Source organism: Bradyrhizobium sp. LB13.1, from assembly GCF_054056815.1.
In genome coordinates, this window is sequence record NZ_JBSRYQ010000001.1 from 3,883,458 (window position 1) to 4,107,689 (window position 224,232).

Sequence of the window (224,232 nt, forward strand, 5' to 3'; positions counted from 1 at the left end):
TGTTGCCACCGGGGCGCCCGCCGTGCTTCATCCCGTTTCCATGACCCGGAAATACCACCCGAAGGCGGGCCGGTCAGGACAACGTAGTTTGAGGCCGGTAACGCGAGGCGAGACACCGCATGTCGTCTTATTCCGATGATCTCCACCAGGCGGCGCTGGCCTATCACCGTCTGCCGCGCCCCGGAAAGCTCGAGATCCAGGCGAGCAAGCCGCTCGCCAACCAGCGCGACCTCGCGCTTGCCTATTCTCCAGGCGTCGCCGCCGCCTGCATGGAGATCGCCAAGAACCCGGCGGAAGCGGCGACGCTGACGATCCGCTCCAATCTGGTCGCCGTGGTCTCGAACGGCACCGCCGTGCTTGGTCTCGGCAATATCGGCCCGCTGGCCTCGAAGCCGGTGATGGAGGGCAAGGCGGTCCTGTTCAAGAAATTCGCCGGCATCGACGTGTTCGACATCGAGATCGCCGCCGACACTATCGATCGCGTGGTCGAGACCGTGGCCGCGCTCGAGCCGACCTTCGGCGGCATCAATCTCGAGGACATCCGCGGACCGGAGTGCTTCGAGATCGAGGCGCAGCTCAAGGAACGCATGAAGATCCCGGTCTTCCATGACGACCAGCACGGCACCGCGATCATCGTTGCCGCCGCCATCACCAATGGTCTCAGGCTGAACGGCAAGAAGCTGTCCGACGTCAAGATCGTGGCGTCGGGGGCAGGGGCCGCCGCGATCGCGACGCTGAACCTGCTGGTGTCGATGGGCGCGCAGCGCAAGAACATCTGGGTCTGCGACATCGACGGCCTCGTGCACGAGGGCCGCAACACCACGATGGACCGCTGGAAGGCGGTCTATGCGCAGAAGACCGACAAGCGCACGCTGGCCGACGTGATCGGCGGCGCCGACATCTTCATCGGCCTGTCGGCACCGGGCGTGCTCAAGCCCGAGATGGCCAAGGCGATGGGCGACAAGCCCCTGATCATGGCGCTCGCGAACCCGACGCCGGAGATCATGCCGGAAGAGGCGCGCAAGGCGCGCCCTGACGCCATGATCTGCACCGGGCGCTCGGACTATCCGAACCAGGTCAACAACGTCCTGTGCTTTCCCTTCATCTTCCGCGGCGCGCTCGACGTCGGCGCCACCGCGATCAACGAGGAGATGAAGCACGCCGCCGTGGAGGCGATCGCACAGCTCGCGCGCGAGGCGCCGTCCGATGCGGTCGCGCAAGGCTTTGACACCGGCGAAACGCAGGGTTTCGGACCGGGCTCGCTGATCCCGAGCCCGTTTGATCCCCGATTGATCCTGCGCATCGCGCCGGCGGTGGCGAAAGCGGCGATAGAATCGGGCGTTGCGACCCGCCCCATCACGAATTTCGACGAATACACCGCGCTGCTCGAGCGCTTCGCCTTCCGCTCCGGCCTCGTCATGAAGCCGATGTTCGCCAAGGCCAAGACCCAGCCGGTGCGCGTGATCTACGCCGAAGGCGAGGACGAGCGCGTGCTGCGCGCCACGCAAGTGGTGCTGGAAGAGAAATTGGCGACGCCGATCCTGGTCGGACGTCCGTCGGTGGTCGAGGCGCGCATCAAGCGCTTCGGCCTCTCGATCAAGGCCGGCAAGGACTTCGACCTCATCAATCCCGAGGACGATCCGCGCTACCGCTCCTACGTGCAGTCCTATGTCGAGGTCGCCGGCCGCTGCGGCGTCACGCCGGATGCGGCGCGCACGGTGGTGCGCACCAACAACACCGTCATCGCCGCGCTCGCGGTGGTGCGCGGAGAGGCCGACGCCATGCTCTGCGGCGTCGAGGGCCGCTACATGAGCCATCTGCGCCATGTCCGCGAGATCGTCGGGTTCTGCCCGGGGATCAGCGACTATGCGGCGCTGGCGCTGCTGATCACGAGCAAGGGCGCCTTCTTCATCGCCGACACCCAGGTGCGGCCCAATCCGAGCGCCGAGGAGCTCGCCGAAATCGCTTCGCTGGCGGCGGTCCACGTCCAGCGCTTCAACATCAAGCCGAAGATCGCCTTCGTCTCGCATTCGGATTTCGGCAGCTACGACACGGACTCCTCGCGCAAGATGCGCCGGGCAACCCAGCTCCTGAAGGAGAAGCATCCGGAGATCGAGGCCGACGGCGAGATGCAAGGCGACACCGCCCTCTCAGCCGCAGCGCGGAAAATGGTGCTGCCGCACTCCAAGCTCGAGGGCGAGGCCAACATCATGATGATGCCGAGCCTCGACACCGCCAACGTCGCCTATCAGATGATCAAGTCGCTGGCGGACGCGCTCCCCGTCGGCCCGATCCTGATCGGCCCGGCGCGCCCGGCCCACATCCTCACCCCGTCGGTGACGGCACGCGGCATCCTCAACATGACCGCGGTGGCCGTGGTCGAAGCGCAGGAGCGCGCGGCCCGGCAGCAGCCGACGTTGTTTACCTGAGGCGAACTGAAGCGCCGCCGGAGGTGCAATCCCTTCTCCCCTTGTTGTGGGAGAAGGTGGCGCGAAGCGCCGGATGAGGGGAAGTTCGTGCGCGGGGCTATTTTTGAATTACTTGCAGTTAGCGATTTCCCCGTTTGTAAACCGGCGAATGACTCTTCATAATCGCTCGGTGCTTTCGTCAAGGTTGCGATTTCAGAAAGCCTGAGCCAAGAGGCCGATCATGCCAGCGTTCGTGACTTTCGGGCGAATCCTGTTCGCCGTGCTGTTCATCTACACGGGCGCGGCAAGACTGTTTGCCATGCAGGCGACGGTTGATTTCATCACCGCCAAGGTCGTGGTGCCCGAGATGATCGCGCCTTACGCCAAGCAGATCGAGACGGCGACGGCCATGTCCACGCCGCAACTGCTGGCGATCGCGGTCGGCGTGCTCGAGATCATCGGGGGGGTGATGATCGCGCTGAATTTCGGTGCGCGCTTCTTCGCGATGCTGATGATCATCTATGTCGCGGTCGCGACCTTCCTGTTCTACGACTTCTGGAACCAGGCGGCGCCCGAGAACGCCAAGATGCTGGTCGACGCGCTCAAGAACCTCTCCATCATCGGCGCGCTGTTCATGATCATGGGCTACGGCCGCGCCACGCGTCCGGCCGAGGCGGCCTACGGGGACGTGTGAGGCTAAACCACCTACGTCCTACGCCACGGCGTGACGGTCACGTCATGCGCCGCATCGAGCAGATACGGCGTGCCCGGCTTCATCCCGTGTGACGCAAGCACCTCGTGCGGCGTCCGCGCCGGTACATCCACAAAACAGCCTTCGCCGCCGGGCAGCCGCAAATGGGGGGCTTCCGACAGCCAGAACGTGTCGTAGCGGTCCATGAACATGTCGAACACGACGGGGCCCCCGATGATCGCGATGGTGCCGGAGGCGACATCGGCGAAGGCGCAGGCCTCCTCGAAGCGCGCATGATCCGGATTCCACAATGTCGCGTTCGGCATCTCGGGATCGACGGTCAGAGCCTTGATCTTGCGGGTCAGGATCAGGCGCTTGCGCTTGGGTGAATTCGGCTGCTGCTCGTGGGAGTGCCGGCCGTGCACGACCAGCGCGGCGCGATCGAGCGCCTGTTCGAAGAACAGCTTGTCGCCTTCGAACTTCAGGCTGTCCGGCATGACGTGCGCCGGATCGGCGAGCATGCCGTCCGCGGAGACGATGACGTAGCCTTCGAAGCGGAAAGACAATTGCCGGCTATTCGGAAACTGTCGTGACGACGCTGTTGACCGGCCGGGTGCTGACTGTCGGCAGCTTGACGTCCTTGAGCAGCTCCTGATCGTATTCGGGCAGCGACGAGGCGGGGAACTTGGCGCGCATCGCCACCACCTTGTAGCCGCCCGCCTTCAGGCGCTTGAGCAACTCGGGCAGGGCCTCCGCCGTATGCTTCTGGAAGTCGTGCATCAAGATGATGCCCTTGCCCTTGCTGTCGAGCTTCTTCATCACGGTCTCGATCACCTTCTCGGGCTTCGAGGCCTTGAAGTCGAAGGAGTCGATGTCGCAGGAGAAGATCGCGACGTTGCGGTTGCCGAGATAGGTGACCATCTCCGGCGGGTGCTGGAGCGCCGGGAAGCGGAAGAACGGCGAGGGCGAGATGCCGCCGAGCGCCCATTTCACCGCGGAAAGACCCTTCTCGATCTCTTCCTTGCGCTGCTGCTCGCTGAGCTTCTTGTTGTTGAGGTTGGCGTGCGACCAGGTGTGGGTGCCCACGGTGTGGCCGGCCGCGTAGACCTGCTTCAGGATCTCCGGCTCATAGGTCGCGTGCTTGCCGATCGAGAAGAAGATGCCGGTGGTGCATTCGTCGGCGAGCGCCTTCAGCACCGCGGGTGTGTTCTTCGGCCATGGACCGTCGTCGAAGGTCAGCACCACCTCCTTGTCGCGCAGGAAGTCGAGCTCCTTGAAATGCTCGAAGCCAAAGCCGGGGCCACCCGTGGTGTCGATCTCGACGGTGCGGGCGACGCCGAGTGCGCCGGGCGTGTTGCAGGCGGCACGGGCAGGCTGCGGCGCTTGCTTCGGCGGCGGTGGGAAGGCCGGTTGCGCCGGTGCGGCGGCTGCAGCCGCGGGAGCAGCAGGTGCTGGAGCGGGTGCCGCCTGGGTAGCGGCTGCAGGTTTTGCCGCGGGGGTCTGCGACCAAGCCGCGCCTGTCAACGCAACTGACATCGCGCTTGCCAAAATCAGTCCTGCTGCCACACGCATGGTGTTGTCCTCGAGATTGATCCCGTTGTTCTGCCGTGGCTTTTCGCTTCCGGCAAAACCATCCTGCCCCAAACAATCCTAGCCTAGATGGTGGGCCCTCGCCATTGCAACGGCTGTTTGGCGCCTCACCACAATTGTGCCCAACCGGATTGGGCTGCGGCCCGTCAGCTGTCGGCCAGCGTCTTGGCGATTGCCGTCTTGATCCGCGTGTCGGCCGGCTCGACCGTGGATGCAAAGACGTCGGCGATGTAGCCGTCACGGCCGATCAGATATTTGTGGAAGTTCCATTTCGGGACCTCCTTTGGCCGCGCCTCTGCCGCCCATTTGTAGAATGGATGCGCCTTCGCACCGACCACGACGGCCTTGGCCGCAATCGGGAAGGTGACGCCATATTGGTGGTGCGCGGTCTCCGAGATCTCGCTGATGCCGCCGGGCTCCTGTCCGCCAAAATCGTTGGAGGGAACGCCGATCACGGTGAGCCCGCGTTCGCGAAACTCGCTCCAGATTTCTTGCAGGCCGGCATATTGTGGCGTGTAACCGCAGAGCGAAGCGGTGTTGACCACCAGCAGCGGTTTGCCGGTGAAAGCCGCAAGGCGGATGTCGTCGCCTGACAATGCAGGGAAGGAAAAGGCGTAGGCTGGTATACGGCTCATGCCGCCGTTGGCCAACGCGCGCGTTGCGGATGCGGCCGTCGTCAGAAGCGCGGCGAGCATGGTCCTGCGGTTCAGCATGGCGGCGTCCCCCGACCTGATCCGGGACTCACCTTACTCCGCCGCGGCGATCACCCTGCTCAACACCACGTTATCTGACGCGATCTGACGCGGCGAACTCTCAATAGAGCCGCACGATGAAGTCGGTGCCTTCGCCGGTCTCGCCTTGGTTGATGCCCTGATCGGAGATGATGATCGATCCGCCCGACGTCAGCATCTCGTTGATCTTGACCATGGTGTCGGCAGGGATCGCGACGCGGTCGAGCGCCTCGGCCGGGCTGTCCGGTGTCACCACCGGCTTGATGGCGACGGGGATGACGGCGGCACCACGCTGGCGGCGTGTCGCGCGGCCGTCATCTTCGCGCGCGGCAGAGCGGACGGACACCGGCAAGGACACCACCGACCAATGCAGCGCATTGGCATCGGCCTTGTCGACTTCGGCGGTGAAGACATGCGTGCCGAGCGGCCGATCGCTCGCTGCGATCGTGACCGGCACCTCGAATAGCGGCGCAAAGTTCTGCCGCACGTAGAGCTTGGAATCCTTGCGGCTGATGAAGACCGCGATCTGGCCGGCGCGCTTGGGCGCTTCCGGCTTTGCGGCCGGCGCCGGATCGGCGGCGCGGGTTTCGTCCTTCGTGACGTCGGGCATGGCGGCCTGTGCCGGCGCGGTGGCCGGTGCATCGGACGTCTTCGCGGGCTCGGACTTTGCGGTGTCAGACTTTGCGGCGTCAGACTTTACGGCGTCAGGCTTGGCAGCCTCTATCTTGTCTCCGGCAGCCGCCGAAGCCTTGGTCGTTTCTTTGGTCGTTTCTTTAAGCGCCTCCGCGGCTTCGACAGGCTTCGCTTCGGTGCTCGCGGGTTCCTGTGGCTTGGCCGCGTCAGATGCCTCAGCGGTCTTGGTCTCAGGCTTTGCCGTCGGCTCGGTCTGGGTCGATGCCGCGGCTTCGCCGCGGGCCGGCGCATTGCCGGTGGTCACGTCCGACATTACGGTGTGGCCTACCGACGAGCGCAGCTCGAGAGCGCCGTCGGCGCTGGCGGTCTTCGTTTCAGCCGGCTTGGCTTCGGCGGCCCAGTTATTGGCCGCGTCCTTGTCGGCCTTGTCGCTGGCATTGGTCTGCGGCTCCAGGCTGGCCGCGGGTTGCGGCGGCACGCGCACGGAGGCGAGCAGCGGATGTGAGAAGTTCTGCGGCGATATCTGGCGGGGCGAAACGATCACGCGCGCGCCCATCCTGGTCCAGTTCCACATCTTCACCGCGAACGCCATCGGCATGCGGATGCAGCCATGGGAGGCCGGATAGCCCGGCAGCACGCCGGCATGCATGGCGATGCCGGACCACGTGACCCGCTGCATGTACGGCATCGGCGCGCCGCTATAGATGTTGGAGTGGTGGAATTTATGCTTCTGGATGACACTGAACACACCCATCGGCGTCGAATGGCCCTTCATGCCGGTCGACACCGGGGACTCCGCGAACACGCCGTTGGTGTCGTAGACCGTGACCTTCTGCCGGTCGATCGAGACGACGATGACGAGAGGACCTTGCGGTTTCGCGCCGGCTTCTTTCTCGGCAAGGACGCCTTTCTTGCCGGCCGCGCCGCGCTTCTGTGGCTTCTGGCGCGGGACTTCGGAATGGCGCTCCTGGCGCCCGTAGAACCCGTCGGAATAATCCGTCCAGTAATAAAACGCTGCGTCTGCCTGGCTTGCCGTACCGATTGCACCCGCCGCCGTCAAAATGGCGACCTGCCAAAGCCGCGTCGGTTTGGCAGAAAAACCGGACCCTTTCACGCTATTCATCTTCCAATCCACAATCCAAATCAGGTGTTAGTCTCTCAGAGGGGATACGCGTTCACCAGCACGGCAGTTCTGCCATCAGCTACTTTTGTCCAAACCGTAACAAGAAAGCCTCACGGAGCGGTAAACGGCGGGCTTGTCGGATTGCGGGCCGTCTTCCTGATCGGCCGCCATATGTCTACATTGCAGGGACTTGTTACCGGAGAGCTTCATGTCATCTCGTTTCCCCGGTCTTTCCGGCATCCGCTTGAAAGGCCTCGCTTTATTCCTCCTGGCGCTGACCTGGTCGGCTACGTCCGCCTCCGCCGCGGACGAGCCCGATCTGATCTTCCGCCGCTCGACCGTGTTCAAATGGATGAGCCCGAACGACAAGCTCGCGACCTACGGCTTGGACGATCCTGAGGTTGAGGGCGTGGCCTGTCATTTCACGATACCTGAGAAGGGCGGCTTCAAGGGCTGGTTGGGCCTTGCCGAGGAGGTTTCGGACATCTCGCTCGCCTGCCGTCAGGTCGGCCCGATCAAGTTCAAGAACAAGATGGAGCAGGGCGACGACATGTTCCGCCAGCGCCGCTCGCTGTTCTTCAAGAAGATGCAGATCGTTCGCGGCTGTGACGCCAAGCGCAACGTGCTGGTCTACATGGTTTATTCGGACAGGCTGATCGAGGGTTCACCGAAGAACTCGACCTCGACCGTACCGATCATGCCATGGGGGCCTGCGGACGCAAACGTCCAGAAGTGCGGCGAATTCTTCACTCAGTGACGCGCTTGCGTTCACTCAATGACGTTTGCGTTCACTCAGTGATGCCTGCGCGGCAGGCGCGGGGCTTTGCAAGATGCGAGCCGGTCAGCCGCACGAACATCTGTGGCACGGCCTCAAAGCCGCGGCTCGATTGCAGCACCATTTCGCCCGACGAGGTGGCGCCGCTGCGAACGGGTCGTTGATCTCCGCGGTCTGTCCGTAGGTCCGCATCGCGCGGCGTTGCGCGATCTTGCGCCATCATGATGGCCATTCCTCAAATGAACGCGCCCGGTGATCCGGACTCCAGGTTTCGATGGCTTGGGTCGCAGCCGAAGCGCCCCCGGTTCAACAGGGCCCAGCCTTCGTTCGGCTTCTCTTCAGCAGAAAAACGTAAAATGCATGTGAAGCGTGCGAGGCGGGACCATGACGGCGCCTATCGTCCGGCGCACGTCCGAGCTCGCACGGAACCTGCCAACGACATTGGGCAGCGGTACGACCCATTTGAAAACACTGAGATTTTCCGTCGAATGTGTCGTCGCCCCGAGCGGGACGAAACAATTCTCACGGAGATGAAACCATTTTCGGCCTTTGGCGCATCACACGCGAAACCGCCCATGGTTATCAACCTCACAACGACGACGGCTCACCGCCGGCCACCGAATTCGGAGACAAGTCCATGCGCACGCTCAGCCTCATCCTTGCTTTTGGTTTCGTGCTCGCCGGCTCCTCATTCGCGGGCTCGCCGGACGGCAATCTCCCGGGTGTCGGCACCTTCCGGTACAGCGGCTCGCCAATCACGACCACTGCGCCGCAGCCGATCGTGGTCGCCGCGCGCTTCTGATCGCCAACAACGAAAAAACAGCCGATAAAGGCCATCATGCTTGTTCGTTTCGGCGCTGCGGCGTTCATATCTGTTCTGACGATCAGTGCCGCCCAGGCCCAGGTGCGTTCGCCCGCGAGGCTGCCGGATCCCCGCACCGAATTCGTGCGTCAGTGTGCGCCGCGCATGCTCGGGCGCTGGGAACATCCGGAGGAAGTCTGCGGCTGCCTGCACGACCATGCCGCCGCGGTCGTCGAGGATCGGGATTTGCGCGAGGCACTGCTGCGCGGCATCAGCGAAACCGGCGTGCCGACGATCGAGACCGATTGGGTGCCGACGTCCAAGCAAGGCGAGATCGGGCCGACCTTCACCAAAATCGCCAAGCCGACCCTGCAATGCATGTTCGATCCGGCCAAGTCGTAGCCGTCATCTCGATCTTGGACCGTGTCGCGGCACGCAGGCGCTGGTCCGCGCCACGCCCTTCTCGGTCATCTTGGCGCCGCGCACTTCCTTGATCTGTCCAGCGGGGCAGGTTCCGTCATCCACCTGAACGCGCTGGCCGAGCTTGAGATCGACGATGTCCTGCTCGCGTCCGATCGTGCCTGCGTGCGCCGTCGCGGCGAGTGCGATGGAGATCAGGAGCGAGAGGCAAGTCGCACGGCGCAGCAGCATGGTGTGAGGTCCCCATCGATGCCGCAATGTAGGGAGCGGCAGCCGATTCTCATAGTGAACGTTCGTCATGCCCGCCGGGCCGGCTTGCTCCTCGCACGCAAGGCCGCGCGCGATTCCCGCGCGAGCCGCTCGGCGGATGTCACCAGCTTCGGAACCGAGTGGCCGGAAAATCCCAGCACGAAACCGGGCAGGGACGTGCCCGTGAATAGGTGTCGGCCAATAGCCAGCCTTCAGCGCCGGCGGCCTGCTTGGCTTCTGCGGCCACAGGCAGGTCGACCGAGGGCTCGAACCGGGCGACGAGATGCAGGCCCTGTGACGGGACCGGCACCGACAGCACGCCGTCGGATGCGGCTTCCAGGGTCTCGGCCAGCGCGTCACGCGCCTCGCGGTACAGCTTGCGCACCCGCTTCAGGTTCGCGGCAAACGCGCCGGAGTTGAGCATGTCGGCCACCGCGCCCTCCATCAGCGTGCCGGGAAACCGGTCGAGCGCGGCCCGCGCGGCGGTGACATCCGCGATCAGGCGCTCGGGCAGGGCGCAATAGCCGATGCGCAGGCCCGGAAACAGCGTCTTGGCGAAGGTGCCCATGTAGATCACGCGCTGGAGGTGATCGATGCCGGCAAGCGACATCAGCGGCGCGCCGTCATAACGGAACTCACTGTCGTAATCGTCCTCCAGCACGAAGGCGCCAGCCTGCTTCGCCCAGTCCAGCAGCTCGAGCCGCCGCGGCATCGACATCTGCACGCCCAGCGGAAACTGGTGCGACGGCGTCACATAGGCTGCGCGCGCGGACCGCGCCGCATTGCGGCCCCTGGCGACACGCATGCCGTGCGGGTCGACGGGAACGGGCACGGCGCGATAGCCGCAATGCGCGATGGTTTTCCGCGCAGCCGGGTAGCCGGGGTCTTCGCACCAAACCTGGTCGTTCGGCTTCAGGATCGCGCTCAGCACGATGCGCAGCGCGTGCAGCGTGCCTGACGTTAGCATGATCTGATCGGGATCGCAGCGCAGGCCCCGCGCTGACAAAAGATGATCGGCTATGGCGGCACGCAGCTCGCGGCTTCCACGAGGATCGCCGTAATGCAGATGCTCCGCGCCGAAGGCGCGCATGCGCCGGCCGACGAAGGCGCGGAAACGCTGCACGGCTCGCGCGTCGATATGGGTGCAGCCGAGCGAAAACGCGCCTTGCCCCGGCGTTTCGACGATGATCTTCGGCCGCTTCGGCTCGGCCGCGCGCGCGGGGATACGCGCGGCGACGAACGTGCCGGAGCCGACGGTGGCGTCGGCAAAGCCGTCGGCGATCAGGCGCTCATAGGCGGTGACGACGGCGTTGCGCCGAAAGCCGGTCTGTTTGGCCAGCGTGCGCGACGGCGGCAGCGGCTCGCCGGGTTTCACCAGGCCGCCGACGATCATCTCGCACAGTGCCTGATACAGCCGGTGCGCCGACGAGGCGGCGGCCGTGATGTGCGGACCGGTGAGGTCGAGCGGCAGCTCGGCCTTGGCCGGCGAAGGGACAGAATTGGTCGGAATTTTTTGCATGGAATTGGCACTATCGCAGACCAAACCCAGGGGCTACAACTGCTCGGGAATTGTACCAGTCCGACAGGAGCGGCCGTGAGCCAGACCGAGAGCCAAAATTCCTATCCGACGTCCGCGCGCAACCAGGTGAAGCGCCGTCACGACCGCGGCTTCTACGATCACGATACCGTTCATCGCATCCTGGATTCCTCGATGCTCTGCCATGTCTCTTACGCGATCGACGGCCAACCCTATTGCACACCCACTTTCTTCTGGCGCGAACGGACCAAGCTGTACTGGCACGGATCGAGCGCCAGCCGCATGCTGCGCAACCAGACCAAGGGCGAACGCGTGTGCCTGACGGTCGCCCATCTCGACAGCCTGGTGCTGGCACGCTGCGGGTTCAATCACTCGGCCGACTACCGTGCGGTGATGGCGTTCGGCACCGCCTATCTCGTCACCGATCCAGAGGAGAAAGAGCGCGCGGTGATCGCCATGGTCGACCGCTTCTTCCCGGATCGCACCGCAAGCCTGCGGGCGACCAATACGCAGGAGATCAAGGCGACCTCCTTCATCGCGATGGAGATCGAGGAAGCCTCCGCGAAAGTCCGTGCCAAGGGTGTCGCCGACGATGACGAGGACTACGAATTGCCGATCTATGCCGAGCGCATTCCGGTGCGCACCGTGCTCGGCGCGCCGGAACCTTGCCCGCGGCTGCTCGAGGGCGTGAGCCGGCCGGCGACACTGAATGGCTATTCCGAGGGCCGGCTGCTCGAAGATGCATTGCGGGATGCCTATTTTGCAGAGTACCCGAACGGCTGAAATCGGCTAGCTTGCGCTCCATCGATGATCTGAATGCCCAATTGGAGTTGCCTGATGAATGCCGAAACGCAGCAGAGGATTCTTGGCGCCGTCGACGCCGGCTTCGAAGCCCAGCTTGCGATCACAAGCGATTTCGTCGCGATCCCCTCGACCCGCGGGGCGGAGGGACCGTGCCAGGACATGATCGGCGACCTTCTGCGCGAGCGCGGCTACGAGGTCGACGACTGGCACATCAATGTCGACGACCTCAAGGATCTGCGCGGCTTCGGGCCCATCGAGCATGACTTCTCGAAGGCGCGCTCGGTGGTCGGGACCTATCGTCCGCAAACGAATGGCGGCAAATCGCTGATCCTGCAGGGCCACTGCGACGTCGTGCCCGCGGGGCCGCTGGAACTGTGGGACACCCCGCCATTCTCGCCCGTCATCAAGGACGGCAAGATGTTCGGCCGCGGTGCCTGCGACATGAAGTCGGGCACCATCGCAGCCCTGTCAGCGCTCGATGCGATCAAGGTCGCGGGCCTCAAGCCGACGGCGCGGATTCATTTCCAGTCCGTGATCGAGGAGGAGAGCACCGGCGTCGGTGCGCTCTCGACGCTTCAGCGCGGCTATCGTGCGGACGCCTGCTTCATCCCTGAGCCGACCGGCGGCAAGATGGTGCGCTCGCAGGTCGGCGTGATCTGGTTTCGTCTGCGCGTGAAGGGCCATCCGACCCACGTTGCCTTCGCCGGCTCCGGCGCGAACGCAATCATGGCTGCCTATCATTTGATCCAGTCGCTGCAAAAGCTTGAGGTCGAGTGGAACGAGCGTGCGAAAGCCGATCGGCACTTCAAGACGCTGAACCATCCCATCAACTTCAACCCCGGCATCATCAAGGGCGGCGACTGGGCTTCCAGCGTGCCGGCCTGGTGCGACGTCGATTGCCGCATTGCAGTGTTGCCAGGCTGGTCGATCGCCGATCACCAGAAGGAGATCATGGCCTGCGTTGCGGCTGCCGCGCGCAACCACCGCTTTCTCGCCAACAATCCGCCGGAGATCGAATGGTCGGGCTTCTTGTCGGAGGGGTATGAACTGACTGACGCCGCCGCGCCCGAGGCGGCGTTCGGCAAGGCCTTCAACACCGTCTATGGCGGCGAGGTCGAAGACCTCGTCTTCACCGCGCTCACCGACACCCGCTTCTATGGCCTCAATCACGGTATCCCAAGCCTCTGCTTCGGCGCGAGCGGCGGCGAGATGCACGGCTTCAATGAATTCGTCGATCTGGACTCGCTAAGGAAGACGACCAAGGCGATGGCGCTGTTCATCGCGGATTGGTGCGGGGTCGAGAAGGGGTAGGTCTCGTGTCCCGGCTCTGCGGCGTAGCGCGAAGCTGTGCGCCGCAGAGCCGGGACCCACGTCACCGCACACGTTGGACCCCGGTTCAGCAGCGCACCGCTTCGCGCTGCGCCCGGGGAACGAACCAGACAAAGCTTCGCCTGCCCAATCCACCGGCGCCCCAAATCCTTTAAGCTTAAACTAAAGACTAGGATGCCGCCCGCGCAGGTGGCAGACTGGCGTCAGGTCCACAAGGCCTGAGTCCGTCGAGGAAGCAGCGATGCGCGATTGGGATGATGCTTACGCCAATTCAGCCCATATCCCGGGCTCGGACAAGATGCCGGCGCAATGGACGGAGCGGGCGGCGGCTTACCGCGCCGGTCTGAAAGATTTTCGCGCTGACATCGCCTATGGCCCGGCTGAGCGCCAGTGCCTCGACCTGATCCTGCCCGACGGCGACAGCAAGGGCCTCGTCGTGTTCGTCCACGGCGGCTACTGGATGCGCTTCGACAAATCGACATGGACTGATCTCGCCGAAGGCGCGCGCCAACACAGCTGGACGGTGGCATTGCCGAGCTACACGCTGGCGCCATCCGCGCGCATCTCAGACGTCACCGCCGAGATCACCGCCGCCATCTCCAAGGCGGCTTCGCTCGTCGCAGGCCCGATCCGGCTCGCCGGCCACTCCGCCGGCGGGCATCTCGTCACGCGCATGCTGTGCGATGATAGCCGGCTCGAGCCCGCCGTCTTCAACCGCATCGTCGGCACGCTCTCGATCAGCGGGCTGCATGATCTGCGTCCGCTGCTCAAGACCAGGATGAACGAAACGCTGCGCATGACGACGGAGGAGGCGACGCTGGAAAGCGCGGCGCTGCATCTGCCGCGCGGGCATTCGCCCGTGACCGCCTGGGTCGGCGGCAACGAGCGACCCGAATTCATTCGCCAGTCCGATCTGATGGCCAATGTCTGGACTGGATTCGACGTGTCGACGCGTCTCGTTGTCGATCCCGGGCTGAACCATTTCACCGTGATCGACGCCCTCAAGGACCCGTCATCGCCAATCACCGCACGCCTGATCGGCCTCGACTGACGAGGCCTGGAAGATCGATCGAAAGGGCCTGTCATGACGTCCAACGACTACGATCCCGCAAGCGACGGCGCCGAGACCGATTTCGCCCGGCGCATGTCCTATGGCAACTATCTGGCGCTGGACGCCATTCTCGGCGCGCAGCATCCGCTCTCGGAAGCGCATGACGAGATGCTGTTCATCATCCAGCATCAGACCACCGAACTCTGGATGCGGCTCGCTATCCACGAGCTCAGCGCCGCACGCCGCGCGATCGGAAAGGACGACGTCGCCCCCGCGATGAAGATGCTGGCACGGATGTCGCGCATCTTTGAACAGCTCAACAATGCCTGGGACGTGCTGCGCACCATGACGCCCAGCGAGTACACGCGCTTCCGCTCGCAGCTTGGCCAGTCCTCAGGCTTCCAGTCGCGGCAATACCGGCTGATCGAATTCCTGCTCGGCAACCGCAACCACGCCATGCTCAAGCCGCACGCGCACGATGTGGAAACCACGCAGCTGCTCGAGACCGAACTGGCGATGCCAAGCCTCTATGACGAGGTGCTGCGGCTCGCCGACCGCAACGGGCTCAAGATGCCTGCGGCCGTGCTGGCGCGCGATGTTCGCGAGACCCATAGCTTCAATGAAGGCGTTCTGCAGGCCTGGCGTATCGTCTACGAGGCGCCGGAAACGCATTGGATGCTCTACGAGGTTGCCGAGAAGCTGGTCGATTTCGAGGATTATTTCCGGCGCTGGCGTTTCAACCATGTGACGACGGTCGAGCGCGTCATCGGCTTCAAGCGCGGCACCGGCGGCACCGGCGGCGTCAGCTATCTCAAGCGCATGCTGGAAGTGGAGCTGTTCCCTGAACTCTGGCGCGTGCGCACGATCCTGTAGAGATTTTCATGACCAAGCTTCGCGTCTACGACGACACCAAAGCGCTGTTCCATTTGCCCGATGGTGTAATCTATCTCGACGGCAATTCGCTCGGCGCGTTGCCGCTTGGCGTTGCCGAGCGCGTCAGCCGCGTCATCACCGCCGAGTGGGGCGACCAGTTGATCCGCGCCTGGAACAGCGCGGGCTGGTATGCCCAGCCGCGCCATGTCGGCGATCGCATCGCACGACTGATCGGTGCGGAAGCCGGCTCAGTGATGGTGGGCGATACTCTGTCGCTGAAAGTCTATCAAGCGCTCGCGGCCGCGCTCGACATGAACGCGTCGCGCAAGGTCGTCCTGTCAGACGCCGGCAATTTCCCGACGACCTCTACATGGCCGAAGGCCTGATCGCGACGCTCGGCCGTGGCCATCAATTGCGCCTGGTGGCGCCAGAGGAGATCGAGGCTTCGTTGTCGGAGGAGATCGCGGTGCTCTACATCACCGAGGTCGATTACCGCTCCGGACGACGCCACGACATGGCGAAGCTGACTGCAAGAGCGCATGCGCTCGGCATTGTCACGGTCTGGGACCTCGCGCATTCGGCCGGCGCACTGCCGGTTGACCTTGCCGGCACCGGCGCCGATTTCGCCGCCGGGTGCACCTACAAATACATCAACGCTGGCCCTGGCGCGCCGGCCTTCCTCTACGTCGCGCCGCGCCACGCCGACAGCGTGCGCGCCGCGCTGTCGGGGTGGATGGGCCACGCAAAGCCGTTCGCGTTCGAATTGGCCTATGCGGCTGCGGGCGGCGTCGAGCGCATGCGCGTCGGGACACCTCCAGTGCTGGCGATGGCGGCGCTGGAGGCCTCGCTCGATATCTGGGACAGGGTCGATATCGCGGAGGTCCGGGCCCGCTCGCTGGCGCTCGGCGATCTCCTGATTGCCGAGGTCGAACGTCGCTGTCCTTCGCTGAAGCTGGTGACACCGCGTGCGCACGTGCGCCGCGGCTCGCAAGTCTCGTTCGCCTTCGAGGGCGGCTATGCCGCGATGCAGGCCCTCATCGCTCGTGGCGTCATCGGCGATTTCCGCGCGCCTGACATCATGAGGTTCGGCATCACGCCGCTGTATATCGGCGAGGCCGAGGTAATGAAGGCAGCCGAGATCATCGAGGAGGTGATCGCGGGCGAGGTGTGGCGGCGGCCGGAGTATCAGGTCGTGAATGCGGTGACTTGAGAAGGGGCTGCCGTGAAGTGGCGCATGGCGGCACCATATGCGCAAACGCTTCGTCCAATGTCACGGCAGCGATTACCTCGGACGTCATTGCTTTGCCGCGCGAAGCAATTCACGCTGAGACAACAATGAATTGGGAGGAGATCCGATGACGCCGCTCGAGAAACTTAAAGCGATGAAGATGCCGTTCGCCGAGCTTAAGGGCGTCGAGTTCGTCGAGGCGGGGAAAGATCGCGTGGTGGCGCGGATGATGGTCAGGCCGGATCTCTGCACCCTTCACCACACCATCCACGGCGGCGCAGTGATGGCGCTGGCCGATTCCGTTGGCGCTGCGGCCACCGTGATCAATCTGCCGGAGGACGCCACGGGCACGACCACACTCGAGAGTAAGACCAATTTCATCGGCGGAGCCAAGGAGGGAACCACGATCGTCGCAACCGCTACCCCGATCCACCGGGGCCGGCGGACCCAGGTCTGGACCACCCGGCTGGAGACTGAGGACGGCAAGCTGGTCGCGGTGGTGACCCAGACCCAGCTGGTCCTCATATGAATACGGGGGATTGATTTTGTTAACGAATTAGTCGTTTCCGATGCCCGAAACTTGGGCAGGTTCCCGTCTTGAAAAATTTGTTGCGATGCACAATATTGGAGGTCTAGGGATTCGAACGCCTCCTCGAGGGACACCAAGAGGAGTTTAGACTTGTCACTCGAAGCAGATTTCGCACTTGAAGAAACCAACCGCACGAAGTCCGTTCAGGGCTATGTGCGGACCTTGAGCCAACAGGAAGAATTGCCGCTTTTGCGCGATCACCTGCTGAGGCTCGATGCCGGAAGCCGGCACGACCGTTTCAACGGTTTTCTCGACGACAGTTTTATCGAGCGTTACGCCGCCCGCTGTGCCGAGGACGGCACTGTGATCGTCGCTTACATCGTCGACGGCGTGGTCCGCGGTGCAGCCGAGCTGCATCCGCCTGAGGACGATTCACTGCCCGAGGTCGCCTTCAGCGTGGAGGCCTCAGCGCGGCGCCAGAACGTCGGCACCGTGCTGTTCAGCCGCCTGATCGCGGAAGCGCGCTGGAAAGGCTACAAGCGCCTGCGCATCACCACGGGCGCCGAGAATCACGCAATGCGGGCGCTCGCCAGGAAGTTCGGGGCGGATCTGCAATTCCGTCATGGCGAATCGACCGGGACGATCGATCTCGCCAGGGCACCTGAGGACGAACTCGCCGATCTCGCCGCCTCGCCATTCACGGCCGGCCGCGCTCTGCTCAGCTTCAACTCGACCTGCTGGAAGATCATCTCCAGCATCTATGGCAATCGCGCCGCCTGACCTGAAACAGCCGACTGGAATCAAAAAAGCGGACCGGCAAAACTGGTCCGCTTTCGTATTGGAAACAGAGAACTGACGTATTGGAAACAGAGAACTGAGCGCTCAGGTGCCGGTGCGCTTGTCGTTGCCGAAGCGGCGCACGACGCGGCGTTCGACCACCACCGAGCGCTGCGCGCCCTGTTCGCCGGCGATCACGCGGGTCGAGGTGATGCGGCTGTTGGTGCGAACCTGCTTCTTGACCTCGGCCTGGACGACATCGAGCGGCATGCCCATCAGGGCTGCGGCGATCTCGGCCTGCTGCTCCTGATCGTCGGTGATGCCGACGGCGGCGAAGATCGCCTCGTCCAGGGTCGGCGGATCGTGGCGCACGCGCCGCGTGCCATATTTGGTATTCCAGTCTGTGTTCATAACGGCCTCGTTTCGATGCCGGGATACCTAGTGCCGTCCATGTTGCATTGCAATATGAATTTCATGTGGCAGCTCAGCTATGCACCGGTTGGGTGTCAGGGCGGTGACGCGACACCCTCAACAACCTCAGCCCGCTGTTGCGGCCAGCGCTTCAGCGCCGCGCGTCCGGCCTCGGTCAGCCCGTAGATTCCCCGCTCCGTGCGTTCGAACCAGCCATACACATTGTTAAGCATGATCTTGCCGGCATCGGGACAGCGTTGGCGCAATTCGACCACGCGCCGCGGGCCGGCCGCAAGCTCCGAGGCGCAGGCGAGAGCCTGCTGCCGATAGGCCGTCATGATCGGCGCGCGGGTGCTGCCGCCGAGCACAGGATCGCCCTGGCGGCGCTGATGCTCTGCGACCAGGCGCGAACGCACCTTCGGCTCACGGCGCGGAGCTGCCGTCGGCGGCTTCACCAGCACCTCGACCTGGCCGCGGTCGGTCACTCCGAGCATACCGAAGCCGAGACGGCGGCAGAGATTGCGATAGCGCGCGTCAGTCTCGCGTCCCTTGCCGCGCGCTGACATCTTTGCGGCGATCCAGACCTCGTCGCCGGCGGGTGCGCGGTCGACCGCCTGAAGAATCAGCTCGAGATTGAAGGCGAGCTTGAGCTCGCCGATCACTACGACAGGCGGATCGCCGGCGCTGAGGCCCACGAGATCGCAGCCGACGATCTCGCCCTTGACCGTGAAGCCCAGCTCTTCGAGGAAGCGTTTGACAGGCAGATAGAGCGTGGTTTCCACGGCACGTCCGATCGGAGAATCAGTTGCGGGCAGTGTAGAGCTTTCCTGGTCCCGATTGAATCGGAGCAGGGGCAGAGACAATCAAGCCGGTATGCGACTAAACCCGCCCGCCCACCGGGATCAGCGCGCCGGTGACGCCGCTTGCGGCATCGCCGGCGAGGAACAGGATGACCTCCGCGAGCTCCTGGGGCGTCACCCACTTGGCGAAGTCCGCTTTCGGCATGTCGGCGCGGTTGGCCTTAGTGTCGATGATCGAAGGGAGCACTGCGTTCACCGTGACCTTGCCTTTCCACTCGCTCGCAAGCGCCTCGGTGAGGCGATGGACGCTGGCTTTCGACGCCGCATAGGGGCCCATGCCCGAGCCGGCCTGAAGCGCGCCCATGGCGCCGATATTGACGATGCGACCGGCATTGGAGGCGGCCAGATGCGGCAGCGCCGCGTGCGAGGCGTTGAGCGCCGTCAGCACGTTGAGCGCATGCATGCGCTGCCATGTCTTGATGTCGCCGTCGCCGATGGTCTCGAACGCGAATCCGCCGGCGATGTTGATCAACCCATCGAGCTTGCCGAAGTGCTTCGCGGCCGCATCGACCGCCGTCTTCGCCTGCGCCGCGTCGGACAGATCGACGCCGCCGATCTCGATGCGTTCAGGCGTCGCGGAGATTTGCGATGGCGCATGGTCGATGCCGGCGACGCGCGCGCCGCGCGACTGCGCGGCCTCGGCGACGACTTTTCCAAGTGCGCCGAGTGCTCCGGTCACGATCAGAACCTTGCCTTGCATCGTCGTTCTCCCGGCGCGGCCGATTGAGATTTACGGCGCTTACGATTGCAGATAACGCGCCTTCAGCGCGGTCCGCTCCGGCGTGCCGAGCTTGAGGCCGTCGCGCAAGTAGGTTTCGAGATCGCCATATTCCTTGCCGATGGCTTCGAAAGCCGCGGCAAGATACGAGGCATCGACGTTACCGATGGCGTTGCGGACGTCCTCGGGCAGATCGGTGGCGGCCGTCGCATCGCGCTTGTAGTGCTGGTTGGTCAGCAGGTAGTCCTCGGCAATGACCTCGTCGGCGACGCCGAGCGCATGCAGGATGAGCGCGCTGGCAAAGCCGGTGCGATCCTTGCCGGCGGTGCAGTGAATGATGAGCGGGGCGCGGTCCTCCAGGAGATGACCGAACAGGTTGCGGAAACTGGCCGTGTTGTGGCGGACATAATTGCGATAGGATTCGCGCATGAGTTCGAGCGCGACCGGCGCGGTCAGCGAGCCCCGGGCGAGCTCGGCGCGCAATGCGGCCACGACCGTCGGTTCGATCGGCAGTGAATGCACGGCGATCTCGTTCACCACACAGACGTCCGCCGTCCGCTCCTCGACACCACGAAAGTCGAACGCGCTGCGCACGCCGAGCGCACGGACGATCTCGATATCCGCGACGGTGAGCTGGCCGAGATGGTTGGAGCGGAAGATGTGCCGCCAGCGCGTGGTACGGCCATCTGCGGTCGGATAGCCGCCGAGGTCGCGAAAATTGCTGGCGCCTTGCAGGGCGAGGTGGCGAGCGGGGGCAACTTGTAAAGAGGAGTCTTGTAAAGAGTCTTGCATGAGATCAGCTTGGGTTATGGTTCCATGGACGCGCGACGGGCGTCCTTGAGATCTATTACAGGGGGCGATCATGGGCCGGCACAAGGCCATTCTTTTGGCGGTCACCATGCTGGCGGGCGGAATTATCGGTGCACGGCAGGCCGATGCGCAGACGTTCCGGAGCTATCGCTGCGCCGATGGTACGCAGTTCATCGTTGGGTTTTATGACGAGGACAAGCGCGCCTTCCTCCAGATCGACGGCGAGCCGGTCACGCTCGCCAAGCGGCTGACGGTTTCCGGCGCGCGCTATTCGGGGGCGGGGATCACGCTTGTGATCGGCAAGACCGGGAGCACCACCGTCAGGCATCTGAAGCGGCCGGTCACGGCTTGTGCGGGGATCTGAACGGCGGCAATCCCGCAGGAATCAAAAAGGGCCGAAACATCGTTGTTTCGACCCTTTTTCAAACTGCCGCCGGTCGCCCAAGAGAGCGCGGCGATATCAAACCGACCACAGGCATCAGCGATCCCATTTCGGCTTGGCTTCGTCGATCGCGTCCTGATGATACCAGCTGCCGCTGCAGATAGTCTCGTTCACGGGGAGAGAGACGTGATCGGCGAGGCCGGTTTCACCGTGGCGGCGTCCTGCGAGCGCCGCGCGGCCCCCCGACAGGGAATTGGTAGATCGTTGCAGATCCGTGACTCAGACCATTGTTCATCATTTCGATTTCTCCTCCGGCCCAGGCGATCGCCTCCATGGTGCGCCCGACTCGTTCGATTGTGGTTACTGGATTCCCCATATCGGCCGCGCATCCTGAAATGCAAAGTGCTGAAAAGGAAATCAGTTGCAGCCCATTTTGTAGGCAAGAAGCCTTCTGCATCCCCCAAGGCACCATGGCCGTGACCAACGCGTTGGCCATTCCAAAGGTTGCGGGCCGGGGCCAGCGCCTTTGCGAAAATTGCTGGACGCTGATGCGCGTTTCATCGGCAACCTCCGGCACGCGTTCGCCTGCTCCAGAATCAGGCGTTTTCAGCGGGATTTTTGCGGTGCAGCTTCACGCAAAGGTGCGCCGCTATGACGCACGCCGCGGTGGTCGATCTGCCTCGAGCGAGGGCAGGCCGGTAGCGGTGGAAAACCTCCCGCACTGCGGCCTTTTGGCACGTTAAATGCTTGTGAAGGGTCGGCCGATGGTGGCCGGGTAAACAATCGTGCGGGGGCCTACGGCCCCCACCTTTCGCATCATCTACAGAGAGGCTCAATGACCAAGTACAAGCTCGAGTACATCTGGCTCGACGGATATTCGCCGACTCCGAACTTGCGCGGCAAAACTCAGATCAAGGAATTTTCGTCGTTCCCCACGCTCGAGCAGCTTCCGCTCTGGGGCTTCGATGGCTCCTCCACCCAGCAGGCCGAGGGCCACAGCTCCGATTGCGTGCTGAAGCCGGTCGCCGTGTATCCCGACGCCGCGCGTGAGAACGGCGCGCTCGTGATGTGCGAAGTCATGATGCCCGATGGCAAGACCCCGCACTCCACCAACAAGCGCGCGACCATTCTCGACGATTCCGGCGCCTGGTTTGGCTTCGAGCAGGAATACTTCTTCTACAAGGACGGCCGTCCGCTCGGCTTCCCGGCCTCGGGCTATCCCGCGCCGCAGGGTCCGTACTACACCGGCGTCGGCTACGCGAACGTCGGCGGCGTCGCGCGCAAGATCGTCGAAGAGCATCTCAACCTCTGCCTCGCGGCAGGCATCAATCACGAAGGCATCAACGCGGAAGTTGCGAAGGGCCAGTGGGAATTCCAGATCTTCGGCAAGGGCTCCAAGAAGGCCGCTGACGAAATGTGGATGGCTCGCTACCTGTTGCTGCGTCTCACCGAGAGCTACGGCATCGACATCGAATTCCACTGCAAGCCGCTCGGCGACACCGACTGGAACGGCTCCGGCATGCACGCCAACTTCTCCACCGAATATATGCGTACGGTCGGCGGCAAGGAGTACTTCGAGGCGCTGATGGCGGCATTCGACAAGAACATCATGGACCATATCGCCGTCTACGGCCCGGACAACGACAAGCGTCTGACCGGCAAGCACGAGACCGCGCCGTGGAACAAGTTCAGCTACGGCATTGCCGATCGCGGTGCCTCGATCCGCGTTCCGCACTCCTTCGCCAACAACGGCTACAAGGGCTATCTGGAAGACCGCCGTCCGAACTCGCAGGGTGACCCATACCAGATCGCTTCGCAGATCCTGAAGACGATCGCGTCCGTGCCGGCCGACAAGAAGGCCGCGGCCTAAGATCCTCCCGGCCCGGGCTGGGGGCTGGCCCGGGTTGGACTTTTGATCCGCCGGAGTCGAAAGACTCCGGCGGATTTTTGCATTCTGATGACAGTCGTTGCGGAGGCCCCTCGGACCTCGATCGCGCGAAATTTGTCCATCGCCGCCGAAAGCGGGATAGAGTGCGTCTGGATGCACGCAGGGCCGGGGACGGCTGGTGTTTGAAGGCTTCTACAAGGTGAGATTTCAACTCGGCGACGGGGTCGGCCGAAGCGTGATGCATGCCAGCAACGGCAAGATGCTGGGCGGCAATTCGGCGTTCGCCCATATCGGCACCTACGCCAAGACCGAAGGCGGCGTCGAGGTCGTGATCAGCACCGTTCGCCACAACCCCGACCCGAGCTACCGCGCCATGGCGGGGACCGACGACGCGACCTTGCTGGCCAAGGGTTGGGCCGACGGCGATCTCTATCGTTTCAAGGGCGAGCTGAAAGAGCTGCCCGGCGTGCCCTTCCAGTCGTTGATGACGCCGATCACCGAAGACGAGGTGCCGATCGCCGGCGGCGTCGGCGAAGCCGGCATCGCCGACGGGCTCTACTCCTTGCATCTGCGCCTGCTCGACGGCGTCGACGGCGGCCTCACCGGCGTGATGCTGCTCAACAAGGGCCGTATCCTCGGCGGCGATGCCTCGTTCTACTATCTCGGCAGCTACACCGCCGCCAACGGGCGCTGGAAGGGCCAGATCCTCAATCAGGAGCACACGCCGGCCAAGGACGATCCGATCTTCGGCGGCCACGAGGTCGGCATCGGCTTCTCCGGCACCTATGACGCTGAGCAGGCGGTGCTGGAGGCGACGGCGCTCGCCGGCAAGCGCAGCCTGCGCCTGACCGCCGCCCTCAAGCTGATGCACCGCGCCTGATAGGAATCGCTTATGGAAAAAATTCGCATGCTCTCGACGCTCGGCCTGATGGGCGCGATGCGCAGCCTGTCCTCCGCCTTCGAAGACGCGACAGGCATCCATATCGATGCCGACTTCGCGCCGACCCTGGCCTTGCTGAAGCGGCTGCGCGACGGCGAGGCCGCCGACCTCGTGATCCTCACCCGTGAGGGGCTCGACGAGATGATCGGCGAGGGCCGCGTGGTCGCCGAAAGCGCGGCCGACCTGGCGCGCTCCTTCGTCGGCATCGCGGTGCGGGCAGGGCAAGTGCATCCCGACATCTCCAGCGAAGCCGCATTGCGCAAGACGCTGCTCGCGGCGCGGTCCGTCGCCTATTCGCGGCTGGGTGCGAGCGGGGTTTATTTCGCGCAGTTGATCGTGCGGATGGGGATCGCGGCAGAGATCAGCGCCAAGGCTGCTATCGTCGAGCAAGGCTTTACCGCGGAGCGGCTCGTGAGCGGCGAAGCAGACCTCGCCGTGCAGCAGATCAGCGAGCTGAAGCAGGTCGAAGGCATCGAGGTGATCGGCCCGATCCCGCACGACCTGCAAACGCCGGCCGTGTTCTCCGCCGGCCGCATGGCCAGCGCAAAGCAAGCCGACGCAGCGGACCGGCTGCTGCGCTACCTGGCGTCGCCCGAGGTCGTCCCCGTGCTGCGCCAATCGGGACTCGAGCCTTGAACTTGCCGGGGCGGGGACCCAACGTAGTGTCCATGCGGACCTTCCTCGTTGTCATCCTCCTCACGCTTGCGGTGCCGTTGTCGGCGCATGCGCAATCGGCCGATCTCGTCCTGTGCGACCGGGTCGCCGCCGATCCCAGCGATCCCGACAAGCCGGCCGACATGAGGGGCGTGACGGAGATTGCAGCTTCCGACGTCGCGACCGCGATCAAGTTCTGCAAGCAGGCCGCGTCGTCATCGCGGCGCGCGATGTTCGCGCTCGGCCGCGCCTATGCGGCCAACCGGCAGACGGCCGAAGCGATGGCTGCCTGGCGCAAGGCCGCCGACAAGGGATCGAGTGCGGCAATGGTCGAGCTCGGTGTGGCCTACGGCACCGGCTCCGGTGTCGCCAGAGATGAAGCGCAGGCGCGCAAATTGTTCGAGAAGGCGGCGCAGGCCGGCAATCCCCGCGGCGTCAGCAATCTCGCCGCGCTCGGCGGCACCGGCGGTGCCGCCCCGGCCGATCCCGCGCAGGCGCGCGCATTGCTCGGCAAGGCCGCTGAGACCAATGCGGAGGCGCAGTACCAGCTCGGTGTGATGCTTTCCGAAGGCACAGGCGGCGCGAAGGACGACGCCGCGGCGCGCGCGCTGTTCGAGAAGGCGGCGGCGCAAAACCATCCCGGCGCGCTGGAGCGGATGGGCGCCTTCGCGCAGGAAGGCCGCGGCGGACCAAAGGACAAGGACGCCGCGAAATCCTATTACGAGCGCGCCGCAGCGCTCGGCGACGAGGATGCCAAGCAGGCGCTGGAGCGGCTGCGCTGTCCCTATGCGATCAAGGACAAGCAGGGCAAGCTCGTCACCACGCTGTGCTTCTGAGCGTCGCCGGAGGGAAGCGGTCTTTCGGCCGTTGGCAGGCAAGCGTGACGGAACCTGGCTCGTCCGTACACTGTTGATGGCGAGACAGAACGGAGTGCAACTATGATCCGCAAACTGGCATCCGGCGAATACCGCCTCTATTCACGCAAGGTGAATCCCAAGACCGGCAAGCGCCGCAACCTCGGCACATTCAGAAGCAGAGCTGCGGCCGAAAAGCACGAGCGCGAGGTGCAGTATTTCAAGCGTCACTGACGCATGAGGAGGGCCGTCCAGCGCCGGCCGCAACAAAAAAGTCGAAAAACAACCCCATGCACAGTAGCCAAGTCGTTGAAATCACTTGGCTGCTGAAATCACCCTTTTGGGTGAAATCGCTCATTGCGGATTTAGCGAAAGCAACTTGCTCCGTCGGGCAAAACAGGGGCATGATGGCATCATGGCAAGCGTGGCTCCGCGAATGGCCCTGCGCGGAAAAGCCGGATGGCCTTGGTGCGGCGGCGGTGCTAGTTAGCCCGCCATTCCCTTTTATTTGCAGGTCAATTGCGTTGCTGGACGGACTTTACAAGGTTGAATACGGCATCCACGATGCGTTCGGCCGCAGCATCATGTGCTTGCATGACGGCAAGATGCTGGGCGGCAATTCGGCGTTCGCGCACCTTGGAACGTATCAGGAGCGCGACAACGGCGAGATCGTAGCCGAAGTGATCACCGAACGGCATAACGACGATCCTCACCACAAGCCGCTGATGGGCGCGGATGTCGCCTCGATCGGCGCACGCGGGCGATTAATCGGCGACCAGATTCGTCTCGCGGGCAGCGCGGACACCATGCCGGGGGGGCATTTCTGGGCCAATCTGACGCGGCTCGACGATGGAGCGCTGCCGCCACGCGGCACGATCGGAGCGGGTGGCATCGCCAACGGGCTCTACGGCATCAGTTTGCGCGCGCTCGACGGTGTCGATGCCGGACTCTCCGGTGTCATGCTGCTGATCGACGGCCGCATCCTGGGCGGAGATGCGTTCTTCTACTATCTCGGCTCCTATTCCTCGGCGGACGGCCGCTGGAAGGGCGAGATGCTCAACCAGGAGCATACGCCGGCGAAAGGCGAAAACCCCGTGTTCGGCGGCTACGAGGTCGGGATCGGCTTCTCCGGGACCTGCACGGCGGACAGCGGCGAGCTCGAAGGCATCGCGCTCGCCGGCAAGCGCAGCCTGCGCCTCGCGGCCTCGCTCAAGCTGATGAGAAGGGCCTAGGACGGTACTCAAAGATCCGGGATGTCCGCTTGCGAGGATAAAGCGGCGGCCTGACGTGCCACTCACGGCGAGCTCGGCAAGTGGGCCCGTTCGAGACGTGCCGGTCCGATCTGACCCTGTCCGCTTGCCCAGTCAGACCGGAAGTCATCGCCCCAGGGGCGAACCGACGCGATTGACTCAAAGCGGCCTTTTCAGAACGGATTTGCGGGGCAGTATTGGGAAAGTGCTTTTCAGTTCACGTTTTAATCCAGCAACCACAATGCCTTGCGGCAAGTTGCCGTTTTCGCATAGACCGCCAAAGCTATTCCGAGAATAATCATCGCTGCACTATTTTTGCGTGCGTGTCGGTATGGGAGATTCACATGACTATTCGAGCGAGAGCGCTGGCCGCTGCTTTATTGGGATCGATATGTGCATTGTCGCCCAAAGTTGCGCAGGCGCAATGGCCGGATATCCGTGAGGCAAAGGCCATCGCCGAGGAAGGTTTCATCTACGGGCTGCCCATCGTCATGAACTACGCGGTGATGGACGAGTATGCGGTGGACAGGAACTCGGGACAATTCAAGGCGCCGTTCAATCAGATCAATAACGAGGCGAGGGTCTTCACCTACAAAGACACGGCCGTCATAACCCCCAATAGCGACACGCCGTATTCGATCTTGTGGACCGATCTGCGTGCCGAACCGATCGTTCTCTCAGTGCCGGCTGTCGAGAAGAGCCGCTACTACTCGGTGATGCTGTGCGACGGCAATACGTTCAATTACGGATATGTCGGTAGCCGCGCAACCGGCAGCGAGGCCGGTGACTATATGGTTGTCGGTCCCGATTGGCAGGGCGCCACGCCGCCCGGCATCAAAAAGGTCTTCCAGTCCTCAACGCAGTTTTCGGCCGTTGCCTACCGCACGCAACTTTTCAATGCTGCAGACATGCCGAACGTTGAGAAGGTCCAGGCCGGCTACAAGGCGCAACCCTTGTCGGCCTATCTCAACCAGCCGGCACCGCCCGCTGCGCCCGCGATCGACTTTCCCAAAGCCAATGCGGAGTTAGTGAAGAAGAACTTCTTCGAGTATCTCGACTTCGCCTTGCAGTTCGCGCCAGCCGGACCAGAGGAAAAGGAAATTCGCGCCAAGCTTGCGCGCATTGGCGTCGGTGCAGGCAAGACCTTCGAATTCAAGAATCTTCCGATCACGCACAAGCTTGAAATCGGGCTGGGGATGAAAGACGGCGAAGAGAAGGTTGAAAAGTATCTGGCCAGCGGACAGAAAGACGTCAATGGATGGAAAATCGGATCATTATTTGGAGACCGGCAGTTCTACAATGGCGATTGGCTGAAGCGTGCTGCCGCAGCCAAGGGCGGCATCTATGGCAACGACGCGGTCGAGGCCGTTTATCCAATGACGAAGACGCTTGCTGATGGCGAGGTCCTCGACGGCTCGAAGCACCAATACACCCTCACTTTTCCTGCCGGACAATTCCCGCCGGTGGACGCCTTTTGGTCTGTCACGATGTACGACGGCAAGACGCAGTTGCTGATCGAAAACCCGATCAACCGCTACCTGATCAATTCGCCGATGCTGCCGGGCATGAAGATGAACGCCGACGGCTCGTTGACGCTCTACATTCAGAACAAATCACCGGGCGCCGACAAAGAATCCAATTGGTTGCCTGCACCGAACGGGGACATCTACCTCGTCATGCGGCTCTATTGGCCGAAGACCGAAGCACCCTCGATCCTGCCGCCGGGCACAGGCGCATGGCAACCGCCCGACATCAAGAAGGTCTCATAGATTCGTACCTGACATGGCAGTTCGACTCGAACGAAGCGGAGAGGTTTAGACATGAAGGGCATCACACGCAGAGGCTTTGTCGGCGGGATTGCTGTCCTCCCTGCACTCCATTCCTCGGCAGCCCGCGCCCAGGCCGGCATCAGTCCGGCAGAAGCCCGCGCCATTGCGAAGGAGGCTTATATCTACGGCTTCCCGATCGTGGACAATTACCGCATCCAGCATGCATATTGGATGGATAAGACGAACCCGGAATACAAGGGGCCCTTTAACCAGATATGGAACAGCGCGCGTGTCTTTACACCCGCGGACAAGGCGATTCAGACACCCAACTCGGATACGCCTTACTCATTCATCGGCGCGGACCTGCGCTCCGAACCTCTCGTGCTCACGGTGCCGGCGATCGAAAAGGAGCGCTATTTCAGCGTCCAGCTGATCGATTACTACACCTTCAACTTCGACTACATCGGCACACGCGCGACCGGCAACGGAGGCGGCAGCTTCCTGCTCGCTGGGCCCGGCTGGAAAGGCGCAACGCCGAAGGGCATCAAGAAAGTGTTTCGTTGCGAGACGGAATTGGCGATCCCCACCTATCGCACGCAGCTCTTCAACCCTGAGGACATCGACAATGTGAAGAAGGTCCAGGCCGGCTACAAGGTACAGCCGCTATCCGCGTTTCTCGGCCAGCCTGCACCCATCGCCGCCCCGGCCGTTGATTTCATCAAACCGCTGACACCTGGAGAGGAGAAGACCTCACTCCAGTTCTTCAACATCCTGAACTTCGTCCTGCAATTCTGCCCAACGGTCCCATCCGAGAAAGCGCTGATGGCGCGCTTCGCCAGGATCGGCGTCGGCGCGGGCAAGACCTTCGACGCGAGCAAGCTCTCGCCCGAGATGGAGACGGCCATCGAGCAGGGGATGGCCGATGCCTGGATTGCCTTCGCCGGCCTGAAGAAAGATTTTGAAGAGAGAAAACTGGCCTCCGGCGACGTCTTCGGCACGCGGCAGTATCTGAAGAACAACTACCTCTACCGGATGGGTGCCGCCGTGCTCGGTATCTACGGCAATTCGAAGCAGGAGGCGATGTATCCCGCTTATTACGTGGATGCGACGAAGCAGAAGCTGGACGGCACCAGCCGTTACACCATGCGCTTTGCGCCGGGCCAGTTGCCGCCCGTCAATGCGTTCTGGTCGCTGACCATGTATGATGAGCCGCAGAGTCTGCTGGTGGCCAACCCAATCGACCGCTATCTGATCAATTCACCGATGCTGCCGCAGCTCAAGCGCGATGCCGACGGCGGGCTGACGCTGATCATCCAGAACGAAACCCCGGGTAAGGAAAAGGAAGCCAACTGGCTGCCTGCCCCCAAGGGGCCGTTCTCCATGATCATGCGTCTCTATTGGCCGAAAGAAGCAGCGGTGGAAGGCAAGTGGGAGCGACCGCCGCTGCAGCGAGCAGGATAAGATTCAATGGAATCATCCCGGTGACCACTTCTGCTATTGGCCCATCGCGTCGGTTGGCGCAGTGCAGCGGCAGGTCTGGAGTGGGGAGTCGAGCGAAGTCGCGCGGCGTGGAGCCCAGAGGCGCTTGTGACCCGCAACGGACATCGCGCGCCCTTGCGGCTTCACTAGGGTCTGTTGGGATTCATCTGGAGTTTATCGCGGCCGCGGCCAGATAGATCATTGAAGTGAAGCTCTGGTCGGTCTTGTCGGCGCGCATTGCGATGCGCTTGAATTCCTTGAGCTTGCCGAAGAAGTTCTCGATGAGATGCCGCCATTTGTACATCTCCTTGTCGATGGCGAGAGGCTGTGCACGGCGCGGATGCTGGGAGATGACGACTTTGGCGCCACGCGCTTCGAGTTCGGCGATGATGGCGTTGCTATCGAAGGCCTTATCAGCGATCAGCGCGTTGAAGGCCAATCCCTCGATGAGCGGCGGCACGCCCACCGTATCGAAACGCTGTCCCGGCAGGAGCACGAAGCGCACGAGATTGCCGAGCGCATCGGTGAGCGCCAGAATTTTGGTGGTCATGCCGCCTTTCGAGCGGCCGATCGCCTGGCTTTGCGTCCCCCTTTTGCGCCCTGACCGTGGCGGTGGACCTTGACGATGGTGGCGTCGACCATGGCGTATTCCATGTCGGGATCGTCGGAGATGGCCTCGAACAGCCGCTTCCAGACATCCGCCTTCACCCAGTCGCGAAAGCGCGTGAATGTGCTATTCCAGTGGCCGAACATCGCCGGCAGATCCCGCCAGGGACTGCCGGTTCGGGCGATCCACAGAACGGCCTCGACAAACAGTCGGTTGTCCTTGCCGCTGCGGCCCGGATCTCCCGGCTTGCCAAGACAATGCGGCTCCATCTTCGCCCATTGGGCGTCAGTCAAAACGAATCGGTCCATCCCAAGCTTGAATCACAACCAAGCCCCGATGAGAATCCTGAATCCCAACAGACCCTAGGTCATGTCGACAATGAGCGACCGAAATATTATCCGGCAATGAGGCTGAACTACCATCTGCAAGTTGAATGCCTGAACCTCTGATCGAACGTACGGTAATTATTGGAAACAGCGGCTCAGGCAAAAGCACGTTGGCCGAAGCCATTGCGATTCTCGCCGATATCCCCGCGATTGATCTTGATCTGTTGCACTGGGAAGACGATGGCTTTGGCTCAAAGCGAAATGAAGCCGTCGCGCGAAAGATGGTTCTCGATATTTCAGGTCAGCCGCGCTGGATCATCGAAGGTGCATTCGGATGGCTTGCGGAAGTCGCCCTTCCCAAAGCAACCGCTCTCATTTGGCTAGATTTTCCCTGGAGCCTTTGCCGCGCCGGTCTGCTGGCTCGCGGTCTGCGGCGAGGAGCAACAAATCATGACGCCGCCGAACTGATGAAGTGGGCGGAGGCCTACTGGACTCGGCAGACACCTTCGTCGTTTGCTGGTCACTCTAAGCTGTTCAACGATTTTCCAGGTACGAAGTTGCGGCTAGAGAGCCGAGAACAAGTTGCCCAATTGATCGATAAGTCGCGAGACGGGACGACCAATATTGATCCAAGTTTTAGGCCTTAGGCTGCGAAGTAGGCCGCTTTACCCTCGGGAGCCGACATTTAGTTGATGAGTGCTCGTCTTCGCGTCACGGCGCGGGACACGCCGCTCCGGTCTTCACCCAGGCCTCCACCAGCGCGCCGGCCTGCTCCTGCGTGCCCGGCGCGGGCGAGCGGCCGAAGCCGGGCTTCCAGGCCCAGCCGACGAGGGTGTCCTTGCCGATATGGTCGATCAGGTCTTCCACCTTGCGCCCGCCATTGCGCGCGGGATCCCTGATCTGCTCGCAGATCTCGCCGATGGTCTTGCCCTCCCACGCCATCTCGCGTGGTGCCAGATGCCATTCGGGATGGCCGGGCATGCGGCCGGGCTCGAAATTGGCCTTCTGGTGGCAGGTGTTGCAGCGCATCGCGTCGAGCCCATGGCCGTCGGCGCCGCGTGTGACCGGCGGCTGATGCAGGCGGGCATTGTCGCCCTGGTGCGGCCTGTCGCCGGCCGGATGACAATTGGTGCAGCGCGGATGCGTCAGCACCTTGCCGAGCTCGGTGAAGATCGCAGCCGATCGCTTCTCGGTCTCAGTGATGCCGGCGAAGCTTTCCGGTGAGGCCAGCGCATGGCCCGCGCTTTCCGAGGCGGCGTAGCCCGCACTGAGACTGCCGGCGAGTGCCGCGACCGCGGCCATCATCTTGAACCGCGCATCGGAGATCATGGCGCGTGTCACTTGGTGGCCATGAGGTAGCGGTTCGAATCGGCCAGGATCATGTCGCGCACCGCCTCGTGATATTTGATGTAGCCGGTGCAGCGGCAGAGATGGCCGTCGAGTGCATCCGCGATGGTCTGCTCCAGTGCCTCGCGCGCGACCGGTGTCCGCGACAGGCGCTCCAGCAAGACCTGGCCCTCATTGAGGAAGCCGGCGGTGCAATAACCGCATTGAAAAGCGAAATGATCGATGAAGGCCTGTTGCAGCACCGAGAGCTGGCCGCCTTGGGCGTGGCCCTCGACAGTGCGGATCGATTTGCCGTCAAAGGACACGGCGGGCGCGACGCAGGTGGGGCTGGTGGTGCTGGTGCCGTCGGGCGCGTCGACGATGATGGCGCAGCTCAGGCACTGCGCGGCCCCGCAGCCGAACTTTGTCCCGGTCATCCCGAGCATCTCGCGCAAAAAATCGTTCATCGAGAGGTCGTCGCGGACGTCCATCGGGCCGTGCTTCCGGCCGTTGATGGTGAGGCTGAGGGTGGTCACGCGAGCACTCCCTTCAAGAGGTTTGCTGTGACCGGCAGCGCGCGGAAGCGATGGCCGGTGGCGTCATGGATGGCGTTGATCAGCGCCGGCACGATCGGGATCATCACGACCTCCGCCATGCCCTTGGGCTCCTCGTCCGGCGTCAACGGCTTCAGCATCTCGATCTCGAGATCGCGGAGCGGCAGGTCGGAGCCGCGTGCGACCAGATAGCGCCCGAGATTCCATTCGCCGTTGCCCGGGCCGCCCTCGAACGGCGGCAGGGTTTCGAGCAGCGCGTAGCCGACGCCCATGGCGAAGCCGCCCTGGGCCTGACCCATCACCACCTCGGGCACCAGCGCGGTGCCGCATTCGAACACGCTATAGGCCTTGGCGATGCGAAGCGCGCCGGTTGCGCGCTCGATCTCGACGCGGACGACCGTGCCGCACATCGAGGTGTAGGCGGTGCCGATCCGGTTGTTGTCGGTCGGCGGAAACTTGACGCTGACGCGGTTGATCCGCTCGAACTTGCCATTGGCGCGGCGGATCGCGAGCGCGTCGATGTCGGCGCGGTATTGCTCGCCGGACAGCGGAAAGCGTGCGCGCGACCACGCCCAGCGCGAAAAACTGTGGGCGACTGCGCCGGTGACGAAGCCGCGCGCATGCGCAGTTGCGGCGAGCGCAGGGAGGGCCAGCGGCCCGAGGCCCGGCATCGTGAGCTGGCCGTTCTGCCAGCTTGCGCTGGCCCATTGCCGTGCGCGCGGATCCGTCTTTGCGATGCGCCACAGCTCAAGCGCCGCGGGCCACAGGCCGAAGCGGAAGATGACGCGGGCGGCTTCCGCGGCGGAATGCGTGCCGACATGCGCGCCGATCGAGGAGCTTGTCGGCGAGCTGATCGCGGGTACCCAGCGCGGATTTTTCTCCGCGGCATCCTGGGTCTTCTGGTCGATGGTGGAGGGATCGCCTGATGTGAACAGCCCGAGCACGTCATAGCTGTCGACGCGGGCGACCGAGACCTCGTCGGCGATGGCGCCGAGATGGCTGGCGACCCGGTTGGCCAGCGCCGTCCCGATGCCGTTGCCCATCTCGACATGATCGCAATAGATGACGATCCTGCCGTCGGGGGCAAGCTCCACGCGTCCGAGCGAGCCGTCCGCGCCGGAGCCATAGTCTTTCGTCACGCAGGCGACGCCGGTGCCGACCAGCCGATCCGACGATGTCTGTTTGAACTGTGCCCGCTGCTGCCAGATCGGGTGCTTCTCGAGCTTGTCGAGGATTTCGGGCGTGCGAACCGAGACGATGTAGGGATTGCCCGTCATGGTCCGGCCGTTCTGGGGCAGCGCATTGCGCCGCCGGAATTCGATCGGATCGCGCTTGAGGTCGGACGCCGCCTCGTCGATCAGGACCTCCAGCGCCGTCATGGCTTGCAGTATGCCGTAGCCGCGCATCGAGCCCGCGCTCACGCCGCGCGAGTGCACGGCGACGGTCCTGACGTCGACCTTCGGAATGTCGTAGATGCCGATTGCGCCAGTGGCCGCGACGACGGCGACGCTGGCCGAGAAATGGGCGAGCCCGCCGCCGTCGAGCACGTGGTCGGCGGCAAACGCCTTGATCTTGCCGGTCGCGCGATCAATGCCGATGCGCGAGCGCATCTTGATCGCGTGGCGCTTGATGCCGGCCTGAAACTGTTGGTAGCGGTCATGCGCCAGCCGCACCGGCTTGCCGGGAAAGCAGACCGCCGCGAGCGCAACATAGAGAATGAAAGGTGTGTGATCGCGGCCACCAAAACCGCCGCCGACATGGGCGAACTGCGCGTTGATGTGCGCCGGCTTGTAGGGCGCGCGGGCCTTGCCCAACAGATGCGCGATCGACTCCGCCGCCTCGTAGGGCGACTGGACGCCAAGCAGCAGTTCGAGGTTGCCGCCCTTGCCGTTGTACCAGGCGAGCCCGCATTCGGGCTCGAGGAACATCGGGTCGACCGATTGCGTCTCGAACTCGCGGTCGAGCACCAGCATGGAGGCGTCATCCGCTGCAAGCTCGGCACGGATCTGCTCGCCATATTTCGCCGCCTTGGCGTAATCCGCCGGCATTTCCTTGGCGAGCGGCGACCACACCGGCAGCGCCGCGCTCTGCACTTTCTTCGGCGAGACCCAGCCGGCCTGGAGCGGCGAATAGACATCCGGTTTGTCAGGCGAGGGACCTGCCACGCGGGTGAAGCGGAAGGCCCCGTAATCCGGGACGACGACAGGCCCGGTCTCCTCGCCGAATTGGACGAAAGTGCCGTCGCGCAGCGCGAGACGCGCCTGGTCGAAGGCGTCGAACTTTTCGAAGATCAAAAGCGCGACCGGCTGGCCGAGATAGAGCGGCGTCTTGCCGATCGGACAGAACAGGTCGCCCGCATAGAATTCCGGCACCTGCGTCCCGATCCGGTCGAGATCGGCGGCCGTCACGACCACCGACGGCTTGAGCGCGCCGCCGAGGCGGCCGAGGTCCATGCCGGTATAGACATGCGTGGCGTCATTGGCGCGGACCAGGATCGCGTGCGAGGTGGCCTGCGGCCAGCCCGGCAGATCATTGGCGCGGAAGTCGGAGGCGTAAAGCTTTGCGCCGGTGACCTTGGCGACCCCGTCGACACGGCCGGCGCCCGTTGTCGCGGGATTGAACTTGCCGCGTCCAGGCAGCGTCTCCTGGGCTGCGAAGGGAGCTCCTGCCGCCGAGGCAAGATGCGACAGGCTGACCGAAATGCCTCCCGCCGATAACCACTTCACGAACTCGCGTCGCGAAGGCCCCATGATCAGATCCTTGTACAAGGTTTCGAGAATATCATGATGCTGGCGGCATCGACGCCCGGAGAGTACGCGCCGATGCTAGCTCGAATCCGTCATGATTCGTCATACGACGATAGAAAGGGTCTGGGCGTTTACAACCGGTGAATGCGGTATGCTTGCCGGATGGAATTGTCGTTTCGCGCTTGCTTTAGGATCGAATCAAACAGAAGACGGATTGGCAACGGGGGCGAAGCGCAAATGCAGCACGATTCGAACGACGTCTCGCGCGTCAGGGCGGAAACGACGAACTTCTCGCGGCGCCAATTGCTCGATTACGGTCTCAAGGCAGGCGCCTTGTCCCTGGTCGCGGGGGCAGCGAAGGCCCAGCATGCCATGCACGACCATGCGGGCGCCTCGCACGCCGCAGACATGTCGCCGACCATGGGCATGGTGCCGGAAACGCCGGCTCCCGCCATGGACCAGCCGCTGGTCGAGCCCGAGGTGCGCAGATCCGTCAATGGCGTGCTCAGCACCACATTGCGCGTCGGCTATGCCTATCGCCAGATCGGCGGCGTCAAGCTCTATGTCAGGTCGTACGACGGCGGCAGTCCCGGTCCGACCCTGCGGATGAAGCCCGGTGAGACGCTGCGGATCAAGATGATCAACGACCTGCCGCCGAACCGCGATGGGTTGCCCGCGGACATCAGCCATCCGCACCAGTTCAACAACACCAATTTCCATTTCCACGGCGCGCATGCGAGCCCGAGCGGGATTGCGGACAATGTCATGCGCTCGATGGCGCCGGGTCACAGCTACAACATCGAGATCTCGCTGCCGGCCGACCACACCAGCGGCACCTATTGGTATCACCCGCATCACCACGGCAGCGCCGATATCCAGATGTCCAGCGGCATGGTGGGCGCCGTCGTCATCGAGGGCGATTTCGCCGGTGTGCCGGAGATCATGGCCGCGCGCGAGCGCCTGCTGGTGCTGACCCAGGTGGTCTACGACGCCAAGGGCATGGTCGAAAATTTCGAGACGCTGTTTCCGGAGACCGCGACGCGCTTTCTGGCGATCAACGGACAACGACGGCCGGCGATCGAGATGCGTCCGGGCGAAGTGCAGCGCTGGCGCATCCTCAATGCCGCCTATCAGGACGACATGCTGCTCGATCTCGAGAAGCACGATCTGCATGCGATCGCCTATGACGGAATCCAGCTCGGCGCCATGCAGTCGCTCAAGCAGGTCCTGATCGCGCCCGGCCAGCGCGCGGACATTCTGGTGAAGGCAGGCGGCCCCGGCACCTACGCCTTCAACGCCGCGCCCTACGACCAGGGGCATCCTTCGCCGGTCGGGCCGCTGGCGCGGGTCGTCGTGGCTGGCGCGCCGATGGACATGAAGCTGCCGCGCGCCCTGCCGCCGGCGCCGCTCGCGACCATCAAGGATTCCGAGATCACCAACCGTCGCAAGGTGACTTTGTCGGCAACCGCGCCTGAGGCCGATGCGGCCGGCCATTGGCAGGAGTTCGAGTTCTTCGTCGACGGCAAGAAGTTCGATCCCGGCCGCATCGATCAGCGGGTCAAGTTGGGCGCGGTCGAGGAGTGGACCATCGTCAACACGCATGAGCATGACGACCACGTCTTTCACATCCATACCAATCCGTTCCAGGTGGTGTCGGTCAACGGCAAGGCGCTGGCCGTGCCGGAATGGCGGGATTCCGTGATCGTGGAGCGCAAGGGCGGCGAGGTCGTGTTCCGCTCGCGCTTCATCGATTTCACCGGTGTCTATATGCTCCACTGCCACATGATGAACCATGAGGAGATGGGCATGATGCAGACCGTGGAGGTCTACAAGCCCTAAGCCCAACCCCAGATTCTTTGTCGAATTGCGCGAGTTTGGGGGCCGGCGAAGGCGGAATCCGGGCCGGCCGGGCTTCCCCTGGCGGCCGGCATGGCCTATGACGCTGCAACGCAACAATCCCCCAAAAAGACCCCATGATCCGCCTCGACAACGTCAGCAAGCAAGCCGGCCACCAGATCCTGTTCATCGAAGCTTCTGCCGCCCTCAATAAGGGCGAGAAGATCGGCCTTGTCGGCCCGAACGGCGCCGGCAAGACCACGCTATTCCGGATGATCGCCGGCGAGGAACTGCCCGACGAGGGGCAGGTCTCGACCGATCGCGGCATCACCATCGGCTATTTCAACCAGGACGTCGGCGAGATGGCCGGTCGCAGCGCCGTGGCCGAGGTCATGGACGGGGCAGGACCGGTGAGTGCGGTGGCCGCCGAGTTGCGCGAACTCGAGACGGCGATGGCCGATCCCGACAAAGCCGACCAGATGGACGAGATCATCGCGCGTTACGGCGAGGTGCAGCACGCGTTCGAGGAGCTCGACGGCTACGCGCTCGACGGCCGCGCGCGCGAGGCGCTGTCCGGCCTCGGCTTCAGCCAGGAGATGATGGACGGCGACGTCGGCAAGCTCTCCGGCGGCTGGAAGATGCGCGTGGCGCTCGCCCGCATTCTCTTGATGCGTCCCGATGTCATGCTGCTCGACGAGCCGAGCAATCATCTCGATCTCGAAAGCCTGATCTGGCTGGAAAAATTCCTGCACGATTACGAAGGCACGCTGTTGATGACCTCGCATGACCGCGAGTTCATCAACCGCGTGATTTCGAAAGTGGTCGAGATCGATAGCGGCTCGCTGACGACCTACGCCGGCGATTACGAGTTCTACGAGCAGCAGCGGGCGCTGAACGAGAAGCAGCAGCAGGCGCAGTTCGAGCGCCAGCAGGCGATGCTCGCCAAGGAGATCAAGTTCATCGAGCGCTTCAAGGCGCGCGCGTCTCATGCCGCTCAGGTGCAGAGCCGGGTGAAGAAGCTCGACAAGATCGAGCGGGTCGAGCCGCCGCGCCGCCGCCAGACCGTGGCGTTCGATTTTCTGCCCGCGCCGCGCTCGGGCGAGGACGTCGTGGCGTTGAAGAACGTCTACAAGGGCTATGGCAGCAAGCGCATCTATGACGGCCTCGATTTCATGATCCGCCGCCGCGAGCGCTGGTGCGTGATGGGCGTCAACGGCGCCGGCAAGTCGACGCTGCTCAAGTTGATCGCCGGCGCGAGCGAGCCCGATAAGGGCACCGTGGCGGTGGGCGGCAGCGTCAAGATGGGCTATTTTGCCCAGCACGCCATGGACCTGCTCGACGGCGAGCACACCGTGTTCCAGTCGCTGGAGGAACAGTTTCCGACCGCGGGGCAGGGATCATTGCGCGCGCTCGCCGGCTGTTTCGGCTTCTCCGGCGACGACGTCGAGAAGCGATGCCGCGTGTTGTCAGGCGGCGAGAAGGCACGTCTGGTGATGGCGAAGATGCTGTTCGATCCGCCGAATTTTCTGGTGCTGGACGAGCCGACCAACCATCTCGATCTCGCCACCAAGGAAATGCTGATCACGGCGCTGTCGGATTTCGAGGGCACCATGCTGTTCGTCTCGCATGACCGGCATTTTCTCAGCGTTCTGTCGAACCGCGTGCTGGAGCTGACGCCGGAGGGCATCCACCAGTTTGGCGGCGGCTACACCGAATACGTCGCGCGCACGGGGCAGGAAGCGCCGGGGCTGCGGAGCTAGCATTCCGCTACGCGCCTTGACCCGTTGCTGCCGCCCGCTACGCTCCTTCCAAAAAGGGGAGCGAAACAAACATGAAGCAACTCCGGATCGGCGACATCACCATCGATGCGGTGATCGAACGGGAAGGGCCGTGGCGGCGGCCGCAGGATTTTTTCCCGGCCTATGACGAGGGCGTGTTCAAGCGCCATCTGCCGACGATGGAGCCTGAGGTGTTCGACGCCGCGCGCGGCATGATGGTGATCACCTATCAGACCTTCGTGGTGCGCACGCCACGCTACACTATTCTGGTCGACACCTGCACCGGCGAGGACAAGGGTCATCCGCCGCCGTTCGATTTTCCCGGCAAGGAGCGCTGGCGCAACGAATTGTTCGCGCTTGGCATCGGCTTCGAGCAGATCGACTACGTCTTCTGCACGCATCTTCACATCGACCACACCGGCTGGAATACGAGCTTGCGCGACGGGCGCTGGGTGCCGACGTTTCCGAATGCGAAATACGTCTTCCACAAGGGTGAGTATGCGGCATGGGAGGCGGAGAATGCCAAGGGCAGCAATCCGCCCGGCACCGTGTTTCGCGACAATTGCCTGCCGATCGTCGAAGCCGGGCAGGCGCTATTGGTCGATGATGATTACGCGTTAGACGACACCGTCACGCTGACGCCGACGCCGGGGCATTCGCCCTGTCATTGCTGCGTGAACATTTTCTCAAAGGGCGAGCGGGCGGTGGTCGCCGGCGATCTCATGCATCACCAGATTCAGTGCCGCGAGCCGGACTGGTCGGCGAAGCCGGATTGGGATGCCAGGCAATCAGCGGTGTCACGGCGGAAGTTTTTCGCCTCCGTTGCCGATACCGACACGCTGATCCTGCCGGTGCATTTCCCGATGCCGACGGTGGGGCTGATCAAGCCGCTCGGTGGAGCGTTCGATTATCGCTTCAAGCGGGAGTGACATTCGCCGTCATGCCCGGGACAAGCCCGCGCACGACGAGTACGTGGAGCAACCGTTCGCTAAAGACGCATCCAATTCGCAGCTCGCGCCTTACGCGCCGACTTCGCACTTCTTCATGAAGCTGTTCTTGGCGGCGCCGGCGAGCGGCTTGCCATCGGCGCTCATCGCCTTGGGCGCGCAGGCGTCGGCCTTGCACTTCTTCATGAACGACGTCTTCGCCGCACCGGCGAGCGCCTTGCCGTCCTTGCCGACCGCCTTGCTCTCGCAGGTGTCGTCCGCGAAGGCCGAACCCGCTGCAAAGGTCGCAACGATCGCAGCCAGGAAAGTCCGCTTCATCATGGTTGTCTCCCTAAACCAGAAATGGCACGCGGATTGGAACCGGGAATCGTGGCGCAATCAAGCAGGATCGGCGCCTGTGGCGCCATTTTGATCACCCGCGGGGGAGGATTGCGGCGTGTTGCGCTGCGCGCTGACCTGGCCGGGCAACCCTGCTAGCTTCGGCCGAGTTTAGCTGGAGGAGCATCGTGATGGACGCCGTGATTCCGAAAGTGCCGGAGGCCGCCGCTGATCAGCATTCGCATCTGGTCCGGCCTCAAGAGATGGAATGGCAGAAGACGCGCTTTCCGGGCTGCGAGGCCAAGACGCTGCTGTTCGATCGCAGCAGCGGTCTGATGACCGCCCTGATGCGCTTTGCGCCGGGATCGGTGCTGCCCGATCACGAGCATGTCGGCGTCGAGCAGAGTTACGTCATCGAGGGCGCTCTCGTCGACAAGGAGGGGCCGGCCAAGGGGATCGCCTGCAAGGCCGGCGAATTCATCTGGCGCGAGGCGGGCAGCCGGCATGCCGCCTGGTGCCCGGAGGGTGCCTTGATCCTGGCGATCTTCCAGGTGCCGAACAAGTTCTTCGAATCCGACGGCCGCGTCGTCGATGCCGCCGGGCAGGATTGGGACGAAACGTGGGGACGCACCGACGCGCAACCGGCGCGGCGCGCCTAGCGGTCTCATACGCCCCGCGCGAGCAGCGCCTTGAAGTCCGCGCGTGCACGCTGCGCTTCGGCGCGCGCCACCTCGGAGGCGTCGCCGAGGCCGAAATAGCCGTGGATCAGGCCGGCGCCCTCATGATGCTTCACCCGCACACCGGCCGCCTCCAGCGCCCGTGCATAGGCCGCGCCCTCGTCGCGCAGGGGATCGTACCAGGCAGTGGTGACGATCGCGGGCGCGACGCCGGCGAGCGATGTGGCGCGTAGCGGTGAAACGCGCCAGTCGGTCGCGTGAGCCGCATCGGCGAGATAATGACCGCAAAACCACTCCATCACGGCGCGCGAGAGGAAGTAGCCTTCGGCATTCTCGGCGCGCGAGGGAAAGGGCGCGTTCTCGCGCGCGTCCGCATAGCTGCCAACGACGTCGGTCACGGGATAGACCAGGAGTTGCGCGGCGAGCTTGATGCCGGCGTCGCGGCAGGCGATCGCGGTGGTGGCGGCGAGATTGCCGCCGGCGCTGTCGCCGGCAACGCCGAGGCGTTTTGCATCGCCGCCAAATTCCGCGACGCGGTTGAAGATGTCGCTGACCGCGGCGAAGGCGTCCTCGAAGGCGCCGGGAAAGCGCGTCTCCGGCGGCCGCCGGTAGTCGACGGAGATAACGACGGCGCCGGTCTCGATCGCAAGGTTGCGCGCCTGCCGGTCATGAGTCTCGAGGTCGCCCGCGACCCAGCCGCCACCATGGAAGAACACCACGGTCGGCGCGGGATTGGTGCCGACCCGGTAGACCCGTGCGTCGAGCGGGCCGGCGTCGCCTTTCACCTTGATATCCGCGACGATGTCGACCGGCGGCGGCGCTATGGCCGCGCGCGAGGCAGCCAGTGCGCGCAAGGAATCGCGGGCGCTCTGTGGCGTCATCGTCGTGTGATCGCGCATCGGCAGCAGCGGAATGATCTGGGCGATGACGGGGTCGAGCGGTGCGGCCATGGGATCCTCACAGGGTTCTTGGTCTTGCTTGCGGGTTAGCATAGATATTGCGCGCCGCATCGGCAACCGCTCGCATGTTGCGATGCCAGGGGATGAACGGGCAGGGAGGTCTTGAGGTGGAATTCGAAACGCTGGTCCAGTCGCGCCGCAGCGTGCGTGGCTTCAGGAACGAGCCGGTGCCGCGCGCGGTGATCGAGGCGATCATCGACAGCGCCAAGCGTGCGCCGTCGTCGATGAACACCCAGCCCTGGCATGTCCACGTGCTCACAGGCAGCCCGCTGGAACAGCTGCGCCGGCGCAACATGGAAGAAATGGTCGGCGGCGCCAAGGTCAAGCGCGACATCGTCAGCCACGGCGAGTACCAGGGCGTTCACCGGACACGGCAGGTCGACATCGCCAAGCAATTGTTCGGCGCGATGGGGATCGCGCGCGACGACAAGCCGATGCGGCAGGACTGGGTGCTGCGCGGCTTCCGCCAGTTCGACGCGCCGGTGTCGCTGGTGCTGACGTATGATCGCGTGCTGGATCCCGGCGCGGTCTGCCATTTCGATCTGGGCGCGCTCTGCTACGGCATCGTGCTCGCGGCCTGGGACCGCGGTCTCGGTTCGGTGATCAACGGGCAGGGCATCATGCGCTCCGACATCGTGCGCGGGGTCGCAAACATTCCGGAGGACGAGGTGATCATGACCTGCGTCGCGATGGGCTATCCCGACGACAACTTTGCCGCGAACGCGGTGCGCTCGGACCGCGAGGGCAACGACGATTTCGTTCGCTATGTCGGATTCGCCGAGTAGTGCACGTCGAGTAGTGCACGCAGAGGAGATTATTCTCTCGACGATTTTTTTTGGGCGTAGAGCCAGGCGGCCTCTTGCAATCTCGATCATGCAGGAGGAACAATATGCGGACTGAGAGGTTTGTTGCTGGCGCGAGGGAATTGACATGCGGCGGCTGGCTAGCCTGGTTCGGCGGTTCTTCGGCCCGCGGGTGCGGCGCCCGATCGATGATGATCCAACTCTTCCTTTCACACCCGACGAACTCGGCCGGCTGATCCGCAGCGGGCGGCACGAGGACATGAAGCTGCTGGCCGAAGGGCTGGCCTGCCGGTCCATCCCGCGCCGCGCCAGACATCGCGCCGCGCACTAGACTTGCGCACTAGACTTGCGCACTAGACTTGGGCACTAGACTTGGGTCGAGACGGGTTGCTGCGCTCACCTCGTGAGAGCGACCTGCCTGAACGCGGTCAGCAGTGCCTTCTCCAGCTTTCCGCTCATCCCGCAGAGAATGTCATAGGCCTCGCCGCGGGGCAGGGTCGGCTTGTAATGCCGATACTCGATCAGGGCCGCGAAGATGTCCGAGATCGTGAGAATCCGCACGACGTCGCCGATGCTCTCGGCCCCGAGCGCATCCGGATAGCCGCTGCCGTCGAGAAATTCGTGATGGTGGCGCACGGCGTCGAGGGTCTCCGGAGATATTTTCTCGTGATCCTTCAGGAAGTCGTAGCCCGCCGCCGGATGCGTCTCGATCATGGTGCGCTCGTCCGCATCGAGGCGGCCGGGCTTGTCCAGGATCGCGAGCGGGATCTGCGCCTTGCCGATGTCGTGGAACATGGCGGCCGAATACAGCCGCTCGAGATCGGCCCGGCCCACGCCGAGACTCAGCCCGAAGTCGATCGCCACGCCGGTCACGAGCAGGCAATGCTGGTAGGTTCCCTCGTGGTGGCGACGCACCGTGGTGAGCCACTCGGACAGGCCATGCTGGGTGATGCGATCGGCGATCTGGCGGCCGGCTTCCTTCGTGCCGTCGACGTCAAGGGGCTCGCCGAGCGTGACGGCCGTGAACATCGAAGCGATGGCGGTCGCCGCGGTTTCGACTGCATTGTCCGGCTGCGGCGCGTGACCTGAGGAAGCAGACGCCTCTTCGGCGGGATCAGCCAGCGCTGCCAGCAGCTTGATCTTGTCGATCGTCCCGGGAAGGACGAGCGTGGCCCCGAGCGCGTAGGCCTGCGAGATACTCATGTGAGAGGAGTGCTCGACCAGGAAGATGCGCTTCGTCGCCTTCGCGAGCTTTGCGGCTCGTTTCTTGATGGCCGCAACGGTGTGAACGTCACGCAATTCCGCACGGATGACGATCGCGAACGGCACCTGGGAAAGCTTGGCTTCCGCGTCGAGCCGTTCGCCTGCGACGGCAAACTGTTGCGCGAGAATCGAACAGACGCTCGACAATTTGTCGGAGGAATCAGCCAGCACATGCACGAACGCGCGTGCCGCTTCCTTCTCTCGGATGCCGTCGCTTTTGACCGGGCGGGATATGGTTCGCGCGTTCTGCACGGTTGACCTGAATTATGCTGGAACTGGATGGGGCTGATGAATCCTTGGGCCTATTTCCTCTGAGCGGCAGTCTGCGCGGCGGCTGCCGGTTTCTTCTTGCTATCTGCGGTGATGAAGTGAACGCCGGCCGTGGTGCCGTCGATCCACACCAGTTCGCAGCGCCGGAAGGCGAGACCGGTCGAGGACAGCAGCAGGAAGAACTCCTTGGCCTGGAGCACGTCGAGCGTGCCTTCGACCTCGATCTTCGCGCCGCTCTGAGACACGTCGAGCAGGATGCAGCTGCGTCGCCAGGTGCCGTCCGAGCCCATCAGCTTGACGCCCTGCTTGTGATCCATCCGCACGCGAAGCGCCTTGCGGCCATCGAACTTCATCGGTTAATCCCCATTTTCGCGCCGCGGTTTCCCCGATCGCTTGTACCGGCGCTTGCTGCGATTTCTCCCCAGCGCACGGTCCATTGGCTGGTCGACAGAAGAAGTGTCTCGAACATGTGTTGCGCACGTTCGCGCTCGGCAAAGGACAGCCGTGTGCCGCTGCGATTGGTGAGGATCGCAAGTGTGGTTGCCCAGTTCAGCCGTGACGCCCGACAGGCCATGACCAGCCCCTCGCAGTCGTCATCGGTCATGACGTGCTCGACAATCTCGATCGGGGCCGCCGACAGCACCGACAGCGCCGTGAACAGGTTGGCGGTCTCGCCGCGGATCGCAAAGCGGTTCACCGTGGAATCGTTGAGCTTGCCGACGCGGTTAAGGGCGACGATCTCCGGCCGTGCGCCCGCATAGTCGGCCGGACAGACGGGCTTGAGCGGAGCCGGTGCTGGAACCTGCGCGGGCGAAACTGCCGATGCGTCGAGCCTGGCTGGCTTCGTCGGGCCGGGTGAGGCCGAGAGCAGCCTTCGCACGACCAGGTCGGGCGTGCCGGGCCGCAGCGCCAGCGCCTTCATGATCTCGCCGTCCTGCTCGGCTTTCGCGACCAGCGTGTCATAAGCCGCGTCGGAAAATTCGGTCCCCGGGTTCTTGATCAGGGCAAGGCAGATCGAGCTGCCGCGCCTGATCAGCGCCTCGGTCACGGCCGGCTCGATCGCGTTGCGGGCAGCGATCGCGCGTAGATGCCGCTCGCCACTGGAGGCTGCGACCGCCACGAGGTCGGCTGCGGCGAGTGCCTGAGATCTGAGCAGGACGGGACACGCCACGTCCGCATCGGCGTGCGAGGCGAGCCGCCGCAACGTCTCCGGCGGAGCCGCCTTGAGTTCGGCAAGCGCGGCACCGAGCTGAATCAGAGCAATGGCATCGACCCGTTCCGTCAAACGCAGCAGAACGCCGTCGACCACACCGCAGAGCAATTCCTGAGATCGGTCGCCGCTGCCAGTGAGCAACTGCACAATACCGGAAAGGATCCGTGCGCAGCGGTCCGGCGGACACGTTGCGACCGCATCTTCCAGTTCAACCAGAACATCAGCAGGCGAATTTGCCATCATGGCAGGGGCCTGTATTCAAAATGAACTTCGACTAACCAATGACCTCCATTGTGCCCCACAGGCGTTAATTTGAAATTTAGACCTTGAGCGCCCGGGTATTGGCGCACCGCCGATACTGCCGGAAACGATATCGAAATTCGGCGAGGCTTGATCCGGCGACTTGTCCTTTCAACGGGACCCTCGCCAACTGATCGAGACGGATTAAGATGATTCTTTCGGTCCCACGGGACGCCGAAAGGGGGGAAACTCGAACCGGCATCGTCGCCGGGCGCGCGTCTGTTGCGACGCGACGTTTCGTATTGCCATGAACAGTGTTGATGACGCGCCCAGGTTGGCGCCAAAGATATTTCGTTTTTCCGACGTCGATGAATTTCGGAATGCCATACGCGGCCTGAATTTCGAGTTCACGCCCTTCGTACGGAGGATTTCGGCCGAGCAGACGATTCTGTCGCTGCCCGGCTGCGACGTGAATTTGACGCGCGCGTTTCCCCGCATCGTGGACGCACAGCTGGTCGAGAACTGCACCGCGATCGGGTTCACGATGGACGACCTCAACGTGCCCATCCGCTTCAATGGCTCGCAGCGCGCCCGGCCGGTTATCGTCATCGGCAGCGGCGGCGCCGCTTACACCACCATCGAGGAGGTGCAGCGGCAAATTGCCTCGGTGGTGTTCAGGCCGGAGGTGATGGATCGCGGCTGGCCGCACGCAGCCTCGAGCTTCAAGATTTTTGAAACGCCCGTCGTGGGCCTGAACCGGCTGCGCAGCGTGGTTCGGGAGGTGCTGGCTGCCGCGTCGGAACCCGTCGGTGCAGCGGAGGTGCCGTTGAAGGGCGCAGCCATGAAGGAATCGCTGCTTGGAGCCGTCGATGACGCGTTCGACAGCGTTGTCCCCGCACGATGGACCCTGCGTCCCAACGACGAGCGGAATTTCAAGATCTTCCGGAACATTCGCGCGCTTCTGTCCGACGACCTCTCGCAGCCGATCTACAGCGAGGAGATCGCGCGCAAGCTTAACCTGCCCGTGCGCACCATGCACGACGTCGTCCGCCGTTATCGCGGCATGAGCCTGCATCGCTATTTGCGCCTGCGCCGGCTGTGGCTGGTGCGCCAGCGGCTGCTCGTTGGCGCCGACAGCGTCAAGGCCGTGGCCCTGGCGTTCGGCTTCTGGCATCTCAGCGACTTCTCCAGAAGCTATCGCGATCAGTTCGGCGAGACACCATCGCAAACGCTGGAGCGCGGCCGAGGCCGATAGCGGGACAAATGGATTGGGGCTGTCCCTTCGTGCTAGACTGCGGCCATGAGCAATCGCATCCTCGTCCTCTATGGTTCCTACCGTTCGGACCGCATGGGCATCCGCCTTGCGAATTTCGTCATCGATCGCCTGCGCGGCCGCGGCGACGACGTCGTGTTGATCGACGCCAAGGCGATCGGCCTGCCGATGCTCGATCGCATGTACAAGGAATATGCCAAGGGCGCAGCACCCGAGGCGCTGGAGAAGCTGGCCGGAGAGATCCGCGGCGCAGACGGTTTTGTCTTCGTCACCGGCGAATACAATTGGGGAATCCAGCCGGGGTTGAAGAACCTCACGGACCATTTCCTCGAAGAGTGGTTCTGGCGTCCGGCCGCGATCGTCAGCTATTCCGCCGGCCGGCTGTCGGGTGCGCGCGCCTCGACCGCATGGCACGGCACGCTCTCGGAAATGGGCATGGTGGTGGTATCGAGCACCATCGGCGTCGGCCCGATCGCGCAGACGCTGTCGGAGGCGGGCGAACCGATCGGCGAGGGCGGCAAGGCGCTGGAACGCTCGTTCCCGCGCTTCGCCGACGATCTCGCATGGTGGATCGAGGCCGCCAAGGCGCAGCGGGCGCGCAAGGCGCCGCCGTATTGAACGGCTTTACGCGGCCCTAACCTCGCCGAGGAAGCGGTCGAACTGTCCGGCGAGATCGCGTGACTGCGTCGACAGCTGCTCGGCCGCGCCCAGCACCTCCCTCGCGGCCGTGCCGGTGTCGTCGGCGGCGCGCTGCACGCCTGATATGTTGGTGTTGACCTCCTGGGTGCCGCGCGCGGCCTCCTGGACGCTGCGTGAAATCTCCTTGGTCGCCGAGCCCTGTTGCTCGATCGCGGCCGCAATCGCGGTGCCGATCTGGTCGATCTCGCCGATCACGTCGGCGACGTTGCGGATCGCGGTCACGGTCTCGTCGCTCGCGGCCTGGATCGCCGAAATCTGCTCGGAGATTTCGGTGGTGGCCTTGGCGGTCTGGCCCGCCAGCGACTTCACCTCGGACGCAACCACCGCAAAGCCGCGGCCGGCGTCGCCGGCGCGTGCGGCCTCGATGGTGGCGTTCAGCGCCAGCAGATTGGTCTGCTCGGCGATGCTCTGGATCAGCGTGACGACGTCGCCGATCTTCTGCGCGCCCTCGGCCAGCGAGCGCGCGGTGTCGCCGGTGCGGCGGGCGTTGTCGACGGCGCGGGCCGCGATCTCGGTGCTTTGTGCGACCTGACGGCCGATCTCCGCGATCGAGGAGGTCAGCTCTTCGGTGGCGCTGGCGACGGTCTGCACGTTGGTCGAGGTCTGCTCGGAGGCGGCGGCGACGACCGCGGCCTGGCTGTTGGTCTGGGCCGCCGTCGTGGTCATCGACTGCGCCGTGCTCTCCATGGTGGATGAAGCGCGGGACAGGCCGCCGACAAGCTCGGTGACCTTGGTTTCGAACGCACGAGTGAGCCCGTCGAGCGCCTGTGCGCGGCGCATCTTGCCGTCGTTCTCGGTCTGCTTCTCCGCCGCGAGCCGGTCGGCCCGGATCATGTTGTCCTTGAACACTTGAACGGCGGCGGCCATCGCGCCGATTTCATCGGAGCGCTCGGCGCCGGGGATATCTTCCGCAACATCGCCGTCGGCAAGCCGCGACATCCGTGTCGTCAGGTTCACGATCGGGGCGCAGACGCGGCGGCGGACCATGACGATAAGGCCGGCGCTGGCGATCAGCACGGCGAGAAGGCCGATCAGAGCGACCGTGAAGCTGGTGCGCGCGGCTGAAGACGCGCCGGCGAGGATCTGCTCCGCGTTATCGTAAAAGGCATCGCGAACGCCGATGATGGAGCCGAGCCCCTTTTGTGACGCCGCGTAATAGGTCTCGACGTCGTGCTCGTACTTGCCGCTGACGGCGCCGTCCTTGACGAGCTTGAGCTCGCGGCCGAACTCCTCGACGTAGCGCGAATTCATGGTTTCGAGCGCGCCGCCGACATTGGCCGGGGTCGCGGGATTGCCACGCAATTCCATCAGCGACATCACGATCTGGTCGCTGCGGCCCTGCATGCGGGCAACGTCGGCCTTCTCGGCGTCGGTGGCGACCTTCTTGCCGCCGACGAGGTTCTTGTGAACGCTGGCATTGAGACCGCCGATGTCGCGCAGCGTCATGGCGATGTTGGCGTTGTTGGACTGGCGGTAGGCATCGCCATTGAGGATCGCCATACGGCGCACCTGCTCGTTGAGCAGTGCGGTCACGCTGCCGTTGAGCACGGCGTTGTCGGCGACGACCTTCTTGGCGGCGTCCTTGCGCGCCTCCGCCGGCCCGGCGATCGCCTTGTCGATGGCCTCGCGCAGGGCGGTGAACTTCGCGTTGATGCCGTCGATATTGCCGCCGAGGGCGGTGCCGTCGTCGAACGGGCCGGGCAGCTCCTTGCGCAGCGCGTTCATCCTGTCGCGGGCGCCGTCGGTCTGCTTGCGCAGCTTGCCTTGCTCAGCGAGTTGCGCCGGGTCGACCGTGGCAGGGCCGTAGAGGATGTTGGTCGAGAAGCCGCGTTCGGGATTGAGATAGCGCGGGATGTCGCTGACGGCGCGGACGATCGCGAGCCGGCCCTGGGCTTCGGTGATCCGCTCGATTGTCTGGTACTTCGTCACGGCGACGTAGACGGCGAGGCCGCCGCCCACGGTCGAGAGCGAGACGATGGCGGTGGTCAGGAGCGTACCGATTTTCATGATTCTGTCCGGCAATTGGCGCGGGGGAATTATTTTGCACGAACAATAGGCAGGCGATGTTAATCCCGGGTTTACGCTCGTGGCCGCGGTCACCTGGCCTTTCGGTCAAGGGCGGCGAGGATCTCCAGCGTGGCGCCGTCGCGCTCGCCCGAAAAATAACGGGCGAGCGCCTGATCGAAAACAGGTTCGTCGGACACCGCGCCGAACAGCGTCATCGACGAGCGGAATTTGGCGTCGTCGGGCGCACCGAAGATGGCGTCGATGGTCCGCCCCTCGACGGCGAGCACGAGCCTCGTGCATTCGATCAGACGCGGACCGAGGACGGGATGGGTGAGGTAGGCCTTGGCCTCGGCGCGGGAGGCGATGGCGTAGCGCTGCGACATGGCGCTGAAGCCGAGGCCGGCGACCTGCGGGAAGACGAACCACATCCAGTGGCTCTGCTTTCGGCCCCGGGTCAGCTCCTCCTGGACGTCGCGAAAAACCGGGTCCTGGGCCCGGACGAAGCGCGTTAGATCGAAAGGATCGGTCATTGGATACCCTGGGGGAGCCTTGGCGGCCGCGATTATGCCTAACTTTTGGCTCCCAATGTGGTAGCTGGTATAGAATCTCCGGGTGGGGGTGGGTCCCCCCGGGGGTCGATTTTGGGGATCTGATGGTTTCCGACCGCGCACAAGCCGAGGGGCTATTGTCGCGCCGCCGTATTGGGCGAGCCGAGACGATACTGCTATCTTTGGCCGCCGTCGCGCTGGCGCTGGGCGCTGCCGCCTGGGTCGCGGATATCGGCGATTCGGCCTCGCTGGCCACCGCCGCACTGCCGCCGGCCAATGCCCCTTCGTTCGATGATCGTTTCGCTTCCACATCTGGCAGTCCGCCCGCCCGCGAGCTCGGCCTGCGGACGCTGGAGCGCTCCACCTTCAATGCGGTCCAGCTCAAATTGCGCGACGCAAAGGCGATGCTCGCCCAGAAACTTCAGGGCGACGATTGGCGCGCGACCCTGACCGATGACGACAGGCACGTGGTCGACGAGACAAGGCCTTCGCAGCGGGCCGATGGTGGCGTCCCGATGCCGCGCTCGCGCCCGGCCCAGGCGGACTTCTCCGCCCAGATCGCCTCCAGTCAGGCCTTTGCGGATGCCAATCCCAGGATCGACAACCGCAACTTCTTCGAAAAATTCACCGACAAGATCAAGCTGGCCTCGCTGACGCCGGACAGCGGCCTGTTCGGCAAGGCGCCGGATCTCGCCGCCCTCGGCTACGATTCGCGGACCGCGGTCTATGACATCTCGGCCAAGGCGCTCTACCTGCCGAGCGGCATCGCGCTGGAAGCGCATTCGGGCATGGGCGCGCTGATGGACGACCCTCAGCATGTCGACCAGCGCATGGTCGGCGCGACCCCGCCCGCGACCTACGACCTGAGGCCGCGCGAGAAGCTGTTCCACGGCGTCCGCGCGCTGCGCTTGACCCCCGCGGAGGGCACCAGCGCGCTCGGCCGCGTCGGTCTTCTCACCCACAATTTCATGCTCGGGCCGCGCGGCGACTCCAACGGCTGCGTTTCGATCAAGGACTATGATCGATTCATGAAGGCCTACGACAACGGCGAGTTCAACCGCCTGATCGTGGTGCCGCGCCTGAGCGGATCGGCGACCGCCTCGCAGCGCGCGAGCACCGACTCCTGATTGGCCTGCAACGGCGGGGCTACCGTTTTCCCTTCATTAAGCCGTCATCGTCCAGAAGCAGCCCATGAGTGATCCCCAAAATTCCGAGACCCCGCTGCGCACGACGTTCAAGATCAAGCTGAACGGCGACACGCTGGCGATTGCGACCGTCGGCCAGGCCTATCAATTCCTCACCAACTTCAAATCGGTCGAGTGGATGGAATTCCGCTCGCTGCATGAAGACGCGGTCGCCGCGCTCGAAGGCGCCGCCGACAACGCCATGCTCGTAGTGCAGGCGACCAACGCCGTGCGCGCGCTGTTCGTGAGCGCGAAGCTGCTCTGAGAGCAACACTGCGTAGCCTGGATTGCGTTACGCTCCATCCGGGCTACCGCTCACAACTTGAACTCCGCTATAGGAACAGGCAAGGGCCCGCGAAGGTCGTTGCTCCAGGCCGGTACATTCAAACATACTTCAGGGAGAGACCCATCATGAAACGCCGTACATTCCTCAAGGGCGGCGCCGTCGCCGGTGCGACGACGCTGGTTGCCGCACCTGCAATTGCGCAAAGCGCGCCCGAGATCAAATGGCGCCTGACCTCGAGCTTCCCGAAGTCGCTCGACACCATCTACGGCACGGCGCAGACCTTTGCGAAATACGTCGCCGAAGCCACCGACAACAAATTCCAGATCCAGACTTTTGCGGCCGGCGAACTCGTCCCCGGCCTCCAGGCGCTCGATGCCGTCAGCGTCGCGTCCGTGGAGATGGCACAGACCCCGCTCTATTTTTACATCGGCAAGGAGCCGGCGCTGGCTTATGCGACCGGCGCGCCGTTCGGCATGAACCATCGCCACCAGGAATCCTGGTGGGCGTTCGGCGGCGGCGCCGAGCTCACCAACGAGGCGCTGAAGCCGTTCAAGGCCCACGCCATTCTCTGCGGCAATTCCGGCACCCAGATGGGCGGCTGGTTCCGCAAGGAGATCAAGTCGGTCGACGATCTCAAGGGTCTGAAATTCCGCATCGCGGGCATGGGCGGTCATGTGCTGGCGCGCCTCGGCGTGGTCCCGCAGCAGATCGCGGGCGGCGACATCTATCCGGCGCTGGAGAAGGGCACGATCGACGCGGTCGAATTCGTCGGTCCCTATGACGACGAAAAGCTCGGTTTCCAGAAGGTCGCCAAATATTACTACTTCCCCGGCTGGTGGGAAGGTGGCGCCATGCTGCACATGATCGTCAACGACGAGAAGTGGGCTTCGCTGCCGAAGCAGTATCAGGCGATCGTCAACCAGGCGGCGTCAGCTGCGGGCGCCTGGATGCTCGAGAAATACGACAGCGTGAATCCGGCGGCGCTGAAGCGGCTGATCGCCAATGGCGCGGAGCTGAAGGCGTTTCCGCAGCCGGTGATGGAGGCCTGCTACACCGCGACCCAGGAGCATCTGAACGAGCTCGCCGCCAAGAACGACCTGTTCAAGCGCACCAAGGAGAGCCACGACGCGTATATGAAGGAGCTGCTGTTCTACACGCAGATCGCGGAAAATTATTACGACAATTATCTGCTCGGCAAGATGCGCAACAAGACCTGATCGCAGGAGGGGCGCGGTGCTTACGCCGCGCCCAGCTTTCGTAGCCCGGGCTACAGGATTAATCGCGCAGCGCCTCACGCCGCGCCGAGGCCCAGCTTCTCATAGACCCGCCTTGCATAGGCGCCGAAGGCGTCGGTCGTCTTGAGCGGAAGGTCGCGCGGGAAGGGCAGGTCGATCGGGAAATAATCGGCCATCTTTGCCGGGCCAGCGGTCAGCACGGCGCAGTGCGAGGACAGGAACACCGCTTCCTGGATCGAGTGCGTGACGAAGACGATGGTCTTGCCGCTCTCGCGCCAGATCCGCAGCATCTCCAGATTCATCTGCTCGCGCGTCAACGCGTCCAGCGCGCCGAACGGCTCGTCCATCAGGATCAGTTTTGGGTCGTGAATGAAGGCGCGCGCGATTGCGGTGCGCTGCTGCATGCCGCCGGATAGCTCTCGCGGATATTTCTCCTCGTAGCCCGCGAGCCCGACCAGATTGAGCAGATCGCGCGCCCGCCCGCGCGCGGCCTTGATCGGCAGGCCCACGATTTCCGCCGGCAGCAGTACGTTGTCCAGGATCGTCCGCCATTTCAGCAGCAGTGCCTGCTGAAACACCATGCCGACGTCGCGGGTCGGATCGAACCGGCTTTTGGCATTGCCGATCTTCACGGTGCCGCCGTCGGCGCCGTGCAGCCCGGCCAGAATCTTCATCACCGTGGTCTTGCCGCAACCGGACGGGCCGACCAGCGAGACGAGCTCACCTTCCTGCACGTCCATGGTGACGTCGGAGACCGCCAGGAATTCGGCGCCGCGGCTACGGTAAATCTTCCGGACGCCGCGCAGGCTGATGAAGGGCTCTTCGGTCATGCCAGCCATTTGTCCAGGTTGGCGCCCACGAACGCGTCGTCGCTGAGGTCGGCGTGCTCGCGGTACACGCGATCGATCTCGTCTTTCTGGCCGGGGCTGAGACCCTCGTTCGGATCGAGGCACCACAGGCCCTGCATCAGGCCCTGTCGCCGCAGCACCTCGTGGCAGCCGGCGATGCAGCCGTGAAAATTATTGGCGACGTCGAAGAAGGCGCTGTTGCAATCGGTGACGCGGGCATCGAGCGCGAGCAAATCGGCCGGGACGCTGTCCTTGTGCCGTGCCGCCTTGCAGCGCTCGAATTGCTTGATCGCGGTCGCCGTCCACACCGACCAATGGCCGAGCAGGCCGCCCTTGAAGTAGGTCCGCGTGGTGACGCCGTTGTCGCGCAGGTCGAACGGCAGCATCAGGTCGAGCAAGATGTGATCGTCATTGCCGGTGTAGATCGCGACGCGGTCGAGCGCGCCGGCCGCGGCGACGCCGCGCAGCACGTCGAGTGTCCGATAGCGGTTGAACGGCGCGATCTTGATCGCGATGACATTGTCGATCGAGGCAAAGCGCTGCCAGAACCGGCTTGAGAGGATTACGCCGCCGACCGCCGGCTGGAGATAGAAGCCCACCAGCGGAATTTCGGCCGCGACCGCCGTGCAATGCGCGATGATCTCGTCCTCGGAGGCGCTCTTCATCGCGGTGAGACTGAGGAGCCCTGCGTGATAGCCGATGTCGCGCGCGGTGCGGGCTTCTGTGACGGCCTGCCGGGTCGGGCCGGCGAGGCCCGCGACCATCGCCAGCGGACGTTTGGTCCAGTTCGCCGCAGTCTCGGCGGCGAGCTCGAGCACGGGACGGTAGAGGCCGACATCGCGGATCGCGAACTGCGTGGTGTGCACGCCGACCGCAAGGCCGCCGGAGCCGGCGTCGATGTAATAGCGCGTCAGCGCGCGCTGATGCTTTTGGTCGAGCTGGCGTTCGGCGGTGAGCGCGAGCGGATGCGCCGGCAGCACGGTGCCGTCGGCGATCAGCTTGCGGATTTCGCTGTTGATCTGGCTGTGGTGCATGATGTCCTATCCGAATTCGGGGCCGGCGACGGCGAATGGCATGTCTTCACCCGCTGCGGTGGCGGGGCCGAACCGCATGCGCTGGAACGGCCGCTCGATGGTCCAGCCCGATGCGGTCAATCCTTCAGGGAATGCGGCTTGTGCCGCGACGGCGTCGAGCAGCAGCGGTCCGCTCTCCGATTGCGCGATCGCATCGACCAGGGTCAGCGCGGCTGCGTCGTCGTCGGCAAACAACGGGCCGATATGGCGCGCGATGCGTCCGTCGCGAACCAGCGCGATGGCGCCGTTCGCAGCGACGATACGTGAGCCGGGCCGCCGCGCAAAGGCAGAGAGCAGGGCGGTGCGATCAAAACCGGTAGCCCGCAGGTCCCGGGCACGAAGCGCGTCCAGCGTCGCGGATGAAGGTGCCTGCGCGGTCGCGTGACCTGATTTCACCAGCTTCAGGCGGCGCAATTGCAGCGTCGGCGTGAACCCGAGCGGTCCATAGACGGCGACGCCATCGGGCGTCGCATCGAGCCAGCTCGTCAGGCCATTTTCGCGCGCCGTCTTCATGCAGGCATCGACCAGGCGCGTTGCGAGGCCACGGCGGCGGTGCGTTGCCGACACCAGCACCATACTGATCCAGGCGTTGTTGCCGGGGTAGGGGAGTAAAGCCGCCGTAGCGACCAGTCGCGCGCCGTCGCGGATGCCGAATACGATGCCTTCGTGCAGGAAGATGCGCCAGTCCTCCTCGGTCTGGTTCCAGTGTGCTTCCGTCGAGAGAAGCAGGCCCGCGGCGGCGTCTTTGACGCCGAGTTTGATGACGGGCAGGCCGTCAGTAGCGTCCATCGCGCACCTCGTACTTGGTGGGCTTGCCGAGGCTCGGCATGGCGCGGGACACCCAGTCCGCCGTCCAGGTGATCAACTGCTCGGTGTCGACGACGGGCAGGCCGAACAGCTCGACCGCCTTGGACGTGTCGGTCAGCCACGCCGTCGGCTCTTCCTTGCCTGTCAGCACCGGGGCACGGCCGAACCTTGAGCCGAATTTTTGCGCGAGATCGCGCACCGCCAAAATCTCGTGGCCGCTGACATTGATCGGCGAGGTCGGCGCCGTGCAATGCGAGAGGCAACGCAGCGCCTGCGACGAGGCATCGCCCTGCCAGATGAAATTGACATGACTGATGCTGACGTCGATTGGCGTGCCCGTGAGCACTTTCACGGCGATGTCGTGTAGTACGCCATAGCGCATGTCGATCGCATAATTGAGGCGGAACAGCTGTCCGGGCGTTCCGAATTTGCGCGAAAAATATTCGAACATGCGTTCGCGGCCGACGCAGGACTGGGCGTATTCGCCGGGCGGGTTCGGTGGCATGTCCTCGGTCGCGCCTTTGCCGTCCACGGGAACGAAGGGATAGATGCAGCCGGTCGAGAACGCCACGATCCGCGACGACGGGAAGGCCTGGGCGACCAGCGCCGGCACGTGCGCATTCATCGCCCAGGTCAGCGACAGATCACCCTCCGCGCCGAATTTGCGGCCGGCCATGAAGACGATGTTGGGCGCCTTCGGCAGCGCCTGAATTGCGGTCTCGTCCATCAAATCGCAATTGATCGTCTCGACGCCGCGCGCGTGAAGCCAGTCCTTGACGCTTGCGTCGCTGAAGCGGGCGACGCCGATGACACGGCGATCGGGCACCGCGGCTTTTGCGAGCCCCGCCAAGGTCGGTCCCATCTTGCCGGCCACGCCGAGGATCATGATGTCGCCCTTGACCTTGGCGAGGTCGTCGATCAATGCCTGCGTTGGGCGGCACAGAAGATCGTCGAGCGCGGCGATATCGGGGATGGTCTTCGGCAGGTTCTGGCGGGTGAGGAGCATGGATCTGGTCCTTGGTCTTTAAGTCTGCCGTTTTCAGGTTTGTGTTTTCAGGTTTGTCTTGCGTCGCCGACCACGAACATGCGTTCGAGGACGAGAACCAAGCCATAGAGAGCGACGCCGAGCAGCGTCAGCAGCACGACGGCCATCACCATCGCGGGCGTGTCGAGCGACGACTGCACCTGGATCATGAGGTAGCCGAGCCCGCGCTCGGAGGCGATGAACTCGCCGACGATGGCGCCGGCGACCGCGAGGATGGCGCCGACCTTCATGCCGGAGAATATGTAGGGCAGCGATCCCGGCAGCTGGATCTTGCGGAACAGCGTCCAGCGCGAGCCGCGCAGCGATTTGACGAGATCGAGCAGATCAGGTTCGACCTCGCGCAAGCCCCGCGCGGTGGTGAGCAGGATCGGAAAGAAGCAGATGCTGAAGGCGATCAGGATATTCGGCACGATGCCATAGGAGAACCAGACGATGAGGAGCGGGCCGAGCGCCACTTTCGGGATCATGTTCAGCGTCACGAACAGCGGCAGCAGCACGAGGCTGAGCAGCGGCGCCCAGCTGAAGATGACGGCCAGCGCGACGCCGACGAATGCGCCGAGCGCAAAGCCGCCGAGGATCTCGATCGCCGTCACCAGCGTATTGGCGCCCCAGGCGTAGGTAGCGGTGCCAAGCGTCTGGATTGTCGCCAGCGGTGAGGGCAGGATGAATTTCGGCACGTGGAAGGCATCCACCATGACCTGCCAGAGCACGAGCACGGCGAGATGCACGATCAGGACGATCGCAAAGCTGCGCGTATTGCGGCCGCCGTCTCCTGCCACCGTTTGCTCCCTGTTGCCAGCGGCCGCCTTGCCGCTGGTCGCAAGCCTAACCGGCCTTGAGGAAAGTTTCAACCAGTTGGTTGATTACGGCCGGAGCGAATGCAGCACGAGATCGGCGACGTGCCGGCGGCGGGCGCGGCGCGCGGCCCGGCTCGACAGGTCCTTGCCGAAGATCGCCGACAGCGTCGGCGTATTCGAGAGATAGAAATAGCCGAGGCCCGCAATGGAGATATAAAGCTGGATCGGGTCGATCCCCTTGCGGAACATTCCGGCGCGGACGCCCTCGTGAAGGATGTGGGACACGCTCTTCACCAGCGGCGAATGCATCGCCTCCAGCCGCGTCGAGCCGCGGACATGGCGGGCGCCGCCGCGGTTCTCGTCGTTCAGAAGCACGATGAAATCGGGGTTTGCCGCGAGGTAATCGAATGAGGCCTCGATCAGTTTGCGGATCGCCTTTTCCGGCGGCAGGCCCTCGAGATTGAGCTGGCGCTCCTGCTCGCGGATATCGGCGTAAACCCATTCGAGCACAGCAAGATAGAGCGAATCCTTGTCGCCGAAGTAATGGTAGACGAGCTGCTTGTTGACGCCGGCGCGCTCGGCGATCTCGTCGACGCGGGCGCCGGCAAAGCCGTGCCGGGCGAACTCCTCGCGCGCCGCGGTGAGTAGCTTCTTGCGTGTGGCGACGGGGTCGCGCCGCTGCGGCACGGTGTCGCCTGAACGTTTTGCGGGCATTTCCAACCAAACAGTTGACAAGTGGAGGGCGGCCTTGTTGCATTGGTATCCTCACGGGGGGAGAGCGACAAGCCGGGTCGCGGGCAACGAGGAGAGATGCGATGAAGCGTTTGCAGGCGGCGGGCTCCCTGGCTTTGGCCCTGATGCTCGGTTCACCGGTCGTGCCGGCGACCGCGGGCGAGGCGGTCAATCTGATCCTGAACTGGACGCCGACGGCCGATCACTCGCCCTATTATTACGCCAAGGCGCAAGGCTGGTACGAAAAGGCGGGCATCGACCTGACCATCGAGGTCGGCAAGGGCTCCGGCGTCTCCGCCGCCAAGGTCGGCTCCGGCGGCTCGCCCTTCGGCGTCGCCGATCTCGCCACCATGCTGGTAGCCAAGAGCAAGGGTGCCGACACTGTTGCCGTGATGAGCGTCTACGCCAACACCGGCCAGACCTTCTACTGGCTGAAGAGCTACGGCGTGAACGGGGTGAAGGATTTTGCCGGCCACAAGATAGGCAATCCGCCCGGTGATGCTTCGCGGGTGATGTGGCCGGCCTTTGCGAAGGCCGCAGGGCTCGCGCCCGACTCGGCCAGCTTCGTCAATATCGGGCCGACCGCAAAGATCGCGGCGCTCAAGAGCCACACCGTCGATATCATCAGCGACTTCTACAACGAGCACGATTTGAAGGTGATCGAGTTCGGGCCCGATCTCGGCTATGTCAACTGGAAGGACATCGGGCTCAACCCTTACGGAAATTCGCTGATCGTCAACGGCGGCTACCTGCAGAAGAACCCGAAGCTGGTCGAGGATTTCGTGCGCGTCACGCAAAAGGCCTTTGCGACTTGCGTCGCCGACGCCGCGCCCTGCCTGAAGGCGCTGCTCGACCAGGTCTCCGGTCTCGACAAGGAGAACCAGGAGCGCCAGTGGGAGCGCATCAAGTTCTTGATGACGGACGAATTCACGACGACGAAGTCGCTCGGCTGGATCGACGGCGAGCGGATGAAGAAGGACTACGAGCTGGTCCAGACCTATCTCGGCATGGAGAAGCCGTTCGACGTGACCACGGCGTTCACGACCAAGATGCTGGATCCCGCCATCAAGATGGATGCGAGCAAGGTGAAGAAGTAGGGGGCATCCGTCATCGCGAAGGGGGCGTGCGCCGCATTCTGATCTCGTGCCCCGGACGCAGCGCAGCGCCTCTTCGGCGGTGCGCTGCGTCCGGGGCCCACTCGCCGGGAGCAGGCCGTATGGCTTGGATCCCGGCTCTGCGCAGCAACGCTTGCGCGTTGCAGCGCGTCCGGGACACGAGGCGCGAATACCGGCCGCCTCCACGTAGCCCCACGGAGAAATTAACCAGCCATTAACCATATCGGCCGCATCGTTAACCATTCAATAACTGGGAACGAGTCGGCCGATATGGAGGCTGCAGTAAAACCTCAACGCCAAATGGTGCGCCTGCGCGGGCGCTCCTATGTGGCTTTCGTGTTCGTGCCGACGGTTCCGATCCAGGACTGGCTGCAGGAAATCGACACCACCATCGCGCGCTCGCCGGGCTTTTTTGCCGGCAGGCCCGTGGTGATCGATCTGTCCTCGGTCGATCTCAGCCAATCCGGGATCGGCCATCTGCTCACCAGCCTCCAGGACCGCAACATCCGCGTGCTCGGCATCGAGGGTGTGGAGGAGGCGCGGTTGACGCCGACGATGCCGCCGCTGCTGTCGGGCGGGCGGAGCTGCGTGGTCGAGCCGAGCGCGCCCAAGAAGCCTGAGACCAAGGTCGAGACCAAGCCGACCTCGCTGCTGCTGGAGACCCCCGTGCGCTCCGGCCAGACCGTGATCTTCCCCGAAGGCGACGTCACCATTCTGGGCTCGGTCGGCTCCGGCGCCGAGGTCGTCGCCGGCGGCTCCATTCACATTTACGGCGCGCTGCGCGGCCGTGCCATGGCGGGCGTGAACGGTCACACGAGCGCACGCATCTATTGTCAGAAGATCGAGGCCGAACTGCTTGCAATCGATGGCTTTTACCAAACCGCCGACGATATCGACGCGGCCCTGCGCGGCAAGCCGGCCCAGGCCTGGCTCCAGGGCAACACCATGCGAATTACGGCACTGAACTGACCAGCAAAGGAGATATTTCAGATGAGTAAAGTACTGGTCGTGACATCAGGCAAGGGGGGCGTCGGCAAGACGACGACGACCGCCGCGCTGGGGGCTGCGCTGGCGCAACGCGGCGAAAAGGTCGTCGTTGTCGATTTCGACGTCGGCTTGCGCAACCTCGACCTTGTGATGGGCGCCGAACGCCGGGTCGTGTTTGACCTCATCAACGTGGTGCAGGGCGTGGCCAAGCTGCCGCAGGCGCTGATCCGCGACAAGCGGCTCGAAAACCTCTGGCTGCTGCCGGCCTCGCAAACCCGCGACAAGGACGCGCTGACGGAGGAGGGCGTGGGCAAGGTCATCGACGATCTGCGCGGCCGCTTCGACTGGGTGATCTGCGACAGCCCGGCCGGCATCGAGCGCGGCGCCTCCATGGCGATGCGCTTTGCCGACGAAGCCGTGATCGTCACCAATCCGGAAGTCTCCTCGGTGCGCGATTCCGACCGCATCATCGGTATGCTCGATTCCAAGACGGTACGGGCCGAGAAGGGCGAGCGCGTCGAGAAGCACATCCTCATCACGCGCTACGATCCCTCGCGCGCCGCGCGCGGAGAGATGCTGACCATCGAGGACATCCTCGAAATCCTCGCGACCCCCTTGCTCGGCATTATCCCCGAGAGCCAGGACGTGTTGAAGGCCTCCAACGTTGGTACACCGGTGACGTTGTCGAACGCGGACGGCGCACCCGCGCGGGCCTATATCGACGCGGCGCGGCGACTGTGCGGCGACACCGTGCCGATGCAGGTGCCGACCGAGCGCAAGGGCTTCATGGATCGTCTGCTGCGACGGAGGGCTGCATGAGCATGGGTCTGCTTCGGCTTCTCCGCGGCAAAAAGGCTTCGGCACCCGTCGCTCGCGAACGGCTGCAGATCCTGCTTGCCCATGAGCGCGGACTGCGCGGCCAGCCCGATCTGCTCGGTGTGCTGCGTGAGGAAATTCTCGCCGTCGTCTCCAGGCACGTCACGCTGGATCCGACCAAGGTCATCGTCCGGCTCGATCGCGGCGACGAGGTGTCGACCCTGGAGGTCGATATCGAAGTGCCCAATGACTTCGAGCGTAAGCGGGTCGCGGTCGCATAGGGACGCGGCCGAAGGCCCTTCAAGTTTGGGGTGGGTGATAGGGCGGTCCGCTGGGCATAGCGGGCCGCCTTTGTCATTTGTGTTAGTCGGCCGATGTGATCGGCACCTGGCGGAACGGGACTTGCGGCGAAATCGTTGTCAACAACCCGCGGAACAGCAGGAGCGATGCACCGCGGTTTAGTCAAACGGGAGAGCGCCCATGATGACCGAGGTCCAGGTCCATACCGTCGCGCGCCAGATGCTAGAACAGCATGGTTTCGCGGCGATTGCGAAGGCCGCCGAGCAGGCCCAGGCTTGCGAGGGCCGCGGCGAGGCCGATGACGCCAAAGAGTGGCGTCACATCGCCGACGCGATGAAGATCATGCGCGGTCCGCACCAGAGCTGACACTCCCGCGCGCTCATCGCTCGCCGCGGTCGGCGCCCTGCGGCGTGCGATTCTGGGTCTGCGGCTGGCTGCGCTCGCCTGTCTCCTTGCAGGGCAGCGGTTCCCATGAGCCGTCTGGCGCCTGCTGATAGGCGCTGCAGGATGGGGACGCGGACTTGTCCTCGCCCTTCTGGGCGTCGGAGTTCTTCGCCAGCACCGGCGCAGTGAGCACCGTAGCGAGGACAAACGCTCCGGCGAAAGCGACATGCATGTTCCGCATGAGGGGTCTCCTGTTCGAGGTCGAAGGGGTCCTGCATGCTGGGAAGGGGTCCTGCATGCTGGCAAGAATTGTGACAATTATTAGCCGCGACAGCGCCTTCGCCGTCGCGTGCTAACGCGGTGAGGAACCGCCTTGCTAGCCGCCCTTGCTGCGGATCAGGCCGGCGAGGTTGGTCTTTTGGGCTTCGCACCAGCTGGGCATGCCAAGACGGCGCTGGTTGAGATCGGTCGCCTGGGTGGCCACCGCGACCTCGGCCATCAAATCGTCGTCCTGCTTCTCGCCCATCTTGCCACCGGTGTGCATCCAGGCGATCGCCTTGCGCACCTTCTCGGTGGTGCCGTCGGGCAGCTGCATCTGCTCCGCCTTCTGCACCAGGCCCTGGTAGACGACATCCGTGCCCGGACATTCGACCTTGGCGGCGAAGGCCTGCAAGACCAACGTGACATAGGTCGAACGTGGATGGTCGGCCGCTTGGGCCGGCGCCGCCAGCAGCAACAGGGCCGTCATCAGAAAACCAGTGCGCATCCTTGGTACCTCCCCGCATTTTTGGGAAGGCTAGCGGCTGGAGCGCCGCTCCGCAATGGGGATAGCGCGCGGCCGCGAGGCCGGCCGGCGAGCTAGCGTTGCCAGGCCGGCACGGGATCGAGCGGTGTGCGGTAGACCTCGTTGTGATCGCGGTCGGTGACGCGCACAGCGCAACCCTTGCGTTGCAACTCCGGCTTCACCTGCGAAAGTTCGGTGGCCAGTTGGTCGGCGCGGTCGGAAGCACCCTCGATGTCTTCGAGGATGATTCCGCCCTGGTTCTTGAACTCTTCACCAACCACGAGATCGAAGGAATAGTAAGGCATTCGAATTCCCCGGTATGACGAATTGAGCTTCGGGTGGACGTTTCAACACGTGACCGATGGTACCACTGAGTCGATGTTTATCGAATGAACGGCGCGCGCAATCTCTGTGCTTATGGCGCAGAAATGATGTGCAACATTCAAGTGCGTTAAGATTTTATTAAATATGTCGGCGCGATCATGAGGCATGGAATTGCAGCAGAACCGGGCTCCGGGAACCGGCAGCTGCAAGAGAAGGCCGCCGGCATAGATCCCGACGGCCTTTTCTCTTGATGCGAAACGCGCGAAGCGTCGCTTCCCGTAGTTGCCCGGACTCAACGCATCATATCGACTCGGACAGCGTCCTTAGTCGCAACCCTCTGCATCGTCGCGTGACGATCGTTCAGCGCAGCGGCATTGGCGGACGCACGACAGGTCCATCGTCGTCGGCAACGGCTTGCGTCGTTATGGGCGCAGCTGGCGGTGGGACCGCGGCCGCCTGCGAAGGCGGCGGTGCGAGCGGCGCAGGCGAATAAGCCGGCATGTAAGTCTGCGACACGGCCGGCTTCGGCTTGCGAACCGGCGGCGCCGGAGGCCGCGCGGACACGCGCGCGCGCGGATCGACGGGCGGCCTCGCATCGGCCACCGGCTTTGGCGCGGGCGGCTTCGCCATCTCGCGCGCCATCTGCTCCTGTCCGGCCTTCAACTCGGCGATGTTGACCTTGAGCTGCTCGATCTGCTGCGCCATCGCGGCGAGATCGCGCGTCATCGATTGCACCGATTGTATAGGATCGGACTGTGTTGCCGTGGGCACGGCTGCTGCAACCTGAGTTGGAGGCGGCGCCACGGATTGATCGGTCGCTTGATCCGCTGCGGCTTGATCCGTTGCGGCCTGCTCCGCAGGTGGCGCGGCCTGCGCGGCGGCGACCGGTGCCGTCTGCGACGTCGAAGGCAGCAGCGACGCCAATGCCGGCGTCCATTCGGCCAGCAACTGTCTTGCAGTGTCGCCGTGATTCTCCCAGGCGACAGTGGCGGCCGCGCTGCCGCCCGCAAACAGCAACGTGACGAACGCGCCGCGCAGCCATTTGCCGGCGGAGGATCGCTTCTGCCGGCCGCGACCATCACTGGCCGCGATGCGCACGGCGGTGTCGACCGAAGGCACCGCCGCCTGCGGCTCCGCGACAGGACTGAACTTCGGCTCCGGACCAACTTTGGACTTTGGCGTGAACGCCGGATCTATTTTGGGCTCCGGACGGGTCGTGATCTCAGGCGCGAACGTGGGCGCAACGCCGATGGCGCGAGAGGCCAGCACCATCTCGGGCGAAATCTGCACGGCGTCGTGCGGGTCATTGTTCGTGACTGTATCCTTCACGATCTCATCGACGATTTGCCGAGAGTTCAGCGTCGCGAGCATCGCAGCTCCTTTTGATGCCTTCGTCGTCCGCATTGGCGCGAGCCGATCGGTTGAGTTGAGCCCATCCAAATCTGACGAGCCAAGCACGATGCGCACGAGTCCAGCCGGATTTGACCAAAGCAAGGCGAGGGGATGGAGACTGTGCGACGCTCTTCCACCGTTTGTGGTGATGGAACCCGCTCGGTCAAACACGCGCACGTGTTCCGCATTGCCTTGTTTTCAGCACGATTTGGGCAGCATCTGGTACCGCTGGGGGTGCTGCTATCGCTATCGGGGCCAGCGGTGCCAAAATCTTTATTCGTTCTATTCGTCGTTGCCATGTTTCCGCTGGGCGGCTGCATGCAGACGACACTTTCGCCATCAACGGATGCGAGCATGACGCCGCGCGACCGGCAGTTGCTGGCGCATGCGCCTTACGCAAAGGCGAACGTGCCCGAGCAATATCTCCGGCATATCGTCGATTATCCACGCAAGGAGCAGCCAGGCACGATCCTGGTCGATACCGATGCGCGCTACCTCTATTTCGTGCTGCCCGACGGCAAGGCGATGCGTTACGGCGTCGCGGTCGGCGAGGAAGCCATGGCGTTCTCCGGCGTGGCGCGGGTCGGCCGGTTGGCGGAATGGCCGGACTGGGTTCCGACAGCGGACATCCAGGCGCGGCTCGGACCCTATCCAGCGCGCGTCACCGGCGGTCCCGCCAATCCGCTGGGCGCACGGGGCATCTATCTCTATGCCGGCAACAAGGATACGCTCTACCGCATCCACGGCACCAACCAGCCGGAATATATCGGGCAGGCGATCTCGTCCGGATGCATCCGGATGCGCAACGAGGACGTGATCGATCTCTATGACCGGGTGAAGCTCAATTCAACGGTCGTGGTGTTACCGCCCGGACAGAGCGCGCAAGTCGAGGCGAGGCCCAGCTGGCGCGGGTGAGGTCGCCCTACTCCGCGGGCTGGGCAACGCGCCATTGCAGCGTCGTGGCATTGCCGTTGGTATCGCCCGGCGCCTTGTCGGCGGGCGAGGTGTAGAGCGGGCGATAGCGGTAGGCCCACATCTTGCTGCCGTCGTCGCGATTGATCACGGTGAAGTCGCCAACGGCCCTGGCGTCCGCCGTTGCGGCCAGCGGGATCCAGTTCTCGATGCACTTGCTGTTGCAGTTCGACGTCTTCCCGGTGGTGTCGCGTTCGTAGTAATAGAGCGTCATTCCCCTGAGATCGACGAGCTTTGGACCCTTTTTGGTCAGGACGACTTTGGCTGGCGCGACCGCGGCTTCGACCTTCGGCGGGGCAGGGTCACCACCGCCATGGCCGTTTGCGAGTGCAGGGATGGTCGAGAGCGCGACGGCCGCCGCGACTATGATGAACCTGGACATCCAAAACTCCCGAACGGCAAAGTTAATCGCGCCTTAAGCGCAGAACGGTGCCGACAGTAGCAGCCGAACGTTAGTTCCAGGTTTCGCGGGTCTGCAACAAATACGGGCAAAAATACGAGGCCTAGGCCTGCACCTCGCGCAACGGGGCGCGGCTGAGCTCGTTGCCGGCGGCGATGACCTTGTGCAACAGCCGCATCAGCTCCTCACCTTCCTTCGCGCTGAGCCCGCGCAGCATGATGCGTTGCGCGGATTCGACGGCCGGCGTGATCTTGCGCAGCGTGCGGCGGCCTTCGTCGGTGATCTCGAGCTCGCGGGCACGGCGGTCGCGGCTCGAGGCCCGGCGCTCCGCGAGCCCCTTCAGCACGAGGCGGTCGATCACGCCGGTGATGGTGGTGCGGTCGTAGGCGATCAGGCCTGCCAGCGTTACCTGGTCGAGCCCCGGATTGGCCTTGATGGTCGCGAGCGCGGCGTATTGCACCGGCGTGAGGTCGAAGCCCGCATCCCCGACCTCGGCCAGAAACACCGCCACCGCGATCTGCTGGAACCGGCGCGCCAGATGTCCGGGCATGTCGTTGTTGTCTTTCACCGGATTCTCCGTTGGGGCAGGGACGGTTGGGGTCGTTGACAGGTATACTGATAGTCAGCATACTGAGCAATATCCAAACAGAACGTTTCGCGGAGAGGTGCTCATGCAATTCCATCTCAATGGATTTCAACCGGGCGACCCTGAAATCGCCGATCCCGCAGAACGCATTCAGGCTTCCGGCGCAGCGGGGGCCGTGCCTGACGAAGTGGATGTCCTCATCGTCGGCTGTGGCCCTGCGGGCCTGACGCTCGCCGCCCAGCTTGCGCAATTCCCTGACATCAAGACCTGCATCGTCGAGCAGAAGCCGGGGCGCCTGCTGGTCGGGCAGGCCGACGGCATCGCCTGTCGCACCATGGAGATGTTCCACGCCTTTGGCTTCAGCGAGCGCGTTCTGAAGGAAGCTTGTTGGGTCAACGAGACGACGTTCTGGAAGCCGGACGAACGGATTCCGGAAAACATCGTCCGCAGCGGCCGGGTGCAGGACGTCGAAGACGGGCTGTCGGAATTCCCGCACGTCATCCTCAACCAGGCGCGGATCCATGACGGCTTTCTTGACGTCATGCGCAAAGCGCCGGCCAAGCTTGAGCCGCATTACAGCCGACGCCTGCTCGATCTCGAGGTCGATCCGGCCGCGGGTCCCGCCGACCATGCCGTGACCGTGCGGCTCGAACGGGTCGATGCGGGGAACGAGGGCAAGGTCGAGACGATCAAGGCGCGCTACGTCGTCGGCTGTGACGGCGCGCGCAGCACGGTGCGCAAATCGATCGGCCGCGAGCTGCACGGCGATTCCGCCAATCACGCCTGGGGCGTGATGGACGTGCTGGCGGTGACCGATTTTCCGGACATCCGCTTCAAAGCCCTGATCCAGTCGGCGAAGGACGGCAGCCTGCTGATCATCCCGCGCGAAGGCGGCTACATGGTCCGCCTCTATGTCGAGCTCGCCAAGCTCGACATCGGCGAGCGCGTCACCAATCGCAACATCACCGCCGAGGACGTGATCGCCAAGGCGCAGCGGATATTGACGCCGCATACGCTCGAGGTGAAGGAGATCGCGTGGTGGTCGGTCTACGAGATCGGCCAGCGCCTGACCGACAAGTTCGACGACGTGCCGGAGGCCGAGATCAACTCGCGTCTGCCGCGGATCTTCATCGCCGGCGATGCCTGCCATACCCACAGCCCGAAGGCGGGGCAGGGCATGAACGTCTCGATGCAGGACGCCTTCAATCTCGGCTGGAAGCTCGCCGCCGTTTTGCGGAAGCAGTCTGCGCCAAGCCTGCTGCATTCCTATTCGGCCGAGCGCCAGGCGGTTGCGAAAGAGCTGATCGATTTCGACCGCGAATGGGCGGGCATTCTTGCGTCCGGCGCCAAGGCCGGCGGCGCCGATGCCGCCAGGACGCAGGCCTATTTTGTGAAGCATGGCCGGTACACCGCGGGCACCGCGACGCAATACCGCCCGTCGATTCTCACCGGAGCGACGTCCCACCAGCATCTCGCGCAAGGCCTCGTCATCGGCGCGCGTTTCCATTCCGCGCCCGTGATCCGGCTTGCGGACGCCAAGCCGGTCCATCTCGGTCACGCTGCGCAGGCGGATGGCCGCTTCCGCATCTACGCGTTTTCGCCTGCGGAAGATCCGGCGGCCGAGGGCTCGGCCATTCGCGCCTTGTGCAATTTCCTCTCCGAGGCGCGGGAGTCACCGGTCAGGCGCCATACGCCTGTCGGAGCCGACATCGACAGCGTGATCGACCTGCGGGCGGTGTTCCAGCAGGATCATCGCGAGCTCGCCGTCGAGGCGATGCCCGCACTGCTGCTCCCGCGCAAAGGCCGCTACGGCTTGATCGACTACGAGAAGATGTTCTGTCCGGATATCAAGAATGGTCAAGACGTTTTCACCATGCGCGGCGTCGACCGCAAGGCCGGCTGCATGGTCGTGGTGCGGCCGGATCAATACGTCGCGACCGTGCTGCCGATCGATGATTTTGCGGCGCTTGCTGCGTACTTCGACGTCTTCATGCTGCAAGTGAATTGACGGGCCGCCACGGCGCTTGCGCGGTGTCTCGATGAACGGCGAATGAATATTGAACCGCGCGCGGTATCGGTCTCGATCTTTCGACGAATGAGACCATCGTACGCGGAACGCCCGTTCTGCTTGCGCGTTCCGACTCGAACGAGGAGGACTACGCCATGAGATTCCGAAGTGTGTTGTTAGCCGCATTGCTGCTCGCCCCGACGGCCGCACTGGCCGCACCGGGCATGGTCACCGTCTCGACTGGCCTGCGCGCCGGGCCGGGTTCGGGCTTTCCGCTGGTCGATCGCATCCCGGAGGGTGCCCGCGTCAACATCCATGGTTGCCTGCGCGGCAACGCCTGGTGCGACGTGAGCTTCTCCGATGATCGTGGCTGGGTGTCGTCGCAATATCTCGAATACCTCTACCGCAATCACTACGTCTATCTCCCCGACTATGTCGACGAGATCGACGTGCCCGTTGTCCCATTCGTGCTGACCTCGTATTGGTCGAGCTATTATCAGGGGCGGCCCTGGTATCGGCGGCATGCCCATTGGAACAGCTACTGGACCTCGCATCAGCGCGACGCGACGCGGATGACGATTGATCCGCGCGCGGCTCGCATCGGCCGCGCGGCAACGCGCGATGCGGCGATCGCACTCGGGCGCAACGGTGCAAATGTTAAGGGTGCGGCTGCGGTCTCCGGTCGTGATGCCGTGACCTCACGGCACGACGCCGCCATCGCCAGGCACGAGACTGCGGTTACGACGGACCGGAGCCGTGCTGGACGAAGCGAGCGCATCGCGCATGAGCGGACCAATCTGCAGAGCCGCAATCCGCGCGATGCGCAGGCCCGCATCATGCACGAGCAGGCTGCGAGCCGCGCGGCCGTGCGTGCGCAGCCGATGGCGCGCCCGCATGAGACGCCGCGTGTATCAGCCGCGCCCGCAAGCCGCCGTGCGATGCCCCATGTTGCCCAGCCCAACGTCAGCCACGGCTCGCCGATGAATGCTCATGCCCAAATGCCGGCGCCGCGCGCGGCTGTGCCCGCGATGCCGCATGGCGGCGGCGGCGCTCCTCACATGAACGCCGCACCGCGTGGCGGCGGTGCGCCGGCCGGCGGTCCCGGTGGCGGCCACCAAAAGCATTAAATCAGCCCAACGAAAGCCCGGCCCTCGCGCCGGGCTTTCTGCTCGGTCCGAACCGGTTCCCGGCGCGTCTAATTTAAGAAAGTTCTTCGCGAGCAGATTTCATCGATCGTAATATGTCTCCCCAAAGCTGTAAGCATTCCACTCGGGGCAGCGGGGCACGGGAGGATGAACGATGAGACAGAGCCAGGCGGAGACGCGCCGCCAAAATGTCGCGAAGCGGTCGATGACCAAGGAGGCCAAGCAGCTGTCCGAACTGATTGCCGGGCTGCGCCAATCCCTCGACGGGATTCACAAGGAGCGGTCCAGCATCAAACTATCCGGCGCCGAGATGGGCCTTCTCGACGAACGCCGAAACAATCTGCTGCTCACCATCGCAGCCCTCGACGACCGCCTTTCGGCGGTACAGGGGCTGATCGATCTCGGCCGTCCCCACATCATCCGCGTCCACTGATCGAAGCGCAGACCTGATGCTATCGGATTCGTCGCGGCGGCGACGGAACCGGGCTCAGCTGCCGGCTCTGCACGGCATAAGGATCGGCGTAGCACTGGGCGGATTGCCCGGAATCGGTCGCGGCGCACTGCGTGATCGTCGCAAAACTGCAATCGATGCTGCGGCCGTCGATGGTGTAGATCTCGAAGCAAACGGAATGGCGCGGATCGTAGGTCTGCGCGGCTGTCGGCGCCACGCCGGGCAAGCCCGCTCCAAGCAAGCCCGCGGCAAGCAGAATCGTGTTCCTGATATGGCGCACGATCGACCTCCCTCGTTCGGCCGGAACAAAGCCGTGGATGGCATCAAATTGCCACGCTCCCGGCGAATTGCCGACAAAGCCCGCTGCCACGAGGAGAACGGGTGCAGGGCAACGCTAGGGGATGCGCATTGGCCTATAAGATGATCGCAGAACGCGACAACGAGAAGTGCAGTTATGCCCGCGAAAGCCGGTTGCTCATCGTGGCGAAGGCAAAGGTTTGGGCGAGCGAGGGATGGAAGGTCATCATCACCGACCAGGACGGCAGGGCCTACGCGCCGCCCGAATTCGATCAGCTATTGGCGGCCTGACCGCAACACGGGGCTGCTTCTTTCTTTTGACGCGTTTTCTTTGCGCGAACCGGTATTCCCACTTCGCTCGAAAGCGCTCCAGGGGACGACATTGATTTCGCTATTTCGACCGGGGCGCGACGTGATCGTGCCCCTGATAACTCTTGCCGCCGCCGCCGTCCTGACGGCGACAGTCGCCGCCGCGCAAAATCTCGATGCCGGCAAGTCGCCGAAAAAGCTCTTCGCCGATGGTTGCGCGACCTGCCATCGCAGCCCGCGCGGCCTTGCCAAGGGGCGCTTCAGCCTGACGCTGTACTGGTTCCTGAAAGACCATTACGCAACCAGTTCGGACACAGCCAAGGCGCTCGCGGCGTATCTGGAATCAGTCGACACGCCGCCGCCGCGAGCCGCGGCCAAACCGGGTGCAAAGCGATCCGCGCCGCGTCTTCCCAAGCCGTCGCAAGGCCAATAGGCGTGAGCCGGTTCGGCTAGGCGCGCCGATAGGTCTGCGCGAGCAGCCCTGCGTGGACGGCGCGGAGGTCGGCGCTCATGCGCGTTTGTCCCGTCGTAACATAGGACAGCCAGGCGCCGTCGGCGGCGAGGCGGACGACGTGGAGTTCGGGCGTGCCGTCGGTCGCACGGTGGCGCTTCAGCCGCGCCGGAAGAAGCGCGGAGCGAGGCGGAGATCGCGATCTATGCCGATGCCATGGCCGACATGTTCGGCGCTTACGAGGCTGGCGCGGCGGGCTACACTTGCCACACCCAAAGTTTGATCCTACGGACCTCCTCCATGCTCGTCATCTCCATTCAAAGCCAGGTGGTCCACGGTCATGTCGGCAACAGCGCGGCCGCCTATGCCATGCAGGCGGAGGGGGTGAACGTCGCGGCGGTGCCGACGACGCTGCTATCGAACCATCCGCGTTATCCGAGCCTGCGCGGACGGGTGCTGGAGACCGAGCTCGTTGCAGATCTCCTGAAGGGCCTCGAGGAACGCGATCTCGTCGACGAGGCCGCGGTGCTCGTCACCGGCTATCTGGGCTCGCCCGGCAATGCCGCTGTCATTGCCGATTTCGTCGAGCGGGCGCTGACCCGCAATTCAAAGCTCGTCTATCTCTGCGATCCCGTGATCGGCGATGACGGCCGCGTCTATGTTGCCGACGGCATTTTGGACGTGGTCCGCCACCGGCTGCTGCCGGCTGCGAATTTGACCACGCCAAACCAGTTCGAGCTCGAGCTTCTCTCCGGGCTCACCATCGCGGATGCGCAGGGCCTGCGCGCGGCTTGCGCGACGCTCGCCGGGACCGGCCGCATCGACGTGGTCGCCACCGGCTGCACGCTCACCGACACGGCGGAAGGGCAGGTGGAAACGATTCTGTGCGCCGACGGTCAGTTGTCGCGCTTGGCGACGCCGCGCCTGCCGATCCGGCCCTATGGCACCGGCGATCTCCTCACCGGCCTGATCGCGGCGCATCTGGCCAGGGGCAGGGCAACCGAGGCGGCGGTGCGGCTCGCGGTCGAGACCATCTTTGCGGTGCTGGTGCGCACGCAGGAAGCCGGCACCGCCGAGATGCGGCTCGTGCCACTGCCGACGCCGGGACGGTAAGCCTTAGCGGATTCACGTCGCGCGCTTCGCGGCCGATTGCGCCGACTTCTGCTGCTTTGCCGGGACCTTCTGCTCGCGCGTCGCCTGCGACTTCGCCTGTGCCTTGGGCCGCTTTGCGCTGGCGACAGCCCGCGCTTTCCTCGGCTTGACGTTGGCGGCTTCCTTGCGGTCCGACGTTCCCCGGCGCGAGACGTATTCCGGACCATCGACCGGGCCGACATGCGGCGGATCGCGGCCGAGATAGGGCCGGCCGATGCCGAGCGCCTTGCCGTTGGCGTCGACCCATTTCCACAGCACCTCGGTCGAAACCCAGCGCTGCGCGCGGTTGTCGCCCTTGGTGCTGACGATGTCGGCCGCCATGCCGTGGCCGTAGCCGCCGCGCGTGCTGCCGCCGTGATAGGAGCGGTCGGAGGCGGCCTTCAAGCCGCTCGCGATCGACTGGCGATAGTTGTCGCGGAACGCGCTGGTGATGCCCGGCGAAAGGCCGGCGGCCTCAGCCGCGAGCAGCGTCCGGAACAGCTTTTGCTTAAAACTCTTGTCCATGCCGCCGATGACGTAGTCCATCATCGACATGCCGGCGTGGTCGGCCGCCTTCGGATCCTTCCAGCCAAAGTCCTCGTCGACCAGTTTCGTGAAGCTACGCATTACTGTGATCGTCTTGCCCTTGCGCTTGACGGTGACGGCGCGGCGATCCTCGACCTTGATCGAATCTTCCTTGGGCGTGCGCTGGTAGAGCACCCAGAGATAGCGGTCGATGCAGGCTTCCATGACGAAGCATTCGTCGAGCACGGCGGCGGTGTCCGCGGACGGCGAGGCCTTGCTCGCGGCCGGCGCAGGACCGGTCGTGATCGTCGCGGGCGACAGCGCGTCCGTCGTTACGATCTCGGAGGGATCGGCGGATGCGAGTTTTATCGCGGGCTCTTGCGCCGGCGGTGCCTCGCTGACGACGGGCGTGGGTTCAGGCGAAATCTGCGGCGCGGGCGGCGCCTCGGTGGGCAAGATCAGCACTGGGTCGGCCGAGGCGAGCTTGATGGCGGGAGCAGGCGCTTCGGGCGTTGCTTCTTCAGCGGTTACCAGGCTCGGAGTCGCAGCGACCGCGGCCGCGATATTGGCGGTCAGGGCGACGCCGTCCTCGATGGTCGCAGCGTGCGGGATGTCGGCGAGGTCGAATCGGCCGAGATCTTTCGCGCGCGAGACGGCAGAAGCATTGGCGCCGCTGTTCTCGATGAGGGCAGGGGCATAGGCGGACAGAGAGAGTGCCAACCAGCCGGCGAGAACCGCCGAGGGGCAGGATACCGCCACCAGAAGAGACCGCCGATCATCCATGATCCCTGCCTCCAAACGGTTCTGTTTGAACCTCGTCTTCTCCGAACAGTCGTGATGCCGACACTCTTTATCATGCAGTCTTGCACGAAAAGGCAGGCCGCGCGTCAATTGTTCGGAGGACGGTGTGGCGGCGCAATGGCGCAATTCGGCGAAAGCGGGCTTTTCGGACAGGTGTTGCGCAGGGGCAACGCGGGTTCCATTGCGGTTCCAAGGGCGCCACGGCCAAAAAGGCCTGCAAATGCAGCATTCATTGTCGTCAATTTGAGGCGGTCGAGTTTACTCAATCTTGGATTGTGGCTGTGTAAGTCTCCCGCGCCGGCGATTCCCGGTAGAGTTGGGAAAGGACACGCGTGTGAAATTGAGATGCAAATGGGCCGAATTCGCCGCCGATGAATCCGGCGCCACCGCCATCGAATACGGCCTGATCGCAGCCGGCATCGCGCTCGCGATCATCGAGATCATCTACGCGCTCGGCACCAACCTCGTCGCAAAGCTGCAATCGCTGGCGACGGCGTTGAAATAAGCTGCGTGGTGCGGCGCCCGACGCTTCGGAGCAACCTTGGGCCGGCTAGCGCGTTATGCGCTCATGACGCATTCCTCGCTTCGTCCCATGGACGCCTTCGACCCCGCCGAGCCCGCCATCCTGCATGACCTGCTCTCCGATACGATCATCACCTGGACCGCTGAGCAGGCCGACGATTACCGGCGCGCCAGCCGTCCGGGCGGGGACGGAACCGTGAACTGGAAGGTCTACGTCTTCGACGGCTGGGGCAATGTGCTCGGCGGCTGACCAATGCTCATAAAAGTGTCATGTCCCAGCCGGCGATGATTCGGCCAAAGCCTTGCGCGCATTAAACATATTGCCATGCGCCGGACGCGTTATTGCAATGCACCAACGTATGTCGCATTGCAGCAAAATGCGCTTAGATGTGCTCCGAACCTTCCATCAGGAGCATCACCAATGAACAAGAAGACTCTGTCGATTGCCGCCGCCATCCTGACGATCGCGGGCAGCACCGCGGCTTTCGCCGCCGAGCTGCCGACCTATGAGGCCAACGGTTTCCCGGTCTCCCCGATGCAGGTGCGCGTGCTCGGTGCCGCGCATGTCGAGCAGCAGGCAACTGCGCCGACCACCGTCGCTTCGGTCCACCAGGCCCGCGTGCTCACGCCGCGCAAGGTCAAGACCGCTGACGTCACGACGGGCAGCGCGCGCTGATCTGAATTCACCCCGACCTGAAGCAGGCTCGTCTCCACGCGAGCCTGCGCCGACCACGTTCCCTTTCGGGAGCGCGGTCTTTTTTTAGCGTGGCGGGTGCGCGGATTGAGAAAGTTGCGGCGAGAAAAATCGCCGTCACGTGCCGGTTGTGTACGGCGGTTCAAAGCGACTGTGATCTCTTTAATAGTTGCTTTGCAGATCGGGGCGCTTGATGCGGTCGTCGCTTATTGAGCGGCCAAGAATCATTTTCATAATGGAGCCGTCATGCCCGTTGCACAGAAAGCCGTTATTGCAAGCGCCTCGCCGCGCGCGTTTATCCTCAGGCATATCGCGTTGTTCGCAGCTGCCGCGCTGTTCGTGTTCGTTCTGAGCCTGACATATGGGCTCGATCTCAGCCCCGGGTTTTTCTAGCGCGTAAGCGACGTGCCAGCCCTGCAACCGCGTGGGTTGAGCCTCATCACGCGCTGACCTAAGGCTTGCCGCATGGATCAGCGGACGAGCGGCGCTGACGCTCTCACTCACAAAAACGATGCGGCGCCGGCGCTGCTTGGCGTCGTCTGCGGCCTCGCCGCGGCGCTGTTCTGGGCGCTTGGCTTTGCCGGCACGCGGCATGGCCTCAAGATCGGCTTTACGCCGGTCGATCTGCTGGTGCATCGCTATGTCTGGTCGGGCATCGCGTTTCTGCCGCTGGTGATGCGCGCAGGCGTCGGCGATCTCTGTGGCATCGGCTGGGGCAGGGGCCTTGTGCTGATGGTGCTCGGCGGCCCCGTGATGTCGCTGATCTCCTACACTGGTTTTCTGTTCGTGCCGCTCGGCCATGGCAGCGTGATCCAGCCCTCCTGCGCGACACTCGGCGGCCTGCTGCTCGCGGCGTTGTTCCTGAAGGAACATATCTCTGCATCGCGCCTTGTTGGCGCCTTCGTCATCGTCGGCGGCCTCGGCGTGATCGGCGCGGAATCGATCGGCCATATCGGCGCCGACGGCGTGCTGGGTGATCTGACCTTCGTGCTGACCGGATTCATGTTCGCAGGTTTTGGCGCGCTGCTGCGCCACTGGCGTGTCTCCGCGGTGTCGGCCGCGCTCGTCATCAACGTGCTGTCGTTGCTGCTCTTGCCGATCTACCTCATGACCGGCGGACTCGCCCGGGTCGCAGCGATGGGTGTCACCGAGAACGCCATCCAGGCGCTGGCGCAGGGCGTGCTTGCAGGCCCCGCCGCGCTCTATCTTTACGCTGTTTCGGTCCAACGCCTCGGCGTCGCCCGCGCCTCCGTGATCCCGGCCTGCGTGCCGGCTCTGACGCTGCTCACCGGCTGGCTTCTGCTCGGCGAGCAGCCGACGATGTTGCAGGCCGCGGGCCTGGTGACGGTGCTGTGCGGCTTTTATCTGGCGCAGCGGCAGCGATAGATCGCAGAAACGCGGGTTTCAGAGAACGGCCGACCGCCCGAAAAGTTCAGGGCGAGCGCATCGCCTTGCTACGCCTTCCTCACGAACTCCGATTTCAGATTCATCGCGCCGATGCCGTCGATCTTGCAGGCGATGTCGTGGCCGTCGCTGGCCTCCTGCAGGCGGATGTTGCGGACCTTGGTGCCGCCTTTGACGACGGAGGAGGAGCCCTTGATCTTGAGGTCCTTGATCACGATGACGCTGTCGCCGTCGGCGAGCACATTGCCGTTGGCATCCCGCACGCCGGAATCCTGCGCGGCGTCGGCGGCCGCTTCCGCCGTGCCGCTCCATTCATGGCCGCATTCCGGGCAGACCCAGAGACCACGATCCTCGTAGGCGTGCTCGGAATTGCAGGTCGGGCATTTCATCGTGTCGGTCATCGTTCGCCTCGTCGCCCGTCACGGGCGCGCCGCACGCCTTCCGCCGGAAAAGATGGATTGGGAGCGAATCCTTTACCATGGCTTCCAGTCCCGGTCGAACCCGGGGAAACTTAGGAGTTCAGGAAAAAGTCTGCGGTATTGAGGTCCGGGCTTACCGGCGGCGTCCGTTCGACGTCGCCGCGGGAGGAGCGTCCAGGAGGAACGTCCCGTCATGAGCGAGCATCGTGCCGCCGTCAGACATCACACGTTGCGGACCGGCATTGTCGAATTCGACAACGGCACCGGCAAGATCATCAGCGCGCCCTGCACGATCCGCGACGTCTCCGGCACCGGCGCCCGCCTGGGCCTCAACGCCTCGTTATGGGTCGCGGAGCAATTCACGCTGGTCTTCAGCAGCGGCCTGCGCAAGGACTGCCGGGTTGCTTGGCGCAAAGGCAGATTGATCGGCAGCGCATTCGCCGATGGCTATGCGAGCACGGACGAGCAGGCCGTCATGATGACCGCGGACGAGCAGTCCCGGCACAGGCTCGGGATCGGTGCGCGCGTCAAAACTGCGCGCGAGAGGCGCGGCTACACGGAAGCGCAGCTCGCCGAGCTGATCGGTGCCACGCCCGGTTTCGTGTCGCTGGCCGAGATGGGCGAGGCGGACATTCCGCTGTATCAGCTGATGCATATCGCAGATCTCTTGATGGTGGGTCTCGACGGGCTCGTGGCGGGGCCGGCGCCTGAGGACGTCGACGCGGCGTAGTTGGCACCCGTCCAACAAAAACGTCGAAAACAACCCCATGCACAGTAGAAATTCGTAAGGATTTCAACGTTTTGCAAATCCGAAAAATTGTTGATGGTGGGCTCCGCATTGTCCGGATCGACTTCGGCGATACCGAATCGAATTTGACTTGTCGGGCAAAACAGGGGCAGTATGGCATCGTGGCGCCGGTGCGACGGCTGAAGCTGATGCGTCGCAAGGCACGGGGCGACATGCCAAAAGACCTGAAAACAAAACCAACAAGAAAACTGAAGACCTACCAGACCTCGCTCGGCTTCTACGACCAGGCGGTCGCCGCGCCATCGATGAAGGCGGCACTGGACGCCTGGGGCGCCAAATCCAATCTCTTCCATCAGGGCGCCGCGAAGGAGACCGACGACCCCGACATCGTCGCCGCGACCATGGCAAGCCCCGGTGTCGTGCTCAGGCGCCCGGTCGGATCGGACGGCCCGTTCACCGAGCAGGCCAAGCTGCCGACCGATCTCATTGACGACGAGGCAAGGCCAAAATCCAGAGCCAAATCCAAAGCCAAGCCGAAAAAGGCTGCGGCCAAGGCTACAGGGAAATCATCCCGCAAGATCGACGATCAACAAGCCCGCAAGGCCGCCGCGGCGTTCGAGCAGGAAGAGCGGCGGCGAGAAGCCAAACGCCGGAAGGAAGAGGCCGCCCGCGCCAAGCAGCGCGCCCGCCGGGACAAGGCGGTCGCGAGCGCGCAGGCGGCGCTGGACAAGGCGAGGCGGGAGCACGACACGCGGACGGAGGCGATCGAAGCCGAGCGCGCCGCGCTCGATGAACGCGCCGAGGCGGAGGCGACGCGCTGGGACAAGCAGAGGATGAAGCTGGCGGAGGCGGTGCGGCGCGCGCGGGAATAGGGGCCGCCGGGACCGATTCAAGGAGGAGCGAGATGTCCGATCATGGCACGTGGTAGCGTCACGAAGACCCCGAGACATTCACGCATTCCCAGAGCAAGGCCTGGGTGACGGCCGGCTTCGATGCAGAGGTCGATTGGCGGAGTCAGCCGTGCGCCTGAAGGCAGGCGCGAACCTTGTCTGCCTGCGCGCGCGGCACGGCATGGGCGCGCCACTGCTCCATCGTGGCGCCGGCTGCGGCCAGGCACCGGTTGATGTTGCGCGCATAAGTATCATGGGACATACGATCGCGCTTGGCTTGGCAGGCAGCGTCGCCGCCACACTCGTAAAGGGGGGCAGCCTTGGCCATAGAGATGCCCAGCGACAAAAACATCACGACGAAAGCCGTCATCAGCTTGTTCATATATCCCCCGGAGTTCCGAATCGACTTGCTTTAATGGCTAAACGTCTAGCGTGTTGAATTGCCGACTGCAACCCTGGGGAACGCGGGGCCGGTCGATTGAGTTGCGCGCTTCGTTGTCGCCGGCAAGCCGGCATCAGCCTGTGGCTTGCAAGATGGGTTTCGCGTTTCACGAACCCATCATACCGACAGGGCGCCGGGGCCATCAGCGGTCATTCAAGCAAGTCTGGATCAAATTGGGCTTGCGTTGCTTTGCGTCCTTTTGCACTCTTTGGGTAGGAGGCCAGTCGTATGAAAACAATGACCGCCGCGTGTGCTCTCGGAATGGCCCTGGTGCTGTGTAACCTTGGGATATCAGGTGCCGAAGCCAGGGCGCGGAAAGCCCAGATCATTCGTGAACCGCAGCAGAGGCTCATCGTCACGGCGCCCGTGCTTAGGCCGACGCCGTGGGATTACAATATCGTTCCGCGGTATCGCTATCGTCCTGAAGACGACCGGGTCGACCCCTACGGCCCGCCTTTGGTGTCGTCGTGGGTCCGCTATGAAGGCTGGCGGTGGCCGTACTGGTGGTGACTATCGATCGCTGAAAGCTCGTAAGATGGATAGAGCACTTGCGAAGCCCATCAACGGCCGTTATGGCACGATGGGTTTCGCAAGTGCTCTACCCATCCTACGGACTGCGCGCTAACCGCCGTCATCCACCGCAAGCCGCAGAAACTGCCGCTTCATCGCGTTGACCTTGGCAATATAGCCCGCGACGAGGTGATCGCCGCAGCGCTCGTCGGCGATCAACTGAAACTTGCGGCGCGCGTACGCCGTGGCGGGACCTGCGCCGCAGAGATGGATGAAGGCGGCCAGATCCTGCCTCGCGCGCGTGCTCGCCTTCACATCGCCCGCGCGGGCGAGAATTTCAGCGACATTGCGATCCAGATACACCGATGCCAGCTCGATGGCGTGGCTCGGGATCGCGCGGACATAGAAGCTGGTGAACCCGCAAGCAGTCTCCGTGACCGCGTTGCCGCGGATACAGAACCGCGCGGCGTCGGCGTAAGCTGGATCGGTCATCTGGAAAAGGCCGACGGCGCTGGAGGCGGGCCGGTAAATCGCGAGGGGATTAAAACTCCATCGCCAGCGCCAGTAGGTGCGCACAAGCGGATTGCCTGAACTCTCGACCTGCGCCAGCGCGGCCAGCAATTCGGGCGTGATCGTCGCCGTGGAATGCTTGCGGAACAGCGGCCCGTATTGCCGCCAGGTCTCTGATGGATCCTTGTCGAGGGCATTGCCGACAAGGACGAATAGCTCGGTCGGCTTGCGCATTGTTTGATAGGCGATGTTCACCAGCACGACGACCGCAAGCAGCATCGCCACGCCGCCCGCGATCCGAACCATTCGCGGTGCGCGCGCGAATGTCTTTCCTGCCCACCGCGCGCCGCGCCGGAACTTGCGATGGCGAGGGAGGAGGCGCTTGCTTTTTCTGGGCATCGGTCTCGTGGGAGTGCATTGCGGAGACTGTGTACCTGGTTAACGCTGTCACCAGGCCTTGAAATCCGGCTTCTTTTCCTTCTGATCGCGTCTTTTCAGATGTCGGCTCCGTCTCCTACGGCAGCTCGAATCCTTGATGGAAGTAACCCGAGGTTGTACGGTGCGCCGCAGCAGGGTTAATTTTGTGTGAATGGATCGGCTGGAATGACCGTAATTGAAAGCGTGGTGTCGGCGGAAAGCGCGGACCGGAAAATGCCAGCGGGCGTGCTTGTCGAAGGCCCGGTGGTCGACGCCAAGTTTCGCGATTCCTACATCTCGTTCGTCATCATGATCGGAGGTTCGATCGCGGCGCTGGTCTGGGCCTTCTGGCAAGGCATCGGCCGGGTGGAGATTGCGGTCTTCGCCGGCACGTTCGCGCTGTCCACGGTCGGGATCGGCTTCATGCATCGCTACTTCGTCCACCGCAGCTTCCGCTGCGGTCCGGTGATGCGGACGTTATTCGCGGCCATCGCCACGATGGCGGTGCAGGGCTCGATCCTGAAATGGGTGAGCAATCATCGCCGACATCATCTTCACTCCGACAAGCCCGGCGACGTCCACAGCCCTTACTATGACGGCGACGGCAACCGCTATGTCACCTTCGCCAAGGGGATGATGCATGCGCAAGGCGGCTGGGTGTGGGACCAGGCCACTACCGACGCCGGATACTATGCCAAGGATATTCTGGCCGACCCGATCGCCATGTTCTTCACCAGGACACGCTGGTACTGGTACGCGCTCTCGGCGGTGATCATTCCGGGCGCGATCGGCTACGCCTTCGGCGGCGTGCACGCGATGACCGGCTGCATCCTGTTCTCAGGTCTGTTCCGCAGCTACCTCATGACCATGGCCACCTCGCTGGTCAACTCGGTCTGCCACAGCGACGGCCGCTACGGCTACCGCCGCTTCGCGCTCGAGGACGGCACGACCAACGAGTTCGTGACCACGATTCTTACCTTCGGTGAAGGCCTGCACAACAACCATCACCGGTTTCCGCGCGACGCCTATCTCTCGCACGCCTGGTACGAGATCGACATCAACGGTCTGATTATTCTCGGGCTCGGGAAGCTCGGCCTCGTGCACGACATTTTCGCGGCCGGAAGCCGGACGCTTCGCTCTGGAGATTCCGACGGCGGGAAACGTTCAATCCCAGATACGGAAGCTATGGTCTGAAGCCCGTAAGGATGGGTAGAGCGGCTTGTCCGCCGTAGCTCGAAGAGCGAAGGCGGAAGCGAAACCCATCATATAGCCGTCATGGCACGATGGGTTTCGCAAGTGCTCTACCCATCCTACTGGCTGCTGCGCCAGCGCGGCCAGCAATTCGGGCGTGATCGTCACGGTGCAAAAGCTGCGGAGGAAGGGCCTGCGCTTTCCTGGCATGGCTCTTTGTTGAGGTACGCGCTAAAAGCTGAATATTTTCAATAACCTATCCAATTGCTCGTGACCCCGGTCACGATGAAGAACGGGCGCCGGTTGAGGCTTTCTGCGAATGGCACCATATTGCGGGGATGTTGAAAAATGCGATCGAGAACCTGACTGCGGCCGTGACGACGATCAACACGCCGATGCCTGCCAGCATCGACGAAGGGACTCTGCTGGCGTGTCTGAAGGGGGAGATCTCCGAGCGAAAATGGCGCGTGTACGTGCAAGCGTTGTTCGACGAGGTCGATGTTTCCGTCATCCACAATCTCGTCGTTGATCATATCGTGACGTTCGACGAGTTATTGAAAGCAATCGACGCCTGGCAGGTCACGGAGTCCGCGAATGAAAGATGGGTCAGGGAGATGGCTTCCTTCGAGGTGGGAAGATCTCCTGCAGAAGGCGCTGATCGCACTCGATAGTCTGGAGGGGGGCGCCGGACCGTGGACGTTCGGCGGCGGCACCGCCCTGGCGCAGATCCTGAATCATCGGATCAGTTACGACGTCGATATCTTCCTGGATTCAAGCGCCGCCCTGAAGAACCTCGCGCCGAATACGAACCCGGTGACGAAGTCGCTGTGTGATAGTTGGCAATGGCCGGGCAAGTATCTGAAACTCATCGTGCGCGACGTCGGCGAGATCGATTTCCTGAACGCCCCGTCCTACATCGCCAATCCGACCCATCAACTTAAATTTGGCGAGCGTGCCATTGCAGCGGAGCGGTCCGCGGAAATCGCGACCAAGAAACTGGTCTATCGCGCATCGACATACACGCCGCGCGACGCCTTCGATCTTGCCGCGATCCATTTGCATGATCGTTCGGCGCTCCGCGAGATCGCGCAATCTCCGGCAATCACCCATCATGTCGTATCGTCCGCCCTGAATCGGTTGAATCTCGCGAAGCGCCAGTATCAAGCTGAGATGAGAAACGTGATCAATGCGACGCCGCGGGGCGAGGAGTTCATCGACGGAGCTTGCGAAATTGCTCTGGAGGCGCTGGTGGAAATTCGGAATCTGATCCCCGAAGATGGGATCGAACCGAGCAGCTCGTAGGATGGGTTGAGCCCTTGCGAAACCCATCGCTTCTGTCGATTAGCTAGCGATGGGTAGCGCTTCGCTCGACCAATCCTGCGGGCTCACCAATCCTGATCGCCGTAATAGGGATCGACCATATAGGGCGGAGGCATCCAGGGTCCGCGCGGCGGCCTCGGCCGCCGAGGTGCGGCCGTTTGCACGTGCGGCCGTGCAGGCGCAGCCGTATCGTTGTTCGTCACGCTCCGCGCGGCGGGTTTCGCGGATGCAGATGCGGATGACGTCGTCAGTTGCGTTTGCAGCGCCTGGACCTGTGCGGCGAGGCGCGCATTGTCCGCCGCATCCTTCTCCTGCGCCGCCTTGAGCTGTTGAATGGTGTCGGCCTGTTCGCGCAGCGTCTGCTCGTTGCGGCTTTTCAGTTGCTCGAGCTTTCCGCTGATGCTCGCAAGCTCGCTGGTGATGGTCTTGAGCGATTGCGCGAGATCAGACGACGAGGGGTCAGGCGCTGTGGCGCCAGTTCTTGGAATGTCAGGTGTTGGAGCGTCAGGTCTTGAAGCGTCAGGTTTTGGAGCGCTTTCCGTTTCCTTGCTGACTGGTGGCGCGGGCACCGGACCGGGCCCATCCGCAGCAGCCAGTTGCATGGCCCGCGGCTGCGCCGGACTTTCAACCGCGGACGCTTGCGGGGGCTGGCTCGTGGCCGGCGGAGCCCATCGCGCCATGATCGACTTGCTGAACGACTTGGCCTCATCGCGATATTGCGAAGCGAAGGCGGCACCGAGAAGGCCGATCGCGAGACACGAGGCCAATCAAAGCGCGCATCATGGTCCGATCTCCCTTCAGGCCTTGATCGCGAACCTTGCTAGCTGGTGCCGGCGCCTTGTCCCTGGGCGCCTTGTCCCTGGGAGTCTCGGCCGCCTCCGCTCCGGCGCGTGCTTGCGAGGCCCGCGGGCCTTCGCTGCCGCGTTCCATTCCGGAAACCAGCCGGTCCAGCCGCGCAAGGTCTTGCTCTGCGCTCTTGATCTGGTCATACGCCCGCGCCAGCCCGCCTTCGGCGCGCACCGCGTCCGGCTTTTCGGTATCAGGCTTGGGGTCGTTCGTCTCAGGCAACGATGCGCTCTCCATACAGTCGAGGTCAATGGGAGTGCGGCAGTCCGATCGCTGGAAGGATAGGTCGCGCCGCCGTCCAACACAACGCGCGTGCGAAGGAGAAATTGTGGCGGCCTCGGGGGCGGATCGAGGCTCCGGCACTAACACCGTAATTTGGAGCCGGCAATCAATAGCGGCCGCCGCTGCTCTTTTGCTGCGTGATCCAGTCCGACAATGTTTTCCGTGTCGATCCCGCAGTCCGGCGCGGTGACGCCCTTGAATTGTCGCGGACGCCTTTCGCCGGACGGGCGCCCGGCGCCTCCGCTGCATTGACGCTCTTCAAGGCAGCCGTCGATGCCTCCGCGGCTTCCTTCTCCAGACGCAACTGTTTCAACCGCGCCATCTTGATGCGCTCTGCCTCGACTTCGGGTCGTTCGGCGAGCCCTGGCTTGTGTTGAGCAAGCTCGGCCGCGACCAGGACACCGAGAATGGTCGTCTCGCCGAGCGCCTTGCAGGCTTCGAGCCGATGCAGTCCATCGACCAGAACGAGGCGGTCTCCGTCGCGCCGAACGGAAATGGGGGCCTGTTGTCCGATGTCCAGAATACTTTCCGCGATCTCCCCGACGATCTCGGGCTTGATAGCTTTCTTCTGCTTCGTGGGAACGAAGATCTTCTCGATCGGGAAGCTTTCCGGTCTGGGCATAATTCGACTCCGCTTTTACCGGGCCCGTCGGAACCCATGCCGGTGATGTCAGGAGTTTAGGAGGGAAGGGCTCGACCACAAAGGCAATTCGGAGGAAGGGTATTGATGAGCATCGAAGCCGGAACAACCTCGATTATCGAGGCTAGTGCACTCAATTGATACGACGCACCAAACGCGAGCTGAAGCCGCAGATCGGGAGGATGGAGCGAGTGAATTTGGTGCACTGTTACGCAATTTCGCGGATCAGCGACTTGTCCGCCGTAGCTCACAGAGCGAAGGTGGAAGCGATAACCGGGACGCGGCCGCCGAAATTGCAACGATCCGTCCCCGAGAGTTGAGTGCACTGTCACCGTAATGGGCCATCCGACCTACGAACTAAATTGGAATTCGTTCGATATATTCCTTGCTGCAGTTTCCGCAGGTCCAAGTCTCCTCCGTCCATCTCTTGGGATGATCGCCCATGGCAGTGAGGCTTTGATGCGATAGTCGCATTGCGCGCTCGCCACAGTATGGGCACGCATGAGGCGGCGCTGTCTTTAGCGCGTCCTCAAGAGCCGAGACGCGCTCTTCCAAGGTAGCGACACGCTTGGCTAGGGTCTGTTGGGATTCAGGATTCTCATCGGGGCTTGGTTGTGATTCAAGCTTGGGATGGACCGATTCGTTTTGACTGACGCCCAATGGGCGAAGATGGAGCCGCATTGTCTTGGCAAGCCGGGAGATCCGGGCCGCAGCGGCAAGGACAACCGACTGTTTGTCGAGGCCGTTCTGTGGATTGCCCGAACCGGCAGTCCCTGGCGGGATCTGCCGGCGATGTTCGGCCACTGGAATAGCACATTCACGCGCTTTCGCGACTGGGTGAAGGCGGATGTCTGGAAGCGGCTGTTCGAGGCCATCTCCGACGATCCCGACATGGAATACGCCATGGTCGACGCCACCATCGTCAAGGTCCACCGCCACGGTCAGGGCGCAAAAGGGGGACGCAAAGCCAGGCGATCGGCCGCTCGAAAGGCGGCATGACCACCAAAATTCTGGCGCTCACCGATGCGCTCGGCAATCTCGTGCGCTTCGTGCTCCTGCCGGGACAGCGTTTCGATACGGTGGGCGTGCCGCCGCTCATCGAGGGATTGGCCTTCAACGCGCTGATCGCTGATAAGGCCTTCGATAGCAACGCCATCATCGCCGAAGTCGAAGCGCGTGGCGCCAAAGTCGTCATCTCCCAGCATCCGCGCCGTGCACAGCCTCTCGCCATCGACAAGGAGATGTACAAATGGCGGCATCTCATCGAGAACTTCTTCGGCAAGCTCAAGGAATTCAAGCGCATCGCAATGCGCGCCGACAAGACCGACCAGAGCTTCACTTCAATGATCTATCTGGCCGCGGCCGCGATAAACTCCAGATGAATCCCAACAGACCCTAGTCTAAAGAGGTAGCCTGCGCCGCTCTTTATCCAATCAAACGCACGTTTTCCTATTCCGACTTCAATGGGTGTTGTCACAGAGCAATCCATTTGATGCGCGCGTTTTCAATAGGAAGTACCTAGGTTGGTGCGGTCATGATTCGCTCGGCAGGCCGACAACGGTATTTGTCGGCTAGCTCAACGAGGGGGCGGGCGGCCATACAGATTTCACAAAGCTTCGGAGATCTTCGGTCTGCAGTGCAGGCGTCGGAGTAGTAAGCAACAGCATTGGATTATAGTGTGAGCCGGTCAGTTCCTCATGCAACTGGCCCCAGAGAGTTTTTCCTTTGGTTTGTTCGAACGTAATGCGTTCCTTTGCCAAGTCCGTTGCAGAAGGCACTTCAGTCTTTCCCCGAAGGGCCTTAGCTTTCAAATCAGCTCTCTTTTGCGCAAACTCCATGGCAAACTTCGCCGCGTTGGCGGTAATAACTCCCTCTACGAGGTTTGTGCTGGCCTCCACGATATGCCCAACGCTGCAGAAATATGTTGGAGTTGGCAGAACTGGTGCTCCACGTCAGTCAACGGAGTTAGAAACAGTTTTGTTCGTTCTGGCAGCTTTTTTTGCTCTTTCTCAATAAACCACTTCATTTCGTCAGGAAGCATGCAATCGCTATCACGATGGATTAAGACGTGCGTATTGTTTCCCTGCTTGATAAAGAATTCGGCGATTGCCGAGCACATGTGATGTTCTGAACACCATTGAACGGCTGAATGAAATAGCTGCCTTGCGGAAAACCGTTGGCTTGCAGAAGCCTATCCAGCTTCTGTGATTTTGAGTCCTCTGTAAGGACGACAACTCGATTGCTTTGCCCCGCGTGAAGCTCATAACTATCCAGAGCGCCTAAATCTAGCAGGATCGAAAGATCGTCGTTGTCGGCCACTTCCTGACGAACGCCGTGCCTCAGCCAGATCACCTTTGTGAGTTCAGATTTTGTGAGCGCATCGAAGATGTGGCGTGAATGCGTAGCCAAAATGACCTTTGTCTTGCCTTGCTCCGCAATCTTCAGCAAAGTCGCTGCTAGAAGCCTCTGGTTGGACGGGTGAAGGTGCGCATCCGGTTCATCGAGCAGTAACAGTGCAGGGTCATAGGCTGTGGCGTATGCCACGAGCTGCAATGCTTGAAGTGTGCCAGTTCCAACGAGCTCAAGCGGTGAAAGTTGGTCTCCCACCTTCACAAGTATTTCAATGTGCTGGTGCAGACGTTCGTCGTAGCTGGATTGTATTTTCAGGCCTTCGAAGAGCTCACCAATTATGGAATGAAACTGTTTCAGTCGCGGAGGATCGCTAAGCAGCCGTAGTAGAATATTGCGCAGGTACAAGTTCGCGTCACCTTGGGCGAGACCAGTCGCAACGATTGCGTCAGTGCGACGCTCCTCTCGGAGAGCTACACCTGCTAGTCCTGGGACGAATACTGAGAGGGGACGGCTTCTATCGGACGCGAGGCCGTAGAAATGATTGTTGTGCTGAAATGTGAGACTTAAGTTCGCGTTCTTGCCTCGACGCATCATAAAGCGAAATTGCTTAGGATCGTCGGGCGCAGCGTCGGTTGCGTAGTTGAACGTGAATACGGGGCCCTTAGCGGTATTCATGTCCGCGGCATGATGCAGCTTCATCGGGTCGCTGGCGGGCTTGAAGATTAGCTGTTCGAAGCCTAGCGTGTTTATAGGCTTATTCGGAGAAAGACTTGCCGATCGTGCCGATTGCAACGTTGTCACGGCAAAGTGGATCCCCTGCAAAACAGATGATTTGCCGGAGTTGTTTCCTCCAATCAGAATTGTGACATCAGCCAAGCTTAGTTCAACTTGCTTGACCCGCTTGAACGCTTCGATAGTCACTGACGAAATTTGCATGGTCTACTATGAGCTGAAACGGATGCTGCCTTAGATGGCAGAGATCGGTTGGACTGTGAGCGCAGTAGCATTGGAGTGTTGATTCATGGTTCGTTCCTCAAGCGCTTCCGGCGGTCGAAGCGACCGCCGGAGTGTGTTATGGGGCTGACGCGATACGCTGCAGTAAGCTAACTCTCACGAGCACCCCGTCGTGCTTCCGCAAGTATCGCACTTCATACAGGTGCCATTCCGCACCAGCGTGAAGTTGCCGCACTCGCCGCACATCTCGCCTTCGTAGCCCTTGGCCTTGGCTTCCGCGCGGCGCTCGGCCTTGCTGGGGAGTGCGACTTGCGCGCTGCCGGACTTGCTCCACTGGAGGGCTTCGAGCTTCTCCGTGGGAGACAAATCGTGGCTGGCTTCCTGCTTCAGCGCGACCGCGCCTTCCAGGGCATCGCGGGCGGTGGCGCCGTGGGAGGCGAGCGAGGTGACCTTGCTGCCGCCGGCGGGCGCGCTGTCATTGCCGGATGCAACTGCGGCGGAGCCGCTGCGCATCACGAACAAATTGTCGGTGCGCGAGCGGGTGAGGCCGCGCGAGACCAGCCTGGTCGCCTGGTGGTTCGCCTCCTCCGGCTCCTTGCCTTCCTCGACGCCCTTGCCCAGCGCGTCGAAGTTCGACTCGGTCGGATCGACATGGGCGAGGTCGAAGCGCGACATGTAGCTTACCGCCAGTTCGCGGAAGACATAGTCGAGGATCGAGGTCGCGTACTTGATGCTGTCGTTGCCCTGCACGGGGCCCGCGGGCTCGAAGCGGGTGAAGGTGAAGGCGTCGACATATTCTTCGAGCGGCACGCCGTATTGCAGGCCCAGCGACACCGCGATGGCGAAGTTGTTGATGAAGGAGCGCAGTGCCGCGCCTTCCTTGTGCATGTCGATGAAGATCTCGCCGATCCGGCCGTCGTCATATTCGCCGGTACGGAGATAGACCTTGTGGCCGCCGACGACCGCCTTCTGGGTGTAGCCCTTGCGGCGATCCGGCATCTTCTCGCGCTCGCGCATCACGATGATGCGCTCGACCAGCTTCTCGACGATCTTTTCCGAGACCTGGGCGGTCCGCGCGGCCATCGGCTTGTCGTAGAGATTCTCGACCGCATCGTCTTCGTCCTCATCGTCGCTGATGAGCTGCGAGTTGAGCGGCTGGGAGAGCTTCGAGCCGTCGCGATAGAGCGCGTTGGCCTTCAGCGCCAGTTTCCACGACAGCATGTAGGCGGACTTGCAATCCTCCACCGTGGCGTCGTTCGGCATGTTGATGGTTTTCGAGATCGCACCCGAGATGAAGGGCTGCGCCGCCGCCATCATGCGGATGTGGCTCTCGACCGACAGATAGCGCTTGCCGACCTTGCCGCAGGGATTGGCGCAGTCGAACACGGCGTAATGCTCGGCTTTGAGGTGCGGAGCACCTTCCACCGTCATCGCGCCGCAGATGTGGACGTTGGCCGCCTCGATCTCGCGCTTGGTGAAGCCCACGGCCTGGAGCAGGTCGAAGCCGGGTGCTGCGATTGCCTCGGCACCGATGCCGAGCTGGTCGCGGATGAAGTCTTCGCCAAAGGTCCACTTGTTGAAGGCGAACTTGATGTCAAAGGCGGTCGGCAGGGCCTTTTCGACCTTGGCGATGGCCTCATCCGTAAAACCCTTGGACTTCAGCGTCGAGACGTTGATGCCCGGCGCGTTGGAGAGCGAGCCGTGGCCGACGGCGTAGGCCTCGATCTCGGCGATATCAGCTTCGCGATAGCCGAGCGTGCGCAGCGCCGCGGGGACCGCGCGGTTGATGATCTTGAAGTAGCCGCCGCCGGCGAGCTTCTTGAACTTGACCAGCGCGAAGTCGGGCTCGATGCCGGTGGTGTCGCAATCCATGACCAGGCCGATCGTGCCGGTCGGCGCGACTACCGTGGTCTGGGCGTTGCGATAGCCGTGCTTCTCGCCGAGCTCGAGCGCCCCATCCCAGGCCGCCTGCGCATGCGTGACCAGGTCGGCCTGCGGGCAGGAGACCAGGTCCATCGGCACCGGGTTGACGCTGAGCGCCTCGTAGCCGGAGGTCTCGCCATGCGCGGCGCGGCGGTGGTTGCGGATCACGCGCAGCATGTGCGCGGCGTTCTTCTTGTAGCCGGGAAAGGTGCCGAGCTCGGCCGCCATTTCGGCCGAGGTCTTGTAGGTGATGCCGGTCATCACGGCGGTCAGCGCGCCGCAGAGCGCGCGGCCTTCCTTGCTGTCATAGGAGAGACCCATGGTCATCAGCAGGCCGCCGATATTGGCGAAGCCGAGACCGAGCGTGCGGAACTCATAGGAGAGCTCGGCGATCGCCTTCGACGGGAACTGCGCCATCATCACGGAGATTTCGAGCACGACGGTCCAGAGCCGGCAGAGGTGCTCGTAACCCTCGACGTCGAACCGCTTCGTGGTGGCGTCGTAGAACGTCAGCAGGTTGGCGGACGCCAGGTTGCACGCGGTGTCGTCCAGGAACATGTATTCCGAGCACGGATTGGAGGCGCGGATGTCGCCGGACGCCTTGCAGGTGTGCCAGTCGTTCATGGTGGTGTTGAAGTGCAGGCCCGGGTCGGCCGACGCCCAGGCGGCGTAGCCGATTTTTTCCCAGAGGTCGCGCGCCTTCAGCGTCTTCGTCACCTTCTTGGTGGTGCGGCCGATGAGATTCCAGTCGCCGTCGGTTTCGACCGCGCGCAGGAAATCGTCCTTGAGCGAGACCGAATTGTTGGAGTTCTGGCCGGACACCGTGAGATAGGCTTCCGAATCCCAGTCGGTGTCGTAGACGTCGAACTGGATGTCCTTGTAGCCCTGCTTGGCGAACTGGATGACGCGCTTGATGTAATTGTCAGGCACGAGCGAGCGGCGCGCGAGCTTGATCTCGCGGCGCAGGGCAGGGTTCTTCTCGGGGTCGAAGCAATCGTCGCCCGAACCTTCGCAGTTGACGCAGGCCTTGAGCACCAGCTTGAGGTGCTTCTGGTTGATCTTGGATCCCGTGACGAGAGCTGCGACCTTCTGCTCCTCCTTCACCTTCCAGTCGATATAGGTCTCGATGTCAGGATGGTCGGCATCGACCACGACCATCTTGGCCGCGCGGCGCGTGGTGCCGCCGGACTTGATCGCGCCCGCCGCGCGGTCGCCGATCTTGAGGAAGCTCATCAGGCCGGACGAGCGGCCGCCGCCGGAGAGGCGTTCGCCTTCGCCGCGCAGGCGCGAGAAGTTGGAGCCGGTGCCGGAGCCGTACTTGAACAGGCGCGCCTCGCGGACCCAGAGGTCCATGATGCCGCCCTCGTTGACGAGATCGTCACCGACGCCCTGGATGAAGCAGGCGTGCGGCTGCGGATGCTCGTAGGAGGATTTCGACCGGGTCAGCTTGCCGGTGAAGGGGTCGACGTAATAATGGCCCTGGCCGGGGCCGTCGATGCCATAGGCCCAATGAAGCCCGGTGTTGAACCATTGCGGCGAGTTCGGCGCGACCATCTGCATGGTCAGCATGTAGCGGAGCTCGTCGTAGAAGGTCTGGGCGTCGGCGTCGGAGGAGAAGTAGTTGCCCTTCCAGCCCCAATAGGTCCAGCAGCCGGCGAGACGGTCGAACACCTGCTTGGCCGAGAGCTCGCTGACGAAGCGCTCTTTCTCGGGCAGGAGGGCGAGCGCCTCGGTGTCGGGCACGGAGCGCCACAGGAACGAGGGCACGGACTCTTCCTCGACCTTCTTCAGGCGCGCGGCAACGCCGGCCTTGCGAAAATACTTCTGGGCGAGGACGTCGGAGGCGACCTGCGACCACTCGGTCGGGACCTCGACGCCGTCCAATTTAAACACGACCGAGCCGTCGGGATTCCTGATCTCCGACGTGGTCTGCCGGAATTCGATTCCCGCGTAAGGTGACTGTCCTACCGTGGTGTGGCGCCGCTCAATCCGCATGGTCTTGCCCCGTCCTATTTTTAGCCGGACCGCCTCCGCAAGGCGACCGGATCGATATTTCATTTCGCGAATCCCCGAAGGCGTTTCCGCCCCAAGGCTTCGCAGTTCAGCCGGTGGACCCGGCCCTTTTTCTCCCGGCGGCGGTGAGGTGCGTGCACCTCTCACCGGCCGGCATGTCCGGATCCATCCGCCCCCAAGGGGATGAGCCCGACATGCGTTCAACGCCCCACAACGCCACTTCAACCAATTGCCATGCGAGCCTGTTGCCGGCCCGTTCTGGCGCCCTGGGAGACCGCTATCGCGGGCAGACAAGCCCTCATCCCGCTGCCTTTGGCTGGCTTGGCGGAGTGCTGTTTTGCAGACCCTTCGGGGAGTGCCGGCGGGACGCAAACACACTCGCGCCGAACGGATCGAAAACTAGGACTCTCCATTGCGCCCGTCAAGAACTAGTGCGGGTTCCTGAATCAAATACTAAATATGGTGGATTGTCGGGGATAACAGGGGCAAGCCCACACCTGTTCTTGAGCCAAGTATCGGTGAGTCCTCAGGGATTCCCAACCGAAAAAATTTGCATCCCGCGACGCTGCGGAGGCTTCACCCCGCTGTTCACAGGGCAGGTATATTTTTGAGGACCGGGCTTGCCTCAACGGGACTCACGTGGGGTTACGGACGGTGAGGGCAGGCATGCCCGCCGGGGTGGTGGTGGAGCGCGCGAATCCGCGCCAAGCTGACCTCGATTTTGCCGGACACCCACATGCTTGATTCGACGCGACCGGGCTTGCGACCACGCATCGCCCCGGCCGGCCTGATGTTCCTCGCCATCACCTCGGTGGGCTGGGGCTTCAACTGGCCGGTGACGAAATTCCTGCTTTCCGAGCTGCCGCCGCTGACGCTGCGCGGGGTGACGGGCGTGGTGGGCGCAGTGCTGCTCGCCGCCCTCGCGCTGATCCGCCGGCAGAGCCTGAGGGTCGAGCCTGCGATCTGGCCGCGCCTGGTGACCGCCGCAATCCTCAACGTCACCGGCTGGATGGTGCTGATGGGCCTGGCGCTGCTCTGGCTGCCAGCCAGCGAGGCCGCGCTGATCGCCTACACCATGCCGGTCTGGGCCTCGCTGATCGCCTGGCCGGTGCTGGGCGAGCGACCGACCTTGTTGCGCACCATCGGGCTGGTGATGGCCTTTGCCGGGCTTGCCTCGATCATGGGCGGCAACGGCATTGCCGCCAGCGCGGAAAAGCTGCCGGGCATCATCATGGCGCTGTGCGGCGCGATCGGCTTCGCCGTCGGCACGGTGTTTTCCAAAAGATACCCCATCCATCTGCCGCCGATCACGGCCGCGGCCTGGCAGATCGGGATCGGCTGCCTGCCGATCTCGATTATCGGCCTCGTCATCGAGACCACGCATCTGGAGCAGGTGACGCCGGTCGGCTGGTGGCTGCTGGTCTATTCGACCGTGGTGCAGTTCTGCATCGCCTATGTCAGCTGGTTCGCAGCCCTCGCGCGCCTGCCGGCCTCGGTCGCCGCGATCGGGACGATGGCGGTGCCTGTGATCGGCGTGGTGGCGTCGGCGCTGGCGCTGGGGGAGCCGCTGGGCCCGGGCCAGATCGCGGCACTGATCTTCACGCTGGCAGCCGTGGTGCTGGCGACGCGCTAGCTAGCTTGCAGTCATCCCTCCGCCGTTCAGCGCCTTCCGGATCATCTCGGCGAGCTGGTTGCGGCGGTAGGGCTTTGTCAGCAGTATCACGCCGTCGTCGAGCTTGCCGTGGTGGACGATGGCGTTGTCGGTATAGCCGGAGGTGTACAGCACCTTCAGGCCGGGGCGCCGTTTTGCCACTTCCTCGGCGAGCACGCGCCCGCTCATGCCGCCGGGGATGACGACGTCGGTGAACAAGAGATCGAACGGCTGGCCGGTCTCGATCAACTCCAGCGCCGTCTTGCTGTCGGACGCCGCCACGGTCTTGTAGCCGAGGCTCTGAAGCTGCGCGGTGACGAAGTTGCGCACCAGCGGATCGTCCTCGACCACGAAAATGGTCTCGGCGCCGCCTTCGGCTTGCGGCGTCGCGGCGGCGACCACATCCGTCATGCCTTCGCCCGGCGGCAGATAGAGCTTGATCGTGGTGCCGTGGCCTTCCTCGCTGTAGATCTTGATGTGGCCGCCGGACTGCTTGACGAAGCCGTAGACCATGGAGAGGCCGAGGCCGCTTCCCTTGCCGACCTCCTTGGTGGTGAAGAACGGCTCGAACGCCTGCTGCTGGACCTCGGCCGGCATGCCGGTGCCGGTGTCGCTGACGGCGAGCATCACGTAAGGACCGGGGCGCACATCCGGATTATTCTGGGCATAGGCCTCGTCGAGCACGACCCGGTGGGCCTCGAACAGCAGCTTGCCGCCCTTCGGCATGGCATCGCGGGCGTTGATCGCCATGTTGAGCACGGCATTGGTGAGCCGGGACGGATCGATGTGCGAGGTCATCGGCCCCTGCTCCAGCACGGTCTCGATCTGGATCTGCTCGCCGAGGGTGGGGCGCAGGAGTTTTGCGATATCCGCGACCGCAGCGTTGATCTCGACGTTGCGCGGCTGGAGCGGCTGCCTGCGCGCAAAGGCGAGCAGATGCTGGATCAGCTCGGCGCAGCGCTCGGCGGCCTCGTCGATCAGCCGCGCCGTGCGCTGGAGCTCGGGCTGGGCCTTCAGGCTTGCCACCAGCGTCTCGGTGTTGCCGGAGATGACGGTCAGCATGTTGTTGAAGTCGTGCGCGACGCCGCCGGTCAGCTTGCCGATGGCATCCAGCTTCTGCGACTGATACAGCTGCCGCTCGGTCTCGCGCGACATGGTCGCGTCGTGATAGACCAGCACCGCGCCGGAAATCTTGCCTTGACCGTCCAGCATCGGCCGGCCGCTGATCATGAGATGGCGGGGAGAATTGCTGCTGTGCGGGCGGACGATCATCTCCATGTCTTCGAACTGCTCGCCGCGCAGCACGCGCGCCGATGGCAGCTCGTCGGGCTTGAGCGGGGTGATGCCGTCGCCCTGAAATACGTCGGACAGCGTGCGCAGATTGCGCAGGTTCATGCCGGTCCGGTGCAGCAGTATGCGCTCCGCGGCCGGATTGGACAGAAGGACATTGCCTTCGGCATCGATGACCAGCACCGCCTCTGCCATACTGCGAAAGGTGCTCTGAAGCACGTTGACCGACAGGCGCAGCTCGTCATGCGCGGTGACCAGATGCTCGGTGCGCTCGGCCACCGCGGCCTCGAGTTGCTGATTGGCGGCCGTGGTCTCCAAGAGCGTGCTCTTGAGCGCGCCCTGGGTGCGCTGGCTCTCGCGCATCACCATCACGACCAGCAGCATGATCACGAGCGCGCCGGCGATATCGATGCCGAGCAGCACGATGCCGGTGCGGCGCGAATCCTGCGAGCGCGCGGCGAGCAATTGCTCTTCGCCCGCGCTCAGACGATCGAGGTTGCCCATCACCGTGTCCATCAGGCCGCGGCCCTCGCCCTTGCCCTGGAGCGTGGCAATGCCGGATTGGTCGTTGCCGGCGCGCAGGCGCATGGCCTCGGCGGCGATCTCCATCCGGCGCAGCGCCAGCGGCTCGGTGCCCTCCAGCAGCATGACCTGATCGGGATTGTCGCGCACGCCGCGCTTGAGATCGGCAAGTGCCGGCGCGATCTGGGCGTGTGCCGCCTGGAACTCCTCGCTGAAGCTCGGGCTGCCGTAGATTTCGTAGCCGCGTGCGGCACTCTCGGCGCGGCGCATCAGCAGGCGCAGATCGGAGATCTTCTTCAGCACCTCGATGGTGTGATTGACCCAGGCCGCATCGGACCGTGACTTGACGTCGAGGCCGATCGAGGCTGCGGTGATGATCAGGAGGATGGCAAGTCCAGTACCGAGAATGATGCGCTGCGTTGGGATCAAGGGACTTCTTTCTTGTCCTTCGGCTGTGCACTTTCGCCCCCGAGGCATTCCCGGATGGTGGTCAGCAGCGCGTCCGGCGTGAACGGCTTGCGCAGGCAGCGTGTTGCGCCGAGCTCCAGCGCCATGCGGAGGAAATCGGGAGAGGGCGAGGCGGATGACGCGAAGGCGTAGCCGGACATCGCGATCAGCGGTACCGCCGGCGCGCGCTCGTGAAAGATGCGGACGGACTCGAAGCCGCGCATGTGCGGCATGAAGATGTCAACCAGCATCACGTCGAAATTCTGTGTTTCGAGCGCAGCCAAACCCGTTTCTCCGCCGTCGGTCAGCGTGACGTCGAAGCCCTGACGTTGGAGGAGGACCTCGATGGTCGCGCCGACCATCGGATCGTCATCGACCACGAGAATACGCGGCATGACACTTTCCAGTAATCGAAATCCCCATAGCCAAATTGATACAGGTGAATCGCGCGTCGGGTCAATTTTGGATTGGGTCAGGGTAGGTATGCACGGTGCGGTGATTAAAGATCCACGGGCTTCATCGTGGCGGACAACGACCGCGATGCGCGCGAAACAGTTGAGGTGCTCGACATGCGCGAAAAAGGCGCCGCATCGCTGCGGCGCCTCTCTTCAAGCGGTGTCGGTGTGCTTACGGGCAGGGATGACGCTGGCCATCATAGCCGAGATAGGTGCCGGACGCCGGATCGTAGGATTTGTAGCGCTGTGCGCAATAGGCTGCGGAGTCGCCGCCGCTGTCGGGGACCACCGCCACTGACGGCTCGTCATAATAGCTGTCGTCGCCATAGTAGTAGGGATCGTTGTAATAGCCGCCGCCGTAATAAGCGTACGAGCCGAGGCCGCCGATCGCAGCACCCGCCGCGACACCGGGCCAGAAGCCGCCGCCGCGATGGCGCCAGCCGCCGCCATGCCAATGGCCGCCGCCGCCATTCCAGTTGTGGCCCCCGGCTGCTGCGAAGCCGCGGCCGCCGCCGGTGAAAGCAGCGCCGCCACCCGGACGCACAGTTGTACCCGCCGCGAAGTTACCGCCGCCGCCGCCGATCCGCGCGCCGCCAAAGCTGCCGCCGCCCATTCGCGCGCCGCCGCCGCCGCCGCCAAAGTGTGCGCCACCACCGCCGCCGCCAAAGTGTGCGCCACCACCGCCGCCACCAAAGTGTGCGCCGCCGCCGCCGCCACCGATATGTGCGCCGCCTCCGACCACCGCGGCCCGGCTTTGTGCAAAGCTCGGCGTCGCCAACGGGATAACCAATGCCACTGCCGCAGCGGCGCTCAAGACTTTCAGACTTTTCATGATCAAAACTCCTTTTCCCGGAAGCAAACCCAATGAAGGGGCTGTAGTTCCTGGGATCACGGCGGTTTGCGTGCGCGGCAAGGCTCTCATGGGAACGCTGTATCCGGCATGAACGGATCGCGTCCGATTTGCGGCAGCGTCTGTGCCGGGGGCCGCATCCCTAAGCGGGGGGGGCACCGCCGCATCCGCCGAACTGGACATTTCGCCGTCCGGATGGCATCAGGACCCGACGAAGCAGGGCCCTTGCCGCATGAAACAATTCTTCCTCAAGTTCTTCACCTGGTGGAATGGCCAGACTTTTGGCACCCAACTCTGGACCAGGCGGTACGGGGAGTTGGTCGGCCAGGACGAGCAGGGCAACCTCTATTATCGCACCCGCGGCGGGGTGATCGACCCGACGCTCGGCTTCGAGCGGCGCTGGGTGATCTACAACGGTTATGCCGAAGCAAGCCGGATCCCGCCGTCCTGGCACGGCTGGATGCATCACACCGTCGACGTGCCGCCGACGCAGGACAACTATCAGCCGCGCGAGTGGGAAAAGCCGCACCAGCCGAATCTCACCGGCACGGCCAACGCCTACCGCCCCTCGGGTTCGACGCTCGCCAGCGGCAAGCGGCCGAAGGCGACCGGCGACTATCAGCCCTGGACGCCTGGCTAGGCTTCCGATTCCCGTCCGATTCCTTCGTGGGAGTGGATGCACCCGCATCCGCCTCACCCTGCTGTGGGCAACGCGAACAGCGGGGATGATTCCTGCGCGCTCGTTGCAGCCATGCGAGCGACGCGGCTCAATGGCGCATCTTACGGAGATGGGAGACCATCGCGTTCGGTTCGGGCAACAGTTCGCGACTGTCCCGAGATGCAGCGGCCGCCGACCAGGACTCGATCGGGAGATAGGCCCCCGGTCTGGAAGCTCCGAAATCGCCCGATGAAATGTGCAGCCGCCGTAAGGCAGGAAAGGCCGCTTGGGAAACCGAGCGGCCTTTTTCTGGTGTGACGAGTTGCGTGTCCCGGACGCGCTGCAGCGTGTAACGCTGCAGCGCTGAGCCTGGACCCATGTAGCAGCGACAAGTGTGGTTTCCTGGGGCCCGGCTCTGCGGAGCGTCACTGCATGCCGCACCGCGTCCGGGACACGAGAGGGGCTACATCACCCGTTCGGCGGCGCGCTTCACCGCTTCCAGGCGGCGGGCCTGGTTTGGGGCGCCGCGCTCTTTCAGCAAGGCCAGCACTTCGGCGGGCGCGGTATCGGGCGAGCCTGCATTGAACGGCGGAGCGGGATTGTATTCGAGCTGAAGCTGGATCGCTTCCGCCGTGGTGCGATCGACCAGGATCGACACCAGGGTCAGCGCGAAATCGATTCCCGCGGTGACGCCGCCGCCGGTGATGCGGTTGCGGTCGATGCAGACGCGCGTCCTGGTCGGCGTTGCGCCGAACTGGCCTAGCATCTCCATCGCGCTCCAATGGGTGGCGGCGCGGTAGCCCTTCAAGAGGCCGGCAGCGCCCAGCGCCAGAGATCCCGTGCAGACCGAGGTGACGTATTTGGCGCCTTCGGCCTGCCGGCGCAGGAAATCCAGCACCTCCTCGTCATTGAGCAGATCGTTGGTGCCGCCGCCGCCGGGCACGCAGATCACGTCGAGCTGCGGGCAATCGGCGAAAGTCGTGGTTGGCGTCAGCGTCAGCACGGAATCGCTCGGCACCGGCTCGATCCGCTTCCAGATCAAATGCAGTTTTACGCCTGGGACCGACGAGAACACCTGCAAGGGGCCGGTGAAGTCGAGCTGAGTGACGCGCGGGAACACCAGAAGTCCGATCTGGAGCGGTGTCGACATGAGAGCCTCCAACTATGTGCTTGACGTCGGCAAATTGGCATGATGCCGTCCTGTCCAAAATGGCATTTTTCCCTCACTTTCGGACATCACCGATGATCGGCATCCTGATCTTCCCGGATTTCCAGTTGCTCGATGCGGCCGGCCCGATCTCGGTGTTCGAGATCGCGGCACGTGCCACCGGCAAAGCACCCGCGATCCGGGTGCTCGCGTTGAACCCAGGGCCTGTGCGCAGCTCGTCCGGAGTTGAAATGATGGCGCGCGATTTCAAGTCGGCGAATGCGATCACGACCCTGGTCGTGGCGGGCGGCGCAGGCGTCACGGATGCGGCGCGGTGCGAGGTCACGCGCGGCTTCGTGCAGCGGCTGGCACGGCGCGGCGTGCGGGTCGCCAGCGTCTGCTCGGGCGCCTATGTGCTGGCCGAGGCGGGCCTGCTCGACGGCCGCCGCGCCACCACGCATTGGGGCCGCACGCGAGATTTCGTCGCGCGCTATCCCAAGGTGAAGTTCGAGCCGGACCAGATTTTCACCCGTGACGACAATGTGTGGACGTCCGCCGGCATCACCGCAGGTATCGATCTCGCGCTCGCGATGGTGACCGAAGACCATGGCGAGGAGATCGCGCAGGCAACCGCGCGGCAGCTCGTGCTGTATCATCGCCGCAGCGGCGGCCAGTCGCAATTCTCCTCTCTGCTGGAGTTGAAGACGCCGAACGGCAGGTTCGGTGCATTGCTGTCCTGGGCGCGCGAGAACCTCGACGCGCGTTTGACGGTCGAAGATCTCGCCGACCGCGCCGGCATGAGCGCGCGGCATTTTGCCCGCGCCTTTGCCGCCGAGACCGGCACGACACCCTCCAAGGCGATCGAGCGCTTGCGGATCGAGGTGGCGCGCGAACGCGTGCAGTCCTCGCGCGAGGCGATCGAGCTCGTCGCAGAGGCGACCGGCTTCCGCGACCCCGAGCGCATGCGGCGCGCCTTCATCCGCGCCTTCGGCCAACCGCCGCAGGCGCTGCGGCGTGCGGCAAGGGCCAGCTAGGTTTCGCCGGAAGCTGTAGTTCGTGGCGGGCGGCTGCGCCCCATCCCGGCAGTACCTTGTGTGCATTTTTGCACAGATCCGGGAACCAAAGCTCCCGCTTCGGCTTGATGTGCGCCACCCGAAGTGGATGGAGGTAAGCGGTGAATACTGAGTTGCTCGTCATCATGGTTGTGGAAGACGATCCGCTTATCCAGACAATCGTAGAAGAGGCATTAGCCGAGGGTGGCTTCCACCCGGAGGTTGCTTCATCCGGGGAGGAAGCGCTCACACTTCTCCAAAACGAAGAAAGCAAATATCTGGCCCTGATCACCGACGTGAACCTCAGCGGTGCTCTCACCGGCTGGGACGTTGCCAGGCGCGCAAGAGAACTCAATCCCCACATTCCCGTGGTCTACATGACCGGTGCCGCCGCCGATGATTGGCCGTCCCTTGGCGTTCCTCACAGTATGCTCCTGCAAAAACCCTTCGCCCCGGCACAGGTCGTGACCGCGACCTCACAACTCCTCAACCAAGTTCCGCCAACACACGAGTAAGGTCGCAGTGACACGTCAGTAGCGCGCCGCGCTCGGCTTCACGGGCGCCGGCAGTTTCGATATTCTCTGGCAACGCCGTGCGGCCGTGCATCAGCTGATACGTTTCATCTCATCGCCAGGTCGTGGTCTCTTTTTTGCAGTTGCAAGAGTCGCCCGCGCTGTCAGCCGCCGCGCGATCGGCGTCAGCATGTATGGCGCCAGGTGAATTGGAAACTGCGTCATCGCGAAATAGAGCCATGTGGTGGGCGGCAGCGCGCCGGCGGTCGCGGCCAGCATCAGGCCCAGATTGCGCTGTGATACCATCAGCCCGAGCGCCAGCGCGCGCTCATAGCCGATGCGGCGGAACAGCAGCGTGGTGATCGCGAGCAGCGTGAAATAGATCGTGAAGGACAGCAGCGCCAAGCCGATAGTGAACACCGGCTGGGCCACGAGGTCGCTCGCAACGTCGCCCATGATCGCGGCCGCGAAAATCAGCAGGATGACGATGTTGAAGCCGTCGATCGGCCGCCTGTGCCGCTGGATCGCGGCCGCGCCGAAGACCCAGCGGATCACGGTCGCTGCAAGCAGCGATGCCGCGAGGATGCCGAGCAGTTTCAGGCCGAGCGTGGCCGGCGTGACGCTGAGCATGTCGCCGAGGAACAGGCTCGCGAACAGCGACGCGGTGAACGGCACCAGCGCGGTCGCGGTCACCAGCGTGACCAGAACGAGCGTGGCATCGAGGCCCATCAGTGCGGCCAGCGCCGGCGAGGCCATCATCGGCGAAGCCATGCTCTGGAGCATCAAGGCCAGCGCAAGGCCGGGCGAGCGCGCGGTGAGACCGGTGACATGGACGATCAGTCCGACGATCACAGGCACGCCGATCACGGTCCAGGCGGTCGCGGTCGCGACCAGCGCCGGCCGGCGCAAATGGCCGGAGAGCGCGGCGAGATCGACCCGCATGAAGGAGATGCAGAGCAGGACGAAAATCGCCTCGGTGACGTAAGGGCGCAGCAACGCCCCGAGCGGCGGCACCGCGAGCGCGATGAAGACGACGGCAGCCACAGCGCGGGTGCCCTGGCCGCCGAGCCATGTCAGCCCGCGCAGCGGGAGGGCGAAGAGGTTTTGAAAGACGGATGGCATGCGGGAGGCGGCGTCAGCCCAATCCCTTCAGCCACGCGCCGATCTCGCTCACGGCGACATTGGCCTCGCGCAGCAATTTGCCCATCGTGAAGAAGCCGTGGAATTGGCCGGGATAGTGCTTGGTGGCGACGGGCACGCCGGCTTGCCTGAGTCGCTCGGCATATTCGTCGCCTTCGTCGCGCAGCGGATCGGCGCCGGCAGTCAGCACATAGGTCGGCGGCAGGCCGCCAAGGTTTTGCGCGCGCGCCGGCGAGGCGCGCCAATCGTCGACGTCGGCGGCGCCGTTGAGATAATGGTCGCGGAACCAGCGGATTACCGAATGCGTCAGCAGCACACTGGTCTCGGGCTCGCTGTGCGAGCCGTGCGTCATGGCGAAATCGACGGCGGGGTAAATCAACACCTGGCCCGCGATCGCGGGGCCGTTGCCGTCTCTCGCAGCAAGCGCGACGACTGCGGCGAGATTGCCGCCGGCGCTGTCGCCGCCGATCGACAGGCGCGCGGCGTCGACGCCGAGCTCGCGGGCGTTGGCGGCGATCCATTTGGTCGCGGCGATCGCGTCATCGGCTGCGGCGGGAAATTTGTGTTCGGGCGCGAGGCGGTAGTCGACCGAGATCACGATCAGCGCGGCTTCGACCGCGAGCTGGCGGCAGACGACGTCGTGGGAGTCGAGATCGCCGATCACCCAGCCGCCGCCATGGAAGAACACCAGCGCCGGGGAGAGGCCGTCATGCCGGCGGGGGTCTTTCGGAACGTAGATGCGGGCCGGGATCGTTCCGTGCGGTGCCGGGATCGCCAGCGGCGTGACGCGCGCAAGTTCCGGTGGCTCGGGATTGGTCGCAAAGCGCGCCTGCGTGTAATAGGCGCGCGCTTCCGGAGCGGTCAGGGTCTCGTAGGCGGGGCGGCCGGCCGCCTGAAAGGCCGTGTAGACGGCGGCGGCGTCGGGATCGAGCACAACAGGCATGGGGAAGCGACCTTACGGGTTTCCAGAGATCGTTGGATGTCGTTTTCGGAGGCGGCGCCGCCTCTTCGGGGACGCCGCCGCCCTGGCTCGGGCGAGGGGCGTTCGGACTATCCCATCCGGGGGCCGATCTGGCCAGACCGCGCCGGGAAGGGGAGGGATGCCGCCCTTCCCCCGCCGTATTCGCCGTGTTAACCGGATGGCCTGCGAGCGGCGGTATCCCCTGTAGAATGTCCAGCAAGCCCGATTCGCTGTTGAAGCCGCGCGAGATGTTTCGAACCTTTACCCTGACAGGTCTTGCGGCGCTTTTGGCCGCCACCGCACTGACGGCTGCGACGCCGGCTCAGGCGCAAATCGGCACGATCTTTTCCGATCCGCCGCCGCTGCGGCCACCCGGCAACATTCCGCGTGGCCAGCCTCAGCCGCAGCAGCAGATCCCCGATGACGACGAAGAGGTGCCGGAGCTGCCGCCGCAGGGCCGTGTGCTGCCGTCGCGCCCGATGCCCCCGCCGCCGGGCCGGCAGGGTAATGTGATGCCGGGGCCGGTCGAGACCCAACCTCTGGCGCCGCCCCCTGGCTCGGCCGCCGCTCCGCCAAACCAGCCGCCGTCCGTTGCGGTCGCTCCGCCCAATCCGCAAGGCGCCCCGCAGCCGGGCGCACCCGGTCAGCGCCAGCCGCAGCAGAAGGGCGGACCGGGTGGTACTGTGCCGCAGACGCCGGCGACCCTGCAGCCGGGCGACGAGGTCGTCACCGAACCGCCGGCCCAGAAGATCGTGAACAAGAAAGCGACTTTCTCCGGCCTCGACAAAATCACCGGCCGCATCATCAATTTCGACGAGGATATCGGCGAGACCGTGCAGTTCGGCGCGCTGCGCGTCAAAACCGACGCCTGCTACACGCGGCCGGCGACGGAGGCCGCCAACACCGACGCCTTCGTCGAGGTCGACGAGATCACCTTGCAGGGCGAGGTGAAGCGCATCTTCTCGGGCTGGATGTATGCGGCAAGTCCCGGCCTGCACGGCGTCGAGCACCCGATCTACGACATCTGGCTCACCGACTGCAAAGAGCCGCAGCAGACCATCGCGACCGCGGCGCCGGATCCCGCCACCAAGCCGGCTGCGCCGCCGCCGCCCGCGCAGAAAAAGTCCGCGCCCAAGCAGGTGCAGCAGCGTCCGCCGCAGCCGTTGCCGCCGATCCAGCAGCAGCAACCGGCACCGCCGCCACCTCCGCCACCCGAGCAGCGGCCGGGTCTGTTCGGTATCCCGGGGTTTGGCCGCTAGGCCAAATCCCCCGGATTCGGCCGGTGATATCCCTGATTATTGCCGTGAGGCGATGATCTCGAGCGCGCGTGCGCCCGGGATCGCTTCACCGGCGGAGAGCTTCAGGAAATCGCCGGGCTCGCCCGCGAGCGCTTTGTCGAGCAGCGCGGTGTAGCGCCGCCGCGAAATCTCGGCCGCGCCAAAACTTTTCAAATGCTCGGTGACGTATTGGGTGTCGAGCAGTTCGAAGCCGCCATGGATCAGCCGCGCGACCAGATGCACCAGCGCGACCTTCGAGGCATCGCGCACGGTGTGGAACATGCTCTCACCGAAAAAGGCCCGCCCCAGGCTGACGCCGTAAAGCCCGCCGACAAGGTCCTCGCCATGCCAGGCCTCGACGCTGTGGCAGTGGCCAAGCTCGTACAGGCCGCCATAGAGGTCGCGGATGCGCTTGTTGATCCAGGTGTCCTCGCGCCCGGCCTGCGGCGCGGCGCAGCCGGCAATCGTGGCCTTGAACGCGGTGTTGACGGTCACATGGAACGAATCCGAACGCACGGTGCGCGCAAGCCGCGAGGCCACGCGAAATCCCTCGAGCGGGATGACGCCCCGCAACTCCGGCTCGACCCAGAACAGGGTCGGATCGTCGGCGCTTTCGGCCATCGGAAAGATGCCGCAGGCATAGGCGCGCAGCAGTACGGCTGGCGTGATTTCAGACGGGGCAGAGTCGCGCGAAGTCATGGCTCGCGACAATAGCAGGATCGCAATGCGGTTGCGATGGGCGGTGCGGGTCAGCTCGCTGCGGCAGTATTGGGCTTGACGGGGCCCGCGGGCACACGGCGGAACCTCAACATGATGCGGGTTCCGGAATGGGTGGGGTCGCGCTCGACCGAAGCGTCGAGCTTGGTGGCCATGGCTGCGACGATGCGCTGGCCCATGCCGGTGGAGCGCGGATCGGCCTTGACGTTGTCGCCGACGCCGTCATCCCTGATCGCCAGCAGCAGATCGTCGCCCTGCGAGGTCAGCTCGACATGGATCGGGCCGGCGCCATCAGGATAGGCGTATTTCACCGCGTTCATCACCAGCTCGTTGACGATGATGCCGACGGCGACCGCACGGTCCGGATCGATCTCGACCGGTTCGGCCTTCAGCGTCAGGCGCGACATCCGGTCGCCTTCGGCCGAGCGGCGGAGATCCTCGAGCAGCGAGTCCAGATACTGGTTCAGCACCACGCTCTTCAGGTCTTGCGAGGTGTAGAGGCGGCGGTGCACCTGCGCGACCGCGGCGACGCGCCCCATCGCATTGGTCAACGCCGCCTTGACCTCGTCCTGCGCGGCGGAGCTTGCCTGGAGATGCAGCAGCGAGGCGATGATCTGGAGCGAGTTGCCGACGCGGTGGTTGACCTCGCGCAGCAGCAGTTCGCGTTCGGCGGCCAGCGCTGCGTAGCGGTCGCGCGAGGCATGGATCTCGGCTTCGGCCTCCTCGCGCGCCTTCTGCAATTCGGCCTGGCGCAGCGCGCCCTCGGCCGCGACGTGAAGCAGGGGGATGAAGTCGCCCTTGACGTCCTTGACGAGATAATCGGCCGCGCCCGCCTTCAGCGCCGTCACCGCGATGCTGGAATCCTGCGAGGCCGTGACGAACACCACGGGAGGTGCGCCTGGGATCGCCATGATCTGCTCCAGCGTCTCCAGCCCGTCGAGGCCGGGCATGTACTGGTCGAGCGCGACGACGTCGATGCCGCCGGTCGTCCCCGCGCGGCGGATGAGCTCTAGGCCTTCCTCACCGCTTGCGGCATGAAGGACCTGGTAGCCGCGCCGTGTCAGGCCGCGATCGACCAGGCGCGCCAGCGCGCCGTCGTCGTCGATGTAGAGCAGTGTTGGCGTGCGCTGGTTCATGAGGCGGCGGACGGGACCTGGATGACCGAGAAGAACAAGCCGAGCTGCCGGATGGCATTGGCGAAATTCTCGTAGTTCACGGGCTTGGTGATGTAAACATTGCAGCCGAGCTCGTAGCAGCGTTTGATTTCCTGGGAATCGTCGGTGGTGGTCAGCACCACCACGGGCGAGGCCTTCAGATATTTGTTCTCCTTGATCTGCTTCAGGATGTCGATCCCGGTCATGTCGGGGAGGTTGAGATCGAGCAGGATCAGGAGCGCATTGCCCTTCTGCACGAGCCCGCTGCCGTCGGCTCCGAACAGGTGCTTCACCGCGTCCGTACCGTTGGCGAAGGAGATGATCTCGTTGTTGACGCCGGAGCGGCGGATGTTCCGCTCGATCAGTCGCGCATGTCCCTCGTCGTCCTCGATCATGATGATGCTGACGGGTTGAGTCATTGATCCGCGTTCCGGTTGCTGGCGTTCCAGGAGATGGGCAGCGTGATGGTGAAGCTACTGCCCGTATTCAGTTCCGATGATACCGACATGGTGCCGCCAAGGCGACGCACAAGTGCACGCACATGCGCGAGACCGATGCCCTGACCGGGCTTGTCCTGGGTTCCCGCGCGGCGAAACAGGTCGAATATCCGCTGGTGATCCTTCGGATCAATCCCGCGGCCGTTATCGCTGATCTCAAAGATAGCGTAGCCGAGCTTGGTACGCCCGCGGATTCTGATCTCGCCGGGGACGCCGGGCTTGAGATATTTGATGGCGTTGTCGATCAGATTGGAGAAGATCTGCTCCAGCGCGAGGCGGTCGCTGACCAGATCCGGCAGGGACGCGATGTGGATCTCGGCCTGCGCTTCGGCGGCCTGATGCGCCAGCGTCGACACGATCGCTTCGATCAGCCCGCGCGTGTCGATCTTTTCCGGCTGGAACTCGCGCCGGCCCTCGGCGGGTGAGATTGAGGATCGCCGAGATCAGCCGGTCCATCTTGGCGATCGACGATTTGATAAAGCTCAGCGCTTCGGAGAAATCCGCTGAAAGCTGCTTGTCGGGGCCTTCGAGCGCGATCTCGCCACCAGTCAGCGGCGGCCCGTTGGCCGGAACATGGGTGAGGCCGCCGATACGGCGGAAAATGTCGCCGCCGAGTTCTTCGAGTTCGCTGGTGAAGCCCATGATGTTGACGAGTGGCGAGCGCAGATCGTGGCTGACGATATAGGCAAAGCGCTGGATCTCGTTGTTGGCTTCGCGCAGATCGGCCGTGCGTTCGTCGACGATGGTCTCCAGATTGACATTGGCATCGCGCAGGCGCGCCTCGGCGTCGTCACGGGCGCGGGCCGAGCGCCGCACCAGCCAGATCGAGATCAGGGCCAGCAGCACGACGAGGCCGGAGCCAATGCCGGTCATCGACGCGGCGAGGGACTGGCTGCGGTCCGAGTTGACCGTTCGGAGCCGGAACAGCCGTTCTTCTTCCAAAATCATTTCCGACGCGACGTTGGCGATCGCGGCCGTGGCGTCGGTGGAGGCGAGCTTGCGGACCAGCGCTGCGGCCTTCTCGGGCTCATTCTGGCGGACGAAATCCATCTCCTCCACGAACTGGCCGAGCCGGGTCTCGATCGCCGCGCTCAGCCTCTCGATGCTTTCGCGTTGCGCCGGATTGTCGCCCGTCAGGCGCGTGAGCTTGTCGAGCGCCGGGATGATTGCTGCCACGGCCTTGTCATGGTCGGCCTGGAAATCCGCCGCTTGCGTCAGAAGGTAGCCGCGGGCTGCGCTCTCGGCACGCCGGATTTCCAGCAGGAGCGTGTTGATCTGGTTCTCCGCCTCGATGGTGTGAACCACCCATTTGCTATCGTCTCTCGCCTTGTTGACGAGATAGACCGAGCCGGCGCTGATCACGGTCAGCACCACAAGGCCCGCCGAGAACAGCAGGATCTGCCAAAATGCGCGCCGTCGCTGCGCTTCAGCGATCACGACGGTCTCGCCTGATCAGGTTTAGCGAAATTCAAAACGCCCCCTCGGAACGGTCCCGCCGACCAGAACGCGATCGGGGGGAAAGGGTTCCATGGGAGGCGGATTATTGCCGGCCGGGTTCCGTCTTGCCGGCGAGGTACTGTTCCAGCCAGTGGATGTGGTAGTCGCCGTTGATGATGTCGTCTTCGCGGACCAGCGCGCGGAACAGCGGCAGGGTGGTCTCGATGCCCTCGACCACCATCTCGTCAAGCGCCCGGCGCAGTCGCATCAGGCACTCGCCGCGGGTCTTGCCGTGCACGATCAGCTTGCCGACGAGCGAGTCGTAATAAGGCGGGATCGTGTAGCCCTGATAGACCGCGGAATCGATGCGCACACCGAGCCCCCCGGGTGGGTGATATTGCGTGATGCGGCCGGGCGAAGGACGGAAGGTCTGCGGATTCTCGGCGTTGATGCGGCACTCGATCGCGTGGCCGATGACCTGGACCTCTTCCTGCCTCGCCGGCAGGTCGCCGCCGGCGGCGATGCGGATCTGCTCGAGCACGAGGTCGATGTCGGTAATGCTCTCGGTGACGGGATGCTCGACCTGGATGCGGGTGTTCATCTCGATGAAGTAGAACTCGCCGTCCTCGAACAGGAATTCGATGGTGCCGACGCCGAGATATTTCATCTCGCGCATCGCCTTGGCGCAGGTCTCGCCGATCTTGGCGCGCGCGGCCGCGGCCAGCACGGGCGAGGGGCCTTCCTCCCAGACCTTCTGGTGGCGCCGCTGCAGCGAGCAGTCGCGTTCGCCGAGATGAATCGCGCCGCCGCGGCCGTCGCCGAGGATCTGGATTTCGATGTGACGCGGCTTCTGGAGATATTTTTCGAGGTAGACGGAGGCATCGCCAAAGGCGGATTTGGCCTCGTTGGCGGCCGTCGACAGCGCCATCTGAAGGTCGCCCTCGCTCTGCGCCACCTTCATGCCGCGGCCGCCGCCGCCGGCTGCGGCCTTCACGAGCACCGGGAAGCCGATCTTCCTGGCGATTGCCATCGCGTCGTCGTTGGGGCCGACGCCTCCGTCGGAACCGGGCACCACGGGAATGCCGAGCTTCCTGGCAGTCCTCTTGGCTTCGATCTTGTCGCCCATCAGGCGGATGTGCTCGGCCTTCGGGCCGATGAAATGCAGATTATGCTCGGAGAGGATCTCCGCGAAGCGCGCGTTCTCCGAGAGGAAACCGTAGCCGGGATGCACGGCATCGGCGCCGGTGATCTCGCAGGCCGCGAGCAGTGCGGGCACGTTGAGGTAGCTGTCCTTGGACGCCGGTGGCCCGATGCACACGCTCTCGTCCGACAGGCGCACATGCATGGCATCGGCATCGGCGGTGGAGTGCACGGCGACGGTCGCGATCCCGAGCTCCTTGCAGGCGCGCAGGATGCGAAGGGCGATCTCGCCGCGATTGGCTATGAGGATCTTGTCGAACATGGTGTCCTTAAGGGACTGGCGCGCGGGAAGCGGCGAGGGCTCTGTTGGCCTCGACCGTCACTCAATGATGACGAGCGGCTCGCCGTACTCGACCGGCTGGCCGTCTTCGATCACGATCTGCGTCACCGTGCCGGCGCGCGGCGAGGGGATCTGGTTCATGGTCTTCATGGCTTCGATGATCAGCAGCGTCTGGCCGACCGCGACCTTGCTGCCGACCTCGATGAACGGCTTGGCGCCGGGCTCCGGCGCCCAATAGGCGGTGCCGACCATCGGCGAGGTCACGGCGCCGGGATGCTTCGACAGGTCGGCAGCGGCTGGCGCGGCGACAGCTGCGGCCGCCTGGAGGGCGGCGGGGGCGGCTGCCATCTGCATCGGCATGGTCGCAGCAACGCTGACGTTGCGGGCGACGCGCAGGCGCAGGCCGGAACGCTCGATCTCGATTTCGGTGAGGCTGGTCTCATCGAGCAGCAAAGCGAGCTCGCGGACGAGGGCGGAATCCTCGCTGGAAAACTTTGCGGCTGCTTTGTCGTCTGGCTGGCGCGCCATGTTGTTTGATCCGAATGTTCTGTGTGAAGAGGGAGCGTCAGGCTTTGGGCGTGATGCCGAGCTTGGCGGCAAGGCCCTGGATGGCGAGGCGGTAGCCCTCGATGCCGAAACCGCAGAGCGAGGCGAAGGCCGCGCGCGCGGTGTAGGAGTGGTGACGGAAGCTCTCGCGGGCGTGGATGTTGGTCACGTGCACTTCGACCGTCGGGATCTGCACCGCGAGCAGCGCGTCGTGCAGCGCGATCGAGGTGTGTGAATAGCCGCCGGCATTGATGATGATACCCTTCATCTTGCGCCCATGCGCCTCGTGGATGAAGTCGATCAGCTCACCTTCGCGGTTGGACTGCCGGCAGTCGGCCTTGAGGCCGAACGTCGCCGCCGTCTCCCGGCACAGCGCCTCGACGTCGGCCAGCGTCGCATGGCCATACTTCTCGGGCTCCCGCGTCCCCAACATGTTGAGGTTCGGCCCGTTCAGAACAAGGATCGTGTCGATTGCTGGTTCGGCCATTCCAATCCCGCAAGAGGTGCTTCGGCGTGGCGGGGGTTATAGGTAACAAAGCGCGTGAGGGGAAGCCTTGAAGGACCTCCCAGGGGGCTTCAGATACCTCATCCGGGGTGCAAAAACCTGTGCGGAAGCTACGGAAATTGCTTGTTAACCAGTCCAAAGCATGGCTGCCGGGAGGGCCCATGGGCAGAAGCCACCCAATAGAGCAGAAGCCCCTGCCGATCGCTCGGCAAGGGCTCATTTTGGGCTTCAGCGAAGTGGCTTAGCCTTCGATGATGTACACGATCTCACGCGTCTGGGGACGGACGATGACGTACTTGCCGTGCACCAAGATCACATCGTAGCCGCGCCATTCCGGATAGATTTCCACGATCTGGGGCGGCAGCGGGTGGAATCGGACGGACGCCGGGACGGCCGTGCCGACCGAAATGTTGAAGTTGACGTTCGTAGTCTCTTCGATCTTGGTCGACTTGATCGCCGTCGAGATCTGGCTCCGCTTCTCGGGAGGCGGTGCGGAGGCGGTGGCGGAGGCGTTACCGGTCGTGGTCTGCGACTTGCTGTCCGCGCCCTTGGTCTCCGCGCCCTTGGTCTGGGCGTTCATGTTGCCGCTCTTGGTGTCCGTCTCCGTGCTCTTGGACTTGTCCATCTGGGATTTGTCGGTCTGCGATTTGTCCATCGTGCTCTTGGACTTGTCCTGCTGGGACTTGTCCTGCGCGCGTTCGTCGGTGCGCTGGCCCTTGGTGGCGCCGGCCTTGTCCTCAGCCGCGTTCTTGTTCATCTCGCGGCCCGAATGCTCGTCCTTGGTCGCACCCGAGGACTTCTCCTCCGCGGACGTGCCGGACTTCATGCTGCTGGAGCCGCCGGCCTGGCCAACGGTGCCCTTCTCCTGGGTCGACTCGCGGCCCATCGAGCCGCGCTCGGCGGCGCCACCGGAAGGCTGCGAATGCTGCATCTGCGCACCACCGGCGCCGCCACCGCTGTCGCGGTTCGTGGTGCCCTGTGCGTTTGCCAGACCGGTGCCGGCGACGAGCGCGAGCGCCGCAACCGAGATCATAAAGCGGTTAGACATGGAATTCTCCTCACGTGTTTCTTTGCGTCATTGCCCGCGCCGACAACGAAAGGCGATTTGAGTTGTTCCGGAACATCGGGGGTTCCGGGGCAATTGTTTCTTAAACGCGAGATGAATGCGCGCGCCGGATTCGCGCCACTTTCGCGATGAAAGCAGTGCAAACAAAAAAAGCCGGCTCATCAGCCGGCCTTTTCTCATCGTGTCGTTGTAAATGCGCGCTCAGCAAGTCGCCTTGCCGCAGCGGGCAATGCCGATCTTTTCTTTGAGGCCTTCGACACCGATGGCGCCGACCACGATCTGCTTGCCGATCACATAGCTCGGCGTGCCGTTCATGCCCATCGCTTCCGCGAGCTTGAAGTTCTCCTCGATGGTGGTGCGCACCTCGGCGCTGCCGATGTCCTTCTCGATCTTGGCGGTGTCGAGACCGGCTTCCTTGGCCGCCTGAAGCGCGCGCGCCTTGTCGGCCGCGCCACGGCCGCCCAGCAGCTTCTGATGGAAATCGAGATATTTCTTGCCGGAGGGATCCTGCATGCGCACCGCGACCGCGACCTGGGCTGCTTCGACCGAGCCCTGGCTCAGCACCGGAAACTCCTTCAGCACGACCTTCAGCTTCGGATCGGCCTTCATGAGGTCGAGCATGTCGCCCATGGCGCGCTTGCAGTAGCCGCAATTGTAGTCGAAGAACTCGACGAAGGTGACGTCGCCGTCCTTGTTGCCGAGCACGACCTGGCGCGGCGAGTTGAAGATCGCATCGGAATTCTGCGCGATGCTGGCCTCGTGCTTCTGCGTCTCGGCCGTGGCTTGGCGCTTGGTGAGCTCGGTCATCGCCTCCTCGAGCACCTCGGGATGAGTGACGAGGTAGTTCTTGATGATCGCCTCGAGGTCGGTGCGCTGGGCATCGGAGAAGCTGTCGGCCGACGCGGGCGCGGCCGCGCCGAACAGGGCGAGCGCGAACAGCGCGGGAGCAAGCAGGCGCAGCGAAGGCATAGGCAAATCCTCTTATCCAAAGCAGGTTTCGGAAAACGTCCCGGCTGACTTAAGCTCGGTGTCGTGACGTCGTGGTGTAAGGCGTAGCTTGGTCGATTTAGTTGCGCGACGGTTTTGACGCCACGATGTCGTCGGCCTTGACCCATCCGGGCGTGCCGACGGCGAAACGGGTTTTCGCGCGCGTCGCAAGCTCGCGGGCGGTCTTGTTGTCGCCGCGCAGATAAGCGGCCTGTGCCGACGCGAGATCCGCCTCGGCATAGTCTCCCTTCCGACCATAGGCCATCGCGAGCTGCATGTAGCCGAGCTGGGCCTCCGGTTCCCGTGCCACCGCGCTCCTGAGAATCCGAACGGCGTCATCGGTGTAGGCCTTATTATCGGACCCAACCAGCGCCTGCCCAAGTAACATCTCGATGAGGGGGGCGTTGTTCGAGAGTGCGACAGCCTTGCGCAGGGCGGGAATCGCCTCGGCCGGCTTGCCACCCTCCAGCAGGGCCTGGCCGCGCACTTCGTAAAAATACGCATTGTTGGGCTGGACCTGGATCAACGCGTCGATCTGGGCGAGCGCGCTGCGCAAATCCCCATGGAGATAGGTGCTGATGGCGCGGGCATAGCGCGCCGGCATGCTGTCGTTCGTCTGGGGATAGCGGCGGTAGACCGTCTCGGGCCGCTCCATGAAGGCGGAGATCTTGGCGCGCACCATGTCGTGGCGGAGCTGGAGCGCGGGATCGTCCTTCTTGTCCCAATAGGGGCTGGCGCTGGCGAATTGCTGGAGTGCAGCGACGCGCTCTGCGGGCATCGGGTGCGACTGGAGATAGGGATCGGTGCCGCGTGCCGCGAACAGGCTCTCGCTGGTGAAGCGCTTGAAGGTCTCGTACATGCCCTTCGGCGACTGCTGGGTCGCAGTCAGGAATTTCACGCCGGCGCGGTCGGCGTTCTCCTCCTGCTGACGCTGATAGGACAGCAGCGTACGGCGGATCATCTCCTGCGGTCCGGCGATCGCCGCCGCGCCGGCATTGGCCAGCCCATTGTTGCCGGCGCTGCCGCTGCCGCGTGTGCTGCCTGCGACCATCGCACCGGCGCCGAGCAGCATCGCGATGATCATCTGGGTCTGGGCGTTGGCGAGCTGCTCGCGCAGCTTGGACAGATGGCCGCCGGCCAGATGCCCGGTCTCATGCGCGAGCACGCCGATGATCTGGTTCGGCGTCTCCGACTGAAGGAGCGCACCGTAATTGACGAAGATGCGGCGACCATCGGCGACGAACGCGTTGAACGAGCCCTCGTTGACGATCACCATCTGGATGTTCTGCTTCTCCAGACCGGCGACGCGCAGGATCGGGCGCGTGTATTCGCGCAGGAGCTGCTCGGTCTCGGTGTCGCGCAGCACCGGCGGCCCCTTCATCTGCGCCTGCGCGGCCGGCAACGGCAGCAGCGCAATCGCAGCCGCCGTGACGAGGGCGGTGAGAACGGTGGCCTTCTTGCGCAATGCGATCTGGAGCAACATCAAGCGGTCTGGGTCAAACGGACTTGTTCAAGCAGTCTTGGTCAAGCAGTCTTGGTCAAGGAGCTTCGTGATTGGTTTTGTCGATTGGCGGCGGACCGGATACGCGATATGCCCTTGTGCGCTTTACCCCTTATGAGCCGTACAATGCGGCCAGTCTGGGGCGCAAGCGCCCCGTTCCCGGACGGGACGGACCAGTCCGCCAGCGAATAGCAGAAAACGATGAACGATGCGACATTGAGGAACCGGTTGGGGCAGTGGCTCGAGCCCTCCCGCCGCAGCGATGTTCCCCCGTTCATGGTCATGGACGTCATGGCCGCGGCGGCCCGAATCGAGGCGGCCGGGGGCCACGTCATCCACATGGAGGTCGGCCAGCCCGCCGCCGGCGCGCCGAAGACCGCGATTGCGGCCGCCCATGCGGCGCTCGAGGCAGGTCGGATCGATTATACCTCCGCGCTCGGCATCCCCAGCCTGCGCGAGCGCATCGCGCGACACTATCGCGACGCCTATGGCTGTGACGTCAGCCCCGAGCGGGTCGTGGTGACCACGGGCTCCTCCGGCGGGTTCATTTTGGCTTTCCTGGCGATGTTCGAGCCCGGCGACCGCGTCGCCGTGACGGTGCCGGGCTATCCGCCATACCGTCATATCCTCACCGCGCTCGGCTGCGAGACGGTGCTGATCGAGACCACGAACGAGACGCGCCATGCGCTGACCGGCGAGGCGTTGCTGGCCGCCCACCGCAAGGCGCCGCTGAAGGGCGTGCTGGTCGGCAGCCCCGCCAATCCGACCGGGACGATGATGTCCCGCGAGGCGCTCGCTGGCCTGATCGCGGCGACGGAAGACGCGGGCATCCGTTTCATCTCGGATGAGATCTATCACGGGCTCGACTATGCGTTTCCCGCGGTGACGGCGGCAGCGCTGTCGGACCACGCACTCGTGATCAACTCGTTCTCGAAGTATTTTTGCATGACGGGCTGGCGCGTTGGCTGGATGGTCGTGCCCGAAACTCTGGTGCGGCCGATCGAGCGTCTCCAGCAGAACTTGTCGATCTCGGTGCCGTCGCTGTCGCAGATCGCGGCCGAGGCTGCCTTCGACGGCGCGGCCGAGATGGAGGAGATCAAGAACGGCTATCAGGAAAACCGGCGCATCCTGATCGAGGGATTGCCCAAGGCCGGCCTGACCAGGTTTCTGCCGGCCGACGGCGCATTCTATCTCTATGCGGACGTCTCGGACTTCACCTCCGACAGTTTCGAGTTCGCCAAGCAGATGCTGGAGCAGGCGCACGTCGCGGTCACGCCAGGCCTCGACTTCGATCCCATCCACGGTCGTTCATTCATACGGCTCTCTTATGCGCGTTCGGCAGAGGAGATGCGGGAAGCAGTTGACCGGATCGCTCACTGGCTTAAATAGCCGCGAGTTTTCGACAGCCTTCTTCGACAGCCTCCGGAGTTCAATTTTGTCTGACCGTTCCGTCCCGTCCACCGCCACTTCTCATTCTTCTCTCGCCGCATTGATGTGGCCGACCCGGCCGGGTGAAGCCGTCGGCGCACTTCGCGCTCTCGTGCTGATTGCACTCGGCACCGGCTTGATGGCGCTGTCCGCCAAGGTGAACCTGCCGCTGCCTTACGTGCCCATGACATTGCAGACGCTGGTCGTGTTGATGATCGGTGCCGCTTATGGCTGGCGGCTTGGCAGCGCAACCATGGTCGCCTACCTCGCTGAGGGCGCGATGGGCCTGCCGGTATTCGCCGGTCCGGTCGGTGGAATTGCACCGCTGGTCGGCCCGACCGCGGGCTATTTGTTCGGCTTCATTGGCGCTGCCTTCGTCACCGGCTGGCTCGCCGAGCGCGGTTGGGACCGCAGCGTGGTGCTGCTGTTTGCGGCCATGGCCGTGGGCCACATCTTCATTCTGGCCGCGGGCTTTGGCTGGCTGGCCTTCGGCCTCGGCCTGGGCGCCGCGAAGGCGTGGCAGGTCGGCCTGCTGCCGTTCGTTGCGGCCTCGCTGGTCAAGAACGCGCTTGGCGCGACGTTGATGCCGGCGATACGCCGGGTCGTCGATTGCCGGTAAAACGCGCAATAGCGAGCAGTTCCAATTGACAGGGTCGGCCAAGTTGATCTTGGCTGGCTCTGAGTTGAGGGGGAGTGAAACAATGACGACGACAACGATGGCGGGGGCGCCGGTCGCGCCGCCGGCCGCCAAGCCGTGGTACAAGGTTCTCTATGTCCAGGTGCTGATCGCGATCGTGCTCGGCGCCATTGTCGGCTGGCTTTGGCCGTCAATCGCCACCAACGAATGGGTCAAGGCGCTCGGCGACGGCTTCATCAAGCTGATCAAGATGGTGATCGCGCCGATCATCTTCTGCACCGTTGTCTCGGGCATCGCGCATATCCAGGACGCCAAGAAGGTCGGCCGCATCGGCGTCAAGGCGCTGGTCTATTTCGAGATCGTCTCGACCTTCGCGCTGGTGATTGGACTTATCATCGGCAATCTGGTGAAGCCGGGTGCGGGCTTCGGCAGCGCCGCGGCCAACGCGCAGGCCGTCGCCAACTACGCCAAGCAGGCCGAAGGCCAGAGGTCGGTCGACTTTGTGCTGCATATCATTCCGGACACCGTCGTCGGCGCCTTCGCGCAAGGCGAGATCCTGCAGGTGCTGCTGTTCTCGGTGCTGTTCGGCTTCGCCATCATGGGGCTCGGCGAGCGCGGTCACACCATCCGCAGCTTCATCGACGACGCCGCGCATGCGGTGTTTGGAGTCATCTCCATCGTGATGCGCGCGGCGCCGATCGGCGCCTTCGGCGCGATGGCCTACACCATCGGCAAGTTCGGCACCGGGGCGATCCTCAACCTGGTCGGCCTGATCGCGACGTTCTACCTGACCGCGGCGCTGTTCGTGTTCGTCGTGCTCGGTACCATCGCGCGCTTCGCCGGCTTCTCCATCTTCAAGTTCCTCGCCTACATCAAGGACGAGCTGCTGATTGTGCTCGGCACCTCGTCCTCGGAAAGCGCGTTGCCGTCCTTGATGGAAAAGCTCGAGCGCCTCGGCTGCTCGAAGTCGGTGGTCGGCCTCGTGGTGCCCACGGGCTATTCGTTCAATCTCGACGGCACCAACATCTACATGACGCTGGCGACGCTGTTCATCGCGCAGGCGCTGGGTTTCGATCTCACCTTCGGCCAGCAGCTGACGATCCTGGTGGTGGCGATGCTGACCTCGAAGGGGGCCTCCGGTATCACCGGCGCGGGCTTCATCACGCTGGCGGCAACGCTCGCCGTGGTCGATCCGCGCCTCGTGCCGGGCATGGCGATCGTGCTCGGCATCGACAAGTTCATGAGCGAGTGCCGCGCGCTGACCAATCTGTGCGGCAACGGCGTGGCCTGCGTGATCGTCGCCTGGTGGGAGGGCGAACTCGATCGCGACAAGCTCAACGCCAACCTCGCCAGGCAGATCGATCCGACCGACATGGAAACGGCTGTCACGACGGACTGATTTGCTGGTTGCCTGTGACGGCGCTAGCTGCGCCGTCAGGTCGCGAAATAACAGGGCTGGTCGAGATCCTCGATCAGCCCTTTTTCTTTCGGCGTCCAGCCGAGAGCAGCACGCGTCTTCGCGCTCGAGGTCGGAACGTCGACGCCCACGAACTGTGCGAACCAGCCGAAATGCGCGGCCGCTTCCTCCGGCGATTTGGACACGACGGGCACGCCGAGCCGTCGGCCGATCACCTCCGCAATCGCCTTGAACGGCACGCCTTCCTCCGCGATCGCGTGATAGTGCTTCGTGGTTGCGCCTTGCTCCAGCGCCAGCCGATAGACGCGCGCGGCATCGAAGCGATGCGCGGCGGGCCAGCGGTTGCGGCCGTCGCCGACATAGGCTGACACGCCTTTCTGGCGCGCAAGGTTGATGAGGATCGGGACGAAGCCGTGATCGCCCTCGCCATGGGTGGACGGCGGAAGACGAACCACGGCTGCGCGGACGCCGGTCAGCGACAACGCAGTCGATTCCGACAGGCGTGGAAAGCCGTGCGCGGACTCGTCGTCCTCGGTCGCGAGGCGGCCGGGGGCGAGCAGCGCGACGCCGGAGGTGACGATGAGCGGACGATCAGAGCCGTTGAGCTCCTCGCCGATCGCCAGGATCGCGCGGCGGTCGAGCTCGCAATTGTCCAGAAACTTCGAGAAGTCGTGGTTGAAGCCGAGGTGCAGGACGCCGTCCGAAGCAGCGGCGCCGCTGCGCAGGGACGTATGGTCCTCCAGCGACCCGCGATGGACCTCGGCGCCCATCGCGGCGAGGGCGGCTGCGCCGGTTTCGCTGCGGGCAAGGCCGGTAACGCGATGGCCGGCGGCGATCAGGTCCCGAACCACGGCGGAGCCGACGAAGCCGGTGGCGCCGGTGACGAAAACACGCATGAGTAATCTCCAAGAAACCTTTGAGAGGTTGGTGGAGACGACCATCTGCGCTAGGTTTATCCGGGTAAAGTAGTGAGATTATCAGGGTATAAGAGCTAACAGGATGAGCGAGACCGCGACAGCTGAGAACCTTTTGGGGACCTACCTCAAAGACCGCCGCACCCGGCTCGATGCCGCCGCGTTCGGGTTCGCCGGCAGCCGCAGGCGTACGCCCGGGCTGCGCCGCGAGGAGGTGGCTCAGCGCGCCAATATCAGCCCGACCTGGTACACATGGCTGGAGCAGGGCCGCGGCGGCGCGCCGTCGGCCGACGTGCTCGACCGCATCGCGCGTGCGCTGATGCTGACCGATGTCGAGCGCGAGCACCTGTTCCTGATCGGCCTCGGCCGACCGCCTGAGGTGCGTTACCAGGCGCGCGAAGGCGTCTCGCCGCGGCTGCAGCGCGTGCTCGATGCACTCGAAGTCAGCCCGGCGCTGGTGCGGACCGCGACCTGGGATGTCGTCGCCTGGAATCGTGCCGCAAGCGTGGTGCTGACCGACTACGGCGCGATCCCGCCGGGACAGCGCAACATCCTGCGCTTCATCTTCTGCGATCCCCGGGTGCGCGCAGCAAATCATGACTGGGACAGCGTGGCGCGGTTCGTGGTGGCAGCCTTCAGGGCCGATGCCGCGCGGGCGGGCGCGGTCTCGCATGTCGCCGATTTCGTCGATGAGCTCTGCCGCACCAGTCCGGAATTCGCAGCGCTGTGGCGCGACAACGACGTACGCCATCATGGCGACGGCACCAAGCGGCTGCGGCACCCAGTTCACGGCACCATGTCGTTCGAATATTCGAGCTTCAATGTCGAGGGCCGCTCCGATCTCAGCATGATCGTCTACAACCCGGCGACACCCGAAGATGCCGAGCGGATCAAAAAGCTGCTCGCCGGGCAGGTCGACTGACGAGGACAGCCCCTGGTCTCCGACCATGCGGCTGATCCGTCAGCGCGCCCCACGCGAATGGGACGGCCGGCTCGCGGTCCTCGCCGCGAGCACCGAAGGTTAGAACCGCTCCGGCCGGTAAGGCGTCGGATCAATCGCCGGCGTTTCGCCGCTCATCATCTCGGCGAGCAATCGTCCGGTTGCAGGGCCCAGCGTAAAGCCCTGGTGGCCGTGGCCAAAGTTCATCCAGAGGCCGGGATGGCGTGGGGCAGGCCCGAGCACCGGCAGCATGTCGGGCGTGCAGGGGCGGGTGCCGAACCACGGATCGGGCTCGACGCGTCTGCCGAGGTCGATCAGCTCGCGCGCGGAGGCTTCGGCGCTGGCGAGCTGCACGGGCGTTGCGAGCGCGTCCAGGCCGGTCAGCTCCGCGCCGGTGGTGATGCGGATGCCCTTGGCCATCGGACCCATGGCGTAGCCACCGGCCTTGTCGACCAGCGGCAGATCGAGCGACGCGCCGCCGCTGTAATGCATGTGGTAGCCGCGCTTGCGGACCAGCGGAATGCGATAACCGAATTTGTGCAGCAGATCGGGCGACCACGGCCCGAGCGTCACGACGGCGTGGGCGGCATCGATGCGTCCCTGATCCGTATCGACGGACCAGCCGGTGGCGGTCTGCTGCAAGCTCTGGGCATCACCGAGCACGATGCTGCCGCCGAGGCGCTCGAACAGTTCGGCATAGGCCGTGACCAGCGCGCCGGGATCTGACACGGTCCAGGTGTCGAGCCAATGGATCGCACCGGGCAAATCGTCGCGCAGGACCGGTTCGGCCTTGGCGAGCTCGGCGCCCGAGAGCGCACGAAATCTCACGCCGAATTCGCGCTGGTCTTCTTCCGCCGATTTGACGGCGAGATCGAACGATGCAGCGTCGCGATGCAGATGGCGGTATCCCGCCCGGCGGATCAGATTGTCGGCATGGGCTTCGCGAATGAGGATGTCGTGCTCCACCGTCGCGTAGGCGATCAGCCGCGCCCAGGCGTCGGTCGCCTCGCGATGCCGCTTCGGCGCCGAATGCCACCAGTAACGGAGCAGGGGCTCGATATGGAGATGAAGCGACGACAAGCTGTAGCGCACGTCGTTGGTGCGGCCCGTGGCGATCTTCAGGAGCGAGGCGATGTCGCGCGGCATCGGATAGGGGCGGACCGCTTCCGCCTGGATCATCCCGGCATTGCCGTAGCTGGTCTCGCGGCCCGACTCCCTGCGATCCACCAGCGTAACGGACCAGCCGCGCTGCTGGAGGTGCAGTGCCGCGCTGACGCCGATCATGCCGCCGCCAAGTACGATCGCGCTTTGCATCGGAATGACCTCGCCAAATCGAAACCGCCCGGTTTGGCCGGGCGGTTTCAACAGTTTTGTTCGCTTTATTCGCCGCCGCCGAAGCGGCGCGACCACCAACCGGCGCGACGCGGTGCGGACGATGTTTGACTTTCTGCTTCCGGCGCGGGCTCCGGAGCCGGCGGGGCAACCGGCTCGGCTGCCTGCGCAACCGGTGCCGGCTCACTCGGGCTGCTTGACCCGAAGCTCACTTTTTCCCGAACCGTAGAACGGCGTCGTGCGGCCTTGTCGTCGGCGTGCTCTTCGTCCGCGGCAGCAGGAGCCGGCTCAGGCTGGGCGATCCGTGCCTCGGCGCGCGGCTCTGGCTGGGTGACCTGCGGCTCCGAGGTGTGCTCGGCCTGCGCGATCGAGGGCGCAGCCTCGCCGCCAAAACCGTCGAAATCCGCAACCGCGTCGGTCGCTTCCGACGGCGCATTGGCGGCGAGTTCGTCGCCAATGGAGCCGGCGAGACCTTCCTCGCCAGGACCGCGCCGGCGTCGTCCGCCACGGCGACCACGCCGGCGGCGGCGGTCGGCGCTGGCCTGTTGCTCGCCACGGGCTGCCTGCTCCTCGCCTTCCTCGCCGTCCTGCTCGGCCTCGACTTCCTCTTCGCCTTCGCCGGCCGCTACGGCCGTCTCGGCAACAGCGGGAGCGCCATCCTCGCGCGTCTCCTCGTCGCGCTGGCCACCGCGGCCGCGGCGGCGACGGCGACGCTTGCGGCGCTGGCTGTCCTGCTCGGACGCGGCGTCGCCTGCGGTTTGCTCTTCGACGAGACCTTCGGTCTCCTCGGTCTCGACCTCGGATTCGGTCTCCGGATCGAACTCCTCGTCGTCATAGGCCTCTTCGACCAGGGGCGGCGGGCTTGCGGCCGCCTGCGCCGCCAGCAGAGCCTTGGCGGCTTCCAGCGTATGCACCTGCTCGCCGCGGTCGATGACATAGGCCTGTGGTCCGCTGACGCTCGCGTCGGCGATGACCGACAACGTGACCTTGAAGCCGTTCTCGAGGTCGCGCAGATGGCCGCGCTTGTGGTTCAGCACGTAGAGCGCGACGTCGGTGCGGGTGCGGACCACGAGATTGTGGGTCGCGCCCTTCATCAGAATCTCTTCGAGGCCGCGCAGCAACTGGAGCGCAACCGAGGACACCGAGCGCACATGGCCGGTGCCACCGCAATGCGTGCAGGGATCGGTCGAGGATTCCAGCACGCTGGCGCGGATGCGCTGGCGCGACATCTCGAGCAGGCCGAAATGCGAGATGCGTCCGACCTGGATGCGCGCGCGGTCCTGCCGGAGGCAATCGGACAGCTTGCGTTCGACCGCGCGATTGTTGCGCTTCTCGTCCATGTCGATGAAGTCGATGACGATCAGGCCGGCGAGGTCGCGCAGCCGAAGCTGACGCGCGACCTCTTCGGAGGCCTCGAGATTGGTCTTGAGCGCGGTGTCCTCAATATGATGCTCGCGCGTCGAGCGTCCGGAGTTGACGTCGATCGAAACCAGCGCTTCGGTCTGGTTGATCACGATGTAGCCGCCGGAGCGCAGCTGCACGGTCGGCGAGAACATCGCGTCGAGCTGGCTTTCGACGCCCATGCGCGAGAACAACGGCTGGCCGTCGCGATACTGCCTCACCGCGCTCACATTGGCGGGCATCAGCATCTTCATGAAGTCGCGCGCTTCGCGGTAACCGGATTCACCGGCAACTGAGATCTCGTCGATCTCCTTGTTGTAGAGGTCGCGCAGCGAGCGCTTGATCAGCGAGCCTTCCTCGTAGACGAGGGTGGGGGCCTGCGACTTCAGCGTCATGTCGCGCACCGTCTCCCACATCCGGATCAGGTACTCGAAATCGCGCTTGATCTCGGGCTTGGTGCGGGCGGCACCCGCCGTGCGCAGAATGATCCCCATGCCCTCGGGCACGTCGAGATCCTGCACCACTTCCTTCAGGCGCGAACGGTCCTGCGCGCTGGTGATTTTGCGGCTGATGCCGCCGCCGCGCGCGGTGTTCGGCATCAATACGGCGTAGCGGCCGGCGAGCGAAAGGTAGGTCGTCAGCGCCGCGCCCTTGTTGCCGCGCTCTTCCTTGACGACCTGCACCAGCATCACCTGGCGGCGCTTGATGACTTCCTGGATCTTGTACTGGCGGCGCGGACGGAAGGTGCGCTCCGGCACTTCCTCCAGCACATCGTCGCCGCCGACGGATTCAACGACGTCCTCTTCGGCTTCCTCGTCGTCTTCGTCGTCGTCGTCCTCGCCCGCCGCGTCGGATTCGTGATGCGGAGCCTCGGCGCTCTCGCCGGCGGCGTACACGGCGTCGGCCGGTTCGGCGGCCGACGTTACGGCCTCGGCGAGATTGTCGGCGTGTGCTTCGAAGGCAGCCGCCTGCTGCTCGGCAACGGCCTCGGTGGCGACCACGGGCTCGGTGCCGATCGCCGCAACAGGCGCTGGCGTCTCGTCGTCATGATCATGGTCGTGATGATCGTGTTCGCCGTGATGACCATGGTCGTCATGGTCGTGGGCGTGATGATCGTCACCATGGGCATGATGATCGTGGTCGTGATCATGTCCTTCGTGGTCATGATCGTGATGATCGTGGCCTTCGTGCTCGCCGTGATGCTCCGCGCCGGCGTGCAGGTGCTCGCCCTCGTGCGAAGCGCCCTCGGGCAGGGCCTCGCCCTGGAGCGGCTGGGTTGCGGGATCGGCGCCTTCGACGACGTCGCTGCGGACGCGTTCGCCCTGGCTCCGGCGGCGGGAGTTGCGGTGGCGCGAGCGTCGGCGGCCGTGGGAACGGTTCTCGCTCTCTTCCTCGGCCTCGCGGTGGGCCTGCTCCTCGGCTTCGATCAGCGCCTGCCGGTCGGCAACCGGGATCTGGTAGTAATCGGGATGAATTTCGCTGAACGCAAGGAAGCCGTGGCGGTTGCCGCCATATTCGATGAAGGCGGCCTGGAGCGAGGGTTCGACCCTCGTGACCTTGGCGAGGTAGATGTTCCCGCGCAGTTGCTTGCGTTGTGCGGTCTCGAAATCAAACTCTTCGACGCGATTGCCGCGGACCACGACGACCCGGGTCTCTTCCGGGTGGGTGGCATCGATCAACATCTTGTTGGGCATGTCTTAACTCTCGGCGGCGGCGGGCGCGATTCACCGTGGGCGCCATCAGCGCTGCCGGGTGACGCGACGGTCCACCTGATTCGGGGGTGAGGGGAAGGCCGAAACGCCGTCTCTCGCGCCTTGCCGAACCGGAAGCCGAAGGACCGAAGCGGCGCGCGGGATTGTTACTCCGCAGCGTCGCGAATGGTCCTTCAGAATTGGTCGGCACAGTCTGGCGCATCAAGCGTCGGCCCGTATGAAACATTGGGCGGCGGGGCCGCCCCTCAATCAGTTGCTGCTGGCCAGGCATGGCGCGAGCGCGCCTTGGGTATACGAACCGCTCCCTTGAGATTAAGGGACCGGGTAACGGGTTGCGCCGCTGTCAGAACCGTCCCGGAAACGTGGTGGTAACCGGGGACCGTCCGCCGCCGGGGCTTGCCCCGCCCCACCTCGCTGCCGCGCACCGCGCTGGACTTGAGGGGAACGGAAAAACGCTGGAATTCCCAAACCTTGAGAGTTCCGGCGCTGCACCGGGAGGCTGAATGCGACACAACCGGAAATATCGGCCGTCAGCATTCCGTACATACGTGGATTGGGTCATCCGTGCAAGGAGCGTCGCACGGCGGTCACAGTCAGCGAGTTTCGCGTGCCTGTCATTAAGGATCGTTTAACCCTGTGGTTCTATTGCGTTAAAGAGGCTGCTCGGAGGCACGGAATCGGTGGCGAGCCGCGCAAATCAAAGGTTTTTGCTGGGATGCGCGCTGCTCTGCGCCGTGGCATTGCCGTGTGCTGATTCCTCGCGCCTGAAGGCGGCGGAAAGCCAGCCCCAATCCTCTGTTGCATCAGCGAATTTCCCAATCGCCTCGGCCGCCCGGCTGGCCGGTGACGGCAAGCAGACTCGCTTTATCCTCGACATCGACCAGACCGTTACCTTCCGCGCCATCACGTTGGCTGACCCGTATCGGGTGGTGGTCGACGTCCCCCAGGTCAATTTTCAACTCCCCGCGGGCACCGGGGCCGGGGGACGGGGACTGGTCAAGGCTTTCCGCTACGGGCTGGTGATGCCCGGCGGCTCGCGAATCGTGTTCGACCTGGCGGGCCCGGCCAAGATCGCCAATTCCTATGTGGTGGAGGCCGCCAACGGCCAACCAGCCCGGCTGGTGCTCGAACTGGAGGTGGTCGATCGCGCCGCCTTCGTGCCGTCGCTCGCTCCGGAAAACCGTCCCGAGCTGCGGCCCGCAATTGCCGATCCGCCGCCGGCAACGGTTCCCGGATCCACCCCCCCTGAGTCAGGGCAGCAGAAGGCCGATGGCCGTGCGGTGGTCGTGATCGATCCTGGCCATGGCGGCATCGACAACGGCACGCAGTCGAGCGGCGAGAGCGAGAAGAACCTGGTGCTGGCCTTTGGGCTGGCGCTGCGCGAGCGGCTGGAAAAGACCGGCAAATATCGCGTGGTGATGACGCGGGACGACGACACCTTCATCCCGCTTAACGACCGGGTCAAAGTCGCCCGCGCTCTCAAGGCGGCGTTGTTCGTCTCTATTCATGCGGACGCGCTGCCGCGTGCCGAAGGCGATGCGCAGGGCGCCACGATCTACACGCTGTCGGACAAGGCCTCCGACGCCGAGGCGCAGCGGCTGGCGGACGCGGAAAACCGGGCGGACGCCATCGCCGGCTTCAACCTTGCGGAGGAGCCGACCGATGTTGCCGACATCCTGATCGATCTTACCCAGCGGGAAACGCGTACCTTTTCAAGCCGCTTTGCCCGCCTCTTGATGGGCGAAATGAAGTCGACGGTGCGGATGCACAAGCACCCCCTGAAGTCGGCCGGCTTCCGGGTGCTGAAGGCGCCCGATGTGCCGTCGGTGCTGGTCGAGATCGGTTACGTCTCCAACAAGGGCGACCTCGAGCATCTGGTCTCCGAGGGATGGCGGTCGCGCGCCGTGGGCTCGATGGCGCAGGCGATCGACGGGTTCCTGGCCAAGCGCATGGCCATCGCCGGGTCGTCGAATTGAGAGGGGATTTTCCGTCCCGCCGCAAAAGCCCTAGTTTGGCCACAGCGGGCGCTTTATAAAAACGCCGCAGGGGGTTCCGGAATCGGCGAGAATCCCGCTCGGCAAGCGTCTTGGATCCGGCACGGATAGTATCGAGTAAGGCCGGTGAATTCGCGACGTGAGGTTGGCGCCAGTTTTGGGTGCCAAGGGGCTGATACTGGGCTGATCCAGAGTTTGAACGGATAAACAGATAATGCGCTTGCTGGTGCGGTTCATGGGCTTCCTGTTCGCCGCGGGAACGGTGTTGTTCCTGGTCGGTGTCGGTGCCGTCGCAGGCCTGATCTGGCATTTCTCCAAGGACTTGCCGGACTACTCTCAGCTCCAGGATTACGAGCCGCCGGTGATGACCCGCGTGCACGCGACCGACGGCTCGCTGCTCGGCGAATACGCCAAGGAGCGGCGGCTTTATCTGCCGATCCAGGCGGTGCCGAAGCTCGTGATCAACGCGTTCCTCGCGGCCGAGGACAAGAATTTCTACGAGCATGGCGGCATCGACTACACCGGCATGGCGCGCGCCGGCGTGGCCTACATCCAGAACTACGGCTCCAACCGCCGTCCGCAGGGCGCTTCCACGATTACCCAGCAGGTCGCCAAGAACTTCCTTCTGACCAACGAGGTCTCCTTTGCCCGCAAGATCAAGGAAGCCTTGTTGGCGATGCGGATCGAGAAGACCTACTCGAAGGACAAGATCCTCGAACTGTATCTGAATGAAATCTATCTTGGCCTCGGCGCCTACGGCATCGCGGCCGCGTCGCTGGTCTATTTCGACAAGTCGGTGAACGAGCTGACGGTGGCGGAAGCGTCCTATCTCGCGGCGCTGCCGAAGATGCCCGCGACGCTGCATCCGGTTCGCAACCGCGACCGCGCGATCGAGCGCCGCAACTACGTGATCGACCGTCTGCTGGAGAACGGCTGGATCAAGCAGGCCGACGCCGACAAGGCGCGCAAGGAGCCGCTGGCCGTCACCAATCGTTCCAACGGTGCCCACACCTTCGCCGGCGAATATTTCGCAGAGGAAGTCCGCCGCGACATTTTCGAGCGCTACGGCGAGAAGAAGCTGTACGAGGGCGGCCTCTCTGTCCGCACCACGCTCGATCCAAAGATTCAAGTCATGGCGCGCAAGACCATGGTCTCCGGCCTCGTGAACTATGACGAACAGCAGGGCTATCGCGGCGCCATGAGCAAGCTCGATATTTCGGGCGATTGGGGCGTGAAGCTCGCCGAGATCAAGTCGCTCTCCGACATCTCGCCATGGCGCATGGCGGTGGTGCTGGAGACCAGCGACCAGTCGGCGCGCATCGGCTTCCAGCCGAGCCGTGAGCTCGGCGGCGCGGTGAGCAAGCAGCGCGAGACCGGTCTCATCACGCTCGACGGCATCAAATGGGCAAAGGCGGCCACCGGGGCTGCGAAGGGCAGGGCGGCGAGCGCGGTGTCGCAGGTGCTCCAGTCCGGCGACGTGATCTATGCCGATCCACTGTACAAGGACGGCCAGCCTGTCGAGGGCCAGTACCGGCTGCGCCAGATTCCCGAAGTGTCCGGCGCGATGGTGGTGATGGACCCCTGGACCGGCCGCGTGCTGGCGATGGTCGGCGGCTTCTCGTTCGACCAGAGCCAGTTCAACCGCGCCACGCAGGCCTATCGGCAGCCCGGTTCGTCGTTCAAGCCGATTGTCTATTCGGCCGCGCTCGACAACGGTTATACACCCTCGACTGTCGTGCTCGACGCGCCCATCGAAATCGACCAGGGCCAGGGCGCCGGCGTCTGGCGGCCTGAAAACTTCTCCTCGGGCAAGTTCCAGGGACCGGTGACGCTGCGCAACGCGTTGCGGCAATCGCTCAACACGGTGACGGTGCGCCTCGCGCAGGACATCGGCATGCCCCTGATCGGCGAATATGCCCGCCGCTTCGGCGTCTATGACGAGCTGCCGAATTATCTGTCCTACGCGCTCGGCGCCGGCGAGACCACGGCGATGCGCATGGTCACGGCCTATTCGATGCTCGCCAATGGCGGCCGCCGGGTGAAGCCGACTCTGATCGACCGCATCCAGGACCGCTATGGCCACACCATCTTCAAGCACGACCAGCGCGAATGCCGTGGCTGCGACGCGCCGGGCGGCTGGAAGAACCAGAACGAGCCGCAGCTGATCGACCGGCGCGAGCAGGTGCTGGATTCCATGACCGCCTATCAAATCACCGAGCTGATGGAAGGTGTGGTCCAGGCCGGTACCGCGACCGTGGTCAAGGCGGTCGGCAAGCCGATCGCCGGAAAGACCGGCACCACCAACGAGGCCAAGGACGCGTGGTTCGTCGGCTTCTCGCCCGACGTCGCCGTCGCGATCTACATGGGCTACGACAAGCCGCGTCCGCTCGGCAAGGGTAACGCCGCGACCGGCGGCCATCTCGCAGCCCCTATCGCGCGCGACTTCCTCCAGCTCGCGCTCGCCGATAAGCCCGCCGTTCCGTTCAAGGTGCCGGCCGGCATCAAGCTGGTGCGCGTCGTCTCCAAGACCGGTATGCGCGCCGGTCCGGGCGAGACCGGCGGAACCATCCTCGAAGCCTTCAAGCCGGGCACTGCACCGCCGGACAACTACTCCGTCATCGGCGTTGCCGACGCCGACGGTCGCATGCCGGCCTCGCAGCAGCAGCAGCCGGATTCCGGCTTCTTCATGCGTCCGGGCACCGGCGGACTGTACTAAGACTTAGGACAAGACGGACGTTCCTCGCGGCGGCGGTTGCGCTTTGCAGCCGCCGCCGCTACATCCCGATCTCAATTACGCGCGGGACCAATTCCGCGAGACCAGAGAACCATATGCGCGCCGAAATCGAACGGTTGGTAGAAGAGATCAAGCAGTCAGTCGGGCTGCTGAGGAGGCATCTTTGACGTCGAGAAATCGACGGCGCGCCTCGCTGAGCTGAACAAGCTCGCAGAAGATCCCAACCTCTGGAACGATCCCCAGAAGGCCCAGAAGCTGATGCAGGAGCGGACCTCGCTTGAGGATTCGCTCTCGGGCATCGGCAAGGTCATGCAGGAGCTCGAAGACGACATCGGCATGATCGAGCTCGGCGAAGCCGAGGGCGATGAGGGCGTCGTCAAGGAAGCCGAAGCTGCGCTGAAGAACCTCAAGAAGGAAGTGGCGCGGCGCGAGCTCGAGGCGCTGCTGTCGGGCGAAGCCGACGGCTTCGATTCCTATCTCGAGGTTCATGCCGGCGCCGGCGGCACCGAGAGCCAGGACTGGGCGCAGATGCTGCTGCGCATGTACACGCGCTGGGCGGAGACCCACGGCTTCAAGGTCGAGGTCATGGAAGAGTCCGACGGCGAAGAGGCCGGCATCAAGTCGGCAACTATCCAGGTCTCCGGCCGCAATGCCTATGGCTGGCTCAAGACCGAGGCCGGCGTGCATCGCCTGGTGCGCATCTCGCCATTCGATTCCAACGCGCGGCGGCACACCTCGTTCTCGTCGGTCGCTGTGTTTCCGGTGATCGACGACAGCATCAAGATCGACATCAAGGAATCCGACGTCCGCGTCGACACCATGCGCTCGGGCGGCGCCGGCGGCCAGCATGTCAACAAGACCGAATCCGCGGTGCGGTTGACGCATATTCCGACCGGCGTTGCGGTGGTCTGTCAGGCCGGCCGCTCCCAGCACAAGAACAAGGCGCAGGCCTGGGACATGTTGCGCGCACGGCTTTACCAGATCGAGCTGAAGAGGCGCGAAGAGAAAGCCGCCGCCGACCAGGCCGCCAAAACCGATATCGGCTGGGGCCACCAGATCCGCTCCTATGTGCTGCAGCCCTACCAGATGGTGAAGGATCTGCGCACGGGTGTGCAGACCTCCGACACCTCCGGCGTGCTCGGCGGCGATCTCGACGACTTCATGGCCGCGACGCTGGCGCAGCGCGCCTTCGGCACCACGGGCGCTGACATCGAGGACGTCGACTGATGCCCCGGATCGCTTTCATCGGGCTTGGACGGATGGGCCACGGCATGGCCGGCCGCTATCTCGATGCCGGTTTTACGGTGACGCTGTGGAATCGCAGCAAGGCGAAGGCGGAAGACCTGATCGCGCGCGGCGCGCTCTGGGCGACCTCGCCTGAGGACGCCGCGATCGATGCGGACGCGGTGGTGACCATGGTCGCCGACGACGAAGCCTCGCGCGCAGTCTGGCTCGGCCCGAAGGGCGCGGCCAAGACCGCGAAGGCCGGCACCATCGCGATCGAATGCTCCACCGTTTCCTATGACCACGCCCGCGAGATGGGCCGCGAGCTCAACGCGCGCGGGCTCATCTATATCGACTGCCCCGTGACGGGGTTGCCGGATGCCGCAGCGAGCGGAAAGCTGACGCTGCTGGTTGGCGCTGACGCTGCCGATCTCGAACGCGCGCGGCCCTATCTCGAACCGATCGGCTCGACCATCCGCCATTTCGGCGCGGTCGGCACCGGCACCGTCTACAAGCTCGTCAATAATCTGATGGGGGCCATCCAGATCGTCGGTCTCGCCGAAGGCCTCGCCATCGCCGAGCAGGCGGGGCTCGACATGAATCTGGTGCTGGAATCGATCCAGGCCGGCGTCGCCGCAAGCCCGCAGGTGCAGCGCCACTCCAAGCGCATGGTCGCCCGCGATTTCAGCGGCGCGACGTTCACGGCGGCGCTGCGGCACAAGGACGCCGCCTACGCCGTGAAGCTCGCCGAGAGCCTGCTGGCCGACAAGCCACTGGTCTCGCGCGCTGCGGTCGAGTCCTACGCGCAGGCAAAAGCTGCGATGCCGGATGACGATGAAGGCAAGATGATCGAGCTGGTGTCGCGGCCGAAGAAGCCGTCATAGCGGATCACATCGACATCGGTAGGCACGTTCGCTCCGTTAGAGCATCGGCTTCGTAAACCGGTGCTTCATCGGAAATCGGGTGGCGCTGTTCGCTGTGCTGTCCTAGGCGGCAAGCTCGGCCGCCGAGATGAGACGCCATGCCCCCAAACGACAACCGGATCGACGCGCGGGACTGGTCGCTGCTCGCGCTTCTCTCGGTCCTCTGGGGCGGCTCGTTCTTCTTCAACGGTGCGGCGTTGCGGGAGTTGCCGCCGCTGACATTGGTGTTGTTGCGTGTCGGGCTGGGCGCGGCCATTCTGCTGCCGCTGCTGCGCCTCCAGGGAATCCGTTTTCCCAAGGGCATGGCGGGCTGGAAGCCGTTCGTTGCGATTGGATTCCTCAATAACGTCATCCCGTTCTCGTTGATCGTGATCGGACAGACTTTCATCCCGAGCGGCCTGGCGTCGATCCTGAATGCCACCACGCCGCTGTTCACGGTGATCGTGATGGCGGCGGCAGGCGAAGAGGCCTTACAGCTGCGCCGCGTCGCCGGCGTGGCGCTGGGCCTCTCCGGCGTGATCATCCTGCGCGGATGGGGCGTTGAAACACGGGCAGGGCAGGGGCTCGGCATCCTGCTCTGCCTCGGCGGCGCCTTCAGCTATGGCTTTGCGGCGCTGGCGGCGCGGCGGTTGTTGAAGGACGCAGCCCCGCTGGGGACGGCAGCATTTCAGCTGATGGCTTCCACGGTGATGATGGCGATCGTCGCCGGCGCAATGGAGCAGCCGTGGCGTCTCCCGATGCCGGGCGTGACGATTTGGCTCGCGGTGCTTGGCCTTGCCGGCCTGTCGACGGCGCTCGCCTATATCGTCTTCTTCCAGATCCTGCGGCGCTCGGGCGCGACCAATGTGATGCTGGTGACGCTGCTCATTCCCGTCACCGCCGTCCTTCTGGGATGGCTTGTGCTGGGCGAGCCGATCTCCATGCGTGAGATCGCGGGCGCCATCGTCATCGGCAGCGCGTTGCTGGTGATCGACGGACGCGTTCTAAATCTACTGCGGCGCGTCACGTAAGTTCCGGATCGTCGTTTCACGTCGCGGAAAATCGAAGCGCTTGCCAGCGGCAAGTCCGCTTGCGACACTCCCGGCAAAACAAGACTACAAAATAGGGGAGAGAACGATGCCGGGTCGTCGCGAAAACCTTGTTGCCCTCGCCATTTTTGCTGCCGGAGTGTTGGTCACGACACCGGCGCTGGCGCAGAAGAAATACGATCCCGGCGCCACCGACACCGAAATCAAGCTCGGCAACATCATGCCCTATAGCGGGCCGGCGTCATCCTATGGCGTGATCGGCAAGACCGAGGCCGCATTCTTCAAGATGGTCAACGACCAGGGCGGCATCAACGGCCGCAAGATCAATTTCATCAGCTATGACGACGCCTATTCGCCGCCGAAGGCGATCGAGCAGGCGCGCAAGCTGGTCGAGAGCGACGAGGTGTTGCTGATCTTCCAGCCGCTTGGCACGCCTTCGAACTCCGCGATCATGAAATATATGAATTCCAAGAAAGTGCCGCAGCTCTTCGTCGCCTCCGGAGGCACCAAGTTCGGCGACCCCAAGAATTTCCCGTGGACCATGGGATTCCAGCCGAACTACCAAAGCGAAGGGCGGATCTACGCAAAGTACATCCGCGACAAATTCCCCAACAGCAAGATTGCGGTGTTCTGGCAGAACGACGATGCCGGCAAGGACCAGTTCAAGGGCCTGAAGGACGGGCTTGGCGACAAGGCCAACATGATCATCGGCAGACAAATCCTATGAGGTCAGCGATCCCTCGATCGACTCGCAGATCGTCGCCTTGCATGATTCAGGCGCCGACATCTTCTTTTCCTGGGCTGCGCCCAAAGGCTCCGCGCAGGCGATCCGCAAGGTCGGCGAACTTGGCTGGAAGCCAAAATTCTTCCTCGCCAACACCGCGACCTCGGTCGCCTCGGTGCTCAAGCCCGCCGGGCTCGACTATTCCAAGGACATCATCTCGACCGTCTATCTCAAGGACCCGACCGATCCGACCTGGGACAAGGATCCTGCGGTGGTCAAATGGCGCGAGTTCATGGACAAATATTACCCTGACGGCGACAAGGCCAATGCCAACAACGTTTACGGCTACGTCCAGGCCGAGGCGATGGCGCAGGTGCTGAAGCAGTGCGGCGACAACCTCACACGTGACAACGTCATGAAGCAGGCCACCAGCCTGAAGGATTTTCACACCGATCTGATGCTGCCCGGCATCCTGGTCAACACCTCGGGCCGATGACTATTTCCCGGTCGAGCAGATGCAGCTGATGCGCTTCAACGGGCAGGCTTGGGAGTTGTTCGGCGACGTCATCACCGGCGAAGTCGGCCACGAGCGCAGTCAATAGTCAGGGCTGGCGGCCAGAGCTAAGCGCGTGCACCCAAAGCGAGAAGCGCAGGCCTAGCCGGCGCTCAGCCGCACACCGGCGCGCAAAAACTTCTGCGGATCGACCGCTTCGCCGTCGATTCGGGTTTCGTAGTGCAGATGCGGGCCGGTGGAACGGCCGGTCGATCCGACGAGACCGACGACCTGACCGATCTTCACGATCTCGCCGACCTTGACGTTGATCTCCGAGAGATGGCCGTAGCGGGTCGCAAGTCCATTGCCGTGATCGACCTCGATCATGCGGCCATAGCCGCCGGACCAGCCGGCCGAGACGACCTTGCCGTTGGCGGTGACGCGAACGGGATCGCCGGTTGCGGCACGGAAGTCGAGCCCGGTGTGCATCGCGGACCGGCCGAGAAACGGGTCGCTGCGCACGCCGAAGCCGGAGGTGAACTCGACCTCGCCGATGACGGGCTTGCGATAGGGCACGAGGGCGAGCGTGCGATTGAGCCGGTCCATCTCGGCACGCGTGGTGTTGATGCGAGAGAGCTGCTTCTCGAACGGCCCTGAACTGGCCGTGAGTTTTACGGGTACGAAAGGCCCGCCCATCGCGGTGCGCGGCACGGCGCCTTCGAGATTTGCGAGGTTCAGGCCGAGGTCGCTGACGACGCCGCGCATCCGGCGCATGCGTGAATCCATGCCTTCCTCGACGGCGCTGAGCGCCGCCATCTGGCGACGCTCGACCTGGTCAAGCGAGGTCGTGAGCCGAACCACGACGTTGTCGAACCCCTGGTTCTTGGCGAATTGATTGACCGGCGGAGCCGCGAGGGTCGGCGCGCGCGATTCGAGCCGCGCTTCGCGATCCGGCGGCGCCACGAAAATCACGGTATCGCTAATCGGCGAGGGTTTTGGCGTGCCCTGCGTCGCCTGGCTCGCGTCGCCACGCTGCGGGGTGGAGCGGGGAATCGATCCGGTCACGTCGGGCATGGCGCCAAGCGCCGTCGCCCGGGACTCCAGCGCCGTCTGGCGCTTCATGATCTGGTCGAGCTTCTGGTCGAACTGCTCCTGGTCGAGCAGCTGCCGGCTGGTGGTGCGGTCGACCTTGGCGCGCAGCTCGGTGATGCGGTCCTCATAGGCGTATTGCATCTCGGCCTGCCGGGCGATCAGCCGGGTGAGGACGTCGTCGCGGAAGGCGAAATAGGTCGCGGTTGCGGCCGACCAGAGCCCGAGCAGCACGACGGTGCCGACCACGATCCAGAACACCACAGGCCCCAGGCGAACCTGCTTGCCGTGATGCACAATGGTGTAGGCGTCATCGGTGTCCGGAAGGGGAATCGCGGCTGCCGCCGTCGCGGCAGGACGGCGGTTGAAAGACCGTCCGTGGTCGTGCGGGTGATGTTGGGTGTACTGCGAATATTGGGCAGAACTTTTCGACATCGGCACTCCCGCGCCGGTCGGATGAGTCCGTACGGCTTAATTGCCGCAGCAATCTGGGCCGGTCATGGTTAATTTTCCGGAAATGGAACCCCTTGAATTTAAAGGATTGGTTAAAGGCTTCTTGCCGCTTCCAGCACGTCGTCGGCGTGGCCGTCGACCCGGACATTACGCCAGACCTTGGCGACCTTGCCGTCGGCGCCGAGCAATATCGTGGTGCGAAGAACTCCCAGGAAGGTCTTGCCATACATCGATTTTTCGCCCCAGACGCCGTAGGCCTCCAACATCTCATGCTTCTCATCCGAGATCAGGGGGACGTCGAGACCGTGCTTGTCGCGAAACTTCTCCTGGGCCTTTAACGGATCGGCGGAGATACCAAGCACCGCCGTGCCAGCCGTGGCGAAGGCGCCGGTCAGCCGGGTGAAGTCGATGGCCTCCCTGGTGCAGCCCGGCGTGTCGGCGCGGGGATAGAAGAACAGGACGAGCTTCTGGCCGGCATAATCCGATAGCGCAACGACACCGCCGCCGTCGCGGGGCAGGCGGAAGGCGGGAGCCTTCTGGCCCTCGGCCAAGGCGGCCTTTGCCGCCGTTCCGGGCGCGGAGGCGGATTTAGAAGAATTTAACCGCTTCGATGCGGCCTTATGCGATGCTGCTTTTGCTATCGTTCCAGTTGATTTGCTCGCCGGTGTCCGCTGTGTTTTCGCGGACTTTGTTTGAGTCGCGGCCCGCGTTTTCAGGGGCGCCTTTTTAGCCGTCGAACTGCCGGAGGGCGTTTTGGACGATTTCTTTCGGGATTTCTGGGACATACGCCTTCCTTTCGTCGCTTTCGGCGGGTCAACCAAAGCGGTATTACAGCCTTCGTCCGGTGTGCCGGAATCGCGCCCTCAGGTAGGCGAGTCTGACGACGCCGGAGTCTGGTTACAAGGAATTACACGCACCACCCCACTGCTCGTTGAACGCGCTCCCGGGGCGAAATGACGAACAGCAGGAACATTCGAGGTATGGCGGCAATGCCGGCGCAGGGAGCTTCGCTTCCGGTCGACGGCTGCGGTCCTGGCGGCGCTCAATCCCACGACGGGCGCCTGTATCGAGAGGCAATGGCAAGGAATACGTCGCCCCAGGACTACAATCGGGATTTGGATCGGCGCGGCGGCCAACAAGAGTCGCAGCAATGGGACGACGCCGATTGGGATTCTGATCAGGAAGCGGCGGCGGGCCATCGGGCGCGCCGGCTGTTGTCGCGTTCCAGTTCGGGCTTCCATCGTTTCGGTGACGGGTTTGGGAGGTTGCGCCGCTGGCTGGGTGGTGGGCGCTGGCTAAAGCGTACGGCCGTGGTCGTCGGTGCCCTGGCCGTCATCTTCGTCGGCTGTTTCGGCGCGCTGTGGTGGCGGCTCGGCGCCGGTCCCATCAATCTGGACATTGCGACGCCGTGGCTCGCCGCGGCGATCGAGGACAATATAGGCCACGGCAACACGGTTGAGGTCGGCGGCACGCAGATCGAGCGGACCGGGCGGATCCGCATCGCCGTGCGTATCCGTGACATCGTCGTGCGCGACCAGGATCACGCCATTGTCGCCACCGCGCCGAAGGCTGAGGTGAGGCTGTCGGGTGCGGGTCTGCTGATGGGACGCCTGCGCGCCGAAAGCCTCAACCTCGTCGATGCCGAGCTCGCGATCCGGATCGCGCCCGACGGCACCGTCACAGTGTCGGCCGGCGACACCGCAAAGCCGCTCGCAACCGGCGTCGCCTCCAAGAAGGACGCGGGCCTGCCACCGACATTCCCGCGCAACGGTGGCCCACCGCCGCCGTTCGCAACGGTGCCTGCGAGTCCGGACGCATCGCAAGCCGTTGCCCAGGCCACGCCCCCGAGTGGGATTCTTCAGGGTCTCGACTGGCTCGACAGTCTGAGCATGACCGGCCTCGACGGCCAGAACCTCAACGAGATCGGCCTGAAGAACGGCAATCTGGTCGTTGACGATCAGCAGCGCGGCAGCAAATGGACGTTTGAGAACATCACGCTCAGCCTGCGCCGGCCGAGCCGTGGCGGCGTCGCGCTCAGCCTCGGCGAGGAGGGCGCGCGTCCGTGGTCGCTGCGTGCCACGATCGGCCCCGCCGAGAATGGCGTGCGCTCGGTCGATATCCGCGCCGACAAGGTCTCGACCGCCAACATCCTGCTGGCGTTGCGGGTGAAGGACCTCACCTATACCGCCGACCTGCCGCTGACCGGCGAGCTCAAGGGCGAGCTCGGCCGCGACGGCGTGCCGACATTCTTCCGCGGCAAGATTGCGATCGGCGCGGGCAACATCATCGACACCGACACGCCCGACTATCCGATGGCGATCGACTCGGCCGAGATCAATGTCGAGTGGGATTCGAACCGGCGGGTGTTGGTCGCGCCGTTCAAGATTCTGTCGGGCGCGAACCGCCTGACCCTTCTGGCCCATCTCGAGCCGCCCAACGGCACCATCAATGACTGGCAGCTCGGCTTCAGCGGCGGTTCGATCCTGCTGGGCGGCATCGACAACGAGCCGCCGCTGGTCTTCAACCGGATTGCGATCGGCTTCCGCTTCGACACCGACCACAAAAGGCTGCTGTTGACGCAGGCCGATATCTCCAACGGAGAGATCGGCGTCGCCGGCACCGGTGCGATCGACTATTCGGGCGAGCCGCGGCTGACATTGGGTTTTGCGGGGACGCCGATGTCGGCCTCCGCGCTCAAGCGGATGTGGCCGACGCTTGTCGTTCCCGAATTGCGCGAATGGGTGATCGAGCGGATCGAGCGTGGCACGCTCCAGCGCATCGAGATCGGCGTCAATTCGCCGGTCAAGAATCTTCCGCGCAGGGGTCCACCCATTCCCGACGACGGCCTGTCGGTCAATATCGTTGCAAGCGGTGTCGCGGTTCGCCCCGTGGATGGCATGCCGGTGGTGCACGATGCCGATTTGAAGGCGCGCGTGACCGGGCGCACCGCGACCGTGAATATCGGGCAGGGCATTGCCGATACTCCGGCGGGCCGCAAGATCACGATTTCCGACTTCGTGTTCGAGGTGCCTGATATGGTTCCCAAGCCGTCGCCGTCGCGGACCAGGTTCCGTGCCGATGGCCCAGTGCCTGCGGCCGCCGAAATGCTTTCCAATGATCGCCTGAGCGATCTGTCGTCGACCGCCATCGATCCCAACACCAGCAAAGGGACGTTCTCGGCGAACATCCAGCTGGGCCTGCCGGTCAAGGGCGAGCTGACCAAGGCCGACACCACCTATACCGTCACCGCCGATCTCAACGGATTTGCTGCCGACAAGCTGGTCATGAACCAGAAGCTGGAAGCCAACAACCTCAAGATCGTCGCGAACAACCAGGGCTATCAGGTCAAGGGCGACGTCAAGATCAACGGACAGGCGGCCTCGCTCGACTACCGCAAGCCGGCTGAGGGCGATGCGGACGTCAAATTGCAGGCCACGCTCGACGATGCGGGCCGCGCGCGCCTCGGATTCGATCTGAGCCCCGCCGTCAGCGGATCGCTGCCGATCAAGCTGTCGGGCAAGATCGCAGGAGGGCCCGACCAGACGACGAAGCTCGGCGTCGAGGCCGACCTGACCTCGGTCAGGCTCGACAACATCCTGCCCGGCTGGGTCAAGCTGCCGGGCAAATCGGGCAAGGCCAGCTTCAAGGTGGTGCCGACGGCGCAATCGACGCGTCTGGAGGACATCGTCGTCGAAGGCGGCGGCGCCTCGATCAAAGGGGCGCTCGAGGTCGATGCCAACGGCGACCTCATGAACGCGAACTTCCCGACCTACGCGCCCTCCGACGGCGACAAGGCGTCGCTGAAGGTGGAGCGAGGCCAGGACGGCGTGATCAAGGGCACGATGCGCGGGGACGTATTCGACGGCCGCGGCTTCCTGAAGTCGGCGATCTCAGGAAATTCCAAGGACGATGCCAAGAGCAAGACGAAGAACGTCGATTTCGACATCGACGTGAAGCTCGGCGCCGTCATGGGTTTCAACGGCGAGGCGATGCGCAGCGTCGACGCCAAGATGTCGCGCCGCAGCGGCGCGGTCAAAGCCTTCACGCTGAGCGGCAGGATCGGAAAAGACACGCCCGTGGCGGCCGATTTGCGCGGCGGCCGCGCCCAGGGCAACCGTGAGGTAATCTATCTCCAGACCAACGATGCCGGCAGCTTTCTGCGCTTCACCGACACCACCAACAAGGTCTTCGGCGGCCAGATGGTGGTGGCGATGGAGCCGCCGACGTCTGAGCCTACGACAAGAGAAGGCCTGATCAACGTGCGCGACTTCTCGGTCAAGGGAATGGAACAGCTCGATCGCGTCGCGGCGGGCGCTGCTAACGGCGCGCAGAGCGGGGTGGCCTTCACGGCGTTGCGCGCGGAGTTCACGCGGCAGAACGGCGCGCTCACAATCCGCGACGGCGTGGTCAAGGGTCCGATGGTCGGCGCCACCATCGAGGGCTCGATCGACTTTCCCGGCAACCAGGTGTGCATGAGCGGCACCTTCGTGCCGATGTACGGGTTGAACAACATGTTCGGACAGATTCCGGTACTCGGGCTGTTCCTGGGTGGTGGCGATAAAGAGGGACTGATCGGCGTGACCTACGAGGTCGTCGGCACGCCGGCCGCGCCCGTGATGCGCGTCAATCCGGTCTCGGCCATGGTGCCGGGCGTATTCCGCAAGATCTTCGAGTTCAACACCGGCAAGCAGAACACGCCGTTCGAGGAATTCCCCTCGCAGTCGCACGATGGTTCGACCGGATCGCCGCGTCAACTATCGAGCGGCTGCAGCGTCGCGCGGCGATAACGCGCTGGGCTGATTCGCCGAGTGCGATCAGGTCGGGCCGCCGCCGAGTCAGCCTACGCCGCGCGCACGCCGGCCAGGAACGTCCCGACTTCGCCGGAGAGCTGCTCGGCCTGCTTGGAGAGGTTCGAGGCGGCTGCGAGCACCATGCCTGCGGCATTGCCGGTCTCGTTCGCTGCCGTGCTGACGCCGCCGATATTGGTGGTGACTTCCTGGGTCGCCTCCGCGGTCTGCGAGACGCTGCGGGCGATCTCTGCGGTGGCGGCGCCTTGCTCCTCGATCGCAGCCCCGATCGAGGTCGCGATCCGGCTGACTTCCTCGATGGTGGCGGTGATGCCACCGATGGCGTCCACGGCCTCCTTGGTCGCGCCCTGGATCTGCGCGATCTTGTCACCAATCTCGCGGGTCGCTTCCGCGGTCTGGCTCGCCAGCGATTTCACCTCGGAGGCGACGACGGCAAAGCCGCGGCCGGCTTCACCGGCGCGCGCGGCCTCGATGGTGGCGTTGAGCGCGAGCAGATTGGTCTGCGCCGCGATGCTGGAGATCAGCTCGGCGACATGTTCGATCTGCTGGGCACCGTCCGAGAGGGCGCGCACGATGGTGTCGGTGCGGCGTGCGCTGTCCACGGCGCGGCCGGTGACCTCGGCGGATTGCGCGACCTGACGGCTGATCTCGGTGATGGAGGAGGAGAGTTCTTCGGCAGCGGCCGCGACCGTCTGAACGCGCTGGCTGGCTTCGGTGGCGGCCGAGCCGACCACGGCGGCGCGGCGGTTGGTGCCTTCCGCGGTCGACGACATCGACTTGGCGGTGACCTCCAGTTCGCCGGAACCCGAGGCCATCAGGCCGACGAGCTGGCCGACGGAGGCATCGAACCGGTCGGCAAGCGAGATCAGCGCGTCGCGCTTCTCCTGCTCGCTGCGGGTCTTGGTGGCGACCTGCTCGGCCTCCAGGTTACGCGCCGTCAGCGCGGTCTGCCTGAGCACTTCGAGGGTCTCGGCCATGCGGCCGATCTCGTCGCCGCGACCGGTTTCCTCGACCGGCTTGTCGATGGCGCCTTCGGAAATCTCCTGCATGCGGGTCTTCTGGCGGTCGAGCGCGCTCAGCACGTCGCGGGCGATCAGCCAGGACAGCGTCGCCATCAGCAGCATCAGGCCAACGCCGATCCCGGGCAAGCTCGAGCGTCAGCGCGCGGACGTCGGCGTCGATGTCGTCGACATAGAGGCCGTAGCTGATCGTGGCGTTCCAGGGCGCAAACTTGCGCGTGAAAACGGTCTTGCGGACGGGCTCCGTCTGGCCGGGGCGGGGGTAGAGATATGAGGTTACGCCGCCCTGAGCAGTCTGGTTGCCGGCACTTATGATCGCATCTGCGATGAGGACACCGTTGGAGTCCTTTGCACCCGTGATCTTGCCTTCGAGCTGCTGGTTCGCGCCGTTCACCAGGATCGAGGTATCGGCGTTATAGACCACCGGGTAGCCCTGGTTACCGTTGAATGTCATGCGCCGTCCGCGCATGTGGAACTGGGCCTTCGCTTCGGCCTGCGTCAGCTTGCCGGCGGTGACGTCGTCCTGGACCGACTGGGCAAGGGTGTAGAGGATGTCGACCGCTGTCTTCATCTGCTGGACCCGGTCTTCCATCATGCGGCTCTTGCTGAGGAAGGCCGATACCGCGATGATGGCCGTGATTGTGAGAGCCGCGAGGCAGACCATGCTGGTAAGCTTGGTGCGGATCTTCAGATGGCTCAGCAGCTTCATCGCAGCCTCTACGAAATGGTTGTTATTGCTCGCATCGGTAGCATGAAGTTCTTACCATTCATGAACACAGCCATGCCTCGACCCGCTGCGGGACAGCCGCTGCGCAACCTTATGCGCAAGCGTGCAGGCAAAACGCCATGCATCGCCGTGCACCCGTATTTTTGCGGAAGGATATCGTTCTCAGACTTTGGTGGTGATCGAGCTTGGCAGGACGGCCGATGAACCGATTCGTTCACCGCATCATCATGTCCTTGCTGCTCGTGGCGGCCCTCGTTCTCATCTGGAACGTGCTGGGGACGCGCTGAGCCGGCACCGGCAAATCCGCCGGTACCGACTTGCTTGCGAGATAACTAGGAGCCTTAGCGCCGCGCGAATGCGCCGCCGGTCGAATCGCTTTCCTTGCCTATTGCCGCATCGACGCTGACCGATCCGCCGCCGGCTGCCGAGAGGTAGAGGCAGGCGAAGCAGAACAGGATCGCCGCGGTGCCGCCATTGAGCAGCGGCAGGAACACCGGCGTTTCGCCCTTGAGCATGTGGCCCATGAAGTAGGCGAACGCCATTTCACCCGAGAGAATGAATGCCGCGAGGCGGGTGAGCAGGCCGAGCATCAAGAGCGCGCCAAGCACGAGCTCGATCGTACCGGCCGCGTAGATGATCGGCGGGATGTTCGCGAAGTAGGGCAGCACCGGAAACTTGAACAGTTTGGCGATCCCGTACTGGAACAGCAAGAGGCCGGTGACGAAGCGAAACAGGCTCAAGAGAACCGGTTGAAAGCGAGTGAGATAGGGAAAGTTCATGGGTTTGTCCCTCCATCCAATGCGCGACTTGGAGCGGATTCAGTTCCGCCTCGCAAGCCACCCGGGATCGATTCCGCGCTGACATTTTCGTCATGTAGGACAAAACACCGCAGTTTGCCGCTTCACTCCGGTTGCGTCGAATTTTTTTTCACGCGTGGCCTCGTGAGTCGTACGTAATTTCCCGGTGGCATCGAGGGATGCAGGTTACGTCGAGGAGACCTACCGCCGCAAGGCGGGTACGACCAGGAACGGGATCATCCCGAGCACCACGCTCGCAAGTGCGAAAGCGAGCAGCGCGTTGTAGCCATGGGTAACGTCATGGATCAGGCCGCCGCTCCAGGAGCCGAACGCCGAACCGAGGCCGCTGCCAATCGAGATCGTGCCGAAGATGGTGCCGACACGCTTACCCCGAAAAATCTTCATCGCGGTTGCCGTGATCAGCGGTCCACGCGAGCCCATCATGCTGCCGAAGCAGACGACGAAACCGGAGAGCACAATGATGTTGGGGGTGTACTGCAACAGCCACAGCAGGAAGATGCCGAGGATCGAGATCGCGTAGCTCAGCAGCACCGACGGCCTACGCCCGATCAGCCCGTCGAGCGCGGAGACGCCGAGCATGCCGAACACCAGCACGACGCCGGAAAAGCCCCAGGCGGTCGCGGCCTGGAGCGGTGGAAAGCCGGCGTCGATCAGATAGGCCACGATCTGCGCGGCGATCGCATACATGCCAACGGCAGTGAAGAAGAATGTCGAGAACAGCGCCCAGAAGGCGTGATGGCGCATTGCGCTCGGAAGCGTCCAGCCGTGATCGACGAAATCCGGATCGGTCTTCTTCGCGATATGCGGCGAGCCTGAGGCGAACAGCCGCCATGGCAGCAGCATGAGCGGCACCAGCAGGCCGAACGTGACGAAGCCGAACAGCTGGTAGGTTTCGCGCCAGCCGAGATGATCGATCAAAAGCTGCGAAGCCGGCAGCAGCGCCAGCACGCCGCCACCCATGGCCGAATAGACGACCGCCATCGCGGTCGGCAGTTTTGGGCCGAACCAGCGGCCCAGCAGAATCGAGTTCGGTACGTTGCCGATGAAGGCGACGCCGATGCCGACGCAGAGTCCGATTGATAGCTGGAATTGCCAGAGCGATTGCGCATGGCTTGCGATCAGGAAGGCCGAGCCGAGCAGCAAGAGACCGAGCGCATAGACGATGCGCGGTCCGGAATGATCGAACAGGCGCCCGACCAGCGGTGCAGTCAGTCCGCTGACGAGCCAGGTCAGCGAATAGATCGAGACGACTTGGGCGCGATCCCAGCCGAAGTTTTCCGAGATCGGCTTCAGGAAGACGGTGAAGCTTTCGCTGAGGCCGCGGCCGAGCACGGCGAGCGTGAAGCAGAGCGCGAGCACCACCAGCGCTGTGCGCGCGACGTCATGCGGCGTCGCCGTGACGCGTTCCCTGGTCGCTTGCTTGGACTGTTCCTTGGACCGTTCCCTGGGCGTGTTCTGGTTCATTGCCGATCAGGGAGCGCGCTTCGGCGCGCCCTGACAAGCAGCGAAAAGCTCATACGCCTATGCAGGCCTGATGAGGATGTGCTTCTTCTTGCCGAACGACAGCTTGACCACGCCCTCCGGCGTCAGGTTGGTCACTGAGAGCGTCATCTTCTCGTCGGTGACGGGCTCGTCGTTGACGCGCAGGCCGCCACCCTTGATCTGGCGCCGTGCTTCGCCGTTGGAAGCAACGAGGCCCGCCTTGACGAAGGCGTTGAGCACGCCGAGGCCGCCGTCGAACTCGCCGCGCGGAATTTCCACGGTCGGTAGGCTCTCGGACAGTGCGCCTTCCTCGAAGGTGCGGCGCGCGGTCTCGGCCGCCTCGTTCGCTGCGTCGCGGCCATGCAAGAGCGCGGTCGCCTCGGTGGCGAGCACCTTCTTGGCCTCGTTGATCTCGGAGCCGCCGAGCGCTTCGAGCTTCCTGATCTCGCTGATCGGCAGCGTTGTGAACAGTTTCAGGAATTTGCCGACGTCGGCATCCTCGGTGTTGCGCCAGTACTGCCAGAAATCATACGGCGAGAACTGGTCGGCGTTGAGCCAGACCGCGCCTTGCGCGGTCTTGCCCATCTTGGCGCCCGACGCCGTCGTCAGCAGCGGCGTCGTCAGCGCGAACAATTGGTGGGTGCCCATCCGGCGGCCGAGATCGACGCCCATGATGATGTTGCCCCACTGGTCCGAGCCGCCCATCTGCAAGCTGCAGCCGGTGCGTCTGGCGAGCTCGACGTAATCGTAAGCCTGGCAGATCATGTAGTTGAATTCGATGAAGCTCATCTCCTGCTCGCGCTCGAGGCGGAGCCGCACGGAGTCCATCGTCAGCATACGGTTGACCGAGAAGTGCCGGCCGACGTCGCGCAGCATCTCGATCCAGTTGAGCTTGGTCAGCCACTCGGCATTGTCGAGCATGATGGCGTCGCTCTTGCCGTCGCCATAGCGCAGCACCTTTGCGAACACGCCGCGGATCGAGGCTTTGTTGGCCTCGATCTCGGCGACGGTGCGGATCGCACGCGTCTCGTCCTTGCCGGAGGGGTCGCCGACCATGGTGGTGCCGCCGCCCATCAGCGTGATCGGCTTGTTGCCGGACTGCTGCAGCCAGTGCAGCATCATCATGGTCAGGTAGTTGCCGATGTGCAGGGAGGGGGCGGTGCAATCGTAGCCGACATAAGCCGTCGCCTCGCCCTTGGCCGCGAGCGCGTCCAGCCCCTCAAAATCGGAGCACTGGTGGATGAATCCACGTTCCTGCAGGGTATTGAGGAAATCCGATTTGAATGCAGTCATTTGTCGGCGTGCCTGACAATTCTTGGTTTACTGTTTTGGGGGCAATTTAAGGATCTACTTGGGAACTCGATTGCCGCCCGCCACTTTGGCCTGTGGCATTATAAGATGTGTCCCTCAGGCACAAGATCGGCATGCCGGAGGGGTTCTCTTGAGGACGCTGATCCATGATGTTGACGGCACTTGGTTTGATGAGCGGCACCTCGCTGGACGGGGTGGATGTCGCGCTGATCGAAACCGACGGAAAGCAAGTGAAGGCGTTCGGGCCGTCCGGCTACCGGCCCTATAGCCCGGCGGAGCGCAATTTGCTGCGCCAGGCGCTGAGCGAGGCCGTGCACCTGGCGCAACGCGATGCCCGGCCGGGAATTCTGGCCGAGGCCGAGCGCGCGGTGACGCTCGTGCACGCCGAGGCAGTGGCCACCTTTATCGCCCAGAACCGGATGAAACCGGAAGACATCGACATCGTCGGATTCCACGGCCAGACCGTGCTGCACCGCCCCGAGAAGCGGCTGACGGTGCAGATCGGCGATGCGCCGGCGCTGGCCAGGGCAATCCATATTCCCGTGATGCATGATTTCCGCGCCGCCGACGTCGAGGCCGGCGGCCAGGGCGCGCCATTTGTGCCGGTCTATCATCGGGCGCTCGCCAACTCGCTGGACCGTGAGGGGCCGATCGTGGTGGTCAATATCGGCGGCGTATCCAACATCACCTATATCGACGGCAACGATACGCTGATGGCCTGCGACACCGGGCCCGGCAACGCGCTGCTCGACGATTTCATGTACCGCACCATGAACCAGGCGTTCGACGCCGAAGGAAAGTTCGCCGCGCTCGGCAAGGTGGACGAAGCCTGGATCGCGCGGGCGCTGGAGCTGCCGTTCTTCGCAAGCCCGCCGCCGAAATCGCTCGACCGCAACGACTTTGCCGCGCTGAAGCTCGGCGAGGTGGTGCCGGCCGACGGCGCGGCGACGCTGACCGCCTTCACCGCCGCGGCGATCGCCCGCGTCATCCCCCTGCTGCCACGCAGGCCGCGGAGCTGGATCGTCTGCGGCGGCGGCGCCCGCAACCGGACCATGCTCCAGATGCTGCGGGAGCGTGTCGGGTCCGCGACTGTCGAGGCCGCCGAGGCGCTCGGCTGGGCTTCCGACGCCATCGAGGCGCAGGCCTTCGGCTTCCTCGCCGCGCGCGGTTTGAAGGGCTTGCCGCTGTCCTATCCGGCTACCACCGGCGTGCCGATGCCGATGACCGGCGGGGTGATCGCGCGGCCCTGATCTCATAGGCGGTTGATGCAAATGCATTGAACTTGACAGGTGCATGCAAATGCATCTATATTGGATGCAGTTGCATTCAACTGCCGGGATCATTGCCATGACCGCTTCGCTCAAACTGATCAGCCACACGCTTTGTCCCTACGTGCAGCGCGCGGTGATCGCGCTGAAAGAAAAGCGCGTGCCGTTCGAGCGGGTCGATATCGATCTCGCCAACAAGCCCGACTGGTTCTTGAAGCTGTCGCCGCTCGGCAAGGTGCCGGTGCTGGTCGTGACGACCGACAAGGGCGAGGTCGCGCTGTTCGAAAGCAATGTGATCTGCGAGTACATCGAGGAGACGCAAGGCGGCGTCGCTTTGCATCCGGCGGAGGCACTGACGCGCGCTGAGCATCGTGCGTGGATGGAGTTCGGTTCAGCGACCCTCGGTGACCTCTGGGGTCTGGAGACGACGACCGATCCGGCAACATTCGAAGCCAAACGCCGGGCGCTCGTGACAAAGTTCGCGCGTGTCGAGGCCGCGCTAGGCGCAGGCCCGTTCTTCGCCGGCAATGCGTTCAGCCTCGTCGATGCGGTGTTCGCGCCCGTCTTCCGTTATTTCGACGTGTTCGATGAGCTGACCGAACTCGGCATCTTCAAGGATCTGCCGAAGGTGAGGGCGTGGCGCGCCGCGCTGGCGAGCCGTCCGAGCGTTCGCACCGCGGTCGGCGCCGACTATCCGCAATTGCTGCGCGCCTTCCTTGTGCGTCATGACGCGCATCTGCTCAAGCTTGCGGCCTGAGCGCACGCCTATGTCATCGTCATTGGCATGGCTCATGCTGGTAATCGCCGGCGTGCTGGACGTCGGCTGGGCGATCTCGATGAAATATGCGGAGGGCTACACGCGCGTTGGCTGGAGCATCGTCTCGCTCGTGCTGCTCGCAGCCTTCGTTGTCCTGCTCGGGCGCGCCCTGAAGGTGCTCGAGGTCGGCGTCGCCTATTCGGTCTGGACCGGCATCGGCGCAGCCGGCACCTTTATCATGGGCGTAGTGCTGTTCGGCGAGACCTTGAGCGCGATGAAGCTTGCGGGCATCGCGCTCGTCTTGATGGGAATCGTCGCGCTCAAGCTGGCTTGAGCCGTCACAGCTCCGCGGCCATCTTCGCCAGCGTTGCGATCGTGTTCATGTTGCGCGCTGTGCCGGTCTTCGCGGCGGGGATGACGAGTTTTGACGACGCCATGCCATCGCCATAGTGCACATAGATCTCGCGGCGGCCGAGCTTGACCTCTTCATCCTTCTGACCGCGAACGCCGGCGAGCGTATCTGCGGGCGGCGCCTTGTCGAGAAAGATCGCGACCGTGCGGTTAGGCGCCATTTTCGGAAACGGATTTTGAGCAGCGACCTCTGCCATCTCGGCGCCGCTGCGCACGAGGACGCCGACCGGCGCGCCGGCGTAGGCGTGCAGTCGCCTTTCCAGCGCGGCCTTGATCGCGGATTCCGATTTGCGGCTGTTAAAAACCACGTTGCCGCTGGCGATGTAGGTGCGCACGGCGTCGAAGCCGAGCTCCTCACACATCGCCTTGAGCTCGCTCATCGGCAGCTTGCCCGTGCCGCCGACATTCACGGCACGCAGCAGGGCGAGGAACGAGCCCATTTGAGGCCTCAGCGCACGTTGGCGAGGCGCATGTCGAGATAGGCCGTGATGGTTTCCATCAGCGGCTCGAGCTTGGCGTCGAAGAAATGGTTGGCGCCGGGAATGACCTGCTGGTCGATCACGATGCCCTTCTGCGTCTTCAGCTTCTCAACCAGCGTGTTGACGTCCTTGGGCGGAACCACCGCGTCCTTCTCGCCATGCACGATCAGGCCCGAGGACGGGCAGGGCGCGAGGAACGAGAAGTCGTAGAGGTTGGCAGGCGGCGCGATCGAGATGAAGCCCTCGACCTCGGGGCGGCGCATCAGCAGCTGCATACCGATCCAGGCGCCGAAGGAGAAGCCGGCAACCCAGCAGGCGCGCGCTTCGGGATTGATGGTCTGCGCCCAGTCGAGCGCCGCGGCCGCATCCGACAACTCGCCGGTGCCGTGGTCGAACGAGCCCTGGCTGCGTCCGACGCCACGGAAGTTGAAGCGCAGCACCGAGAAGCCGCGATGCGCGAACGCGTAGTAGCACTGGTAGATGATCTGATGATTCATCGTGCCGTGAAACTGCGGGTGCGGATGCAGGACCATCGCGATCGGTGCGTTCTTCTGCTTGGCCGGGTGATAGCGGCCTTCGAGACGGCCAGCAGGGCCGGTGAAAATAACTTCGGGCATGGATGATCTCTTGATTGATCTCTTGAAGACGCTCTTCAGCAATCAACCGATTGTAGCCTCATCGGCAGCGACGCCGACGGAAGCGCGAATGGAAGTATGGAGCGGGGCGCCCTCGGATGATGCGCGAGCGGCGCGCGGTGAACTGACGCGCGCGTTCTAGCATGAGGCGAGGGTCAAAAAGCAAGCATCTTGAACATCGCCCAATGAGCTCAAGGTGTTAGCGCGTCATGGCGGAGCCATCGCGCGATGGGGATTCGGAATCGAGATTGCCAAGTGCTCCATGGGGCCCCATGTCGGGTACCAGCGCGGGCGAAGCAACCCACCCGCATGGTAACATAATACTCATGCCGAGTCGTATTTACCTCGACTGGAATGCGACCACGCCGCTCCGCGCAGAGGCGCGAAGCGCAATGCTCGCAGCCTACGAACTGATCGGCAATCCATCTTCGGTCCATGCCGAGGGGCGGGAGGCGCGGCGGTTGGTCGAGGAGGCGCGGACCACGCTTGCGGCTGCCCTAGGCGCGCAGCCGCGGAACGTCGTCTTCACCTCCGCAGGAACCGAGGCCAACGCGCTGGCGCTGTCGCCGGGCCTGCGGGGGCCGTCTGGCCGGCCTGTCGAGCGCCTGCTGGTCTCGGCCATAGAACATGCTTCGGTGCTGGCAGGCGGACGGTTCCCGGCCGGTGAGATCGGTCAGATCCGGGTCATGCGGTCTGGCGTGATCGACCTCGACCATTTGAAGGCGCTGCTCAGTGACGGCCCGCCGGCGCTGGTATCCATCATGGCGGCCAACAACGAGACGGGCGCGCTCCAGCCGGTCGCCGAGGCCGCGGCGATCGTTCACGAGGCGAGGGGCCTCCTGCATGTCGATGCAATCCAGGCCCTTGGAAAAATCCCTTTTGATATCAAGGCTATCGGTGCGGACCTTGCGACCTTTTCTGCGCACAAGATCGGCGGCCCCAAGGGCGTCGGCGCGCTGGTCGTGGCCGACGGAGTGGCCGGACTGGAACCGGTGCTGCGGGGTGGCGGGCAGGAGCTCAACCGGCGCGCGGGAACCGAGAATGTCGCCGGCATTGCCGGCTTCGGAGCAGCGGTGAGGATCGCCCTTCAGGCTTTGCCGGAGGATGCGGAGCGGATGGTAACCCTCAGGGATTGCTTGGAAAATGGCATCCGCAGGGTCGCGGGCGCGATCGTCTTCTCGAACGACGTTGAGCGGCTGCCAAATACCGTTCTCTTCACGGCCCCCGGCCTGAAGGCCGAGACCGCGGTGATCGGCTTCGACCTGGAAGGCGTGGCGGTATCCTCGGGCTCAGCCTGTTCCTCGGGCAAGGTGCAGCCGTCTCACGTGCTGTCGGCAATGGGGTATGATGCTGCCGTCGCCCAGGGAGCGGTGCGTCTCAGTCTGGGCTGGTCTACGGGACCGGATGACATCAACAGGGCGTTAGAGGCTTGGCGAAAGCTCGGCAATACCCTACTTAAGGGATAAGCGACGAAACACGGCTTGAATGGTTCTAAGCGCGTGCGTCTCGCCAAGAAACATCGTAATAGTCGTCCGAGTTTGATGATCCACCGCGGTCCTTGAAACCGCGAGCGGAGGATAGAATGCCAGCCGTGCAAGAGACGGTCGAGCGCGTGAAGCGCATCGACGTCGATCAGTATCGTTATGGGTTTGAGACCCTGATCGAGTCCGACAAGGCCCCAAAGGGGCTGTCGGAAGAGACCGTCAAGTTCATCTCCGAGAAGAAGAACGAACCCGCCTGGATGCTCCAGTGGCGGCTTGAGGCCTATCGGCGCTGGCTGACCATGACCGAGCCGACCTGGGCGCGCGTCGACTATCCCAAGATCGACTTCCAGGACCTCTATTACTATTCGGCGCCGAAGCCGAAGAAGACGATCAGTTCGCTCGACGAGATCGATCCGGAGATTCTGAAGACCTACGAGAAGCTCGGCATTCCCCTGCGTGAAGTCGCGATGCTCGAAGGCGTCGAGCCCAAGCCCGGCGATCAGGATCCTAACAGGCGCAAGATCGCGGTCGACGCGGTCTTCGATTCGGTGTCGGTTGCGACTACGTTCCAGGCTGAGCTGAAGAAGGCCGGCGTGATCTTCATGCCGATCTCGGAGGCGATCCGCGAGCATCCCGAGCTGGTGCAGAAATATCTCGGCTCCGTGGTGCCGACGTCGGACAATTTCTACGCGACGCTGAACTCGGCGGTGTTTTCGGACGGCTCGTTCGTCTATGTGCCGCCGGGCGTCCGTTGCCCGATGGAGCTGTCCACTTACTTCCGCATCAACGAGCGCAACACCGGCCAGTTCGAGCGCACGCTGATCATCGCCGACAAGGGCTCCTACGTCTCCTACCTCGAGGGCTGCACCGCGCCGCAGCGCGACGAGAACCAGCTTCACGCGGCCGTGGTCGAGCTCGTCACGCATGACGACGCCGAGATCAAATATTCGACGGTGCAGAACTGGTACCCGGGCAATTCGGAAGGCAAGGGCGGCATCTACAATTTCGTCACCAAGCGTGGTGACTGCCGCGGCAACAATTCCAAGATCTCGTGGACCCAGGTCGAGACCGGATCCGCGATCACCTGGAAGTACCCGAGCTGCATCCTGCGCGGCGACAACTCCCGTGGTGAATTCTATTCGATCGCGATCTCCAACGGCTATCAGCAGGTCGACAGCGGCACCAAGATGATCCATCTCGGCAAGAACACGTCGAGCCGCATCATCTCCAAGGGCATCGCCGCCGGCAAGTCGCAGAACACCTATCGCGGCCTCGTTACCGCGCATCGCAAGGCGACCGGCGCGCGCAACTTCACCGCCTGCGATTCCCTGTTGATCGGCGACAAATGCGGCGCGCACACCGTGCCGTACATCGAAGCCAAGAACTCGTCGGCGACGTTCGAGCACGAGGCCACCACATCGAAGATCTCCGAGGACGTGCTGTTCTATTGCATCCAGCGCGGCCTCACGCAGGAGGAGGCGGTTGGCCTCGTCGTCAACGGTTTCGTCAAGGACGTGCTTCAGCAGCTGCCGATGGAATTCGCGGTGGAAGCGCAGAAGCTGATCTCGATCTCACTCGAAGGATCGGTCGGCTAACTCCGACCCTCGCGGTGCGCATCGCGCGCCCTATGCATCATTTGAATAAACTGGACACCAAGATGGCTTTGCTTGAAGTGAAAGACCTCAAGGTTCGTGTCGAGGAGCGTGAGATCCTCCACGGGCTGACGCTGACCGTGAACGAGGGCGAGATCCACGCGATCATGGGGCCGAACGGCTCCGGCAAGTCGACGCTGTCCCACGTCATCGCCGGCAAGCCCGGTTACGAGGTCACCGACGGCGAGATCCTGTTCAAGGGCGAAGACCTGCTCGCGATGGCCCCCAACGAGCGCGCCGCCAAGGGCGTGTTCCTGGCGTTCCAGTATCCGGTCGAGATTCCCGGCGTCACCACCATGAATTTCCTGCGCACCGCGCTGAATGCGCAACGCAAGGCGCGCGGCGAGAGCGAATATTCGACGCCTGACTTTCTCAAGAAAGTCCGCGAGGTCTCGAGATCGCTCAACATCCCGCAGGACATGCTCAAGCGCGGCGTCAATGTCGGTTTCTCCGGCGGCGAGAAGAAGCGCAACGAAGTGCTGCAGATGGCGCTGTTCGAGCCTAGCCTGTGCATCCTCGACGAGATGGATTCCGGCCTCGACATCGACGCGCTGCGCATCGCAGCCGACGGCGTCAACGCGCTGCACTCGCCGAAGCGCGCGATGGTCGTCATCACCCATTATCAGCGGCTGCTGAACTACATCGTGCCCGACGTCGTGCACGTGATGTCGAATGGCCGCGTCGTGAAGAGCGGCGGCAAGGAACTGGCGCTGGAGCTGGAAGCGTCCGGCTACGCCCAGTTCGAGGACGCCGCGTAAGGATTGTTTGAGATGAACGTTGCTGTGGCAAAGACCGGAAACGGCCGCGCGGTGAGCGATCTGTTCGCCAGCGCCGAAGGCCGCCTGCCGGGTTCGCCTTCTGTGATCGCGGCGCGCCGCGAGGCGTTCGAGACCTATGAACGTCTCGGCCTGCCGCACCGCCGGATCGAGGAATGGAAGTACACCGATCTGCGTGCGCTGGTCGGCGAGGTGCTTCCGCTTGCGGCTCCGCCCGATGCGGCTGCGTTGAAGCGCGCCGCGGACGCGGTGAAAGCGCATGCGATCGCCGGCGCCCGCAAGCTGGTGCTGGTCGACGGCGTGTTCGCTGCCGATCTCTCCGACGTCAAGGCGCTCGCCTCCGAGGCGGGCTTCAAGACCTTGCGGGAGACGCTGGAGAAGGATTCCGGTCTGTTGAAGACCGCGGCCACCGATGCCGTGATCGCGCTGAACGCGGCGATGGCGACCGACGGTGTCGTGCTTGATATCGCCGACGGCGCGCAGCTGTCGGCGCCGATCCAGATCATTCACATCGCGACCGCGGCTTCGGCATCGACGTTCACACGCTCGCAGGTCGCGGTCGGGAAGGGCGCTCGCGCCACCATCATCGAGAGCTTCGTCGCGGCCGGCGCCAAGGCCTACCAGGTCAACGACGCCGTCATCCTCTCGGTCGGCGACAACACCGACCTCGCGCATATCCGCCTGATGGACGATTCACCGGATGCGGTGAACATCACCTCGCAATTCGTCACTGTTGGTGCGAATACAAAGCTCAATTTCTTCAACATGACCACCGGTGCTGCGGTCAGCCGCCTCCAGGGCTTCGTCACGCTGGCGGGCGAGGGCAGCGAGCTCTCGGTCAACGGCGTGAACCTGTTGCAGAAGACCGAACATGGCGACACCACGCTGGTCGTCGACCATGCCGTGCCGAACTGCTTCAGCCGCGAAGTTTTTCGTGCCGTGATCGACGACCGTGCGCACTCGGTGTTTCAGGGGCGTATCATCGTCCGTCCCGATGCGCAGAAGACCGACGGCAAGATGATGATCCGTGCGCTGCTGCTCTCGGACGAGGCGGAAGCGGACAACAAGCCCGAGCTCGAGATCTTCGCTGACGACGTCTCCTGCGGTCACGGCGCCACCGCCGGCGCGCTCGACGACAATCTCTTGTTCTATCTGAAGGCGCGCGGCCTGCCGGAGAAGCAGGCCCAGGCGCTGCTGATCCAGGCTTTCGTCGGCGAGGCGATCGAGCAGATCGCCGATGATGATCTGCGCGAGCATGTGATCGGCATTGCCGAGCGCTGGCTGGAGCGGCGCCAATGAGCACGCATCCCGCAGTCAAGAACGGTGCCTATGACGTTGCGCGCGTGCGCCAGGATTTTCCGGCGCTGGCCATGCAGATCTATGGCAAGCCGCTGGTCTATCTCGACAACGCCGCCTCGGCGCAGAAGCCGAGTGCCGTCCTCGATCGCATGACGCAGGCCTATACCTCCGAATACGCCAACGTGCATCGCGGCCTGCATTATCTCGCCAACGCCGCGACCGAGGCCTATGAGGGCGGCCGCACCAAGGTGGCGCAGTTCATCAATGCGCCCCGGACTGAGGAAGTGATTTTCACCCGCAACGCGACGGAGGCGATCAACCTCGTTGCGTCGTCCTGGGGTGGGCCGAACATCAAAGAAGGCGACGAGATCGTCATCTCGATCATGGAGCACCACTCCAACATCGTGCCCTGGCATTTCCTCAGGGAACGCCATGGCGCGGTGATCAAATGGGCGCCGGTCGACGACGAAGGCAATTTCCTCATCGACGAGTTCGAGAAGCTCTTGACGGCGAAGACCAAGCTGGTCGCGATCACGCAGATGTCGAACGCGCTCGGCACCATCGTCCCGGTCAAGGAGGTCGTGAAGATCGCTCACGCCCGCGGCATTCCCGTGCTGGTCGACGGCAGCCAGGGCGCCGTGCATCTGCCGGTCGATGTCCAGGACATCGGCTGCGACTTCTACGTCTTCACCGGCCACAAGGTCTACGGTCCGACCGGCATCGGCGTGCTCTGGACCAAGTACGACCACCTCGTCGCGATGCGGCCGTTTAACGGCGGCGGCGAGATGATCCGCGAGGTCTCGCGCGATGTCGTCACCTACGGCGATCCCCCGCACAAATTCGAGGCAGGCACGCCCGCGATCGTCGAGGCCGTCGGACTTGGTACCGCCATCGACTACGTCAATTCGATCGGCAAGGAGCGCATCGCCGCGCACGAGCACGATCTCGTCACCTACGCCCAGGAGAAGCTGCGCGAGATCAACTCGCTGCGGCTGATCGGCACCGCGCGCGACAAGGGCCCGGTTATCTCCTTCGAGATGAAGGGCGCGCACGCCCATGACGTCGCCACCGTGATCGACCGCCAGGGCATCGCGGTGCGCGCCGGCACCCATTGCGTGATGCCGCTTTTAGAGCGGTTCAACGTCACGGCCACATGCCGGGCGTCGTTCGGCATGTATAATACGCGGGAAGAAGTCGATCATCTGGCACAGGCGCTGTTGAAGGCGCGGGATTTGTTCGCATGAGTGACACGGCCGAAATCAAAGCCAATCCGATGGAAACCCGGTCGGCACTGCCGCCTGAGGAGACCGAACGTTTGACCACCGAGATCATCGCCGGGCTCAAGACCGTGTTCGATCCGGAAATCCCGGCCGACATCTACGAGCTCGGCCTGATCTACAAGGTCGAGATCAAGGACGATCGCTCGGTCGACGTCCAGATGACGCTGACGACGCCGAACTGTCCGGCCGCCGGCGAGCTGCCGACCATGGTCGAGAACGCGGTCGCCAGCGTTCCCGGTGTCGGCGTGGTCGACGTCAAGGTGATCTGGGAGCCGGCCTGGACGCCGGAACGTATGAGCGACGAGGCCCGCCTCGTGCTCAATATGTGGTGACGCGTAACCTTGGCTTTAGATCCTTGGTATTGAATTCGCTCGGCAACGGACCACATCACTGACATGACACAGATATCGTCAGGCTCGACACCAGCATCCACTCCAAAGCCGAGGCGGCCCCGCCCGCAGGTGATGCGGCTGACGGACGCTGCCGCCCAGCGCATCAGCGAGCTGACCCAGCGCGCCGATTCCGAGATCGTGGGCCTGCGCGTCGGCGTCAAGAACGGCGGCTGCGCCGGCCAGTCCTACACGGTCGAATACGCCCATGACGTCCGTCCGACCGACGAAGTCGTCGAGGACAAGGGCGTCAAGATCCTGGTCGATCCCAAGGCCGTGCTGTTCCTGCTCGGCACCGAGATGGACTACAAGGCCGACAAGATGCAGGCCCAGTTCGTCTTCAACAACCCCAACCAGATCTCCGCCTGCGGCTGCGGCGAATCGGTCGAGCTGCGCCCGGCGACGATCGACGGGTAGTCTTCTCACGTTGCTCTCGTGTCCCGGACGCGCTGCAGCGCGCTTGCGCTGCTGCGCAGAGCCGGGACCCACGCTATGGTCACCAGTACAAGACGACTGGGCCCCGGCTCAGCAGCGCACCGTTTCACGCTGCGCTGCGTGGGGGCACGAGAGAGCCCGCCATGGACCGCGAATTCCTGATCGACCTGTTCGCCGATTTCGGCCCCGTCGCCATCCGAAGAATGTTTTCCGGCTACGGCATCTCCGCCGACGGCATCAACTTCGCACTGGCCTTGCGCGCCGGCCTTTTTTTCCGCGCCGACGAGATGACCATCCCGGACTTTCAGGCCGAAGGCTCAAAGCCGTTCCAGTATTCGACCCGCGCCAAGTCCGTGCTGGTGAACTCCTATTGGGAGCTGCCGGCCCGCCTGTTCGATGATTCCGCGGAGCTTGCGCAATTGGGCGAAGGTGGCGCTCGCCGCCGCCCAGCGCGCCAAGGTGAAGAAGCGGCCCAAGGCGAAGAAGGCGGTCAAGAAGCCAGCGAACCAGCCGGCGAAGAAGGTCGCCAAGCCCGCGAAGGCGGCGAGGAAAGCGGGCAAGAACAGCCCGGCTCGCAAGCGCGCCAAGCGAAGGGCTTGAGGATCAATCCACGGCCTTCGTCAGGCCAACCCTCATATCCTTGGCCGTGAAGACACAGACGCCGTCGGCAAGCACGCGACCGTCGGCAAATCCCAGAACCAGCCTGCCGCGCCTCACCTGGCGCATGGTGACCTCATAGCGCACACATCCTGTGTCCGGTGTGATGGATCCCGTGAACTCCACCTCGCCGACGCCGATGGCGCGGCCCTTGCCCGCCGAGCCCGACCATCCCAGCCAATAGCCGATCATCTGCCACATTGCGTCCAGTCCCAGGGAAGCCGGCATCATGGCGTCGCCGCGAAAGTGGCAATCGAAAAACCAATGGGCTGGCGTGATGTCGAGTTCGCCGACGATATGGCCTTTGCCAAACCCGCCGCCGTCCACGCTGATCTCCGTGATGCGATCCATCATCAGCATCGGCGGTGCCGGCAATTGCGCGTTGCCAGGGCCGAAATAGCCGCCTTCGCTCGATCTCAGCAGTTCGTCCTTCGTGTAGGACGGCTGCGGTGTGTGAAAATCATGCGGGTTGGGCAATACGACAAGTCCTCGGTGCTCGCAGTCAGGCGATGAGGAAAATGTCGTTGGTCAGGTCGGAATGTCAAGCGCGGGTGGCGGCGCGCAGCTTCGGCGTCACGCCACCCGGTTGTGCGTCTCGACCGCGAATTCCGGATCGGCTTCGCAGATCACGCGGTTGCGGCCGTTGCGCTTGGCGGCGTAGAGGCAGGCATCCGCCCGTTCGATCAGCGCCTCGGTGTCGTCGTCCTGCTTGAGCATGGAGACGCCGACGGAGATGGTGACGCGACCGAGGATTTCGCCGGTGGACTTCTTCTTCAATTCCTTCGCCATCACCGCGCGGCGGATGTGATCGGCCACGGTGAGCGCCTGGCGCAGCGCAGTGTTGGGCAGCACGACCGCAAACTCCTCGCCGCCATAGCGCGCGGTGATGTCCTGGCCCTTGATGGTCTGTTTCAGGGACAGGCCGACCAGCCGCAACACCTGGTCGCCGGTGAGATGGCCGTAGGAATCGTTGAACGACTTGAAATGATCGATGTCGACCAGCAGCAGGGACAGCGGCTCGCCGGAGACGAGCGCGCCTTGCACGGCCATGTCGATCATGCGATCGAAATATTTGCGGTTGCCGAGCCCCGTCAGCGGGTCGGTCAGGCTCTCGGCACGGATCGCCTCCAGGCTCTGCTGGAGGTTGCTGATCTCGCTCTTCGACAGGGTCAGCCGGCCTTCCAGCGCCTTGTTGGTCTCGCGCATTTCACTGGTCGAACGCAACAGCGTCTCGACGATCGACTTGATCTGCTCGCGGCTCTTGGCCGATGACAGCTGTTCGGTCGCGCCCGACAGGCTGGCGTCATAGGAGCCGGACATCCCGAGTGCGTCGCCGAGAACCTTCATGACGTCGTCGATCTCGCCGATGACGCGCGCGCCGACCTTGTCGATGCGGTCGGTGGTTTTGATGTGGGAGAGGTAGGTCTCGTAGATCTGCTCGAGATCGGCTTCGGTCAGCTTGCCGCTCCGCGCCAGCGTCTCGTTGATGATCTTGTTGAGCGGCGCGTTGTAGCCGGTGGCGTAGACATACCAGATCTCGTAATTGCGGGGAATTGCCGTCTGCCGCAGCGATCGGATTTGACCGAGCGCTACCTCGGCGAACGCCATCGTGCGTTCGTGTTCGTCGAGCACCTTGACCACGAAACATACCCCACAGCGATCGGCGCGCCGTCGACCGCAGAAATTCTTAAATTATGTTCGTAGGCTAACGGACGATCGTGAAGGCCCCGTAAATATACGCCCCCGAATGCATCCAAAAAATTGCGCGCCAGCTTTATCTCAACCGAAACCTGGAGCGCATCGCGCTTCAGGCTCCGGCGGGGGAGCGAACCGGCCGCAGCAGAAATGCCGGCAGATGCGAGTGATCGCCCGGCTCGCTGTCGGCCTCGCGTTGGCGGCGCGGCTCGGGACGGCCGATCGACGGCACATGCGACGGATTGGCCTGCTGGCGCGCGCCGTCACGCGGCTCGGATGATGGCTTGGCTTCACGCGGAAGTCTTGCTTCACGCGGAAGTCTTGCTTCACGCGGAGGCCTTGCCTCGCGTGCGGGCCTTGCTTCGGAAGCGGGCCTTGCCTCGGGAGCGGACCGTGCTTCGGCTGAAGGCTGTGCCTCGCCACGCGGTTCGCGCGGCTCGTGGCTGCGCTCACGATCACGACCGCGCTGCGGCTTGCCGCGTCCGCCGCGTGAACGTTCACGGCCGCGCTGCTCGCGCGAACGCTCGCCCGCATCGGAAGCATCGGTGCGGACTTCGTAATCGCCTTCGGCGCGTGGAATGCTCTGGCCGATCAGCTTCTCGATCGCCACCATCGACTTCTGGTCAAGCGGCGTGACGAGCGAGATCGCCATGCCGGACCGGCCTGCGCGGCCGGTGCGGCCGACACGGTGAACATAGTCGTCGGGATGGTGGGGGACGTCGAAATTGAAGACGTGGCTGACCTCTGGAATGTCGAGGCCGCGGGCGGCGACGTCGGATGCGACCAGGAGGGGCAGCTCGCCCTTGCGGAACTGTTCGAGCGCCGCCGTGCGGGCCGACTGGTCCATGTCGCCGTGCAGCGCGCCGACGCTGAAGCCGTGCTTTTGCAGCGATTTGTGAACGACGGCGACCTCGCGCTTGCGATTGCAGAAGATGATCGCGTTCTGGAGATCCTTGGCCTCGCGCAGCAGTCGGCGAAGCAGCTCGCGCTTCTCATGCACCTCGCGCCCGGCCGGGACCTGACACTGCGTAACGGTGACGGCGGTGGTGGCGGGCTTCGACACCTCCACCTTCTGCGGATTGTGCAGGAAGGCTTCGGTGATTCGCCGAATCTCCGGCGGCATGGTCGCGGTGAAGAACAGGGTCTGCCGCGTGAACGGGACGAGCTTGCAGACGCGCTCGATGTCGGGAATGAAGCCCATGTCCAGCATGCGGTCGGCTTCGTCGATGACGAGCAGCTCGACGCCGGTGAGCAGCAGGCCACCGCGTTCGGTATGGTCGAGCAGGCGGCCGGGAGTGGCGATCAGCACGTCGACGCCGCGCGTCAGCTTGGCATCCTGGTCGCCGAAGGAAACGCCGCCGATCAGCAGGGCGACGTTGAGTTTCTGGCCCGCGCCGTAGCGGTCGAAGTTTTCCTTCACCTGCGCCGCGAGCTCGCGGGTCGGCTCAAGGATCAGGGTGCGCGGCATGCGCGCCCGGGCGCGACCCTTTTCGAGGATGGTGAGCATCGGCAGCACGAACGCCGCGGTCTTGCCGGTGCCGGTCTGGGCGATGCCGAGCACGTCCTTGCGAGCAAGGACGTGAGGGATCGCCTGTTCCTGAATGGGGGTGGGGGTGGTGTAACCGGTAGCCGCGACTGCGGCGAGGACTTTTTCGGATAGTCCGAGATCTGAAAAGGACATTGAGCCTCTGGTCGAAACCGCCGTTCGGAATCGAGGGTGATTAAGGCTGTCGCGTTCCACCCCGAAACGGCGCGCTCTCAAAGAAGCTGGGGGTGCTGACTCACGCGAACAAAGCGCCAGGCTCTGGAATCGCTCTTCGATACCGAGCCGCGTCGTACCGGAACATAGGCGGGAATCGGCCAAAGTCAATGGAGCAGCCGCGGGAAGGCCCTAAAAAACCCGAGGTTTTCGCCCAAATAGCGGGCGCGACAGCGGTTTTCCGCCAATCCAGCGGTCAGCCGCAACTGTCCAAACGTCGGCTAACGCCCTCCGGACCTTGGGCGCGGAAGTCGCCGGGGGCCATCCCGTAAGCGGCGTTGAAGACCCGATAATAGGTCGCCAGGCTGTCGAAGCCGCAGGAGGCCGCGATGTCGGCGATGAGCCGGTCCGGGGCTTCGCGCATCAGACGGCGGCTGTGTTTCAGGCGCTCGTCCGTCACGGTTTGGGAAAAACTCTTCGTCGCGCTTTCGAACAGCATGTGCAGGTGACGTACGGAGATGCCGAGCAGGTCGGCAACCATCATCGGCGTCAGGTCCGGGTCCTGCAGGTGGCGCGCGATCAGGCGCCGTGCCTGCGAGAGCCGGGCTGTCCGCAGCGCGGCCTGCCCGAGGCGGCTGCCGGGCCGCACGATGCCGCGCTCGATCAGCGCCAGATGGGCCAAAGCCTGGACGAGGGAAGCCGCATCGGCGGCGCTATCATCGTCAGCGGCGGCCTCGCCGAGATCTGCGAAGCAGGCGCCGAGCAGCGGCGCAAGGCTGGGATCGTCGAACGTCCGGGGCGCAAGCTCGCGCATGCGCTTGTCCTGCCTGGCGAGGCCGCTCAGAGGGATCTTCAGGATCCGCAGGTGGAAGCCTCCTGCGCCCAGCGGCGCAGTGCGATAAGGCAGGTCGGTGTAGCTGGTGGCGAAGCTGCCATTGGCGATCGCGAAGTCGCTGCCACGCATGCCGCCGAACCAGCCGCCGCTGCCGAGCTGTTGATAGACGCAGATGCTGTCACCGGGCGCGTGGGCGATGTCGGACGTGCTGCGCTCGACCGTGTAGTGCGAGGCCTTCAGTTCGACGAGACCGCCGCCGCCAAGCTGGCGCAGCGAGAATTCGCCGAAGAAGTCCGCGCGGCGTTCGCGCTCGAGTTCGGCGGTGACGCCGAACAGGCCCTTGGCGCGCACTTCGCGCCAATAGTCGAAGCGGTCGTGCGGCTCGACCTCGTCGGTGCACCAGTGATACACGGCTGCCCCTCGCTTCCAGCGGAATTGCCCACAAGAATTGCCTAAGAAAAAGCAGATTTCGGCGGAGTCGACTATAGCCAGAACACGGAACCTGAGTCCTCAGGGCTGTTGAACCGGTGGTATGGCTGGGCCGACTATCACATCAACGGCGGGGTTCCAATGAACCGTCGTTCGAGGGAGCCGGCGTGGGCCGTTCTTGAAGGATTTTCGATGACGCGTCAGCTTTTCAGAATTCTGGCATTGCTTGGTCTCGCGGCCGGCCTCAGCGGCTTCGCGCTTCCCGCCTATGCCGAGAAGCGCGTCGCGCTCGTCGTCGGCAACAACGACTACAGGAACGTTCCAAAGCTGCTCAAGGCGGTCAACGACGCCCGCACCATGGGTGACACGCTGAAACAACTCGGCTTCTCGGTGATGGTCGCCGAGAACCAGAGCCGGCAGCAATTTTCCGAGACGCTGCTCGCGTTCGATCGGGCGATCGAGCCCGGCGACACCGCGTTCTTCTTCTATGCCGGCCACGGCTTCGAGATCGCCGGCCAGAACTATCTGCTGCCGACCGACGTGCCGGCGGCGACGGAAGGGCAGGAAGAGCTGGTGCGTGACGCATCCATCCTGGCCGACCGCATCGTCGAGCGCCTCCAGAACAAGAAGGCGCGAACCTCGATCCTGGTGTTCGACGCCTGCCGCAACAACCCGTTCGAGCGCAAGGGCACCCGCGCCGTCTCCGGTGGTGGCGGGCTTGCCCCGATGGTGCAGCTGCCCGAAGGCGTGTTCTCGGTATTCTCCGCAGGCCCGCGCCAGACCGCGCTCGACCGCCTCTCCAACGACGACGCCAATCCCAATTCGGTGTTCACGCGCACCTTCGCCAAGGAGCTGCTCCAGCCCGGCGAGAACCTGGTGCAGGTGGCGCAGCGGACGCGCCGTCTGGTCAGCGAGATGGCCGATACCGTCAAGCACAGGCAGGTACCGGTCTATTTCGATCAGATGGTCGACGACGTCTTCCTTAGCGGCGTCGCCAACGACACGGCCGCCGCTGCGGCGCGCCCCGATCCGCCGGCGCAGAAGCTCGCGGCGCTGCCACCGGTGTCGGTGCCGCGCGTGCCGAAGGAGGAGACCACCAACGCGCCGATCGCGAGCTTCTCGCGGCACAATGGCGGCTGGAGCGTCGTGTTCTCCTTCGCCGATCCGACCCTCGGCATTTCCTGGCGCATGGCCGGCAACGCCGATTTCCGCGAAACCGGCTTCATCGATACGCTCGACCCGCGCACGCGCAAGAGGATGCCGAACCCGTCGATCGAATTGCCGCCGGACGCTGTGGCCGGCACCATCGAGATCCGCTATGTCGACCAGTCCGGCGACATGCAGGGGCCGTTCCCGATCAGGTTCGATCCCGAGGCCGCGCTGATCCGGGACCAGCGCAAGATCCTCGACATGACCGCGACGAGCTGGCTGTCATTCCGCGAGTTCAACGGGCTGCTGGTGTATTACACGCATCTCGTGTCCTACCGCTGCGCCATCCGCGAGGTGCGCATCGGTATCGACACCGCCGTTCCGAATCAGGTGTTGAAGATGCCGGGCTGCGATCTGCGCGATCCCAGCGCGATCAGCGCCGGCATGCCGCTTTACATGAAGCTCGCGCCGGCAACGCAGTTCATCTCGGTGGAGCTGACCTATCGCGACGGCAGCGTGTCGGAGATCAAGAGCTTCCGCAGTGCTAACCGCAGCAACAATTGATGACGCGGGCGTAGGCGTCGCTTACGCTACCCGCGGCGCTTCCTGATGAAGCGCTTGACGGAATCGACAGCTTCGATCAAGGGCGGAGCCAGCGAGAAGAACGCGCCCATCGCAATCGAGATGATGACGTGCCGCAGCAGGGGCTTTTCCTGCTCCTCGAACGGATAGCCGTTCCGGTCGATCGGCACCGGCGCAAGCGCGTCCGTCTGCCGCGGACCCGACTTCCGTGGCTTGCGCGGCGGAATCATGATCAGGACGATGAGCGCGTTGATCAAGATCCAGATGCCGAGCACGATAAGGATAGTCCGCACTGCACTTTCCTGAAATCACTCGTAATGTGTGGCGACGCTAACGGCCATTCGCAATTGCGGCAAATGAATCTTGTTTGCTGCATCGCACAGAAAACTTAAGTCAGAAACGAGGGACCCGTCGTGAAACCAGATGCGTCACAGGCTCCGCAAGGTTCCACTGTAAAAGTGCGTTGTTGCATCGTCGGCGGCGGCCCGGCCGGCATGATGCTCGGCTATCTCCTGGGGCGCGCCGGCATCGATGTCGTGGTGCTGGAGAAGCACGCGGATTTCTTCCGCGACTTCCGCGGCGACACCGTGCATCCCTCGACGCTCCAGGTGATGGACGAACTCGGCCTGATCGACGGCTTCCTGAAGTTGCCGCATCAGCGCTTGCAGAAGATGGACGGCCTGTTCGGCGGCACGCCCGTTCGTATCGCCGATCTCAGCCGCCTCCGCACCAAGTACCCCTTCATCGCCTTCATGCCGCAATGGGATTTTCTCAATTTCCTCCGTGAGGCCGGCAAGCGCTTCGCCTCGCTGAAGGTGATGATGAACACGGAAGCCGTCGACCTGATCCGCCGCGGCGAGACGATCACCGGCGTGCGGGCGAAGACGCCGGACGGCATCGTGGACATCGAAGCCGATCTCACGATTGCCTGTGACGGCCGGCATTCGACCGTGCGCGAGCGGGCCGGTCTCGAGGTCGAGGAGATCGGCGCGCCAATGGATGTGCTGTGGTTCCGCGTCGGCCGCAAGGCGGACGAGAGCGAGAACCTGTTCGCGCGCGTCGAGCGCGGCAAGATGATGATCACCTTTGACCGGGGCGACTACTGGCAATGTGCCTATGTCATCGCCAAGGGACAATACGACGCGGTGAAGGCGAGGGGATTGCAGGCGCTGCGCGACGATGTCGTTTGCATGGCGCCGATCCTGAAAAGTGGCATTGCCGACGTGAAGAGCTTCGACGATCTCAAGCTGCTGACCGTCGTGATCAACCGCCTGACGCGCTGGACGCGACCGGGCCTGCTTCTCATCGGCGATGCCGCGCACGCGATGTCGCCGGTCGGCGGCGTCGGCGTCAATCTCGCCGTGCAGGATGCAGTCGCGACCGCAAACCTGCTGGCGGACAAGATGCAGCACGGCTGCCCGTCGGAGGACGAGCTCGACGCCGTTCGCCGTCGCCGCGAGTTCCCGGTGAAGATGACGCAGCGAATGCAGATGATCGTGCAGAACAACATCATCAGCGGCGCCCTGCAGGGCGGCGATCGGCCACTGAAAGTGCCGCTGATCGTGCGCCTCATCACCGCGCTGCCGTGGCTCCAGGGCATTCCAGCGCGCCTGCTGGCGCTTGGCGTCCGGCCCGAGCATGTCCGGTCGAAGGCGGCGCCGGCACCGTAGTGCAAGGACCCGGTAGGGATAATGTCGCGTTAAATCGCACCCGGTGCGTTGCCTGCGTGCAACAGCGAAAACGGATTCAAACCGCGCTGCTTGCCAATCCGGCGTCTTAACTTTCTTGATTCAAATTTGAGTAAGAACTGCGTGTGAGCGTGCACCCATCAAAGGATACGGGGTGTACCATGCGTAACAAATTGATTGCCGCCTTCGTCTGCACGACGGCTCTGGTTTCGACCGGTGCTGCTTCCGCCGCCGATCTCGGCGCGCGCTACACGAAGGCGCCGGCCTATATGGAGTCGATGTTCAACTGGACCGGCTTCTATGTCGGCGGCCACGTCGGCGGCGCCTGGACCAACGAGCAGTTCATCAACAACGGAATCGGCGCGCCGTTCGGCGATCTGGTGCCGGGCCAAGGTTACCGTCAGCGTAACTCGGGCGTCCTGGGCGGCGCCCAGATCGGCTACAATTGGCAGGCCAACAACTACGTGTTCGGCATGGAGGGCACGATCTCCGGCCTGGACAACAAGGGCTCGTTCTTGAACACCGCGTTCGGTGCGGGTGACGATGTGTTCTCCTGGCGCGCCAACGTGCTCGCGACCGTCGTCGCCCGTGCGGGCTTCGCCGTGCAGAATAATTTGTTCTACATCAAGGGCGGCTATGCCGGCGTGAACAACCGTCTGTCGGTCACCGACACGGTCGGCCCGGCCACCGGCTCCGGCGGTCAGACCCACTGGGCCAATGGCTGGACCGTTGGTGCCGGCTGGGAGTACGGCATCACCCGCAACTGGATCGTCGGCCTCGAGTACAATTACGCAGCCTTCGCCAGCCAGACCTATCAACTTGGCGGCACCTCGGGCAATTACAGTTTCGACGCCAAGCCGCGCGACATCCAGTGGGCCGTCGTGCGCGCGAGCTACAAGTTCGACGCGCCGGTCATCGCGCGCTACTGAGTGCGTCAACGAACGACCAAGCAGCTATAAAAGACGATCACTGCCCAAATTTAAAAGCCCCGGCATTGTCCGGGGCTTCTTTTTTCGTGTGCAGGTTTTTCGCGTAGTGCCTACGCCATCACCGAGAAGCCGCCATCGACGGGGATCGCGGTGCCGGTGACGAAGTTCGAGGCGGACGAGGCCAGGAACACGGTGATCCCGGCGAAATCGTCGATGTCGCCCCAACGCCCCGCAGGCGTGCGTGCCAGCACCCGTTCGTGCAACCCGGAGACCTGCTGCCGCGCACCGCGGGTCAGGTCGGTGTCGATCCAGCCCGGCAGGATGGCGTTGACCTGGATGTTGTCGGGCGCCCATGCATTGGCGCAGGCGCGCGTGTACTGCACGATGCCGCCCTTGCTCGCTGCATAGGCCGCGGCGAAGCTCGCGCCGAAGATCGACATCATCGAGCCGATGTTGATCACCTTGCCGTTGCCGGACGCCTTCAGCGCCGGATAGGCTAGCTTCGAGCACACGAAGGCGCTGGTGAGGTTGGTGTCGATCACCTTGTTCCACTCGTCGAGCTCGAGCTCGTGCGGCGGCTTGCGGATGCTCATGCCGGCATTGTTGATGAGGATGTCGATGCGGCCGAGATCCCCGACGACGCGATCGATCATCGCCGCGACCGCCGCCTTGTCGGTGACGTCGGTGGGAAGAGAGATCGCCTTCACGCCGCGCTGACTGAGATCGGCGACGGCGGCGGCGGATTTGGTTTCGTTGCGTCCGACCACGGCGATGTTGGCGCCGGCATCGGCCAGGCCGCGGGCCATGCCGAGCCCGATGCCGCCATTGCCTCCCGTGACAATCGCGACCTTGCCGCGGAGATCGAAACGACTGAATGTCATGCTGCTATTCCCTGGTTTCTTCTATTGGTTGCTCTGCCAGATCAGTACCAGCCCGAAGCCGGCCATGGCTGCGCCATAGCCGGCCCATTGCAGCTGGTTGACCATGAAGCTCGATCGCGGCCAGGCAATGGTGCCCGTGCCCTGTCCGATCCAGAGCAGCCCGACGGCGAGAGCAAACAGGCCTGCGATCAGCAGAAATCTGCGCATGCATTCCTCCCCATTGGTCGGCTTCTGTCGCGACGCGGCATAAACGATTGCCGCGGCCCGAAAACTTGCCGGAAGACTAGCCGTAGCTGTGGTTCGGATACAATGGCTGTTGATGCAGGCCGCAGCGAGGATGCATGTCCGTATGCAAGATTATCCAAGGGCGATGCGGCTACAACCCGAGACGGGCACCGATCGCTGAAAGCAGGCATCAGCCGCTACCGCAAAACGAAAAAGCCCCGGCGATGCCGGGGCTTTGACGTCTGAAAGGTTAGATCAGATCAATACTTCGCGACGACCGGGCCGCTCCAGTTGAAGCGATAGACCAGCGAAGTCGAGATCGTCTGGTTCCAGGTGTTGGCACGAATGCTGTTGGCAAGCGGAAGGTTGCCGACGTCCGACAGCTCGGTCTGAGTCTTGGCGTTGTAGAAGGCCGAACGATATTCGGTCTTCATGAACCAGCCGGGCGACTGGATGCCGAAGATGTTCAGGTTGTTCTCGACGCCGCCGCCGACGAACCAGCCGTTGCGGTTGTAGCTGCCAAGGTGGGTACCGGTCGGAACGCCAGCCAGGGTCATGAAGTTGGTCTGGCCGAAGTGAGCTCCGGAGTAACCCCCGTTGACGTAGGAGAGAACGTTCGGAGCGACCAGATAGCCGAGGCGGATACCAGCGGCCCAGGAGTCTTCCAGCTTCTGGTTGCCGGTGATGCCAAGAGTCGGATCCTGGATGGTGGCGCGGATGCTGCCGAACTGACCGTCAGCGAACACGCCGGCGACCCAGGTGCCGCTGAACTGCCAGTCGTAGCCGAGACCGACGGTGCCGAACCAACCCGAACCACCCTGGCGCTGATCAATCGTCAGGGGAACCGCGCCAACCGTGGTCTGCACGTGCTGGTCGGAGGCCGAGAGGCCGCCACCGCCGCCGCCGAAGATGTAGAAGCCGGTCCAGTTGGCGACGGGCGCCGGCATCGGGGCCTTCACGTAGGGACGGGCGGCAAGGTCGGCGGCCGAGGCCGAACCGGTCATCGCGGCAACCGCGGTCAGTGCGAGCAAAATCTTCTTCATTTTAAATCCCCAAGCTTTGGTCTGTCTGGCAGGCGCGAGCGCACTGAAGTCCGAGTGATCTGATGTCCGGACTATAGACGCTTCCCGTCGAAATGCTGTTGCAGGACGGGCACAGTCGCCGGGAAACGCCTCACGGCAGGGATTCCAAGCACCGTCGCTGAAGCTTGAAATAATGCTACATTTCCAGTGCGTTACGTCAATTTCCGAATTCCTGATCCCGGTAACTTCTGGTTAGCAAATCGGGCTTTGTCCGAAATCGAGGCAATCCTGCATCAGACTAGGCCCGGTGAGTCGTTGGCCGAGTCGGCTTGCGGCGCCGGAATCACGAAAGTCGAGGCGAATCGTTGGCGGGATCGTTGGGGAAGGGCGGTTGTCGTCCCCACAAGCAAAAGAGCCCCGGCATCACGCCGGGGCTCTTGATGGGGACGCGAAGCGTGCAGCGTCTGAGGGTCAGACGTCCAGCAATTCCTCATTGGCGAACTCGGCCTTGTCCGAGATGAATGCGAAGCGTGCCTCGGCCTTGGTGCCCATCAGGCGCTCCACCGAATCCGCGGTGGTGTCGCGGTCGTCGGCAAGCAGGACCACCTTCAGCATGGTGCGCTTGGCGGGATCCATGGTGGTTTCCTTGAGCTGCGCCGGCATCATCTCGCCGAGGCCTTTGAAGCGGTTCACCTCGACTTTGGCGTTGGCGCTGAACTCGCTCTTGATCAACGCTGCCTTGTGCGCGTCGTCGCGGGCATAGATCGACTTCGTGCCGTTGGTCAGCTTGTAGAGCGGCGGCACGGCCAGGAAGAGGTGGCCCTCGTCGATCAGCCGCGGCATCTGCCGGTAGAAGAAGGTGATCAGCAGCGAAGCGATGTGCGCGCCGTCGACGTCGGCATCGGTCATGATGATGATGCGCTGGTAGCGCAGATCCTCTTCGCGATACTGCGCGAGCATCCCGCAGCCGATCGCCTGCACGAGATCGGCGAGCTGCGTGTTTGCCGTCAGCTTGTCCTTGCCGGCCGAGGCGACGTTGAGGATCTTGCCGCGCAGCGGCAGCACGGCCTGGGTCTTGCGGTCGCGCGCCTGCTTGGCGCTGCCGCCGGCCGAATCGCCCTCGACGATGAAGAGTTCTGAGCCGTCCAAGCCCGCATCGCTGCAGTCGGCGAGCTTGCCGGGCAGGCGAAGCTTCTTGCCGGCGGTCTTGCGCGCGGTTTCCTTTTCCTGGCGGCGCCGCAGCCGGTCTTCGGCGCGGTCGATCACGAAGTCGAGCAGCCTGTTGGCCATATTCGGATTGCCCGACAGCCAATGGTCGAACGGATCCTTCATCGCCTGTTCGACGATGCGCTGCGCTTCCGCTGTGGCGAGACGGTCCTTGGTCTGACCCTGGAATTCAGGCTCGCGCACGAACACCGAGAGCATCACGGCTGCACCCACCATCACGTCTTCCGACGTAATGGACGACGCGCGCTTGCCCTGGCCGACGCGCTCGGCGTGATCCTTCAGGCCGCGCAGAAGCGCGCTGCGCAGGCCGGATTCGTGCGTGCCGCCGTCCGGCGTCGGCACGGTGTTGGTGTAGGAGGAGAGGAAGCCGTCGGCATCGGCGGTCCAGGCCACGGCCCATTCGCAGGCGCCATGCGCGCCGTTGCGGCCCGATTTGCCGGAGAAGACGTCAGGATGCACCAGCGTGTCGGCGTGGATCGCAGCCGCCAGATAATCCTTGAGGCCACCGGGGAAGTGGAACGTCGCCTCCGCCGGCACGTCCTCGACGCCCTTGAGCAGTTCGGGCGCGCAGTTCCAGCGGATCTCGACGCCGCCGAACAGATACGCCTTCGAGCGCGTCATCTTGAACAGGCGCTGCGGCTTGAACACGGCCTTGGCGCCGAAGATGTCGGTGTCGGGCTTGAAGCGCACACGCGTGCCGCGGCGATTGTTGACCTTGCCGAGATCCTCGAGCTTGCCCTTCGGGTGGCCGCGCTCGAACGTCATGCGATAGAGCTTCTGGCTGCGCGCGACCTCGACCTCGAGCAGCGAGGAGAGGGCGTTCACCACGGAGATGCCGACGCCGTGCAGGCCGCCTGAGGTCTCGTAGACCTTGGAGTCGAACTTGCCGCCTGAGTGCAGCGTGCACATGATGACTTCGAGCGCCGACTTCTTCGGAAACTTCGGATGCGGATCAATCGGGATGCCGCGCCCGTTGTCGATGACGGTCAAAAAGCCGTCCGCGCTCAAATCGACTCCGATGAAGGTCGCATGCCCTGCCAGCGCCTCGTCCATCGAATTGTCGATGACCTCGGCGAAGAGATGATGCAACGCCTTCTCGTCGGTGCCGCCGATATACATGCCGGGACGCCGTCGCACCGGTTCCAGGCCTTCGAGCACCTCGATATCGGCCGCGGTGTAGTCGGCCTCCGCACCGCTCGCACGCGAGGTCGCCTTGGCGGGCGCGCGGGATTTGGGCTCGTCACCGCCAAAAAAATCGTCTTTGGCTTTCGGTTTCAATTGCTTGGACATGTATCTTGATGTGCTTTCAGGGCCGCGGAGGCGGCGAATCGGTTACGCCGACTATGCCACGGCTCGTTTGAAAAGGTCATCGCGTGCCGGCTGGCCGGTCCGCGCGGCAGCCGATGCCAGCGATTTTACGCCACAGGTCCACCAATTCCCGGCAATTTGACGTCTGCGGCCGGTCTGGGTCGGGATTTGTGACTTGATGTCACACAAGCCATTGCCTTACCAGTCTTTTTCATCGAGCACACCTCAAGGTGGGGCGGGAAGGCGATCTGGAATGGAGCATTATGCGCACGCACTGGCCGACTTCGTGCGTGCTCACCAGGCCTGGGCGGCCCCGATCGTGTTCCTGCTGGCCTTCGGGGAGTCGCTCGCCTTCATCTCGCTCTTGATCCCGGCCTGGGGCGCGTTGGTCGCGATCGGCGCGCTGATCGGCGCCAGCGGCATCAGCTTCTATCCAGTCTGGATCGCCGGCGGCATCGGCGCGGCGCTGGGCGACTGGGTCTCCTACTGGTTCGGCTATCGCTACAAGGAGCGGGTCGCCCAGATGTGGCCGCTCTCGCGCTATCCGGAACTCCTGCCCAGGGGCGAGGCCTTCGTGCGGAGCTGGGGCGTGCCCAGCATCTTCATCGGCCGCTTCTTCGGCCCCTTGCGTGCCTCGGTGCCGCTCGCAGCCGGCATCTTCGAGATGCCCTATTGGAGCTTCCAGGCCGCCAATTTCGTCTCGGCGCTGGTCTGGTCGGCCGCGCTGCTTCTGTTTGGCGACGTGCTTGCGAAGTTCATGGAATGGCTCTGGCGGGTGGTCTGACGCCAAAACCTTGACGAAAACCGGATATAGCTTTATAGCCGCGCGCCATGATCAACGCCGCGACCATTCTGTTCGCCCGTCGCCGCCGCCGCAGTCTTGCGGTTTGGGCGGTCGATCGCGTTTGAGATCATCGTCTTTGCCGCTGGATCCGATCCGCGGCATTCTTTCTCCTGTCAGCGCGATCTGATCCGGCGGCCCCCAAGGAGGCCAGCAGGAGACCACGATGTACACGCCACCCTTTTTCAAGCAGGACCGCACCGCGAGCCTGAAATTCGCAGGCGAGCGCGGCTTCGGCACGATGTGCGCCTTCGACGGCCACAAGCCTGTCGCCTCGCCGCTGCCGTTCTACCTGACCTATGCCGCTGACGGCACGCCGCAGGCCGCCTTTCATGTCGCCCGTCACAATCCGCTGCTAAAACTGGCAGGCGACGCGGCGTCCTGGCTGCTCGCGGTCAACGGCCCCGATGCCTATGTGTCGCCGGACTGGTACGTCTCGCCGGATCAGGTGCCGACCTGGCTCTACCAGTCGGTGCATCTGAGCGGGCCGGTGCGGCTCCTGTCGGATGACGAGTTGGCGGTGCAGATCGACACGCTCAGTGAGAAGTTCGAAAACTGGCTGTTGCCGAAGACGCCGTGGACGTCGGGCAAGATGACGGCCGGCAGGCTGGAAGCGTTGAAGAAGGGAATTGTAGGGCTCGTCATGACGGTTGAGGAGGTCGAAGGCAGCTTCAAGCTCAACCAGCACAAGTCCGACGCCGATTATACGGCGATTGCCAATGCGCTCGGCGCGCAGCCCGCTGCCGACGCGAGAGAGATCGCGCAACTGATGCAGGACGTGAGGCCGGAAGCCTTCGCGAACGAAACGAACATGCTCGAAAGGAGCGCGCCATGAGCCTCACTGAAACGACGAAAGCACCGACCACTGGCGCTACGAAGAAGCCGGCCACCGTCTTCGTCGACGGTGGCTCGGGCACCACCGGCCTCGGCATCAACGAGCGGCTGAAGCTCCAGAGCGACGTTGCGGTGAAGACGATCGCCGACGACAAGCGCAAGGACCCCGCAGCCAAGAAGGCGCTGATGGAGGAGGTGGATCTCGTGATCCTCTGCCTGCCGGATAATGCTGCCAGGGAAACCGTCGCGCTCATCGACAGCATGGGACCGTCGGGCCCGAAGGTGCTGGACGCCTCGACCGCGTACCGGGTCGCGCCCGACTGGGCCTATGGCTTTCCGGAGCTGACGCCCGACCAGGCCGGCAAGATCAAGGCGGCGAAGAAGGTGTCCAATCCCGGTTGCTATCCGACCGGCGCGATCGCGCTATTGCGGCCGATCGTCGATGCCGGCCTGTTGCCTTCGGACTATCCCGTCACCGTCAATGCGGTGAGCGGCTATTCCGGCGGCGGCAAGTCGATGATCGCAAGCTTCGAAGACGGCAGCGCGCCGTCCTTCGAGCTCTACGGCCTCGGCTTCGAGCACAAGCATCTGCCGGAGATGCAGCTTTATTCGAACCTGACGCGACGGCCGATCTTCATTCCCTCTGTCGGCAACTACCGGCAGGGCATGCTGGTCTCGGTGCCGCTTCAACTCGACACGCTGCCCGGCAAGCCTGATGGTGCGGACCTGCAAGCCGCACTGGCAAAGCGTTACGCCGGCTCGAAGTATGTTTCGGTGATGCCGCTTCAGAACGAGACGACCAAGGGCGGCAAGCTCGAGCCGGAAGCGCTCAACGAGACCAACATGCTCGAGCTCTACGTCTTCGCCAGCGACAAGTACCATCAGGCGGTGCTGGTCGCGCGGCTCGACAATCTCGGCAAGGGCGCCTCGGGGGCCGCCGTGCAGAACATGCGGCTGATGCTGGGCCTGCCGGAGGAGTAGGGCACGGTAGTGCCCCGGACGCAGCGCAGCGCCTCTTGGCGGTGCGCTGCAGAGCCGGGGCCCATTGTTACTTTGCTGCAGCCTTCTGGGTCCCGGCTCGCGCTTCGCGCGTCCGGGACAGGAGACCTCAGTACTTCGCGATGATCGGTCCGCCGAACCTGTAGTTGATGCGTGCGGTGATCAAGTCGACATCCTGACCGATGCGTTCGGTGCGCGAGAACGTTCCGGCAGCGGGCGCTGCGAGGCCAGTTGCCAGCAGGTTGACGTCGTGCCGACCCATGAACAGATGGTCGTATTCGAGGCCAACCGACCAGTTCTGGGCAAAACCGTATTCGAAGCCGACGCCGACCGTGCCGCCCCAGCGGGTCTCCTTGGCGCCGTCGAACTCGGCCCCGGCCAGACCGCCGGTTCCGATGCCGGCGTAGCGATCGCGGGTGACCGCGGCGCCGCCCTTCGCGTAAAGCAGCACGTTGTTCCAGGCGTACCCGACCTGGCCGGTGAAGAGGCCGAAGGCATCGACGCGGGTGCGGTTCGCGACGCCGAACACGGTGCTGGTATTCCGGCCGGAGAGGTCGGCCCAATCGCCCTGCGCTTCGAGACCGAACACGAAGGCGTTGCTCTGCCAGCGATAGCCGATCTGGCCGCCAGCGACGGCGCCCGTCGCATCATGGCATCCTTCGGCAGTTGCGGGGGAGAAACCAACCGTCTGGTCCCAGCACTTGTGCGACGTACCATAGCCGCCGTTGGCGCCGATGTAGAAGCCGCTCCAATTGTAGACCGCAGCGATCATCGGCGGCGCCTTGGTGTACGGGCGGGCGGCGAGATCAGCGGCGTTGGCCTGGGTCGCGACGGCTGCGAGTGAGATCGCGCCGAGCGCAGATATCATCTTCCAATTCATGTCTGCCCCGAATCAATCAATTGCGATGGGCGAATATAGCTGCGGACGGGTGACAACCTGTAGAGGCAATCCGGAGCGCCGGTTGTTTTTGCCGCAGTGTCATCCTTCGGCAACACCGCCGGTTGATGCCGGGCTGCTTGCAGAGTAGGCAGGCTGGTCGAGGACCTGCCGAAGTGAGTGACGCCATGGATGAGACCACATTGCAGTTCTACCGGGAGAACGCCGAGGCTTATGCCGGATGGGCCAAGGCGCCCTCGACGCGGCTGCGCGGTTTTCTGGCTTTGCTGCAACCCAGTAGCTCGATCCTCGAACTCGGCTGTGGTGCCGGCAATCATTCGGCGGTGATGCTGGTCGAAGGTTTTTCGGTGCGCGCTACCGACGGCTCGCCTGAAATGGCCGAGATCGCGTCGCGGCGGCTCGGTCATCCCGTCGAGGCGATGCGGTTCGACCAGCTTGACGCGCACGAGGCCTATGACGGCGCCTGGGCCAGCGCCTGTCTCCTGCACGTGCCGCGCGACGAGCTCGCCGGCATCCTGGCGCGGATTCATCGCGCGCTCAGGCCGTCAGGCGTGTTCTATGCCAGCTACAAGATGGGCGAGGGCGACGGCCGGGACAGCCTCGGGCGCTATTACAATTATGCGTCGGCAGAATGGCTCGAGGCGGCCTACGCCACCGCGGGGCCATGGATCACGCTGTCGTCGGACAGGAACGTGATCCAGAGCTTTGACGAGACACCGGCGAACATGCTGCATCTCGTCGTTCGCAAGGCCTGATCTCAAAGCAGGGCCTGAGCTCAAACCGCCTTGAAGATCGCCACCGCCAGCACCGCCTGTGCGACGAAGCCGACGGTGAAGGCCAATGTGCGGAAGATCGGGATCCCGAGCGCATAGACGATCAGATGCGCGACGCGCGACCAGAAATAGACGGCGCAAGCAAGCACCGTCCATTTCGAGGAATAGTCGATGGCGTTCAGGATCAGCACCAGCGGTGCGAACAGCACGAGGTTCTCGACGGCGTTGTCATGCGCGAACATCAGGCGGTTCGCCCATTCCGACTGCGGCTTGTCGGCGCGCGAGGGATTGGCCATCGCGCCACCGAGACCGCGAATCTGGCAGCGGTTGATGGTGTAGGGAATCCAGAGGATTCCGGTCAGGACCACCGTCAGTGTCAGCCAGAACAGTTCACGCGTCATAACCCGGTCCCCTCTGTCGTCGCTGTGTTGAGAGCGAGCTTATACAAGCGCGCAAGATTGCGCCATGCGCAAAGAATTCTCCACTATGCGCGAACTCTGACATAGCTGCCGGGGGCGTCCTCGATCGGAGGCAGCGCTTCGCTGCCGACCGCGCGCGCCGCCACCTCCGCGGGATCAAGTGTGCCAAGCCATTGGCGCCAGTCCGGCCACCACGAGCCCTTGTGCTCGACCGCGCCCTTCATCCACTCGGCGACGTTGACGTCCTTGACGTTGTCGTTGGTCCAGTACTGGTACTTGTTCGAGGCGGGCGGGTTGACGACGCCGGCGATGTGGCCCGAGCCGGACAGCACATATTTCACCGGACCGCCGAAGAATTGCGAGCCGTACAGCACCGATTCGGCCGGCGCAATGTGGTCTTCGCGGGTGGCAAGATTGTAGACGGGCACCATGACCTTGGAGAGGTCGAGCAGGGTGTTGTCGAGCACCATCGTGCCGGTCGACAGCCGGTTCTCCAGATAGCAATTGCGCAGATAGTAGGAATGGTTCGACGCCGTCATGCGCGTGGCGTCCGAATTCCAGTGCAGCAGGTCGAACGCGCTCGGCTGCTGGCCTTTGAGGTAATTGCTGACGACATAGGACCAGATCAAATCGTTGGAGCGCAGCATGTTGAAGGCCATCGCCATCTTGGACCCTTCGAGCACGCCGGCCGCCTTCATGTCCTGCTCCAGCGCTGCGATCTGCTCCTCGTCGACGAACACGAGAAGGTCGCCCGCATGGGTGAAGTCGACCTGTGCCGCGAAGAACGTCGCGGACGCCACGCGCTGGCGGCGCTTCTCGGCGAGCCAGGCCAGCGTCGTCGCGAGCATGGTGCCGCCGACGCAATAGCCGGCGGTGTGCACCTTCATCTCGCCAGTGACCTTCTCGATCACGTCCATCGCCGTGAGCGGGCCTTCCTTCATGTAGTCTTCCCAGCTCTTGGTGCCGAGCCGCTTGTCGGGATTGACCCATGAGATCACGAACACGGTGACGCCCTGGTCGACGCACCACTTGATGTAGGATTTCTCCGGCTTGAGATCGAGGATGTAGAACTTGTTGATCCAGGGCGGGATGATCAGGAGCGGCGTGCGCAGCACATTCTCCGTGGTCGGAGAATACTGGATCAGCTGCATCATCTCGTTCTGGTAGATCACTTTGCCCGGCGTCGTCGCCATGTTGACGCCGACGACGAGATTGTCCGGATTGGATTGGCGGATCTTCAGGACGCCCTTGCCGGCTGCGATGTCCTCGGCCAGCATCTTCAGGCCGCGCGCGAGATTTTCGCCGTTGCTGGCCACCGTCGCGCGCAGCACCTCCGGATTGGTCAGCACGAAGTTGGACGGCGACAGCGCGTTGGTGACCTGCTGGATGTAGAACTCGGCCTTGCGGCGGGTCTGCGGATCGAGCCCCTCGGCGTCGCGCACCAGCTCATGCGCGAATTTCGTCGTGAGCAGATAGAGCTGCATCACGAAATCGAAGAACTGGTTCGACTTCCATTCCGGATCGGCAAAGCGCTTGTCGCGCGGCGAGGGCGCGATCGCGGGCGGAGCGTCCTGGCCAGCCATGCGGCGCGCCGCCGAGCCCCAGAGGTCGAGATAGTCCTTGGCGAGCCTGGTCTGGAGATCCGACGCGCGTGATGTGTCCGACAGCCAGTATTCGGCGACCGCGGTGAAGGTCTTGACGACCTCGGTAAGCTCGGCCGGCGGACGATCCTGCACCTCGCCGCTCTCGCGGGGCTTGAGGTAGGCAGCGATCGCCTTGCCGCCGCTTTCCATCGCCCGCGCGACATTCATCGCGAAGGCTTCCGCATCGAACTTCGTCTCGGGTTTGGGCGTGTCGGTCGTGGCCATGCTCATGAGCAGAACAGTAACGATTCATTCCGTATTCGTCACCGCGAAGCTCGCATGTTTGGCGTTAAACACTCTCGAAGATGTGTTGCAGTGCGACAAATTTTCTTGGTTCCGTCACAATCGAGCCGCACCGCTCGGCTTGGTGGTCCCGGGCTGTTTTCTCGCTCGCGCCATTTGGGCAGCAATGGTTTGAGCTTGGGTGCGGACTTCGGTAAGGTTGCCGGGGCCGTGCTTTGGGACGAGTAGGGGATTTCCCAAGTGTTGGCGTTGAGGGACCTGCAAAAGTCGCGGCTGATCTGTGGCGCGCTGCTGATGGCGGCGCTTGCCCTGGGCGGCTGCTCGAGCCAACTCGCGGATATGACGCCCGCCGATGCGCAAGCGCATCCCAGGGAGCCCGGCAGCTATTTGCCGGTGCACGATCTCCCGCCGGATCGCGATCAGGCGGTCATCCCGCCGGACCAACGCGCCAAGATCGAGGCCGAGCTCGCTGCCGCGCGCGACCGTCAGGCCGTTGCCGGCAAGGACGCGAAGTAAGGCGCTGCAAGGTAATCGCTGGCGCCTCCGCCTTGCCGTGCTAAAAGACCTCAGTTCAGCCGAGAGTCAGGGCGAACGACTTCAGTCACCGCCATCGATGATTGCTCTAAGCATTTGATTTTGAGTGATTTTCGTGAACGAGGCGGGCGCCTTTTCGCATGGTCGTTATGGCCTGTCGATTCTGTCCTGACCGGTTGCCCGGAGCCGAGAGAGCCATGGAAGAATTTTACCGCATCCGCCGCCTTCCGCCTTACGTGTTCGAGCAGGTGAACCGGGCCAAGGCGGCCGCGCGGAATGCCGGCGCCGACATCATCGACCTCGGCATGGGCAATCCGGACCTGCCGGCGCCAGCGCACGTGCTGGAGAAGCTGAAGGAGACACTGGGCAAGCCGCGCACCGACCGCTACTCGGCCTCTCGTGGCATCAACGGCTTGCGCAAGGCCCAGGCCGGCTACTACGCCCGCCGCTTTGGCGTGAAGCTCAATCCCGACACCCAGGTCGTGGCGACGCTCGGCTCCAAGGAGGGCTTTGCCAACGTGGCGCAGGCGATCACTGCGCCCGGCGACGTCATCCTCTGCCCGAACCCGAGCTATCCGATTCACGCGTTCGGCTTTTTGATGGCGGGCGGCGTGATCCGCTCGGTGCCTTCGGAGCCAACCCCGCAGTTCTTCGAGGCGGTGGAGCGCGCGATCGTCCACTCGATTCCGAAGCCGCTGGCGCTGGTCGTCTGTTACCCCTCGAACCCGACCGCCTATGTCGCGAGCCTTGACTTCTACAAGGACCTGGTCGCGTTCGCGAAGAAGCACGAAATCCTGATCCTGTCCGATCTCGCTTACGCCGAGGTCTATTTCGACGAAAACAACCCACCGCCCTCGGTGCTGCAGGTGCCCGGCGCGATGGACGTCACCGTCGAGTTCACCTCGATGTCGAAGACCTATTCGATGGCCGGCTGGCGCATGGGCTTTGCGGTCGGCAATGAGCGCGTGATCGCGGCGCTCGCGCGCGTCAAATCCTATCTCGACTACGGCGCGTTCACGCCGGTGCAGGTCGCCGCGACCGCCGCGCTGAACGGCCCCGACGATTGCATCAGGGAGATGCGCGACACTTACCGCAAGCGGCGCGACGCGCTGGTGGAATCGTTCGGCCGTGCCGGCTGGGAGATCCCGCCGCCGGAGGCCTCGATGTTCGCCTGGGTGCCGCTGCCGGAAGCCTTCCGCAGCATCGGCAGCATGCAGTTCGCGACCCTGATGGTGGAGAAATCCGGCGTCGCGGTCTCGCCCGGCGTCGGCTTCGGCGAGCATGGTGAAGGATATATCCGCATCGCCATGGTGGAAAACGAGCAACGGATCAGGCAGGCCGCGCGCGGCGTGCGCCGCTTCCTTGAAAGCGGCATCGAAACGTTGCACAACGTCGTTCCGCTCGCCAATCGGCGTTAAGTTCTCTTCCGCAGGTTTTCTGAAGCATCATGGTTGCACCCCTGAAAGTGGGCATAGCGGGGCTCGGCACCGTGGGCGCCGAAGTTGTCCGTTTGATTGAAACGCAGGCCCGCGTGCTCGCGGGCCGCAGCGGCCGCGGCATCCGCGTCGTCGCCGTCACCGCGCGCTCGAAGGCCAAGAAGCGCGCCGTCGACCTGCGCGGTGTCGAATGGGTCAAGGATCCGCTTGCCCTCGCCATGCATCCCGGCATCGACTGCTTCGTCGAGCTGATGGGCGGCTCGGGCGATCCCGCGCTGGCGGCGGTCGAAGCCGCGCTCAGCGCCGGCAAGTCCGTCGTCACCGCCAACAAGGCGCTGCTCGCCAAGCACGGCCTCAAGCTGGCAAAAGCCGCTGAAAAGCACGGCGGCGCGCTGAATTTCGAGGCAGCGGTCGGCGCCGCGATCCCCGTCATCAAAACGTTACGCGAGGGTCTTGCCGGAACCGGCATCAACCGCGTCTACGGCATCCTCAACGGCACCTGCAATTACATCCTGACCCGGATGGAGCAGGACGGCCTGTCGTTCGCCGAATGCCTGAAGGATGCGCAGCGGCTCGGCTATGCCGAGGCCAATCCGTCCTTCGATGTCGACGGCCACGACACCGCGCAAAAACTCGCTATTCTTGCCAGCCTCGCTTTCGGCACGAAAGTTGCTCAAAGCGCGGTGTATGTCGAAGGCATCTCCTCCATCGCGCCGGAAGATCTCCGTGCCGCTGACGATCTCGGTTACCGACTCAAGCTGCTCGGCGTCGCGGTTCGCACCGCCAAGGGCATCGAACAGCGCGTGCATCCGACCATGGTTCCAAAATCCTCCTCGATCGCACAGGTGATGGGTGTCACCAATGCGGTCACGATCGACGGCGAGGGCATCCCGCCGATCACGCTGGTCGGCCCCGGTGCCGGCGGCGCGGCGACCGCATCCGCCGTGGTTGCCGACATCGCCGATGTCGCGCGCGGCATTCGCGCCAATCCGTTCGGCCGGCCGATTTCGCAGCTGCGCGACACCAAGAAGGCGCCGATGGAGCGCCACGAGGGCGGCTACTACATCCGCCTTCTAGCACGCGATTTCCCGGGCACCGCGGCTGCGATCGCGACCCGGCTCGCGGAGCAGAAGATTTCGATCGAGTCGATCGTGCAGCGCCACCCCAATGGCGGCGCTGCGCCGGCAAACGGCAAGGCGGTCCCGGTGCCCGTTATCCTGATCACCTATGCCACGCACGAGGACGCCGTGCGCCGCGCGCTCGCGGCCGTGCAGCGCGACAAGGTGATCAGCGGACGGCCGCAGGTGATCCGGATCGAGAAGAACTAGGGCATGCTCCGGAAAAGTGTGAAGCGGTTTTCCGGAAAGAACATGCTTAAACAATGACACGGTTCGAACGAACTGTGGGTGTTACGAGTTGATGCGGGTGGAGATTTCCGTCCAAACTGTTGCGAAGGAGTTAGCCGATGTCGACCCATATTTCAGTCCCGCCGCAAGCGTTGCTCGAGCGGATTCTCACGCTGGAGATCGTGCGCGTGACGGAGCGGGCGGCGGTGTCTTCGGCGCGTCTGCGCGGGCACGGCAATGAGAAGGCTGCCGACCAGGCCGCGGTGGACGCGATGCGGCGCGAGCTCAACAAGCTGCCGATCGAAGGCACCATCGTGATCGGCGAGGGTGAGCGCGACGAGGCGCCGATGCTCTTCATCGGCGAGAAGGTCGGCATGAACGCCGGCCCGAAAGTCGACATCGCGGTCGACCCGCTCGAAGGCACCACGCTGTGCGCCAAGGCCATGCCGGGCTCGATTGCCACCATGGCAATGGCCGACGGCGGCACGCTGCTGCACGCGCCCGACGTCTACATGCAGAAGCTCGCGATCGGCCCCGGCTACGCCAAGGGCGTCGTCGATCTCGATGCCACGCCGGCTGACAACGTCCGCCGCCTCGCCAAGGCCAAGGGTGTCCAACCGGACGGCATCACCGTTCTCGTGCTCGACCGTCCGCGCCATGCCAGCATCATCGAGAGCGTGCGCTCGACGGGTGCCGCCGTGCGTCTGATCACGGACGGCGATGTCGCCGGCGTGATCCATTGCGCCGACCCCGACAATACCGGCGTCGATATGTATCTCGGCACCGGCGGTGCGCCGGAAGGCGTGCTCGCGGCCGTGGCGCTGCGCTGCATCGGCGGCCAGATGCAGTGCCGCCTCATCCTCGACTCCGACGAGAAGCGCGAGCGTGCGGCCAAGATGGGCGTCAACGATCCCAAGATGATCTACGGCATTGAGGACATGGCCCGCGGCGACTGCCTGTTCGCCGCCACCGGCGTCACCACGGGCTCGCTGCTCTCGGGCGTCAAATTCCGCAAGGATGGCGTGATCGAGACCGAGACGGTCGTGATGCGCTCCGTCACCGGCACCGTGCGCTACATCAAGGCCGAGCACCGCGAGCTGGCGAAGTTCCACCTGGACTAAGTCACAACGTGCGGCCGTCATTCCGGGCCTGCGCCTCGCGGCGCCCCGGCATGACCAAGAACAAGCAATACACAGGGAAGCGTCGATGTCTGACCTCACCGCCGTCAAAGCCCTGGTGTTCGACGTGTTCGGCACGGTCGTGGACTGGCGCACCAGCCTGATCACGGACTTCATGTGGTGGGCGAAGGGCCGCGGCATCGCCGCCGACTGGACCGCCTTGGTCGACGGCTGGCGCGGCATGTACATGGCCTCGATGGATGACGTGCGCAAACATCCCGAGCGCGGCTATGTCATGTTAGATGATCTGCATCGCCGCTCGCTCGAAAAGCTGGTCGCGCAATTTTCGATCAAGGGCCTGACCGAAGCCGATCTCGATCACCTCACCAAGGGTTGGCACCGCCTGCACCCGTGGCCCGACAGCGTCGCCGGTCTGACGCGGCTGAAGTCGAAATTCGTGATCTCGCCGCTGTCGAACGGCAATGTCGCGCTGCTGACCAACATGGCGAAATTCGCAGGGCTTCCCTGGGACCTGGTCATGTCGGCCGAACTGTTCGAGCACTACAAGCCCGACTCTGAGACCTATCTCGGCGCCGCGCGCCTGCTGTGCCTCAAGCCGGAGCAGGTGATGATGGTCGCCGCCCACAACGGCGATCTCGCCGCCGCGCAGAAGAACGGGCTGAAGACCGCCTTCGTGGCGCGGCCGACCGAATACGGTCCGCTCCAGAAAGTCGACTTCGAGGCCACCGGCAATTGGGACATCGTCGCCAAGGATTTTGGCGGCATCGCCGACAAGCTCGGGTGCTAGGCCGGCTGACACCCATGCGAGGCGGACGAGGCCCGGATGCTGAAGATGAAGGCCATGGCTCAGCCTTGCAGCACGTGCCAGGGAGCAAAGGCGTTGTTTACGCCCTCGAGCGCCGGTCCGAGTTGCGGCACATGCCGCAGCAGGACCGATTTCATTCCGTTGTTGTGGATCCAGTCCAGACCGAAGTTGGTGTAGACTTCCGCCCGGTAGTCGTCGGTGAAAAACCGGTCGCTCTTGAGACGCCGCGATGCCATCAGTATGAAGATGCGGAAGGCGGTATCGCTGAAGCCAAAACCGTCCGGCAGGTCCTCGGCCAATAGTCCGACCATCAGATCAACGCGATCGACGTCGCCCTTGTAGATCGCGCGCATCTTCCTGGCCGCGCCGGGGATGCTGGTGATTTCCTCGAATGTCTCGACCCGCTTCTTTCCGACCAGCTCGCGGAAACGATTGTAGCGCGGCACGCCGCGCTCGCGATCGCGCATGATATCGATCGCGGCCACATCGAGCAACGGCTGGCCGTCTTTCGTGAACTGGCGCAGGAAGTTGGGATAATTATGGAGGCGAATGGCGCCGGGATGAGCGGTGCCGAAGGAGTACATCAGGTTGGCGAAGCCGTGCGTCTCCATGAACTTGCGGGAGACGCCTCCCTGCATATCGACCAGCTTGCAGTTTTCGACCTTTGCGGCTTCGAGCAGCCGAACATCCATGTCGTCCGGGATCAGCGGGTGCAGGCGGTAGACGGCGGTGAATTCCTCCGTCATCGCGTAGGGCGCGCTGTGCTGATCCGTCGGAGAGCCGACGATACCAAAGGCGGCTTCGCTGTTCTTGCCGAGCACCGCGCGCAGCACCCGATACGGTATCCCCGACCAATTGGCGTGCATGCTGAAGTCCAGCGCAGGATGACCGAGGATGCCTGGCGTCCATTCGACGGTGTGGATCTTGGCGATCAGGGCCGCGTTGATCAGGCGCGCACGCTGGAATAGCTCCTCGTCATCCCAGGTCGGATACCGCGTCTTCAAGCCGTCGCAGATGATATTGTGCTCGCGTGCGAAGAGGTTGTGCAGCAGGCTGAGCCCGACCCACCAATTGTCATTGAAGCCGGTGAGATCGGCGCCCGGATGGACTGGATCGGCTGGAAGCATCCCATCATCGTCGACCGTGATCTTTCCATCTGCCCCGGAACGGATCTGCATCTGCCTCGCGCGGTCGCTGCCGTAGATCTGTCCGGCGTCCCACCAGTGCGAGTTGAGGTTGCGGAATGTGGGGGTCGCGCCGAGCCATGGTTCGCGTGATGTCTCGTCGCAAACAGTGCGACGGATCTTCATGCAGCCGTCGATCCGCTCGGGCCAAGTGTCGCCCGGCCTGAGCGGGATTTTGAACTCGTTTCCCGACCCAGGCACCCCGTGGCTGAACCAGTTATGGGTTTCGAACTGGATCCAGGCCGCGGCCAGCAGATTGAGGCTGGTCGCGGGAATAAATTCGTCGCGCGCCAGCAATTCCTCCGAAATCACGCGCGGATTGGGTTCGAGCAGATCGTCTACACTGTCCGGCACGCATTCCGGCAGCGCGAAATTGCGTCCGAACCGGGCACCAGCCATCCCCATGCGCGGATGGTCGAGGCTGTTGAAGGAGCCGTCGGCGGAACGCCACCGGTCATTGCCCGTGCTCCAGCCAGGCGATGTCGTGCCGTAGCCGGTATGGTGCAGATTGTGCTTCCGCAGCCGGTCGCGGAACGCCGAAAGATTGGCAGCTCCGAGCAGGGTCGGCAGTTTGTCCCATGTGACAAAGAAGTTGATGGCCCGATAGACAACGTCCTGGACCCCCTGGAGCAGGTCATGATGGAAGACAAAACCATCGTTCTCGCGGGACATTGACGCTCCCAAACACAACCGCGTGAAATTAGTTTTTACTTGCAACTAGTAAGTGCAGTTCAACAGCCCCAAAATGCCCGTTTGCCAGCGCCGCCGGAGGCCTCACGAATTGCAGTTCTTTGCCGGTCGGCCGGACGGCAGTGATCGTTCGGATGGTCCGGGCGGCGCGTGCGCCACCCGGACCTGATCCGACGATCTACAACGTCATCTGCATCGGTTCGGGATAATAGTGGAAGCCTTCACCGACCTTGCCGACATGGCCGTAGCCGGGCCAGGCGAAGTGATAGGACATCACAGGCGTCTTGTTCGCCGCAAGCATGGTCAGCAGTTTCACGCGCGACTCGGCCGCCTGCTTCGGGTCGGTGTCGTAGGAAAATTCCATCCGGGGACGCTCGAGCAGCAGCACGGGATGATGTGAGAGATCGCCGAGGAAGGCGAAGGACTTGCCGGCCGACGAGACCATGAAGATGGTGTGGCCGACGGTGTGACCGGGCGCTGCGATTGCCTGTATGCCGGGCAGGAATTCCTGGCCGTCCTTGAAGAACACGATGCGGTCACGGACCGGCAGCAGGTTCTTGCGGGCGTGAACGATGAAGTCCTTGACCGGACTCCCCAGCTTGCTTTCGTCGGTCCAGAAGTCGAAATCGGTCTGCGAAATGTAGATCTGCGCGTTCGGAAACAGCGGCTTACCGCCCTCGTCCACGATGCCCCCGATGTGGTCGATATGGGCATGCGAGCAGACCACCGCATCGATGTCATCAGGCTTGATGCCGGCCTCGGTCATGCTCTTCTGCTGCCGGCCGGTGGTGGCGCCGAACATCTTGGATGAGCCCATGCCGGTATCGAACAGGATGAGCTTGTCGCCCGTGTTCACGATCGGCGAGTTCTGTTCGAGCACGACATTGTCAGGCGACAGGAAATTGTCGGCCAGCATCTTCTTCACCTCTTCCTTGGAAACGCCGGTGAAGGTGCCGGAGGGATCGCCGAGCGGCAGCGGTCCGTCGGAGACGACGGTGACTTCTGCGTCGCCGAGCACGAAGCGGTGCCAGTAGGGCGTTTGCGTGCCGAGCTTGGGAGCGCGCGCCATCGCGCTGCTGCCGAACATGGCGCTGGCACCAAGTCCGGCGCCAAGCGACAGCAGGGATCGACGTGAGACATTGAGTGTCATTCGTTTCCTCCACTTTATTCTTTTGAGCTGCGCGAATTTGTCGCGCGTTATGTCGGCCTGAAGCCAGCGGTGAGATGCTGCGCCGGTTCAGACACGCTAGCAAGTGGAATTGGTTTGCGGATGATCGCGGCTTGTCGCAGTTGGCGGTGCAATTCCGGCGCGCGACAAAAGACGTTCGTCGCTGACTTTTGTCGTCAGCACGATCCGGTCAAGCCTGCCGCAATGCAATCAATGATTGTGTCGCGATTATGTCGTCTAACCACGCGATGCGATGGGACGGTAAGATTTTTTTAGGTCGCGAACGCTGTCTTACGCAATTCTCAGCGTGAGGTCATTGCCTTCCGTCTCTGCAAAGCCCGCCTGCAAGACCTCTTCGCGCTTGTGGCGCAGATGCGCACGCAGGATGTGCGAGAGGCCGGCGCCATCGCGCCGCTGCAGCGCGTTCAGGATCGCCTCGTGCTCGCTGACGGCAAATGCCCAGCGCTGCGGCGTCATCGGCGTGACATAGCGCGCGCGGCGGATGCGCGCGGTCACGGACGTATACAGCCCCGCAAGCACTGGGTTTCCGGCCGCTGCGACGATGCCTTCGTGAATGGCGCGGTTGCCGCGATAGTACTGGATCAAATCGCCCTCGCGATAATGCCGCACCATGTCCGCGTGCGCGGCGACGATCGCGTCGATCTCGGCATCGGTGATGCGTTCGCAGGCGAGCTCCCCGGCGAGCGCCTCGAGACCCTGGCAGACCTCGAAGAGGTCGCGCATGTCCTTGTCGGTCAGTTTCGCCGCGCGTGAGCCGCGATGGGGCAGGAGCTGCACGAGCCCTTCGGCTGCGAGCACCTTGAGCGCCTCACGCAGCGGTGTGCGCGAAATCTCGAGCCGCTCGCACAGCTCGCGCTCGGGAATCCGCGCACCCGGCGGGATTTCGCCGTCGAGCAGGATGGCGCGGATACGGCCGACGACTTCTTCGTGAAGCATGGGTTTGAGGTCCATTTGAATGCAAAATCGAAGATACATGCGAAGTATTGCAAGTTTTAGCTTGAAAAGCGATAATTTTGCATTCAAAAATGTAAAAAACAGAAGGACATGAGGAAATGGACCAGCAGGTCGAGGCGGAAGACCTCGTTTTCGAGCGCCAGGACGGCATCGGGCGGATCACTTTCAACCGACCGCAGGCGCGCAACGCCTTCACCTTCGCGATGTACGAGCGGCTCGCCGCGATCTGCGAAGAGGTCAATGACGATCATGCGATCAAGGTGCTGGTGCTGCGCGGGGCCGGCGACAAGGCGTTTGCCTCAGGCACCGACATCAATCAGTTCCGCGAGTTCAAGTCGCCGCAGGACGCGATCGACTACGAGAACCGGATCGATCGGGTGCTGACCACGCTCGAGGCGTGCCGGGTGCCGACGATCGCGGCGATCAACGGGTTCTGCACCGGCGGCGGTGCGGGCATTGCGGCGGCCTGTGACCTTCGCATCGGCACCAGAAGCGCGAAAATCGGCTTTCCCATCGCCCGGACACTGGGCAATTGCCTGTCGATGTCCAATGTCAGCCGTCTCACGGCGCTGATCGGCGCCGCGCGCGTCAAGGATCTGATCTTCACCGCGCGCCTCGTTGACGCCACGGAGGCCGCAAGCGTCGGGCTGCTCGGCGAGGTCGTCGAGGATCTTGCCGCGCTCGACCGGCGTGCCGACGAGGTCGCGCGGCTCGTCGCCAGTCATGCGCCGCTGACGCTGAATGCGACCAAGCAGGCCGTGGCGCGCCTGCAAAGGCGGCTGACGCGGGACGCGGGCGAAGACCTCATCCTGATGTGCTACACGAGCCAGGATTTTCGCGAAGGGCTCGATGCTTTCCTCACCAAGCGCGCGCCGCAATGGTGCGGCCAATAGGACGGGCCGATGCAAAGCGATCGATCGCAATCAATCTCCCGCCGTTCGGGGCCGCTTGCCGGCCTCAAGGTCATCGATCTCACCCATGTCATGGCCGGGCCGACCTGCACCCTGATGCTGGCCGACATGGGCGCCGACGTCATCAAGATCGAGAAATCGCCGAATGGCGACGACACCCGCCATTCGGTGCCGCCGAAGATCGGCGATGAGGCGGCCTCCTTCCTGATGATGAACCGCAACAAGCGCGGCATCGTGCTGGACCTCAAGACCGACGGCGGCAAAGCGGTGCTGCGACGGCTGATCGCGGACGCCGACGTGCTGGTCGAGAACTTTGCGCCCGGCGCGATGGAGCGCCTCGGCTTCGGATACGAGGCGCTGCACGAAAAATTCCCGACGCTGATCTATTGCTCGCTGTCGGGCTTCGGCCGTACCGGTCCTTACAAGCACCGCCGCGGCTTCGATCTGGTCGCCCAGGCCATGAGCGGCATCATGAGCTTTACCGGCGAACGTCCCGACGGTCCGCCCGTGAAGTGCGGTCCGCCGCTGTCCGACATCACCGCTGGACTGCTCGCGAGCATGGGAATCCTCGCGGCGTATACGCACCGCCTCAAGACCGGCGAAGGGCAGTGGGTCGAGACCTCGCTCTATGAGGCCGCGCTGGTGCAGACCTATTGGCAATCGACCATTGCGCTGGCCGCGGGCACCGCGCCGCGCGCGATGGGCTCTGCGCATCCGCTCAACGCGCCGTATCAGGCGTTCGAGGCCTCGGGACGGCTGGCTCGTGGTCGGCGGCGCCAACAAGAAGCACTGGCTGTTGATGCTGGAGGCCCTCGGCGCGAGCGAACTCGCCGCCGATCCGCGCTTCGTCACCGGGGCCGACCGCATGGCGCATTTGAAGGAGCTCGAAGCCGTCCTGAGCGAGCGCTTCCGCACCCAGACCCGGGCGCACTGGCTCGCGGCGCTGGACGAGAAGGGCGTTCCGTGCGGACCCGTGCACGACATGCTGGAGGCGCTCAGCGATCCGCAGACGCTGGCGCGCGAGATGGTCGTCGAGGTCGAGCACTCCACGCTCGGTCCGGTGAAGACCATCGGTCTTCCCGTCAAGTTTTCGGAGACCCCAGGCAAAGTGCGTACGGGCGCGCCGGTCTACGGTGAGCATACGCGCGAGGTGCTGGCCGAGCACGGGTTCGACCAGAAGCAGATCGAAGCGCTCGAACAAGAAGGCGCAATCGTCCTGGCAGCAGGAAGACGCGAGGAACGCGTCGCCTGACGGAACGTCAAAACGACAAGAACAAAAGACAAAAATCAGCTGGAGGACATCATGGGTCGGACGTCAACATTTCTGCTCTCCGCAGCCGCAACCCTGCTCGCCGGCACGATGCCGGCGCTCTCGGCCTGGCAGCCGCAAAAGCCGATCGAGTTCGTGGCGACCGCCGGGCCCGGCGGCGGTACCGACAACCTCGCGCGCGCCGTGCAGAACATCATCACCAAGCACAAGCTGACGGAGCAGCCGATCGTCGTCGTCAACAAGGGCGGCGGCAGCGGCGCGGAAGGCTATGTCTACGGCAAGGCGTCCGCCGGCGATCCCTACAAGGTGATCTTCGGCACGTCGAATGCCTGGCAGCAGCCGCTCGTCTCCAAGGTCGCCTTCAACTACACCGATCTCACCCCGATCGCAGCGATGGCGCAGGACGAGTTCCTGCTCTGGGTCAAGCAGGACTCGCCTTTCAAGACGGCGGGCGATTATCTGAAGGCGGCCGCATCGGGCGAATTCAAGATGGGCGGCGCTCAGTCGAAGGATACCGACGAGGTGCTGACCCGCATGATCGAGAAGGCAGGTCATGTCAAGATGACCTACATTCCGTTCAAGAGCGGCGCCGAAGCTGCCGTGCAGCTCGCCGGCGGACACCTCGACTCCCACGTCAACAATCCCAGCGAGAGCCTCGGGCAATGGCGCGGTGGAACGCAGCGCCCGCTTTGCGTTTTCAGTCCGAAGCGACTGCCGCAGGGCGCCAAGATCACCGCGACCGAAGGCTGGGGCGACGTTCCGACCTGTGTCGAACAGGGCCTCGACATCAAGCAATATGAGCAGCCGCGGACGGTGTGGTTGCCTGGCAAGGTCACTCCGGACCAAGCCGCGTTCTATATCGACTTGATGAAGAAGGTGCAGGCGACGCCGGATTGGAAGGACTACATCGAGAAGAGCTCCCAGATCGACACGTTCCTGACCGGCACCGAGTTCGACAATTTCATCAAGGAGGACCTTGAGCGCGTCAGGCTGGTTGCGGGCGAGCAGGGCTGGTTGGTCAAGTAAGGCGGTGACACCGCAATGACGTTCTGACATCTCGTGACGGACCGGAGCCCTCGATGATCTCACGCCGTGCGCTTGAACTTGCGACCGCCATCCTCACCGGCAGCTTTGGTGTGGCCGTCGTTGTCTCCAGCCTCGACAACGGCATCGGCTGGTCCAGCGCGGGCGTGGATGCCGGGACGTTCCCGTTCCTGACCGGAATCATCATCGTGCTCGGAAGCCTTTCCAATCTGGTGCGAGGCGTTCTGCCGGCTACGGCGCTCGCAAATGTTCCCATCGCAATCACGCCGATCGAGCTGCGCCGGCTTGCCGGCCTGTTCGTGCCGGCCGCGATTTTCGTCGCCGCAATCCCCTTGGCCGGGATGTATGTCGCCTCGTCGCTCTATGTCTTCGCAGTGCTTGCGATCCCCAAGTACCAATCCGTGCCGCGTGCTCTGGCCATGGCTGCGGCAACGGCGCTCGCGCTCTATGCCGTGTTCGAGCGCATGTTCCAAGTGAGCTTGCCGCACGGCGCGCTCGCCGCGGCGCTTGGCTTCTGACGGAGAGGCCGATGGACAATTTTGGGGAACTCCTTCACGGCTTCAGCATCGCGATCACAGTGCCGCATCTGGTGCTGATGGTGGTCGGGGTGCTGCTCGGCATTCTCGTCGGCGTGCTGCCAGGGCTTGGTGCGCCGAATGGGGTGTCGCTGCTGCTGCCGCTGACCTTCGGCATGCAGCCGGTATCGGCGATCATCCTGCTCTCCAGCATGTACTGGGGCGCGCTGTTCGGCGGCTCGGTCACCTCGATCCTGTTCAACATTCCGGGCGAGCCGTCGTCGGTCGCGACCACCTTCGACGGCTATCCGATGGCCCGCGACGGCCGGCCGACCACGGCGCTCGCGACCGCCTTCGGCTCGGCGGCGTTCGGTGCGCTGGTCGGCGTCATCCTGATCACCTTCCTCGCATCATGGGTGGCGCAGGTCGCGCTTGCCTTCGGGCCGGCGGAATATTTTGCGGTCTATTTCCTCGCCTTCGCGAGCTTCGTCGGCATGGGCGGCGCGGCGCCGAGCAAGACCCTCGTGGCGCTCGCGATCGGTTTTGCCATTGCCGCGATTGGCATCGACACCGTCTCCGGCAGCGTGCGCCTCACCATGGGCGTCGACGAGTTGGTCAAGGGCGTGAACTTCGTCGTCGCCGTGATGGGCCTGTTCGGCATCGGCGAGCTGCTGGTCGCGGTCGAGGAAGAATTTCATGCCCGCGCGGTCTCCACGAAGATCGAGTGGCGCGAGGTGTTTCGCGCGATCGGCCGCCTGCCACGGCATAGTGTTGCATTGCTGCGCAGCGCGGCGATCGGGTGCTGGATGGGGATCACGCCGGGCGGCCCGACCGCGGCATCCTTTATGAGCTACGGCATCGCCCGCCGCTTCTCGCGCCGTGGTAAATACTTCGGCGCCGGAGAGGTCGAAGGTATCATCTCGCCGGAGACGGCAGATCACGCCGCCGGCACCAGCGCGCTGCTGCCGATGCTTTCGCTCGGCATTCCCGGCTCGGCGACCGCGGCAGTCATGATGGGCGGGCTGATGATCTGGGGTCTCAATCCCGGGCCGATGCTGTTTGTCGACCAGAAGGACTTTGTCTGGGGCCTGATCGCCTCGATGTATGTCGGCAACATCGTCGCCGTCGCGCTGGTGCTGCTGACCGTCCCGGTCTTCGCCGCCCTGATGCGGATTCCCTTCGTGATCATCGCGCCGCTGATCGTGATCATCTGCGTCGTCGGCGCCTATTCGGTGTCGAACTCCTATCTCGACGTCGTCATGATGCTCGGCTTTGGCATCGTCGGTTATCTCTTCAAGAAGCTGTTCTATCCGCTGGCGCCACTCGTGCTCGCGATCGTCATCGGCGACAAGGCCGAGGACGCGTTTCGGCAGTCGATGCTGATGTCCAAGGGATCGCTCGGAATCTTCTTTGCCAACAAGCTGGTGACGTGCCTGATCGTGGCCGGCATCACGCTGTTGCTGCTTCCGCTCGTGCTGCAGCTCCCGCGCCTCTGGCGCAAACCCGCATCTGCCGCGACCGGGACAACGGCCCAAGAGAAAGCTCAAGAGACAGCTCAAGAGACAGCTCAAGAGACAGCTCAAGAGAAGGTGATCATATGACCGCAAAGCCGCTCATTGCACTGGCAATGGGAGATCCCGCCGGCATCAGCCCGGAGCTGACTGCAAGGCTCGTGGTGCAGGACGATATCCGCGCCTGCAGCCGGATCGTCGTGGTCGGTGACCGCCGCATCTTCGACCAGGGCGCGCGCATTGCCGGCGTCAAGCCCGAGCTGAAGACAATGGAGCAGGGAGCCGACTTCCGCGCAGCGAAGGGCGAGACGCTGTTCGTCGATCTCGGCCACCTCGATCCCAACGACGTCCAGCGGGGAGTTGCCAGCCTTGCCGGCGGCAGGTTCGCGCTTGCCAACTACAAGCACGCGCTCGAACTCGGCCGCGACAACCGCGTCGATGCCGTTTGCTTCACCCCGTTCAACAAGCAGGCGATGCGGCTCGCCCGCGCCGAGTATGACGACGAGATCGCGTTCTCCGCGGAAGTGGTCGGACTCAAAACCCCTGCAAGCGAATTCAATGTGCTGGACCGGATCTGGAACGCACGCGTGACGTCCCACATCCCCCTCAAGGACGTCGCCGCGCGACTGTCCAGCGAACGCATCCATCGCGCGCTCAAGCTGACCGATTCCTGCATGCGCAATGCAGGCTTCGCGCGGCCGCGCATCGCGGTCGCCGGGCTCAATCCGCATGCCGGCGACGGAGGCAATTTCGGCCGTGAGGAGATCGATGTTATTGCGCCGGTCGTCGCAGCCGGGCAGCGCGATGGCATCGCCGTGGAGGGACCGTTTCCCGCCGACACCGTGTTCCTGCGCGCCAAGGGCGGCGCCTTCGATGCGGTGCTGACGATGTATCACGACCAGGGCCAGATCGCGATGAAGCTGATGGGTTTCGATCGCGGCGTGACGTTGCTCGGCGGCTTTCCGTTCCCGATCTGCACACCGGCGCACGGCACTGCCTACGACATCGCAGGCCAGGGCACTGCGTCGATCGGCGCCAGCCGCGCCGCCGTGCTGCTCGCGGCGGAGATGGCCGCGCCGCGCGCTGCCTGATTGCACGCGCTGACCTGGAATTACTTCGCGACAGGCGTCACGAGCTCCTTATCCGCTGTATCCACCACAAAGACCGCCAGCAGCTTCGCGGGCTCGGTGTCGCTGGCATTGGCGCTGACGGAATGGCGGTCGCCGGGCTTTTCAGAAAAGTTCTCTCCCTTGTGATAAACCTTGGCAGGCTCGTCATTGACCTGACTGCGGATCGCTCCTTCCAGGATGGTGGCATAGATGAATGCGGAGCGCGGGTGCATGTGGGCCGGCGAGGAGCCTCCTGGGCCGTATTCGACCAGCACGCCTTTCATGCTCTTGCCCGGGACATTCGGCAGCGCCTGATCGAACACGACCGTCACTTTGGCCGATGGCGTAGCCGTCTCGGCGGCGTGTGCAGTCAGGAGAGATGCGGTATAAATCGCCGTTGCGATCAGCAATCTGCGCATGGGATTCCCTTTATTGCCGTTTCTGTCGTGATCTGTGGACTTGCGAGTCTTCAGAGCGTCTCGATCCATGTCGCGAGCGGCATTTTTCCGAGCCGCGCCTCGCCGAGCGGGTTCAGCGATCTGTCGTCAATGGGAGCGCCGTAATAGGTTGCTTTTGGATTTCCGACTACAGGTCGGGCATCGCCAGACGCCTTCAGGCGCCGTGCGATAAATTCATTGAAGGGAGCCTTCTCGGGCCCTGCGATATCGATCGTGCCGTTGAGCGGCTGGCCCATTGCGACCTCCGCGAGGCAATCGGCGACATCCTCGGCCGCGATCGGCTGAAACAACGCCGATGGAACGACAATCCGGTCCTCGGTCGCACCCATATCGCCGATGGCGCCGAGGAATTCGAAGAACTGGGTGGCGCGGACGATCGAGTAGGGCACCGGAGACGCCTTGATGATGGTCTCCTGCGCGAGCTTGGCACGAAAATAGGCGATGTCAGGCGATCGATCGGTTCCCACGATCGAGAGCGCCACGTGATGCTTTACGGCGGCGGCCGCCTCAGTCGCGGCGAGGTTCTTGCTCGAACGCTCGAAGAATTCCAGCACGGCGGCAGGCTCCCACGACGGCGCGTTAGCGACGTCAACGACGACATCCGCGCCCGCCAGCACTGCTGCGAGGCCTTCCCCGGTCACGGCGTTGACGCCTGATTTCGGCGAAGCTGCCACGGCCTCGTGGCCCTGCTGCTTGAGCTTCGCTACGAGCTTGGATCCGATCAATCCGGTCCCGCCGATCACGACGATCTTCATGGCATGTCTCCTCGGTATTTTGCGAGTGTGGGATGGTCAAAGCCAACGGGTACTCACGCTCTCACGTCGATGAACGCAATGCGAAGCGACTCTTACCCGAGCAATGGGGCAAGCTCTTGCCTGTAACGGGCCTGCCTTGCCGGAAAATGCTCCAGAGATTTCGTCGCGATACGACAATTGGTAAGGGATTGTTCCCCTTTTGGCGACGTCAGCCCACCTCGCGGAGAAGCGCACATAAGCGTCGCATCGTCGGGGTGTCCACGCAGGCGCCTGACTTTAGACGAGGTGAACGGCCGCGTTTGCGGACTGCACGACGATCTCAGGTTGCCGCTGTTTTGCCCCACGTGTCAGACGGACCATGCGCGCTCCCGTCAATCCGGCGCCAACCGGGAACCGCCGATACGGTGATACTCGGCAAGAAACTGGTCATTCGGCAAATGGCCGTCGCCATCGCGCGAATACTCCGTCTTCAAGCCATTGAGGAAGAACATCTGATGGGCGCGTTCGTGCTTGGCTTCGACAGCGCCGCGTGACTCCAGCGCGAACAGCCCGTGGACATGTCCGGCCACGGTTTCCGACACGTTGATCCGTCCTGCGACTCCAGACGCTTCCATGAACCATGCGGTGTTGACCGCATCGCCCCAGATGTCGAAGGTCATCCTGCGCAGGCCGACGACGCCAGAAATGACGGGCCCGGTATGGATACCAATGCGCAGTTGCGGGCCATGTTCGCCAACTGCTTCGTATTGCGCCTTCAGGCGATCAAGCCGGGCGCGCATCTGCAGCGCCGCCAGGCAAACATCAATCGAGTGCCGCCGGCCGGGCGATAGCACGCCGGCCACCGCCATGTAGGCGTCGCCTATGGTCTTGACCTTCTCCAGACCATATCGGGCGCCGATTTCGTCCAGGGTCGAGAAATACTCATCGAGGAGATTGATGAGCCGGGCCGGCTCGGTCCGTTCGGCCAGCAGTGTAAAGCCCTGGATATCTGCGAACAGGATGGTCGCCGATCGCGTGTATCTGGGCTGGACCCTGCCGCTGCGCTTGAGTTCGTCGGCGATCGACGTCGGCAGGACATTGCGCAGCAGGGGCTTCAGCACGCGCGCGCTCGGCAGCGGCCTCCAGTCGTGCCTGCTCGAGCTCCCTGATGGTCTGGCCGTACTCGAGCAGCTTGCGGCGGAGCTCCAGTTGCGCCAGCACCTGATGCGAAAGCATTCGCAGCGCTTCCGTCTGCTCGAAGGAAAGCTGCCGCGGCTCGAAGTCCATCACACAGAGCGTTCCGAGCGCATAGCCTTCATCGGTAATCAGCGGCATGCCGCAATAGAACCGGCAGGATGGCCTTAGCGCGACCATCGGACTGTTCTGAAATCGCGGATCCTGTTTCAAGTCGGGAATGACGAGCAGTTCGGCGCCGCAAATTGTCGTTGCGCAGATGGCGCTCTCGCGTGGTGCGTCGGTGACTTCGGCCGGCAGGCCATATCTCGCCTTGAGCCACCGCCGGTCGTCATCGATGAAGCTGACATAGGAGATCGGGCAGCCGCAGAGTTGCGCCGCAAGCTCGGTAATTTCGTCGTAAGCGGCCTCCGGCGCACTGTCGATGATGTCGAGTGCGCGCAGGGCGGCGAGCCGTTCTGTTTCGTTTGTGGGCGCCGGTGACGGCATGTTGGTCTCCTCGGAGGAGATCCTGAGACGGGCCTCCCGCTTTTTCGGAATTCAAGCGGTGCGACCACCCGTTCATTTGGGAAGCGCTGGAGGTGCGGCAAGTGTCGTTCCAGCAGGGGATACGCCGGTTCCGCCGCTGCGCGATATCGGTGGGCGAAGCCCATCTGGGTGCGGAACGTTATGGCGTCGGGCGGGTTCATTTTCGCTGGAAGACAGCGCATCGCAACCCGATCCTTGGAGGGAACTGCCATGAGCAGCGATGCAACCCGCAATTGTCCGTCATTGAGCGCGTTGTTCCGGGCGCCGGGGAGCGGACCCACGCTCGACGTGCTCGGTGTGACGCATAGCTACAAGGCGATGGCGAGCGATACCGGCCAACAATTCTCCGTGTGGGAATCGATCGTGCCGCCGGGTCGCGGGGCGCCAGCGCATACGCACAGCCGCGAGGACGAGGCATTCTATGTGCTGAGCGGCGAGGTGGTTATGGACATCGAAGGTGCGACCGGTCCGTTGCGTCTTGGCACCGGTGCATTTCTTTTCGCTCCGCGCCATCGGCGTCACGGCTATCGCAATGTCGGCACGGATACGGCGCGCCTGCTGGTGTTCGCGATGCCGGGCGCCGGTCTCGATCGCATGTTTGCCGCCTTCGACGAGCTTGGACGACGCAGCGGAGGCATGCCGCCTGTCCAGGCCGTCGCGACGATCGCCGAGCAGCATGGTGTCGTGATCCATGCATCGGTCACTTCCAACTGATGGAGGCATATGATCGCCGCATCTCGCGGGCGATGCGCAGCTGCCATCGTTCTGCCTGACCTATCAAACGCTTATGCAGCGTGAGCGTGCATCATGCCTGCACCCTGCGCTATTTTGCATGGGGTTGTTTTCCGGTTTTTTTGTCTGGCAGGCGAGCCGGACCGTCGTCGGCTTGACCGATCGGCACTACGCCCCGCAGACGATCACGCCGTACCAGCCGAGCCCCCGATAAGTCTCGTAGCCGGGCGTCGCATGGAACGCGACCAGCGTGCCGGAGCGGTCTTGATAGAAGCCTGCCCGCTGTCCGTTGAGCGAGAGCGAGATACGTTCGCTCAAAATGCCCTGGCCGTCCGAGGCGGCGATGATGCGAAGATTGGAATCGACCAGCAGCACGCGCGCCTTGTCGCTGTCGCCGACGCGCACGCCTTGCACGATGGCGCGGGCCTGTGCCTCCCAGTCGAAATGTATGGCGAGCACGCCGATCGGCGCGCCGTTGGCCTGGCCGCCGGCGCGCACGCTGGCGCAATAGGTCGCGACCTGCGCATTGCCGAGCAGCGGCTGGTTCTCGACGTCGCCGGCGACATAGTCGTCGCCGGAGCGCAAGGTCTTCGCATCGCGAAACCATTTGGTGTGGGCGACGTTCTGGCCGACGGCGCGAAAGCGGTCGGCGCGGCCATTGGCGATGACATTGCCGTCGAGGTCGCAGAGCCAAAGGTCGAGATAGACGGTGTAGGCACCGAGGATCACGCCGAGGCGCTGCGAGGCATGGGACACGGCAGCGGTGCCGGGCGAGGCCGCGCAATCGACGACAGCGGAATCGGTCGCCCACCAGCGGACGTCGCAGGTACGTTCATAGAGGTTACGGTCGATCAGCTCGATGGCGTTGAGCGACAGATCGACCATGCGCTCGCCACGCGAGCGCTGGCTCATGCGGTCGATCGAGGCGACGAGATCGCCGGTGCGTTTCGTCAGTTGACTTTCGAGCTCGCGGGCGATGGTCTCGACCTGCTGGCCGACGCCGCGTACCTCCTGCGCCACCACTGCGAAGCCCGCACCCTGGGCGGATTCAAACGGTCGTCGCAACACCAGGAGTTTGGAGGTTGCGATGAACGTTGTAAGGCGCAGATCGGCGCGGTCAGGACGAGCCCCATTGCCGTCGCCAGGACGGCCCTCTGTTGCCGGGCGCGATGAACAGAATAAATTTTGGCGGGCGATTGCCGCTGGGTTAAGCAGCGAAGATGCTGCACTCGAAGCCGGATTGTCACAACCTGTCGGAAGCAGATTATTCCGAAAGGCGGGCGGCATGCCACCAGCGATGTTCAGATCTTCGGCAAAGGCTCTCTCCGGGCGGTATCTCTCGTTGAATGAGCGCGAGGAGATCGCACTTCTCAAGGTGCAGGGCCATTCCATACAGGAGATTGGACGTCGCCTGGGGCGGGCTGCTTCCACAGTCTCCCGTGAACTGCGGCGCAACGCGGCCACTCGCGGCGGCGGGTTGGGGTATCGGGCAATAACTGCCCAATGGCATGCGGATCGATCCGCCCGCCGGCCTAAGCCGACCAAGCTTGCGCTCAATGCAACCTTGCGCACTTATGTGGAGGAAAGACTTGCTGGCGGCGTCGTAGCCCCGACCGGCGCGCCCGTTCCTGGTCCCGCCGTTCCGTGGAAGGGGCGGCGGCATGGCCCGCGCAAGGATCGGCGATGGGCCAAAGCCTGGAGCCCTGAGCAGATTGCCCGACGCTTGCCGATCGACTTCCCGGACGACAAGACGATGCGCATCAGCCACGAAGCTATCTATCAAGCCCTCTTCGTTCAGGGCCGTGGCGCGCTACGCCGCGAGCTGACGGCCTGCTTGCGAACAGGGCGTGTGTTACGGATGCCCAGAGCGCGCGTACGCAGGCGAGGCAAGGGCTTTGTCTCGCCGGAGATCATGATCAGTGAGCGCCCTGCTGAAGCTGCCGATCGAGCAGTGCCGGGACATTGGGAGGGAGACCTCATCCTCGGTGTTGGCAGCTCAGCAATCGGCACGCTGGTCGAGCGCACGACGCGCTTTACGATGCTCTTGCACCTTCCACGGTTGGCGGGGCATGGCGAAGCTCCGCGCGTCAAAAACGGACCAGCCCTTGCGGGACATGGGGCCGAAGCCGTGCGCGACGCGATCACGCGCACCATCATCACTTTGCCCGAAGAGCTGCGCCGTTCGCTAACCTGGGATCAGGGAGCCGAAATGGCTCAGCACGATCGTCTCAAGATCGATGCGGGTATCCAGGTCTACTTCTGCGACCCGCAAAGCCCATGGCAGCGCGGCACTAACGAGAACACCAACGGGTTGCTGCGGCAGTACTTCCCGAAAGGCACGGACCTGAGCATCCACAGCGCCGAGGAGATATCCGCTGTGGCAGCGGCCCTCAATGCCCGACCGCGGAAGACACTAGGCTGGAAAACGCCGGCGGAGGCGCTTGACGATCTTCTGTTATGAGTGAAAGTAACTGGTGTTGCGACGACCGTTTGAATCCGCCCTGCGCACCCGCGCGCGAGCTCTCGATCAGCGCGTTCAGCGCCAGCATCTTCATCTGGTTGGTGATCTGCTGGATCGCCTTGGTCTTGTCGACCGCGATCTGGTTGACCTCCGCCGTGAGGCGGTTGATCAGCGCGGAGATGTCGGAATCATCGTCGGCGGGTTCGGTCGCGATCGGCTTGGCTTTGAGACCCAGCGCAGCAGACATCGGGGGACTTCCCTTGGCAATGAGGTCTGATCTGCAACGAACCCGGAACAATCACTGACAGATCGAATACGAGTCTTTTTCGAAGATTCCGCCTAACGCCTGCTTAATTTGCTGTTTTGTGGAATGCTCAAATGATAGTCAGTCCGCGTAGCAAAGCGGCAATCCACCGCTTTGTGCGGCGCAGACATTGCAAAGCCCGAGCGATTCCGGGTCAATCGTCCCGCTGGCCGGGCGATGCGATGGCTCCGGCTCCCAGGTTCCTCAAACCGATAGCTATTCATGACGCCGCCCGCCACCGCCTTGCCTGTCGAAGCACCCCAGGCGTTCCTGGGAGTGGCGCGCTCGCTCACCGACAAGCTCTGGCGCGACCGGCTGGACGCGCGCGGGGCGGCCAAGGCGCTCGCCATCGTGCAGCAGCACCAATTGCCCGAGCTGCTGGCGCGGGTGCTGGCGGGCCGCGGCGTCGACACCGATGCGGTTGCCGATTTCCTCGATCCGACCATCCGCAAGCTCATGCCGGATCCGTTCACGGTGACCGAGATGGAAGCCGCCGCGAAGCGGATCGCGGATGCCGCCGCGAATGGCGAGAAGATTGCGATCTTCGGCGACTATGACGTCGACGGCGCGACCTCGGCGGCGCTGTTGACCTGGCATCTGCGCCATTGCGGTCTCGATCCGCTGATCCACATTCCCGACCGCATCTTTGAAGGTTACGGCCCCAACGTCGAAGCGGTTCGCGGGCTGGCCGCGAAGGGCGCCACGCTGCTCGTCACCGTCGATTGCGGCACCACCAGCATCGAGCCGCTCGCCGAGGCAAAACGTCTCGGCATGTCCGTTGTCGTGATCGACCACCACCAGGCCGGCGACGTGCTTCCGGAGGTCGATGCGCTGGTCAATCCGAACCGGCTCGACGATCTCTCCGGCCTCGGTCATCTCGCCGCCGTTGGCCTCGTGCTGGTGACGCTGGTCGCGGTCAATCGCGAGCTGCGCCGGCGCGGCTTCTGGAGTGCGGGGCTGCCTGAGCCTGATCTGCTCGGCATGCTGCATCACGTCGCGCTCGGCACGGTTGCCGACGTCGCGCCGCTGATCGGTCTCAACCGCGCTTTCGTCGCCAAGGGCCTGATCGCGATGCGGCGGCGCGACCATGTCGGCCACACCGCGCTGATGGACGTGTCGCGGCTCAACGGCCCACCGGAGGCTTGGCATCTCGGATTCATGCTGGGGCCGCGCATCAATGCCGGCGGTCGCATCGGCCGCGCCGATCTCGGCGTGCGGCTCTTGCTTGAAGGCGACAGCGTCGAGGCCGCGCGGATCGCCGCCGAGCTCGACCGCCTCAACAGCGAGCGCCGCGTCATCGAGCAGGGGGCCGAAGCGCAGGCCGAAGCCGAGGCACTCGCCTCGATCGGGTTCGAGGACAAGCTCGGCGTCATCGTCACGGCCTCCGAAGGCTGGCATCCCGGCGTCGTCGGCCTTGTCGCGTCCCGGTTGAAGGAGAAGTTCTCGCGGCCCGCCTTCGCGATCGCGCTGGAGCCCGGCGGCATCGGTACCGGCTCGGGTCGCTCGATCGCCGGCGTCGACATCGGCAAGGCGGTTCGGCAGGCAGTGACCGACGGTATTCTGCTCAAGGGCGGCGGCCACGCGATGGCTGCGGGCGTGACGCTGCGGAAGGAGAAGCTCGCCGAATTCCGCGCCTACCTCGAGAATGCGTTGGCACGCGATGTTGCCGAGGCCCGCCACGTCAACGAGCTCTACATCGACGGCGCGGTTTCCGCGCGCGCGGTGACGACGGAGCTTGCCGCCACGCTCAACCGTGCAGGTCCCTTCGGCAGCGGCAATCCGGAAGCCGTGCTGGCGCTGCCGGCGCATCAGCTCGTCTATGCCGACGAGGTCGGACAGGCGCATTTGAGGCTGCGCTTCAAGTCGGGCGACGGTGCTATCGTCAACGGCATCGCGTTCCGTTCGATCGGACAGAAGCTCGGCAACGCGCTTGTTGCCAATCGCGGCCAGCAATTGCATGTCGCGGGATCATTGTCGGTCGATCGCTACCAGGGCGCCGAGCGCGTGCAATTCCGCGTCATCGACGTCGCGCTACCCGACCAAGGGCCATCCATGATCAGATAGGTCCGGCAAACAACCAAAAAGCAAACAACAAAAAGGGAGTGAACATGGCAGGGCAGGTTGAGGGCAAGGTCGCGCTGGTGACCGGCGGCGCATCCGGAATTGGCGAAGCCATCGTCGAGCTGTTCGCGCGCGAGAGCGCCACCGTCATTGCCACCGACATCGACGAGTTGCGCGGCCCCGAACTCGCCAGTCGCATCACCAAGGCTGGCGGCAAGGCGATTTTCCTGGAGCAGGACGTCACCAGCGAAGAGCGTTGGATCGAGATCGTCGCTGATATCGCAAAGCGCCATGGCCGGCTCGACATCATGGTCTCCAATGCCGGCATCGGCATTGCCGTGCCCTCGATCGTCGACATGACACTCGGTGACTGGCGCAAGCAGAACGCCATTAATCTCGACGGCGTGTTTCTCTCCGTCAAACATTGCCTGCCCTTGATGCGCAAAACCGGCGGCGGCTCGATCGTCATGATGTCCTCGCTCGCAGGCTTGCGCGGCTCGCCCGGGCTGTCGGCCTATTCGGCGACCAAGGGTGGCGTGCGGCTGTTCGCAAAATCGATCGCGATGGAGTGTGCGGCCGCCGGTGACGGCATCCGCGTCAACTCCGTCCATCCCGGCATCATCGACACGCCGATCTGGGGCAAGATCCCGACCGGCGCGACCGGTAACCAGGGCAACGCGCCGATCGATCCGGACGAGCGTGCGCGCGTCGTCACGCCGCTCGGCCGCGCCGGCCAGGCCGCCGAGATTGCCTCTGGCGTGCTGTATCTGGCCTCCGATGCCTCGCGCTACGTCACCGGCAGCGAGCTCGTCATCGACGGCGGCATGAACCGCCGGCGGCGTGCCGCGGCGGCAATAAGCCGCCGCGCGGGCTGCGAAGGGCAGGGTGGCGCCCGCAGGGGCTGACGCGCAGGCGCAGCCGCTGTACAACGCGGGCAGCTCTCCCGACCGACAGAGGTGTCCTCCCGCCATGGCGCACAGCCTTCACTCTTCGTCATCCACGCCGGCGCCATTCCGCTCGAACCGGCCGGATCTCGTCAGCGACGCAATCCGGAGCGCGCGCGAGGATCTCGCTGCCTGCTTCCGCATGGCGGCGCGCAACGGCTTCGAGGAGGGCATCTGCAACCACTTCTCGGCCGTGGTGCCGGGCCATGACGATCTGTTTCTCGTCAACCCTTACGGCTACGCCTTCCGCGAGCTGACCGCGTCAAAACTGCTGATCTGCGACTTCCACGGCAACGTGCTCGACGGCGAGGGCGTGCCCGAGGCGACCGCTTTCTACATTCATGCCGAGATGCACAAGCGCCTGCCGCGCGCCAAGGTCGCCTTCCACACCCACATGCCCTACGCCACGGCGCTGTCGATGGCGGAGGGCGATCCCCTGATCTGGGCCGGCCAGACCGCGCTGAAATTCTACGGTCGCACGGCCGTGGACCGCGACTACAACGGCCTTGCGCTCGACAACAGCGAAGGCGCGCGCATAGCGTCGGCCGTCGGCGATGCCGACATCGTCTTCATGAAGCATCACGGTGTGATGGTGTTGGCGGCGACTATCGCGGAAGCCTGGGACGATCTCTACTACCTCGAACGTGCCGCCGAGGTACAGGTGCTGGCGATGTCGACGGGAAGGAAAGTTCTGCCGGTCGATGCCGCGATTGCGGCCGAAACCTACAGGCAGATGCGCGAAGGCGATTCCGAATCCGCGCGGTTGCATCTTGCCGCGATCCGCCGCCAGCTCGATGCCGAGGAGCCGCAGTACCGGCACTGAGCCGGCCTACGACCCCTGGCGCAGCTTCGCCAGCACCTTCAGCCCGCCATAGCCGTCCGCAGGCGCGATCCCCGCGCGCTGCTGGAAATCCTTGATCGCCTTCATGGTGTCGTTGCCGACGCGACCGTCGGTGCCGCCGGTGTCGAAACCTGCCTTGGTCAGGCGCGTCTGCATCTCCTGCACTTCTGCGAGTGTCAGCGCGCGCTCAGAGCCGGGGAAGGGCTGGATGAAGGGCGGCCCGCCGAGGCAGCGGTCGCCGAGATGGCAGATCGCCAGCGCATAGTTCATCGAGGGATTGTAGCTTTTCACCGCGCTGAAATTCGGTCCCAGCAGGAACGTCGGTCCGCCCGCAACCGGCGTCCACGTCTGCGCGGACGCGGAGGGTTGCGGAAACGGCTGGCCGTCGGCGCGGGTGACGCCGGCCGCCTGCCAGGCCGCATAGGTCCGGGTGCCGCTCGCCTCGCCGGATGCGCGCACCTCGTAGCCCCAATGCTCGCCGCGGTGCCACTTGCCGCGGTTGACCAGATATTTTGCGGTCGAGCCCAGCGCGTCGTCGGGCTTGCCGAACGGTGACACCTTGCCGTCACCATCATAGTCGATGCCGACATTGAGCCAGACCTCCGGCATCCATTGCGAATGCCCCATCGCGCCGGCCCAGGATCCCTGCATCTGCTCCGGCGTGCTCCAGCCCTTGTCGACGATGCGTAGCGCGTTGATCAGCTCGTTCTCCCAATAAGCCTTGCGCCGCGGCTCATTCCAGGCGAGCGCGGCGAGCGAGGGAAATACCGGCGTCATGTGATTCTGCTGCACCAGCGGATCGCCATAGGCGGACTCGACGCCCCACAGCGCCAGCAGCGTGCCGCGCTCGACGCCGAAATCGCGCTCGATGCGCGCGAGCAGCGCCTCGTTGTTTTTCAGCGCGATCTTGCCGTTGATGATGCGCCAGTCGGAGACGCGGCGGTTGATGTATTGCCAGACCTGCTCATGGAATTCGGGCTGGTTGCGCATCTGCTTGAACACGCTCATGTCGGGCTCGACCCGCGCCATCGCGCGCTGCCAGGTCGCGGCCGAAATTCCCTTCGCCATGGCACGGGCGCGAAAACCCTCCCGCCATTCCTCGAAGCCCCGAGGCGCGGCCAGGATGCGCGTTGGGATGGCGATGAGTGCGGCTGCGCCGAGCGTGGATCGAAGCAGAGCGCGGCGGCCACGATGGGCCGAGGAATCAGCTTGTTTCATGAACCTAGTCTAGCGAGAAACATGGCGCTTGTGACCCGGTTCCTGGAACTGGAGGAACAAGCCGCCTTCCATGCTTTCGCCGGAACAAACTGTCGCACTCCCGCATTTTCCCCGCACCAAATTGAGGAGGAGAAGATGAGGAAATATCTGTTTGCCGCCGCCATGGTCACCGCCATCGCCGCGCCTGCATTTGCCGACGAAGTCGGCGTTCACGTCGGTCCGGTCGGTGCCGGCGTGACGGTCGGACAATCTCACGAATATCGTGAGCGGGACCGCGACCGCGACCGCACCACGGTCGTCAAGGAGCGCGAGCCTGCCGACCGCACCACGGTGATCAAGAAGGAAGATGAGCTCGGCAACCGCAGCAAGACCGTGATTCATCACGACAACGACTGACGGAGCGGGGCCCCGGCCGATCGCCGGGGCCCGCCGCCGCACGCAGTCCGTTCATCGAGAATTTGGGGTGGAATGAAGATAAACGCGCATACGGAAAGCCATGTGGTCGAGCTGGATGACGGATCACAATGGCAGATCTTTCCCGGCGATCTCGCGACCACGCTGAGCTGGAAGCCTGAGACCGATCTGCATCTGGAGCCAAGCGGCCACCGGGTGAGTTCGCATGAGCTGGTGAACGCGGCGGACCAAAGCCGCGTGCGGGTGATTGCAGCGGGCGAAACCTGGTCTGATGGCGAGGTTAAGAAAGTGTTGAAGGGCAGGTAGGGCGTTCCTGTAACGGGTGGATATCCTCAATTTAAGCCTGTCACTTTACGGTCTTTCCATCTGCGCATAATGCGAATATGCGAGAGCTGTTCGACATCATCCGTACTAATCCCTGGCCGTTTGGCGCGGGGCTGTTCGTCGTGATCCTGATGATCATTGTCGAGAAATTTGGCCGCTGCATTCGAGGCGACGGCGCCGTCAGCGACTTCTCGGATTACGATCGCGGCTGCGGCGAGGGAGACGGCGACTAGCTAGACGCGCCCGCGGCAATCGCAGATCGCTTAATCCTCCTGTAGATCCGCCGCGATTCCCGCGAGCCAGCGCCGGATCGCGGTTTCCGCCTTGGTATCCAAATCCCGAGCGAGGCGCTTCTCCAGCGCGATCACCCGTTCCCGGCACGCCTTCAAAAGCGTCGCCCCGCGCGACGTCAGCGTCCATTGCTGGATACGGCCGTGGACAGGATGCGGCGTCATCACAATCGCGCCGTCACGTTCGAGATTACGGATGATGACGCCCACAGTCTGGGGCGTCAGGAAGGTGAGACGGGCGACATCGGCGCCGGACAGTCCCGGATAGGCATTGAGCATGGTCAGCACCGCGAATTGCGGCGACGTCACGCCTAGATCGGCCAGCGACCGTTCCGTCGTCAGACGGACCGCGGCGTGGGCCTGGCGCAGCAGATAGCCGAGATAACCTTGCTCGCCGCGCTTGCCTTCCCCGGGGGCTGGCACGCGCACCACCGGGGCGGCCGTGGGTGCCTTCCGCCGGGGTTGCGATCTCGTGATATCGGCCGGCTTGCGCGCCATGTAAGAGCTCTTATAATGTGTCACCGCTCTTACAATATCACGAGGTGAACGGCAATGTCACACGCCCGCAGCGAATACGAGGATTTCAAGCAGATCGCGCCCGACGTCTATGATCTCGTGCTGGCGCTGGGACAGCTCGAGGCCAAGGTCGGCCTCGACAAGCAGCTCCTCGAGCTCGTCAAGCTGCGTGCCTCGCAGATCAACGGCTGCGCGTTCTGCGTGCAGCATCACATCCTGCTTTCTGAGCGGATCGGCGTGCCCGTCGACAAGCTCAATCTGGTCGCGGTCTGGCGCGAGGCGCCGATCTTCTCCGCGCGCGAGCGCGCCGCGTTGGCTTGGGCCGAGGCGCTAACGTTGCTGCCTGATGGCGTCGGCGAAGACGTGTACGCCGAAGCGAGCGGTGAATTCTCCGAGACCGAGCTGACCTACCTGACCTCGGCGGTCGCCTCGATCAACGTCTGGAACCGTTTTGGCGCAGCGTTTCGCTGGACGCCGGCGAAGCGGCCGGTCGCAGCGAATGCCGCGGCGTCCTGATTGCAACGAAGGGAGGTTGTCATGACTGCAATGAATTTGGCCACAACGCAGTGCCGGGTGCCATCGCGTTCGATCGCGATTACCGTCGCCGGCGGGCTTGCCTGCGCGCTTGCGATCGGCAAGGCGTTACCGGTGACGATGGATGCTGTTTCAGGCGCGCTGGCGCCGCTTTGTGCCACCGCCGCCGAAAGTTCGCCGCTCGACAAAGTCGAACCGATTGGCTCCTACGCGCTGCCGAACGTGCCGGGCAAGCGCGTCACCATCTTGCGTGTGTTCTATGGTCCCGGCGGGTTCTCGCGGCCACATCGTCACGCAGGCTCGGTCACCGCCTACATCACCAAGGGCGAGATCCGCTCCCAGCTCGGCGGCGGTCCGGTCGAGACGTTTGGCGTCGGCCAGTCCTTCTTCGAGCCGCCCGGCTCGACCCATTTGGTCTCGGCCAATGCCAGCACCACGGAGCCGGCGGAATTGATCGCGGTATTCGTGGCGGACGAGGGCGCGCAGCTGACGACGTTGCTGGAGTAGCTGGCACTCGCAATCCGAAACCGCCGTTGTTCAAGTCGGCTGCGATCGCTTCAACCGTTTCCATACCGGTGAAAGACCGTATTCGACGACAGGAATCGCAGCTGCGCCGACAAGGAGTCCAATGACGCCTGAGATGGCTGCCACGACCAACCATTCGACGATGCCGGCAATGGAGGGAAGGAGGTGCGCGGCAGCCTCGGTAACGGCATGGACAGTGTGGCCGACCACGGGTGGACCGTATTGCTCGATGCCGTGCAGGATGATGCCGCCGCCGACCCAGATCATCGCCGCCGTGCCGATGGTACTCAGCACCGCCAGGAAGGTAGGCATGCCGCGGACGAGCGCACGTCCAAGCAAGCGGATTGCGCCGCCAATGACCGATGCGCCGTCATACCGCGCAAGGGCCACGCCGACATCGTCCGCCTTCACGATCAGGGCAACCACGCCGTAGACTCCAACTGTGATGAAAATGGCGACGAGCGCCAGCACGAGCGCCTGCGTCCAGATGTTGCCCGCCGGGATGGCCGCCAGCGTGATCGCCATGATCTCCGCCGACAGGATGAAATCCGTCTTGATGGCGCTCGCGACCTTCTCGTCCTCGACCGACCGCGCATTCAACGCAATCGGCTGGAGCTGAGCTTCGTGGTGGCGCGCATGATGCGGCATCACGGCTCCGAGCACCTTCTCGGCACCCTCGTAGCAGAGAAAGGCTCCGCCCAGCATGAGCAGCGGCGTCACCGCGGCGGGAAGGAAATAACCCAGCAACAGAGCAGTGGGCAACAGTATCAGCAATTTATTACGCAGCGACCCAACAGCAATCTTACCCACGATCGGCAGTTCGCGTTTCGAGGCAAAGCCGATCACGTAGTTCGGCGTGACGGCGGCATCATCGATGACCACGCCAGCCGCCTTTGCTCCCGCCTTGGCCGCTTGGCTCGCTACATCGTCGAGCGAGGCTGCTGCCACCTTTGCAATCGCCGCGATATCGTCGAGAAGACCAATCAGTCCGACACTCATCAACCCTGTTCCTTCGGCCTTCGAGCCGGCGAGGTGTGCGACAACACGCTTTTGCACTGCCCGGCATTGGAACGAGCAAGCCGTCAATTCTCTTCGCCGCCCGATCCTTCGCGCAGGTCCGGCTTGATCACGTCCTCCGGCAGCGCATGTGCGACCGGCTGCGGAGCACCCGCGATCTCCGGGCCGACCTCGCGGCCGCGGGCGCGGATCAGGCGCTCATAAGCCGAGACCAGCGTGACGTAAGGACTGACCCAGATCCAGCCGTCGCGGGTGAACACCTGCACGTCGAAATGCAGGTGCATCGAGGTGCCGGCGGGATGGTCGAGATAGTTCGAGACCACGCCGATCTTTTCGCCCTCCGAGACGATGCGGCCATTGAGCAGGCCGTCGGCGTTCATCGCCTGGGGGTTCATATGCATGTAGCGGAAGCGGATGTGCTCGGTCCGGCTGTTGACCTGAAGCGTGGCGGCCTGGTCCTTGGAGGCGCGAATGACCCTCGCATCGCGCACCGCGACGACGCCACGCTGCTTGTGATCGCAGGCTTCGCGGCCTTCGCCGGGCGGCGGGCATTCGGCCGCGCGGATGTCCTCGCCCTGGTGGCCAAACCCCCCGCCGCATTGCCAGACCTCGAAACTGCGAGATTCGCAGAAATTGTCGCGCCAGGGATAGCCGGTCGTGCTCTCCATCTTGTCGCGCTTGGCATAGGATTGCGAGCGTACGAACGCGGGCGCCTTCTCGAGAGGAAAGCGGATCTGCGCATAGGCCATCACGTCGGGATGTCCGCCCTGCTTGCGATAGCCGGTGTTCGGGATGATGTCGCCGCTTGGCCGATAGGTGAAGTCCGGGGAACGCTGCGTGGGACGATCGAGAATGTTGGAAGCAATGTCCGTCAGCGGCCGCATGCGCTGGCCGCCGGCAACGTGCAGCGCCTTCAGGAAACGCTCGGCGACCGGATAGGCTTCCTTGCAGGCAAGCCGACGCGGCTTGGCGACGCTGTCGAGGCATTGGATCGACACCACATAGGCGACGCCGAAACGGGTGAAAGCGTAGCGCACATAGCCTTCCCTTATGAACTTGCGCAGGTCCGGATAAAGCGCTGCGAGCGGTTTGACCTGCTCGCCCTTGCCGCCTGAGGGATCGGCGACGTCGTAGACGAGCGCCGAACCCGTGATCTGCACCTCGACCGGCCTTGCGAACACCCGGCTCGGCATGCCGTCGCCTGGCGCCGGGCTCGAACGAGAAGGTTGCGCTGTAGCCGGCGGGGCCGGCATCGAACATGTCGACAGAATTGAAGTCAGCCTGGTAGCGCGATAGCGCGAGAGTCGCTGGCGCGCCATTGCGCAGCGCCTCGAAATAGGCGGCGGCGTCGAACGGCAGCAGCACGGGCACGGAGCTGCGGGCGATGCCGGTGAAGAATTGTGAGGAGATCGCGTTGAGCTGCACCAGCGCCGGCATCGCGCGCGGATCGTAGCGCGGCACCGAACGACGAGGCGCGAAGATGAAATCGTCCGCGGCCCGGGGACGGGCGTTGATTTCGGTGCGGAGCTGGTCGAGCGCCGCCCGCCAATCGACGCGCAGGGCCGTGAGCGAGGGGCTGCGGAATTCATCCGCAGCGAGCGGAGAGGCAATGAGGAGCGAAAGCGACGCCAGAAGTTGCGAGACGAAGCGGAAACCCTTCCCAACCACTGTCTCGCCTCCCGGCGGCACCTGTTGCGCTCGCTCTGTTCCCCGTCAGTCCTTGGCGCGCTCGGAGTAGGAGCCGTCTTCAGTCATCACCACGATGCGGGTGCCGACCGCGATGTGCGGCGGAACGGTGGTGCGCACGCCGTTGGACAAAATCGCGGGCTTGTAGGACGAAGAGGCGGTCTGGCCCTTGGTCACGGGCTCGGTCTCGACCACTTCCAGCGTAACGCGCTGCGGCAACGCGATCGACACCACGTTGACGTCATGCGTCGACAATTTGACCGTCATGCTCTCCTGAAGATAGGCCGCGGCGTCGCCGATCACGTCCTTGGACACCTGGACCTGGTCATAGGTCTCCGGGTTCATGAAGTGGAAGCCCTCACCATCTTCATAGAGGAAGGTGAAGTTGCGCTCTTCGATCGTGGCCTTCTCGACCTGATCGGTGGTCTTGTAGCGCTCCGAGATCTTTACCCCGTCCGAGATTCGGCGCATTTCGATCTGGCTGACCGGGGTGCCCTTGCCGGGATGGATGTTCTCCGCGGTCACAACGACATATAGCTTGCCGTCTTGCTCGATCACGTTGCCCTTGCGAATAGAACTGGCGATGACTCTCAAAGCTAAATTTCCTGCTTGCTTGGCCCGGCTCCGGCCAGGACGTGATCAAATCTCGGGGGGACTCGGGGTCTCAAATCGGACCTCGGCGACCGTTTCGGGCCGCAACATACTGATTTTGCCGGTGGATGCCAGCATTTTGCTCAAAGAGGGGGCGGCCGGTTAATGGCTGGGGACAAGCCGATCTCACCGTTCTGGTCGCCCGGGCGGCATCTCGACCGCCGGCCGTTCCTTCAGGCCAGGGGGGCTATCACGGGGGCTCTCCGGGGCTTTTTGGTCGAGCAGGGCTTTGTCGAGGTCGAAACCTCCGTCCTGCAGGTCTCCCCGGGCAACGAGACCCATTTGCACGCCCCCCGGACGGAGATCATGCGGCCCGACGGCAGCCATGCCAGCCGATACTTGCGGACCTCGCCGGAATTCGCCTGCAAGAAGCTGCTGGCGGCCGGGGAGACCCGGATTTTCGAATTCGCCCGGGTGTTCCGCGACCGCGAACGGGGCGACCTGCATCTGCCCGAATTCACTATGCTGGAATGGTATCGGGCAGACGCCCCCTATGACGCCATCATGGCCGACTGCGTCGTTCTCATCGCCCGCGCGGCGCAGGCGACCGGTATCGGCACCTTCGCCTTCCGCGGCCGCACCGCGGACCCGTTCGCCGAGCCGGAGCTCATGACGGTTGCCGGCGCCTTCGAGCAGTTTGCGGGCATCGATCTGCTTGCGACCATTTCCGGCGACCAAGGCGACCGCGCCGCGCTCGCTCAGGCGGCTGCCGGCAAGGTCCGTGTGGCCGGGGACGACACCTGGTCAGACATCTTCAGCAAGGTCCTGGTCGAGCATGTCGAGCCGCATCTGGGGCAGGGGCATTTGACCATTCTGTTCGAATACCCATCTCCAGAGGCGGCGCTGGCGCGTGTTAAGGCCAGTGATCCCCGCGTTGCAGAGCGGTTCGAGGTCTATGCCTGCGGCGTCGAGCTCGCCAACGGCTTCGGCGAATTGACCGACGCAGACGAGCAGCGCAAGCGCTTTACGGACTCCATGGCTGAGAAGCAGCGCCGCTACGGCGAGGCCTATCCGCTGGACGAGGACTTTCTGGCCGCGGTCGCCGCAATGCCGGAGGCGAGCGGCGTCGCGCTCGGCTTCGACCGGCTGGTGATGCTGGCGAGCGGCGCGTCGCGAATTGATCAGGTGGTCTGGACGCCGCCTGCAAATGAAACGTTAAGTGAGACATGACGAAGACCAATCTTGCACGCACATTGCGCGAGCCGGCCGAACTTGTGGCCGAGCAGCTTGTATCCGCCGAAGCGCTGCCCGCCCTCGAACGTGTCGCCGCGCGCTACGCAGTTGCGATTACGCCGGCGCTGGTCGAACTGATCGACAAATCCAGTCCCGACGATCCGATCGCGCGGCAATTCGTTCCGACTGCCGCGGAGCTGGAGATGCAGCCGGGCGAGAACGCCGATCCGATCGGCGATCATCCGCACTCGCCGGTCCCCGGGATCGTGCATCGCTATCCCGACCGCGTTCTGTTCAAGCTTGTTCACGTCTGCGCGGTCTATTGCCGCTTCTGCTTCCGCCGCGAGATGGTCGGGCCCGGCAAGGAGAACGCGCTCTCGGACGGCGCTTATCGCGCGGCGATCGACTACATCCGTTCGCACAGCGAGGTCTGGGAGGTGATCCTGACCGGCGGCGATCCCTTGATGCTGTCGTCGCGGCGAATGAGCGAGATCATGGCCGATCTTGCCGGCATCGATCACGTCAAGATCATCCGCCTTCACACCCGCGTGCCGGTGGCCGATCCCGCGCGCATCAGCGACGAGATGGCCGCGGCGCTGAAGGTTCAGGGCGCGACCACCTGGGTGGCGCTGCATGCCAACCATGCGCGCGAACTGACGGGGCCGGCGCGCGCGGCCTGCGCGCGGCTGGTCGATGCCGGAATTCCCATGGTGAGCCAGTCCGTGCTCTTGCGAGGCGTCAACGACGATTTGACCGCTCTGTCGGATTTGATGCGAGCTTTCGTCGAATGCCGGATCAAGCCCTATTATCTGCATCACGGCGATCTCGCGCCCGGCACCGCGCATCTGCGAACGACGCTCGCCGAGGGGCAGGACCTCATGCGGCAGCTGCGCGGACGGGTGTCAGGGCTGTGTCAGCCTGACTATGTCATCGACATTCCCGGCGGCGCCGGCAAGTCGCCGGTGGGGCCGAACTACGTGTTGCCGATGCAAAATACCGCACCTGATGCGGGTGATGCGGCGTCGGAAACGCGCTATCGTATCGTGGATTATTGCGGCGACATTCATCTCTATCCGCCCGAGAACTGAGCGGTGGCAGAGGAGACGCCGGCTTGAGGAATGGAGGAGAGACATGAAGAAGATCATGGTGGCAGTATCGCTCGTGGTCTTGCTCGGCGGCGCGGCGATTGCGCAGACCGGCGGCACCAAGGGATCCACGTCCGGCGGGGCGGCCTCCGGATCGCTGCCACAGGCGCCGGTGGGCCATCGTCAGCCGCGCGCCAGCGACGTACCGAACGAGAAGAACCTGAGCGACCCGAACGATCCCCTCAGCAAGGAAAATCAGGCCCTCGACAAAAAGATCAAGAGCATCTGCCGCGGCTGCTAGGCGCCGGAGCAGCGGGCAGGGTGCGACAGCCTCACCCCGCCCGCGTTTGCTCTGGCCCTAGGCTGTACGCTCGTGCAGTCCGGCGCTTTTGGTGTTGCGGCGGATCTCGACCGCGTCAGCGAGCTGCTCGAGCACGGTTGCCGTGGTCGCCCAGTCGATGCATCCGTCCGTGATGCTCTGGCCATAGGTGAGCGGCTTGCCCGGTACCACGTCCTGGCGCCCGGCGACGAGATTGCTCTCGATCATCACCCCCATGATGCGGTTCTCGCCGCCGGAAATCTGCCCGGCGATGTCGGTCGTCACAAGCGGCTGGTTTTCCGGCTTCTTGCTCGAATTGGCGTGGCTCGCATCGACCATCACGAGCGGCGCGACGCTCGCTTTCGCCAGTTCGTTGCACGCCTCCGCGACGCTTGCCGCATCGTAGTTCGGCTTGCTGCCGCCGCGCAGGATGATGTGACAATCCTCGTTGCCCGCGGTCGAGGCGATCGCCGAGCGGCCGAGCTTGGTCACCGCCATGAAATGATGCGGATGCGAGGCCGACTTCACCGCGTCCGCCGCGATTCGCACGTTGCCGTCGGTGCCGTTCTTGAAGCCGACCGGGCAGGACAGCCCCGAGGCCAGCTCGCGATGGATCTGGCTCTCGGTCGTGCGGGCGCCGATCGCGGCCCAGGACACGAGATCGGCGATGTATTGAGGCGTCGTCATGTCGAGGAATTCGGTGCCTGCGGGCAGGCCGAGATTATTGACCGCGGAGAGCACGTTGCGCGCCAGCCGCAGACCCCTGTTGATGTCGAAGCTGCCGTCCAAATCAGGATCGTTGATCAGGCCCTTCCAGCCGACAGTGGTGCGCGGCTTCTCGAAATAGACCCGCATCACGATCTCGAGCTGGTCGGCGAGTTCTTCGCGCAAGCTCGCGAGGTGCTCGGCGTATTCGAGCGCGGCCCTGGGATCATGCACCGAGCAGGGGCCGACCACGACAAGAAGCCGATCGTCCTGGCCATTGAGGATCGCATGGATGGCGTTGCGCGCGGCCATCACCACGCGCGTCGCGGTGAGCGTGCGCGGGACTTCCCGCATCACCTCTTCCGGCGTGCTCAGCTCTTTCAGTTCGCGGATACGAAGATCGTCGGTCGTGCTCAGCACGGCGGGCTCCTGTCATTTTGAGAACCTGCCGGCCAATAAAAAAGCCGCCAGGTCTGGCGGCTGTTCGGACTAGATGCTGCAATTTGTCAGATTGAGCGTGATCCTCCCACCGCCAGCGAGCTGTCGTAGCTAAAGTACCAATAAAAGCTGGTGGCGACGGTGATCATGGTCAGTCATATAGCGCGCGATCGGCGGGTTGTCACCCCCAAGCGAGGTGAGGGCCACGGGACGCCTCAACTGTTGCTTTTGCGTGCCGCCAAAGCCATGCCGATCAGGGTGGCGCCACCGAACAGCAGGTTGATGCCGACGAGGATGCCGATCGCCCATTCCGCCGAGCTCGGCAGTCCCGTGATCACCATGAACGAGATCGCGATGTCGACGAGGCCCGAGATTAGGAGCCACGACCAGCGGCCGCCCGACTCGCGCCGGTGCTGCAGCGCGTACATGATGGTGGCGACGCCCTCGGCTAGGAAATAGGCGCCGAGCACGATGGTCAGCGTCAGCACCGCCTGCATCGGCCGCGCCAGCAGCAACATGCCGGCGAGCACGGCGAGCGCGGCCGAGATCAGCGACCACCAGAAGCCCGGCGTGCTGCGTGCCCAATAGGTTGCGATCAATCCGCCGATTCCGCTGACCAGGAACATCCAGCCAAGGAAGATCGTAATCGCAAGGCTTGCGAGCGGCGGCAGGATCAGTGCGGCAACGCCGAGAACGACAAGCAGGATGCCTTCGAACAGGAAGGCTTTCCAATGTGCCTTGACCGTTCGGCTCATGGCGGATTGCAGCCGGGAAAAATCCTCAGGTGATGTCATCGGCAGGCTCCAGATCGACAGGCGCGCGCTCAATCTAGTATGCGCACACCGCGCTTGCCATCCCGCGGTTCAGCCTCCGCCATGCGCTGACGAAAAACCTTCCCCGCTGGTGCGGATGCGGTCGCGGCCGAGAACATAGATCGCGGTCGTGACGATCAGAAGTGCGAGGCCGAGCAGGATCGAGACCAAGCCGATCGGGATCAGGGCCAGCGTCAGATTGCGCTCGGGGTTGACGAGCCAGTGATGAATCGAGGTCAGCACGAAGGCGAGCCCGAGAAAGCCGACGCCGCCGCCGGCGAGCAGCAGCGCCCACATCCGGCGCAGTTGGCTCAGCCGCTCGCGCGCGACGTCGGTCCGGGGCGCGTGATGGCGCGCGACGCGCCGCACTAGGCGGATGGCGAAGGCGATCGAGCTGAAGCCGATCAGCAGGCTCGCGCCGCCCAGCCACATCCGCAGCGTCGGATCGAGATCCGGCATGCGCTGCAGGGTCAGCAGCGGGAAGTCGAAGGCCGAATGCAGGGCGAGCGGGCCTGCGAAGATCAGCAGGCGGCTGGAGAGGCGGGCCCAGTCGCGATGATGGCGGTTCGCACCCAGCGCCGTGCCGGCGCGCGCGATGGTCAGATAAGCGCCGGCGATGATGCCGAGCGCGCCGTGGAACGGCACGGTCAGCACGCTGCGCAAGGCGGCCAGCGAGCGCCACATCTCGGCGTGCTGGACGAGATAGGCGAGGTTCTCGTAGGCGGCAAAGCCGAGGCCAACCGCGGCACCATAGACCACGGTGTCCATCGGATTGGCGAAGGTCCGCCGCTTGGTCGAGGCGACCAGCACGATGGCGATCACCTTGACCGCTTCCTCCGGCAGCGCGACGCCGAAGATCGAATGCATGGCCAGCGCCGCCCAGGGATTGTCGGGGGCCGCGACCATCTTGGCGAAGGGGGCGCGGGCGAGGCCCAGCAGCGAAATGCTGGCTGCGCCGAGCAGGAACGCGGTCCAGACCTGGGCCGGCGGTCCCGGCCGTTCCTCGGCGGCAATGACAAGCCACAGCATCAGCAGCGCCGGGGCGATGGCGGCCGTTCCGATGACCGTGGGTAACGCTTCAATCAGGTACATCGGCGCCGAAAATAGGTCCCCTTGATCTGCTTATCTACATTCACCAATGCGACCATGTGTCATGCGCCTGCTGTCGGCTCGCTTAACAGGCGTGACAGCCTGCGTTCATCCGCGTCGCTGGTGAGGTCAAGAATGCGGAGCGCAATCAATTGCATGGCAGGACATGTTCGTTATCCATGGCAACGGTCGCGCGCCAGATATCGGGGCGCGATTGATGAGCCAGATCAACGAAATGCGCAGGTTTCTTCGATTCACGATGCACGTGTCCCTGCGGGAAGTCCAGAGCAACGCGGGGCCGGCCGGCCGGCTTGGTCACGCTTCGTCGTGCGTGCGCGGGGGTGGCGACGCGATCCGGCGTGCCCGGACCTGCTCAAGCTCCCAGAAGGCGCGCACGAGGCACATGCCCAGGCAGAACACGATGAGCAGCAGCAGGAAGGCCTGATCAACGGCGGGGATCTGTACCATGGCATTGATAAAGCAACGGCCATGCCATGCGTTCCCGTTCCGTCGGTGGCCGCCATTGCGGCCTTCAGTGGGTGGTGAACGGCGGCGGCGCGTTGGGCGCGATGTCGAAGGCGCCGAGGTGGAATTCCTCGCCGATGGATGCGTTCGGCTCGGAATGTTCCGCCATCAGCGTGAACGCAGCCTGCGGGTATTGCTTCCAGATATCGAGATCGCCGGCGGTGATGGTGAGCCAGCCGAACGTGTACATGTAGCGTCCGGGCTCGGTGACCCGGCCGACCCTGTCCCAAGTGATCTTGTCGAGTCTGGTTTTGTCGAGTCCGATCTTGTCGACTGCCATTCGGTCCCCCGATCGCAGGTCTGCAAATGATGTCCGGCACAAGGGCGGACCCTCAAAAGCTGATCCCGGAATGGGGCCGCGATAGGGCAGCGAGGCGGAGGATCAGGCCGATTGCAGCATGGGCGTACGGACAATCAGCCGGACGAGGTCGTCCCGCGACTGCCTTTCGGCGAATTTGACCGCAAAGCCGTGCTCGAATTTGCGGATCACGCGCCCGACGCAGGCGCCGACCGCAAGCGGCGTTCCCATCGGCGGGTCGTACTCGCTGGATATCGCAACGCCGGCCGTGGAAACGTCGATGATGAAGCAGGCATGGGTGCTGCCGTCGGCAAGCGCCAGGAAAGTATGGGCGACCTGCGGAACGAAGCGCGAGTCATTCCGCAGCTCCAGGACGCTGGCGTCCTTCTGCTTCTTCTCGAGCCAGGTCAGCTTTTCCGACATCCAGGCGCGCCGGGCCCGCGTCATGTCGAGCTCCATCAGGAAACCCGATTTCAGCGTCGCGCTGATGGTGCACTGGAATTCACCAAAGTCCTGGAAGTAGGAGGTCACGCGCTCGCCGATCTTGCCGACCACGGGAACGTCGACCATCATGCGGAACGGCGAGACGCGGCTGGTGCGGCAGGCGAAGGTACGGAGCTTGCCCTCGCAATCGTACCAGCGCGGCAGCGAGTAGCTGCCGCTCACGGTGACTTGCACTGCACGCTGCCTGAGGAAGTCTGCGACGGACATGGGCGCCAATCGTGTTTCGGAATATTTCGGTAGATCGACGGTAGCGATCAAATTCTAAGCAAATGATACCGGCGCTCGCGAGCAGGGGTAAATTTCTGGTAAATGCGCCGACCGGAGCGCGCGGCAAAGCGCCGCGATTATCAGGCCCGCGATCTCACAATAGCGTCATCCGAGCAGTACCAGCATAGCCAGCGCGCAAAGGGCGAGGGCGAACTTGGTCGTCGTGCAGGTCAGGCTGTCGGGTCGGATCTTTAGTCCCCTCGCTCTTCTGCTCGCCATCGTCGAAACGTTCGCAACGCGCGCGACGCGGCGTGCACTGCCATGGGATCAGGTGCAGCCGCCAAAAGCTCTATGCAAGAAGGAAATCGTGCGACGTGAGTGCGACTTGGCTATGCACAATGACGTCGTTGCCAGGACTGAACGTGATCGTGCTTTCGTGAGTTGTTGGATCGAAAGCAGAGATGCTGAGCTGACTGAGATTTGTGATGCCCAAGGCGCTCACATCAATGTGGTCGGTCCCCGAATTTGATCCTGCCACACCTTGTGCGCCCTGACCAAAATCCTCGATCCTGTCGTGACCGCTGTTGAAATTGAAACGGAACGTGTCGTCGCCGCCTCGCGCGTTGCCAAGAATGGACTGCGCATCACCCCACATGTCATCGTTTCCAGTACCACTGACTAGCTTGTCATTTCCGCCGTAGGCATAGTCGGACATGGTCTGTGCATCGCCGATCAGGGTATTGTCGAATGTGCCGGCCGGTTGCGGGATCGCATCATCACCTGCGATTAACGTGTCATTGCCGCCATGCGCGTTGCCGGACATCGCCAGCGCGTCGCCGTACGCCAAATTTATGCCGCGCGTGCCCGCTGGCGCACCACCCATGAAAGTGTCGCTGCCGCCCTGGGCGTCATCAGACATGGTTCCACTGGCGTCCCCGAAGAAGGTGTTTCGACCTCCGCCGGCCGTGAAGGCATCGTTTCCGCCCGCGGCATGACCAAACATATTGCCCCCGGCGTCACCATAGAAGGTGCTCACGAAATCGGCGGCAAAGCCGCTCGTCGTGAAAGCGTCATCGCCGCCCCGGGTATGATCCGACATGTCGCCACCGGCGTCGCCGTAGAAAAAACTAAAGGGGTTCAAGCCGCTCACTGTGAAGGTGTCATCGCCGCCCACGGCCCGGCCGGTCATGCTGCCTCCGGCGTCGCCGTAGAAATGGTTGTTGTTCTCAAAACCGGTCGTCGTGAACGTATCGTTGCCGCCCGCGCAACGGCCTGACATGTTGCCGCCCGCGTCGCCGTAGAAGATCAGGTCGGAATTCGCCACGTTGGCGCTGAATGTGTCATCACCGCCATGGGCACGGTCCGACATGCTGCCGCCCGCGTCGCCGTAGAAAGTGGTCTGCGGTTTAATGGCGGGGGAGCCTCTGAATGCTTCGAAACTGTCGTTGCCACCTTCGGCGTGGCCGGACATGTTGCCTCCGGCATCGCCGTAGAAAGTGATATGCGGTGCAACTGCGCCAAGGGCAGGAGCGGCCTCACCAGTGTCATCGCCGCCGCGCGCGTTGCCTGACATGTTTCCGCCAGCGTCCCCATAGAAGGTGCTGTCAGTGAAGGCGAGATCCGTGAAGCGATCGTTGCCGCCAACGGTATGATCGAGCATATCCCGACCCGCGTCGCCAACGAAGTTGTTGATGGAGTTCACACCACCGGTAAAGGTGTCGTTGCCGCCGGTGGCGTGATCGCGAATTTCCTGACCCGCATCGCCGACAAGAAAGTTGGTTGCGTTCGCGAGGCCAATCAAAACGTCATCGGTACCCACCTGATGGTCAATGAGACTACCAGGAATAATTGGAATGCGCTTGGCCATGAACACCTCCCGTTAAACGTCCCAATTTTCAAATGCAATCCTGCATGCCGGCGGAAACGAGAGGTTTCGCGCAATGAGCCGAGCAAATCGGATGGCTTCGCTGAAGCGAATGTGCCGGATGAGCCGTCGCTGCCAGCCTGTGCTGCGCCAGACTCCGGGGCGCAGCATGAGAAAGCTCTCAGGCGCATCTTCCGTGTCGGTACGAACGGTCAACCTCCGCTTGGCCGGACTAAGCTCTTTGTCGGATCGATCTTGTTTCGGAGCATATGCAGGCACCTTGGCGATCTTGCCGTGTGAATAAAGAGCGCGATGACCGTGATCTTGCCCAGTCCCCAGAAATTGTATACTTCTAGATTTAAAAGTATATGGCGAATTTAATCAAAATATAATACGACCTTTAATTGAGGTCGCGTGATGGCCCTTGAATGAGGCGGGCCCAAATCCGTCGTGCGTTGACGCTTGGTCCGAATTCGCAGCGGCTGATGTCCGATAAGGCCGTGGCCCGCTGGCAACCGCGGGCTGCCAGTTAGCCTGAGCACCGCAAACTCCGAGATAGTACGGGCCGTCAGACACCGGATGATGGAGGGGAAAGCCCTTCACCGTCGACGGCTTCAGCGGGTGGATGCGCGATGCGATCAAGGCCGCCGGAATAACCGACCTGAGTTGCCGCCCGCACGGCCTACGCAAGACACTTGGCCGGATGCTCGCCGACGCCGGGTGCAGCGCGCACGACATCATGGCGGCGTTGGGTCACACGACGCTGGCCGAAGCCGAGCGCTACACGCATGAGGCCGATCGGAGGCGTGGCGGCAAGCGCGCCGTCGCGAGTCTCAACGAACATCGGAAGAACAAATCTCCCCAAACCACGCTTGGGAGTTTGGGAAAAACCGCGAAAAGTGAAGGGAAAAAGAAAATAATGCCGTGATGACCCGGCTGGCGCTCCCTAGCGCCGTCGTATATCAATGAGAAGGCTGTACTTTCAATGACTTACGTTGGCAGCATATGACAGGCGCTGGACGCAACGTAAGACGAAATGAACTGTCGGGCTGCCTCCTCAGACAGGGGGTCTCCAACCGGGGGCCCCGCCGCCGTGATCTGCCGTTGCGCCTGAGCAAGCCCCACCGCCTTCGCGTTGCACACAGAGTTTTCTAAGAGTCTCAAAGCTCGGTGGCGAACATCAATTCTATCCCGAGTTCCGTCATCGCAAGCACATCACCTCCTCCGATCATTCGGAGAGTTTTTAACTCGACGAGATGATCTACGGAAACGATGCCTGCCGCCGTACGGCAACCCACTCTAGCGTACAGTTCGAACTTCGAAACGTGATCCTCCAGCGATTTCGTGTGCAGGAACTTCAGAACGCGGGCATCCAAGGGCTCGAGGCTCTGCAGCAGCTTGATGAATTCCGGCCGAACCCGTTCCGACCGACTGGGGTCCACCGCATTCGCCAGCAGGCGAGACCAGAGGGAGCGAAGCTCGTCTCGGCTCTCTGCCTCCGCCGCGCTAAGGAGCGGAATTGCGATTTGCTCCGGCGTGGCTGATCGGTCCTTGACGTCGCGATCACGCAGGATGTTGTCGGTCTCCCTCGCGATCGCATCCAAATTTCGTTTACGGGCGTGTGATAATCGGTCACCCATCAGGAAGTTGTACGCGTCCGCGACGGTCGGGCTGATCGCCCGGGCGCCGTCCCGCACAAGGTCGACCATCTTCCCGGTCGTCTTTGCGGTCTCCTCAATCGCCTTTTCGTACGGCATCGGATCGTCGGACATCGGCAGCCTCCCATTGGGGCAAAGCTTAGAGACATTCGCGCGCGCCACAAAGCCCACTAAGGTCCACTCACCGTTTTCGCTTCCTGGACGCCGGAATTTAAGGCCAGCCATTGGGTTCAGCGCTGACAATCTCAGGCCGAGCAGCGAGCCACCATATCCGCAGTCGTTCTGCCTCACAGGCAGACGTGCGTGGCCATTCTGGACCAGACTGAACCTTTACGCTGACCGTCCAGACCAATGGATATCCGGGATTTTGCTCATCCCTCTCGGGGCTGGAACGCCGCCGCCTGCGCTTTATTTTAAGCGGGCGGCGTTTTCTTGTGGCGTTCCTCAATCTCGCGGTGTTTCGCCCTGCCAGCAGGCAAGAAAACGGCTCCAGTGGAGGCTGCAGGCTGGAGCCGCCATTGCCGTTATGGTCTGCGGGCACATCGCGTGCCGACAGCCACGCTATGAACTGCGCAGCTCGATCGGCCCGGACCGCAACGCTGTGCGATCCGAACCGATCGGCGTTGTGCGCGCGGATCTAGCTGCAGCTCAGCGGCAACGGCTGGCCGGGATGCAGCTCGTACCAATCGTAGCAATCCGGATAGGCGCCGTAGAATCCATATCCAGAGCGGTAGCGGTCATAGTGGTGAAACGCGTGCTGGCGAAGGCCGCCGGTTGCGGCATGGCCGTCGAAGCCGAGATGCTCGCCGCCGAACCGAGCACCGCCACCGAATCCGCCCTCATGCCCCATGCCGCCGAAGTGCGCGCCGCCGCCAAAGCCGGCGTGTGCACCGCCGCCGAAGCCGCCGTGGCCGCCGCCGCCACCGCCGCCGCCGTGCGCGTCGGCCGCGCTGACGGCTAGCGTCGAAGCGAGTGCTGCTGTTGCCAGAATCATGATGGCTCGTTTCATGGAAAGCTCCTCTCGTGTTGAGCTGCCCGGCCATCCCTGAGCCCGCTTCCGCGTCATGCCGTGCGCGCGAGGCTGCTGATGACTGGGCGTGTGATGCAAGAGAGGTAGGAGCGATGCACGGGAATCCCACTGAATTCGGCGTCATACATCAGGCACGCTCCGCGCGAAGGTGATCGGGCCGCGCGTGGTGGCGGCGTACGAAGGGAGCGGGCTGAATGGACCAACCCGCTCCCTGTCATTCGATATACGGCGGCCGGCGGCGTCATCCGCACGGACGCGTCGGCGCGATCAGAGGCTGCCCGTGCCGGGCTCGCAAGGCACGTTGTTGCCGGTCCACGGCGCAGTGGCGAAGGCGCCGACGCGCGGCGCCGGAACGCAGGCGCGTTCGCCCTGATAGACAGGCGCGCTGGTTGCGACCGTATCGGCCTCCACCGCGGGCTGCCGCACCATGCCGTGATGCTCGCGCGCCATGACGGGTCCGCCGAGCACGGCGGCCGCAATCAGTCCCATCGACAAAAGTTTGGACGTGGTCATTCGCTCTCTCCATTGATGACATCAGGCCGAACCAAGCCGGCTCGCCATCGAGGTACGAATGATCGGGCACGATTCAAACGCACGAATTGCTCACTCGCGTTCAACGGCGTGTGAGCCGATGCGGCGTCGCAACCACGATCGTGCGAATGTACAACATCCGTGGCCCCTGAAACTACAGCGCGTGCGTTAAGGGCATATGTTCGATCCAGCGCAGTTCGCAGCGGAGCCCGCAAGAGGATCACGACATTGGCAACACGGATCGTCCTTGCATTTGCGCTGCTCGTGAGGCGAGCCGTCCGCAACATGAACTGGAATTCAATGGCAGCGCCCGTGCGGCAAGCCTATCTCGCACCACAGCGAGTGGCCGGTATCAGGCGGCGCCAGGGCCGAGGGTTCGGCGTGCGCGGACGCCGAACATGACGCTGCGCGCCGCTGAACCGATGCTTCCTCACCGCGCGCCAAAACGCCGCGCGGAACGTGGAGCGAAGATCATGAGCCGGATTCTCCTGATCGAGGACGATGCCGAAACCGCCGAGGCGATTGTCGCCGAGCTCGCCGATCGCGGCTTCGAGGTGCAGTGGGCCGGCGACGGTGTCGACGGTCTCGACCGTGCCCGCACGTCGAGCCCGGATGCCATGATCGTCGATCGCATGTTGCCGGGAATCGACGGGCTGACTGTCATCGAGGCGCTGCGCAGGGACCATGTCAGCACGCCCGTCCTGGTTCTGAACGCGCTCGGCGCGGTGGACGACCGGGTGCGCGGACTGCGCATGGGGGGAGACGATTATCTCACAAAGCCGTTCGCGATCATCGAGCTGGTCGCACGGATCGAGGCGCTTCTGCGCCGTCCGACCGACAGCCGCGAGACCATGCTGCATGTCGGGCCGCTCGAGCTCGATTTGATCGAGCGGACCGCGCAACGCGGCGAACGCAAGCTCGACCTGCTGCCGCGTGAATTCCGCCTGCTCGAATACATGATGCGCCGAAACGATCAGTTGCTGACGCGCGCGATGCTGCTCGAGGAGGTCTGGAATTACAAGTTCGTTCCGGCGACCACGAACCTGATCGACGTGCATATGGGCCGGCTTCGCCACAAGGTCGACGGTCCCGGAGAGATGCAGCTCATCCACAACGTTCGAGGCTCCGGCTTCGTCCTGCGCTCGCGGCAATAGGGACGGACGATGCACCAGATACAGTTGATCCGCTCCAGCACGTTCCTCTGGGCTCTGGCTGTGGCCGCCGCGTTTGCGCTGTTCGTGGCCGGCCTGTTCGCGTTCATCTACTGGAAGCTCGACGATTATCTGGTCGCGCGATCCGATCGCATGATCGCCACGCAAATTCACTTCATCGCAGACCTGCCGTCGGCTCGCCGCATCAGCGCCATCGCGGATCATCTCGCGCAGGATTCCAGGGGCGTGCAGTACGCGGGACTGTTCGATGCCGCCGGCGCCAGGCTTGCCGGCAACATCGACCGCGTGCCGCGTGAGCTGGGGCTGGACGGAGCAGTGCAGGGCGTGCGGTTGGATCTGCTCGAAAAGCCGGCGGTCCATGTTCCGGTCGTCAGGGCCGTCGGTAGGCGTCTCGATGACGGCGATGTCCTCGTGATGGGACGGAACGTGGACGAGACGCGCGAGATATCGAGCGTCGTGGGGGAGGCCCTGGCTCTGGGCCTGCTGCCGGCCTTCAGCCTCTGCCTGCTGGCCGGAGTCTGGCTGAGCGTCCGCGCCCAGAGGCGCGTCGAGGAGGTCAACCAGCGGGTCCAACGGATCGTGGCCGGCGAGCTGCGCGAGCGGCTTCCGGAGGGCGGCACGGACGATTCCTTCGCGCGGTTGGCCAGGATCGTGAACGGCATGCTCGACGAGATGGAGACTATGATCAATGCGCTTGCCGGCGTCGGCAACGACATCGCTCACGATCTCAGAACTCCGCTGACGCGCGTCCGTCTTGCGCTGGAGCGTGGGCGAACGCATGCGGCAACGCTGGAAGAGCTCCAGGAGATTGTCGATAAGGCTATCGCCGGCATCGACCAGTCGCTCGCGATTGTCACCGCCCTGCTGCGCCTGACCGAGATCGAGAACAGCCGTCGCACGGCCGGCTTTGGCGACGTCGCGCTCGACGAGATCCTGAGGGAGGTGTGCGACGTCTATGAGCCGATCGCCGAGGACAAGCGCATCGCGCTCGGTGTCGTCACCGAGCCCAATGTGCAGGTGTGGGGCGACCGGGACCTGCTGTTCGAGGCGGTCGCCAATCTCGTGGACAATGCCGTCAAGTTCACGCCATCAGGCGGACGGGTGGAACTCGCTCTGGAGGCGGAGGACGACACGGCGCTCGTGCGCATACGCGACACCGGCCCCGGCATCAGCGAGCAGGAGCGTGAGGCAGTGCTGCGGCGGTTCTATCGCTCCGAGAAGATGCGCAACACGCCGGGCGTCGGGCTCGGACTGAGCCTGGTCGCCGCCATCGTCAAGCTGCATGGCTTTCGGCTGATCATCGGTCCGGCGCCCGGAGGACGGATCGAGATCCTTGCTTGGACCGGACGGACGGGCAAGGCCGCCACACGCCGGTCGCGGACATTGCTGCACGCAGACGCGGACGAGATGGGATGAGCCAAATGACGCGCGATGCTTTCGAGATCGACCAACCGGCCTGGAGTGTGGGAGTGACAGATGCAGACTAGCCACGAAGTTACGAGCAACAATCCCCCCGCCGCGTCGCTTGCACCGGTGCCGGTGCCATTCCTCACCGCGTATTCCGCGGCGATCAGGCGCTACGAGCTTCTCGAGCCGGGACAGGAGCAGCAGCTTGCACATCGCTGGCAGCAGACGCGGGACAAGAGCGCGGCGGATGCGCTCGTCACCAGCCATCTCAGGCTCGCGGCCAAGCTGGCGCGCGGCTACAAGGGATACAGCCTTCCGCTGGTCGATCTGATCGCAGAGGCGAATCTGGGCCTCGTGATTGCGGCGTCACGCTTCGAGCCCGGCCGCGGCGCGCGATTCTCGACCTATGCGGTCTGGTGGATCAAGGCCGCCATTCACGAGTACATCCTGCGGTCCTGGTCCCTCGTCAAGATCGGGACGACCGCCGCGCAGAAGAAGCTATTCTTCAAACTCCGCAGCGAGATCAGGAAAGCCACTGGCAGCGTGATTGACCGGGCTCACACCCGACGTCGCCGAATTGATTGCCGCGAAGCTTGCGGTGACCGCGCGTGACGTGATTGAGATGGACGCGCGGCTGCATGGCGACTTGTCGCTGAATGCGCGCGTCGGCGACGACGACAGTGGAACCGAGCTGGAAGCCTTACTGGTCGACGGGGCGGTCGACGCTGAGACGGTGCTGGCCGATCACGAGCAGACGGAGCATCGTGCCAAAGCCTTGCATATTGCGTTGGGCGGGCTTGCGGCGCGGGAACGTCACGTCTTCGAGG

General features: G+C 63.9%; 213 protein-coding genes and 16 pseudogenes (1 of these 229 cut by a window edge). 120 read left to right on the top strand and 109 right to left on the bottom strand.

Annotated elements, in window-relative coordinates; all coding sequences use genetic code 11:
* Positions 1-119: 119 nt before the first annotated feature.
* Both ACVWYI_RS18280 and ACVWYI_RS18285 read left to right on the top strand, forming a co-directional pair.
* Complete coding sequence (locus tag ACVWYI_RS18280) at positions 120-2,429, top strand: NADP-dependent malic enzyme (RefSeq protein WP_354052999.1); 2,310 nt, start codon at positions 120-122, stop codon at positions 2,427-2,429.
* Positions 2,430-2,649: 220 nt separating this feature from the next.
* Complete coding sequence (locus tag ACVWYI_RS18285) at positions 2,650-3,102, top strand: DoxX family protein (protein WP_247346422.1); 453 nt, start codon at positions 2,650-2,652, stop codon at positions 3,100-3,102.
* 11 nt (positions 3,103-3,113) lie between these two features.
* On the opposite strand, the gene ACVWYI_RS18290 is transcribed toward ACVWYI_RS18285, so the two are convergent.
* From ACVWYI_RS18290 to ACVWYI_RS18305, 4 genes are all read right to left on the bottom strand, one after another.
* Positions 3,114-3,665 carry a dihydrofolate reductase gene (locus tag ACVWYI_RS18290; protein WP_247443467.1) on the bottom strand — a complete coding sequence of 184 codons (552 nt, stop codon included), beginning with the start codon at positions 3,663-3,665 and terminating at the stop codon, positions 3,114-3,116.
* Between the two features lie 7 nt (positions 3,666-3,672).
* On the bottom strand, positions 3,673-4,671 hold the full coding sequence (locus ACVWYI_RS18295) for a polysaccharide deacetylase family protein (RefSeq protein WP_456662806.1): 999 nt from the start codon (positions 4,669-4,671) through the stop codon (positions 3,673-3,675).
* A 164-nt stretch (positions 4,672-4,835) separates the two neighbouring features.
* Complete coding sequence (locus ACVWYI_RS18300) at positions 4,836-5,402, bottom strand: glutathione peroxidase (RefSeq protein WP_247443468.1); 567 nt, start codon at positions 5,400-5,402, stop codon at positions 4,836-4,838.
* Positions 5,403-5,502: 100 nt separating this feature from the next.
* Positions 5,503-7,176: a L,D-transpeptidase family protein gene (locus ACVWYI_RS18305; protein WP_456662807.1), complete on the bottom strand. Its 1,674-nt coding sequence runs from the start codon at positions 7,174-7,176 to the stop codon at positions 5,503-5,505.
* A gap of 208 nt (positions 7,177-7,384) precedes the next feature.
* On the opposite strand from ACVWYI_RS18305, the gene ACVWYI_RS18310 reads away from it, so the two are divergent.
* A complete protein-coding gene (locus ACVWYI_RS18310; protein WP_456662808.1) occupies positions 7,385-7,933 on the top strand; it encodes a CreA family protein in 549 nt (182 codons plus the stop codon).
* A gap of 31 nt (positions 7,934-7,964) precedes the next feature.
* Here ACVWYI_RS18310 and ACVWYI_RS18315 read toward each other — a convergent pair whose 3' ends face one another.
* Complete coding sequence (locus ACVWYI_RS18315; RefSeq protein ID WP_354103856.1) at positions 7,965-8,174, bottom strand: hypothetical protein; 210 nt, start codon at positions 8,172-8,174, stop codon at positions 7,965-7,967.
* 414 nt (positions 8,175-8,588) lie between these two features.
* Here ACVWYI_RS18315 and ACVWYI_RS18320 point away from each other — a divergent pair, with 414 nt between their 5' ends.
* Positions 8,589-8,753, top strand: coding sequence for a hypothetical protein (locus ACVWYI_RS18320; RefSeq protein ID WP_247346471.1), 165 nt, complete (start codon positions 8,589-8,591; stop codon positions 8,751-8,753).
* A gap of 36 nt (positions 8,754-8,789) precedes the next feature.
* Positions 8,790-9,155 carry a hypothetical protein gene (locus ACVWYI_RS18325; RefSeq protein ID WP_247443474.1) on the top strand — a complete coding sequence of 122 codons (366 nt, stop codon included), beginning with the start codon at positions 8,790-8,792 and terminating at the stop codon, positions 9,153-9,155.
* 3 nt (positions 9,156-9,158) lie between these two features.
* Here the strand turns inward: ACVWYI_RS18325 and ACVWYI_RS18330 are convergent, their stop codons facing one another.
* Together ACVWYI_RS18330 and pdxR are read right to left on the bottom strand one after the other, a co-directional pair.
* Positions 9,159-9,404: a DUF6719 family protein gene (locus ACVWYI_RS18330; protein ID WP_456662809.1), complete on the bottom strand. Its 246-nt coding sequence runs from the start codon at positions 9,402-9,404 to the stop codon at positions 9,159-9,161.
* Positions 9,405-9,469: 65 nt separating this feature from the next.
* Positions 9,470-10,941 (bottom strand): annotated as a pseudogene (pdxR, locus tag ACVWYI_RS18335) (MocR-like pyridoxine biosynthesis transcription factor PdxR).
* A gap of 75 nt (positions 10,942-11,016) precedes the next feature.
* Here pdxR and ACVWYI_RS18340 point away from each other — a divergent pair.
* From ACVWYI_RS18340 to ACVWYI_RS18370, 7 genes and pseudogenes are all read left to right on the top strand, one after another.
* Positions 11,017-11,742 carry a pyridoxamine 5'-phosphate oxidase family protein gene (locus tag ACVWYI_RS18340; RefSeq protein WP_247443481.1) on the top strand — a complete coding sequence of 242 codons (726 nt, stop codon included), beginning with the start codon at positions 11,017-11,019 and terminating at the stop codon, positions 11,740-11,742.
* A 54-nt stretch (positions 11,743-11,796) separates the two neighbouring features.
* A complete protein-coding gene (locus ACVWYI_RS18345; RefSeq protein WP_247443484.1) occupies positions 11,797-13,074 on the top strand; it encodes an ArgE/DapE family deacylase in 1,278 nt (425 codons plus the stop codon).
* A 259-nt stretch (positions 13,075-13,333) separates the two neighbouring features.
* Complete coding sequence (locus ACVWYI_RS18350; protein ID WP_456662810.1) at positions 13,334-14,143, top strand: alpha/beta hydrolase; 810 nt, start codon at positions 13,334-13,336, stop codon at positions 14,141-14,143.
* A 33-nt stretch (positions 14,144-14,176) separates the two neighbouring features.
* Entirely contained in the window at positions 14,177-15,016 is an 840-nt protein-coding gene (gene kynA, locus ACVWYI_RS18355; RefSeq protein ID WP_456662811.1) for a tryptophan 2,3-dioxygenase, read from the top strand.
* An 8-nt stretch (positions 15,017-15,024) separates the two neighbouring features.
* A pseudogene (kynU, locus tag ACVWYI_RS18360) lies at positions 15,025-16,226 on the top strand (kynureninase).
* 145 nt (positions 16,227-16,371) lie between these two features.
* On the top strand, positions 16,372-16,773 hold the full coding sequence (locus ACVWYI_RS18365; RefSeq protein ID WP_354103602.1) for a PaaI family thioesterase: 402 nt from the start codon (positions 16,372-16,374) through the stop codon (positions 16,771-16,773).
* A gap of 150 nt (positions 16,774-16,923) precedes the next feature.
* Entirely contained in the window at positions 16,924-17,553 is a 630-nt protein-coding gene (locus ACVWYI_RS18370) for an N-acetyltransferase family protein (RefSeq protein WP_456662812.1), read from the top strand.
* A 102-nt stretch (positions 17,554-17,655) separates the two neighbouring features.
* On the opposite strand, the gene ACVWYI_RS18375 is transcribed toward ACVWYI_RS18370, so the two are convergent.
* The 4 genes from ACVWYI_RS18375 to ACVWYI_RS18390 all read right to left on the bottom strand — a co-directional run bounded on the left by ACVWYI_RS18375 (position 17,656) and on the right by ACVWYI_RS18390 (position 20,331).
* Entirely contained in the window at positions 17,656-17,961 is a 306-nt protein-coding gene (locus tag ACVWYI_RS18375) for a hypothetical protein (protein ID WP_247346545.1), read from the bottom strand.
* A gap of 95 nt (positions 17,962-18,056) precedes the next feature.
* Positions 18,057-18,743, bottom strand: a complete 687-nt coding sequence (locus tag ACVWYI_RS18380) for a DUF2161 domain-containing phosphodiesterase (RefSeq protein ID WP_247346547.1) — start codon at positions 18,741-18,743, stop codon at positions 18,057-18,059.
* Between the two features lie 97 nt (positions 18,744-18,840).
* Positions 18,841-19,521 carry an SDR family oxidoreductase gene (locus tag ACVWYI_RS18385; protein WP_456662813.1) on the bottom strand — a complete coding sequence of 227 codons (681 nt, stop codon included), beginning with the start codon at positions 19,519-19,521 and terminating at the stop codon, positions 18,841-18,843.
* Positions 19,522-19,560: 39 nt separating this feature from the next.
* Positions 19,561-20,331: a tyrosine-protein phosphatase gene (locus ACVWYI_RS18390; RefSeq protein WP_456662814.1), complete on the bottom strand. Its 771-nt coding sequence runs from the start codon at positions 20,329-20,331 to the stop codon at positions 19,561-19,563.
* A gap of 70 nt (positions 20,332-20,401) precedes the next feature.
* On the opposite strand from ACVWYI_RS18390, the gene ACVWYI_RS18395 reads away from it, so the two are divergent.
* Entirely contained in the window at positions 20,402-20,713 is a 312-nt protein-coding gene (locus ACVWYI_RS18395) for an MliC family protein (RefSeq protein WP_354103599.1), read from the top strand.
* Between the two features lie 114 nt (positions 20,714-20,827).
* Here the strand turns inward: ACVWYI_RS18395 and ACVWYI_RS18400 are convergent.
* A pseudogene (locus tag ACVWYI_RS18400) lies at positions 20,828-21,029 on the bottom strand (DUF2735 domain-containing protein).
* On the opposite strand from ACVWYI_RS18400, the gene ACVWYI_RS18405 reads away from it, so the two are divergent.
* From ACVWYI_RS18405 to ACVWYI_RS18445, 9 genes are all read left to right on the top strand, one after another.
* Positions 21,019-21,474 (top strand): hypothetical protein, encoded by a 456-nt coding sequence (locus tag ACVWYI_RS18405; RefSeq protein ID WP_456664631.1) that lies wholly within the window; start codon positions 21,019-21,021, stop codon positions 21,472-21,474. The pseudogene ACVWYI_RS18400 and the gene ACVWYI_RS18405 overlap by 11 nt on opposite strands.
* A 92-nt stretch (positions 21,475-21,566) precedes the next feature.
* A complete protein-coding gene (locus tag ACVWYI_RS18410) occupies positions 21,567-22,601 on the top strand; it encodes a glutamine synthetase beta-grasp domain-containing protein (RefSeq protein ID WP_247443494.1) in 1,035 nt (344 codons plus the stop codon).
* A 196-nt stretch (positions 22,602-22,797) separates the two neighbouring features.
* Positions 22,798-23,499, top strand: a complete 702-nt coding sequence (locus tag ACVWYI_RS18415; RefSeq protein ID WP_247346557.1) for a GrlR family regulatory protein — start codon at positions 22,798-22,800, stop codon at positions 23,497-23,499.
* Between the two features lie 12 nt (positions 23,500-23,511).
* Entirely contained in the window at positions 23,512-24,195 is a 684-nt protein-coding gene (locus ACVWYI_RS18420) for a substrate-binding domain-containing protein (RefSeq protein ID WP_456662815.1), read from the top strand.
* A gap of 32 nt (positions 24,196-24,227) precedes the next feature.
* The gene (locus tag ACVWYI_RS18425; protein WP_456664541.1) at positions 24,228-25,049 is read left to right on the top strand and encodes a tetratricopeptide repeat protein; all 822 of its coding nucleotides are present in this window, start codon (positions 24,228-24,230) and stop codon (positions 25,047-25,049) included.
* 102 nt (positions 25,050-25,151) lie between these two features.
* Positions 25,152-25,301 (top strand): hypothetical protein, encoded by a 150-nt coding sequence (locus tag ACVWYI_RS18430; RefSeq protein WP_007591825.1) that lies wholly within the window; start codon positions 25,152-25,154, stop codon positions 25,299-25,301.
* 290 nt (positions 25,302-25,591) lie between these two features.
* Entirely contained in the window at positions 25,592-26,299 is a 708-nt protein-coding gene (locus tag ACVWYI_RS18435) for a GrlR family regulatory protein (protein WP_456662816.1), read from the top strand.
* A 362-nt stretch (positions 26,300-26,661) separates the two neighbouring features.
* Positions 26,662-28,086, top strand: coding sequence for a DUF1254 domain-containing protein (locus ACVWYI_RS18440; protein WP_354052964.1), 1,425 nt, complete (start codon positions 26,662-26,664; stop codon positions 28,084-28,086).
* 51 nt (positions 28,087-28,137) lie between these two features.
* Positions 28,138-29,547 (top strand): DUF1254 domain-containing protein, encoded by a 1,410-nt coding sequence (locus tag ACVWYI_RS18445; RefSeq protein ID WP_456662817.1) that lies wholly within the window; start codon positions 28,138-28,140, stop codon positions 29,545-29,547.
* A 181-nt stretch (positions 29,548-29,728) separates the two neighbouring features.
* On the opposite strand, the pseudogene ACVWYI_RS18450 reads toward ACVWYI_RS18445, so the two are convergent.
* Positions 29,729-30,480, bottom strand: a pseudogene (locus tag ACVWYI_RS18450) (IS5 family transposase).
* Between the two features lie 125 nt (positions 30,481-30,605).
* Between ACVWYI_RS18450 and ACVWYI_RS18455 the strand changes: the two are divergent.
* The gene (locus ACVWYI_RS18455) at positions 30,606-31,145 is read left to right on the top strand and encodes an AAA family ATPase (RefSeq protein WP_456662818.1); all 540 of its coding nucleotides are present in this window, start codon (positions 30,606-30,608) and stop codon (positions 31,143-31,145) included.
* Between the two features lie 64 nt (positions 31,146-31,209).
* On the opposite strand, the gene ACVWYI_RS18460 is transcribed toward ACVWYI_RS18455, so the two are convergent.
* From ACVWYI_RS18460 to ACVWYI_RS18470, 3 genes are read right to left on the bottom strand one after another with little or no spacing between them, the layout of a single operon-like run.
* On the bottom strand, positions 31,210-31,827 hold the full coding sequence (locus ACVWYI_RS18460) for an Isoquinoline 1-oxidoreductase subunit (protein ID WP_456664542.1): 618 nt from the start codon (positions 31,825-31,827) through the stop codon (positions 31,210-31,212).
* Between the two features lie 8 nt (positions 31,828-31,835).
* Entirely contained in the window at positions 31,836-32,360 is a 525-nt protein-coding gene (locus tag ACVWYI_RS18465; RefSeq protein ID WP_456662819.1) for a (2Fe-2S)-binding protein, read from the bottom strand.
* The gene (locus ACVWYI_RS18470; protein WP_456662820.1) at positions 32,357-35,128 is read right to left on the bottom strand and encodes a xanthine dehydrogenase family protein molybdopterin-binding subunit; all 2,772 of its coding nucleotides are present in this window, start codon (positions 35,126-35,128) and stop codon (positions 32,357-32,359) included. Before ACVWYI_RS18470 ends, ACVWYI_RS18465 begins: the two co-directional genes overlap by 4 nt.
* Positions 35,129-35,362: 234 nt before the next feature.
* Here ACVWYI_RS18470 and ACVWYI_RS18475 point away from each other — a divergent pair, with 234 nt between their 5' ends.
* From ACVWYI_RS18475 to ACVWYI_RS18485, 3 genes are all read left to right on the top strand, one after another.
* Entirely contained in the window at positions 35,363-36,964 is a 1,602-nt protein-coding gene (locus tag ACVWYI_RS18475; RefSeq protein WP_354103589.1) for a multicopper oxidase family protein, read from the top strand.
* A 134-nt stretch (positions 36,965-37,098) separates the two neighbouring features.
* A complete protein-coding gene (locus tag ACVWYI_RS18480) occupies positions 37,099-38,721 on the top strand; it encodes an ABC-F family ATP-binding cassette domain-containing protein (protein WP_247440463.1) in 1,623 nt (540 codons plus the stop codon).
* Between the two features lie 71 nt (positions 38,722-38,792).
* Entirely contained in the window at positions 38,793-39,668 is an 876-nt protein-coding gene (locus ACVWYI_RS18485) for an MBL fold metallo-hydrolase (RefSeq protein ID WP_456662821.1), read from the top strand.
* A gap of 90 nt (positions 39,669-39,758) precedes the next feature.
* On the opposite strand, the gene ACVWYI_RS18490 is transcribed toward ACVWYI_RS18485, so the two are convergent.
* Entirely contained in the window at positions 39,759-40,007 is a 249-nt protein-coding gene (locus ACVWYI_RS18490; RefSeq protein ID WP_456662822.1) for a hypothetical protein, read from the bottom strand.
* 188 nt (positions 40,008-40,195) lie between these two features.
* On the opposite strand from ACVWYI_RS18490, the gene ACVWYI_RS18495 reads away from it, so the two are divergent.
* Positions 40,196-40,663, top strand: a complete 468-nt coding sequence (locus ACVWYI_RS18495; RefSeq protein WP_247440468.1) for a cupin domain-containing protein — start codon at positions 40,196-40,198, stop codon at positions 40,661-40,663.
* Positions 40,664-40,668: 5 nt separating this feature from the next.
* On the opposite strand, the gene ACVWYI_RS18500 is transcribed toward ACVWYI_RS18495, so the two are convergent.
* Entirely contained in the window at positions 40,669-41,631 is a 963-nt protein-coding gene (locus ACVWYI_RS18500; RefSeq protein ID WP_456662823.1) for an alpha/beta hydrolase, read from the bottom strand.
* A 116-nt stretch (positions 41,632-41,747) separates the two neighbouring features.
* Here ACVWYI_RS18500 and ACVWYI_RS18505 point away from each other — a divergent pair, with 116 nt between their 5' ends.
* Both ACVWYI_RS18505 and ACVWYI_RS18510 read left to right on the top strand, forming a co-directional pair.
* Positions 41,748-42,425: a nitroreductase gene (locus tag ACVWYI_RS18505; protein WP_456662824.1), complete on the top strand. Its 678-nt coding sequence runs from the start codon at positions 41,748-41,750 to the stop codon at positions 42,423-42,425.
* Positions 42,426-42,570: 145 nt separating this feature from the next.
* Entirely contained in the window at positions 42,571-42,774 is a 204-nt protein-coding gene (locus tag ACVWYI_RS18510) for a hypothetical protein (RefSeq protein WP_247346629.1), read from the top strand.
* A 65-nt stretch (positions 42,775-42,839) separates the two neighbouring features.
* Here ACVWYI_RS18510 and ACVWYI_RS18515 read toward each other — a convergent pair whose 3' ends face one another.
* From ACVWYI_RS18515 to ACVWYI_RS18525, 3 genes are read right to left on the bottom strand one after another with little or no spacing between them, the layout of a single operon-like run.
* On the bottom strand, positions 42,840-43,958 hold the full coding sequence (locus tag ACVWYI_RS18515; protein ID WP_456662825.1) for an HD-GYP domain-containing protein: 1,119 nt from the start codon (positions 43,956-43,958) through the stop codon (positions 42,840-42,842).
* 50 nt (positions 43,959-44,008) lie between these two features.
* Positions 44,009-44,329 (bottom strand): PilZ domain-containing protein, encoded by a 321-nt coding sequence (locus ACVWYI_RS18520; protein ID WP_247346643.1) that lies wholly within the window; start codon positions 44,327-44,329, stop codon positions 44,009-44,011.
* Complete coding sequence (locus ACVWYI_RS18525) at positions 44,326-45,432, bottom strand: DUF2336 domain-containing protein (RefSeq protein WP_456662826.1); 1,107 nt, start codon at positions 45,430-45,432, stop codon at positions 44,326-44,328. Before ACVWYI_RS18525 ends, ACVWYI_RS18520 begins: the two co-directional genes overlap by 4 nt.
* Positions 45,433-45,736: 304 nt before the next feature.
* Here ACVWYI_RS18525 and ACVWYI_RS18530 point away from each other — a divergent pair, with 304 nt between their 5' ends.
* Together ACVWYI_RS18530 and ACVWYI_RS18535 are read left to right on the top strand one after the other, a co-directional pair.
* The gene (locus ACVWYI_RS18530) at positions 45,737-46,684 is read left to right on the top strand and encodes a helix-turn-helix domain-containing protein (RefSeq protein ID WP_456662827.1); all 948 of its coding nucleotides are present in this window, start codon (positions 45,737-45,739) and stop codon (positions 46,682-46,684) included.
* 45 nt (positions 46,685-46,729) lie between these two features.
* Complete coding sequence (locus ACVWYI_RS18535) at positions 46,730-47,320, top strand: NADPH-dependent FMN reductase (RefSeq protein ID WP_247440483.1); 591 nt, start codon at positions 46,730-46,732, stop codon at positions 47,318-47,320.
* A 6-nt stretch (positions 47,321-47,326) separates the two neighbouring features.
* On the opposite strand, the gene ACVWYI_RS18540 is transcribed toward ACVWYI_RS18535, so the two are convergent.
* Both ACVWYI_RS18540 and ACVWYI_RS18545 read right to left on the bottom strand, forming a co-directional pair.
* On the bottom strand, positions 47,327-49,408 hold the full coding sequence (locus ACVWYI_RS18540) for a methyl-accepting chemotaxis protein (RefSeq protein WP_456662828.1): 2,082 nt from the start codon (positions 49,406-49,408) through the stop codon (positions 47,327-47,329).
* 89 nt (positions 49,409-49,497) lie between these two features.
* Positions 49,498-49,938: a DUF1810 domain-containing protein gene (locus tag ACVWYI_RS18545; protein ID WP_456662829.1), complete on the bottom strand. Its 441-nt coding sequence runs from the start codon at positions 49,936-49,938 to the stop codon at positions 49,498-49,500.
* Positions 49,939-50,129: 191 nt separating this feature from the next.
* On the opposite strand from ACVWYI_RS18545, the gene ACVWYI_RS18550 reads away from it, so the two are divergent.
* The 3 genes from ACVWYI_RS18550 to ACVWYI_RS18560 all read left to right on the top strand — a co-directional run bounded on the left by ACVWYI_RS18550 (position 50,130) and on the right by ACVWYI_RS18560 (position 52,643).
* Entirely contained in the window at positions 50,130-51,083 is a 954-nt protein-coding gene (locus tag ACVWYI_RS18550; RefSeq protein WP_456664543.1) for a DUF2778 domain-containing protein, read from the top strand.
* Positions 51,084-51,147: 64 nt separating this feature from the next.
* Complete coding sequence (locus ACVWYI_RS18555; protein ID WP_247346656.1) at positions 51,148-51,405, top strand: hypothetical protein; 258 nt, start codon at positions 51,148-51,150, stop codon at positions 51,403-51,405.
* A gap of 146 nt (positions 51,406-51,551) precedes the next feature.
* Positions 51,552-52,643: a TRAP transporter substrate-binding protein gene (locus tag ACVWYI_RS18560; protein WP_456662830.1), complete on the top strand. Its 1,092-nt coding sequence runs from the start codon at positions 51,552-51,554 to the stop codon at positions 52,641-52,643.
* Positions 52,644-52,717: 74 nt separating this feature from the next.
* Here the strand turns inward: ACVWYI_RS18560 and ACVWYI_RS18565 are convergent, their stop codons facing one another.
* From ACVWYI_RS18565 to ACVWYI_RS18590, 6 genes are all read right to left on the bottom strand, one after another.
* Entirely contained in the window at positions 52,718-53,500 is a 783-nt protein-coding gene (locus ACVWYI_RS18565; protein ID WP_247346660.1) for an ABC transporter ATP-binding protein, read from the bottom strand.
* A complete protein-coding gene (locus ACVWYI_RS18570) occupies positions 53,488-54,543 on the bottom strand; it encodes a dihydrodipicolinate synthase family protein (protein WP_456662831.1) in 1,056 nt (351 codons plus the stop codon). The genes ACVWYI_RS18565 and ACVWYI_RS18570 overlap by 13 nt, the downstream gene beginning before the upstream one ends.
* Positions 54,544-54,549: 6 nt before the next feature.
* The gene (locus tag ACVWYI_RS18575; protein WP_456662832.1) at positions 54,550-55,371 is read right to left on the bottom strand and encodes a GNAT family N-acetyltransferase; all 822 of its coding nucleotides are present in this window, start codon (positions 55,369-55,371) and stop codon (positions 54,550-54,552) included.
* Positions 55,358-56,395 (bottom strand): NAD-dependent epimerase/dehydratase family protein, encoded by a 1,038-nt coding sequence (locus ACVWYI_RS18580; protein WP_456662833.1) that lies wholly within the window; start codon positions 56,393-56,395, stop codon positions 55,358-55,360. The genes ACVWYI_RS18575 and ACVWYI_RS18580 overlap by 14 nt, the downstream gene beginning before the upstream one ends.
* Positions 56,396-56,442: 47 nt before the next feature.
* A complete protein-coding gene (locus tag ACVWYI_RS18585) occupies positions 56,443-57,213 on the bottom strand; it encodes an ABC transporter permease (RefSeq protein ID WP_456662834.1) in 771 nt (256 codons plus the stop codon).
* Between the two features lie 84 nt (positions 57,214-57,297).
* The gene (locus tag ACVWYI_RS18590) at positions 57,298-57,945 is read right to left on the bottom strand and encodes a TetR/AcrR family transcriptional regulator (protein ID WP_247346687.1); all 648 of its coding nucleotides are present in this window, start codon (positions 57,943-57,945) and stop codon (positions 57,298-57,300) included.
* Positions 57,946-58,046: 101 nt separating this feature from the next.
* Between ACVWYI_RS18590 and ACVWYI_RS18595 the strand changes: the two genes are divergently transcribed.
* The 5 genes from ACVWYI_RS18595 to ACVWYI_RS18615 all read left to right on the top strand — a co-directional run bounded on the left by ACVWYI_RS18595 (position 58,047) and on the right by ACVWYI_RS18615 (position 61,547).
* Positions 58,047-59,060 (top strand): ABC transporter substrate-binding protein, encoded by a 1,014-nt coding sequence (locus tag ACVWYI_RS18595; protein ID WP_456662835.1) that lies wholly within the window; start codon positions 58,047-58,049, stop codon positions 59,058-59,060.
* Positions 59,061-59,348: 288 nt separating this feature from the next.
* Complete coding sequence (gene minC, locus ACVWYI_RS18600) at positions 59,349-60,047, top strand: septum site-determining protein MinC (RefSeq protein WP_247440496.1); 699 nt, start codon at positions 59,349-59,351, stop codon at positions 60,045-60,047.
* A gap of 21 nt (positions 60,048-60,068) precedes the next feature.
* A complete protein-coding gene (gene minD, locus ACVWYI_RS18605) occupies positions 60,069-60,884 on the top strand; it encodes a septum site-determining protein MinD (RefSeq protein ID WP_354103577.1) in 816 nt (271 codons plus the stop codon).
* Positions 60,881-61,162 carry a cell division topological specificity factor MinE gene (gene minE, locus ACVWYI_RS18610; protein WP_247346707.1) on the top strand — a complete coding sequence of 94 codons (282 nt, stop codon included), beginning with the start codon at positions 60,881-60,883 and terminating at the stop codon, positions 61,160-61,162. The genes minD and minE overlap by 4 nt, the downstream gene beginning before the upstream one ends.
* Before the next feature lie 199 nt (positions 61,163-61,361).
* Positions 61,362-61,547, top strand: a complete 186-nt coding sequence (locus ACVWYI_RS18615) for a hypothetical protein (protein WP_247346709.1) — start codon at positions 61,362-61,364, stop codon at positions 61,545-61,547.
* Positions 61,548-61,560: 13 nt separating this feature from the next.
* Here the strand turns inward: ACVWYI_RS18615 and ACVWYI_RS18620 are convergent, their stop codons facing one another.
* From ACVWYI_RS18620 to ACVWYI_RS18635, 4 genes are all read right to left on the bottom strand, one after another.
* Positions 61,561-61,806 (bottom strand): hypothetical protein, encoded by a 246-nt coding sequence (locus ACVWYI_RS18620; RefSeq protein WP_247346711.1) that lies wholly within the window; start codon positions 61,804-61,806, stop codon positions 61,561-61,563.
* Positions 61,807-61,941: 135 nt separating this feature from the next.
* Entirely contained in the window at positions 61,942-62,331 is a 390-nt protein-coding gene (locus ACVWYI_RS18625) for a hypothetical protein (RefSeq protein ID WP_456662836.1), read from the bottom strand.
* 92 nt (positions 62,332-62,423) lie between these two features.
* Positions 62,424-62,654, bottom strand: coding sequence for a DUF6894 family protein (locus ACVWYI_RS18630; protein ID WP_211396093.1), 231 nt, complete (start codon positions 62,652-62,654; stop codon positions 62,424-62,426).
* A gap of 379 nt (positions 62,655-63,033) precedes the next feature.
* Positions 63,034-64,044 (bottom strand): hypothetical protein, encoded by a 1,011-nt coding sequence (locus tag ACVWYI_RS18635; RefSeq protein WP_456662837.1) that lies wholly within the window; start codon positions 64,042-64,044, stop codon positions 63,034-63,036.
* Positions 64,045-64,362: 318 nt separating this feature from the next.
* Here ACVWYI_RS18635 and ACVWYI_RS18640 point away from each other — a divergent pair, with 318 nt between their 5' ends.
* A complete protein-coding gene (locus ACVWYI_RS18640) occupies positions 64,363-64,980 on the top strand; it encodes a L,D-transpeptidase (protein WP_456662838.1) in 618 nt (205 codons plus the stop codon).
* A 7-nt stretch (positions 64,981-64,987) separates the two neighbouring features.
* Here the strand turns inward: ACVWYI_RS18640 and ACVWYI_RS18645 are convergent, their stop codons facing one another.
* Positions 64,988-65,419: a COG4315 family predicted lipoprotein gene (locus ACVWYI_RS18645; RefSeq protein WP_456662839.1), complete on the bottom strand. Its 432-nt coding sequence runs from the start codon at positions 65,417-65,419 to the stop codon at positions 64,988-64,990.
* Between the two features lie 121 nt (positions 65,420-65,540).
* On the bottom strand, positions 65,541-66,005 hold the full coding sequence (locus ACVWYI_RS18650; RefSeq protein WP_456662840.1) for a MarR family winged helix-turn-helix transcriptional regulator: 465 nt from the start codon (positions 66,003-66,005) through the stop codon (positions 65,541-65,543).
* 103 nt (positions 66,006-66,108) lie between these two features.
* Here ACVWYI_RS18650 and ACVWYI_RS18655 point away from each other — a divergent pair, with 103 nt between their 5' ends.
* The 3 genes from ACVWYI_RS18655 (at position 66,109) to ACVWYI_RS18665 (ending at position 69,609) form a co-directional block, all read left to right on the top strand.
* A complete protein-coding gene (locus ACVWYI_RS18655; RefSeq protein WP_354103573.1) occupies positions 66,109-68,031 on the top strand; it encodes an FAD-binding monooxygenase in 1,923 nt (640 codons plus the stop codon).
* A gap of 155 nt (positions 68,032-68,186) precedes the next feature.
* Complete coding sequence (locus ACVWYI_RS18660; protein ID WP_456662841.1) at positions 68,187-69,158, top strand: SH3 domain-containing protein; 972 nt, start codon at positions 68,187-68,189, stop codon at positions 69,156-69,158.
* A gap of 223 nt (positions 69,159-69,381) precedes the next feature.
* Complete coding sequence (locus ACVWYI_RS18665; protein WP_247440514.1) at positions 69,382-69,609, top strand: hypothetical protein; 228 nt, start codon at positions 69,382-69,384, stop codon at positions 69,607-69,609.
* A gap of 19 nt (positions 69,610-69,628) precedes the next feature.
* Here ACVWYI_RS18665 and ACVWYI_RS18670 read toward each other — a convergent pair whose 3' ends face one another.
* Positions 69,629-69,907 carry a DUF3551 domain-containing protein gene (locus ACVWYI_RS18670; protein WP_456662842.1) on the bottom strand — a complete coding sequence of 93 codons (279 nt, stop codon included), beginning with the start codon at positions 69,905-69,907 and terminating at the stop codon, positions 69,629-69,631.
* A gap of 101 nt (positions 69,908-70,008) precedes the next feature.
* Here ACVWYI_RS18670 and ACVWYI_RS18675 point away from each other — a divergent pair, with 101 nt between their 5' ends.
* Positions 70,009-70,215 carry a hypothetical protein gene (locus ACVWYI_RS18675; protein WP_456662843.1) on the top strand — a complete coding sequence of 69 codons (207 nt, stop codon included), beginning with the start codon at positions 70,009-70,011 and terminating at the stop codon, positions 70,213-70,215.
* Positions 70,216-70,351: 136 nt separating this feature from the next.
* Positions 70,352-70,666, top strand: a complete 315-nt coding sequence (locus ACVWYI_RS18680; RefSeq protein ID WP_456664544.1) for a hypothetical protein — start codon at positions 70,352-70,354, stop codon at positions 70,664-70,666.
* Between the two features lie 16 nt (positions 70,667-70,682).
* On the opposite strand, the pseudogene ACVWYI_RS18685 reads toward ACVWYI_RS18680, so the two are convergent.
* Positions 70,683-70,859, bottom strand: a pseudogene (locus ACVWYI_RS18685) (TetR/AcrR family transcriptional regulator); the annotation flags it as partial.
* Between the two features lie 125 nt (positions 70,860-70,984).
* Between ACVWYI_RS18685 and pdxY the strand changes: the two are divergent.
* The gene (pdxY, locus tag ACVWYI_RS18690) at positions 70,985-71,797 is read left to right on the top strand and encodes a pyridoxal kinase (protein WP_456664545.1); all 813 of its coding nucleotides are present in this window, start codon (positions 70,985-70,987) and stop codon (positions 71,795-71,797) included.
* 12 nt (positions 71,798-71,809) lie between these two features.
* On the opposite strand, the gene ACVWYI_RS18695 is transcribed toward pdxY, so the two are convergent.
* Positions 71,810-73,123, bottom strand: coding sequence for a hypothetical protein (locus ACVWYI_RS18695; RefSeq protein ID WP_456662844.1), 1,314 nt, complete (start codon positions 73,121-73,123; stop codon positions 71,810-71,812).
* Between the two features lie 352 nt (positions 73,124-73,475).
* Between ACVWYI_RS18695 and ACVWYI_RS18700 the strand changes: the two genes are divergently transcribed.
* From ACVWYI_RS18700 to ACVWYI_RS18720, 5 genes are all read left to right on the top strand, one after another.
* Complete coding sequence (locus ACVWYI_RS18700) at positions 73,476-73,646, top strand: Flp family type IVb pilin (protein WP_247346747.1); 171 nt, start codon at positions 73,476-73,478, stop codon at positions 73,644-73,646.
* 87 nt (positions 73,647-73,733) lie between these two features.
* Positions 73,734-73,913 (top strand): hypothetical protein, encoded by a 180-nt coding sequence (locus tag ACVWYI_RS18705; RefSeq protein WP_456662845.1) that lies wholly within the window; start codon positions 73,734-73,736, stop codon positions 73,911-73,913.
* Between the two features lie 171 nt (positions 73,914-74,084).
* A complete protein-coding gene (locus ACVWYI_RS18710) occupies positions 74,085-74,339 on the top strand; it encodes a hypothetical protein (protein ID WP_247440525.1) in 255 nt (84 codons plus the stop codon).
* 264 nt (positions 74,340-74,603) lie between these two features.
* A complete protein-coding gene (locus tag ACVWYI_RS18715; protein WP_247346753.1) occupies positions 74,604-74,750 on the top strand; it encodes a hypothetical protein in 147 nt (48 codons plus the stop codon).
* A 72-nt stretch (positions 74,751-74,822) separates the two neighbouring features.
* Complete coding sequence (locus ACVWYI_RS18720) at positions 74,823-75,743, top strand: DMT family transporter (RefSeq protein ID WP_456662846.1); 921 nt, start codon at positions 74,823-74,825, stop codon at positions 75,741-75,743.
* A gap of 68 nt (positions 75,744-75,811) precedes the next feature.
* On the opposite strand, the gene ACVWYI_RS18725 is transcribed toward ACVWYI_RS18720, so the two are convergent.
* A complete protein-coding gene (locus ACVWYI_RS18725; protein WP_354103562.1) occupies positions 75,812-76,162 on the bottom strand; it encodes a zinc ribbon domain-containing protein YjdM in 351 nt (116 codons plus the stop codon).
* Between the two features lie 211 nt (positions 76,163-76,373).
* Between ACVWYI_RS18725 and ACVWYI_RS18730 the strand changes: the two genes are divergently transcribed.
* Both ACVWYI_RS18730 and ACVWYI_RS18735 read left to right on the top strand, forming a co-directional pair.
* Positions 76,374-76,910 carry a helix-turn-helix domain-containing protein gene (locus tag ACVWYI_RS18730; RefSeq protein WP_354103561.1) on the top strand — a complete coding sequence of 179 codons (537 nt, stop codon included), beginning with the start codon at positions 76,374-76,376 and terminating at the stop codon, positions 76,908-76,910.
* A gap of 230 nt (positions 76,911-77,140) precedes the next feature.
* Complete coding sequence (locus tag ACVWYI_RS18735) at positions 77,141-77,800, top strand: cell envelope biogenesis protein TolA (RefSeq protein WP_456664546.1); 660 nt, start codon at positions 77,141-77,143, stop codon at positions 77,798-77,800.
* Between the two features lie 142 nt (positions 77,801-77,942).
* Here ACVWYI_RS18735 and ACVWYI_RS18740 read toward each other — a convergent pair whose 3' ends face one another.
* The gene (locus ACVWYI_RS18740; protein WP_247346760.1) at positions 77,943-78,200 is read right to left on the bottom strand and encodes a hypothetical protein; all 258 of its coding nucleotides are present in this window, start codon (positions 78,198-78,200) and stop codon (positions 77,943-77,945) included.
* A gap of 288 nt (positions 78,201-78,488) precedes the next feature.
* Here ACVWYI_RS18740 and ACVWYI_RS18745 point away from each other — a divergent pair, with 288 nt between their 5' ends.
* Positions 78,489-78,770 (top strand): hypothetical protein, encoded by a 282-nt coding sequence (locus tag ACVWYI_RS18745; RefSeq protein ID WP_354103559.1) that lies wholly within the window; start codon positions 78,489-78,491, stop codon positions 78,768-78,770.
* A 111-nt stretch (positions 78,771-78,881) separates the two neighbouring features.
* On the opposite strand, the gene ACVWYI_RS18750 is transcribed toward ACVWYI_RS18745, so the two are convergent.
* On the bottom strand, positions 78,882-79,679 hold the full coding sequence (locus ACVWYI_RS18750; RefSeq protein WP_354103558.1) for a transglycosylase SLT domain-containing protein: 798 nt from the start codon (positions 79,677-79,679) through the stop codon (positions 78,882-78,884).
* A 204-nt stretch (positions 79,680-79,883) separates the two neighbouring features.
* Here ACVWYI_RS18750 and ACVWYI_RS18755 point away from each other — a divergent pair, with 204 nt between their 5' ends.
* The 3 genes from ACVWYI_RS18755 to ACVWYI_RS18765 all read left to right on the top strand — a co-directional run bounded on the left by ACVWYI_RS18755 (position 79,884) and on the right by ACVWYI_RS18765 (position 82,190).
* A complete protein-coding gene (locus ACVWYI_RS18755) occupies positions 79,884-80,891 on the top strand; it encodes an acyl-CoA desaturase (protein WP_354103557.1) in 1,008 nt (335 codons plus the stop codon).
* Positions 80,892-81,226: 335 nt separating this feature from the next.
* Positions 81,227-81,559 (top strand): hypothetical protein, encoded by a 333-nt coding sequence (locus ACVWYI_RS18760; protein ID WP_354103556.1) that lies wholly within the window; start codon positions 81,227-81,229, stop codon positions 81,557-81,559.
* Positions 81,483-82,190: a nucleotidyl transferase AbiEii/AbiGii toxin family protein gene (locus ACVWYI_RS18765; protein ID WP_354103555.1), complete on the top strand. Its 708-nt coding sequence runs from the start codon at positions 81,483-81,485 to the stop codon at positions 82,188-82,190. The genes ACVWYI_RS18760 and ACVWYI_RS18765 overlap by 77 nt, the downstream gene beginning before the upstream one ends.
* Positions 82,191-82,273: 83 nt before the next feature.
* On the opposite strand, the gene ACVWYI_RS18770 is transcribed toward ACVWYI_RS18765, so the two are convergent.
* Together ACVWYI_RS18770 and ACVWYI_RS18775 are read right to left on the bottom strand one after the other, a co-directional pair.
* The gene (locus ACVWYI_RS18770; protein ID WP_456662847.1) at positions 82,274-82,975 is read right to left on the bottom strand and encodes a hypothetical protein; all 702 of its coding nucleotides are present in this window, start codon (positions 82,973-82,975) and stop codon (positions 82,274-82,276) included.
* A 467-nt stretch (positions 82,976-83,442) separates the two neighbouring features.
* A complete protein-coding gene (locus ACVWYI_RS18775; protein WP_456662848.1) occupies positions 83,443-83,958 on the bottom strand; it encodes a chromosome partitioning protein ParB in 516 nt (171 codons plus the stop codon).
* 648 nt (positions 83,959-84,606) lie between these two features.
* On the opposite strand from ACVWYI_RS18775, the gene ACVWYI_RS18780 reads away from it, so the two are divergent.
* Positions 84,607-85,358, top strand: a protein-coding gene (locus tag ACVWYI_RS18780) for an IS5 family transposase (RefSeq protein WP_456662849.1) whose coding sequence is annotated in 2 segments (ribosomal slippage) — positions 84,607-84,937 and positions 84,937-85,358 — 753 coding nt in all. Because the reading frame shifts where the segments join, the coding sequence is not laid out codon by codon here.
* Positions 85,359-85,547: 189 nt separating this feature from the next.
* Here the strand turns inward: ACVWYI_RS18780 and ACVWYI_RS18785 are convergent.
* The 3 genes from ACVWYI_RS18785 to ACVWYI_RS18795 form a co-directional block, all read right to left on the bottom strand.
* Positions 85,548-85,874, bottom strand: coding sequence for a hypothetical protein (locus ACVWYI_RS18785; RefSeq protein ID WP_456662850.1), 327 nt, complete (start codon positions 85,872-85,874; stop codon positions 85,548-85,550).
* Positions 85,875-86,037: 163 nt separating this feature from the next.
* The gene (locus ACVWYI_RS18790; RefSeq protein WP_456662851.1) at positions 86,038-87,264 is read right to left on the bottom strand and encodes an AAA family ATPase; all 1,227 of its coding nucleotides are present in this window, start codon (positions 87,262-87,264) and stop codon (positions 86,038-86,040) included.
* 174 nt (positions 87,265-87,438) lie between these two features.
* A complete protein-coding gene (locus tag ACVWYI_RS18795; protein ID WP_247440630.1) occupies positions 87,439-91,200 on the bottom strand; it encodes a vitamin B12-dependent ribonucleotide reductase in 3,762 nt (1,253 codons plus the stop codon).
* A gap of 754 nt (positions 91,201-91,954) precedes the next feature.
* Between ACVWYI_RS18795 and ACVWYI_RS18800 the strand changes: the two genes are divergently transcribed.
* Positions 91,955-92,851 (top strand): DMT family transporter, encoded by an 897-nt coding sequence (locus tag ACVWYI_RS18800; protein WP_456650211.1) that lies wholly within the window; start codon positions 91,955-91,957, stop codon positions 92,849-92,851.
* Here ACVWYI_RS18800 and ACVWYI_RS18805 read toward each other — a convergent pair whose 3' ends face one another.
* The 3 genes from ACVWYI_RS18805 to ACVWYI_RS18815 all read right to left on the bottom strand — a co-directional run bounded on the left by ACVWYI_RS18805 (position 92,852) and on the right by ACVWYI_RS18815 (position 96,415).
* On the bottom strand, positions 92,852-95,110 hold the full coding sequence (locus ACVWYI_RS18805; RefSeq protein ID WP_456662852.1) for a CHASE3 domain-containing protein: 2,259 nt from the start codon (positions 95,108-95,110) through the stop codon (positions 92,852-92,854). It lies immediately after the preceding gene.
* Positions 95,107-95,523, bottom strand: coding sequence for a response regulator (locus tag ACVWYI_RS18810; protein WP_247347211.1), 417 nt, complete (start codon positions 95,521-95,523; stop codon positions 95,107-95,109). Before ACVWYI_RS18810 ends, ACVWYI_RS18805 begins: the two co-directional genes overlap by 4 nt.
* 232 nt (positions 95,524-95,755) lie before the next feature.
* Complete coding sequence (locus ACVWYI_RS18815) at positions 95,756-96,415, bottom strand: BA14K family protein (protein ID WP_456662853.1); 660 nt, start codon at positions 96,413-96,415, stop codon at positions 95,756-95,758.
* 250 nt (positions 96,416-96,665) lie between these two features.
* On the opposite strand from ACVWYI_RS18815, the gene ACVWYI_RS18820 reads away from it, so the two are divergent.
* Complete coding sequence (locus tag ACVWYI_RS18820) at positions 96,666-97,073, top strand: NADH:ubiquinone oxidoreductase subunit NDUFA12 (protein ID WP_354048713.1); 408 nt, start codon at positions 96,666-96,668, stop codon at positions 97,071-97,073.
* Positions 97,074-97,554: 481 nt separating this feature from the next.
* Here ACVWYI_RS18820 and ACVWYI_RS18825 read toward each other — a convergent pair whose 3' ends face one another.
* A complete protein-coding gene (locus tag ACVWYI_RS18825) occupies positions 97,555-98,241 on the bottom strand; it encodes a DJ-1/PfpI family protein (RefSeq protein WP_247347208.1) in 687 nt (228 codons plus the stop codon).
* Positions 98,242-98,333: 92 nt separating this feature from the next.
* Between ACVWYI_RS18825 and ACVWYI_RS18830 the strand changes: the two genes are divergently transcribed.
* Positions 98,334-99,272 carry a GlxA family transcriptional regulator gene (locus ACVWYI_RS18830; protein WP_456662854.1) on the top strand — a complete coding sequence of 313 codons (939 nt, stop codon included), beginning with the start codon at positions 98,334-98,336 and terminating at the stop codon, positions 99,270-99,272.
* Between the two features lie 140 nt (positions 99,273-99,412).
* The gene (locus tag ACVWYI_RS18835) at positions 99,413-99,805 is read left to right on the top strand and encodes a response regulator (RefSeq protein WP_345946794.1); all 393 of its coding nucleotides are present in this window, start codon (positions 99,413-99,415) and stop codon (positions 99,803-99,805) included.
* A 90-nt stretch (positions 99,806-99,895) separates the two neighbouring features.
* Here the strand turns inward: ACVWYI_RS18835 and ACVWYI_RS18840 are convergent, their stop codons facing one another.
* A complete protein-coding gene (locus ACVWYI_RS18840; RefSeq protein WP_456662855.1) occupies positions 99,896-100,924 on the bottom strand; it encodes a Na+-dependent transporter in 1,029 nt (342 codons plus the stop codon).
* Positions 100,925-100,937: 13 nt separating this feature from the next.
* Entirely contained in the window at positions 100,938-101,885 is a 948-nt protein-coding gene (locus tag ACVWYI_RS18845; protein WP_456662856.1) for an alpha/beta hydrolase, read from the bottom strand.
* A gap of 227 nt (positions 101,886-102,112) precedes the next feature.
* Here ACVWYI_RS18845 and ACVWYI_RS18850 point away from each other — a divergent pair, with 227 nt between their 5' ends.
* Positions 102,113-103,162, top strand: a complete 1,050-nt coding sequence (locus ACVWYI_RS18850) for a DUF2155 domain-containing protein (protein WP_456662857.1) — start codon at positions 102,113-102,115, stop codon at positions 103,160-103,162.
* A 36-nt stretch (positions 103,163-103,198) separates the two neighbouring features.
* Here ACVWYI_RS18850 and aat read toward each other — a convergent pair whose 3' ends face one another.
* The 10 genes and pseudogenes from aat to ACVWYI_RS18900 form a co-directional block, all read right to left on the bottom strand.
* Complete coding sequence (gene aat / locus ACVWYI_RS18855) at positions 103,199-103,879, bottom strand: leucyl/phenylalanyl-tRNA--protein transferase (protein ID WP_456662858.1); 681 nt, start codon at positions 103,877-103,879, stop codon at positions 103,199-103,201.
* Between the two features lie 50 nt (positions 103,880-103,929).
* Positions 103,930-105,033 (bottom strand): sensor histidine kinase, encoded by a 1,104-nt coding sequence (locus tag ACVWYI_RS18860; protein ID WP_456662859.1) that lies wholly within the window; start codon positions 105,031-105,033, stop codon positions 103,930-103,932.
* The gene (locus tag ACVWYI_RS18865) at positions 105,030-105,470 is read right to left on the bottom strand and encodes a response regulator (RefSeq protein WP_247347201.1); all 441 of its coding nucleotides are present in this window, start codon (positions 105,468-105,470) and stop codon (positions 105,030-105,032) included. The genes ACVWYI_RS18860 and ACVWYI_RS18865 overlap by 4 nt, the downstream gene beginning before the upstream one ends.
* Positions 105,467-106,985, bottom strand: a pseudogene (locus ACVWYI_RS18870) (sensor histidine kinase). Before ACVWYI_RS18870 ends, ACVWYI_RS18865 begins: the two are co-directional and overlap by 4 nt.
* 103 nt (positions 106,986-107,088) lie before the next feature.
* Complete coding sequence (gene accC, locus ACVWYI_RS18875; RefSeq protein WP_247347196.1) at positions 107,089-108,447, bottom strand: acetyl-CoA carboxylase biotin carboxylase subunit; 1,359 nt, start codon at positions 108,445-108,447, stop codon at positions 107,089-107,091.
* Positions 108,448-108,504: 57 nt separating this feature from the next.
* Positions 108,505-108,993: an acetyl-CoA carboxylase biotin carboxyl carrier protein gene (accB, locus tag ACVWYI_RS18880; protein ID WP_354103540.1), complete on the bottom strand. Its 489-nt coding sequence runs from the start codon at positions 108,991-108,993 to the stop codon at positions 108,505-108,507.
* 37 nt (positions 108,994-109,030) lie between these two features.
* Positions 109,031-109,498 carry a type II 3-dehydroquinate dehydratase gene (aroQ, locus tag ACVWYI_RS18885; RefSeq protein WP_354103539.1) on the bottom strand — a complete coding sequence of 156 codons (468 nt, stop codon included), beginning with the start codon at positions 109,496-109,498 and terminating at the stop codon, positions 109,031-109,033.
* A gap of 259 nt (positions 109,499-109,757) precedes the next feature.
* On the bottom strand, positions 109,758-110,564 hold the full coding sequence (locus tag ACVWYI_RS18890; protein WP_456662860.1) for a DUF1236 domain-containing protein: 807 nt from the start codon (positions 110,562-110,564) through the stop codon (positions 109,758-109,760).
* 219 nt (positions 110,565-110,783) lie between these two features.
* On the bottom strand, positions 110,784-111,551 hold the full coding sequence (locus ACVWYI_RS18895; protein WP_456662861.1) for a DsbA family protein: 768 nt from the start codon (positions 111,549-111,551) through the stop codon (positions 110,784-110,786).
* Between the two features lie 97 nt (positions 111,552-111,648).
* Positions 111,649-113,052 carry a M48 family metalloprotease gene (locus ACVWYI_RS18900; protein WP_456662862.1) on the bottom strand — a complete coding sequence of 468 codons (1,404 nt, stop codon included), beginning with the start codon at positions 113,050-113,052 and terminating at the stop codon, positions 111,649-111,651.
* Between the two features lie 219 nt (positions 113,053-113,271).
* On the opposite strand from ACVWYI_RS18900, the gene ACVWYI_RS18905 reads away from it, so the two are divergent.
* The 3 genes from ACVWYI_RS18905 to ACVWYI_RS18915 all read left to right on the top strand — a co-directional run bounded on the left by ACVWYI_RS18905 (position 113,272) and on the right by ACVWYI_RS18915 (position 116,534).
* Positions 113,272-114,459 (top strand): pyridoxal phosphate-dependent aminotransferase, encoded by a 1,188-nt coding sequence (locus tag ACVWYI_RS18905; RefSeq protein WP_456662863.1) that lies wholly within the window; start codon positions 113,272-113,274, stop codon positions 114,457-114,459.
* Positions 114,460-114,562: 103 nt separating this feature from the next.
* Positions 114,563-115,117 carry a biotin transporter BioY gene (locus ACVWYI_RS18910; protein WP_456664547.1) on the top strand — a complete coding sequence of 185 codons (555 nt, stop codon included), beginning with the start codon at positions 114,563-114,565 and terminating at the stop codon, positions 115,115-115,117.
* Between the two features lie 82 nt (positions 115,118-115,199).
* Positions 115,200-116,534 (top strand): dicarboxylate/amino acid:cation symporter, encoded by a 1,335-nt coding sequence (locus tag ACVWYI_RS18915; protein WP_456662864.1) that lies wholly within the window; start codon positions 115,200-115,202, stop codon positions 116,532-116,534.
* 35 nt (positions 116,535-116,569) lie between these two features.
* Here ACVWYI_RS18915 and ACVWYI_RS18920 read toward each other — a convergent pair whose 3' ends face one another.
* Positions 116,570-117,448: an SDR family oxidoreductase gene (locus ACVWYI_RS18920; RefSeq protein WP_456662865.1), complete on the bottom strand. Its 879-nt coding sequence runs from the start codon at positions 117,446-117,448 to the stop codon at positions 116,570-116,572.
* A gap of 103 nt (positions 117,449-117,551) precedes the next feature.
* Between ACVWYI_RS18920 and ACVWYI_RS18925 the strand changes: the two genes are divergently transcribed.
* Positions 117,552-118,388, top strand: coding sequence for a helix-turn-helix transcriptional regulator (locus tag ACVWYI_RS18925; protein ID WP_456662866.1), 837 nt, complete (start codon positions 117,552-117,554; stop codon positions 118,386-118,388).
* Between the two features lie 99 nt (positions 118,389-118,487).
* Here the strand turns inward: ACVWYI_RS18925 and ACVWYI_RS18930 are convergent, their stop codons facing one another.
* Both ACVWYI_RS18930 and ACVWYI_RS18935 read right to left on the bottom strand, forming a co-directional pair.
* Positions 118,488-119,720 (bottom strand): NAD(P)/FAD-dependent oxidoreductase, encoded by a 1,233-nt coding sequence (locus ACVWYI_RS18930; protein WP_456662867.1) that lies wholly within the window; start codon positions 119,718-119,720, stop codon positions 118,488-118,490.
* A gap of 65 nt (positions 119,721-119,785) precedes the next feature.
* Positions 119,786-122,833: an Rne/Rng family ribonuclease gene (locus ACVWYI_RS18935; RefSeq protein WP_456662868.1), complete on the bottom strand. Its 3,048-nt coding sequence runs from the start codon at positions 122,831-122,833 to the stop codon at positions 119,786-119,788.
* 698 nt (positions 122,834-123,531) lie between these two features.
* Here ACVWYI_RS18935 and ACVWYI_RS18940 point away from each other — a divergent pair.
* The 6 genes and pseudogenes from ACVWYI_RS18940 to ACVWYI_RS18965 all read left to right on the top strand — a co-directional run bounded on the left by ACVWYI_RS18940 (position 123,532) and on the right by ACVWYI_RS18965 (position 132,080).
* Entirely contained in the window at positions 123,532-124,827 is a 1,296-nt protein-coding gene (locus ACVWYI_RS18940) for an N-acetylmuramoyl-L-alanine amidase (protein WP_456662869.1), read from the top strand.
* A gap of 232 nt (positions 124,828-125,059) precedes the next feature.
* Complete coding sequence (locus tag ACVWYI_RS18945; RefSeq protein WP_247347175.1) at positions 125,060-127,561, top strand: penicillin-binding protein 1A; 2,502 nt, start codon at positions 125,060-125,062, stop codon at positions 127,559-127,561.
* Between the two features lie 113 nt (positions 127,562-127,674).
* A protein-coding gene (prfB, locus tag ACVWYI_RS18950; RefSeq protein WP_247347172.1) for a peptide chain release factor 2 occupies positions 127,675-128,806 on the top strand; the annotation gives its coding sequence in 2 pieces (ribosomal slippage) (positions 127,675-127,743 and positions 127,745-128,806; 1,131 coding nt in all).
* Positions 128,806-129,687 carry an NAD(P)-dependent oxidoreductase gene (locus ACVWYI_RS18955; RefSeq protein ID WP_354103529.1) on the top strand — a complete coding sequence of 294 codons (882 nt, stop codon included), beginning with the start codon at positions 128,806-128,808 and terminating at the stop codon, positions 129,685-129,687. Before prfB ends, ACVWYI_RS18955 begins: the two co-directional genes overlap by 1 nt.
* Positions 129,688-129,824: 137 nt before the next feature.
* A complete protein-coding gene (locus ACVWYI_RS18960) occupies positions 129,825-130,736 on the top strand; it encodes a DMT family transporter (protein WP_456662870.1) in 912 nt (303 codons plus the stop codon).
* A gap of 106 nt (positions 130,737-130,842) precedes the next feature.
* Positions 130,843-132,080: pseudogene (locus ACVWYI_RS18965) on the top strand (ABC transporter substrate-binding protein).
* Between the two features lie 53 nt (positions 132,081-132,133).
* Here the strand turns inward: ACVWYI_RS18965 and ACVWYI_RS18970 are convergent.
* Positions 132,134-133,495 (bottom strand): peptidoglycan DD-metalloendopeptidase family protein, encoded by a 1,362-nt coding sequence (locus ACVWYI_RS18970; RefSeq protein WP_456662871.1) that lies wholly within the window; start codon positions 133,493-133,495, stop codon positions 132,134-132,136.
* 110 nt (positions 133,496-133,605) lie between these two features.
* A complete protein-coding gene (locus ACVWYI_RS18975) occupies positions 133,606-134,298 on the bottom strand; it encodes a peroxiredoxin (protein ID WP_456664548.1) in 693 nt (230 codons plus the stop codon).
* Positions 134,299-134,502: 204 nt separating this feature from the next.
* On the opposite strand from ACVWYI_RS18975, the gene ACVWYI_RS18980 reads away from it, so the two are divergent.
* Positions 134,503-138,300: a YhdP family protein gene (locus ACVWYI_RS18980; RefSeq protein ID WP_456664549.1), complete on the top strand. Its 3,798-nt coding sequence runs from the start codon at positions 134,503-134,505 to the stop codon at positions 138,298-138,300.
* A gap of 53 nt (positions 138,301-138,353) precedes the next feature.
* Here the strand turns inward: ACVWYI_RS18980 and ACVWYI_RS18985 are convergent.
* From ACVWYI_RS18985 to tyrS, 4 genes and pseudogenes are all read right to left on the bottom strand, one after another.
* Positions 138,354-140,049: pseudogene (locus tag ACVWYI_RS18985) on the bottom strand (methyl-accepting chemotaxis protein).
* 359 nt (positions 140,050-140,408) lie between these two features.
* On the bottom strand, positions 140,409-140,846 hold the full coding sequence (locus ACVWYI_RS18990; protein ID WP_456662872.1) for a DoxX family protein: 438 nt from the start codon (positions 140,844-140,846) through the stop codon (positions 140,409-140,411).
* Positions 140,847-141,065: 219 nt separating this feature from the next.
* Positions 141,066-142,349 (bottom strand): MFS transporter, encoded by a 1,284-nt coding sequence (locus ACVWYI_RS18995; RefSeq protein ID WP_456662873.1) that lies wholly within the window; start codon positions 142,347-142,349, stop codon positions 141,066-141,068.
* 57 nt (positions 142,350-142,406) lie between these two features.
* Positions 142,407-143,660, bottom strand: coding sequence for a tyrosine--tRNA ligase (gene tyrS, locus ACVWYI_RS19000; protein WP_456662874.1), 1,254 nt, complete (start codon positions 143,658-143,660; stop codon positions 142,407-142,409).
* A 164-nt stretch (positions 143,661-143,824) separates the two neighbouring features.
* On the opposite strand from tyrS, the gene ACVWYI_RS19005 reads away from it, so the two are divergent.
* The 3 genes from ACVWYI_RS19005 (at position 143,825) to ACVWYI_RS19015 (ending at position 146,037) form a co-directional block, all read left to right on the top strand.
* Positions 143,825-144,928, top strand: a complete 1,104-nt coding sequence (locus ACVWYI_RS19005; RefSeq protein WP_456662875.1) for an anhydro-N-acetylmuramic acid kinase — start codon at positions 143,825-143,827, stop codon at positions 144,926-144,928.
* Positions 144,929-145,025: 97 nt separating this feature from the next.
* Positions 145,026-145,703: a glutathione S-transferase family protein gene (locus ACVWYI_RS19010; RefSeq protein ID WP_456662876.1), complete on the top strand. Its 678-nt coding sequence runs from the start codon at positions 145,026-145,028 to the stop codon at positions 145,701-145,703.
* 10 nt (positions 145,704-145,713) lie between these two features.
* A complete protein-coding gene (locus ACVWYI_RS19015; protein WP_456650191.1) occupies positions 145,714-146,037 on the top strand; it encodes a DMT family transporter in 324 nt (107 codons plus the stop codon).
* A gap of 4 nt (positions 146,038-146,041) precedes the next feature.
* Here the strand turns inward: ACVWYI_RS19015 and ACVWYI_RS19020 are convergent, their stop codons facing one another.
* Together ACVWYI_RS19020 and ACVWYI_RS19025 are read right to left on the bottom strand one after the other, a co-directional pair.
* A complete protein-coding gene (locus ACVWYI_RS19020) occupies positions 146,042-146,554 on the bottom strand; it encodes a DUF1697 domain-containing protein (RefSeq protein WP_456662877.1) in 513 nt (170 codons plus the stop codon).
* 8 nt (positions 146,555-146,562) lie between these two features.
* Complete coding sequence (locus tag ACVWYI_RS19025; protein WP_007591562.1) at positions 146,563-147,210, bottom strand: alpha/beta hydrolase; 648 nt, start codon at positions 147,208-147,210, stop codon at positions 146,563-146,565.
* 344 nt (positions 147,211-147,554) lie between these two features.
* On the opposite strand from ACVWYI_RS19025, the gene ACVWYI_RS19030 reads away from it, so the two are divergent.
* From ACVWYI_RS19030 to ACVWYI_RS19065, 8 genes and pseudogenes are all read left to right on the top strand, one after another.
* On the top strand, positions 147,555-148,694 hold the full coding sequence (locus tag ACVWYI_RS19030; protein WP_456664550.1) for a cysteine desulfurase family protein: 1,140 nt from the start codon (positions 147,555-147,557) through the stop codon (positions 148,692-148,694).
* 116 nt (positions 148,695-148,810) lie between these two features.
* On the top strand, positions 148,811-150,307 hold the full coding sequence (sufB, locus tag ACVWYI_RS19035) for a Fe-S cluster assembly protein SufB (protein ID WP_247440597.1): 1,497 nt from the start codon (positions 148,811-148,813) through the stop codon (positions 150,305-150,307).
* 62 nt (positions 150,308-150,369) lie between these two features.
* The gene (gene sufC, locus ACVWYI_RS19040; protein ID WP_456662878.1) at positions 150,370-151,122 is read left to right on the top strand and encodes a Fe-S cluster assembly ATPase SufC; all 753 of its coding nucleotides are present in this window, start codon (positions 150,370-150,372) and stop codon (positions 151,120-151,122) included.
* A 12-nt stretch (positions 151,123-151,134) separates the two neighbouring features.
* The gene (gene sufD, locus ACVWYI_RS19045; protein ID WP_456662879.1) at positions 151,135-152,439 is read left to right on the top strand and encodes a Fe-S cluster assembly protein SufD; all 1,305 of its coding nucleotides are present in this window, start codon (positions 151,135-151,137) and stop codon (positions 152,437-152,439) included.
* The gene (locus tag ACVWYI_RS19050; RefSeq protein WP_456662880.1) at positions 152,436-153,683 is read left to right on the top strand and encodes a cysteine desulfurase; all 1,248 of its coding nucleotides are present in this window, start codon (positions 152,436-152,438) and stop codon (positions 153,681-153,683) included. Before sufD ends, ACVWYI_RS19050 begins: the two co-directional genes overlap by 4 nt.
* Positions 153,680-154,051 (top strand): SUF system Fe-S cluster assembly protein, encoded by a 372-nt coding sequence (locus ACVWYI_RS19055; RefSeq protein ID WP_106950866.1) that lies wholly within the window; start codon positions 153,680-153,682, stop codon positions 154,049-154,051. Before ACVWYI_RS19050 ends, ACVWYI_RS19055 begins: the two co-directional genes overlap by 4 nt.
* A 132-nt stretch (positions 154,052-154,183) precedes the next feature.
* Positions 154,184-154,525, top strand: coding sequence for a HesB/IscA family protein (locus ACVWYI_RS19060; protein WP_247440641.1), 342 nt, complete (start codon positions 154,184-154,186; stop codon positions 154,523-154,525).
* 161 nt (positions 154,526-154,686) lie between these two features.
* Positions 154,687-155,143, top strand: a pseudogene (locus ACVWYI_RS19065) (TfoX/Sxy family protein).
* Positions 155,144-155,146: 3 nt separating this feature from the next.
* Here the strand turns inward: ACVWYI_RS19065 and fabA are convergent.
* The 4 genes from fabA to ACVWYI_RS19085 form a co-directional block, all read right to left on the bottom strand.
* Positions 155,147-155,677 (bottom strand): bifunctional 3-hydroxydecanoyl-ACP dehydratase/trans-2-decenoyl-ACP isomerase, encoded by a 531-nt coding sequence (gene fabA / locus ACVWYI_RS19070; RefSeq protein WP_456650186.1) that lies wholly within the window; start codon positions 155,675-155,677, stop codon positions 155,147-155,149.
* 96 nt (positions 155,678-155,773) lie between these two features.
* Positions 155,774-156,841, bottom strand: a complete 1,068-nt coding sequence (locus ACVWYI_RS19075; RefSeq protein ID WP_456662881.1) for a GGDEF domain-containing protein — start codon at positions 156,839-156,841, stop codon at positions 155,774-155,776.
* A 166-nt stretch (positions 156,842-157,007) separates the two neighbouring features.
* Positions 157,008-158,576: a DEAD/DEAH box helicase gene (locus tag ACVWYI_RS19080; RefSeq protein WP_456662882.1), complete on the bottom strand. Its 1,569-nt coding sequence runs from the start codon at positions 158,574-158,576 to the stop codon at positions 157,008-157,010.
* A 274-nt stretch (positions 158,577-158,850) separates the two neighbouring features.
* A complete protein-coding gene (locus ACVWYI_RS19085; RefSeq protein WP_456662883.1) occupies positions 158,851-159,840 on the bottom strand; it encodes a helix-turn-helix transcriptional regulator in 990 nt (329 codons plus the stop codon).
* 210 nt (positions 159,841-160,050) lie between these two features.
* Between ACVWYI_RS19085 and ACVWYI_RS19090 the strand changes: the two genes are divergently transcribed.
* Complete coding sequence (locus ACVWYI_RS19090; protein WP_354103512.1) at positions 160,051-161,571, top strand: caspase family protein; 1,521 nt, start codon at positions 160,051-160,053, stop codon at positions 161,569-161,571.
* A gap of 26 nt (positions 161,572-161,597) precedes the next feature.
* On the opposite strand, the gene ACVWYI_RS19095 is transcribed toward ACVWYI_RS19090, so the two are convergent.
* Positions 161,598-161,882, bottom strand: coding sequence for a hypothetical protein (locus ACVWYI_RS19095; protein WP_456662884.1), 285 nt, complete (start codon positions 161,880-161,882; stop codon positions 161,598-161,600).
* A 120-nt stretch (positions 161,883-162,002) separates the two neighbouring features.
* Between ACVWYI_RS19095 and ACVWYI_RS19100 the strand changes: the two genes are divergently transcribed.
* Together ACVWYI_RS19100 and ACVWYI_RS19105 are read left to right on the top strand one after the other, a co-directional pair.
* A complete protein-coding gene (locus ACVWYI_RS19100) occupies positions 162,003-163,259 on the top strand; it encodes an FAD-dependent oxidoreductase (RefSeq protein WP_456662885.1) in 1,257 nt (418 codons plus the stop codon).
* Between the two features lie 179 nt (positions 163,260-163,438).
* Positions 163,439-164,206: an outer membrane protein gene (locus ACVWYI_RS19105; RefSeq protein ID WP_456662886.1), complete on the top strand. Its 768-nt coding sequence runs from the start codon at positions 163,439-163,441 to the stop codon at positions 164,204-164,206.
* A gap of 110 nt (positions 164,207-164,316) precedes the next feature.
* Here the strand turns inward: ACVWYI_RS19105 and ACVWYI_RS19110 are convergent, their stop codons facing one another.
* From ACVWYI_RS19110 to parE, 4 genes are all read right to left on the bottom strand, one after another.
* Positions 164,317-165,087 (bottom strand): SDR family NAD(P)-dependent oxidoreductase, encoded by a 771-nt coding sequence (locus ACVWYI_RS19110; protein ID WP_456662887.1) that lies wholly within the window; start codon positions 165,085-165,087, stop codon positions 164,317-164,319.
* Positions 165,088-165,108: 21 nt separating this feature from the next.
* Positions 165,109-165,294 carry a hypothetical protein gene (locus ACVWYI_RS19115; protein ID WP_247347112.1) on the bottom strand — a complete coding sequence of 62 codons (186 nt, stop codon included), beginning with the start codon at positions 165,292-165,294 and terminating at the stop codon, positions 165,109-165,111.
* A 278-nt stretch (positions 165,295-165,572) separates the two neighbouring features.
* Positions 165,573-166,355: an outer membrane protein gene (locus ACVWYI_RS19120; RefSeq protein ID WP_456662888.1), complete on the bottom strand. Its 783-nt coding sequence runs from the start codon at positions 166,353-166,355 to the stop codon at positions 165,573-165,575.
* 450 nt (positions 166,356-166,805) lie between these two features.
* Positions 166,806-168,851 carry a DNA topoisomerase IV subunit B gene (gene parE, locus ACVWYI_RS19125; RefSeq protein ID WP_456662889.1) on the bottom strand — a complete coding sequence of 682 codons (2,046 nt, stop codon included), beginning with the start codon at positions 168,849-168,851 and terminating at the stop codon, positions 166,806-166,808.
* A gap of 271 nt (positions 168,852-169,122) precedes the next feature.
* On the opposite strand from parE, the gene ACVWYI_RS19130 reads away from it, so the two are divergent.
* From ACVWYI_RS19130 to argC, 3 genes are all read left to right on the top strand, one after another.
* Positions 169,123-169,653, top strand: coding sequence for a DedA family protein (locus ACVWYI_RS19130; RefSeq protein ID WP_247347109.1), 531 nt, complete (start codon positions 169,123-169,125; stop codon positions 169,651-169,653).
* Positions 169,654-169,876: 223 nt separating this feature from the next.
* Positions 169,877-170,545 carry an FMN-binding negative transcriptional regulator gene (locus tag ACVWYI_RS19135; RefSeq protein WP_247347108.1) on the top strand — a complete coding sequence of 223 codons (669 nt, stop codon included), beginning with the start codon at positions 169,877-169,879 and terminating at the stop codon, positions 170,543-170,545.
* Positions 170,542-171,525, top strand: coding sequence for an N-acetyl-gamma-glutamyl-phosphate reductase (argC, locus tag ACVWYI_RS19140; protein WP_456662890.1), 984 nt, complete (start codon positions 170,542-170,544; stop codon positions 171,523-171,525). The genes ACVWYI_RS19135 and argC overlap by 4 nt, the downstream gene beginning before the upstream one ends.
* A 127-nt stretch (positions 171,526-171,652) precedes the next feature.
* On the opposite strand, the gene ACVWYI_RS19145 is transcribed toward argC, so the two are convergent.
* Complete coding sequence (locus tag ACVWYI_RS19145) at positions 171,653-172,423, bottom strand: outer membrane protein (protein WP_247347105.1); 771 nt, start codon at positions 172,421-172,423, stop codon at positions 171,653-171,655.
* A 185-nt stretch (positions 172,424-172,608) separates the two neighbouring features.
* On the opposite strand from ACVWYI_RS19145, the gene ACVWYI_RS19150 reads away from it, so the two are divergent.
* Positions 172,609-173,196, top strand: a complete 588-nt coding sequence (locus ACVWYI_RS19150) for a class I SAM-dependent methyltransferase (RefSeq protein ID WP_247347104.1) — start codon at positions 172,609-172,611, stop codon at positions 173,194-173,196.
* A gap of 20 nt (positions 173,197-173,216) precedes the next feature.
* On the opposite strand, the gene ACVWYI_RS19155 is transcribed toward ACVWYI_RS19150, so the two are convergent.
* Complete coding sequence (locus ACVWYI_RS19155) at positions 173,217-173,615, bottom strand: MAPEG family protein (protein ID WP_247347103.1); 399 nt, start codon at positions 173,613-173,615, stop codon at positions 173,217-173,219.
* A gap of 83 nt (positions 173,616-173,698) precedes the next feature.
* Entirely contained in the window at positions 173,699-175,507 is a 1,809-nt protein-coding gene (locus tag ACVWYI_RS19160; protein ID WP_456662891.1) for a PHA/PHB synthase family protein, read from the bottom strand.
* A 252-nt stretch (positions 175,508-175,759) separates the two neighbouring features.
* Between ACVWYI_RS19160 and ACVWYI_RS19165 the strand changes: the two genes are divergently transcribed.
* From ACVWYI_RS19165 to ACVWYI_RS19185, 5 genes are all read left to right on the top strand, one after another.
* Positions 175,760-176,035 (top strand): hypothetical protein, encoded by a 276-nt coding sequence (locus tag ACVWYI_RS19165; RefSeq protein ID WP_247347100.1) that lies wholly within the window; start codon positions 175,760-175,762, stop codon positions 176,033-176,035.
* 215 nt (positions 176,036-176,250) lie between these two features.
* Positions 176,251-177,471 carry an LL-diaminopimelate aminotransferase gene (locus tag ACVWYI_RS19170; RefSeq protein WP_456662892.1) on the top strand — a complete coding sequence of 407 codons (1,221 nt, stop codon included), beginning with the start codon at positions 176,251-176,253 and terminating at the stop codon, positions 177,469-177,471.
* Between the two features lie 29 nt (positions 177,472-177,500).
* Positions 177,501-178,817 carry a homoserine dehydrogenase gene (locus tag ACVWYI_RS19175; RefSeq protein ID WP_456662893.1) on the top strand — a complete coding sequence of 439 codons (1,317 nt, stop codon included), beginning with the start codon at positions 177,501-177,503 and terminating at the stop codon, positions 178,815-178,817.
* 137 nt (positions 178,818-178,954) lie between these two features.
* Positions 178,955-179,956, top strand: coding sequence for a class II fructose-bisphosphatase (gene glpX / locus ACVWYI_RS19180; RefSeq protein WP_247347093.1), 1,002 nt, complete (start codon positions 178,955-178,957; stop codon positions 179,954-179,956).
* Between the two features lie 85 nt (positions 179,957-180,041).
* Complete coding sequence (locus ACVWYI_RS19185) at positions 180,042-180,761, top strand: haloacid dehalogenase type II (RefSeq protein ID WP_456662894.1); 720 nt, start codon at positions 180,042-180,044, stop codon at positions 180,759-180,761.
* Between the two features lie 59 nt (positions 180,762-180,820).
* Here ACVWYI_RS19185 and ACVWYI_RS19190 read toward each other — a convergent pair whose 3' ends face one another.
* The 3 genes from ACVWYI_RS19190 to ACVWYI_RS19200 form a co-directional block, all read right to left on the bottom strand.
* Entirely contained in the window at positions 180,821-182,635 is a 1,815-nt protein-coding gene (locus tag ACVWYI_RS19190; protein WP_456662895.1) for a peroxidase family protein, read from the bottom strand.
* Between the two features lie 196 nt (positions 182,636-182,831).
* On the bottom strand, positions 182,832-183,803 hold the full coding sequence (locus ACVWYI_RS19195) for an MBL fold metallo-hydrolase (protein WP_456662896.1): 972 nt from the start codon (positions 183,801-183,803) through the stop codon (positions 182,832-182,834).
* A 309-nt stretch (positions 183,804-184,112) separates the two neighbouring features.
* A complete protein-coding gene (locus ACVWYI_RS19200; RefSeq protein ID WP_456662897.1) occupies positions 184,113-184,778 on the bottom strand; it encodes a GntR family transcriptional regulator in 666 nt (221 codons plus the stop codon).
* Between the two features lie 116 nt (positions 184,779-184,894).
* On the opposite strand from ACVWYI_RS19200, the gene ACVWYI_RS19205 reads away from it, so the two are divergent.
* The 6 genes and pseudogenes from ACVWYI_RS19205 to ACVWYI_RS19230 all read left to right on the top strand — a co-directional run bounded on the left by ACVWYI_RS19205 (position 184,895) and on the right by ACVWYI_RS19230 (position 191,138).
* The gene (locus ACVWYI_RS19205; protein ID WP_456662898.1) at positions 184,895-185,689 is read left to right on the top strand and encodes an enoyl-CoA hydratase/isomerase family protein; all 795 of its coding nucleotides are present in this window, start codon (positions 184,895-184,897) and stop codon (positions 185,687-185,689) included.
* Positions 185,690-185,698: 9 nt separating this feature from the next.
* Positions 185,699-186,959, top strand: a pseudogene (locus tag ACVWYI_RS19210) (CaiB/BaiF CoA transferase family protein).
* Positions 186,960-187,010: 51 nt separating this feature from the next.
* Positions 187,011-188,003 carry a Bug family tripartite tricarboxylate transporter substrate binding protein gene (locus tag ACVWYI_RS19215; protein ID WP_456662899.1) on the top strand — a complete coding sequence of 331 codons (993 nt, stop codon included), beginning with the start codon at positions 187,011-187,013 and terminating at the stop codon, positions 188,001-188,003.
* 53 nt (positions 188,004-188,056) lie between these two features.
* Positions 188,057-188,539: a tripartite tricarboxylate transporter TctB family protein gene (locus ACVWYI_RS19220; RefSeq protein ID WP_456662900.1), complete on the top strand. Its 483-nt coding sequence runs from the start codon at positions 188,057-188,059 to the stop codon at positions 188,537-188,539.
* 11 nt (positions 188,540-188,550) lie between these two features.
* The gene (locus ACVWYI_RS19225; protein ID WP_456662901.1) at positions 188,551-190,137 is read left to right on the top strand and encodes a tripartite tricarboxylate transporter permease; all 1,587 of its coding nucleotides are present in this window, start codon (positions 188,551-188,553) and stop codon (positions 190,135-190,137) included.
* The gene (locus ACVWYI_RS19230) at positions 190,134-191,138 is read left to right on the top strand and encodes a 4-hydroxythreonine-4-phosphate dehydrogenase PdxA (protein ID WP_247347076.1); all 1,005 of its coding nucleotides are present in this window, start codon (positions 190,134-190,136) and stop codon (positions 191,136-191,138) included. Before ACVWYI_RS19225 ends, ACVWYI_RS19230 begins: the two co-directional genes overlap by 4 nt.
* Before the next feature lie 20 nt (positions 191,139-191,158).
* Here the strand turns inward: ACVWYI_RS19230 and ACVWYI_RS19235 are convergent, their stop codons facing one another.
* From ACVWYI_RS19235 to ACVWYI_RS19250, 4 genes and pseudogenes are all read right to left on the bottom strand, one after another.
* Complete coding sequence (locus ACVWYI_RS19235) at positions 191,159-191,575, bottom strand: cupin domain-containing protein (protein WP_354103496.1); 417 nt, start codon at positions 191,573-191,575, stop codon at positions 191,159-191,161.
* A 50-nt stretch (positions 191,576-191,625) separates the two neighbouring features.
* Positions 191,626-192,369: an SDR family oxidoreductase gene (locus ACVWYI_RS19240; RefSeq protein ID WP_456662902.1), complete on the bottom strand. Its 744-nt coding sequence runs from the start codon at positions 192,367-192,369 to the stop codon at positions 191,626-191,628.
* A gap of 371 nt (positions 192,370-192,740) precedes the next feature.
* Positions 192,741-193,469 (bottom strand): adenylate/guanylate cyclase domain-containing protein, encoded by a 729-nt coding sequence (locus tag ACVWYI_RS19245; protein WP_456662903.1) that lies wholly within the window; start codon positions 193,467-193,469, stop codon positions 192,741-192,743.
* Positions 193,470-193,578: 109 nt separating this feature from the next.
* A pseudogene (locus ACVWYI_RS19250) lies at positions 193,579-194,031 on the bottom strand (GAF domain-containing protein); the annotation flags it as partial.
* 249 nt (positions 194,032-194,280) lie between these two features.
* On the opposite strand from ACVWYI_RS19250, the gene ACVWYI_RS19255 reads away from it, so the two are divergent.
* Positions 194,281-194,784: a cupin domain-containing protein gene (locus ACVWYI_RS19255; protein ID WP_354048597.1), complete on the top strand. Its 504-nt coding sequence runs from the start codon at positions 194,281-194,283 to the stop codon at positions 194,782-194,784.
* 186 nt (positions 194,785-194,970) lie between these two features.
* Here ACVWYI_RS19255 and ACVWYI_RS19260 read toward each other — a convergent pair whose 3' ends face one another.
* Entirely contained in the window at positions 194,971-195,999 is a 1,029-nt protein-coding gene (locus ACVWYI_RS19260) for a methyl-accepting chemotaxis protein (protein WP_456664551.1), read from the bottom strand.
* Here ACVWYI_RS19260 and ACVWYI_RS19265 point away from each other — a divergent pair.
* A complete protein-coding gene (locus ACVWYI_RS19265; protein WP_247446682.1) occupies positions 195,890-197,263 on the top strand; it encodes an IS30 family transposase in 1,374 nt (457 codons plus the stop codon). The two genes, ACVWYI_RS19260 and ACVWYI_RS19265, sit on opposite strands and share 110 nt — an antisense overlap.
* A gap of 37 nt (positions 197,264-197,300) precedes the next feature.
* Here the strand turns inward: ACVWYI_RS19265 and ACVWYI_RS19270 are convergent.
* Positions 197,301-197,510: pseudogene (locus tag ACVWYI_RS19270) on the bottom strand (methyl-accepting chemotaxis protein); the annotation flags it as partial.
* Between the two features lie 279 nt (positions 197,511-197,789).
* Here ACVWYI_RS19270 and recJ point away from each other — a divergent pair.
* From recJ to ACVWYI_RS19285, 3 genes and pseudogenes are all read left to right on the top strand, one after another.
* The gene (gene recJ / locus ACVWYI_RS19275) at positions 197,790-199,631 is read left to right on the top strand and encodes a single-stranded-DNA-specific exonuclease RecJ (protein WP_456662904.1); all 1,842 of its coding nucleotides are present in this window, start codon (positions 197,790-197,792) and stop codon (positions 199,629-199,631) included.
* Positions 199,632-199,675: 44 nt separating this feature from the next.
* Positions 199,676-200,486 (top strand): annotated as a pseudogene (locus ACVWYI_RS19280) (SDR family NAD(P)-dependent oxidoreductase).
* A 111-nt stretch (positions 200,487-200,597) separates the two neighbouring features.
* Positions 200,598-201,395, top strand: coding sequence for an aldolase (locus ACVWYI_RS19285; protein ID WP_456662905.1), 798 nt, complete (start codon positions 200,598-200,600; stop codon positions 201,393-201,395).
* Between the two features lie 6 nt (positions 201,396-201,401).
* Here the strand turns inward: ACVWYI_RS19285 and ACVWYI_RS19290 are convergent, their stop codons facing one another.
* The gene (locus ACVWYI_RS19290; protein ID WP_456662906.1) at positions 201,402-202,631 is read right to left on the bottom strand and encodes a lytic murein transglycosylase; all 1,230 of its coding nucleotides are present in this window, start codon (positions 202,629-202,631) and stop codon (positions 201,402-201,404) included.
* A gap of 135 nt (positions 202,632-202,766) precedes the next feature.
* Between ACVWYI_RS19290 and ACVWYI_RS19295 the strand changes: the two genes are divergently transcribed.
* From ACVWYI_RS19295 to ACVWYI_RS19305, 3 genes are all read left to right on the top strand, one after another.
* A complete protein-coding gene (locus ACVWYI_RS19295; RefSeq protein ID WP_345946913.1) occupies positions 202,767-203,027 on the top strand; it encodes a hypothetical protein in 261 nt (86 codons plus the stop codon).
* A 72-nt stretch (positions 203,028-203,099) separates the two neighbouring features.
* The gene (locus tag ACVWYI_RS19300) at positions 203,100-203,351 is read left to right on the top strand and encodes a hypothetical protein (protein ID WP_247347063.1); all 252 of its coding nucleotides are present in this window, start codon (positions 203,100-203,102) and stop codon (positions 203,349-203,351) included.
* Positions 203,352-203,428: 77 nt separating this feature from the next.
* Positions 203,429-203,602 carry a hypothetical protein gene (locus tag ACVWYI_RS19305; protein WP_354103491.1) on the top strand — a complete coding sequence of 58 codons (174 nt, stop codon included), beginning with the start codon at positions 203,429-203,431 and terminating at the stop codon, positions 203,600-203,602.
* Positions 203,603-203,632: 30 nt separating this feature from the next.
* On the opposite strand, the gene ACVWYI_RS19310 is transcribed toward ACVWYI_RS19305, so the two are convergent.
* Positions 203,633-204,157: a MarR family winged helix-turn-helix transcriptional regulator gene (locus ACVWYI_RS19310; RefSeq protein ID WP_354103490.1), complete on the bottom strand. Its 525-nt coding sequence runs from the start codon at positions 204,155-204,157 to the stop codon at positions 203,633-203,635.
* 54 nt (positions 204,158-204,211) lie between these two features.
* Here ACVWYI_RS19310 and ACVWYI_RS19315 point away from each other — a divergent pair, with 54 nt between their 5' ends.
* Together ACVWYI_RS19315 and ACVWYI_RS19320 are read left to right on the top strand one after the other, a co-directional pair.
* On the top strand, positions 204,212-204,691 hold the full coding sequence (locus ACVWYI_RS19315; protein ID WP_354103489.1) for a carboxymuconolactone decarboxylase family protein: 480 nt from the start codon (positions 204,212-204,214) through the stop codon (positions 204,689-204,691).
* Positions 204,692-204,721: 30 nt separating this feature from the next.
* Positions 204,722-205,216 (top strand): cupin domain-containing protein, encoded by a 495-nt coding sequence (locus ACVWYI_RS19320; protein WP_456664552.1) that lies wholly within the window; start codon positions 204,722-204,724, stop codon positions 205,214-205,216.
* 30 nt (positions 205,217-205,246) lie between these two features.
* On the opposite strand, the gene ACVWYI_RS19325 is transcribed toward ACVWYI_RS19320, so the two are convergent.
* From ACVWYI_RS19325 to efp, 3 genes and pseudogenes are all read right to left on the bottom strand, one after another.
* Complete coding sequence (locus ACVWYI_RS19325) at positions 205,247-206,233, bottom strand: DUF808 domain-containing protein (RefSeq protein WP_354103487.1); 987 nt, start codon at positions 206,231-206,233, stop codon at positions 205,247-205,249.
* 83 nt (positions 206,234-206,316) lie between these two features.
* Positions 206,317-207,940 (bottom strand): annotated as a pseudogene (locus tag ACVWYI_RS19330) (M23 family peptidase).
* A gap of 24 nt (positions 207,941-207,964) precedes the next feature.
* Positions 207,965-208,531 carry an elongation factor P gene (gene efp / locus ACVWYI_RS19335; protein WP_247347054.1) on the bottom strand — a complete coding sequence of 189 codons (567 nt, stop codon included), beginning with the start codon at positions 208,529-208,531 and terminating at the stop codon, positions 207,965-207,967.
* 162 nt (positions 208,532-208,693) lie between these two features.
* Here efp and epmA point away from each other — a divergent pair, with 162 nt between their 5' ends.
* Genes epmA through ACVWYI_RS19350 form a run of 3 tightly spaced genes read left to right on the top strand, consistent with a single transcriptional unit; the run spans position 208,694 to position 211,147 of the window.
* Complete coding sequence (gene epmA / locus ACVWYI_RS19340; protein ID WP_456662907.1) at positions 208,694-209,758, top strand: EF-P lysine aminoacylase EpmA; 1,065 nt, start codon at positions 208,694-208,696, stop codon at positions 209,756-209,758.
* Positions 209,755-210,849 carry a lysine-2,3-aminomutase-like protein gene (locus tag ACVWYI_RS19345; RefSeq protein WP_456662908.1) on the top strand — a complete coding sequence of 365 codons (1,095 nt, stop codon included), beginning with the start codon at positions 209,755-209,757 and terminating at the stop codon, positions 210,847-210,849. The genes epmA and ACVWYI_RS19345 overlap by 4 nt, the downstream gene beginning before the upstream one ends.
* Before the next feature lie 43 nt (positions 210,850-210,892).
* Positions 210,893-211,147: a hypothetical protein gene (locus tag ACVWYI_RS19350; protein WP_456650154.1), complete on the top strand. Its 255-nt coding sequence runs from the start codon at positions 210,893-210,895 to the stop codon at positions 211,145-211,147.
* A 57-nt stretch (positions 211,148-211,204) separates the two neighbouring features.
* On the opposite strand, the gene ACVWYI_RS19355 is transcribed toward ACVWYI_RS19350, so the two are convergent.
* The 7 genes from ACVWYI_RS19355 to ACVWYI_RS19385 form a co-directional block, all read right to left on the bottom strand.
* Positions 211,205-212,290, bottom strand: coding sequence for a 3-deoxy-7-phosphoheptulonate synthase (locus tag ACVWYI_RS19355; protein WP_456662909.1), 1,086 nt, complete (start codon positions 212,288-212,290; stop codon positions 211,205-211,207).
* Positions 212,291-212,523: 233 nt separating this feature from the next.
* A complete protein-coding gene (locus ACVWYI_RS19360) occupies positions 212,524-213,102 on the bottom strand; it encodes an HdeD family acid-resistance protein (RefSeq protein ID WP_456662910.1) in 579 nt (192 codons plus the stop codon).
* A gap of 69 nt (positions 213,103-213,171) precedes the next feature.
* Entirely contained in the window at positions 213,172-214,212 is a 1,041-nt protein-coding gene (locus ACVWYI_RS19365) for a PrsW family glutamic-type intramembrane protease (protein WP_247445571.1), read from the bottom strand.
* A 312-nt stretch (positions 214,213-214,524) separates the two neighbouring features.
* Positions 214,525-214,677, bottom strand: a complete 153-nt coding sequence (locus ACVWYI_RS19370) for a hypothetical protein (RefSeq protein ID WP_247445572.1) — start codon at positions 214,675-214,677, stop codon at positions 214,525-214,527.
* Positions 214,678-214,741: 64 nt separating this feature from the next.
* Positions 214,742-215,014, bottom strand: a complete 273-nt coding sequence (locus ACVWYI_RS19375) for a hypothetical protein (protein WP_247445573.1) — start codon at positions 215,012-215,014, stop codon at positions 214,742-214,744.
* 102 nt (positions 215,015-215,116) lie between these two features.
* Positions 215,117-215,743, bottom strand: a complete 627-nt coding sequence (locus tag ACVWYI_RS19380; RefSeq protein ID WP_456662911.1) for a PilZ domain-containing protein — start codon at positions 215,741-215,743, stop codon at positions 215,117-215,119.
* A 349-nt stretch (positions 215,744-216,092) separates the two neighbouring features.
* Positions 216,093-217,610, bottom strand: a complete 1,518-nt coding sequence (locus ACVWYI_RS19385; protein WP_456662912.1) for a calcium-binding protein — start codon at positions 217,608-217,610, stop codon at positions 216,093-216,095.
* Between the two features lie 595 nt (positions 217,611-218,205).
* Here ACVWYI_RS19385 and ACVWYI_RS19390 point away from each other — a divergent pair.
* Positions 218,206-218,535: pseudogene (locus ACVWYI_RS19390) on the top strand (tyrosine-type recombinase/integrase); the annotation flags it as partial.
* Between the two features lie 232 nt (positions 218,536-218,767).
* Here the strand turns inward: ACVWYI_RS19390 and ACVWYI_RS19395 are convergent.
* From ACVWYI_RS19395 to ACVWYI_RS19405, 3 genes are all read right to left on the bottom strand, one after another.
* Complete coding sequence (locus ACVWYI_RS19395; RefSeq protein WP_456662913.1) at positions 218,768-219,379, bottom strand: Abi-alpha family protein; 612 nt, start codon at positions 219,377-219,379, stop codon at positions 218,768-218,770.
* 523 nt (positions 219,380-219,902) lie between these two features.
* Positions 219,903-220,274, bottom strand: coding sequence for a hypothetical protein (locus ACVWYI_RS19400; protein ID WP_354048560.1), 372 nt, complete (start codon positions 220,272-220,274; stop codon positions 219,903-219,905).
* A 288-nt stretch (positions 220,275-220,562) separates the two neighbouring features.
* Positions 220,563-220,808 carry a hypothetical protein gene (locus ACVWYI_RS19405; protein WP_456662914.1) on the bottom strand — a complete coding sequence of 82 codons (246 nt, stop codon included), beginning with the start codon at positions 220,806-220,808 and terminating at the stop codon, positions 220,563-220,565.
* 491 nt (positions 220,809-221,299) lie between these two features.
* On the opposite strand from ACVWYI_RS19405, the gene ACVWYI_RS19410 reads away from it, so the two are divergent.
* From ACVWYI_RS19410 to rpoH, 3 genes and pseudogenes are all read left to right on the top strand, one after another.
* Complete coding sequence (locus tag ACVWYI_RS19410) at positions 221,300-221,980, top strand: response regulator transcription factor (protein ID WP_456662915.1); 681 nt, start codon at positions 221,300-221,302, stop codon at positions 221,978-221,980.
* A gap of 9 nt (positions 221,981-221,989) precedes the next feature.
* Positions 221,990-223,414: an ATP-binding protein gene (locus tag ACVWYI_RS19415; protein ID WP_456662916.1), complete on the top strand. Its 1,425-nt coding sequence runs from the start codon at positions 221,990-221,992 to the stop codon at positions 223,412-223,414.
* A gap of 60 nt (positions 223,415-223,474) precedes the next feature.
* Positions 223,475-224,232 (top strand): annotated as a pseudogene (gene rpoH, locus ACVWYI_RS19420) (RNA polymerase sigma factor RpoH); it runs 167 nt beyond the window's last position.

Bases quoted from the DNA above. Each gene is read 5' to 3' on its own strand.
- ACVWYI_RS18325 (WP_247443474.1), top strand. From the start codon at position 8,790: ATGCTTGTTCGTTTCGGCGCTGCGGCGTTCATATCTGTTCTGACGATC.
- sufD (WP_456662879.1), top strand. From the start codon at position 151,135: ATGAACGTTGCTGTGGCAAAGACCGGAAACGGCCGCGCGGTGAGCGAT.
- ACVWYI_RS18790 (WP_456662851.1), bottom strand. From the start codon at position 87,264: ATGCAAATTTCGTCAGTGACTATCGAAGCGTTCAAGCGGGTCAAGCAA.
- accB (WP_354103540.1), bottom strand. From the start codon at position 108,993: ATGGCGCGCCAGCCAGACGACAAAGCAGCCGCAAAGTTTTCCAGCGAG.
- ACVWYI_RS18980 (WP_456664549.1), top strand. From the start codon at position 134,503: ATGCCGGCGCAGGGAGCTTCGCTTCCGGTCGACGGCTGCGGTCCTGGC.
- ACVWYI_RS18490 (WP_456662822.1), bottom strand. From the start codon at position 40,007: ATGATGAAGCGGACTTTCCTGGCTGCGATCGTTGCGACCTTTGCAGCG.
- pdxY (WP_456664545.1), top strand. From the start codon at position 70,985: ATGCTCGTCATCTCCATTCAAAGCCAGGTGGTCCACGGTCATGTCGGC.
- ACVWYI_RS18850 (WP_456662857.1), top strand. From the start codon at position 102,113: ATGTCCAGCAAGCCCGATTCGCTGTTGAAGCCGCGCGAGATGTTTCGA.
- ACVWYI_RS19400 (WP_354048560.1), bottom strand. From the start codon at position 220,274: ATGAAACGAGCCATCATGATTCTGGCAACAGCAGCACTCGCTTCGACG.
- ACVWYI_RS18480 (WP_247440463.1), top strand. From the start codon at position 37,099: ATGATCCGCCTCGACAACGTCAGCAAGCAAGCCGGCCACCAGATCCTG.
- ACVWYI_RS19380 (WP_456662911.1), bottom strand. From the start codon at position 215,743: ATGTCCGTCGCAGACTTCCTCAGGCAGCGTGCAGTGCAAGTCACCGTG.
- ACVWYI_RS18455 (WP_456662818.1), top strand. From the start codon at position 30,606: ATGCCTGAACCTCTGATCGAACGTACGGTAATTATTGGAAACAGCGGC.
- accC (WP_247347196.1), bottom strand. From the start codon at position 108,447: ATGTTCGACAAGATCCTCATAGCCAATCGCGGCGAGATCGCCCTTCGC.
- ACVWYI_RS19405 (WP_456662914.1), bottom strand. From the start codon at position 220,808: ATGACCACGTCCAAACTTTTGTCGATGGGACTGATTGCGGCCGCCGTG.
- sufB (WP_247440597.1), top strand. From the start codon at position 148,811: ATGCCAGCCGTGCAAGAGACGGTCGAGCGCGTGAAGCGCATCGACGTC.
- ACVWYI_RS19285 (WP_456662905.1), top strand. From the start codon at position 200,598: ATGGCGCACAGCCTTCACTCTTCGTCATCCACGCCGGCGCCATTCCGC.
- ACVWYI_RS18300 (WP_247443468.1), bottom strand. From the start codon at position 5,402: ATGCTGAACCGCAGGACCATGCTCGCCGCGCTTCTGACGACGGCCGCA.
- ACVWYI_RS18525 (WP_456662826.1), bottom strand. From the start codon at position 45,432: ATGATGGCAAATTCGCCTGCTGATGTTCTGGTTGAACTGGAAGATGCG.
- ACVWYI_RS19055 (WP_106950866.1), top strand. From the start codon at position 153,680: ATGAGTGACACGGCCGAAATCAAAGCCAATCCGATGGAAACCCGGTCG.
- ACVWYI_RS19135 (WP_247347108.1), top strand. From the start codon at position 169,877: ATGTACACGCCACCCTTTTTCAAGCAGGACCGCACCGCGAGCCTGAAA.
- ACVWYI_RS18445 (WP_456662817.1), top strand. From the start codon at position 28,138: ATGAAGGGCATCACACGCAGAGGCTTTGTCGGCGGGATTGCTGTCCTC.
- ACVWYI_RS18905 (WP_456662863.1), top strand. From the start codon at position 113,272: ATGAACGATGCGACATTGAGGAACCGGTTGGGGCAGTGGCTCGAGCCC.
- ACVWYI_RS19130 (WP_247347109.1), top strand. From the start codon at position 169,123: ATGGAGCATTATGCGCACGCACTGGCCGACTTCGTGCGTGCTCACCAG.
- ACVWYI_RS18810 (WP_247347211.1), bottom strand. From the start codon at position 95,523: ATGCCGCGTATTCTCGTGGTCGATGACGATCCGATGGTCGGCGCGACC.
- ACVWYI_RS18660 (WP_456662841.1), top strand. From the start codon at position 68,187: ATGAGATTCCGAAGTGTGTTGTTAGCCGCATTGCTGCTCGCCCCGACG.
- ACVWYI_RS18420 (WP_456662815.1), top strand. From the start codon at position 23,512: ATGGAAAAAATTCGCATGCTCTCGACGCTCGGCCTGATGGGCGCGATG.
- ACVWYI_RS19235 (WP_354103496.1), bottom strand. From the start codon at position 191,575: ATGCGCAGATTGCTGATCGCAACGGCGATTTATACCGCATCTCTCCTG.
- ACVWYI_RS18560 (WP_456662830.1), top strand. From the start codon at position 51,552: ATGAAACGCCGTACATTCCTCAAGGGCGGCGCCGTCGCCGGTGCGACG.
- ACVWYI_RS19025 (WP_007591562.1), bottom strand. From the start codon at position 147,210: ATGCCCGAAGTTATTTTCACCGGCCCTGCTGGCCGTCTCGAAGGCCGC.
- ACVWYI_RS18390 (WP_456662814.1), bottom strand. From the start codon at position 20,331: ATGCAAGACTCTTTACAAGACTCCTCTTTACAAGTTGCCCCCGCTCGC.
- ACVWYI_RS19385 (WP_456662912.1), bottom strand. From the start codon at position 217,610: ATGGCCAAGCGCATTCCAATTATTCCTGGTAGTCTCATTGACCATCAG.
- ACVWYI_RS18310 (WP_456662808.1), top strand. From the start codon at position 7,385: ATGTCATCTCGTTTCCCCGGTCTTTCCGGCATCCGCTTGAAAGGCCTC.
- ACVWYI_RS18640 (WP_456662838.1), top strand. From the start codon at position 64,363: ATGTTTCCGCTGGGCGGCTGCATGCAGACGACACTTTCGCCATCAACG.
- ACVWYI_RS18975 (WP_456664548.1), bottom strand. From the start codon at position 134,298: ATGTCCCAGAAATCCCGAAAGAAATCGTCCAAAACGCCCTCCGGCAGT.
- ACVWYI_RS18840 (WP_456662855.1), bottom strand. From the start codon at position 100,924: ATGCCATCCGTCTTTCAAAACCTCTTCGCCCTCCCGCTGCGCGGGCTG.
- ACVWYI_RS19080 (WP_456662882.1), bottom strand. From the start codon at position 158,576: ATGTCCTTTTCAGATCTCGGACTATCCGAAAAAGTCCTCGCCGCAGTC.
- ACVWYI_RS19375 (WP_247445573.1), bottom strand. From the start codon at position 215,014: ATGGCAGTCGACAAGATCGGACTCGACAAAACCAGACTCGACAAGATC.
- recJ (WP_456662904.1), top strand. From the start codon at position 197,790: ATGACGCCGCCCGCCACCGCCTTGCCTGTCGAAGCACCCCAGGCGTTC.
- ACVWYI_RS18655 (WP_354103573.1), top strand. From the start codon at position 66,109: ATGCAATTCCATCTCAATGGATTTCAACCGGGCGACCCTGAAATCGCC.
- ACVWYI_RS19105 (WP_456662886.1), top strand. From the start codon at position 163,439: ATGCGTAACAAATTGATTGCCGCCTTCGTCTGCACGACGGCTCTGGTT.
- ACVWYI_RS19155 (WP_247347103.1), bottom strand. From the start codon at position 173,615: ATGACGCGTGAACTGTTCTGGCTGACACTGACGGTGGTCCTGACCGGA.
- ACVWYI_RS18595 (WP_456662835.1), top strand. From the start codon at position 58,047: ATGAAGCGTTTGCAGGCGGCGGGCTCCCTGGCTTTGGCCCTGATGCTC.
- ACVWYI_RS18830 (WP_456662854.1), top strand. From the start codon at position 98,334: ATGATCGGCATCCTGATCTTCCCGGATTTCCAGTTGCTCGATGCGGCC.
- ACVWYI_RS18825 (WP_247347208.1), bottom strand. From the start codon at position 98,241: ATGTCGACACCGCTCCAGATCGGACTTCTGGTGTTCCCGCGCGTCACT.
- ACVWYI_RS18990 (WP_456662872.1), bottom strand. From the start codon at position 140,846: ATGAACTTTCCCTATCTCACTCGCTTTCAACCGGTTCTCTTGAGCCTG.
- ACVWYI_RS19240 (WP_456662902.1), bottom strand. From the start codon at position 192,369: ATGAAGATCGTCGTGATCGGCGGGACCGGATTGATCGGATCCAAGCTC.
- ACVWYI_RS18590 (WP_247346687.1), bottom strand. From the start codon at position 57,945: ATGCCCGCAAAACGTTCAGGCGACACCGTGCCGCAGCGGCGCGACCCC.
- ACVWYI_RS19305 (WP_354103491.1), top strand. From the start codon at position 203,429: ATGCGAGAGCTGTTCGACATCATCCGTACTAATCCCTGGCCGTTTGGC.
- ACVWYI_RS19255 (WP_354048597.1), top strand. From the start codon at position 194,281: ATGAGCAGCGATGCAACCCGCAATTGTCCGTCATTGAGCGCGTTGTTC.
- ACVWYI_RS18305 (WP_456662807.1), bottom strand. From the start codon at position 7,176: ATGAATAGCGTGAAAGGGTCCGGTTTTTCTGCCAAACCGACGCGGCTT.
- ACVWYI_RS18900 (WP_456662862.1), bottom strand. From the start codon at position 113,052: ATGTTGCTCCAGATCGCATTGCGCAAGAAGGCCACCGTTCTCACCGCC.
- ACVWYI_RS18485 (WP_456662821.1), top strand. From the start codon at position 38,793: ATGAAGCAACTCCGGATCGGCGACATCACCATCGATGCGGTGATCGAA.
- ACVWYI_RS18755 (WP_354103557.1), top strand. From the start codon at position 79,884: ATGACCGTAATTGAAAGCGTGGTGTCGGCGGAAAGCGCGGACCGGAAA.
- aroQ (WP_354103539.1), bottom strand. From the start codon at position 109,498: ATGGCCGAACCAGCAATCGACACGATCCTTGTTCTGAACGGGCCGAAC.
- ACVWYI_RS18385 (WP_456662813.1), bottom strand. From the start codon at position 19,521: ATGCAAGGCAAGGTTCTGATCGTGACCGGAGCACTCGGCGCACTTGGA.
- argC (WP_456662890.1), top strand. From the start codon at position 170,542: ATGAGCCTCACTGAAACGACGAAAGCACCGACCACTGGCGCTACGAAG.
- epmA (WP_456662907.1), top strand. From the start codon at position 208,694: ATGGCTGGGGACAAGCCGATCTCACCGTTCTGGTCGCCCGGGCGGCAT.
- ACVWYI_RS18845 (WP_456662856.1), bottom strand. From the start codon at position 101,885: ATGCCTGTTGTGCTCGATCCCGACGCCGCCGCCGTCTACACGGCCTTT.
- ACVWYI_RS18510 (WP_247346629.1), top strand. From the start codon at position 42,571: ATGCGGCGGCTGGCTAGCCTGGTTCGGCGGTTCTTCGGCCCGCGGGTG.
- ACVWYI_RS18535 (WP_247440483.1), top strand. From the start codon at position 46,730: ATGAGCAATCGCATCCTCGTCCTCTATGGTTCCTACCGTTCGGACCGC.
- ACVWYI_RS18930 (WP_456662867.1), bottom strand. From the start codon at position 119,720: ATGCAAAGCGCGATCGTACTTGGCGGCGGCATGATCGGCGTCAGCGCG.
- ACVWYI_RS19160 (WP_456662891.1), bottom strand. From the start codon at position 175,507: ATGAGCATGGCCACGACCGACACGCCCAAACCCGAGACGAAGTTCGAT.
- parE (WP_456662889.1), bottom strand. From the start codon at position 168,851: ATGTCCAAGCAATTGAAACCGAAAGCCAAAGACGATTTTTTTGGCGGT.
- ACVWYI_RS19050 (WP_456662880.1), top strand. From the start codon at position 152,436: ATGAGCACGCATCCCGCAGTCAAGAACGGTGCCTATGACGTTGCGCGC.
- ACVWYI_RS19230 (WP_247347076.1), top strand. From the start codon at position 190,134: ATGACCGCAAAGCCGCTCATTGCACTGGCAATGGGAGATCCCGCCGGC.
- ACVWYI_RS19410 (WP_456662915.1), top strand. From the start codon at position 221,300: ATGAGCCGGATTCTCCTGATCGAGGACGATGCCGAAACCGCCGAGGCG.
- ACVWYI_RS19205 (WP_456662898.1), top strand. From the start codon at position 184,895: ATGGACCAGCAGGTCGAGGCGGAAGACCTCGTTTTCGAGCGCCAGGAC.
- ACVWYI_RS18665 (WP_247440514.1), top strand. From the start codon at position 69,382: ATGACCAAGGAGGCCAAGCAGCTGTCCGAACTGATTGCCGGGCTGCGC.
- ACVWYI_RS19295 (WP_345946913.1), top strand. From the start codon at position 202,767: ATGAGGAAATATCTGTTTGCCGCCGCCATGGTCACCGCCATCGCCGCG.
- ACVWYI_RS19300 (WP_247347063.1), top strand. From the start codon at position 203,100: ATGAAGATAAACGCGCATACGGAAAGCCATGTGGTCGAGCTGGATGAC.
- ACVWYI_RS19365 (WP_247445571.1), bottom strand. From the start codon at position 214,212: ATGTACCTGATTGAAGCGTTACCCACGGTCATCGGAACGGCCGCCATC.
- ACVWYI_RS18315 (WP_354103856.1), bottom strand. From the start codon at position 8,174: ATGATGGCGCAAGATCGCGCAACGCCGCGCGATGCGGACCTACGGACA.
- minC (WP_247440496.1), top strand. From the start codon at position 59,349: ATGGAGGCTGCAGTAAAACCTCAACGCCAAATGGTGCGCCTGCGCGGG.
- ACVWYI_RS19320 (WP_456664552.1), top strand. From the start codon at position 204,722: ATGAATTTGGCCACAACGCAGTGCCGGGTGCCATCGCGTTCGATCGCG.
- ACVWYI_RS19345 (WP_456662908.1), top strand. From the start codon at position 209,755: ATGACGAAGACCAATCTTGCACGCACATTGCGCGAGCCGGCCGAACTT.
- ACVWYI_RS18495 (WP_247440468.1), top strand. From the start codon at position 40,196: ATGGACGCCGTGATTCCGAAAGTGCCGGAGGCCGCCGCTGATCAGCAT.
- ACVWYI_RS19315 (WP_354103489.1), top strand. From the start codon at position 204,212: ATGTCACACGCCCGCAGCGAATACGAGGATTTCAAGCAGATCGCGCCC.
- ACVWYI_RS18865 (WP_247347201.1), bottom strand. From the start codon at position 105,470: ATGACTCAACCCGTCAGCATCATCATGATCGAGGACGACGAGGGACAT.
- ACVWYI_RS18760 (WP_354103556.1), top strand. From the start codon at position 81,227: ATGTTGAAAAATGCGATCGAGAACCTGACTGCGGCCGTGACGACGATC.
- ACVWYI_RS18345 (WP_247443484.1), top strand. From the start codon at position 11,797: ATGAATGCCGAAACGCAGCAGAGGATTCTTGGCGCCGTCGACGCCGGC.
- ACVWYI_RS19170 (WP_456662892.1), top strand. From the start codon at position 176,251: ATGGAAGAATTTTACCGCATCCGCCGCCTTCCGCCTTACGTGTTCGAG.
- ACVWYI_RS18555 (WP_247346656.1), top strand. From the start codon at position 51,148: ATGAGTGATCCCCAAAATTCCGAGACCCCGCTGCGCACGACGTTCAAG.
- ACVWYI_RS18475 (WP_354103589.1), top strand. From the start codon at position 35,363: ATGCAGCACGATTCGAACGACGTCTCGCGCGTCAGGGCGGAAACGACG.
- ACVWYI_RS19220 (WP_456662900.1), top strand. From the start codon at position 188,057: ATGATCTCACGCCGTGCGCTTGAACTTGCGACCGCCATCCTCACCGGC.
- ACVWYI_RS19415 (WP_456662916.1), top strand. From the start codon at position 221,990: ATGCACCAGATACAGTTGATCCGCTCCAGCACGTTCCTCTGGGCTCTG.
- ACVWYI_RS19145 (WP_247347105.1), bottom strand. From the start codon at position 172,423: ATGAATTGGAAGATGATATCTGCGCTCGGCGCGATCTCACTCGCAGCC.
- ACVWYI_RS18735 (WP_456664546.1), top strand. From the start codon at position 77,141: ATGCCAAAAGACCTGAAAACAAAACCAACAAGAAAACTGAAGACCTAC.
- ACVWYI_RS18920 (WP_456662865.1), bottom strand. From the start codon at position 117,448: ATGCGTGTTTTCGTCACCGGCGCCACCGGCTTCGTCGGCTCCGCCGTG.
- ACVWYI_RS18320 (WP_247346471.1), top strand. From the start codon at position 8,589: ATGCGCACGCTCAGCCTCATCCTTGCTTTTGGTTTCGTGCTCGCCGGC.
- ACVWYI_RS19325 (WP_354103487.1), bottom strand. From the start codon at position 206,233: ATGAGTGTCGGACTGATTGGTCTTCTCGACGATATCGCGGCGATTGCA.
- minE (WP_247346707.1), top strand. From the start codon at position 60,881: ATGAGCATGGGTCTGCTTCGGCTTCTCCGCGGCAAAAAGGCTTCGGCA.
- ACVWYI_RS18540 (WP_456662828.1), bottom strand. From the start codon at position 49,408: ATGAAAATCGGTACGCTCCTGACCACCGCCATCGTCTCGCTCTCGACC.
- minD (WP_354103577.1), top strand. From the start codon at position 60,069: ATGAGTAAAGTACTGGTCGTGACATCAGGCAAGGGGGGCGTCGGCAAG.
- ACVWYI_RS18295 (WP_456662806.1), bottom strand. From the start codon at position 4,671: ATGCGTGTGGCAGCAGGACTGATTTTGGCAAGCGCGATGTCAGTTGCG.
- ACVWYI_RS18460 (WP_456664542.1), bottom strand. From the start codon at position 31,827: ATGATCTCCGATGCGCGGTTCAAGATGATGGCCGCGGTCGCGGCACTC.
- ACVWYI_RS18960 (WP_456662870.1), top strand. From the start codon at position 129,825: ATGCCCCCAAACGACAACCGGATCGACGCGCGGGACTGGTCGCTGCTC.
- ACVWYI_RS18745 (WP_354103559.1), top strand. From the start codon at position 78,489: ATGAAAACAATGACCGCCGCGTGTGCTCTCGGAATGGCCCTGGTGCTG.
- ACVWYI_RS18635 (WP_456662837.1), bottom strand. From the start codon at position 64,044: ATGCTCGCGACGCTGAACTCTCGGCAAATCGTCGATGAGATCGTGAAG.
- ACVWYI_RS19090 (WP_354103512.1), top strand. From the start codon at position 160,051: ATGACGCGTCAGCTTTTCAGAATTCTGGCATTGCTTGGTCTCGCGGCC.
- ACVWYI_RS18890 (WP_456662860.1), bottom strand. From the start codon at position 110,564: ATGTCTAACCGCTTTATGATCTCGGTTGCGGCGCTCGCGCTCGTCGCC.
- ACVWYI_RS18430 (WP_007591825.1), top strand. From the start codon at position 25,152: ATGATCCGCAAACTGGCATCCGGCGAATACCGCCTCTATTCACGCAAG.
- ACVWYI_RS19350 (WP_456650154.1), top strand. From the start codon at position 210,893: ATGAAGAAGATCATGGTGGCAGTATCGCTCGTGGTCTTGCTCGGCGGC.
- ACVWYI_RS19060 (WP_247440641.1), top strand. From the start codon at position 154,184: ATGCGGCTGACGGACGCTGCCGCCCAGCGCATCAGCGAGCTGACCCAG.
- ACVWYI_RS18710 (WP_247440525.1), top strand. From the start codon at position 74,085: ATGAACAAGAAGACTCTGTCGATTGCCGCCGCCATCCTGACGATCGCG.
- ACVWYI_RS19370 (WP_247445572.1), bottom strand. From the start codon at position 214,677: ATGGTACAGATCCCCGCCGTTGATCAGGCCTTCCTGCTGCTGCTCATC.
- ACVWYI_RS18695 (WP_456662844.1), bottom strand. From the start codon at position 73,123: ATGGATGATCGGCGGTCTCTTCTGGTGGCGGTATCCTGCCCCTCGGCG.
- ACVWYI_RS19360 (WP_456662910.1), bottom strand. From the start codon at position 213,102: ATGACATCACCTGAGGATTTTTCCCGGCTGCAATCCGCCATGAGCCGA.
- ACVWYI_RS18575 (WP_456662832.1), bottom strand. From the start codon at position 55,371: ATGGACGCTACTGACGGCCTGCCCGTCATCAAACTCGGCGTCAAAGAC.
- ACVWYI_RS18630 (WP_211396093.1), bottom strand. From the start codon at position 62,654: ATGCCTTACTATTCCTTCGATCTCGTGGTTGGTGAAGAGTTCAAGAAC.
- ACVWYI_RS18330 (WP_456662809.1), bottom strand. From the start codon at position 9,404: ATGCTGCTGCGCCGTGCGACTTGCCTCTCGCTCCTGATCTCCATCGCA.
- ACVWYI_RS18285 (WP_247346422.1), top strand. From the start codon at position 2,650: ATGCCAGCGTTCGTGACTTTCGGGCGAATCCTGTTCGCCGTGCTGTTC.
- ACVWYI_RS18565 (WP_247346660.1), bottom strand. From the start codon at position 53,500: ATGGCTGGCATGACCGAAGAGCCCTTCATCAGCCTGCGCGGCGTCCGG.
- ACVWYI_RS18625 (WP_456662836.1), bottom strand. From the start codon at position 62,331: ATGCGCACTGGTTTTCTGATGACGGCCCTGTTGCTGCTGGCGGCGCCG.
- ACVWYI_RS19225 (WP_456662901.1), top strand. From the start codon at position 188,551: ATGGACAATTTTGGGGAACTCCTTCACGGCTTCAGCATCGCGATCACA.
- ACVWYI_RS19190 (WP_456662895.1), bottom strand. From the start codon at position 182,635: ATGTCCCGCGAGAACGATGGTTTTGTCTTCCATCATGACCTGCTCCAG.
- ACVWYI_RS18545 (WP_456662829.1), bottom strand. From the start codon at position 49,938: ATGACCGATCCTTTCGATCTAACGCGCTTCGTCCGGGCCCAGGACCCG.
- ACVWYI_RS18795 (WP_247440630.1), bottom strand. From the start codon at position 91,200: ATGCGGATTGAGCGGCGCCACACCACGGTAGGACAGTCACCTTACGCG.
- ACVWYI_RS18470 (WP_456662820.1), bottom strand. From the start codon at position 35,128: ATGGGGCCTTCGCGACGCGAGTTCGTGAAGTGGTTATCGGCGGGAGGC.
- ACVWYI_RS18725 (WP_354103562.1), bottom strand. From the start codon at position 76,162: ATGACCGACACGATGAAATGCCCGACCTGCAATTCCGAGCACGCCTAC.
- ACVWYI_RS18765 (WP_354103555.1), top strand. From the start codon at position 81,483: ATGAAAGATGGGTCAGGGAGATGGCTTCCTTCGAGGTGGGAAGATCTC.
- ACVWYI_RS18720 (WP_456662846.1), top strand. From the start codon at position 74,823: ATGGATCAGCGGACGAGCGGCGCTGACGCTCTCACTCACAAAAACGAT.
- ACVWYI_RS18705 (WP_456662845.1), top strand. From the start codon at position 73,734: ATGGACGCCTTCGACCCCGCCGAGCCCGCCATCCTGCATGACCTGCTC.
- ACVWYI_RS18750 (WP_354103558.1), bottom strand. From the start codon at position 79,679: ATGCCCAGAAAAAGCAAGCGCCTCCTCCCTCGCCATCGCAAGTTCCGG.
- ACVWYI_RS18730 (WP_354103561.1), top strand. From the start codon at position 76,374: ATGAGCGAGCATCGTGCCGCCGTCAGACATCACACGTTGCGGACCGGC.
- ACVWYI_RS19010 (WP_456662876.1), top strand. From the start codon at position 145,026: ATGACCGCTTCGCTCAAACTGATCAGCCACACGCTTTGTCCCTACGTG.
- ACVWYI_RS19185 (WP_456662894.1), top strand. From the start codon at position 180,042: ATGTCTGACCTCACCGCCGTCAAAGCCCTGGTGTTCGACGTGTTCGGC.
- ACVWYI_RS19120 (WP_456662888.1), bottom strand. From the start codon at position 166,355: ATGAAGAAGATTTTGCTCGCACTGACCGCGGTTGCCGCGATGACCGGT.
- ACVWYI_RS19110 (WP_456662887.1), bottom strand. From the start codon at position 165,087: ATGACATTCAGTCGTTTCGATCTCCGCGGCAAGGTCGCGATTGTCACG.
- ACVWYI_RS18410 (WP_247443494.1), top strand. From the start codon at position 21,567: ATGACCAAGTACAAGCTCGAGTACATCTGGCTCGACGGATATTCGCCG.
- ACVWYI_RS18350 (WP_456662810.1), top strand. From the start codon at position 13,334: ATGCGCGATTGGGATGATGCTTACGCCAATTCAGCCCATATCCCGGGC.
- ACVWYI_RS18715 (WP_247346753.1), top strand. From the start codon at position 74,604: ATGCCCGTTGCACAGAAAGCCGTTATTGCAAGCGCCTCGCCGCGCGCG.
- ACVWYI_RS18775 (WP_456662848.1), bottom strand. From the start codon at position 83,958: ATGCCCAGACCGGAAAGCTTCCCGATCGAGAAGATCTTCGTTCCCACG.
- ACVWYI_RS18955 (WP_354103529.1), top strand. From the start codon at position 128,806: ATGCCCCGGATCGCTTTCATCGGGCTTGGACGGATGGGCCACGGCATG.
- ACVWYI_RS18520 (WP_247346643.1), bottom strand. From the start codon at position 44,329: ATGAAGTTCGATGGCCGCAAGGCGCTTCGCGTGCGGATGGATCACAAG.
- ACVWYI_RS18915 (WP_456662864.1), top strand. From the start codon at position 115,200: ATGACGACGACAACGATGGCGGGGGCGCCGGTCGCGCCGCCGGCCGCC.
- ACVWYI_RS19030 (WP_456664550.1), top strand. From the start codon at position 147,555: ATGCCGAGTCGTATTTACCTCGACTGGAATGCGACCACGCCGCTCCGC.
- ACVWYI_RS18815 (WP_456662853.1), bottom strand. From the start codon at position 96,415: ATGAAAAGTCTGAAAGTCTTGAGCGCCGCTGCGGCAGTGGCATTGGTT.
- ACVWYI_RS18425 (WP_456664541.1), top strand. From the start codon at position 24,228: ATGCGGACCTTCCTCGTTGTCATCCTCCTCACGCTTGCGGTGCCGTTG.
- ACVWYI_RS18365 (WP_354103602.1), top strand. From the start codon at position 16,372: ATGACGCCGCTCGAGAAACTTAAAGCGATGAAGATGCCGTTCGCCGAG.
- ACVWYI_RS18375 (WP_247346545.1), bottom strand. From the start codon at position 17,961: ATGAACACAGACTGGAATACCAAATATGGCACGCGGCGCGTGCGCCAC.
- ACVWYI_RS19005 (WP_456662875.1), top strand. From the start codon at position 143,825: ATGATGTTGACGGCACTTGGTTTGATGAGCGGCACCTCGCTGGACGGG.
- ACVWYI_RS18935 (WP_456662868.1), bottom strand. From the start codon at position 122,833: ATGCCCAACAAGATGTTGATCGATGCCACCCACCCGGAAGAGACCCGG.
- ACVWYI_RS18925 (WP_456662866.1), top strand. From the start codon at position 117,552: ATGAGCGAGACCGCGACAGCTGAGAACCTTTTGGGGACCTACCTCAAA.
- tyrS (WP_456662874.1), bottom strand. From the start codon at position 143,660: ATGACTGCATTCAAATCGGATTTCCTCAATACCCTGCAGGAACGTGGA.
- ACVWYI_RS18570 (WP_456662831.1), bottom strand. From the start codon at position 54,543: ATGCACCACAGCCAGATCAACAGCGAAATCCGCAAGCTGATCGCCGAC.
- ACVWYI_RS19395 (WP_456662913.1), bottom strand. From the start codon at position 219,379: ATGTCCGACGATCCGATGCCGTACGAAAAGGCGATTGAGGAGACCGCA.
- ACVWYI_RS18995 (WP_456662873.1), bottom strand. From the start codon at position 142,349: ATGAACCAGAACACGCCCAGGGAACGGTCCAAGGAACAGTCCAAGCAA.
- ACVWYI_RS18280 (WP_354052999.1), top strand. From the start codon at position 120: ATGTCGTCTTATTCCGATGATCTCCACCAGGCGGCGCTGGCCTATCAC.
- kynA (WP_456662811.1), top strand. From the start codon at position 14,177: ATGACGTCCAACGACTACGATCCCGCAAGCGACGGCGCCGAGACCGAT.
- ACVWYI_RS19310 (WP_354103490.1), bottom strand. From the start codon at position 204,157: ATGGCGCGCAAGCCGGCCGATATCACGAGATCGCAACCCCGGCGGAAG.
- glpX (WP_247347093.1), top strand. From the start codon at position 178,955: ATGTCGACCCATATTTCAGTCCCGCCGCAAGCGTTGCTCGAGCGGATT.
- sufC (WP_456662878.1), top strand. From the start codon at position 150,370: ATGGCTTTGCTTGAAGTGAAAGACCTCAAGGTTCGTGTCGAGGAGCGT.
- ACVWYI_RS18395 (WP_354103599.1), top strand. From the start codon at position 20,402: ATGGGCCGGCACAAGGCCATTCTTTTGGCGGTCACCATGCTGGCGGGC.
- ACVWYI_RS19015 (WP_456650191.1), top strand. From the start codon at position 145,714: ATGTCATCGTCATTGGCATGGCTCATGCTGGTAATCGCCGGCGTGCTG.
- ACVWYI_RS18530 (WP_456662827.1), top strand. From the start codon at position 45,737: ATGAACAGTGTTGATGACGCGCCCAGGTTGGCGCCAAAGATATTTCGT.
- ACVWYI_RS18910 (WP_456664547.1), top strand. From the start codon at position 114,563: ATGTGGCCGACCCGGCCGGGTGAAGCCGTCGGCGCACTTCGCGCTCTC.
- ACVWYI_RS19290 (WP_456662906.1), bottom strand. From the start codon at position 202,631: ATGAAACAAGCTGATTCCTCGGCCCATCGTGGCCGCCGCGCTCTGCTT.
- ACVWYI_RS19020 (WP_456662877.1), bottom strand. From the start codon at position 146,554: ATGGGCTCGTTCCTCGCCCTGCTGCGTGCCGTGAATGTCGGCGGCACG.
- ACVWYI_RS19150 (WP_247347104.1), top strand. From the start codon at position 172,609: ATGGATGAGACCACATTGCAGTTCTACCGGGAGAACGCCGAGGCTTAT.
- ACVWYI_RS18820 (WP_354048713.1), top strand. From the start codon at position 96,666: ATGAAACAATTCTTCCTCAAGTTCTTCACCTGGTGGAATGGCCAGACT.
- ACVWYI_RS19215 (WP_456662899.1), top strand. From the start codon at position 187,011: ATGGGTCGGACGTCAACATTTCTGCTCTCCGCAGCCGCAACCCTGCTC.
- ACVWYI_RS18945 (WP_247347175.1), top strand. From the start codon at position 125,060: ATGCGCTTGCTGGTGCGGTTCATGGGCTTCCTGTTCGCCGCGGGAACG.
- ACVWYI_RS18620 (WP_247346711.1), bottom strand. From the start codon at position 61,806: ATGCGGAACATGCATGTCGCTTTCGCCGGAGCGTTTGTCCTCGCTACG.
- ACVWYI_RS18645 (WP_456662839.1), bottom strand. From the start codon at position 65,419: ATGTCCAGGTTCATCATAGTCGCGGCGGCCGTCGCGCTCTCGACCATC.
- ACVWYI_RS19200 (WP_456662897.1), bottom strand. From the start codon at position 184,778: ATGCTTCACGAAGAAGTCGTCGGCCGTATCCGCGCCATCCTGCTCGAC.
- ACVWYI_RS18895 (WP_456662861.1), bottom strand. From the start codon at position 111,551: ATGCCTTCGCTGCGCCTGCTTGCTCCCGCGCTGTTCGCGCTCGCCCTG.
- ACVWYI_RS18860 (WP_456662859.1), bottom strand. From the start codon at position 105,033: ATGAACCAGCGCACGCCAACACTGCTCTACATCGACGACGACGGCGCG.
- ACVWYI_RS18440 (WP_354052964.1), top strand. From the start codon at position 26,662: ATGACTATTCGAGCGAGAGCGCTGGCCGCTGCTTTATTGGGATCGATA.
- ACVWYI_RS18740 (WP_247346760.1), bottom strand. From the start codon at position 78,200: ATGAACAAGCTGATGACGGCTTTCGTCGTGATGTTTTTGTCGCTGGGC.
- ACVWYI_RS19195 (WP_456662896.1), bottom strand. From the start codon at position 183,803: ATGACACTCAATGTCTCACGTCGATCCCTGCTGTCGCTTGGCGCCGGA.
- ACVWYI_RS18615 (WP_247346709.1), top strand. From the start codon at position 61,362: ATGATGACCGAGGTCCAGGTCCATACCGTCGCGCGCCAGATGCTAGAA.
- ACVWYI_RS19175 (WP_456662893.1), top strand. From the start codon at position 177,501: ATGGTTGCACCCCTGAAAGTGGGCATAGCGGGGCTCGGCACCGTGGGC.
- ACVWYI_RS18580 (WP_456662833.1), bottom strand. From the start codon at position 56,395: ATGCTCCTCACCCGCCAGAACCTGCCGAAGACCATCCCCGATATCGCC.
- ACVWYI_RS18500 (WP_456662823.1), bottom strand. From the start codon at position 41,631: ATGGCCGCACCGCTCGACCCCGTCATCGCCCAGATCATTCCGCTGCTG.
- ACVWYI_RS18970 (WP_456662871.1), bottom strand. From the start codon at position 133,495: ATGTCGAAAAGTTCTGCCCAATATTCGCAGTACACCCAACATCACCCG.
- ACVWYI_RS18800 (WP_456650211.1), top strand. From the start codon at position 91,955: ATGCTTGATTCGACGCGACCGGGCTTGCGACCACGCATCGCCCCGGCC.
- ACVWYI_RS19265 (WP_247446682.1), top strand. From the start codon at position 195,890: ATGAACGTTGTAAGGCGCAGATCGGCGCGGTCAGGACGAGCCCCATTG.
- ACVWYI_RS19115 (WP_247347112.1), bottom strand. From the start codon at position 165,294: ATGCGCAGATTTCTGCTGATCGCAGGCCTGTTTGCTCTCGCCGTCGGG.
- aat (WP_456662858.1), bottom strand. From the start codon at position 103,879: ATGACTTCGCGCGACTCTGCCCCGTCTGAAATCACGCCAGCCGTACTG.